Origin of the sequence: Nocardia exalbida NBRC 100660 (assembly GCF_000308575.1) — a bacterium.
Classification (GTDB): Bacteria; Actinomycetota; Actinomycetes; order Mycobacteriales; family Mycobacteriaceae; genus Nocardia; species Nocardia exalbida.
The window spans coordinates 1-230686 of the sequence record NZ_BAFZ01000119.1; the positions used below are offsets into that span (position 1 = coordinate 1).

Here is a 230686-nt window from a genome sequence, read left to right on the forward strand (position 1 = left end):
GTTCGGCGAGTTCGTCGGTCAGCGGCAGGTGTCCGAACAACGCGCGATAGTAGATCGGCGCGGCGACCGAGTCCAGCACGAAATCCACGTCGATGCCCGGGTCCACTTCGCCGCGCGCGATGGCCGTCGCCGTGGCTTGTCACTGCGCCACGTCGTGCATTGCCTCGGCGCGCGGTGCCGGCTCAGTCGGTGGACTCCACCCGCCTGCGTATGCGGCGCGCCGCGGCGACCAGATTGCGCAGCGACGGTTCGAGCTGCCAGTAGTGCCGGGTCTTCAGACCGCCGTCCGGATTGGCCCACAGCCGCTGCGGCGTCACCGCTTCGGCTGCCGCGGTGAGCAGTTCGTCCAGCTCATCGATGTCCGGGATGCGCGCGGACCGGCTCTCGTACACGCCGGGGCCGACGCCGTGACTGAGCCCGTGCCCGGTGGCACAGTCCTCCTTCAGCGCCCGCAGCACCCACTCGATCGAGCGGGTCGCCACGATGGCGGTGACGTCGGCGTCGAGTTCCTCGATCGCCTCCACCACCTCGGCGCGGCCGGAATATCCGATGTGCGTGTGGATCTGCGTCTCGGCCCGCACCCCGGAGGTGGCCAACCGGAACGCGCCGATCGCCCAGCGCAGGTATTCGGCGCGGCCTTCCGGGCGCAGCGGCAGCATCTCCCGGATCGCCGGTTCGTCGACCTGGATGATCGCGATGCCCGCCTTCTCCAGGTCCACCACCTCGTCGCGAATGGCCAGCGCCACCTGGTCGGCGGTCTCGTGCAGCGGCTGGTCCTGCCGGACGAAGGATCGGGCGATCATGGTGACCGGCCCGGTGACCATGCCCTTGACCGGCTTGTCGGTCAGCGACTGCGCGTAGCTGATCCACTCCACCGACATCGGCGCCGGGCGCGACACATCGCCGTAGATGATCGGCGGCCGCACACAACGGGATCCGTACACCTGCACCCAGCCGAAGCGGGTGGTCGCGAAGCCGTCGAGCAGCTCGGCGAAGTACTGGATCATGTCGTTGCGCTCGTGCTCGCCGTGCACCAGCACATCGAGGCCGATGTCCTCCTGCAACCGGATCGTCGCCTCGATCTCGGCCTCGATCCGCTTGCGGTACTCCCCGTAGGACAACCGGCCCTCACCGAGTTCGTAGCGCGCCTGGCGGATGCGGGCGGTCTGCGGGAAGGAACCGAGCGTGGTCGCGGGCACCGGCGGCAGCTTCAGCTTGCGCTGCTGGGCTTCGCGGCGCACCTCGTAGGGCTCCCGCGAGCGCATGTCCGGGGTGACCGCGTAGACCCGCTGCCGCACCGCGTGCTTCTGCTTGAAGTGCACCTCGGTGGGACGCTTGCGCCACTTGTCCGACGGGCCTTCGGTGAGCGCCTTCGCGAGCGAGACCACCTCGCCCACCTTCTGTTTCGCGAACGCGAGCCGGTCGGCGACGTGCCCCTCGATGTCGTATTCGATCAGCAGGTCGTAGGGCACGTGCAGCAGCGTGGTCCCGGTCGAGACGACCAGGTCCGGGCACACCTTGGCCAGTTCGTTGAGGTATTCCAGCGTGACGTAGCGGTCCGCGCGCCACACGTTGCGGCCGCTGATCACACCCGCGTACAGGCGCTTGCGGCGGATGCCGGGCACCTCGGCGAGATCCTCCGGGCGCATCCGGTGGCTGGCCAGGTCGAGACCGATCGCCTCGATATTGGTGCCCGCCAGGATGGTCAGCGCCTCGCCGAAATCGCCGTACTGTCCGGTGACCAGGATGCGCGGGCGCAGCGGGGCCCTGCCCAAGCGGTGATAGGCGGCCTCGAACGCGGCCAGCTCGGCGGGCGTGCGCTCGCTGGTGAACGCGGGCTCGTCCAGCTGCACGCAGGTGGCGCCGCGCTTGGCGAGGATCTCGAACAGTTCCTCGTAGACCGGTAGCAGCTTGTCCAGCAGGCCGAGGGTGTCGAATCCGCCGGACTCGCCGGGGATGTGCCCGGCCTTGGACAGCAGCAGCAGCGACACCGGGCCGATGACCACCGGCCGCAGTTCGATGCCGACCGCCTTCGCGCGGTCGAATTCGTCGAGCAACGCCTCGGGGTGCAGCGAGAACTCGGTGCCCGCGTCCACCTCCGGCTGGCGGTAGTGGTAGTTCGTGCCGAAGAACCGGACCAGCTCGAGCGGCGGCAGATCCGGGCGGCCGCGCGCCATCAGGAAGTAGAAGTCCAGCGGGTGCAGTCCGTCGCGGTAGGGCTCGAACCGCCGGGGCACCGCACCGAACAGCAGCGCGTTGTCCAGCACGTGGTCGTAGAAGGAGAAGGTGTTGCCCGGCACCTGGGTCAGTCCGGTGGCGGCCAGTTCGTTGAACTGGGTCTCCTGGATCTCGCGACCCACCGCCAGCAGCTCTTCGCGGTCGAGCGAACCGTGCCAGTAGGCCTCCAGCGCCCGCTTGAGCTCGCGGTGCGGCCCGATCCTGGGATAGCCGAGAATGCTCGACCCGTAGCCGTCGGTCACGTTCACCATGAGCGGGACAACCCCTTTCGATCACCTGCGCGGCCCGCCGAGATCGACGGGACGATCCAGCGCTGCGCTCTGGATACCCAGCCGAGCCGTCGACATGGCCCGGCTGTTGTGCAGCTTATGCCGATTGCCGTCACCGGCACGGCTTCACCAACTTCTGATCGACTCCGCATCGAGGCCGGAGGTGCTGTTTCCTACCGCCCTCTAGCCGGTGCGTCGGCGAATCGTTCGATGCTCGCCGACCTGCCCCCGCCGAGTGCGAGTCTTACGAGCACCGTTCGCGGCCCGTCTCGTGTCCGAGTGTCCGATGCGCATGCGCCGCAGGCGCGAGCAGCGGACGCTCGGACGCGAGACTTCCAGGGGCCGCGAACACGCAGCGCCGCAGGCGCTGCAAAATCAACACAGCAAATCAAGCACGGTACTGGTAGAAGCCCGCGCCGGTCTTCTTGCCGAGCAGTCCCGCCTCGACCATGCGCATGAGCAGCGGCGGGGCCGAGTACAGCGGCTCCTTGAACTCGCCGTACATGGAGTCGGCGATGGACTTGACCGTGTCCAGGCCGACCAGGTCGGTCAGCGCCAGCGGGCCCATCGGGTGGGCGCAGCCGAGCACCATCGCCTTGTCGACGTCCTCCTTGGTGGCGAAGCCGGACTCGACCATGCGGATCGCCGACAGCAGGTACGGCACCAGCAGCGCGTTCACCACGAAGCCGGAGCGGTCGGCCGAGCGCACGACCTGCTTGCCGAGCACCTCGCCCGCGAAGGCCTCGGCCCGTACGGAGACCGACTCGCTGGTCTTCAGCGTGGTGACCAGCTCGACGAGCGGCAGCACCGGCACCGGGTTGAAGAAGTGCATGCCGACCACGCGCTCGGGGTTCGCCGTGGCGACCGCGATCTTCATGATCGGGATGGACGAGGTGTTGGAGGCCAGTACGGCGGAGGGGTCGGTGACGACCTTGTCGAGTTCGGCGAAGATGCTGGTCTTGACCTTCTCGTCCTCCAGCACCGCCTCGACCACCAGCTGGCGATCGGCGAAGTCGCCGAGGTCGGAGGTGAACCGCAGACGCCAGGCGGCCTGTTCGCGCTCGCGCTCGGTGATCTTGCCGCTGCTCACGCCGCGATCGAGGGACCGGAGGATGCGCGCGCGACCGGCCGCGGCCAGTTCCCGGGTCTGCTCGAACACCAGCACGTCGACGTGCGCCCTGGCACACACCTCCGCGATTCCTGCGCCCATCTGGCCGGCGCCGATAATGCCGACGCGTTGGATCTTTTCGCTGCTCACGTCCCGCTCCTGCTGGGTTGTCTGGCTCTGGGGTGGCTGGTCTGCGAAGGTGCCGCTCCGGTGTGAGCGCGTCCTTCGATGGTCCAAGGTATAGGGATGCCCTCCCCGCCGGGGCTGTTCAGCGGGGAGGGCAGTACACCCCTACCGGAGTAGAGGATCGGCGGTTTTCACGTCGGGAACCTCACTTCCCTCGGTTTCACCTACTTGGCTTCAAGTCGTGAGTTCGCCGCTTTCGCAACCACCCACGCGCGAGGCCATCGAGCGCCGTTCGCGGCCCGGCTTGCGTCCGAGTGGCCGAAGCGCATGCGCCGCAGGCGCTGCAATTCAACACGGCCTAGTGAAACTGCCCCTCTTCGGTGGAGCCCTTGAGCGCCGCGGTGGAGGTGTTCGGGTCCACGGTGGTGGCGATGGTGTCGAAGTAGCCCGCGCCGACCTCACGCTGGTGCTTGATCGCGGTGAAGCCACGCTCGGCGGCGGCCTTGAACTCGCGCTCCTGCAGGTCGACGAAGGCGGTCATGCCCTCGCGGGCGTAGCCGTAGGCCAGGTCGAACATGCCGTAGTTGAGCGAGTGGAAGCCGGCCAGGGTGATGAACTGGAACTTGAAGCCCATCGCGCCGAGCTCACGCTGGAACTTCGCGATGGTCGCGTCGTCCAGGTGGGCCTTCCAGTTGAAGGACGGCGAGCAGTTGTAGGCCAGCAGCTGGTCCGGGAACTCGCCACGGACGGCCTCGGCGAACTTGCGCGCGACCTCGAGGTCCGGCACGCCGGTCTCCATCCAGATGAGGTCGGCGTAGGGCGCGTAGGCCTTGGCACGCGCGATGCAGGGCTCGATGCCGTTCTTCACACCGAAGAAGCCCTCGGCGGTGCGGGTGCCGTCCAGGAACTCACGGTCGCGCTCGTCCACGTCCGAGGTGATCAGGGTGGCGGCCTCGGCGTCGGTGCGGGCGATGATCACCGACGGCACGTCGGCGACGTCGGCGGCCAGACGCGCGGAGGTCAGGGTGCGGATGTGCTGCTGGGTCGGGATCAGCACCTTGCCGCCCAGGTGGCCGCACTTCTTCTCGGAGGCCAGCTGGTCTTCCCAGTGCACACCGGCGGCGCCGGCGGCGATCATGGCCTTCTGCAGCTCGTAGGCGTTCAGCGCGCCACCGAAGCCGGCCTCGGCGTCGGCGACGATCGGCGCCAGCCAGTTGGAGACGGAGGTGTCGCCCTCGACCTTGGCGATCTCGTCGGCGCGCAGCAGCGCGTTGTTGATGCGGCGGACCACGGACGGAACCGAGTTGGCCGGGTACAGCGACTGGTCGGGGTAGGTGTGGCCGGACAGGTTCGCGTCACCGGCGACCTGCCAACCCGACAGGTAGATGGCCTTCAGACCGGCGCGGACCTGCTGGACCGCCTGGTTGCCGGTGAGAGCGCCGAGGGAGTTGATGTAGTCCTCGTTGTTGACGAGATCCCAGAGGATCTCCGAACCGCGGCGGGCGAGGGTGGCCTCCTCGACGACGGTGCCCTGGAGCTTCGACACCTGCTCCGCGGTGTAGTTACGGGTGACGCCCTTCCAGCGGGGGTTGGTGTCCCAATCCTGCTGGATTTCCGCGGCGGTCCTCGGGGTGCCGGTGGTCGACATCTGTGACTCCACTTCTTCGTTCGGTCCATGCCGCCCGGTCCCGAGCTACGAGGCAGCTCGTACTGCTGAAGCGGCAATTTGCAGGCTTGCTAGGCCCTTGAGGTGTACTTCCACACGATGGCACACGAAGAAATGGGCGTCTACCTGTTGTTAGTGTGAATCTCAGCTAGGTTTTCCGACACCTTTGCTAACTCTGCAAAATTTGCCACCAAATTGCAAGAGTGCAATCTACTGACCGGTAGCGCTGACGTGGGGTTTTAGCGTAACGCTTGTACTGTTAGTGATCGGCGGGCGGCCCTCCCTCCCCAGGGGTCGGCATTCCACACTGTGAGCACCTTCACAAGTCCTGGCGGGTGCCATTCGTGTGGGCCAGGCCACCCCGTGGCGAGCGGGCCGAATGTGTGGGGGACGCCCGCAAGGCGCTACTCCGGCGCTCCGAGGACCTCACACACCTTGGCGGCGTACGCGGCCGGGTGGGTCAGGTTCCCGTTGTGCCCGCCGGGGAATTCCACCACCGGCTCGCCGCACAGGGCCGCGAGTTCCAGTGCGGCCTTGTAGTCGAAGACCTGCCGGGGCGTGATGCGCCCGCAGGCCGGAACGATGCGCACCGGCGACTGCCGCAGCGGCGCGACGTCGAGATGGTCGGCACGGATCGCGGTGAAGTCGTGCCCGAGGAAGTACTCGAAGTTCGCGGCGCGCTCCGGCCCGAGCGGAGGCGGGGTGACGCCGGGTTCCCGATCCTGGTTCCGCGGATCTATCCCCAGGGTCCGCACCATCGGTGCGAGCGCCGCTTGCCAGCCTTGCTCGGCGAAGACTCGCTGGCAGTCTTCGAGTTCGGCGAGCTGATCGGCGCGGTCGGCGGCGGCGAGCAGCCACGGCGTGACGGGCTCGTGCGCGATGAGGGTATGCAGCCGATCCGGATGCCGAACCGCGAGGTGCAGGCCGATGGCAGCTCCCATGCTGCAACCGAGCATGCGTACCGGCTCGTCGGTCAATGCCGAGAGCAGGCGGAACACGTCGTCGGCGTGCGTCGCCACCGAGGCGGGCAAGTGGGGATCGCGCAGAACGCTGCGCGACAGTCCGCGCCGGTCGTAGGTGACGACGGTGAAGCGCCGCTCGAGGTGCGCGACCAGATCCTCGCTGCGCCGCGCGTCCCCCTCCCCACTCTGCGCGATCAGCAGCATCGGACCGCTGCCGCGAACTTCGTAGTACAGGTCGGCTCCGGAGACCTCGAGGGTGCCGGTGGAAATCGTGCTCATGCCACCTACGCTAATTCATCAAATCTGATACATCAATAGTGATACATCTTTGTTGATGTATTGTTCCCTTGTGGACGGAGTCGAACTGTTCCTCTTGGGCCGGACGCTGATGAAGATCGGCGAGGACGCCTTGCCGACAGCGGGACTCGGCGGTGGCCACCGACCCGTGCTCGTCGTGTCGAGCGACATCCTCGAACACCCCGACAGCACCGTCGGCGAGATCGCCAACCGCACCGGTCTCCCCCAGAGCGCGGTGTCCACCGCGGTGGCCCGCCTCAAAGAGGCCGGCTCGATCACCTCCACCGTCGACCCACGCGACCGCCGGCGCACCCTGGTCCGCGCGGCCCCGGAGGCTTCACCACGAGTCGCCGAAGTGCGAGCGACACCCGTGGACGACGCGGTGGCAGCAGCGCTGGCCGGCGACGACCCGGCCGCCGTGCGCGAGGTGCTCGACGCGCTCGCGACACTCACCCGCCACCTACGCCCCCGCGAACCCCGCCCCCTCGCCTGACGAGTGGCACATCGGCGAGAGCCACTCGTCGCGGTGGAAGATCGGGTCAGGGCGAGGCGGGTGGGGGGTGGATCGCGTGCCAGTGGTCGGCGATGTCGATGCGGCGGGTGATCCAGACCTGGTCGTTGGACTGGATGTGGTCGAGTAGGCGTTCCAGGGCGGCGGTGCGGGCGGGGCGGCCGATGAGTCGGCAGTGCAGGCCGATGGAGAGCATTTTCGGGCTGCCCTCGGCGCCTTCGCGGTAGAGGACGTCGAAGGCGTCGCGTACGTGGGCGAAGAATTGCTCGCCGGTGGGGAAGCCCGCGGGTGAGGCGAAGCGCATGTCGTTGGTGTCCAGCGTGTAGGGCACCACCAAGTGGTCGCGGCCGTGTACGCGCACCCAATAGGGCAGGTCGTCGGCGTAGGAGTCCGCGTCGTAGCGGAAGCCGCCGTGCTCGACGACCAATTCCCTGGTGTGCGGCGAATCGCGGCCGGTGTACCAGCCCAGCGGCGCCGCGCCGGTCAGGTCGGTCAGGACGCGCACCGCCTCGGCCATCTGCGCCCGTTCGGTGTCGCGATCGGTGAGCTGGTAGGACTTCCAGCGCAGACCATGGCAGGCGATCTCGTGGCCCAGTTCCCGGAAGGCCGCCACCGCTTCCGGATTGCGTTGTGCGGCGCGGGCGACCGCGAAGATCGTCAGCGGCAGCCCGCGCCGTTCGAAGACGCGCAGCACCCGCCACAGCCCGGCGCGGGAGCCGTATTCGTAGAGCGACTCCATGCTCATATGGCGGTTCGGGAACGCTTCGGCGGGCGTCATCTCCGATAGGAACGTCTCGGAGTGTTCGTCACCGTCGAGGACGTTGTTCTCCCCGCCCTCTTCGTAGTTGAGCACGAATTGGACCGCGATCCGCGCCGCGCCCGGCCATCGCGGGTCCGGCGGATTCGGGCCGTAACCGACGAAATCCCTCGCGCCCGCGCCTGTCACGCTCCGCCGCCGCCCTCGGTCCTGCTTGCTCACGACTGTGCCTCGTCGGCGCTCGGCTCGCGCCTTCGCGACGGGCCGCGCACCACCGCGCCCTTGCTACGCTCCGCCGCCGAACCTCGGCCCTGCCTCACGCCCGCGCCTGGACGACGCTCGGTTCCGGCCTGCGTGACGCGCGGTATCGACTTCCGCACGCTCATGCGCCGAGCTCGCCGTACAGGCGCAGCCGGGCCAGCCCGCCGTCCGGGTAGATGTCCAGGCGCACCTCTTCCACGGACGCGGCCATCGGCGCGATCGGGAACCGGTGCCTGGTGTCGGGTTGCAATGCGGTGCGTGGCAACAACTCCAGCTCGGTGCCGTCGTTGGTGCGGCCGGTGAGCCGGGCAGCGCCCGGGCTGTTGCCGAGGAAGTAGGAGGTGTCGAGTTCGGCGAGCCGGATCAGTCCCGGTCCGGCCAGGCGGATGCGCACCCAGTCGTTGCCGTCGTCCCGGCGGCGGGCGGTCTCCCAGCCCTCGCCCATGGACCGGGCCCGGCCGGGGTACAGCAACTGGTTGGGCGAGCTGTAGAAGCGGTTGGAGCAGTCCAGCACCAGCGCGCCGTTCTCCAGCGCGGCCAGATCAAGCGGGCCGAGTCCGAGCAGGCGCGGATCGGGCCGCCCCTGGCCGTGCACCCGCAGCCTGGCCACGCCGCCGTCGGGATGCGTGGTGAGTCTCACGTGCGTCCAGCGCTTCTCGTTATCGACCGCGAACAGGTTGCGGCTGTCGCCCGCCACCGGAGAGCGATCGACCAGTAGCACCCAATCATCCCGCGCGGCAATGGTCTCCGCGGGCGGGTAGTCCTCGATCTCCAGCGCCGACACCGAGACGGCGGGTGGGTAGTTGCCCTTGAACCACGCGGTGTCCACGACGATCCCGCGGATCACGCCCGGCACGCCGAGCCGCACGATCGCGGAGTCGTCGCCGGGCCGACCGCGGTGCCTGCGGGTCTCCCAGCCGTCGTAGATCTGGCCTTTGTGGCCGAAGCTGGACGGCCGGTACTGCGCGGGACCGGGGCTGATCAGATTCTCCTTCTCGGCGAAGAACTCGTCGTTCGCCCAGATCACCGAGCCGCCGAGCGGCCGGACCGCCAGATCCGGCAACAGCGTGAATTCTTCGTCGTCGCCCCGCATCGCGTCTCCTGTGTCTTTCGGGACCGCACCGTTCGGATCGCCGATCACGTCGCCTCCGCCGGGATCGGCTCGCGGGCCGCCAACGCGCGCAGGACCGTCTCGGTGAGCTCCGCGGCCCCCGCGTCCGGGCGAGCACCGCACTCGATGCCACGCAACACGGTGGCGGCCAGCGCTTCCGCGGTGGCGGGCTCGTCGACGATGTCGCCGCCGCGCCGGGCCAGATAGTCGCGCAGGCGCGGCACCGCGACATCGATCGCCTGGCGGAAGAAGTCGTAGGTGGCCAGCCAGCGTGTGACCAGGTGGCCCGGATGCATGTCCCAGCCTTGGTAGTACCCCCTCCGCAACGACCGGGCGACCAGGCGGTGATGGTTGCGCAGCGCGGCCTCGGGATCGGCGTCGGGCACGACCTGGGTGGAACCGTCACACACCCACGCCCCGGTCTGCGCGGCCGCGACCTGCATGACCGCCTTGGCGTAATCGGCGGCCGGGTGGTCGAGCGCTTGGTCCGGCGCGGCGACGCCGAGTGCCGCGGTGTAGTCGTAGGTACCGAAGTGCAATGCGCTGCAACGCCCTTCGGAGAGGGTGAGCATGGCGGCCACGGGGGCGGTGCCATCTGCCGCCAGGATCGCCTGCGGGCTCTCGATCTGGAGTTCGAAACGCAGGCTGCCCTCGGCGATGCCGTACGCGCGCTCCAGCCCGACACACAGCTGCACCAACGCCGAAACCTGCTGCACCGCACGAATTTTCGGCACCGTAAAGACGAAACCCGCGGGCACACCCCCCACGCCCTCCAGCACGAGATCCAGCGTGCGCAGCGCTCGGCGACGCTCGCCGCCGCCCAAGCCCTTCATCCGGATGCCGCTGTTCGCCGGACCCGCGGAGCGCCGCGCCCAGGCCGCGAGCACCGCACCCGCCGCCGTGGCGGCGCGGTCCTCCTCGGCGTCGGCGCGCAGGCCGTAGCCGTCCTCGAAGTCGATGCGCAGATCCTGGACCGGGTCCGCTTCCAGTCGTTTGCGCACGTCGGGCAGCGAGCCGGTGGCGTCGAGCGTGGCCAGCAGATCATGGTGCCGGTCGAGCAGTCCGACCGCGGCCGCGCCCCACTCCCCGGGCGTCTCCTCGGTGACCCGGTCGGCCGGGACGTACACGGTGTGGATCGGTTGCGAGCGGCCGTTCGATCCGGGATACCTGCGGCGCAGCTCGGTATCGACCGCGTCGAGCATCGACTCGATCCGCCCGCGTACGTTCTCCGGCACCTTCGTCATCGTGATCCCTTCTCCCGCAGCGCGGCCCATACCCGGTCCGCGGTCATCGGCAGCCGGTACAGCCGCACGCCGACCGCATCGCGGATCGCGTTGGCCAGCGCGGGGGCGACCGGGTTGTACGGCGACTCACTCATCGACTTGGCGCCCAGCGGGCCCAGCGCGTCGGAAGTCCGGGCGAAGTAGACCTCCGTGCGCGGCACGTCGGCGAATTGCGGCACGTGGTAGTGCCGCAGGGTCTGGGCGCCCACCACTCCGTCCGCACTGCGCATGTCCTCGTACAGCGCCGTGCCGACGGCCTGCGCCGCACCGCCCTCGACCTGCCCACGGCACTGCACCGGATTGAGCACGGTGCCCGCGTCGGCGGTCTGGATCGACTGGAGGATGCGCACCGCTCCGGTGCCGGGGTGCACGGCGACGCGGAAGGCGTGCACGTTGAAGCTCACCGACCGTGGGCTGCCCCCGTGCTCGGCGTGCGCGGTGAGATCGCCGCCGGTCAGCAGTTCGGCCGCGGTGAGCAACCGGTCCGCGCAGCGCACGCCGCCGGTGTCGAGCACGCAGTCCCGCTCCGGAACTCCCGTCAGTTCGGCCGCCCTGGCCAGCATGAGCCCGCGCAGCGCGCACGCCGCCTCGTACACCGCCTTGCCCGCGACCACGATGCCGGTGGAGCCGAACGCGCCGGTGTCGTACTCCACCAGATCGGTGTCGGCCTGCCGGATCACGATGCGGGCGACCTCGGTGTCCAGCGCGGTGGCCGCGAGCTGCGCGTGCACCGTCGTGGTGCCGTTGCCGAATTCCGCCGTGCCGACCTTGATCTCGTAGCGGCCGTCGGGCAGCAGCGAGGCCGTCGCCGTCGACCGGTGGCCCCGGGGCGGGACGGTCGCGATCATCGCGGCGGCCATGCCGGTGCCCACCCGCCACTGCGGGCCGGGCGCGTGCACGTCGTTGCCGCGCAGCAGCGCCCGTTCGGCGAGGTCCAGGCACTGGTCCAGACCGTAGCTGCCGAACATGAGGTCGCTTTCGTTCACCGCGGCGCCGACGAACGGGTCGCCGGGCACCACCACGTTGCGGCGGCGCAGTTCGAACGGGTCCATGCCGAGGGCGTGCGCGAGCTCGTCCAACGCCGACTCCACCGCGAAGATCACTTGGCCGAGACCGTAACCGCGGAACGCGCCGGAAGGGACATTGTTGGTGTACACCGCTCGCGCGTCGACCCGTTTGTTGGCGCAGCGGTACAGCTCCACCGACTCGCCGACGCCGTGATACATCACCCCGCCGCTGTGATTGCCGTAGGCGCCGGTGTCGGCGAGTACGTCGACGGCCAAGGCGGTGAGCACGCCGCCGGCGTCGGCTCCGGCCGTCACCTCGACTCGCATCGGGTGGCGGCAGGTCGCCGAGGTGAACTCGTCGGCGCGGGTGAACTCGTACTGCACCGGCCTGCCGGTCCGCAGCACGGCCAGCGCGATCAGGTCCTCGGCCAGCATTTCCTGTTTCGCGCCGAATCCGCCGCCGACCCTCGCCGCGAACACCCGCACCCGCGCGGGCGACAGGCCGAACAAGCGGCACAGTTCATCCCGGACCAGGAACGGGACCTGAGTACTGCACCGGATGACGAGTCGCCCGGCGTCGTCCAGCCAGCCGACCCCACCGTGCGTCTCCAGGTGCACGTGCTGCCCACGCGGCGAATGCCAGACGCCGCGCACGACGTGGGCCGCGGCGGCCAGTCCCGCCGCGATGTCGCCCACCTCGCCGTGCAGTTCGGCGACGAGGTTGCGGCCGGGATCGGTGATCCGGGCCGAAGCCGGTTTGTCCCCGTGTAGTTTCGGCGCCTCGGCGCGCAGCGCGTCGCGGGGATCGAACACCGCGGGCAGGACCTCGTAGTCGACCTCCAGCAGACGGCAGGCCTCCCGGGCGATCGCGACGCTGTCGGCCACCACCGCGGCCACCCGCTGCCCCACGAACCGGACGGTCCGGTCGAGCACGTAGGTGTCGTCGGGATCGTCGGTGCGCAGTTCGTGCCGCGCGGTGGAGAACGGCACGTCCGGTGCGTCGGCATACGTCAAGACGGCGTGCACACCCGGCAGTGCCTCGGCGGCGGCGATTTCGATCGAGCGGATGCGCGCGTGGGGATACGGGCTGGTCGAAACGGCGAGGTGCAGCGGGGCGGTCGGCGGCGCGGTGGCGGCATCGCTGGTTCGCGGCCGGTCCTCCGAGGAGGGGCCGAACTGCGGCAGATCCAGCGTGAACGGCTCACTCCCGGAGACGATGCGCGGCCCGGCCAACGCGCCGACTCCGGCTCCAGCGCCTCCGGTGGTCGTGGTTCGATCCGAGGCGAAGGAAGTAGGGTCGCCGGGATCGAGCGGCTCGCCCAGCGCGGCGCGGATGGCGCGGTAGCCCGTGCAGCGGCAGAGATTTCCCTTCATCAATTCGGCGAGTTCGTCGCCCGGCACGGCGACCCGCTCGTCGTCCCCGCACCCCAGCCCCGCGGCCGTGACCACCATGCCGGCGGTGCAGAAACCACATTGGAACGCGGCGTTGTCGACGAACCGGCGCTGCACGGGGTGCGGGTGCTCCGGCGTTCCGAGCCCGGCGGCGGTGGTGACGGACCGTCCGGCGGCGCGATAGGCGGGAAAGACGCAGGAGTGCACCGTCATTCCGTCGACGAGCACCGAGCAGGCCCCGCAATCGCCGGTGTCACACCCCTTCTTCACCGCGCGGGTGCCGCTCTCGCGCAGCACCGTCCGCAGGCACTGCCCCGGCCGCGCCGTGATGTCGACGGTCCTGCCGTCCACCTCGAACCGCATCAGTTTTCCCGCAATTCCGCGGCGACCTCGCGGGCGAGCACCCCCGCGACGTGCCCGCGCCACTCCGGCGAACCGTGCGGATCGTCGAACCACAGCGCGGGATCGATCGTGCCCAGCGCGTCGCGTATCGCACCGTCGGTGGGCGGTGCGGCGAAATCCAGGACGACGGGCCTGGTGGTGGCGGCGGTGATGGTGACCGCGCTGCGCCCGTCCCGCTCCCGCCGCCCCATCACCACGGCGCCGGACCGGCCGAGCGGAGCGAGCGCGATCTTCCGGAAGCTGGTGCGGGCCAGCAGACTCGACCGCGGCAGGCGGATCGAGCGCAACACCTCACCGGATCGCAGCACCGTGCGTCCCGGACCGAGGACGAACTCGCGCAACGGGATACACCGATCGGCGCCGTCCGTCGTCCACACCACCGCCGTCCCGTCCAGCGCGACCAGCGCGCCGAGCACCGCGCCCGCGGGCAGCGCGAGGCAGACGTTGCCCCCGACGGTGGCGGTGCGCCAGATCTTGTGCGAGGCCAGCAGGGCCCGGCAGGACAAGGCGAACAGCGCGGTTCCCGGCCACGGGTCGTGCAACACCGGCATCCCCAGCTCACGTCCCGGCGCGGCCCCGGCGAACTCGGCCAGGGTGCAGGTCGCTGCGATCTCCAGTCCGTCGTCCCCGATCTCGAACGCCGGCCAGCCCAGGCCGGTGATATCGACCAGGCGCACCAGCTGATCCTGCGGCTCGGAGAACAGGAACGTCCCTCCGGCGAGCACCGCGGTCGAAGCGCCGAGCACGGCCAGGTCTCCCCGCTCGCGGGCGATCACCACCTCGCGGATCGTGTCCAGGTCCACGTCTCACCTCGTTCCTGCCTCTCCGTCACCGTAGAGCCAGTCGGTTGCCGCCATATTGCCTGCGACGCCCGCCAGATTGCGCGGCCGTTACCTCGCCGCCGTCCACGACACCACAGCTCCACCCGCCTCGACGGCCGTCGGAGCCGACCCTGGTTCAGTATTGCTCGTCCCGCCTGACCAGGCACGACACCTCGCCCACATCCGCGCAGCGATCACCCCGCTTTCGCGACCAACGCCGCCTGCGCCCGCGCCACCTCGCCCGCGACCACCTCCGTGTCCACCGTGCGCACCTCGCCGTCGCGCACCACATCGCGTCCGTTCACCAGCAGCGCGACCAGCGGCGGGGCCGAGCCGAGCACCAGCGCGGTCACCGGATCCTCGATTCCGGCGTGCGCGGCCGTGTCCAGGCGCCACAGCGCCAGGTCCGCCAGCTTGCCCACCTCGATCGAGCCGATCTCGGCGGCCCGGCCCAGCACTCGCGCGCCGCCCATGGTGGCCAGTTCCAGTGCGGTGCGCACGGTCATCGCACGCGGGCCGCCCCGGTTGCGCGCCCACAGCAACGCGTGGCGCGGCTCCTCGATCATCGAACCGGCCTCGTTGCTCGCCGCCCCGTCGACGCCGAGGCCCACCAGGACGCCCGCGCGCACCAGGTCGGCGGTGCGGGCGACGCCGGCGCCGAGCCGCGCGTTCGACGTGGGGCAATGCGCCACGCCGGTGCCGGTTGCCGCCATGGCGCCGATCGCGTCGTCGTCGAGGTGGACGCCGTGCGCGTACCAGACATCCGAACCGAACCAGCCGAGCCGCTCCATGTACTGCGCGGGCGTGCAGCCGAAAGTCTCGGCGCAGTAGTCCTGTTCGTCGAGGGTCTCGGCGAGGTGGGTGTGCAACCGGACGCCGGTGGCGCGGGCCAGCGCCGCCGATTCGCGCAGCAGGTCCGCCGTCACCGAGAACGGCGAGCACGGCGCCAGCGCGATCCGCAGCATGGCATCGAATGACGGGTCGTGCCAGCGCGCGATGGCCGCCGCGCTCGCGGTGAGGATGTCGTCCAGGCTCTCCACCAAGTGGTCGGGCGGCAACCCGCCCGCGCTCACCCCCAGATCCATCGAGCCGCGACAGGGGTGGAACCGCAGGCCCACCTGCGCCGCCGCGGTGATCTCGGCCGCGAGCGGGTCACCGCCGTCGCGCGGAAACACGTAGTGGTGATCGGTGGTGGTGGTGCACCCGGTGCGCGCGAGGGCCGCGAGCGCACCCGTGGCCGCCACACGCACCGCGTCCTCGTCGATACCCGCCCAGACGGGGTAGAGCGTGGTCAGCCATTCGAACAGCGTGTGGTCGGTGGCCAGGCCGCGGGTGATCCATTGATAGAGGTGGTGGTGGGTGTTCACCAGCCCGGGGGTCAGCAGGCAGCCGCGCCCGTCGATGCGCCGAGCGTCCGGGATTTCCGGCGGGTCCCCTGCGCCGACCGCGTCGATCCGGTTGCCGCGTACGACGACGTGGCCGCGGGCGTGCTCGGTGCCGTGCGCGTCGACCGTCGCGACGGCGCAGTCCGCGATGACGGTCACCTGGTCCACGCGGGCCCCGCTTCCGGCGCGTCGGCGCGCGCCACGGTGGCGTGGATCAACCCGTAGGGCCGGTCGTCGGCGTGGTACACCTCGCCGCGGTTCTCGATGCCGAAGCGGCCCAGGTCGTAGTCGAAGTGATGCTTGTTCGGCGCCGCGAGCCGGATCTCGGCCAGCACCGGGTACGCGGTCAGCGCGGCCTTGCCCATCTCGAACAGCGTCTGTTGCATGGCCTTCGAGTGCAGCGTCGCGAAGGTCTCCACCAACCGCGCCCGCACGCCGGTGTAGACCTCGTCCCAGTCGACGCCCGCGCTGTCGGCGAACCGCCACTCGGCGATCAGCGCGGTGGCCAGCATCCGATCGTGGGTCGGCGCGAGCACGGTGAAGTCGTCGGTCAGGAAGTCCGCGAACTCCGACCCGGTCGACTTCAGGATGGTCAGGTCCTTCACCCCGCCCACCACCCAGGCCCGCCGCTCGGAGCCGCTTCCGGCCACGGTGACCGCCGCGGTGCGCACTTCGGGGCCTTGCCGCACCCAGGTGTGGTCGTGCTCCACGCCGCCGACCGAGACGCGCTGCCAGGCGTATTCGTCGACCTCGACGCGCGCGCTGCGCACCGGTTCGATCTCGGCGACGAAATGATCGGCCAGCGCGAGCGCGTAGTCCTCGATGGTTCGCAGTCCCGGCTGCTTCGCGAAGGCGTAGGCGGTCTGCTTCTGTGAGTCGGTGGGCAGCACCTCGGCCTGGTCGCCCGTGACGTACGCGTCGGCGAAGTCGCCGCGCAGCACCGTGGACACGTTCACGTCGCGGATCTCATGACGTGCGGTCTGCCGGTGGATCCGGACGATCCGGTTCTCCGCCTTGCCGTATCGGTGGTCGGTCAGCACGATCGGCCCGGTCAGTTCCATGCTCGGCTCAGCTCCCTCGATAGGTGGAATACGCGAAGGGCGACAACAACAATGGGACGTGATAGTGCCGCTCCCCGGTCACGGCGAACGCGATGCTCACCTCGGGATAGAAGGCTTCGACCTCCCGCCGCGCGAAGTAGGCGCCGGTATCGAACACCAGCCGATAGGTTCCGGGTTCGAGCGCTTCGCCCAGTGCCCCGATCCGTCCATCGACATCCGTTTCGCCCGAATCGAGCTGCCGGTCCCCCTGATGCAACGTCACGGTGACGCCCGCGGCGGGTGCGCCGCGCACCGCGTCCAGCACGTGCGTGCTCAGCGTGCTCATGACCGCGTCTCGCAGGCCCACGGCTGCGCCATGACCACGAACGTGGCTGTGCCGACCGTTCGCTCGCTACGCCCACTCACGACCGCTCCGCCAGCAGCGCGCGCAGCCGGATGCGGTTGATCTTGCCCAATTCTGTTCGCACGACTCGCCTTTCGGTCTCGGGATTATTGCGCAGCCGGGCGGCGAGCAGTGCGAGCAGCTCCTCGCCCGACTTTCCGCTCGCGCACACCAGATAGATGTGCCCGAATCGTTCCTCGTAAGCGCGGTTGCCCTCCGCGAGCGCCGCGCGCACCGCGTCGGCGGCTCCCGCCACCCCGGCCTGCTCCCGCGCCGAAGCCGCGGAATGCGGCCGCTCCCCGATCCTCGGATGCCCCGCCAAGGCCAGGTCGAGTTCGGACTCCGGCAGCCCGGCCAGCACCTCGTCCGCCGCGTCGAGCAGCGCCTCGACACTGCGGTACGGACGGCCCGCGACCAGCGACCGCGCGAAGCCCGGCGACGAGCAGCAGCCGAGCACCGCCCGGTAGGCCGCGTCGCCGGACAGCGCGTCGAACGCCGCGATCCCGGGTCGCCGATCCGTCATCGGACCAGCATCGGATAAGACCCCGTGAGCCGCCACCGGAAAGGGATGGATCACCTTCGGCGTGTCGCTCGCGGAAGCAGGTCCCGGCACCGGTTTCACCTCATGCGGCGCAGACCGCGCGGTATTACCGTTTAGCCATGGCCGATCCTGATCGTCCCGCCGTCGCGCCCTGCGCCGGCGTCGTGCTCGCCGCGGGCGCGGGCACCCGCTACGGAAAACCCAAGGTGCTCGCCGAGGGCGGCGCCTGGCTGCGGGCGACCGTCACCGCGCTGCGCGACGGTGGCTGCGACCCGGTCATCGTGGTGCTCGGCGCGACCGGCCCGACGCCGCGAATCGTCGATCTGCCGCCGGGCGCGCGGCACGTGTGGGCCGCGGACTGGGCCACCGGTATGAGCGCATCGCTGCGGGCGGGCCTGATCGCCGCGGCGGGCACCCCCGCGCGTTACGCCGCGATCATGCCGGTGGACACCCCCGATGTCGGCGCCGACGTGGTCGCCCGGGTGCTCGCCGCCGCGCTGGCGTCCCCCAGCGGTCTGGCTCGCGCTGTGTTCCACAACACACCGGGGCACCCCGTTGTTATAGCCCACAAGCACTGGAATGCGGTTTGTGGGTCGGCAGCAGGAGATTCCGGCGCCCGCACCTATTTGACCGGCAGAAAAGATATGGTGTGCGTCACGTGCGACGATTTGGCGACGGGCGTCGATCGTGACTTCCCGGCCACGACCGCACGGTGATCGGAGCTAGCTGATGCGGGACATCGTCGACGACCTGTTGCGGGTGTGGCACTCGGGCCGGACCGGCGGACTCGGCACCATCGTGCGCACCGTGGGCGCCGCCCCGCTACCGGTGGGCTCGGCGATGCTGGTCGGTCCCGACGGGGGCGTCTACGGGTCGGTGGCCGCGGGCGGGCTGGAGGAGATCGCGTACGAGGCGGTACTCCAGGCGGCGCGCACCGGCCGTCGCGCGATGCACCGCTTCGGCGTGGCCGGCGGCCTGGAGGCGGGCGGGAACGGCGAGGCGATGATGGACGTCTTCACCGAGCCGTTCTCGCGAAGACACTTCCCGGAGTTCCCGGATGTCGCCGCCGAGATCGCGGCGCACCGCAGGGTCACCGTCTTCACGGTGGTCTGGAACTCCGATGCCGACCTGATCGGCCAGCACCTGATCACCGACAAGAAACACGCCACCGAATTGGTCGCGCTACCGGATTCGGACGTCTTCGTCGCCTCGTTCGCCCCGCCACCGCGACTGCTCATCTTCGGCGCCAATTCCTTCGCCGCCGCACTCACCGTGCAGGCCGGGTTGCTCGGTTACCGGGTGACGATCTGCGACTCGCGCCCCAATTTCGCTACGCCGGAATCGTTTCCCGGCGCCGAAGTAGTGGTCGACTGGCCGCACCGCTACCTCAACACGTTGTCCGCGGCCGGCGAGATCGACAGCAGCACAGCCATAGTCGTGCTATCGCACGATCCCACGTTCGACATCCCGCTGCTCACCGTAGCGCTACGACTACCCGAGCTCGGGTATCTCGGCGCGATGGGCTCCCGCCAGGTGCACATCCGGCGGATCGAGGATCTACAGGCGGGCGGTTTCGGTGCGGAGACGCTCGCACGGCTGCACTCGCCCGCCGGATTGGACATCGGCGCGCGCACCGCCCCCGAGATGGCCGTGGCGATCGCCGCAGAACTGCTGGCCGCCCGCGCCGCCCAACCGGTGCGAGCGGCCGATCCGTACAGCGGCGAGTTCCCGATCCCGTCGAGGACCGCTGTGGGAATCTGATCATTTCAAGCCGGGGTTCTCGGCATACACCTCGCGCAGTACGGACAGGTCGAACAGCTGGGCGGCCTTGATATCTATCTTCGCGGCGCGCAGCGCGGCGATATTCTGCTCGATCAGCGCGTCGGTCATGGAGAGCAGACCATTGGCGGCCGTGTCGGCCGAGACCACCAGCTCGTTCTGAGCGCTCGCCTCCTTCGTCTGCTCGGCGAGATCGAGCTTCTGATCCTTGCCGTACACCTCGACCGCGAGCCGGGCCGATTCGGCCGGGTCGGCCACCGCGTCCTTCCAGCCCTTGATCTCGGCGGCCAGGAACGCCTTCAGTTTGTCGCGCTCCTTGTCGATGGTGGACTGAGCGACCGTGAGCGTCTCCGCGACCAGCGGTAGATCGAAGTCCGCGAACAAGAAGTGCGTGTTCTGGAAGCCCTTCGCCGCCAGCGTGATCGGCTCATTGGTCACGTAGCTGACCCATCCGTCGACCTCACCGTTGGCCAGCGGGGTCGGATCGTATTGCGCGGGTACGACGGTGACATCGCCGGGCTTCAGCCCGTTGGCGGTGAGCAGCGCGTTGAAGATCAGCTGGTTGGTGTCCTGCACACCGATCTTGCGGCCCTTCATGTCCTGGGGCGACCTGATCGGTTTCGCGGCGGCGGACACGATCGCGAACGGATTCTTCTGATAGGTGGTGGCGACGATCTTGGCGGGCAGCCCCTCCAGGATCGCCGGTGCGGTGGTCTGCGGCGCGGACAGTCCCAGCCACACCTTCCCGGTGTCCAATCCGGCCTCCACCGACGTGCTTGCCGCGCCGCCCGCGACGAGGTCGACCGAGCCGAAACCGGCTTCCTTGAAATAGCCTTTCGAGTCGGCGAAGTATTCGCCCGCGAATTCGATGTTCTTCAGCCAGGACAGCTGCACCGCGACGCTGCCGTATTTCGACCCGTCCTCGGTGGTGCCGCCCGACGAGCCGCCGGAATTCCCGCCGCAGGCGGCCAGCGCCCCCGCACCGCCGAGCGCGGCGCCGGCGAACGCGGAGTATCGGAGAAACGAGCGTCGGTTCAGGTGCCCGGACGTGGAGCGTTGCGCGGGTGTCATGGGCCGAATCTAGGTGCAGCGCGTTTCATTTTCTTTACTTTGGCGTTCCGAGCGAGAATTCGCCTGTACTTCGCCGGGGCGGGGTCGTTCGGTCAGAGTCGTCCCGCTTCCGGTCCGAACCGCGCGAGCACGAGGTTCTCGACGACGCCGACGATCGCGTAGAGCACCACCGAGACCAGCGTGACGATGACGATCGAGGCCCACAACTTGCTGTACTGGAACGTCGGGATCGCCCGGATCAGGCTGGCGCCAAGACCGGTGCCGCTGCCGAGCCACTCCCCCAGCAACGCGCCGATCAGCGCGCCCGGCACCGAGATCCGCGCCGCGGCGAACACCGAAGGCAGCGCCGCGGGCACGGCCACCATGCGCAACCCGGTCCAGCGGGAACCGCCGTACGCGGCCACCAGCTCCAGCGCCTGCCGCGGCGCGGCGCGCAACCCCGCCGTGATCATGACCAAGGCGGGGAAGAACACCACGATCGCGGCGAGCACCGCGACCCCGGCCAGGCCACGGCCGAACACCAGCACGATGATCGGCGTGAGCGCCACCAGCGGCACGGAGCGCAGCAGCATCGCCACCGGGAGGAAGGTCTGCTCCACCGCGGCGAACGACACGAACAGCGCCGCGACCACCAGCGCGGCGAGCATCCCCGCACCGAACCCGATGGCCGCGTCGCGCAACGTGATCTGCAAGTCGTCCAGGATCGCCTGCCGCGCGGTGGTGGCGTTGGGCGCCGTCACCAAGTAGGTCCAGATATCGCCGGGTGTCTTGCCGACCCGCGGACCGACCTGCGGGAACGCCCTGAGGAAGACGTACCAGATCGCCAGCATCAGCAACAGCGAGGTGCCCAGCGGGAACAGGAAGATCCCGATCCGTCGCAGGAGGTTCATCGCGCCTCCCGCCCGGTCCAGGGCGCGGCCAGCCGGGCGGCCAGCGCCACCAGCGCGTAGCCGAGTCCGGCCAGCGCCGCGGCGGCCAGCGCCATGCCCCAGGTGCGTGGCACGTTGTAGGAGGTCTGCGCCGCGGTCAGCGCCACCCCGATTCCGCTGTCCACGCCGCCGAGGTACTCGCCGATGATCGCGCCGAGCACGGCCGACGGCGCGGCGATCTTCAACGCCGCGAACGTGCTCGGCAGCGCCGAGATCGCCTGCACCCGGTACAGCTGCTGCCAGCGCCCGCCACCGTAGGCGCGCACCAGGTCCAGGCTGGTCCGGTCGGCCGAGCGCAACCCGGCGACGGTGCCGACCATCGTGGTGAAGAAGCAGTACATCGCGGCGAGGAACACCGTCGGGGTGCGTCCGCCGAAGACCACCAGGATGATCGGGCCCAGCGCGAGCAGCGGCGTGCAGTAGCTCAGGATCGCCAGCTGGGTGGCCAGCGACTCGATCGGCGGGACCAGCACGATCAGGACGGCCAGCGCGATGGCCAGGCCGTTGCCCCAGACGAATCCCTGCAGCGCGCCGAGCGCGGTGATCCGGAAATTGGGGCCGTACAGGTCCCACCCGTCGGTGTACATGGTGTGCAGCACCTGCCAGGGGCTGGGTATGGTGCCGCCCGCGACCTCGAACGCCGCGAGAGCCCACCACACCGCGACCAGCCCGAGTACGCCGAGCACGCCTGCGAAGCGCTTCATGCCGCACCACCCGTTCGACGGATGCGGCGCGCGAGCGGTTGCGGTGCGTTCACGCGACTCCTCCCTTTCCCGACTTCCCGAACAGCAGCTCCGACAGATAGTCGTGCAGCTTGTGGAACTCCGGTGTTCGCATCATCTCCGGCAGCCGGGGGCGCGGCAGATCGATCTCGACCAGCTCCAGCACCCGCCCCGGCCGCGGGCTCAGCACGGCCACCACATCGGACAGGAACACCGCCTCCGCGATGCCGTGGGTGACCATCAGCGTCGTCGCGGGTTTCTCGGTCCAGATCCGCAGCAACTCCAGATTGAGCCGCTGCCTGGTCATGTCGTCGAGCGCCCCGAACGGTTCGTCCAGCAGCAGCACGGTCGGCTTCACCACCAGCGCCCGCGCGATCGAGACGCGCTGGCGCATACCGCCCGACAGCTGCGCGGGCTTGGCCTTCTCGAAGCCGTCCAGTCCGACCAGGCGGATCAGGTCATCGATCTGCCCCTGCTCCGGCTTGATCCCCGCGACCTGCAACGGCAGCGCGATATTCGAGGCCACCGACCGCCACGGCAGCAGCGCCGAATCCTGGAACGCGATGCCGAGCCCGTGCCTGCCGCGCAGTTGCGCGGGCGTCATGCCATCGATCAGCGCCGTGCCCGCGGTCGGCGCCTCCAGGCCCGCGAGAATCCGCAGCACAGTCGACTTGCCGCAGCCGGACGGGCCGAGCAGCGACAGGAACGTGCCCTGCTCGGTGTGCAGATCGACGCTCGCCAACGCCTGCACGGTTTTCCGCCCGACCCGGAAGGTCTTGGTCAATCCGCTGAGATGAATTCCGGTCCCCCCGGCGGTGCCGCTCTCCGTGCTCATGACGGCCACGATAAGAGCACCTCATTGCACGGACATTGCGAATCGCGTCGCCGGATTGCGCAATCGTTACGGTCCGCACCGAGCGCGGCGGGGGGATTTCGAATCGGGGCGAGCCGATCGGATGAGATACGCTCCGCCGCGGGTTACACGACAGGTGAACCCGATCCCCACGCTGCTCGACGCCAAGCTGCACATCGCGGGCTCGGAGATCCTCTGGCGCGAAGTGATCGGCAACGGCTTCGGCTTGGCCTCCGCGATCGGTGGCATGCGGCGGCGCGTGTGGGCCTGGCCGGTCGGCATCGCCGGGAACGCGCTGCTGTTCACCGTGTTCGTGGGCGGGGTTTTCCACACCCCGCAGCAATTGAATATGGCCGGGCAGGCCGGACGTCAGCTGATGTTCGTCGCGGTCAGCGTCTACGGCTGGTGGAGCTGGCACCGGCACGCGGCGCGCGAGACCGGGCTGGAGCACCGCGGCGTCGACCCGCGCTGGGCGGGCGGGCGCGAGCGGGTCGCTCTTGTAGCGGCGATGCTCGCGGGCACGGTGGTGTTCGCGCAGCTCTTCGCGTGGCTGGATTCGTACGGCCCGTGGGCCGAGGCGTGGATCTTCACCGGCTCGGTGCTTGCCACCTACGGCATGGCCCGGGGGCTGGCCGAATTCTGGTTGATCTGGATCGCGGTGGACCTGGTCGGCATTCCGCTGCTGGTGCGGGCGGGCTACTACCCGTCGGCCGCCCTGTATCTGGTCTACGCGGGCTTCGTGGCCTGGGGGTTCCTGGTCTGGCGGCGCGGCATCCGCCCCGCCGCCGCGGTTCCGCGGCCGCAGGCGCCGGCCACCGCGAACTAGATCCGCCTACACCACGTCGACCCGCACGCCCGCCGCGCGGATCGTCTCCACCGCCGCCGGATTCGCGTCGGTGTCGGTGACCAGCACCTGCACCTGCTCGATGCCGCAGATGCGGGCCAGCGCGGTGCGCTCGAGCTTTTCGCCGGTGGCCACCACCATCACCCGGCCGGAACGCCGCACCATCTCGGTGGTCACCCCGGCCTCGTCGATATGCCTGCACTGGGCGCCACCCGCGACGGAGATCGCGTTCACGCCGAGCACGAGTTCGTCGAGCCGCAATTCGGCCAGCGCCCGTTCGGCCAGCGGCCCGTGCAATTCGTAGGACTCCCGCCGGGCCACCCCGCCGAGGACGATCGTGCGCATGTGCGGCCGCAGCACCATCTCCCCCGCGATGTTCAGCGCGTTGGTCACGAGGGTCAGCCGCTCGTCCCCGGCCGACCCGAGATCCGTGCGCCCGGCCAGCGCCCTGGCCACCGCCGTGGTGGTGGTGCCGCCGTTCATCCCCACCACCGCGTGCGGATCGACCAGGGACGCCGCGTGTTCGGCGATGCGCTGCTTGGCCTCGCCCGCACTCTGCCGGTACCGCGCGGGCAGGTCGTAGGCCACCGTGGTCGCCACCACGCCGCCGTGCGTCCTGGTGGCCAGCTGTTGTTCGGCGAGCGCGGTGAAGTCCCGGCGCACCGTCGCGGCGGATACGCCGAGCCGATCGGCGGCCTCCTCCACCGAGAGCCGCCCGGATTCGGCGAGCAGCTCCAGCAACCGATTCCACCGTTGCGGACGATCCGTCGGTCCGGTCATCTCACACCGCCCCCGTCGCGCGGGAAACCTGCTGTTTCGGCGAGCACGCGAACAATATGACCACACGCGCGTGCCGCTCGGAGCGATCCCCCACGACCGAGGCGGACAGGCTCAGGACACATCGGCCTCGACTGTGGACCGCTCCTGCCGCGCGAGGGGAATCCGTCCGGCCCCGTCTTCCGTCGGCGGATCGACCCGCGTGCCGGAGAGACCGGAATTCACGAAGTAGGCGATCTCCGCGCAGATCTCGTCCAGGCTCACCGTCGCCCCCGGCTCCGTACCCTGCACCAACTCCTGGGCGAGCGAGGTGACCGCGCCGATCACGGCCAGCGCGAAGAGATCGAAACGCCGCGGGCCGGTCTCGCCCCGGCCGACGGCGCGCTCGGCCTCGCTGATCAGCAACGCCGACAGCAAGTGACGCTGCTGCCTGCGCCACTCCTCCACCGCGGCGCTCACGCCGACCACCTCGACATAACACACTCGCGCGCACCGGGCATCGGCACACGTGACGCCCAGGTACGCCCGGAAACTCGCCACCACGCGTACGGGCAAGGGCTCGTTCTCGGTCGCCGCAAGGGCGGCGAGCGCGTATTCCAGCGCGCGGGAGGTGATGCGATTCGCCAAGGCGATGAGCAGAGCCTCCCTGCTGCCCATGTCCTCGTAGAAACTGCGCGTGGAGACGTTCGCCAGGGCGCAGAGCCGTTCGATCGAGGTGGCCGCGTAACCCTGGGTGCCGAATAGTTCGAGGGCGGCGTCGATCAGGCGGGTCTGCCGTTGGGCAACCCGCTGTTCCTTGGACAGCCCGCCGTAGCTGCGACCGTCCTTGGGTCCGTGATCCCGCCGTGTCACCGTTAGATGCTACCGCGCGGTTACCTTCCCCCAGCGCGTCGAGCGCTGGTGCCGTGGCGATTCCGTCGTCCGGGCGGTCCTGCGCTCGCATGCTATTTCACGCCGCCCGCGGTCAGTCCCGCAACCAGACGCTTCTCGATGAGCGCGAACAGCAGCACCACCGGAATGATGCCGACGGTGGAGATCGCGAACACGTACTGCCAGGCGGTGTCGTACTGGCCGACGAACTTGGTCAGCGCCACCGACAGCGGCTGGTTCTCCGGCGTGGTCAGCACGACCAGGCTGGCGGCGAATTCGTTCCAGCACGCCACCACCACGAAGATCGTCGCCGTGACGACGCCGGGCCAGACCAGCGGCAGGCTCACCCGCAGCAGCGTCTGCGCGCGGCCGAGTCCGTCGAGCATCGCGGCCTCCTCGATCTCCACCGGGATCGCGGCGAAGAAACTGTGCAGGATCCACACCGCGAACGACAGGTTGAACGCCGCGTTCACCAGGATCATCGCCAGCCAGGTGTCGTTGATGCCGAGCGCGAAGAACTCCCGGATCAACCCGGTGACCAGCACCGTCGGCTGCAACATCTGGGTCACCAGCACCACGCCGAGAAACACCGCGCGCCCCGGAAAACGGTGCCGCGCCGTGTAGTACCCCGCCGGTATCGCCACGGCCAGCACCAGCGCGGTGGCGCAGACCGCGATGATGATCGTGCTGACCAGGTTGAACGGCAACGGCGTCTCGGGGGTGTCCCACATCGTCGCGTAGTTGTCCGGATGCCAGGACTGCGGCAGATACGTCGGCGGGATGCGCAGGATCTCGGCTCTGCTCTTCAGTGAACCGAGCACCATCACGACGAATGGCAGCAGGAACACCACGGCGAGTATCGCCCCGACCGCGGTGAGCTCCCAGCGGCGTCGTCCGGCGCGGGTGTCCGCCGGGCCTGCCTGCTCGATGGCCTCGGCCCGCGCGGTCATCGGTCGATCTCCCGGGTCGGGCGGACCAGCCGGACGTAGATCGCGATGACGGCGATGATCAGCGCGAAGTTCAGCACGCTCATCGCCGCGGCGGTGTCGATCTGCTGGTTCTGCCGGATCAGCTTGAAGGTGAGCGTCGTGGTGGTGTCCGCCGAGAACCCGGCGATGCTGCCGGTGATCACTTGCAGGATCGGCAGCGAGTTGAACACGTTGATGATGTTGATGATGGTCGCCACCGCGATCGCCGGACGCAGCTGCGGCAGGGTGAGGTAGCGGTAGCGCTGCCACGCGCCCGCGCCGTCGACCCGCCCCGCCTCGTCGATCTCCGCCGGGATCGACTGGAGTCCGGCCAGAATCGTGTAGGTCGTGAACGGCACGGAGACGAACACCGCCACGCCCATCGCCACCATGAACGCCTGCGTCGGCTGCTTGGTGAAACCGTAACCGCGGTCGAGCAGCCCGATGTCGACCAGGAACCGGTTCGCGATGCCGACGTCCGGGTCGAGCATGTAGTAGAAGATCGTCGTCGTCATCACCACCGACGCCGCCCACGGCACCAGGATCGCCATCCGCACCGCGGTGCGTCCGGGGAAATCCTTGTTCAGGAACTGGGCCAGCGCCGCGGACAGCACCAGGGTGATCAGCACGACGCCGACCACCCAGACCACCGTGTGAGCCAGCACCGAGCCGAGTTCGGAGATCCCGAACAGGGTCCGGTAGTTGGCCAGTCCGGCGTTGCCGCGGTCCTGGCCGTAGGCGTTGAGGTCCCTGGTGCTGGTCCACACCATGTAGCAGGCGGGGAAGGCGACGACGGCCGCGATCAGGACCAGCGAAGGCCCGATCCACGGCAACGCCGCCGCTATTCCTCTGCGCCGCACGTCAGTTCGCGGCTTCCTGGATCCGGCGCAGGACCTGAGCCGGGTCCGCGCCCTGCCCGATGGTGCCCATCTGCTGACGGATGGCGCCTTGCGCCGCGGCCCATTTCGGGTTGTTGCTCGGATAGAACCGCGCCACCGGGAGCGTGGCGGCGAACGCCTTGGTCACCGGGTCTTCGGCGAGCGCGGTCGCGGCGCTGTGGGTGATCGGGATGAAACCCTCGTGCTTGACGAAGTCCGCGTACACCGCGGCCGAGTAGAAGAAGTCGAGAAACTTCTTGATCGACTCGGCCTTGGCGCCGTCCTTCTTGAACGCCATCAGGTGATCGGCCACCCCCAGCGTCACCGGCGTGCCGGTCTTGGTCGGCGAGGGCGCGGTCGCGTAGCGCAGGCCGGGGTTCTTCGCGAGGATCTGGCCGATCGTGGGCGGCAGCGCCTCGATCATGCCGATCTTGCCCTGGATGAAGGCGTTGATCACGTCCTTGCGGTCGGTCGCGCCCGGATTCGGCTGGGTCGCACCGGCATCGATGAGGTCACGCATGGCCCGCACGCCCTCCAGGTTCACGGGGGTGTCCACGGTGATCCGGTCGCCGTCGGCCCAGGAGCCACCCGCGCCGAAGGTCCAGATGGACGTCTCGCCCTGCGCCTCCTCGCTGCCCAGCGGAAGCCCGTACCCGGAGACGCCGCCGCCGAGCGCCTGGATCTTCTTCGCCGCGTCGGTCAGCTCGGCCCAGGTTTTCGGCGGCCGGGCGATGCCCGCCTTTTCGAACAATTCGGCGTTGTAGAACAGGGTGCGGGTGGAGGCGAACAGCGGCAGCGCGTACTGCGTGCCGTTGAGTGCCGCGTTCTGGGCGAAAGCCGGTTGGATGTCGGCCAGCACCGGCGCGGAGACGATGTCGGCGGCCGGGTAGAGCAGGCCGTCGCCGGCGAAGCTGGCGTAGGCGTCGATGTTGAGCAGGTCCGGAGTGGTCGACGGCGACTGGAGCTTGGTGCGCACCACGTCGTTGATCGAGTTCCACGACTCCATCTGCAAGTTGACGGTGACGCCAGGGTTCTGCTTCTGGAATTCGGCGATGATGCCGTCCCACAGCGCCTTGGTGCCGGTGGCGCCGTCGCTGTAGGAGGGGGCGAGGAAATTGATCGTGGTGGCGGAGTCCGCGGCATCTTTGGCACCGAACCCGCAGGACGAGAGGGTCAGCGCGACGCCGGTGACCATCGCGACTCCGGCAAGCACGCGACGAAATGGTCTTTTCACGAGCAGAACCTTTCAGATTTACCCACCCGGCGCCAGCCCAGGCGCCGATGATGGGAGGACGCACGGTCCGTGCACGTCAATCTAACCCGGATCGTGATCATATGTGACCGATTTGATCGTAAATTTGACATAAACGATCACAAGGATGAGGCTGTTCTGGTGCCTACGCCTGCCCGCACGCCGCAGCCGCATCTGGCCACCGAGGTGGCCACCCAGCCGGACGACTGGACGCACGCCGCGACCATCGCCGCCGATCATCACGCCGCGCTGCCGAGGCCGGGCGAGCGCGTCGCGGTGATCGGTTGCGGCACTTCATATTTCATGTCACGTGCGATCGCGGAATTACGGGAGGGGTCGGGCGCCGGCGTCACCGACGCCTGGCCCGCCAGCGCGGTCCGCGCTCGCGACTACGACCGCTACCTGGTGATCTGCCGTTCCGGCACGACCACCGAGGTGGTGCGCGCCATGCGGGAGATCCCGGCGCACATCCCCCGCGCGGTGATCTGCTCCAGTCCCGGCACACCCGTCCTCGAACTGGGCGACCCGATCCTGATCGACCAGGTCGATGAGCGGTCGGTGGTGCAGACGCGTTTCGCGACGACCGCCCTCGCCATCCTGCGCAGCCACCTGGGCGAGGATCTGGCTCCGGTGATCGCCCGAGCTCGGGCGGTGCTCGCCGAGGATCCCGCCGAATCGCTGGCCGGGGTGCGCGGCGCCGAGCAGATCAGCTTCGTCGGCATGGGATTCGCGGCGGCCATCGCCGACGAGGCGGCGCTCAAGCTGCGCGAATCCTGCCAGTCCTGGACGGAGGCGTATCCGGCGACCGAGTACCGCCACGGCCCGATCGCCATCTCCGCGCCCGGCCGCGCGGTCTGGGCCTTCGGAGCGCTGGAGCCCGGCTTCGCCGCCGACGTCACCGCCACCGGCGCCCATCTGGAACACCGCGACATCGACCCGATGGCGGACCTGGTCCGAGTACACCGGCTCTGTCTCCTGCGCTCCGCCGACCTCGGACTCGACCCCGACCACCCACGCGGCCTGAATCGCTCGGTGGTCCTGAAGTCATGATCGAGGGCGAGCGGTGAACGTCGGCCGGGTCCCATTCGTCGCGCGGGTGTCGGACACATCCTTGCGAAACCGGGCCCGCCGATCCTCGCCGCGGACCGTGGGGGCCGTCGTCGCCATGCTCCAGCCGCTCGCGCCCGTGCGCACCGCCGCGCACCTCGTCGTCGGCGTGCCACCCCACGCCGCGCCCGCATCCGCACAGAAATCGCTTCGAAGCACCGACCCGGGAACGGGAACCGCGTCCCAGCACCATGGCACGACGTCGTTGCAGGCCGCGTGTGCACCGGCGCGGGAGGCGGCACGAACTACTGTGCCGAGAATGGGTACCGATCAGCCGCGGACGTCGGCGGGCGAGTCCATCTCCGGACCGCGCGGCGCGGGGACGGACCGCGCGTGCACCGACGACCGGTGCGGGCGCGCCGAGCTGGAGGACACGGTCGAGGGCGCCCGTGCGATGCGGTTCGACCAGGCCGCTGGGCCACAGCCGGCCCCATGTCAGGGCGCGGCCGCGCAGGCCACCGCTGTGCTGGGCACTGCGGCTGTCCTGCCCGACGACGCGCTCGTCCTCGGATTGGACGTCGGCGGCACAACCATCAAGGGCGAGGTCACCGATGCCGGGGGCACGGCACTGGCGGTGGGCACGGTCGCCACGCCGCACGGTCCGGCTGCCTTCGACGCGATGGGCGAGTTGGGCGAGCGGTTGCTGTCCGAACTGCCGGAAGCCGACCGCCGCCGGGTGCGCCGGGCGGCTGTCGTGCTGCCCGGCATCGTGGACACGGCCCGATCGGTGGCGGTGTTCAGCAGCAATGTCGGCTGGCGGGACGTGCACGTGGGCGACCGCTTCGCCGAGCGCTGGGGCGTGCCGACACTCATCGAACACGATGTGGCCGTGGCCGGTTGGGCGGAATGGCGCTACGGCGCCGGGCGGGGTTACGAGAACGTGTGCGTCGTCGTTCTCGGCACCGGCATCTCCGGGACGCTGTCGGTCGGCGGACGGCTGGTGCGCAGCGCTTACGGGCAGGTCGGCGAGTACGGGCACGTGCCGGTGCGGCGCGTGGGCGGATTGCCCTGCCCGTGCGGCAACACCGGCTGCGTCGAGACCGTCGCCTCGGGCGCGGCCATCGCGCGGGCCTACACCCGGCGCACCGGGCGCGAGATCGGTGGCGCGGCGCAGGTCTTCGCGCTGATGTCCACCGATCCCGACGCGGCCGCCGTGGTCGAGGACGCGGTCGACGCGCTCGCCGACGGGCTGGTCGGCATCGTGCACGCGGCTTGCCCCGAACTGATCGTTCTCGGCGGCGGGGTCGCCGGAGCCGGCGCGGCGCTCACCGAACCCCTGCACCGGGCGCTGTCCGACCGGCTCCGCTTGGTCCCCGCCCCACGCGTGGTACTCGGCGAGTTCGGCGCTCGCGCGGGCCTCGCGGGCGCCGCCCTCTTCGCGCGACGCGGAGCATTGACATGACGCCACACCGAAAGCCCGCCACCGGCGAATCCCACAACCCCATTCCTGGTCGATCGCGTCGCCGAGGCGGCCGGGCCGATGCCGGACGTGATCTCCGTCCACGTCCGGTCCGTGCTTACGACGGTCGACGAGATGGCGAAAACTCCTCACATCCGAATCCGGGCGGCGCAATCGTTCATCCGGCGACCCGCCGCCGCGAGACGGCTGCATCCGCGGCGCGACTCGCCGACCGTCACGTACGGCGGAAACCGCCACCACGCGCGAACTCCGCCGACTGCTCCCTCCCGGCGGACGCCATCCGAATCGCGGGCCGAGGAGGACCGACATGACAGAGCTGATGATCCGGGGCCGCATCGTCTCGGCGAGCGTCGCGCTGGACGACGGCGTGGTGATGATCTCCGGGGACCGGATCGAGGCGGTGCGGTCGTTCGCGCAGTGGCGCGCGGCGCATCGCGATTTACCTGAGCCGCCATTTTCCGGCACCGTCCTGCCGGGGCTTGTGGATATTCACAACCACGGTGGATTCGGGTATCGGTTCGACACCGTGGACGGCGCGCAGGCACGGACGGCGGCGCAATCGCACCATGCGCGCGGCTCGACCACGGTGGTGGCGAGCGTGGTCACCGGTCCTGCCGAGGAGATGGTGGCGCAGACCGCCGCCCTGCGCGAACTCGCCGAGGAAGGCGTGCTCGGCGGTGTCCACGTCGAGGGGCCGTTCCTGTCCGAGGCGCGCTGCGGAGCCCAGGACCCGCGATTCCTGTGCGACCCCGATCCGGGACTGACCGACCGGCTGCTGACGGCGGGCGGCGGGCACCTGCGCGCGATGACCCTCGCGCCGGAGCGCCCCGGTTACGCGGCCGTCGCACGGCGCCTGGCCGACAGCGGCGTGGTGATCGCACTCGGCCACAGCGACACCGACTACGCGTCCTTCCGGAATGCTCTGCGGCCGAATGGATCGGCGAGCGTGGTGACCCATCTGGCGAACGGCATGCCGCCGCTGCACCACCGTCACCCCGGCCCGGTCGCCGCGGCACTGGTGGCCGCGGCGGCCGGGGACGCCATCGTGGAATTGATCGGCGACGGCGTGCACGTGGACCCGGGTTTCGCCGCGCTGGTGTTCGCGACCGCGCCGGGACGCGTCGCGCTGGTCACCGATGCCATGCAGGCCGCGGGCCTCGGTGACGGCGAATACCAGCTCGGCCCGCAGCCGGTGACGGTGCGAGACGGGGTGGCGCGCGTCGCGGGCGGATCCATCGCGGGCGGCGTGAGCACCCTGCTGGAATGCCTCGCGCGCGCCGTGCGCGAATCGGGTGTCCCGCTGCGGGACGCGGTACTCGCGGCCACCTCGGTTCCGGCCGCCGCGCTCGGGCTCGCCGACGTCGGTGACCTGCGGCCCGGCCAATTCGCCGACATATTGACAGTCAGTGACAATCTCCACTTGCGCAGGGTGCTCAGACGTGGACAGTGGTTGAGGTGATCCTCACCGTGACAATGAATCCCGCGTACGACATGACCTATCGCGTCGAACGTTTCGAACGCGGGCAGGCCCACCGGGTCCGGTCGGTGGAACAACGCATCGGCGGCAAGGGCATCAACGTGACCCGCGTGCTGAATCAGCTCGGCAAATACGCCAGGGCCACCGGGTTCTCCGATCACGCCTTCGCGGCGGCCGCCGAACTGGAGTTGCCGGTCGACTTCGTGCACGCGCTGCCCTGGGTGCGCCGCACGGTGGTGATCAGCGAGTCCGAGGACGGTACCGCCACCGCGCTGTGGGAGCCGGGCGCCCGGGTCTCCAATCCGCACGCCGCGGAGCAGTTGGCGGTCCGGGTGGCGGGCCTGCTACCCGATATCGCCGGGTTGGTCATCTCCGGGTCGCTGCCGGGCGGCATCGACCCCTCGCTGCCCGCCGAGATCGCCCGCACCGCCATCGCGGCCGACGTGCCCACCATCTGCGACGTCGACGGCGAGGCGCTGCGCTTGGCCGCGCAGGTGCCCGGCATCGTGCTCACCCCGAACGAGAGCGAACTCCAACGTCTCACCGGTACGGAGCCGACGACCGCCGACGACATCGTCAGCGCTGTGCAGCCGCTGATCGCGCACGGCGTGCGCGCCGTGATCGCGACCTGCGGCCCCGAGGGGATCACCGCCGTGACCGCCGACGGCGCGTGGTCGGCGGCGCTCGCCGAACCGCTCGCCGGAAATCCCACCGGCGCGGGCGATGCCGCGGTGGCGGCCGTGATCGCCGCCCTCTCGTCCGCATCGCGCACCGACTGGCCCGCCCTGCTCTCCGACGCGGTCGCGACCTCGGCGGCCGCCGTGGTCGTCCCGGTGGCCGGCGAGATCGACCGCGGTCTGCGCACCCGTCTCACCCCGACCGTCCGGATTCGAGAACTGGATCTACCAGCACCGCAGGAGGCTGCCTCGTGACCGCCCAGCCCACCGATCCGGCCGGCCACCGGCCCTGCGAGCCGCCACGGCATACCACAGCCTGCGGCAAGCCGATTACGAGCGGTCCGACCGCGCAGGTACCGCCGCGGTCAGTGGTCTCGCGAAAGCCCGCTATATGCCGCTGACCTCGATACCCGAGCTGATCGCCGCGGCCCGTCCCGGCGGACTCGGCGCGTTCAACGTGATCACCCTCGAGCACGCCGAGGCGATCGCGGCCGCCGCGGAATCGGCGAAACGGCCGGTGGTTATGCAACTGTCGGAGAACACCGCGCTCTATCACCGTGGCATCGCCCCGCTCGCCCTCGCCTGCCTGCGCATCGCCGCCGACAGCGACGCCGCGATCGCGGTCCATCTCGACCATGCCACCACCGCCGAACTGATCCATACCGCGGTCGGTCTCGGCATCCGCTCGGTCATGTACGACGGCTCGGCCCTCGACTACGCCGACAACGTCGCCGCCACCACCGCGATCACCGCGTGGTGCCACGAGCGCGGCGTGCACATCGAAGCCGAACTCGGTGCGATCGGCGGCAAGGACGGCGCCCACGCGCCCGGCGCGCGCACCGATCCCGACGAGGCGGTGGAGTTCGTGCGCGCCACCGGCGTCGACGCACTCGCGGTCGCCGTCGGCTCCGCACATGCCATGCACACGCGCACCGCCGAACTCGACAACGACCTGATCGCCCACCTGGCCGCGAAGGTCCCCGTCCCCTTGGTGCTGCACGGCTCCTCCGGCGTCCCCGATCACGGCCTGCGCGCCGCCGTAGAAAACGGCATGACGAAGATCAACATCGCCACCCGCCTCAACATCCGGATGACATCCGCCATCCGCGATCACCTCACGAACGCCCCCGACCTCTCCGACCCACGCAAGTACCTCACCCCCGCCCGCGCAGCCGTCCAATCGGAAGTCGAACACTTCCTCCACCTCCTCGCCGGCTCCAGCACCCCCGGAGACTGACTTCTGTTTTGCCGCGCGGCAAGGAAACGGCCGGCGGCGCGTGCGAGGGTTTGCGCGCCGTCGGCCGGTCCGGTTGGCGGGCAGGGCAGTTGCCCACCGGTGGAGCTGTCGATGGAGCGCTTCGCATCGACGGGGACACTCTTGCCGGTGGAGCTGAGTGCTCGGTGTCGTGAAGCTGAGAGTCGGCTGGGAGATGTGTCAGGCGAGTTCGGCGCGGAGCGCCGTGGTGAACGCCGCCCACTGGGTCGAGGTGAACGCCAAGGTGGGCGATGCATCCGATGGTCCCCGGAACTTGCTGTCTCTGACCAGGACTCGGCTGCCGTCGAAGCACACCTCTACGCAAGCCTGACTATCGCTGGAGTAGGACGACTTGAACCAGCCCGGCACAGCGAAATTCGACCTATCCACAATCACGAGCTTACAAGCCACCCGCTTTGGCCTCGATCAAGGCGAGCGAATCAGTCCTGGACATGGCGTGCTCGGCTAGCGCGCTGTCGAACATGGTGTTGAGATGCCGCACGGGCTCGGCATCCTCGATCAACCCGACCTGGACGAGAGTCTCGCTCCACGCGATATCCGGCAGCAGTGCGCTCTCGAAGCCGAGCACATGAAATGTCGCACCGCCGAGCAGCACTCCACCCGGCGCATCGAACGGGATTATCCTTATGTCCACAGTTTCCGGGTAACGCTCGATGAGCGACGCCAGATGGCAAAGTTGCCCTCGGAGCACGTCGACGCCACCCGTGCGCTGAGCGACCGCGGCTTCGCCGATCACGGCTACGAGGCTCAGCGGATCGGGACCGGTCAACCTTTCCTGTCGGCGCATGCGGACTTCGACCCACCGATCGATCTCAACCCGTCGGACGCGGGCGAGGTCGTTGGTGAAGAGTGCATGGGCGTACTCGCGCGTTTGCAACAAGCCAGGAATCAGCACACTTTCATAGGTGCGGACGCTCTCTGCCCCGTGCTCCAATCCATAGAGGCGTATCACCTCGTCCGACAGCAACCCCGCGTACTCCGACCACCACCCGCGCTGCTTCGCGATGTCGCGCAGCCGCAACATCTCCTCGCGTTCCGCCGGGTCGAATTCGAGCAGGCTCATCAGATTCCGCAGTTTGTCCTCGGCCAGGACGCGTTCTTTCTCCACCTTCGACCAGTACGACAGCGTGAAGCCCAGTTCCTTGGCGATGACGGAGGCGGACACGTCGAACTCGGTGCGGCGGCGTTTGATTCGGAGCATGAGCTCCCAGCGCGCGACCGTGGGCGAAAGTGGTGCCATCGTCCGAGGAGTCCTTCCGGCTGTTCGTGCAGATGACCGTACCCGCATCCACAGCGGGGCAAGTTTGTCAAATTGACTGGTCAAGTTGACTTGTCAGCCCTCCCGCACCTACCCTGCTTGTGTTGCGCATCACAGCGGGGCTGGTGGAACAGCCCGCTCGGCGGGGATGAAGGGGGTTCTGATGTCGGTGCATGTCGTCGACCGGATGTGGATCGTGAGTGATCAGACGCCGCATCAGGCGCGGCGGGTCAGTGACGACGCGTGGGTGGTGTCTTATCTGCGTGGCCGGATGGTGTCCACCGAGCAGGCGACTGCGGCTATCCAAGCGGCGGAGATGGTGGCGCTGACGGAGGAGCTGGTGCGCCGCATCGGGCTCACGCCGCTCGAGGCCGTCGGTCTCGTGGTCCTCGAATCGCCGTGGGACACCGGGCCGTTGCGCAAGCGGTACCGATTGCCGCGTCCGGGCGGGCGGCATCGTCGATGATCCTTCGCGTCTCGCGTGACGCCCGCCGCGACCATTCGATCCAGGGGGTTACCGCAGTGGAACCACTGCCGACCAAAGAGCTCATCCTGCAGGCCTGCCGCACCGCGCCCCGCCGCGCACATCCGATCCTGGAATCGGCCCACTTACTCGCGGGATTACATCAACGCCGCCTGCGCCGTGGCGTGGGCGGGACGAACGACATCGACGGGCACCGCGCCCGCCTCGTCCTCGCGATCGACCGCTGGGTCGCCACCGAGGCGCCGCTGCCACACGGCGGCGCGCACATGCACACCGAAACCGTGGGCATGGTGGTCGACCGGCTCGCCCAGTTCTCCGCCTGCGCCTACGAGATCCTCTCCGGCGCCCCGGAATGGGCCGTGCACGATGCCTGGGAGCGCCTCGCCGAACTCGCGCTCGGCTACGAGGATCTCGCCTACGAGGTCGCGGCGGGCGTACGCCGACTGCCCTATCTCAGCGGCCCGCGCGATCAGCCGTGACTCAGTCGACGTCCGGATCCGGCCAGGCATTGGCCTCGACCCGGGCGCGCACCCGGGCCACGTCGGCTTCGGACGGCATGTCGTTGGTGATCTTGGTGATCATCACCTGGATGTCGGCCTGGTCGATGTCCGCCCCGCCGAAGCCGGTCAGCTCGGCGGCGATCCGGGCCACCTCTTCGTCGGACAGGCGACGGCGCAGCAGCGCGAGCAGCGGGATGTAGTCGGACTCCGGCACGCCGTCCGGGTATCCGACCCGCAGCCAGCCGATGATCGCGTGCAGGAAGGGGGGCATCGGCGGCGGCTCGGTCAGTCGGAATCGGCGGGCGGATCGGCCAGCGGCCAGCCGCCCGCGGCCAGATGGGAGGCGACGCGAGCTACGTCGCCTTCGGCCGGTTGCTCCATGGCGAACCGGGCGATGGCCTGCTCGATCTCGGCGTGGGTGATCGTGCTGTCCGGATTCGAAGAGACCAGCTCCTCGGCGATCGCGACCACCTCGTAGTCGGTGAGGTGCCGGTGCAGCACGGCGAACAGGGCCACATAATCCGCCTGCGGGACGCCCTGCGGATACCCCGCGCGCAGCCAGCCCACGACTTTGCCGAGCAGCTTCGGCCGGAGCGGAGCTGGTTTCACTGGATCGGTCACGCTGGCACTCCTCACGCCTGCCCGAACAAATGGATGCCGAATCTGGCGGCGATGAACGCTTTCGCCGTGTACAGGATGCCGCTGACGATCGCCACGACAACCAGTACGAAGCACGCCACCGCGACCGCGAGGGCGGGGTAATTGCGCCGCACCGCACCCGTTCCGGCGTCGGTCGTCACGGTCGTCGACCAGAACCGCACGCCGATCGCGAAGATCATCGGCAGGCCCGCGCCGAGCACCAGGCCGGCCGCGACGACTTTCCACAGCGAGTTCAGATTCGTGACGAGAGTGTGCACGCCTGGTCCTCCTACACCTGGGCCGAACGGTTCTTGTCCGCCGGCGCGGCGGTCGGCGCGGCGGTGGGCGGCGCGGCGGTGGGCGGATCGTTCCCGTCGCCCGGCCACTCGTTGACGTTGCCGGTGTGCACCGGATCACGCCGCGACCGCAGGTACATCAGCGTCGACAGGCCGATCAGGATGCCGAAGACCACGAGCACGCCGGCCAGCCCGCCGATGACGTGGGCGATGGCCCAGCAGATCGCTCCCGCGACCGCGGCCAGCGGCAGCGTGAGCAACCATGCGACCACCATCCGCCCCATCACGGCCCAGCGCACCTCGGCGCCCTTACCCAGACCGGTGCCGAGGATCGCGCCGGTGGCCGTCTGCGTGGTGGACAGCGGCAACCCGAAATGGGCCGAGGTCAAGATGATCGCGGCCGAGGCGGATTCCGCCGCGAGGCCCTGCGGCGAGTCGATCTCGACCAGGCCCTTGCCCAGCGTCCGGATGATCCGCCAGCCGCCGAGGTAAGTGCCCGCCGCGATGGCCACGGCGCACGCGGCCATCACCCAGAGCGGCAGGTCGTCATCCTTGGTGAGCGTCCCGTGCGCGACGAGCGCCAGGAAGATCACGCCCATCGTCTTCTGCGCGTCGTTCGTGCCGTGCGCCAGCGAGACCAGCGAGGCGGAGCCGATCTGCCCCCACCGGAAGCCCTCGGTGACCTTCCCTTCGTCGGCGCTGCGGGTGATCCGGTACACCAGCCAGGTGCCGATCGCCGAGACCAGCGCGGCGACGATGGGCGCGAGCACGGCGGGAAGAATGATCTTGGTGATCACGCCGTCCGATCCGGACGCCCAGATCACCCCGCTCCAGCCCAGCGCGGCCAGCGTCGCCCCGATCAGACCGCCGAACAGCGCGTGCGACGAACTCGACGGCAGGCCGAAAAGCCAGGTGAGCAGGTTCCACAGGATCCCGCCGACCAAACCGGCGAACACGATGACGATCAGGTCCTGGCCGCCGACGGCATCGAGGCGCACGATGCCCTTCGCCACGGTGGCGGCGACGGCCACCGACAGGAACGCGCCGACCAGGTTCAGCACCGCCGAGAGCGCGACCGCCACCCGCGGCCGCAGCGCACCGGTGGCGATCGAGGTCGCCATCGCGTTGGCGGTGTCGTGGAAGCCGTTCGTGAAATCGAATGCGAGCGCCGTGACGATGACGATCAGGAGAACCAGTAATTCGACGGTCACGCCTCCAGTGTGCTGCACCCCCGGATGGCGGAGCCAGGTCGGTCACCGAAAGTTCCGCCGACCGGCATGGACTAGTCTGCTTCGCCCTGCTCAGCCGGATCGAGTGCACCGCGCGGCGACGGGACGGCCTGCGAACCGATCATCGATCCACGAGTTCGCGCCGGGGATGCCGCTGAGGCCGACCAGGAAGTGTTCGCCGAGATAGACCTGGAAGTCCACCGGTGTCCCGGCTCCGCACCAGTCCGAGTACAACTTCTCCGCCCCGGCCAGCGGCACCCACGGGTCGTGCGTCGCGTGATAGAGGAACACCGGCACCGTCGGCGCGCTCGCGCCCAGCCGATTTGCGGCCAGGATCTCCCTGACCATCGGCAGCTCGGTGGGCGCGGCGGCATGGGTGAGCGCCTGCACCGGAATCGGCGCCACGGCACCGCCGAACTCCTCCCCGGTCATGCACATGTCCTTGCCGATCTGGGCCAGTCGCCAGCCGTCGTCGTTCATCAGGCCCAGCAGCTCGGGATACTCCCGCGCCAATCCGAGCGTCGCGGCCAAGAAGACTCCGGACGCGGCGTTGCGGCCGTTCATGGTGGACAGCAGCATGCCGAAGTCGGCGGGAACACCGCCGAACGCCGCACCGACCAGATTGAGCTCGGGCGCGTACGCCGGGGCCAGCTGGGCGGCCCATCCGCTGGCGATGGCGCCGCCGGAGTATCCGGTGACCAGCGTCGGAGCGTCCGGTCGCAATCCGAGCTCCGGCGTCCGCACCGCGGCCCGGATCGAGTCGAGCACCGCGTGCCCGGCCATCAGTCCCGCCCCGTACGCCTGCCGCGGGCCCTGATGGTCGGGCACGAGCACGGCGTATCCCTTGGACAATGGAATCTGGGCGGCCCACATCTCCGCCCACAACGGGTTCTTGAGCTCGTAGGACGGTGCGCACCGATGCCCGAGCGAGTCGATCGCGTGATTGAGCGACAGCACCGGTCGCGGCCCCGTCCCGGTCCACGGTGTCCGCGGCACGAGCAACGTCGCGACCACGGGGACCGGGCGATCCTTGGAATCGGTGGACCGGATCAGCAGTTCGGTCGAGTGCAACGGGAACGCGGTCAGGCCGGTGCCGCCCGGACGGGACGCGAGAACCGTTCCCGGCGGTGTGTTCTCGAATTCCGGCGGCGGGGTGTAGAACGGGTCGCCCAGCGGCGTGGGCAGGATCCCGGAGTATTCACGTGAAGGCGTGAGGAACTGCTCGATCGGATTCGCCTGCGCGGGCGTGCCGACCGTACTCACCGCCAAGGCGCCCAGCAACGCCGCTACCAGCCGGACATAACGTCCGCACCGCACAATTCGCATCGTCCCACCCGCCCGCCGATTCCTTGTCCGGAGGTACGAACCGGCCGGACCATTGCAGTGTGGCGGCCATCCGGAACCTTGCGCTGCCCCTACTTACAGTGGCTGGATTCGCCGCGCACGCCCGACACGCACCCGGCGCGGGAGCAAGCGCGCTTCACATCGCGGTGGCGGTCACGGCAGTAGCGCGCGGACGGTGTCGATGGTGTCCGCGTCGGCGGGTTCTTTGTCGGGGCGATAGCGCACCACCCGAGCGAAACGCAACGCCACCCCGCCGGGATAGCGCGGACTGACCTGCACGCCGTCCAAAGCGATCTCCACAACCAGTCGCGGCCACAGATACACGGTGTGCTGATCGCGCGAGCGCTCGTGGCGGGGGAATTCGGTGGTCTGCCATTGCAACAGCGCGTCGGTGAGCCCCTTGAAGGTCTTGCCCACCATGACCGGCTCGCCGCTGTCCGGGTCGCGCGCGCCGAGATGCAGGTTCGACAGGTAGCCCGTGCGACGGCCGTAGCCCCATTCCGCGCCGAGCACGACCAAGTCGAGGGTGTGCGTCGGCTTGATCTTCTGCCAGGCCCTGCCCCGCCTGCCCGCCGCGTACGGCGCGGTCAGCGACTTGATCATGACGCCCTCGTGGCCCGCCGCCAGCGCGCCGTCGAAATATTCGGCCGCCGCTTCGGCATCCGGCCGCAGCAACGCGGGAATGGTGTGCGCGGCCGCCACCTTCGTCAGCGCGGCGCGCCGCTCCGACAGCGGAGCGTCGAGCAGATCCCGGCCGTCCAGGTGCAGGCAGTCGAAGAAGTATGGATGCAGCAGCAACTCCCGCGTGGAGCTCACCTCGGCGAAGCGGCTCATGGTCTCCTGGAACGGGCGTGGCCGGCCCGCGTCGGTGAGCGCCAGCGTCTCCCCGTCCAGGACGACGCTCGTGCAGTCCAGCCCGGCGACCAGCTCGACCAGTTCGGGCACGCCCGCGGTGATATCGCGCAGCGTCCTGGTGAAGATGCGGACCCGGTCGCCGTCCCGGTGCACCTGGATGCGGGCGCCGTCCAGCTTGTGCTCGACGCTCACCTCGCCCTCGAACTCGATCAGCGCCTCGTCCAGCGTCGCACCGGGCGAGGCGAGCATGGGCTGGATCGGGCGGCCGACTTCGAGCCGGAACTCCGCGAGCGCGGCAACGCCGCCGGTCAGCGCCGCGACGGCGGTGACCGGCAATCGGCCCGACAGCATGTACGCCCGGCGCACCAGATCGGGCGGCACGCCCGCGGCGACGGCCACCGCTTCGGCGACCACGGCGGTGAGCGCTCCTTGGCGCAGTTCCCCGGTGAGCAGGCGCACCAGGAAACTCTGCTCATCCGCCGTAGCCGCGGACCACAGCGCCCCGAGCAGCTCCTTGCGCCGGGCGGCGGACCCGGCGCCGGAGGTACCGGCCAGCTCGCTCAGCGCGGCGTGCACCGCCGCGACGGTCAGCGTCGCGACCGGCGCCGGAGGGCTGTCGAGCGTGGTGAGCGTGCGCCACCCCGTGCCGATCCGTCCCTGCGGTAGCTCGCCGGACGCCCAGGCGACGACGGGCGCCAGCTCGTCGGCGGCGGCCGAGGTCAGCAGCCCGGCCAGCGTGGCGATCTTCGTCTTGCGTGACCTGGTCGCGCGCACGGTCTCCGAGGCCAGGACGACATCCGAGAACAACACCCTGCCGACGGTAGCCGCCGGGTACGACACCTGTCTGCGAGGAGTGTTAATCCGTAATTGGCACGGATGCGAACCGGCCCATAAGCTGGACGCATGGCCAAGACTTACGTCGGCGCTCGGCTGCGTCAGCTGCGGACCGAACGCGGGCTGAGCCAGATCGCGCTGGCTCAGCAGCTGGAGATCTCGGCGAGTTACCTCAATCAGATCGAGCACGACGTGCGCCCGCTCACCGTCCCGGTGCTGCTGAAGATCAGCGACGTGTTCGGCGTCGACGCCACCTTCTTCTCCGCGCAGGACGACACCCGGCTCATCGCGGAACTCCAAGAGGTCGTGATGGACCAGGAGCTGGGCATCGAGGCCGACGCCCAGGAGATCGCGGACATGGTCTCGGCGCATCCGAGCATGGCCCGCGCGCTGGTCAACATGCACAACCGCTACCGCAACACCTCCGCCCAGCTGGCGGCGGCCACCGAGGACCGGTTCGCCGACAGCGCGGGCAGCGGCGCGATCAGCAAGCCGCACGAGGAAGTGCGCGACTACTTCTACCAGCGCCAGAACTACATCCACGAGCTGGACACCGCCGCCGAGGAGCTCACCGCGCGCATCCGTTTCCACGGCGGCGACGTGAACAGCGAGATCGCCAGGATCCTGCGCGCGCACGACGTGCGGATCACCGAGCGCATCGATCTCGGCGAGGGCGTGCTGCACCGCTACGACCCGCAGACCGGCAACCTGGAGATCGCGCCGCATCTCTCCGGCGGTCAGCGCACCTTCAAACTGGCCGCCGAGCTGGCCTACTTCGAATGCGGAGAGTTGCTGGAGAAACTCGTCGAGGAGGGCAATTTCGCGTCCGAGGACGCCCGCAAGCTGGCCATGCTCGGGCTGGCCAATTACTTCGCCGCGGCGACGGTGCTGCCGTATACGCATTTCCACGAGGTGGCCGAGGACTTCCGCTACGACATCGAGCGGCTGTCGGCGTTCTTCACGCAGAGCTACGAGACCATCTGTCACCGGCTGTCCACGCTGCAACGACCATCGCTGCGCGGCGTGCCGTTCTCGTTCGTGCGGGTCGACCGCGCGGGCAACATGTCCAAGCGCCAGTCGGCCACCGGTTTCCACTTCTCCGCCAGCGGCGGGACCTGCCCGCTGTGGAACGTCTACGAGACCTTCGCCTATCCCGGCAAGATCATGACGCAGATCGCCCAGATGCCCGACGGCCGCAAATATCTCTGGGTGGCCCGCACGGTCGAACGCCGCGCCACCCGTTTCGGCCAGCCGAGCAAGACCTTCGCCATCGGCCTCGGCTGCGAACTGCGGCACGCGGCCCGGGTGATCTACGCCGACGGCATCGACCTCGACGAGGTGCAGCCGACGCCGATCGGTGCGGGCTGCCGAGTATGCGAACGGGCCAACTGCCCGCAGCGCGCGTTCCCGCCGTTGGGCAAGGTGCTCGACATCAGTGAGCACCGCAGCTCGGTTTCGCCGTATGTGCTGAAGTAGTCGGCGGGGTGATACCGGCGGGGCGGGATGAACACACGTCCGGCCGGGATCGGAGTACCGATACCGGCCGGACGTGGTGTTCGGTCAGGCGGCCTGCGCCTTTCGCTGCATCCGCAGACCGGCCACCGTCATACCCAGTGCGGCGACGAGCAACAGCGCCAGCGTCCAGGCGAGGGTGGCGAAGCCGTGCGGCGCCGCCGCGGCGGCGACCAGCGGGCCGATGGTCGCGCCCACGTAGAAGCTGAACATCGCGACCGACATGGCGGCGGCGCGGGATTCGCCGCCCAGTTCGCCCGCGCTCTGCAGCACGGCCGGGGCGATGATGCCGAGTCCGCCGACCAGCACGGCCAGCAGGACGGCCAGCACGAGCGGATGGGTTCCCTCGAAGGTCGCGACCACCATCGCCGTCGCGGCGATGAGCACACCGAGCACGATTTGGCCGTGCTTGGACAGCCGGGCCAGCGGCACCGCGAGCACGGGCAGCGCGATCATCACCGGCAGCGCGCCCGCCCGCAGCGCCAGCAGTTCGCCCGAGCCGCGGACCACCCCGGTCAGTTCCAGGCCGGTGTACACCCCGACCATCACCGCCATGCTCATCGCGCCCGCGATCAGCATCGGCACCAGCGCCCGGATGCGCAGCACCGCGGGAATCGCGGCGTAGCTGTGCCGCAGCGGCTTGTCCCGCCCGGTGGGCGCGTCGGCCAGCAACGCCGACCGCAACGCCAGCGCGAGGACGGCGAACCCGATCGCGGAGGCGACGAACACCGTGCGCCACGGGAACGCGCCGACCATCCACTGCGACACGATCTGCGCGACCACCGTCGCCGCGAGAAACGAGGTTGCCACGGACATGGTGGCCACGGCACGGTGCGCTGGGGTGATGCGGGTCGCCACATAAGCCATGATCGCGGGCGGAATCGAGCCGACCACCAAGCCCTGCGCCACCCGCAGGGCGACGGCCAAGGGGGCGCTGAACGCCAAGCCGGTCAACAGGGTGACCACCGCGGCCGCCAGCATGCCGGTGACCAGCACCCGGCGGTGACCGTAGCGATCCGACAGCGGCCCGAACAGGACGAAACCGCCCGCGTAGCCGAAGGCGAACGCGCTGATGATCCAGGTCATCGCCGCCGAGCCGACACCCCAGTCGGCCCGCATGGCGGTGAAAAGCGGGATGGGAACGTACATCTGACCGGTGGCCAGCAGTGCGGCGAGGACGAAGAAAGGCAGGGTGCGCCCGGTGTGGGCTCGCGCCGAGGTGTCTCGGCCGCGCGTCCGGGCCGGAGCCGCGGACTGGAAGGTGGACATTGCCATGGCACGAAGGTAGGCCTGCGCCAGGCCATCTGTCAACCAAATAGTTGGTTTAATGGGATGGTAAAGTGTCGGTCATGACGGCCACGATCAAACGCAGTGACGCGACCAGGCAGGCCCTGTTGCGCGCCGCCCGCGAAGAATTCGCGCAGTACGGGCTGGCCGGCGCGCGGGTCGACCGGATCGCCGAGGCGGCGGGCGTCAACAAGGAACGCATCTACGGACTGTTCGGCAGCAAGGACAAGCTGTTCGACGTCATCCTGATCGACACGCTGCGCGAGTTCATCGACGTGGTCAAGCCGTTGGCCGACACCGAACCCGGGGCCTACGTCGGCAAGCTGTTCGACTATCACCGGGACAATCCCCAGCTGTTGCGATTGCTGCTGTGGGAGGCGTTGCACCGCGGCGCCGACGCGCACGACATCGACGGCTGGCGCGCCGCGCACTACGTGCAGAAATTCGATCGCGCCCAGGAACAGTTCGACGTCGACTCCGCGAACGCGGGCCGCCTGCTGCTGGCCCTGTGCGGCCTGGCCAACTGGTCGCACGCCGTCCCGCAGACCACCAGACTGCTGCTCGGCGAGGCCGCCGCGGAGGACAAGGACGCCACCCGCGCGTTCCTGATGGAGTTCGCCAGGGCGGCGATGCGCCGGGACGCGGCCCCTGGTGAGCGGGAAGCCCGCCTCCCGGAGGTCGAACTGGTCAATGAATTGACCACCAGCGACGAGCAGCCCGGCGTGGACCGCGCCGCCCAGCGACTCCGCGACGCCCAAGCCGCCGCCGAAGCCGCCCGCACCGAACTCGCCACCGCCCTGAAGGCCGCCCACGCCGCAGGCACGAGCGCCAACCAGCTCGCCAGACAGGTATCGGGCACCCTGTCCCGCCCCGTCGTGCTCAAACTGCTCTCCCAACCCGAGAGCTGACCCCACACCCACCGGCACGCGGCGCGGCAACGTCACTCGAATCGGCCGCCAACCACCCTGTCACCGCAACATCAACCCGAATAGTCAGCGTTGCACGCGGTCGAGAGCCGACGACACACGCAGCACGCAACCACCCGGCCCCGCGCTCGCCACCAGTCGAATCGACCTTCATCCGCCAGGGCGCGCACTTCATCCGGACCTCGAATGCCGACGCGCCCGGCGCACCGCCACCACGTCTTTCGAGCGAAGCGAGACCGAGCATGCGCCGTTCGCGGCCCGGCTCGTGTCCGAGTGGCCGCCGCGTCCGCGACGAAGTCGCCAGCGGTGGTCGCTCGGACGCGAGCCACAAAGGGGCCGCGAACACGCCGCGACGAAGTCGCGGCAATTGGACTCAGAACGCGGCTTCGTCCAGGTTCATGATGTCGTCGTCGAGTGCGGCGATTATCCCGCGCACCGCGGCCAGGTTCGGCAGCACGTTCTTCGCGAAGAAGCTCGCGACGGCGACCTTTCCGGCGTAGAAAGCACGGTCCTTCTCCGGCGCGTCGGTGGCCAGTGCGGTGGCCGCGATCTCCGCCTGCACCAGCAGGCGCCAGCCGATGAGCAGGTCGCCGACGGCGAGCAGGAAGCGCACCGAACCGAGGCCGACCTTGTACAGCTCGGTGGGCTTCTGCTGGGCGGCCATCAGGAAGCCGGTGAGCGAGGCGGCCATCGCCTGCACGTCCTCCGCGGCCGTGCGCAGCAGGTCGCGCTCGGTGTCGAACCGTCCGGTCTTGGCGTCGAGGAACGCCGCGATCCGCGCGCTGACGTGCCCGAGCGCCGCACCTTTGTCGCGAATGATCTTGCGGAAGAAGAAGTCCTGCGCCTGGATGGCGGTGGTGCCTTCGTAGAGCGAGTCGATCTTCGCGTCGCGGATGTATTGCTCGATCGGGTAGTCCTGGAGATAACCGGAGCCGCCCAAGGTCTGCAACGACTCGGTGAGGTACTGGTAGGCGCGCTCGGAACCGACGCCCTTGACGATCGGCAGCAGCAGATCGTTCACCCGGTGCGCCAGATCGGGGTCGGCGCCCGAAACGAGCTGGGCCACATCGGCGTTCTGGTGCGCGGCGGTGTACAGGTACACCGCGCGCAGGCCCTCGGCGTACGCCTTCTGCATCGCCAGTGAACGACGCACGTCCGGATGCCGGGTGATGGACACGCGGGGCGCGGCCTTGTCGGTCATCTGGGTCAGATCAGCGCCCTGGACACGTTCTCTGGCGTAGTCGAGCGCGTTGAGATAACCCGTCGACAAGGTGCCGGAGGATTTGACGCCGACCATCATGCGCGCGTTCTCGATCACCTGGAACATCTGCGCGATGCCGTTGTGCACCTCGCCGACCAGCCAGCCCTTGGCCGGTACGCCGTGGCCGCCGAAGGTCAGCTCGCAGGTGGGCGAGGATTTCAGGCCCATCTTGTGCTCGACCCCGGTGACGTACACGCCGTTGCGCTCGCCGAGTGCCAAGGTCTCGGGGTCGAAGAGGAACTTCGGCACGTAGAACAGCGACAGGCCCTTGGTGCCCGGTCCGGCGCCCTCCGGCCGGGCCAGCACCAGGTGGAAGACGTTATCGGCGGTGTCGCCGACCTCCGCGCCGGAGATGAACCGCTTGACGCCCTCGATGTGCCAGGTGCCGTCTTCTTGCGGGATCGCCTTGGTGCGTCCCGCGCCGACGTCGGATCCGGCGTCGGGCTCGGTCAGCACCATGGTGCCCTGCCAGCCCTTCTCGAGGCCGAGCGTGGCCCAGTGCCGCTGCTGCTCGGTGCCGACGTTGTACAGCACGGACGCCATGACCGGCCCCATGTTGAAGAACGACGCCGAGGGATTGGCGCAGGTGATCATCTCGGCGACGGCCCAGACCAGCGCCGCGGGCGCCGGGGTGCCGCCCATGCCCTCCGGCATGCCCAGCCTGCTCCAGCCCGCGTCGCGCACGGCGGCGACGGTCCTACGGAGCGGCTCCGGAACAGAGACCGAGAAGGTGGGCGCGTCATAGGCCACCGGATCGCGATCGGCCGCCGCGAAGGAGTCCGCCACCGGCCCCTCGGCCAGTCGCCGAACCTCCGCGAGGATCTCCCGGGCGGTGTCGGAATCGAGGTCGCCGTAGGCGCCGGTATCGAGGAGTTTGTCCAGCTCGAGCACTTCGAACAGGTTGAACTCGATATCCCGCACGTTCGCCTTGTAGTGGCCCATCTGGTCCTCCTCGACTCGAGTCCGCGGCCCGCCGCCGCGGCTTGGGACGGTTCAGATGTCGTACGAATCGAAGCGTGCCGCATCGCGGCGACGCTACGCAACCGTAGCCACATCCGCCCCGGCCAGCGGGTTTGCCCGGATCTCACAACCGTTCACCGTCCGTTTACGGGAAAGGTTCACACGAGCGAAACAGACGAAACGGACTTGTCATCGAGAGATATTCCGGCGCAACAAGTTCTGTCTACCGTTCGCATCACGAATACAGCCGTTGTATACAGCCCCGTCTACAGCCGTGAGCGGGGCGAAGACGGCGGTATTCGCTGCGGCGCCCTGCCGACGCCGCCGCAATACCTGATGAGGAGAGGGTTCGCCCCATGCCAGATTCCCGTGCCACCCATCGCTCCAGGCGTTTGGTCCGAGCGGTGGCGGTGCCCACCGCGGTCGCGCTCGCCGGCCTGTTGCTGACCGCCTGCGGCGCCAAGGACGACGCCTCGACCACCGGCTCCGGCGCCGCCTCCTGCGTCGACACCTCGAAGGACACGATCAAGGTCGGTTCGCTGCACTCGCTGTCCGGCACGATGGCCATCTCCGAGGTCACCGTCGCCAACTCGACCAAACTGGCCGTCGACCAGATCAACGCCGCGGGCGGCGTGCTCGGCAAGAAGATCGATCTGGTGCTCGAGGACGGCGCCTCGGACCCGAAGACCTTCGCGGAGAAGGCGGAGAAGCTGATCAGCTCCGACTGCGTCGCCGCGGTGTTCGGCGGCTGGACCTCGTCGAGCCGCAAGGCCATGAAGCCGAAATTCGAGAGCCTGAACTCGCTGCTCTACTACCCGGTCCAGTACGAGGGCCTGGAGGACAGCAAGAACATCTTCTACACCGGCGCGACCACCAACCAGCAGATCATTCCGGCGCTGGACTATCTCAAGCAGAAGGGCATCACGTCCCTGTACCTGGTCGGCAGCGACTACGTCTTCCCGCAGACCGCCAATCGTGAGATCAAGGCGTACGCCGCCGCCAACGGCATCGAGATCAAGGGCGAGGACTACACCCCGCTCGGCTCCACCGACTTCTCCACCATCGTGAACAAGGTCCGCTCCGCCAAGGCGGGCGCGGTGTTCAACACCCTCAACGGCGACTCCAACGTCGCGTTCTTCCGCGAGTACAGCAACGCGGGCCTCAAAGCCGCGGAGATGCCGGTGATCTCGGTGTCCATCGCCGAGGAAGAGGTGGCGGGCATCGGCGCGCAGCACATCGCGGGCCAGCTCACCGCGTGGAACTACTACCAGACCGTGGACACCCCGGTGAACAAGAAGTTCGTCGCCGACTACAAGGCCGCCTTCGGCGCCGACAAGCCGACCTCGGACCCGATGGAAGCCGCCTACGCGTCGGTCTACCTCTGGAAGAACACCGTCGAGAAGGCGCGGTCGTTCAAGGTGGAGGACGTCCAGGCCGCCGCAGGCGGCGTCACCTTCGAGGCGCCCGAGGGCCTGGTCACCATCGACGGCTCCAACCACCACATCACCAAGACCGCCCGCATCGGCGAGATCCGTCCCGACGGACTCATCTACACCGTGTGGGACTCCGGCAAGGCCGTGACGCCGGATCCCTACCTGAAGTCCTACGACTGGGCCAAGGGCCTGAAGTAGTCCGCGGCTGTCCGCGGCCCGGCTACCGGTGCCCGCCCGGCGACCCAGTCGCCGCGGCGAGCACGCGGAGCGCGTAATGAGGGGGGCCGCGGACAGCATCGGACACCAGGGCACTCAACGCGCCCCGAGCGCCTCAACTCCCGGTTTCGAGCCACAAAGGGGCCGCGAACACGCCGCGACGAAGTCGCGGCAGATCAAACACAGGAGCTCGCATGGACGTTGTGATCGGACAGCTCTTCACCGGGTTGAGTCTGGGATCGATTCTCTTGCTCGCCGCGCTCGGCCTCTCGCTGACCTTCGGGCAGATGGGCGTGATCAACATGGCGCACGGCGAGTTCATCATGGCCGGTTGCTACACGACATACGTCGTGCAGAAGGTCATCTCGTCGGCGGGTGTCTCGCTCGTCGTCTCGCTGCTGATCGGCTTCCTGGTCGGCGGCCTGCTCGGCGCCGCGCTGGAGATGGGCCTGATCCGCTGGATGTACGACCGGCCGCTGGACACGTTGCTGGTCACCTTCGGCGTCGGGCTGGTGCTGCAACAGCTGGCCCGCGACATCTTCGGCGCGCCCGCCAAGAACGTGATCGCGCCGGAGTGGCTCAGCGGCGGCGTCACGATCCTGGGCGCGGTGGTACCGAAGACGCGCATCTTCATCCTCGTCCTGGCGGTGGTCGCGGTGACCGCGCTGGCCGCGGTGCTCAAGGCGACTCCGCTCGGCCGCCGGATCCGCGCGGTGGTGCAGAACCGCGGCTTGGCCGAAACTTCCGGCGTATCCAGCCGTTTCACCGATATCAGCACGTTCTTCATCGGCTCCGGCCTGGCGGGCGTGGCCGGTGTCGCGCTCACCCTGATCGGCTCGACCAGCCCGACCATCGGCCAGAGCTACTTGATCGATGCGTTCCTCGTGGTGGTCATCGGCGGGCTGGGCCAGATCAAGGGCACCGTGATCGCGGCGTTCGCGCTCGGCCTGCTCAATTCCTACATCGAATACTCGACCACCGCGTCCATCGCGAAAGTCGTCGTCTTCGTCGTCATCGTGATCTTCCTGCAGGTCCGTCCGCAGGGCCTGTTCACCGTCCGGACAAGGAGTTTGGCATGACCACACTCGTACAACGGTGGCGCGCGCATTCCTCGCTCACCGCGTTGGCCGGGTTCGCCGTCGCCGCCGTCCTGTTGTTCGCGGTCGCGCCCGCGGTGCTCAGCGATTTCCGGCTCAACCTGCTGGCGAAGTTCTTGTGCTTCGCGATCGTCGCGGTTGGCATCGGGCTGGCCTGGGGACGCGGCGGAATGCTCACCCTCGGGCAGGGCGTGTTCTTCGGCATCGGCGCCTACATCATGGCCATGCATCTGCAGATGGCCGACGCCGCCCGGCTCGGCAACGACGTGCCGGAGTTCATGGAGATCGCGGGCATTCGCGAATTGCCGTCGTTCTGGACGCCGTTCGCGTCGGGCCCGGTGGCGCTGCTCGGCATCCTCGTGCTGCCCGCGCTGATCGCGGCGGCGCTCGGTTACGGCGTGTTCAAGCGCCGCGTGAAGGGCGCGTACTTCGCCATCCTCAGTCAGGCGCTCGCCGCCGCGCTGGCCATCCTGCTGACCGGCCAGCAGGCCATCGGCGGATTCACCGGTCTGTCGGATTTCCGCGCGTTCTTCGGGTTCAAGCTGTCCGACCCGGTCAACCGGCAGATGCTGTTCTTCATCGCGGCGGGCACGTTGCTGGTGGTGGTCGCGCTGGTGCGGCAGCTGATGCACAGCAGGTACGGCGAGTTGCTCGTCGCGGTGCGCGACCAGGAGGAGCGGGTGCGCTTCCTCGGATACGACCCGGCGAACGTGAAGATCGTCGCCTACGTGGTCGCGGCGTTCTTCGCCGGCATCGCCGGTGCGCTGTTCACTCCGATCGTCGGCATCATCTCCCCCGCCGATATCGGCGTCGTTCCGTCCATCGCGTTTCTCATCGGCGTCGCGATCGGCGGCCGGACCACCCTGCTCGGGCCGGTACTCGGCGCGATCGGCGTGGCATGGGCGCAGACGGCGCTGTCCGAGGAGTTCCCCTCGGGGTGGACGTATCTGCAAGGCGTGCTGTTCATCGTGGTGGTCGGTTTCGTGCCCGCGGGCCTCGCCGGATTGTGGCCCTTGCTGAAAGGTGTGCTGGGCAATCGGTTGCGGCGGCCCGCGGACCCGTCTGCCGCCGTGGTGGTCGAGGCGCTGCCGGAACCCGCGACGGAGAAGGTGGAATCGCGATGACCGAGACGACGCACGAACCGAAGCTCGGCGGCAACGCGGGAATGTCCAGCGAGTACCTGGAAATCCGTGGCCTGTCGGTGAGTTTCGACGGATTCAAGGCCGTCACCGATGTCGATCTGACGGTGTTGCAGGGCGATCTGCGCTTCCTCATCGGTCCCAACGGCGCGGGCAAGACGACCCTCATCGACGCGATCACCGGTCTGGTCCCGGCGACCGGGTCGGCGCAGAAGACCGGCGTGGAATTGCTCGGCAAGAAGGTGCACCGGATCGCCCGGCTCGGCGTCGGAAGGACGTTCCAGACCGCGAGCGTGTTCGAGCAGCTCAGCGTGCTGCAAAATCTCGACATCGCCGCGGGTGCGGGCCGTTCGGCGCTCACCATGCTGCGCCGCCGCAAATCGGTGCTCCCCGTAATCGAGGAGGCGCTGGAGACCACCGGTCTCACCGGCCTGCGCGACAAGCCCGCCGGGGTACTCGCGCACGGGCAGAAGCAATGGCTCGAGATCGGCATGCTCCTGGTGCAGAACGCGTCGGTGCTGCTGCTGGACGAGCCGGTGGCCGGCATGAGCGCCGAGGAACGCGAGGAGACCGGAAACCTGTTGCGCCGCATCGGCGGCGACCGGGTGGTCGTGGTGGTCGAGCACGACATGGATTTCATGCGCGCCTTCGCCACCTCGGTCACCGTTCTCGCGGGCGGCAAGGTGCTCAGCGAGGGGACCGTCGAACAGGTGCAGGCGGACCCGAAGGTCCAGGAGGTCTACCTCGGCACCGCCGCGGCCGTCGGCACCGAACTGGAGGACGCCTCGACCGCGCCGAGCCCGGAGTCACCCCGGAAAGGGGACAGCGATGCTTGAACTCACCGATATCCACTCCGGCTACGGCCGCACCGAAGTCATCCACGGCGTCTCGGTGACCGTCCCGGACGACAGCGTGGTCGCCGTCATGGGGCACAACGGCGCGGGGAAGACCACGCTGCTGCGTACGGCCGTCGGCCTGATCGGCACGAAGTCGGGCCGGATCGAATTCGACGGGGAGGCCATCACCAAACTGTCGCCCTCGCGGCGGGTGCGTCGCGGGATAGCGTACGTGCCGCAGGGACAGCAGAGTTTCCCGCAACTGACCACCGCGGAGAATCTGCAGGTGGTCGCGGACGGCCGTAAACGCGGCAAGGCGCTGATCGACGAATCGCTCGATCTGTTCCCCGCGCTGCGCGAACTGCTCGCACGGAAGGCGGGCCTGCTGTCCGGCGGCCAGCGCCAGCAACTGGCCATCGCGCGGGCGCTGATCACCGAACCGAAGCTGCTCATCCTGGACGAGCCGACCGAGGGTATCCAGCCGTCGGTGGTCGCCGAGATCGAGCGCACCATCATCGATCTCACCCGCCGGGGCGGACTGAGCGTGCTGCTGGTCGAACAGCACATCGGCTTCGCGTTGCAGGCGGCGCAGCGCTACTACGTGCTGCGGTCCGGCCGGGTGACCTCCACGGGCGCGGGTGGCGCCGGCGCCGAGAGCGAAGTCCGCTCGGCGATGGCGATCTGAGCGCCGCCATGACCCGCGGCAGGGGTCGGATTCCGTTGCGCGAGCAGGTGTACGACTCGTTACGGCGGGATCTGGCCACCGGAGCGATCGTGCCGACCGAACGGCTCGGCGAGGAACGCCTCGCCGAGGCCTACGGGGTGTCCCGCACCCCGGTGCGCGAGGCGCTGGCCCGGTTGCAGGCCGACGGCCTGGTCGAGCGGCTCGCCGACGGCCTCTACCCGTACCGGCCCCGGCTCGACGAACTCGATCACCTCTACGAGTTGCGGCTGGTGCTGGAAGCCAGGGGGATGCAACGCGTGCGGGCGCCCGGTGAGGCGCCCGCGCACGATCTGGATCTCGTGCGCGCGGAACTCGACGCCTGGCGCGCGCTGCGCGACGACCCACCCGAACCGGGACCGGCGCTGGTGGCCGCCGACGAACGCTTCCACACCACCTTGCTCGCCGCCGCGGGCAACGCCGCACTCGCCGAGGCGCTCACCGCCGTGCACATCCGGGTGCGTCCGGTGCGCACGCTGGACATGCCGACTCCGGAGCGGATCGCCACCATGACCGCCGAGCACATCGCGGTCGCCGAACTCCTGGTGTCGGGCGCGGTGGACGCGGCGGCGCAGACCCTCACCGCCCATATCGACACCTCCCGGACGCATGTACTGGCCCGCGCGCAACACGCGCTGCGCCTGACCAAACTGGGCCGCGCCGTGCGGGATTGAGCGATCAGCAGTTCTGCTGGAAGGGGAAACATTCGGTGGGCCGGTGCGGCGGCGGTGACGGGGTGGTAGTCGTCGTACCGGTCGCCGGAATCGGTTGCGCCGAGTCGTGCGCCAGCGCGGTGGCGATCACGCCGAGCACGAACAGGACCCCGACCACGGCGATCACGACGACCGACCAGCCCGCGTAGGCCTGGCTCTTCGTCGCGGCGCCGGGCTTCGGCTCGACTCGCGGCTTCGGTGTGCGCGGAATGGTCGTGACCGGCTCCGGCGCGTTCTCCTCGAAGCCCGCCTCGAGCAGTTCCGCGCGGGTCGGGGCGATCTCCGCCAGTCCGAGCGCGCCGCACGCGCCGATCACCCGGTCCGCGGTCCAGTCGCGCGGTCCCGCGGAGAATCCCTCCAGGTAGATGCGCAACTCGGTCGCGTCGGTGACATTGCCGACCACCACGTCCAACCCCGGGCGCAGGTTCGTGCGCGCCGGACGCACCACGGCACCGCGGAACGGGACGAGCACCACGGCGCCGCTGATGTGCCCCGGATCCTGCAACGCCCGCTGGAGCATGTGCTTGACCGCGTAGATGCCGTGTTCCACGCGCTCGGCGGGGCTCCCGGATTCCGGGTCGTCCAATTCCACCGGCGCGTCGCTGATCTTCCACGGCCCTTCGGCCGGTGTGCTCAGAATGCCGCTCTGCCTGCGCTGGAATCCGTGCACCTCCAGCACGGTCAGGCCCCGCGGGGTGCACACCACCGCGTCGACGCGCCGGTTGTCCGCCTCGAGATCGATCACGGCGAAACCGGTGGTCGGATACGACCGCAGGCACGCGACGAATTCCCGCTCGGCGCCGGAAAGCTCCGCTCCGGGCCTGATCCTCACCAGCATCTGTTCCCCTGCCGACCTGTTGTCCACACCTGACGCCGCGCCAACTCACTGCGACCGCGGTGACCCGCACCGGTACTGATGATGACGGGGTACCCGGCCGAAAACCACTCCGAAAGCAAAAGAATGGCGGGCGCCGCGCGGGATACTGCCGAGTAGGCTCTTTCTCGGCCGGCACCGACGCCGGCCGCACAGACCACGCGGAGGTGGCAACCACGATGGTTTCAGCGCTGCAACCACGCATCTCGCCCGGACGGCTGCGGGAACTCGGGCCGCTCAACTGGGTTGTCTGGCAGGTGCTTTCCCGCGCCGCGGGCACCGGGGACGCCCACTTGTTCAGCACCCTCGGCCGCACCCGCGGACTGTTCCGCGGCTGGCTGCACTACTCGGGCAAACTCATGCCGGGCGGGCGGCTACCGCGCCACGAGTCGGAACTGGTGATCATCCGGGTCGCGCATCTGCGCGGCTGCGACTACGAAATGGACCATCACATCCGGCTCGGTCGCCGCGCGGGGGTTACCACCGAAATCCTCGAGCGGCTGCGCAAGGGTCCCGAAGCGGCAGGGTGGTCGGACAAGCACCGCGCGCTGCTGGCCGCGGTGGACCAGCTGGTCGAGACGCGCGACCTCGACGACGACACCTGGGCCGAGCTGGCGAAGCACTACGACGAGCGCAGCCTCATCGAAATCGTGCTGCTGATCAACCAATACGACGGATTGGCCGCGACGATCACCGCCCTGCGCATCCAGCGCGACGGCGTCTAGACCTCCGCGGACGGCCCCTCGATGCGGCGTGCCAAGCCGTCGAGCACCAGCGTCAGCCCGAACTCGTAGGCGTGGTCGGCGCTGTAGGCGGCGTCGTGTGCCTGGCCCGCGGCCGTGCCGACACGGGCGGCGAGCGGGTAACGCTCCGCGTCGAACACCTGCGCCAGCACGGGCGCGGCCCGTTCCCACCACTGCCCGTCCGACAGCGCGCTGTCCGCCGCCGCCCGCGCGCTGTCGATGGCGATACGGGCGACGGAGGTGACGAACCCGAGCACGAACGTGAGCGCGGCGTCCATCGCGACGTCGTCGAGTCCGAGATCCGCGAAGGCCTCCAGCTCGTGGTCGTACTTGGCGGCGAGGCCGGGCCCGAGTGGCGGCCGGGTGGTCGGCAGGTACGCCACCCAGGGATGGCGGGCCAGCATGGCGCGGTTCTCGGCCGCGATCCTGACGACCCGCTCGCGCCAGGGCAGACCGGTGAGATCCGCGCGATCCATCCGCGCGTACACCGTGTCCAGCATCAAGTCGATCAGCTCGGCTTTGCCCGGCACATACGTGTAGGTGGCCATGGGGGTCAGGCCGAGCCGGTTGGCGACCGCGCGCATCGTGAGCGCTCCGATCCCCTCCGCATCGGCGATCTCGATCGCGGCGGCGATCACCGCCTCGACGCTGCTGCGCTGCTTCGGGCCCCGGCCCGCGCCCGGCTCCGGCGGAATCCGCCACAGCAGCTCCAGCGTGCGAACCGGGTCGCCCGCGCCGCTGCGTTCCTTCGGCTGTCCCACCGCTGCCTCCTCGACCGCCTCGAACCACCGATGGTATCGGTGTGACTCAGGTCATAGTGTGCGCCGCCCCAAAATGCTCTACAAAGTACAGTGTACTTAGTACAGATTTCCGACGCCGAGGAGAGTTCATGAACATCACCGCTTCCGCCGTCTCACTCAACGTCCCCGACCCGGCCGCCTCGGCGAAATTCCTCATCGACCACCTCGGCTTCGAGGAGAAGATGGCGGCCGACGGGTTCGTCTCCCTCGCCCGCGACGACGCCGGCCTGAACGTCATCTACTTGCGCACCGGGCTGGCGAGTTTCAAACCGAAGAGCAAGGCCGGCAGTGCGGGCGACGGGCTGCTCGTCGCCTTCGTGGTCGACGACATCGACGCCGAATACGCCCGGTTGCAGGACGAGGGGGTGCCGATCGTGACGCCCATCGAAACCGAGGAGTGGGGCGAGCGGTACTTCCAGATGAGCGATCCGAACGGGATCATCATCCAGCTGGTGCAGTGGGTGTAGCAGTCGAGCTTCGCTGGAACCGGCCGCCGGGCCGGACGTTGCGGCATGGAAACAGGCCGCCGCATCCGGCCCTTCGACGGGCGATATCACCCGGGACGGCCAATTCCGATCCCGATTACCGCTACGGGGCAACTGCACCGGCTGCCCGGCCGGGTCGATTCGCCCGGAAGCGGAGTGGCGGCTCCTACGCGCAGCGATCAGTGTCAGCCCAGCGCCGCACGGAAGACTTCGACAGCCCGGGTAGCCGGGCGGCCGAGCAATTTCTCCAGGTCCCCCGAGCGCACGTCGAGGATGCCGCGGGCGATGCCCGCGTCGGCGTCGGCGAGCGCCTGGGCGTAGGCCTCCGGCAACCCGGCCTGGATCAGCGCGGCGACGTAGTCCGCCTCCGGCAAGTTCTCGTAGCGCACCGGCTTACCAGCGGCTTCCGAAATCGCCTGCGCCAGTTCGGCATAGGTGAGGCTTTCGCCACCGCCGAGTTCGTATACCCGGCCCGCGTGGCCATCGGTGGTGAGCACCCGGGCGGCCGCTTCGGCGTAGTCGGCACGCGCCGCGCCCGCCACGCGCCCCTCGCCCGCGGCGCCGTGCAGCACGCCCGACTCCACCGCGTGCGCGAGACCGCCCACGTAGTTCTCCCAATACCAGCCGTTGCGCAGCAAGACGTGCGGCACGGCCGATTCGGCGAGCACCGCCTCGGTGCCCTTGTGTTCTTGCGCGAGGATCAGCGGGTTGTCGGTGGCGCCCGGAATGCTCGTGTAGGCGAGCAGTTCCACGCCTGCACGTTCGGCCGCGCGAATGACATTGGTGTGCTGCGCCACTCGCGCGCCGAACTCGTTGCCCGAGATGAGCAGCACCCGGTCGACGCCGTCGAGGGCGCGCTCCAGCGCGGCCGGGTCCTCGTAGGCGGCCTCGCGGACGTCCACGCCGCGTTCGGCCAGATCGGCGACCTTCCCCGGATCACGCACGATCGCGACGGGAGTCGATCCCGCGCGCGACAACTCCTCCACCACGAGTCGGCCCAGCTGCCCGCTCGCTCCGGTTACGGCGATGGTCATGACTACCTCCAGAATGTGTACTGATCTACATGCACTAACTATTCGTAAGTACTATGCATTCCACACCCACTGTGGTCAAGTTGGGTACGATGACGGTCATGACGACCCAGCACACCGGCTCGGCCGAGGCCGACGACCCGACGCTGGAAGCCGACGTCTTCGCGCGCAACTGCACCTCACGTCCGGTCCTGCAAACCGTGGCCAGTCGCTGGGGCACCCTGGCGCTGGTCGCGCTGCGTGAAGGCCCGTACCGGTTCAGCGCACTGCGGCGACGGGTCGACGGCGTAAGCGAACGCATGTTGTCGCAGACTCTGCAAGCGCTGGAGCGCGACGGCATGGTGCACCGCGAGGTGCAGGAGACGATTCCCCCGCGCGTCGAATACACCCTCACCGAATTGGGCGCGGAGGTGGCCGCGCACCTGGAATCGCTGATCCAGGTGCTGGAGACCAACATGCCCCGCGTACGCGAGGCGCAGGCGGCCTACCACCGCGACTGACCGGGGAAGAGACTCCCCGCGCGGCGGGTTACATGGACATGGAACTCGCTGCCGCCGTCGATTTCGCACGCGAACATCGCAGGTCCGTGCTCACCACGATCCGCCGCAACGGCCGCCCGCAACTGTCCAACGTGCTGCACGTCATCGGCGCCGACGGCCGCATCCGCATCTCCATCACCGCCGACCGCGCGAAGTATCACAATCTCGTGCGCGATCCATGGGCGGCACTGCACGTGACCCGCGAGGATTTCTTCGCCTACGCCGTGCTCGAAGGCACGGTGGAACTCACTCCGGTCGCCGCCGCGCCCGGCGACCCGACCGTCGACGCGCTCGTCGACTACTACCGCACCGCCAACGGCGAGCACCCCGACTGGGACGAGTACCGCGCCGCGATGGTCACCGACCGCCGCGCCTTGGTCCTGTTCACCCCCACCAACGCCTACGGCATGCTCCCGGCCGCCGGCTAGCGGACCGGCCGAGGTCCGCGGCGGCTACGACCGAGTGGCGGGCGCTGCGACTCCGATCCACCGCTGGACCGGCGCGGAGCACGGCCGAATCAGCGGGACATCAGGTCCGACACGGTGACGAATTGATAGCCCGCGGCGCGCAATTCGGTGACGATGCGAGGGATGGCGGCGAGCGACGCCTCGGCGTTCCCGTACATGACGTGCAAGAGGATGATCGAGCCGGGACGAACCTTGCCGAGCGTCTCGGCGACGATGTCGTCGGCGGTGACGCCCGCCCGGCCCGAATCGGGCTCGACGTCCCACGTCACGGTGACCCGGTCGTGCTCGGCGAGATAGTGCGGCAGCGTCCACAATTTCTTGCCGTAGGGTGGCCGGAAGGTGATCGGGCCCGTGTAACCGGTCTTCGTGATCTCGGCGTCCGTGCCCTCCACCTCGTCCCGGACCGTGCCGGGTGTGACGAACACCATCCGCCGGTGCGAATAGGTGTGGTTGCCGATCTCGTGGCCCGCGGCTGCGATCGCCCTGCCGTGCTCCGGATGCGCGGCGAGATCACGCCCGTTCAAGTAGAACGTGGCGGGAACTCGCGCTTCAGCAAGGACTTTCAGCACTTCGGGAGCGCGATCGGACGGCCCGTCGTCCAACGTCAGCGCGACGACCCTCGCGTCGGTGTCCACCCTGCTGACCACGTGACCGGCCAACTGGAAGGTGCGCGCTTTCATCAGGTAGAAGGTGCCCGTCCCCAGCAGCACCACCACGACGAGCACCGGCACACTTCCGATCAACCACCTGCGAAGCATGCACGCTGTATAGCAGACCGCCCGAGCCCGCGCCGACCTCCAACGGCCCTATCGAGGCGGAAACCATTGGCCGACAAATGAAAAGGGCGTGCGATCTACGACCGCACGCCCTCTCTCCGCGACCGGATCAGAAGTTGATCATGTGGCCGGCCAGGCCGTGGAAGGCTTCCTGGAGGGCCTCGCTGAGCGTCGGGTGGGTGTGCACGTTCCGGGTCAGCTCGTTGACCGTCAGGTCCCACTTCTGCGCGAGGGTGAGCTCGGGCAGCAGCTCGGAGACGTCCGGGCCGATGAGGTGCCCGCCGATCAGCTCGCCGTACTTGGCGTCGGCGATGAGCTTGACGAAACCGGTCGGGTCGCCGAGGCCGTGCGCCTTGCCGTTGGCGGTGAAGGGGAAGGTCGCGACCTTCACGTCGTAGCCCTCGTCCCGGGCCTGCTCCTCGGTCAGACCGAAGCTGGCGACCTGCGGCTGGCAGAAGGTGGCGCGCGGCATCATCCGGTAGTCGCCGAGGGTGACGGTCTCCGCACCCGCGATGGTCTCGGCCGCGACCACGCCTTGGGCCTCCGCGACGTGCGCGAGTTGCAGCTTGCCGGTGACGTCGCCGATCGCGTAGATGTGCGGCACGTTGGTGCGCATGTAGTCGTCGATCCCGATCGCGCCGCGGTCGGTGACCACCACGCCGGTGGTCTCCAAGCCGTAGCCGTCGACGCGCGGTGCGAAGCCGACGGCCTGCAGCACCTTGTCGACGGTGACGGTCTCGACCGAGCCGGACTTGTTGTCCTTGATCGCGACGGTGACCTTGGCGCCGTCGTCCTCGATGGACTGCACGGCCGCACCGGTGGTGATGGTGATGCCGAGCTTCTTGTACTGCTTGGTGATCTCCTTGGAGACGTCCGCGTCCTCGTTCGGCAGCGCGCGGTCGAGGAACTCGACGATGCGCACGTCGACGCCGTAGTTCTTCAGGACGTAGCCGAACTCCATGCCGATCGCGCCCGCACCGACGATGAGGATCGAGCCGGGCAGGTCACGGGTGAGGATCTGCTCCTCGTAGGTGACCACGTTCGCGCTGAGCTGGGTGCCGGGCAGCAGCTTGGTGACGGTGCCCGCCGCGATGATCGCGTTGTCGAACGTGATCGCCTCGGTGCCGCCCTTGGAGAGCTCGACCGAGAGCGAGTTCGGGCCGGTGAAGGTGCCCTTGCCGTCGAACTCGTCGATCTTGTTCTTCTTCATCAGGAAGTGGACGCCCTTGACCCGGCCGTCGGCGACCTTGCGGCTGCGGTCGAAGGCGACCCCGAAGTCGAAGTTCACCTCGCCGGAGATGCCGAAGGTCTTCGCCTCCTTGGTGAAGATGTGGGCGAGTTCGGCGTTTCGCAGGAGCGCCTTGGACGGGATGCAGCCGACGTTCAGGCACACACCGCCCCAGTATTTCTGCTCGACGATCGCTGTTCGCAGGCCGAGTTGAGCGGCGCGGATCGCGGCGACGTATCCGCCGGGACCAGCACCGAGAACGACGACATCGTAGTGGGAAGTCACGAACCGAGCCTAACTCCGCAGCGGTATGTTCACCCACCCATCCCCCACCCTGGTGAGGTGTGGGCCACACCCATCCGCAAACTTTCCGTGATCGGGAAGAACGCGGTGGTGGCGCCGGGTTAGCATGCCGCCCGAGCGGCCGGGTCGAGCCGGTCCCGGTACCCGTTTCCGACGGCCCCGACTCCACCGTCGACCGGGTGGGTCCGAGTGGCACCCGGCTGCGGCAAAACGCGAGTCGACCTCTTCGTGGTGCTACCCCGCGGGGGGGCGAGCCGCAGGGTCAGGTTCGCCAGACCTGGCGGGCGACGCGGCGGAAGTTCTCGCCGAAGACCGCTGCCCGGTCCGCTGCGGTGAAACCACGACCGGCCAGCACCTCGTCGAGGCCGGGTACGTCGGCGGCCCCGGTCAGATCCTCGGGCGGCACCCATTGCAGCGCGCCCCATGCGGTGTATGCCTCGGAGAAAGCGTCCGGATTGTTCGCCAGTTCGGCGTTGAAGTCCTCGGCGTCGAAGGAGTAGTCCGAGCCGATTCCGATGTGCTCGATGCCGACCAGCTCGGCGCCGTATTCGATGTGCCGCGCCATCGCCGCGATCCGCTCGGCGCGCTCGTCGGCGGCGTTGCGGCCCAGGAAGATTCCGACACCATTGATTCCGATCACGCCACCGGTCGCGGCGCAGGCGCGCGCCTGCTCGTCGGTGATGTTGCGCGGATGGTCCCACAGAGCGGCGAAGTTCGAGTGGCTGTAGATCATCGGGACGACGCTCAACTCGGCCAGTTCCAGCCCGGTGCGCCGGGAACAATGCGAGCCGTCGGCGAACATGCCGACTTCGTTGAGCGCATGGACGAGATCGCGGCCGTACCCGGTGAGTCCGGTGTCCTCGGTGTCCAGGCATCCGCAGCCCGCGGCGTTGGCGTGGTTGTAGGTGGGCAGCAACGACCGCACGCCGAGGTCGTAGAACCGCGCGACGTTGTCCAGGTCCCCGCCCAGCGGGCCGGAGTCCTCCAGATCGAACGCGAGCGCGACGGCGCCGGGCGCCCCGATGTCATCGACCCCGCGCACCAGGCGAAACCGGCCGTCCGCCGACGCCTCGCGGCGGAATCGGTCCAGCAACGCAAGAGAGTCCGCGGTCGACTGCCGGGAGTAGCCCACGTTCACCGACAAGTAGGACCCGGCCGGGTAGCGCGCGAGGTCGCCGATGCGCGCGGCGGGCGAGAGCGGCAGGCAGCAGTGCTGCTCCCAGAGAAACGGTGGCAACCTCGAACCTCCTGTTCGGATCGGCCTCGCCGGCAGCGATCCTACTTGTCCGCGCCGAGTGGGCGTCGGCCCCAGCGAACGGCAAGCCGCCGCTACTCGGCCGCGGTGGACGAGTTGTCCCGTTCGCCAACACTTTTCGCCGCAATCCTCGGTAACAGCGCGCTCACCTCGACCGATGCACGTAGTACATCAATCCCCCGTGCCACGAAGGCGGTGCGACCATGCGTCGCTTGCTTCCCCTTTTCTTCTCCTTCCTGACAGTCGCCGGTCTCTGGATCGCGCCCGCCCCGGCCTCCGCCGCCCCGGCGTGTGCCTCCGGTTGGGGTTCGATGCCCAAGACCAGCCAGGCCCGCACGCTCACGCCGCTGACCGGGGTCCGCGCCGGGCGGCACGACTGCTTCGACCGCTTGGTGTTCGACGTCGCCGGGCCAGTGACCGGGTACCACGTCGGCTACGTCGAGCGGGTGACCATGGACGGTTCCGGCGCACCCGTCCCGCTGCGCGGCGAGGCGTACCTGAGCATCACCGTGAACGCCCCCGCCTACGACGACTCGTTCACCCCCACCTACAACCCCGCGAACCGGGCCGAGCTCACCGAGGTGCGGGACTACCGGACTTTCCGTCAGGTGGCCTGGGCCGGCTCTTTCGAAGGCCAGACCACGGTCGGTCTCGGCACCCGCGCCCGGCTGCCGTTCCAGACCTACACCCTCGACGGACCGGGCAGCGGATCGCGCATCGTGGTCGACGTAGCGCACTCCTGGTAACCCCGCGCCCGGGCGGCTCGTCCACAATGTGGGGATGAGCGGTGTGGAGAATGTGACCGACCCCTACCTCTGGCTGGAAGAAGTGACCGGCGAGCGGCCCCTGGACTGGGCCCGCGCGCACAACGCCGTCGTGCACTCCCGGTTCGCCGACTCCGATCGCTTCCGGGAGCTGGAGCGGCGCATCCTCGACATGCTCGACACCGATACGAAGATCGCCTACCCGTCTCGCCGCGGCCCCTGGCTCTACAACTTCTGGCGAGACGCCGAGCACCCGCGCGGCCTCTGGCGGCGCACCACGTTCGCCGAATACGCCGAGGACTCGCCGGACTGGGACGTGCTGATCGATCTCGACGCACTGGCCGCCGCCGAGGACGAGAACTGGGTGTGGGGCGGAGCCGCGGTACTGCGCCCGGAACAGTCCCGCGCGCTGATCAGCCTGTCGCGCGGCGGCGCGGACGCGAAGGTGGTCCGCGAATTCGATCTCGCGCGGCGGGTGTTCCTCGACCCGGTCGACGGCGGCTTCTTCCTGCCCGAGGCGAAGTCGGAGATCCGCTGGATCGATATCGACTCGGTGTACGTGGGCACCGACTTCGGCCCCGGCTCGCTGACCGATTCGGGGTATCCGCGGATCGCGAAACGCTGGCGGCGCGGCACCGCTCTGGACGAGGCCACCACCGTTTTCGAGGGCGAGACCGGGGATGTCGCGGTCTCGGCGGGCTACGACCGCACACCGGGTTACGAGCGGCACTACGTCGGCCGCGCGACCGACTTCTTCAACGAAGAGGTGTACCTGCTGGCCGACGACGGCACGCTGCGGCATCTCGACATCCCCAGCGACGCCAGCGAATCCTGGTACAAGGACTGGCTGCTGGTGCTGTTGAAGTCGCCGTGGGAGGTGGGCGGCGCGAGCTATCCCGCGGGTGCGCTGCTGGCCGCCGACTTCGAGAAGTTCCTGGCCGGCGCACGGGATTTCGAGGTCCTCTTCACCCCGGACGCGCACACCGCGCTGCACGGCTACGGCTGGACCGAGAATCACCTGCTGCTGGTCACGCTCGAGGATGTGCAGACCAAGCTGCACGTGCTCACCCCGGCCACAGACGGCTGGCGTCGCAAACCGCTGACCGACACTCCGCCGATGGCCACCACCAGCGTGCTGAATCTCGACCCGCTGGAGGGCGGCGACGAGTTCATGCTCAGCACCAGCGGGTTCACCACTCCGGCCACGCTGCTGGCCAGTGCGGTCGGCGGACGCACCGAGCGGCTCAAGCAGGAGCCCGGGTTCTTCGACGCCGACGGCGTGGAGACCGAGCAGTTCTTCGCCACGTCCGATGACGGCACGCCGGTGCCGTACTTCGTGATCCGCCATCGCGACCGCAAGGACCAGCCCGGGCCGACGGTGATGTCCGGCTACGGCGGTTTCGAAGTGTCGCGCACTCCGGGTTACAGCGGCGCCTCGGGGATGGGCTGGCTGGAGCGCGGCGGCACCTGGGTGATGACGAACATCCGCGGCGGCGGCGAGTACGGGCCGCAATGGCACACCGCGGTGCAGAAAGCCAACCGGCACAAGGTGTACGAGGACTTCTCCTCGATCGCGAAAGACCTCGTCGGGCGCGGTATCACCACCGCCGATCAGCTCGGCGCGGTCGGCGGCAGCAACGGCGGACTGCTCATGGGCGTGATGCTGACCCGCTACCCCGAATTGTTCGGCGCGATCGTCTGCCAGGTGCCACTGCTGGACATGAAGCGCTACCACCTGCTGCTGGCGGGCGCCTCATGGATGGCCGAGTACGGCGACCCCGACAAGCCGGAGGAATGGGAGTACATCGGCAAGTACTCGCCTTACCAGAACGTGCGCGCCGACCGTGCCTACCCGCCGATCCTGCTCACCACCTCGACCAGGGACGACCGGGTGCATCCCGGCCACGCCCGCAAGATGGCCGCGCTGCTGGAGGAGCAGGGCCACGAGTTCTGGTACCACGAGAACATCGAGGGTGGCCACGGCGGCGCCGCCGACAACAAGCAGTCGGCTTTCCAGGCGGCGCTGATCTACGAGTTCTTCACCCAGATGCTCTCATAGGGCGTCGACAGGCAAATCCGGATGCTGCGCGGATTCGCCCGTACCGGGCTCGCGTGGCTTCTCCTGCGCCGGCGCCGCATCTGTCGCGCTGGTGGTCTCGGCGACCACTTCCACTCGCCGCAAAGGAGACAGCAGCAATATCAGCCCTGGTGCCACCAGCCCGGCAACCCCGGCCACCAGACCACCCTGCACACCGAGCGCGGCGGCTGCGATTCCGCCGAGGAGCGCTCCCAGTGGCGCGGCCAGCGCCGAAAACCATCGCATCGACGCGTTGACTCGGGCCAGCGTCTCCGGTGCCGACATCGTCTGCCTGAGGGTCCGCTGAACAACGTTGTAGCCGATCAGCGCCGTCATCACGACAAGCAAGCCGCTGGTCACGAGGACAGTCCGCCAAGCCTCCGGCGCAGGTAGGACTGCCAAGGCGTAACCCGGCGCATACGCAATGGCGAAACAGAGCAGAGTCCGTCCATCGCCGAGCCGCCGCGTCAACCACAGCGCCACCGGTCCGCCCATCAACCCTCCCAGCGACCCCACCGCGCCGACCAGCCCGATCACTTGGGGTTGCCAGCCGATATCCCTCGCGAGGAATACCAGCCACAGCGCCCCGATCCACGCCAGAAAGCAGTTGGTAGAAAGGTTCGCGAAAGCGATCCAGCGCAGATAGCGGTCTGTTACGACGTAGCGTAAGCCTTCCAGGACAAGTTTTGTCACGCTAGTGCGGCGAACCGAAGGTGACGGCGCTTCCGGCAACCGCAGAATCGTCAGCGCGACAGCGAGAACAGCCACCATGCCCACGGCAGCAGCAAGGGAAATGCTTGCACCGACGACCGCGAAAAACCAGCTTCCAGCCAGCGGACCGGCGAATTGCGCGAGAGATTCCGACACACCGAACTTCGCATTGGCCGACCTGAGTTCAGAATCGGGCACGATCATCGGCGTCACGCTCTGAAAGGCGACGACATTCACCATCCGCGCCGACTCCGTACAGAAGGCCACAACGAGCAGCAGAGGAATCGTCGCTCCGTGGCTCACGCAGATGATCAGCGCTCCGGACCAGACCGCCAGCTCTGCAACGTTGGCAAGAATCATCGAGCGCCAGCGCCCCAGCTTTTCGACGTAGGCCCCCGCGTGCAGGGTGATGAACACCTTCGGAAGGAGGCTCGCGGCGGCCAGAGCCGACATATCGGATGCGTCTGCGTGTAGTTCAGCCACCGCGAACAAACCGAGGCCGAACGGTAGATATGCGCTGCCGATTCCACCTAACGTCTGCGCCAGCCAGAAAGCATTGAACCGATTCTTCCATTCAGCTCGCAACGCGACCGTCAAGATAGACCAACCGATCCAGCGATATTAATTATCGCACAGTAGGAAGCAACCGTGATCAGCGAGAAGGATACCAGAGTTCCTGGAAACAGAACGAAGAATACGACATGCAAGAAAATCCCGAGCACAATCGCGATCACCTGCGTTCCAGGAAAGAGGAGCATAGCGGGAATCAACATCTCGACGGCCAGCACGGAGCCGGTCAGCAGAAGCAGACGCGGTGAGCCGACCGGCTCTCGGAGAATGAGACTCCGCAACCGCCTCGGCATCGCCGAGTCGTGGAACATTCGATAATACTTCTCACCTTCGATGAACTCTATCGTCGACCGCACGACGTTACCGGACAAGAAGCTCGGATTCCATTTTCGATGCACGCCTCCCCAGTGCAACCCGAAAACCAGCACAGCTATCATTCCGAGGCCCAAGTCGATACGTACCGGATTATGCTCGGTGGATCCGTGGTAAGTGAACAGGTATGCCATTCCTGCATGCACGGGAGCGAAGAACAATCCGATGGACAGCAGGACGAAGAATGCGCTGTGAAAATTGAAGTATACTCGCGTTTCCAAGAAGGTGACCAGCCCGATGACGACTAATGCCGGGCGCATCTGCCAGCCTACGACGAGCAATACGGCAGCGACAGCACGGGCTGAGAACAACGTCACATATAATCGTGCCCCTGGCAGTAGTGGCCGCCACCTTACGGGACATCTTACCCGCACCAAGAAGTAGCGATACGTTATGGGGCGATACGCAGTCAGATATCCGCGGCGTATATGCACACCCGCTTCAGCTAGCAGCCCGATACCAAATACTACCGCGATGAAGGTGGCGGCATAACCCGGATCCGCACTCAGATGATCTAGCATACGCGCGCGACGACCTTTGACTGCTCGATGCGATAAACTTGGGTTTCGAATTCCACACGGCAGGTTACTTTGCCGCCCAGGCTTCGAATTCCATGAACCCGATTTACGCTAGCAAGAGGTCGACTTCCGCACGGGAGATGGCCAACTTGGTGTGCGGCAGATACTCCCAGCAATTGAATCGAGCGCCGGACGCGTCAGCTAGATCAAATCGAGCATTTGTCACACCGGCGAACATGTGCCACGAGGCGAAGTTGGGCGATGGACGCACGGCAGACCAAATAAGCCACGCGCACCATGATGTGAATATCATGAATCCCGGGGGTGACAGAAGATCCAGCATCTTACACCCTGGTCGCCAACTGATATTCCGCTGCATGCCGCGCCCACTCATAGAGATACGTGTCCGAGCGACGCTGCGCCAGTACCATTAGATTCCGATGATTTGACACTCCGGTCGGCAACAATGTCAACGACTTCGCGTAGCATTCAATGGCGCAGTCGAAAGCGCCCAGCAGTTCGTACATGCGCCCGGCGCGGAACCAAGCGACGCGACCCAATGGCACCGCTACGTGGCCCGCTGCCACATATGCTTCCACGGCGCCGTCGAGATCTCCGGCATTCCGGCGTAGGTCACCGACCTGAATCAGTAGCTTCGAGTCCAGCGGATCGACCCGTGCCGCCGCCTCCATGTACTGCTGCGCCTCGGCCTGCGAGCCCGCGGCAGCGTACGAGCGACTGGCGGACTCCAAGGCTGGGATCATGTTCTCGACTTTCAGCACACGCTCATGGTCCGATGTCGGTGCCGCCAGTTCCGCATGGTCCAATACCTTTTGATACTCATTCAACAGCGTTTTGTGGTCGCCTCGCAAGAACGGCAGAAAGGTCGCAGCGCGGTGGTAGCGGCTCGTCATCAGATGCGCCTCGAAGTCCGAGACCTCGGACAACTCAATATATTCTTCGAGATAACCGAAGCCGAGATTCCGCCAGTGTTCGACTCCATTGATCTCCCGACGATGCGCCCCCTGCACCATGCCGTAGATCGAGAGGTTTATGAGCATCCTCAGATAGCGGGAGTCCGCGGGCGCCGCGGCCACAGTACGCACCAGTTCGGGCATGATCTGCGTCCAGTCCCGCCGTGGCTCGGTCAAATTCGTCAGATAGTGGCGGAGCACCCGCAAATAGAATTGCTCAGGTGATTGCGGTCTCCCACCTCGATCCACTTTGTCGAGAGATACCATCGCCGCATCGAAAAATCCGAGGGCGGTCAGCAACTCGGGCGAAGTCGCCGGCTTGTGCGGTGTACCGCAGCCGAAGCATGCCCGCGAGAAACCGCAGGGAGGGATCCGGCGTATCGACCAGCTCCGGCATTCTGCGGTAGGGCCCGTCGAAGCGCGAAACATGCGACAGGGCCTGGAGAAAGACCAGACGAGGAGAATCGTTCTCAAGAGCTTCGAGTTCCATCAGCGAATTTTCGGCGAGTCGGCTCAGGCCCGCCTGAAGCGCTACTCGGGTCAACCACGCCTTGGCATCGGGTTCCGTGCCTGTCCGCGCTACCTCGATGCGCTGTCCTTCCGCAGAACCGGCATTCAGGGTGAAATAATCTGCTCGGGCAATACCTTCCACAGTAAGTAGCGAACGCAGCTGCGGCGGCGGCAGCATGGAGGGGCCCCAGAGTTCATGGTCATCGACGCAGAACCAGTAATCGATCGCGGCAGTCTGAACTGCCCGGTGATCGGCGGTGCTGATCTTCGACCGCGGCTCAGCAAAGGACTTGAAAGCTGCCGTGGCCGAGTCGATATGCCGAATATCCATTCCTCCCCCTTCGAACCGAAATGTTGAACTCGTCGATGTGCACAGAGTCGAGCCGCGTGCACGATGCGCCGGAGGCACTTTTTGCCTCCGGCGCATCTGTGTGCTTCTAGTCCGTGAAGACAGTCGGCTGCGTCGATCCGACACCGAGATCATCGTAGATATCGGTCGCGCTTTCAAGAATTTCAGCCACAATAAATCACCCCCCATCCCCGTTTATTTGTATACCGCTGCTGAATTCCACCCCCAGCAGCACCATGAACAATAGCGGCCAACCGCGAGGGACGCAACACTCGGTGGCTTCGAATGTGGCCGCCGCTGTGCCTACATTTCCGATCTCGCCGTTTGTGCTCGCTAATCGCCGGACGCACCAGCGTGACGGGACGCGGCTAGTTCTTTCGGCCCTGACCTGCTGGTTGCCACAGGTTGCTGGCTGCGGGTCAGCTCCGTGGCCCGGCGCTTCTCGTCATCGCCTTCCAGGCGGCGCTGATCTACGAGTTCTTCACCCAGATGCTGATCGAACGACGGGCCTGACGAATGGACGGGCCGGACGCAGTCCGTCCTCAGCCCGCGCATGGCCGCAGCGAAGGCGGAGGTACGCCTCAGCGGTCGCGCAGCCACTTCTCGATCTGGTCGACGGTGCTCGCGCACTGCCGGATCCAGCCGTTGTGGCCCAGCGGTTCCGGCTGTCGCCAGCGCGTCACCTCGGCGTTGGGCAGCTTCTCCAGCAGGTGCTCGGCGGAGCTGGGCGGGGTGAGGTCGTCGCCGGTCATCGTGATGGACAGCACCGGAAGCCGTAGCCGCGCGATGCGCTCCTCGTAGTCGATGTCCGCGCCGACCGGGACGAACCGGCCGGTGCGCGCGAGCCGGGCCCAGTCGGAGATCAGCACTTTGGACTGGCGGCCGAAGCCCATCGACACCCGGTCGCCGGGCCAGAAGCCCGCCAAGTTGGCCGTCAGCGAGATCGCCGCGGTGCCGACCAGCATGCCCGGGCCCGAAAGTCCGCGATAGCCGCGGTAATACGGCGTGCCGGACGCGACCAGGACGAGTCCGCCGAGCCTGCCGCGGATGCGCGCGGCGTACATGACGCCGAGCTGGCCGCCCATGCTGTGGCCGAGCAGGTACGGCGTGCTGTCCGGGAATTGTTCGCGGACCACCTCGAAGATCGCGGGAAAGTCCACAGAGACCAGCTCGTGGTAGCCGAAGGTGCTGGCAGAACTCGGCTTCGGCCTGCTGTCGCCGTTGCCGCGCAGCTCACCGATGGCCACATCGAACCCGCGCGCCGCCAGACTCGAGGCGAACAGTTCGTAGTAACCCCCCGGAACACCGAGCCCGGGCACGATCACCAGCACCGGACGCGGCGCGTCCGGTGTGACCGGGTGCCGGTGCACGCCCCCGGCGGGGATCAACCGCACCGGAACCGTGGTGCCGTCCGGCATCTGGATCGGAACTGTCTGCATCCCCGCACGCTACCGCGCTCGTCGCCGCCGGTCCCGCAGGCCGGGACGCTATGCGCGGACCGCGCCGATGATCACTCTGCTCAGCACCCGGATCACGTCGTCGAGCGGTGGCCGCGGCTCCGCACCGCTCCACGAGTCCACCACGTAGTTGACGGCGCCGATGATGGCGAGCATCCGCATCTCGTAGTCCCCCGCGGGTATTTCCCCGTGCAGCGCGGCGTCTTCGGCGGCGCCTGCCAGCAGCGAACCCCACTCCCGGCGCACCGCGAGACGGAACTTCTCCACCTTGGGGCCCGCGCCGACCACTTCGACCAAGGCGACGCGCGCCTTGCGCGGATCGGATCCGATGGATTCGACGTACGCGCGAACCGCGGCATCGATGATGTCCAGCGACTTGGCGCCGGACTTCGCGTCCAACGCCTTCTTCACGGCATCGCGCGACTCCCGGTCGATCTGCTCGTACAGCTCTAGGAGCAGGGACTCGCGACCGGTGAACTCCTCGTAGAACTGTCGCGAGGAGAGTCCGGCGTCCTTACAGATGGCGCCGACCGAACTGTTGGCGTAGCCGTCCCGCGCGAAGACCGTCAGGCCTGACTCCAGAAAACGCGCACGCCGCTGACGCTGCCGGTCCTCCACGGGTTGCCCGGCATACATTCGACCCGTATTCGCATCCTGTGACATTGGGGCAGACAATACAGAAGGGCCCGAACTCATCGTCATCGATCGGGCCCTTCGTTACAACCCGCGGCCTACATCGCGTTAGCCGAAAGTTGGCTGAACAGTTGCTACCTCATTGATCGGTCGCCGAGCCGAAGCCCGGCGACCATAGTAGTTTGCGCACAAGCACGCTCATCAGCGAATCGAGCATCCGGCAACTCCGATCTGTCCGTGAGACATTCCTTGTCACTGGCCATTTGCCGGAACAGACGATACCTAGCGGCGTCGCGTTTGCGGGCAATTTTAGAGGGAAACTGTAGAATTTTTTGTTTCATTCCGATTCGTCGGTTACGGCAAGTTCGCCCGACTCCGCCGACCCGGTCAGCAATTCCGGCAGCGCGGCCACGGAATCGATGACGTGATCGGGCGCGCGGTCGGCCGACGCCAGTACGCCGGGACGGAATTTACCGGTGCGTACCAGAACCCCGGTCAACCCGGCGTCCTGCGCCGCGAGCACATCCGAATTCAGATCGTCACCGATCATCAGGACTTCCGAAGGGTCCAGCCGCATCAGCGCGGCGGCGGTCCGGAAGCCCGCCGCGGCGGGCTTGCCGACCACCTCGATGCGCGCATTGCCCGCCGCCTCCAGGCCGGGCAGGTAGGCGCCCGCGTCGACGCGGAGCCCTTCCGCTGTCGCCCAGGTCAATCCGCTGTGCATGGCGACGACGGGCACACCGTCCAGCATCAGTTCCACCACCCGGCTCAGCGCGGCGTGATCGAATTCCGGTCCCGCTCCGCCGATCACGACCACGTCCGGATGATCGTCATCGAGCGTCAGACCGGTGAGATCCGCCGTGATATCGCCGTGGTTGAGCACCCAGACGGCGGCATCGGGATAGCGTCCGCGCACGAACTCGGCGGTGAGCCTTGCGGCGGTGACGATCTCGGCCTGCTCCACCTCGATACCGGTGCCGCACAGGCGCTGCGCGATCTCGGCGCAGGTGCGCGAAGTGGTGTTGGTCAGGAAAGCGCGGCGCAGCCCGCTCTCGCCGATCCGGCGCACCGCGGCGGCGGCGCCCTCGATCTCCCGCCAGGAGGTCACCAGGACGCCGTCGATGTCGTAGAGCACGCCTCGGATCCGATCGCGGTCAGGCATGGGTTCAGCGTACGACCGGCCCGCCCGCAATGCCCATGGCGGCACGGTTTCTCGCGGCGTTCGCGCTGGGTGGAGCACGCGCCCGGCGGCCGGTTCAGCGCTGGGCGCCGGTGATGACCGCGTCCAGCAGGCCGGGGAATCGCTGCTCCAGATCGTCGCGCCGCAATTCGACCAGCCGGTTGCGGCCGGAGACGAAGGTCGTCGTGATGCCCGCGTCCCGCAGCACCTTCCAGTGGTGCGAGGCGGTCGCCGCCGTGATCTCCACGTCGAACTCCCGGACATTGCAGCTCAGCGGTTCGCGCTCGCCGGCGAGCGCGCGCACCAGTTCGAGCCGGACCGGGTCGGCGAGGGCGCTGAGCACCCGGACCAGGTCGATGTCGGCGGTACTCGGCTGCGGCAGCGGGCGCATCTCCATTCTCCGATCATTTGACAACAATCGAATCATATCCCACTCTCATCCTATGATGCTTCGACAATCATCTAACAATCTGTATCGATCGCTCCTACCGCTCGCCGTGGGCACTTTCGTGCTCGGCACCGACGGCTTCGTGCTCAGCGGCCTGCTCCCGCTGATCGCCGCCGACCTGCACGTCTCCGTGTCCACCGCGGGCCAGCTGACCACGATGTTCGCCTGGACCTACGCCATCGCCTCGCCCCTGATCGCCGCCGCGACCGGCTCCTGGGATCGCCGACGGCTACTCGGCGGCGGCGCCGCGCTTTTCGTGCTCGGCATGATCGGGCAGGCCGCCGCGGAGAGCTTCGGTGTCATGGCGGCGGCGCGTGTGGTGGCGGCCATCGGAGCGGCGGCCTTCCAGGCCAACGCGTTCGCCGTCGCGGGCGTCGTCGCCGATGACGCGCACCGGGGACGGGCGCTGTCGATCGTCACCGCGGGCATCACGCTGTCCAGCGTCGCGGGCGTGCCGATCGGCATCTTCGCCGAGCGCTGGATCGGCTGGCGGGGTGTGCTGTGGGGAATCGCGGTCGGCGGAGCCGTCGCGGCGACGCTGGTCCTCCTGCTGCCCCGGGTGACGCTGCCGAGCACCGGCCTGCGCGACCGGATCGGCGTGCTGACCCGTCCGGCGGTGCTGCGCGTGCTGATCGTGACGACCACGCAGATCACCGCCGTCTACACCACCATCGTCTACCTGCCGGTGGTGGTCGCGACCTCGGTGCCGCAGAGCATGCTCGCCTGGTTGCTGCTGGCCATGGGCATCGGCCAGGTGATCGGCAACGCGCAGGCCGGGCGCGCGGTCGACCGGTACGGCCCGCAGCGCACGCTGACGGTGGGGCTGCTCGGCGCACTGGCGGGCCTGGCCCTGCTCGGCGTGGCCGTCCATGCCGCGTGGGCGGTGTTCGTCGTGCTCGCCGTCACCGGGTTGTTCGGTGCGGCGATCCTGGTACCGCAGCAGCATCGCCTGTTCGGCATCGCCCACGACGCGCCCACCGTCGCCCTCGGCCTGAACGGATCGGCCATCTACCTCGGCGCGGGCATCGGGTCCATCGTCGGTGCGACCGTGCTGGATTCCTCCGGTAGCCAGTGGCTGCCGTGGACATCCGCGCTCATCGCGTGCCTGGCGCTCGCACTCGCGCTCCGGAAGGCTCGGCCCGCCGTCCGAACTCCGGTTCCCGCATAGCCCTGTCCAGCAGCGATGCGACCACGACTCGCGCCGCCGGTGAGTCGATCCGCTTCGGTCCACGGTTCCACCACGGCGGCCGGTCGCCCTATCGCACCACCGAACGGGAGGGCGCCGAACATCGTCGTTCGGTGTCTTCGTGGCCGTGAGTGGCCGATCCGGTCGCGGGTGCGTCCGATTTCTGCCCGCGGATGGCTAAGCGGCCGGATCGGGCCGGATCGAGTCGAGCCGATCGGCGCATCGAATCAGCAAGTCCTGCAAAGTATCTCGTTCGGCGTCGGTGAATTCCTCGGCCAGGGCTCGTTCGACGCGGACCGCGCGGGCGTCCGCGTCGCGCATCACCGCCGCGCCCATCTCGGTCAGCGTGGTCTCCAGGACGTTCTTGTGCCACGGGTGCTGCGTGCGCTCGATCAGCCCGCGGTCCTGGAGGTTGCTCAGCACGGTGTTCATCGAGGGCGGGGTGACGCCGCAGAGCCGGGCCAGGGCGGCGGCCGAGATGCCGGGATTCTCGGCGAGGAACAGCAGTGCGGCGTACTGCGGCACGGTGACGCCCGCCGGTTTCAACGCGGCGTTCTTCGCCGTGTTGAGGGACTGCTCGGCACGTTTGAGATACGAACCGATCCGTTCGGCGGCGGGCAAGGACGTCATAAACGCATGGTATCCGCACAACTTATCGTTCTAGCCTTGACGATCATTAGAGTTCTAACCTAGATTTGTGCTCATTCTTAAGTGTGAACAAATTCGTTAGAGCGAACCCTAAGAGGTAGACCGATGTCCCATGCCCTGGCCCGCCTGCTGTCGAGCCTGGCCGCAGGAAGCGCCTGCATCACGCTCATGGCCTGCGGCACCGGCGATACGCCGAGCAGCCCCGTCCACACCGCCTACGAACTGCCGGGCGACCACGTCTACCCGGAGGGGATCGCGGTCGACGCACGCACCGGTGACAGTTACGTCGGGTCCTACACCACCGGCGCCGTCTACCGCGCGACACCGGATGCCCATCGCGCCGAGGTTTTCCTGCCCGAAGGCGCCAACAACCACAAGACCGCCAACGGCTTGAAAGTCGACGCGGCGGGGCGGCTGTGGGTGACCGACTCGACCATGGGCGTCGCGGTGTACGACGTCGCGACCCGCGCCCTGCTCGCCGACTTCACCGTGCCCGGAAGCGATCCCCGCTTCGTGAACGATCTCGCCATCACCCCGGACGGCACGGCGTATCTGACCGACAGCACGCGGGCGGTGGTCTATCGCGTCACTCCCGATCAACTGGCCGCCGCCAGAGCACAGGGCGGGCGCGGGGAACTGACTCCGCAGTTCGACCTGCGCCCCGTACTGCCGCCGATCGAGCCGGGCGGCTTCAGCCTCAACGGCATCGTCGCCGATCCGGCGGGCAGTTACCTGCTCACGGTCGACATGCCACGCGGCGACCTGTACCGCATCGCGTTGACGCCGGAAGCGAATCCGATCAGCAAGGTCGCCCTGCGCGGCGGCGATCTCCGGCAAGGCGACGGACTGGAACTACACGAGGGCACCCTGTGGGCCGTCCACAACACGACCAACACGATCAGCCGCTGGACCGTCTCCGACGACGGCGCCACCGTGACGCTGGCACAGCAGCGCACCGACGAGGCGCTGGCCATCCCGACGACCCTGGCCCGCGCCGGTGACCGAACCCTGATCGTCTCCTCCCAATTCGACAAGGGCGGCCCGATGGGGCCCGGCAGCCCGAGGACGCCGTTCGCCGTCGTCACCCTCGACGGAATCTGACGCGCGAAAACGCCGGAAGCCGGCCCACCTCTCGGTGGACCGGCTTCCGGTTCGAACTGTGTTGCCGGGTGGCCGGACTCAGAAGTCCATGCCGCCCATGCCACCGGTCGGGTCGCCGGCGGGAGCGGCGGACTTCTCCGGCTTGTCGGCGACAACGGCCTCCGTGGTCAGGAACAGGGCCGCGATCGAAGCCGCGTTCTGCAGCGCCGAACGGGTGACCTTGACCGGGTCGGCAACGCCGGCGGCCAGCAGGTCCTCGTACTCGCCCGAGTCGGCGTTCAGGCCGTGACCCGCGGGCAGGTTCGACACCTTCTCGGCGACCACACCGGGCTCGAGGCCCGCGTTGAACGCGATCTGCTTCAGCGGAGCCGACAGCGCGACCCGCACGATGTTCGCGCCGGTCGCCTCGTCACCGGTGAGCTTCAGCTCGTCCAGCGCCGGAGCCGACTGCAGCAGGGCCACGCCACCACCGGCGACGATGCCCTCCTCGACGGCCGCCTTCGCGTTGCGAACGGCGTCCTCGATACGGTGCTTGCGCTCCTTGAGCTCCACCTCGGTGGCCGCGCCCGCCTTGATCACCGCGACACCGCCGGCCAGCTTGGCCAGGCGCTCCTGCAGCTTCTCGCGGTCGTAGTCCGAGTCGGAGTTCTCGATCTCGGTGCGGATCTGCTGAACCCGGCCCTTGATGGCCTCCGGGTCGCCCGCGCCCTCGACGATGGTGGTCTCGTCCTTGGTGACGACGACCTTGCGCGCCTGGCCGAGCAGCTCCAAGCCCGCGTTCTCCAGCGAGAGGCCGACCTCTTCGCTGATGACCTCGCCACCGGTCAGGATGGCGATGTCGGCCAGCTGCGCCTTGCGGCGGTCACCGAAGCCGGGCGCCTTGACGGCGACGGACTTGAAGGTGCCGCGGATCTTGTTCACGACCAGGGTCGACAGGGCCTCGCCCTCGACGTCCTCGGCGATGATCAGCAGCGGCTTGCCCGCCTGGATGACCTTCTCCAGCAGCGGCAGCAGGTCCTTGACGGTCGAGATCTTCGAGCCGACCAGCAGGATGTACGGGTCCTCGAGGACCGCTTCCTGACGCTCCGGGTCGGTGACGAAGTAGCCGGAGATGTAGCCCTTGTCGAAGCGCATACCCTCGGTGAGCTCCAGCTGGAGGCCGAAGGTGTTGCTCTCCTCGACGGTGATGACACCTTCCTTGCCGACCTTGTCCATGGCCTCGGCGATCAGCTCACCGATGGACGAGTCGCCCGCCGAGATGCCCGCGGTAGCAGCGATCTGCTCCTTGGTGTCGATCTCCTTGGCGGTGTCGAGCAGCTTGGCGGTGACGGCCTCGACGGCCTTCTCGATGCCGCGCTTCAGGCCCAGCGGGTTCGCGCCGGCCGCGACGTTACGCAGACCCTCGCGCACCAGTGCCTGGGCGAGCACGGTCGCGGTGGTGGTGCCGTCGCCGGCGACGTCGTCGGTCTTCTTGGCGACTTCCTTGACCAGCTCGGCGCCGATCTTCTCGTACGGGTCCTCCAGCTCGATCTCCTTGGCGATGGACACACCATCGTTGGTGATCGTGGGAGCGCCCCACTTCTTCTCCAGGACAACGTTGCGACCCTTGGGGCCCAGCGTCACCTTGACCGCGTCGGCGAGGCTGTTGAGGCCCCGCTCGAGGCCGCGGCGGGCCTCTTCGTCATACGCAATTGTCTTGGCCATGGCGTTGTTGAGATCCTCCATGTGGATGGCTGACACACAGGACGACCGCTGGTCGGGTCGCCCCAGTTACGCTGGCCAGGTTCGGTGCCCGCGACGGACGACCGAGGGTGTCTACGGAACCCGGTCTCACCGTCCCGACCTGGCACTCACCGATAGGGAGTGCCAAAAGCATTTTTAGCACTCTAGGGTGGCGAGTGCAAGGTCCGCGCCGGGCTAGCGCCGGTCGTCCACGCGAAAGACCAGCGCGACGAACGCGTCGGTGCGCCGTTCCTCCGGCGTGCGGGGCTCTCCGCCCTCGACGGTGACGAGCTCGGCATCGTGCAGCAGCAACTCCGCCTCCACCCGCATGATGGCGCGAATGAACGGCGGGGCGACGTCCGGCGGAAGGTCGCCGTTCAGCACATAGCTGCCGTCCGGTTGAGACTCGGTGGACACATACGAAAGCGCGCGCAGCAGATCTGCGCGCCGTTCCCCCGCTATTAGGTCGGAATCCGTTTCATCCGCCATTGCTATAGCTTAGCCGCCGACGGTTCACATCTCCGGCCGGACGATTCGCGCCTCCCGCCCCTGTCGGCAGAAGCGCAGGTCACGAGGCCGCTGCCGGGTCATCCGCAGACTCGCCGCCGCGCCCGCTCGCCCGCGGCGGCGTAGATTCCGAGGGGATCATGATCGACCTCATCCCGGAAGGGGACGCGGGTGACCGACCTGCCGTTCGATTCGCTGTACCGGCACGGCTTCGCGCGGGTGGCGGTCGCGGTCCCACGGGTACGGGTGGCCGACCCGGCCTACAACGTCGAGCAGACCGTGGAGCTGGCCGCACGGGCCGCGGCGGCCGGTGCCGTGCTGACGGTGTTCCCCGAGCTGGGACTCTCCTCGTACACCGCCGACGACCTGTTCCACCAGGACGCGCTGGACGGCGCGGTCGAGGCGGCGCTGGCCCGGCTCGTCGCGGCGAGCACGGATATCGACACGGTGCTCGTGGTGGGCGCCCCGGTGCGCGCGCACCACCGGTTGTTCAACTGCGCGATCGCGATCTGCCGTGGCATCGTGCTCGGCGTCGCACCGAAGAGCTACCTGCCGAACTATCGGGAGTTCTACGAGAAACGCCAGTTCGCGGCGGCGCGGGAGGTGCTGGAGGATCACGTCACCGTCGCCGGGCACCGGGCGCCGTTCGGCTCCGATCTGCTGTTCCGGGCGAGCAATCTGGACGACTTCGTCTTCCACCTGGAGATCTGCGAGGACGGGTGGGTTCCGTTGCCGCCCAGCGGCTTCGCCGCGCTGGCCGGGGCGACCGTGCTGATCAACCTGTCCGCGAGCAATATCGTGATCGGCAAGGCGGACTACCGGCGATCGCTGTGCACCTCGCATTCGGCGCGCTATCTCGCGGCGTATCTGTACTCCGCCGCAGGGACCGGGGAGTCGACGACCGATCTCGCCTGGGACGGGCAGGCGCTGATCTGCGAGAACGGCGATCTGCTCGCGGAGGGCGAGCGGTTCTGCGATCATCCCCAGCTGGTCACCGCCGACCTGGACCTGCGCCGCCTCGCCGCGGATCGTCTGCGCACCACCAGCTTCGCCGACAACGTGCACGACCACCGCGACCGGCTGGCCGCGCTGCGACGCATCGACGTGCGGCTGCCGATCCCCGAGGACCCGGTCGCGCTGGAGCGTGAGATCGAGCGCTTCCCCTACGTTCCCGCCGACCCGGCACTGCGCAACGAGCGCTGCGCCGAGGTGCACCACATCCAGGTCGAGGGCCTGAGCACGCGGTTGCGCGCGACCGGCACGCAACGCGTGGTGATCGGGGTGTCCGGCGGCTTGGACTCCACCCAGGCGCTGATCGTCGCGGCCAAGACGATGGACCGGCTCGGCCTGCCGCGGGCGAATGTGCTGGCCTACACCATGCCCGGCTTCGCGACCAGTACCAGGACCAAGACCGACGCGCACCGGCTGATGGCCGCCCTCGGCGTCACGGCGCGCGAGATCGACATCCGCCCCTCGGCCACGCAGATGCTGCGCGACCTCGGCCACCCGGCCGCCGACGGCGCGCCGCAGTACGACATCACCTACGAGAACGTGCAGGCCGGTGAGCGGACCTCGCACCTGTTCCGGCTGGCCAATATGCACGGCGCGCTGGTGGTGGGCACCGGCGACCTCAGCGAACTGGCGCTGGGCTGGTGCACATTCGGCGTCGGGGACCATATGGCGCACTACAGCGTCAACGCGTCGGTGCCCAAGACGCTGATCAAATACCTGATCGCCTGGGCGGTGGACACCGAGCAGCTCGGCGGGGAAGCGGGCGAGGTGCTTTCGTCGATCCTGCGCACCGAGATCTCCCCCGAGCTGATCCCGAACGCCGATTCCTCCGCGCCGGGCCAGAGCTCGGAGGCCACCGTCGGCCCGTACGAATTGCAGGACTTCCACCTCTATTACCTGTTGCGATTCGGCTATCGCCCCAGCCGCGTGGCCTATCTGGCCAGGCACGCCTGGTCCGATGCCGCCACCGGCCGCTGGCCCGACCTCGTCCCCGCCGATCAGCGCAACGCCTACGACCTCGCCACGATCAAGCACTGGCTGGGTGAGTTCCTGCTGCGCTTCGTGCAGACCAGCCAGTTCAAGCGCTCGACGCTGCCGAACGCGCCGAAGGTCGGCTCGGGCGGTTCGCTCTCGCCGCGCGGCGACTGGCGCGCGCCCAGCGACGCGTCCGCGACGGCCTGGCTCGAGGAGCTCGCCCGCAACGTGCCGGATGCCTGAGGCGTCGCAGCGCTCGACACCCCGACTACCGCCGGATGCGCCCTGCCTATGGTGGCTGCGTGAGTGAACGACCCGGCTGGGATGCGATCGATGATGCGTTGCGGCCGCTGTATGGCGATATCGAGCCCTTCCACTGGGCATCCGACCACCCGTGGTCTCGCGGCGGGTCCGACCCGCTCGACGGGATCAGCGCGTACTCCCGCGCCGACCCCGTGCCGCACTGGCATTACATCAGCTACGGGATGACCGAGCTGCACGAGAAGGAGTGGGACGACCCGGCGGAGTCCGGCTGGGGCTTCGAATTCACCTTCCGGCTGGCGCGCGGGCCCGAGGACACCGAACCGCCCGCGTGGCCTGCGAATTTCATGCAGAACCTGGCCCATTACGTCTTCCAGTCCGGCAAGTGGTTCGAACCGGGACACACCATCAAAACGAACGGGCCGATCGCGGCCGACCACCCCGACTGCACCTGTCACGCCGTCTGTTTCACGACCGATCCCGAACTGGGCGCCGTCGAAAGCCCGGACGGCCGCGTGCGATTCCTGCAGATCGTCGGGCTGACCATGCCGGAATACCGTGCGGCACAAGGGGGACGCGCACTGCCCCTGCTCGCCGAGCTGGCACCGCGACTACCCCTCTACGTCACCGACATCTACCGTGCGCCGCTGGTCGCCGAGCCGAAACCGCAGGCCCGCTGGCCACGGTGGGGTGGCGGCCTGGCCGGGCGCGGGTGATCAGGCCGCTCGGGTCGTGTGGTGTTCGACCGGAGCGGCCCGGCGTGGCCCCCGGATACCGGCTCTCCGGGTGCGCAGCGCCCGACGATGACGCGCCCGCGCGGCACGCGCGCCACGCACCCCGTTGACGACGTTGCGGATGCCGTGCCGGGCCGATCGCCAGGCCACCCCGATCACCAGCGAGGACACCGCGAGGGCGAGTGCGATCCGCGCACGGAACTTCCCACCGCCCACGCGGATCAGGATTTCTCGGAGCTGATGGACGCGAGCAGTTCGCCCAGATGCGTTTCGGCCTTCGCCTTGTCGACGCCGAGATCGCTGAGCAGACCGGCGCCGTTCTCCTGCTCGAGCAGGGCGAGCAGGATGTGCTCGGTGCCGACGTAGTTGTGCCCCAGCCGGAGTGCCTCCCGGAAGGTGAGTTCGAGGACCTTCTTGGCCTCCGCGCCGAACGGCACGAGCGCCGGGACCTCCCCCTCACCCGGCGGCAGGGACGCGGAGGCGGCGGCGGAGATCACGTCGACGGCGACGCCTTGGTGGACGAGTTCGTGCACCGCGAGGCCCTGTGGTTCGGTGAGCAGCCCCAGCACCACGTGCCCGACCGAGATCTCGCTGTTGCCCGCCGCGCGCGCCGCCTCCTGCGCTGCCATGACGACCGCCCGTGCTCGCTGGGTGAAGCGCGCGAAGCCCGTGTTCGGGTCCATGGCCGCCGCGGCGGCCGGCTCGGGCACCTTGGGCACGAACCGCTTCTGGGCGGCCTGCTTGGTGACGCCCATGCTGGCGCCGATGTCGGTCCACGAGGCGCCGGAGCGCCGGGCCTGGTCCACGAAGTGGCCGATCAGGTGGTCGGCCACTTCGTCGAGGTGATTCGCCACGACGACGGCATCGGACAATTGCTCGAGCACGTTGTCGGGACGGGCTTTCTTGATGCCGTCGATCAGGTCGTCGAGGCGGAATTGTGAGGTCATACGTCAACCATAAGTTGACGATGCCCTATCGTCAACCGTTAGTTGACGATTGGATTCAGGGTCGCGCCGCGTCGGCCGCGAAGCGCACGATGCGCTCCTTGACCCACGCCGCCGTCCGCCCGGTCAGCACCGTCCGAGCCGGTGCGTCGTCGGCGTGCACGGCCTGCACGACTCCGTCGCCGCGGCCCAGGCTGAGGCAATGGAGCACATAGCGGAACCGGAACTCCTTCGGCTCGCGACCACGCAACCTCGCGACGACGGCATCGGCCGCGTGTTTGCCGGTGGGCAGCGCCGTGGCGCATGCCATGCGCAGATCTCGCCCGCCGGGCCCCGCGATGACGGCGGCGTCACCCGCGGCGAAGATGTCCGGGTGCGACACCGAACGCAGGGTGGCGTCGGTGCGCACCCGGCCGTCGGAATCGACCGCCAGACCGGAGCGAGCGGCCAGGTCGGGCACCCGGAAACCCGTGGTCCACACCGTCGCCGCGGCCTCGACCAGCGAACCGTCGGCCAAGCGTGGCCCCTCGGACGTCACTTCGATCGCCTTGGCGCCGGACACGATCTCGACGCCGAGCCGCTCGAGCGTCCGCCTGATGTGCGCCTGCGCCCGCGCCGAAAGCCAAGCGCCGGGCTCCTCCGACCCGAGCAGCAGCACCCGGGTTCCGGGCCGGGATTCGGCGAGTTCCGCCGCCAGTTCGATGCCGGTCGCTCCGGCCCCGACGATCGCCACCGGCCCGCCGAGGGTGGACAGGTCACGCACATCTTCCTGCGTCGCAATGGAATACGCGTGTTCGGCGACGCCGGGGACGCTCTGGACATCGGCGATGCTGCCGAGGGCGTAGACCAAGGCGTCGTACTCGACCGAGGGCCCCGCGTCGAGCACCACGCGCTTCGCGACCGTGTCGATCTCCGTCGCCAGGGCGCGAACGAAGCGAATATCCTTGCGTTCCAGCGATTCCCGCAGGTCCAACGTGGCGATCCGCTGTCCGGCCGCCCGCTGGTGCAGTCGCACTCGCTCAACGAACGACGCGTGGGCGTCCACCACGGTGATCCGGGCGTCCCCCGCCGTGCGAGCGAGCCTGCGTGCCGCCGCCAGCCCCGCGTACCCGGCGCCGAGGACGACGATCCGATGCTGTCCGGTCATGATGTGGCTCCTTCCGATCGGCCATCACCCTTCAGACCGGACAGCCCCCCGATTGCTGACAGTCCCGCGCCGTGAAGCGCGTCACAGCGTGCCCACCGAGCCACCCGACCCGGCGAAATAAGCCAGCTTGTCCGGGTTGACGATCAACCGCAGGGCCGTGACCAAGCCGTCGGCCGCATCGATCCCCAGCACGACCAGCGGCGCACCATTTACCCGCGCGACGACGGCAGGCGCGCCGTTGACCTCTTCCACGAGCAGCCGCGTCCCCGGCACCTCCCAGCGCAACAAACCCGCCAGGTACCGCGCCACCTGATTCGCGCCGTGTATCGGCCGCCGCGCCGCGGTGATCTTGCCGCCGCCGTCGGCCGTCGCGATCACGTCGGCGGCGAGCATCCGCTCCAGCGAGGCGATGTCACCTTCGCGCGCCGCCTTCAGGAATCGCTCGATCAACTCGCGGGCATGCTCCGGCGGAATGCCGAAGCGGGCCCGGCCTTCTCGCACGCGCTGGACCGCCCGGCGGAAGATCTGTTGCGAGTTCGACTCGGTGACGTCGAGCATGTCGGCGATCTCGCGATGCGCGTACCCGAATGCCTCGCGCAGCACGAAGACGGCGCGCTCGACCGGGGTCAGCCGCTCCAGCGCCGTCAGCAGCGCGAGCGAGACCTGTTCGCGCTCCTCGACGGTCTCCAGCGGGCCGAGTTCGCCGCGCGCGGTCGGCACCGGCTCGGGCAGCCACGGCCCGACGTAGCTCTCCCGCCGCGCCCGCGCCGAAACGAGCCAGGTGCGGCAGAGATTCACCAGCGCGGTGGTCAACCACGCCTCGGGGGAGCGGATACCGGCTCGGTCGACGCCGTCCCAGCGCAGGTAGGTCTCCTGCACCGCGTCCTCGGCCTCACTCGCCGAGCCGAGCATCCGGTAGGCGAGCGCGAACAGGCGCGGCCGATGCAGTTCGAATTCCCGCAATCCGTCGGACTCCATCGCTGTCCCGCCTCTCCGAGTATTCAGGCCGTACCAGTCGGTGCCGCGAGATCCGCGTGCAGGTCCTGCGTTCGGCGCCGCTCGGTCTTCGGGCGTACCCGGCGAGTCACCCATGTGCTCACGAGATCGATTGTCCGTCCGGCTAATCGGCGTCCCGGTGCGGATGACCGTTCTCACGTTGCTTCGCCCCGGGCCGGCGCAGGCGCAGACGCGCCGAGCCGCGGATCGCCGGACGCGGGATGGCCGGACGCCGGATCGCGGGCAGCCTCCGGCTCGCCCGTCGTTGCGCGCGCCGCTCGGCGGGTTTGTGCGTCCACGTCTCAGGACGCGCGGCCACCCAGCGCTGGGAATGCCAGGCGAACGGGATATGTCCCAGGTACAGCACGACCAGCACCAGCAACAGCACGATCGGATAGGTGACCAGCGCCGCCGCGGCGAGCGCGACCAGCACCAGCAGTCCGGCCGCGGCCTGCGGCGCCACCGACACCGATTTCATGGCCAGCGTCGGGATGGTGCTGACCGCCAGTGCGGCGGCGAACACCGTCCACGCGGCGACCTCGTAGAAGCCGACCCACCAACCGTCGCCGAACTGCACGAACAGCGCCACCGGGACCATCGCGATGAGCGCGCCCGCCGGGGCGGGCACACCGACGAAGTACTCCCGCGCCCAGTCCGGCCGGTTGTCCTCGTCCATCAGGGTGTTGAACCGCGCCAGGCGCAGCACGATGCTGACCGCGAACAGCAGTGCGACGATCCATCCCACGCTGTTGCTGCTGAGCAGCGTCACATACAGGACGAGCGCGGGAGCGACGCCGAAGGAGATGGCGTCCGACAGCGAGTCCAGCTCGGCGCCCATCTTCGTGGTGGCGTCGAGCATCCTGGCCAGCCTGCCGTCGAGGGTGTCCAGTACGGCCGCCGCGCCGATCATGGCCAGCGCGATACCGAGTTTGCCGTCCAGGCCGAACTTCACCGCGGACAGCCCGGAGCACAGCGCCAGGATGGTGACGATGCTGGGCAGCAGCCGGATGCTCCGCCGCCTGCGCCGCTGGGTTACCGCCGCTTCCATCACGCGCCGGCGGGTGAGCCGAGCACGGCGAGCACGGTCTCGCCGCCGATAGTGCGCTGGCCGGGCTGCACGAGTAGTTCGGTGCCGGCCGGGAAGTAGGTGTCGACCCGCGAGCCGAAGCGGATCAGGCCGTAGGTGTCCGCGATGGTCAGCACGTCGCCGACCTGAGCGTCGCAGACGATCCGGCGCGCGAGCAGTCCGGCGATCTGCACCACCACGACCTGACTGCCCTCCGGCGTCTCCAGCACCATGCTGTTGCGCTCGTTGACCGAACTCGCCTCGGGCAGGTCCGCGGAACGGAACTGGCCGGGCTGGTGCAGCACCGTGCGCACCACGCCGGAGACCGGCGTGCGCTGCACGTGGACGTCCAGCACGGACAAGAAGATGCTCACCCGCGGCAGCGGCGCGTCACCGAGACCCAGCTCGGCGGGGGGAGCGGCGACGTCGACCAGCGCGATCTCGCCGTCGGCGGGGGCGACCACGACGCCCGGCCGGTTCGGCGGCACGCGATGCGGGTGACGGAAGAAAGTCGCGCAGGCCGCCGCGGCGAACAGACCCGTGCGCCGCACCCATTTGCGTTTGCCGCCGACGACGGCGACCGCGAGGGGTGCGGCGACGAACGGGAGCCCGGCGGGATGCAACGGAGGGATCGCGTTGCGGACCAGGTCGACGACATGGCCGACTCCGGTCGTTTCAGGCGTGCCGGGCGGGGTGGGACGGCGGGCCACAGGCTCCTCTTTCGTGCTCGATGCAAACGGGTCGCGCCCCCTCGACGATAGGACGGCGCAAGCGTTCACACCTTACGGGAAGGAGCCCGCGGCACGCTCGGTCACGACCTGACGCGGGATCCCGTGACCAGTCGCACCAGGAACAGCAGGATGACCGCCCCAGCCAGGCAGGTGAAGAAGCTGAACCAGAGCCCGCCGCCCTCGACGTCGACTCCGAGCAACTTCAGAAGGAACCCACCGAGCAGGCCGCCGACCACGCCGACGACGATATTGAGCAGAATGCCCTGTTGGGCGTCCGTCTTCATGATCTTGCTGGCGATCCATCCGGCAAGACCGCCGATGATGATCCATCCGATAATCCCGAGACCGAGCATGGTGTCCTCGCATCCTAGTTGGGCCACGCCTCGTACAGCGGTGGCGTGCGAGGACGAGATACCCACCGATTGTCGGAATACGCGCGGCAGATGAGCGACTTTCAAGCTAATATGAGGAAGCCTCATGTCTATCCCGCTGATGGGCAGTGGCTGATGAGGGACCGATTTCGATGCTTCGGGGAATCCCCGGCGGCGCCGCCGCAGGTACATAGGAGACGCAGATGGCTGCTCGAATCGCCCAGACCACCGGGGCAGAGCACACGGCGATCCTCGGGCTCGGCGTTTACCGCCCTGCTCGAGTGGTCACCAACGACGAGGTGGCGGGTCCGATCAACTCGAGTGACGAGTGGATCCGGACCAGGTCGGGCATCAAGACCCGGCGGTTCGCCGACGAATCGGAGACCATTCAGAGCATGAGCGTCGCGGCCGCACGCGGCGCGCTGGAATCGTCGGGCATCGCGGTGGACCAAGTCGATTGCGTGATCGTTGCTACGTCGACCCACCTGCTGCTGACGCCGGCCGCCGCCCCGCGCATCGCCACCGAACTCGGCATGAACGGCGCCGCCGCCTTCGACGTCTCGGCAGGCTGCGCCGGCTTCTGCCACTCGATCGCGCTGGCGTCGGACCTGGTGCGCGCAGGCACCGCCGCCCATGTACTGGTGATCGGCGTGGAGAAACTGACGAACACGGTCAATCCGACCGATCGCTCCACCGCCTTCCTCTTCGCCGACGGCGCGGGCGCGGTGATCGTCGGTCCCTCCGACGAGCCGGGCATCGGCCCCACCGTCTGGGGCTCGGACGGCACCCAGCACCACGCCATCCGGCAGGACAAGGACTGGATGGAGTACTTCCACGAGATCGACGAGAAGGGCCTGGACGCGGTGCGGCCCTATCTGGCCATGGAGGGCACCGCGGTGTTCCGGTGGGCCGCCCACTCGCTGGAGAAGGTCTGCCGTGACGCCATCGACCGCGCGGGCCTGTCCCCCGAGGACCTGGACGCGATGATCCCGCACCAGGCCAACGGCCGGATCATCGAGATCATGGCCCGGGTGCTGAAGTTGCCGGAGCACTGCGCGCTGGCCAACGACATCGAGGAGGCGGGCAACACCTCGGCCGCCTCGATTCCGCTGGCCATGGAGGCGCTGCTGCGCAAGGGCGAGTCCAAGCCGGGTGACACCGCGCTGCTCATCGCGTTCGGCGCCGGCCTGTCCTACGCGGCTCAGGTCGTGAACCTGCCCAATTGGAAGTAAGCCGCTCGGGGCGCTCGCCGCGGTTGATACCACGGCGGCGAGCGCCGCGTGACGCGCATTCGGGTGGCCGGGCCGACCCGTGCTCAGGCGCCGGCTTCGACCGCCGTCTTGATCTTGCCCAGCGTCTCGTTCATGCCGCGCACCAGCACTTCCTCGAACGGGGCCTCGCCACCGAGCGCGGCCTCGATCGCCTTGCGGGAGAACCAGGTGGTGCCGTTGGGCACGTCCCGCCGCTCGATCAGCCGCGTGCCGGACTCGGTCGGTTCCAGGGTGTAGCTCCACACCGTCCGGTTCTCGTTGACCCGGAAGGCGAACGCCCGGTTCGGCTCGAACCGCACGATCCGCGAGGTGGTCGGCCAGTACTTCTTGCCGTCACGATTGAAGTTGAGCGTCCAGGCGCCCGCCTTGGGCGAGCCGAGCGTCATCATGCGCACGCACTGCGGGCTGAACTCCGGCATCCGCTTCAGATCGGAGACCACCGCCCATACCCGCTCCGGGGGCGCGGAGATGTCGATGCTGGCTTCGAGGTTTTTCGGCAACGCTGCCTCCGGGGATACGAGCGACGGACCGACGGCCATCCGTCCGACCGCGGCGGGACTGGTCGCGCACATTTTAAACGGATGGGCGGTTGCGTCACATTTCCGCTACTCGCGCCCCCGCCGCTGTAATGAACGGCGCACCATGACAGATACACGAAGCACAGACACTGCCTCCAACATTTCGGCGTACCAACGTGAGGTGATCGGCCGTGAAACTGCGCTCCCTGCTGCATCGGCAACCGGCGGACCGGGTTCCGCTGCTTCCCGCTGTCGAGCCCGAGGACGGGCGGACAGCGCGCGCCGCCTCGGCATTCCCCCGCGGTGTTCGCGCGGCCGCAGGGGAAGAACGCCTGGAGCGTCTGCTCACGCCGAGTGAGCTCGATCTCGTCTTGCGTCATCGGCTCTGAGCCCTGCGCGAACGCCCACGACAGACCGGGCCGAGAGGCTCCATACTCGTCAGGTGACTTCACCCGCTGCTACGAAACCGGCCATCCTGAGCGTCGATGACGACCCGGGGGTTTCCCGGGCGGTCGTCCGCGACCTGCGCCGCCGTTACGGCGCCGATTACCGGATTCTGCGCGCGGAATCGGGGGCCCAGGCGCTCGACGCGCTGCGCGAGATGAAGCTGCGCGGCCAGCCCGTCGCGGTGCTGATCGCCGACTACCGGATGCCCGGCATGGACGGCATCGAATTCTTGGAGCAGGCGATGGACCTGCACCCGTACGCGCGCCGCGTGCTGCTGACCGCCTATGCCGACACCAACGCCGCGATCAACGCGATCAACGTCGTCGACCTGGACCATTACCTGCTCAAGCCGTGGGACCCGCCGGAGGAGAAGCTCTACCCGGTGCTGGACGGCCTGCTGGACGCCTGGCGCAGCAGCGAGCACCGGCCGGTCACCGAGACCAAGGTGATCGGCAATCGCTGGTCGCCGCGATCCTCGCAGGTGCGTGAGTTCCTCGCCCGCAACCAGCTGCCCTACCGGTGGTACCTGGCCGACGAGCCCGAGGGTGCGCGACTGCTGGAAGCGGCGGGGGCCGACCCCGAACGATGTCCGGTGGTGATCACTTCGGCGGGCGAGGCGCTCGTGCAGCCCTCCGACAGCGAACTGGCCCAGAACGTGGGCCTGACCGTCGATCCGGCCGGCGAGTTCTACGACCTGATCGTGGTCGGCGGCGGCCCCGCCGGTCTCGGCGCGGCGGTCTACGGCGCGTCCGAGGGTCTGCGCACCGTGCTCGTCGAGCGGACCGCCACCGGCGGGCAGGCGGGGCAGAGTTCGCGCATCGAGAACTACCTCGGTTTCCCCGACGGCCTGTCCGGCGCGCAGCTGGCCGATCGGGCCCGGCGGCAGGCGGCGAAGTTCGGCGCCGAGGTGATCACGACGCGCGAGGTGGTCGGGCTGGAGGTCAACGGGTCCGCGCGCACCGTGCGGTTCGCCGACGGCGGCAGCCTGTGCGCGCACACCGTGATCATCGCGACCGGTGTCGACTACCGCCGCCACCCCGCCCCGGGCGTCGACGACTTCACCGGGCGCGGCGTCTACTACGGTTCGGCGATGACCGAGGCGTCCGAGTGCGCCGATCACGAGGTCTACATCGTGGGCGGCGCGAACTCCGCGGGCCAGGCGGCGGTGTTCCTGTCCCGCAACGCGCGCACCGTGCACCTGGTGGTCCGGGCGGATTCGCTGGAACAGTCCATGTCGCACTACCTCATCCAGCAGATCGCGCAGATCGCGAACATCGAGGTGCACACCAACACCGAGGTGATCGCCGCCGACGGGGGCGATCACCTGCAACAGATCGTGCTGCGCGACAACAGGACCGGCGCGGAGGAGAAGGCCGACGCGGAGCGGCTGTTCCTGTTCATCGGTGCCGCGCCGCAGACCGATTGGCTCGACGGAGTGATCATCCGCGACAGCGCCGGGTACGTGCTCGCCGGGCCGGACCTGATGGTGGACGGCGCGCGCCCCGCGGGCTGGGAGCTGTCCCGGTCCCCGCATCATCTCGAGACGAGCGTGCCCGGCGTGTTCGTGGCGGGCGACGTGCACGCCGAATCGGCCAAGCGCGTCGCCTCCGCCGTCGGCGAGGGCGCCATGGCCGTCATGCTCGTGCACCGCTATCTCGCGTAACCAGGAGGCCGCAGATGACTTCGAACCCGAGCGCGGACCGCAGCAGCCGGTCGGTGTGCGACCCCGCCGAGCTGCGCGGTTTGTTCCTGTTCGAGAAGCTCACCGACGAACAGCTGGAATGGCTGTGCGCCGACGGGCGGATCGAGACCATCGAGCCGGGCGTCGTCTTCCGCGAGGGCGATCCGGCGACCTGCTTCTACGTACTGATGGACGGCGAGGTGGTGCTCACCAAGCAGTCCGGCGGCGCGGAGATCGAACTGGTCCGCACCGAGCACCGCGGCTCCTACGCGGGCGCCTGGATGTCCTACATCGGCGACAAGGTCGAGCAGACCTACACCGGGACGATGCAGGTGACGCGGCCCTCGCGGTTCTACGTGCTGGACGCCGAGGTCTTCGCCCGGATGATGCGCGAGTGGTTCCCGATGGCCGTGCACCTGCTGGAGGGCGTGTTCTTCGGCAATCGCAACACCAACGCCCGCATCGGTGAGCGGGAACGGCTACTGGCGCTCGGTTCGCTGTCGGCGGGCCTCACCCACGAGCTGAACAACCCGGCCGCCGCCGCGGTGCGCGCCACCTCGGGCCTGCGTGAGCGGGTCGCGGGCATGCGGCACAAGCTGGCGATGATGGCGGACGGCAAGTTCGACCCGGCGTCGCTGGGGGCCTTGGTGCGCCTGCAGGAGGAGGCGGCGGCCCAGGTCGCGAAGGCGCCGGAGCTGACGCCGATGGAGGCCGCCGACCGCGAGGACATGCTCGGCGAATGGCTCGAGGAGCACGGGATCATCGACGGCTGGAACCTCGCGCCGAACTTCGTGCAGGCCGGATTCGACACCGACTGGCTCGAGCGGGTGGCCGCCACCCTGGATGGCGCTCCGGAGCAGGTGTTCCAAGGCGCGATCCGCTGGCTGAACTACACCATCGAGACCGAGCTGCTGATGAACGAGATCGCCGACTCGACGACGCGGATCTCCTCGCTGGTCGGCGCCGCGAAGCAGTACTCGCAGATGGACCGTGCGCCGTTCCAGGTGGTCGACATCCACGACCTGCTGGACAGCACGCTGGTGATGCTCAGCCGCAAGATCGGCGACGGCGTGCGCGTGGTCAAGGAATACGACCGCACCCTGCCGCAGGTGCCGTGCTACGCGGCCGAGCTCAACCAGGTGTGGACCAACCTGATCGACAACGCGGTGTACGCCATGAACGGCGCCGGTACGCTGACCATCCGCACCAGGCACGAGAACGACTGCGCGGTCGTGGAGATCGGCGACACCGGGCCCGGCATCGCGCCGGAGGCCCGCAACCGGATCTTCGAACCGTTCTTCACCACCAAGCCGATGGGTGAGGGCACCGGCCTCGGGCTGGACATCTCGTTCCGCATCGTGGTCAACAAGCACAACGGCGACATCCGGGTGGACTCCGAGCCGGGCGACACCAGGTTCACCGTCTGGCTGCCGCTGCACCGCCCCGAACAAGAGCCTGTCACCGCAACCGATACGGAAGGGCAGTCATGACCGAGCAATTCGCAGGCATCGACCCCGCGGTACCACCCAGCGGCCCTGGTTGCCTGGAGTGCGAGCAGACCTCCGGCTGGTGGGTGCATCTGCGCCGCTGCGCGCAGTGCGGGCACGTCGGGTGCTGCGATACCTCTCCCGCGCAGCACGCCTCAGCGCACGCCGAGAGCACCGGCCATCCGTTCATCCAGAGTTTCGAACCGGGCGAGGAGTGGTTCTACAACTTCGAGACCGAAGAGATGTACAGCGGCGGACCGGAATTGGCGCCACCGCGTAGTCATCCCGCGGATCAGGGCGTGCCTGGCCCGCGCGAACGGGTTCCCGCGGATTGGCAGGCACACATCCACTGACCCGGCCGCAACCGGTACGCTGCTGCGAACGCCGGGGCCTCCGGCACCACGATCCACCCGGGAAAGCACGGTATGAAACGAACTTCCGCCATCGTCCTGATCGCCGGGACGGTGGGTTTCCTGCTGGCAGGCTGCGGCGGAGGGGACGAGTCCGCCGACGCGAACGGATTGCGCAAGGGCGCCGCGAGCACGAGCACGTCCACCTCGGTCGCGCACACCACGACCGCTCCCGGCACCGCGACGCCGAGTTCCCCGTCGGACACCGACGCCCCGGTCACGACCAAGCAGCGCGACTCCTCCCTCGGTCCCGCGTCGAGCACGACTTGCGGCGAGTTCCGCAAGCTCGACACCGACCAGGAGAAAGCGCTGATCGAGCAGATCCTCGCGGAGAACCCCGGCGGCCCGTTCGACGGCAGCCCGAACGTCGCGCTGGGCACCGCCAAGCTGGTCTGCCTGGCGCCGAGCGTTGCCGACACCTCGGTCGCGGTCGCGGCCGGAATCGTGAAGAAGTAGCCGTCCGCGTATTCCGGGACGACGAACCGTGACCGATCGCGGGCCGCGCGGCAGAATGGCACAGTGGCAGAACTGGCACTCACCGCCCGCCTGAATCCCTCAGCCGCCGATGCCCGCCGCGGGGTGGTCCGGCTGCATCCGGAGGCGCTGACCGCGCTCGGGTTGCGCGAGTGGGACGGAATCATGCTGGTCGGCTCCCGCCGCACGGCCGCGGTGGTCGGCGTCGCCCGGCAGGGAACGCCCGCCGGGGTCGCGCTGCTCGACGACGTGACGCTGTCCAACGCCGGGTTGCGCGAGGACGCGACCGTGGTGGTCTCCCCCGCGACCGTCTACGGCGCGAAACAGATCACGGTGAGCGGCTCGTTGCACGCCACCCGCACGATTCCGGCCGCCACGCTGCGGCAGGCGCTGCTCGGGAAGGTCGTCACGGTCGGCGACGCGGTCTCCCTGCTGCCGCGCGACCTCGGCCCCGACATCAGCTCCGCGGCGGCCACCCAGGCGCTGTCGCGCACCTTCGGCATCGCCTGGACCACGGAGCTGCTCACCGTCACCGCCACCGATCCGCGCGGCCCCGTGAGCGTGCAGCCGAATACCGCGGTGACCTGGGGTGCGGGCGCGGTCGCCGCGTGGGACATCCCGGCGTCGGCCGGAGCACCGCTCACGGTGGACGAGGGATCCCGCGGCGTCGGCGGTGCCGCCCACGGTGCGGTCACGGGCCCCGACGGCGTCGCGGTGGCAGGCGAAGTCACACCGAGCATCTCGGTCGAAGACCTGGCGGGCGCGCGCACTCAGGCCGCGAAGCTCCAGGAGTGGCTCAGCCTCGCCCTGGACGAGCCCGAACTGTTGCGCACCCTCGGCGCACGTCCGCATCTCGGCGTGCTGATCACCGGCCCGGCAGGCGTCGGCAAGGCCACGCTGGCCCGCGCGATCGCGGCGCCGCGGCGCATAGTGGAGCTGGACGGCCCCACCATCGGCGCGGCCGAGAGCGGTGCGCGGCTGCGCGAGGTCGCCGAGGCGGTGGCCGACATCGGCTGCGGCAAGGGCGGCGTCCTGCTGATCACCGACATCGACGCGCTGCTGCCCGCCGACGCCGAGCCGGTCGCCACGCTCATCCTGGACCAGTTGCGCGCCGCGATCGCCGAACCCTGCGTCGCGTTCATCGCCACCACCGCGCATCCCGCCGGCGTCGACCCGCGGTTGCGGGCGCCGGACCTGTGCGACCGCGAACTCGCGCTGCCGCTGCCCACCGCCGCGGTGCGCAAGGCGCTGCTGGAGCAACTGCTGCGCCGGGTACCGACCGCGGACCTGAAACTCGAGGAGATCGCGGCGCGTACACCCGGATTCGTGGTGTCCGATCTGGCGGCGCTGTGCCGGGAGGCGGCGCTGCGCGCGGCGTCGCGGGCCAGGGAGCACGGCAATCCACAGCTCACCCAGCCCGACCTGGTCGGCGCGCTGGAGGTCATCCGGCCGCTGTCGCGCTCGGGCATGGAGGAACTCGCCATCGGCAGCCTGCACCTCGACGACGTCGGCGACATGGCGGAAACCAAGCAGGCGCTCACCGAGGCGGTGCTGTGGCCGCTGCGGCACCCCGACTCCTTCGCCCGCCTCGGCATCGAGCCACCGCGCGGGGTGCTGCTCTACGGCCCGCCCGGCTGCGGCAAGACCTTCCTGGTGCGCGCGCTGGCCGGTACCGGTCAGCTCAGCGTGCACGCGGTCAAGGGCGCCGAACTGCTGGACCGGTGGGTCGGCTCGTCGGAGCGCGCGGTGCGGGAACTGTTCCAGCGCGCACGCGATTCCGCGCCGTCGCTGATCTTCCTGGACGAGGTGGACGCGCTGGCCCCACGCCGGGGGCAAAGTGCCGACGCGGGTGTGGGCGACCGGGTGGTCGCGGCGCTGCTCACCGAACTCGACGGTGTGGAGCCGCTGCGCGACGTGGTGGTGCTGGGCGCGACCAACCGGCCGGAGCTGATCGATCCGGCGCTGCTTCGTCCCGGCAGGCTCGAACGGCTGGTCTTCGTACCGCCGCCGGACGCCGCCGCCCGGCGGGAGATCCTGCGCACCGCGGGTCGTGCGGTGCCGCTGGCCGCCGACGTCGATCTCGACGCCCTCGCGGAGGAACTGGAGGGTTACTCCGCCGCCGACTGCGCCGCGCTGCTGCGCGAATCCGCGCTCACGGCGATGCGCCGGGACGTGCACGCCGCCGATGTCACCGCCGCCGACGTGCTGGCCGCCCAGACGGTGGTGCGGCCCTCGCTGGACCCGTCGCAGATCGATACGTTGCGCCGCTATGCCGACAGCCGCGGGTAGGCGACGAGCAGTCATCGCCCCTCAGCCACTCTCTGGTAAATCGGCGTGAGCCGCGTTTTTCCCGTTGGAGACATTTACGAGCGAATATTCGGCAATCCCTAGATCGCGCGCGCACCACGGGTAAGTTCGACAACCGTGCGCAGGGTCGGCGACATTGTCGACGCGACCACGGCCTTCACGGGAGCCGCGGTCGCGGGTGTCACGCTGTTCCTACCGGTCACCGTCAGCACCCGCGGCCAGTCCACGTCGTATCGGATCGCCGGTCTGCTCAACAGCGTGCCGCGTAGCGCGGCGCTGGGAGTGATCGTCGCCGTGACGGTCGCCGTGCTGGTCACCACGACCAAGCGGCCGTTGACCGGGTGGGCCACGGCGACCGCCGCCGCGCTGGCCCAGCTGATCAATCACCTCGCCGGACGCCACGTGGCGACGGCCGAGATACTGACCACGCAGAACTACATCGACTCGATCTGCGCCGCCGTGCTGCTCGGCGGGCTGGGCGCCGTGGTGCTGCGCAGACCGTTGCCGGGCGCCGCGTTCGCGGTGGGCGGCGTCGGATTCTTCGGCTTCGGCGATCTGACGAACCTGCTCGACATCAACGCGGATCCGTACGCGGTGCTGGAGACCCCGACGCGCTGGATGATCGGCGTCGCCCTGGCCCTGCTGGTGATCAGCACATTGCACAACTGGAAGCGCACCGAGGAGCCCGAGACACCGCGGATGGCGATCGCCCTGCCGGTGACGCCGATCCTCGCCGCCATGGTGCTCGCGCTGGTGGTACTGGCCGGCACGGAATGGCTGGGCCGCCAGTACAGCAAACTGCCCGCCGAGAGTCACGCGATCGAGATCGGGATCGTCGTCGCCGCGACCATCGTGAGCGCCACAGCGGCGGCCATGCTGCTGCCCGGCCGCGACGGCACCGGGGTGTACCTGGCCGTGAGCCTCACCGCGGCGGTCGACGCCGTCGGCTACGCCGTCCGGCCCGGCTGGACCTCGACGGTGCTCATCGCGTTGACCGCCGCCGGACTGTTCATCGGCTCCCGCATCCCCTCGACCGCTCTCGCCATCCTGTTCCTCATCGGCATCACGGTCTTCGCCCAGGTCACCTCGACGTCGTCGGGTACCGTCGCCTTCGCCGTGATCAGCGGGATCATCGCGTTGACCGCGGGTTACTGCTGCGGGACGGTGCGGCCGCATTACCCGCCCGGCGGTGTGCTCGCGCTCACCGCGCTCTACCTTCCGTCGGCCGTGTCGGTGATGCCGGACCGGCTCAAGGACTGGCGCGAGGACGTGGCGGTACACGACGCGACGCCGGGGCGCACCGCGCTGGCCATCGTCATCGGCAGCGCGATCGGGCTGATCATGCTGCGGAAATTGCGGCCGCGCTGTAAGCCGCAACCGAAAGGGCAGCCGGAAAACGAATCGTTAGCGGATATATAGCCCCGATTCGCGGGGATGGCGGACGCCATACTCACCCCTGCCGCCGAAGACGCAGGCTTTCCGTAGGCTTGTGCCGAACACCCCGCCGCCCCGACTCGACGGAGTGAAGTTTGCTCGCAATCCTGCTCGTGCACGCCGCAGCCGCCCTGGTGGCTCCGCTGGGGGTGCGGGCACTGGGGCGCAATGCTTTCTACCTGCTGGCCGCGGTCCCGCTCGGCAGTTCGGCCTGGGTGATCGCGAATTGGTCCGAGCCGCAGCGCGTCCGGCTGACCTGGGCACCGAGCATCGGCCTGAACATCGATCTGCGTTTCGACACGCTCGCGGCCGTCCTGTGCGCGCTCGTGCTGGGCATCGGAGCGCTGGTGCTGGTGTACTGCGCCAGGTACTTCGAGAACGACGAGCCGCGGCTGGGGGTGTTCGCCGCCGAGCTCGTCGCGTTCGCCGGGGCCATGTTCGGGCTGGTCACCAGCGACAACATGGTGCTGCTCTACGTGTTCTGGGAAGCGACCACGGTACTGTCGTTCCTGCTGATCGGCCACAACGCCGAGCAGGCGGCCAGCAGACGGGCCGCGATCCAGGCGCTGCTGGTGACCGGGGCGGGCGGTTTGGCGATGCTGGCCGGCATCGTCGTGCTCGGCACCGCGAACGGCAGCTATCTACTGTCGGATCTGCTGTCCGGCACCCCGAGCGGGACGGCCGTCGACGTGGCGGTGGCGCTGCTGCTGGTGGGCGCGCTCACCAAATCCGCCGCGGTGCCCTTGCATTTCTGGCTGCCCGGCGCGATGGCCGCGCCGACGCCGGTGAGCGCGTACCTGCACGCCGCGGCCATGGTGAAGGCCGGTGTGTACTTGATCGCCCGGCTCGCACCGGCGTTCGCACAGAACCCGGTGTGGCACCCGCTCGTGCTCACCCTCGGCCTGGCGTCGATGCTGTTGGCCGGGCTGCGCGCACTACAGGTCGTGGATCTGAAATTGGTGCTGGCCTTCGGCACGGTGAGCCAGTTGGGCTTCCTGATCGTGCTGGTCGGCCTCGGCACGCCCGCCGCGGCGCTGGCCGGAGTGACGATGATCGTCGCGCACGCCCTGTTCAAGGCGAGCCTGTTCCTGGTGGTGGGGATCATCGATCACGGCGCGGGAACGCGCGACCTACGCCGGTTGTCCGGTCTCGGCCGCCGGGCGCCGGTGCTGTGCGCCACCGCGATCCTCGCCGCGCTCAGCATGGCGGGCATTCCGCCGCTGCTCGGCTTCGTCGGTAAGGAGAGCGCACTGAGCGCCGTGCTGGACGCCGACATACTCGCCGCGCCCGCCCGCGGCGCGGTGTTCGCCGGGGTGGTGCTCGGCTCGATGCTGACCGTCGGCTACAGCATCAGGTTCGTCTGGGGCGCGTTCGCGGACAAGGGTGTCGACGCCTACCCCGCTCCCCTGGCCCAACATCCGAGCGAAGTGCCCGTCGCCGGACAGGAATCCGAGGATCGCCTCCGCTGGCACCCGCCGGGCGCGCTTTTCCTGGCCGCACCGGTGATCCTCGCCGCCGCGAGCCTCGCGGCCGGTCTCGCGCCGTCCTGGCTGGACGCACGGTTGCGCCCCTATGCCGAAACACTTGCCGGACCCCCGCTTTCCCATCTGGCGCTGTGGCACGGCTTCACCCCCGCGCTGGCGTGGACGCTGCTGATCGTCGCGGTCGGTGTCGGGCTGTACCGGCTGCGCGCCCGCTTCACCGAATCGGCGCACCCGCGCCTCGGCAACGCCGACCGCGCCTACGACGCCACGCTGCGCGCGATGGACATCCTCTCGCTGCGAATGACCGGCACCGTGCAACGCGGGTCGCTGCCGCTGAGCCAGGCGGCGATCCTGGTCACCCTGATCATCCTGCCGACCGTCCTGCTCGCCCTCGGCACCCGCACCGGCGTCACGCTGCGCCTGTGGGATTCGCCGCTGCAAGCGGCCGTCGGCGTGATCATGGCGGTGACCGCGATCGCCGCGACGGTGCTGCGCAACCGCTTGGCGAGCGTGCTGGTGGTGGGCGTGACCGGATACGGCAGCGGCGTGATCTTCGCGCTGCACGGCGCGCCCGACCTCGCGCTGACCCAATTCCTGGTGGAAACGCTGACACTGGTGATCTTCGTCCTCGTCCTGCGCGCCTTCCCCGCGCGGATCGAGGCCCGCCGCAGGACCGCGTTCAAGATCCGCAGGGCGATTCTGGCCGCGGGGACCGGAACGGTGGTCGCTGTCCTGGCCGGCTTCGCCGTCGCGGCGCGCACCGCCGAACCCGTCTGGCCCCGGATCCCCGAAGCCGCCTACACATTCGGTGGTGGAAAGAACGCCCTGAACGTCCTGCTCGTCGACCTGCGGGCGTGGGACACCCTCGGCGAGATCTCGGTACTCGTCGTCGCCGCCACGGGCGTCGCCTCCCTGGTGTTCCGCAGCAGGCGTTTCGGCAGCGCCCCGCGCGCGGCGGACTCCCCCGATTACGACCCGGAACTGGTGAGCTGGCTTCCCGCGGGCCGGTTGGTCGACCGGGCCGATCGGTCGATGGTCCTGCAAATCACCACGCGGCTGGTATTCCCGACCATCATGGTGCTGTCGGTCTACTTCTTCTTCTCCGGCCACAACGCGCCAGGTGGCGGGTTCGCGGGCGGACTCACCGCGGGGCTCGCGCTGACCCTGCGGTATCTCGCGGGCGGCCGCTACGAACTGGGCGAGGCGCTCCCCGTCGACGCGGGCCATGTGCTCGGCGCGGGCCTCACCTTGGCCGCGGGCACCGCGGTCTCCTCGCTGCTGCTCGGCGCGCCGCCGCTGTCCTCGGCGATCATCGAGGTCTCGCTGCCGGTGGTCGGCCACGTCAAGGTGGTCACCGCGCTGCTGTTCGATCTCGGCGTCTACCTCATCGTGGTCGGCCTGGTGCTGGACGTGCTGCGCAGCCTCGGCGCGCGGCTGGACAGCGAGCTGGCCGACGCCGATACCCCGGCCACGAAGGGAGGTTCCGGCGCATGACGGCGAATCTGACCCTGCTGATCGTGATCGGCATCCTGGTCGCGTGCGGGGTGTATCTGCTCCTGGAACGCGCGGTGTCGAAGATGCTGCTCGGGCTGATCCTGTTCGGCAACGCGGTGAACCTGCTGATCCTCACCGCGGGCGGCGCCAACGGCAAGCCGCCCATCCGCGGCGCGGCCGAGACCGAGGAGATGGCCGACCCGCTCGCCCAGGCGATGGTGCTCACCGCCATCGTGATCACCATGGGCATCGCGGCATTCGTGCTCGCCCTCGCCTACCGCGCCTACATGCTCACCACCAGCGACGACGTCGCCAACGACCAGGAAGACGAGGATGTCGCCCGGCGGCGTGCCGGAGAGGATCCGGAGACGTGAACCTCTCGCCCGGCCTGCTGCCGATCCTCGCTCCGCTACCGGTACTGGTTCCGCTGCTCGGCGCCGCCGCCACCCTCGTGTTCGGCCGCAGGCCCCGCATCCAGAGCGTGGTCATCATCGGCGCGCTCACCGCCGTCGTGGTGATCTGCGGGTTGCTGCTGTATCTGGCCGACCGGGACGGCACCACCGCGTTGCAGGTCGGCAACTGGGCGGCCCCGATCGGCATCACGCTGGTGGTGGACCGGCTCTCCGCGGCGATGCTGCTCGTCTCGTCCATCGTGCTGCTCTCGGTCGCCCTCTACGGTGCGGGCCAGAACATCCGCGACGGCGACGAACGGCAGCCCACCTCCATCTACCGCCCCACGTATCTGGTGCTGACCGCCGGTGTCTCGGCCGCCTTCCTGGCCGGTGACCTGTTCAACCTCTTCGTGGGCTTCGAGATCCTGCTCGCGGCCTCGTTCGTGCTGCTGACGGTGGGCGCGACCACCGAGCGGATCCGGGCGGGCGTGGCCTACGTGATGGTGTCGATGGTCTCGTCGCTGATCTTCCTCACCGGCATCGGGCTGACCTACGCGGCCACCGGAACGCTGAATCTCGCCCAGCTCGCCGTCCGGTTCGGAGCCGTGCCGGACGGCACCCGCACGGCGATCTTCGCGGTGCTGCTGGTGGCGTTCGGCATCAAGGCGGCCGTCTTCCCGCTGTCGAACTGGCTGCCCGACTCCTACCCGACCGCCCCGGCTCCGGTCACCGCCGTATTCGCCGGCCTGCTCACCAAAGTGGGTGTGTACGCGATCATCCGGACCCACTCGCTGCTGTTCCCCGACGGCGGCTTCGACTCGGTGCTGCTGGTGTGCGGCCTGCTCACCATGCTCGTCGGCATCCTCGGCGCCATCGCGCAGAGCGACATCCGCCGTCTGCTGTCGTTCACACTGGTCAGCCACATCGGATACATGGTGTTCGGGGTCGGTCTGGCCACCGCGTCCGGGCTGGCGGGCGCGGTGTTCTATGTAGCGCACCACATCCTGGTGCAGACGGCGTTGTTCCTGGTGGCCGGCCTGATCGAGCGGCAAGCCGGATCGACCTCGCTGCGCAGACTGGGCGGGCTCGCCGCGGCCAGTCCGCTGCTCGCGGTGCTGTTCCTGATCCCCGCGCTGAATCTCGGCGGAATACCGCCGTTCTCCGGGTTCATCGGCAAGGTGGCGCTCTTGCAGGCGGGCGCCGAGCGCGGCAGCGCGCTGGCCTGGGTGCTGGTCGGCGGCGCCGTGCTCACCAGCCTGCTCACGCTCTACACCGTGGCAAGGGTGTGGAGCAAAGCGTTCTGGCGCCCCCGCGCGGACGCGCCGGAGGGCCATCTCACCGCGGCGAAGCCCCCGACGCTCATCGAGGACGCGACCGACGTGCACTACGACGAGCGCACCGACCCCGGCCGGATGCCGCCGCTGATGGTGTTGTCCACCGCGGCGCTCGTGACGGTCGGGTTGTGCCTGACCGTGCTGGCCGGCCCGATTCTCACGATCGCCGACCGGGCCGCGGCCGACCTGCGCGACCCCGGCGTGTACATCGGTGCGGTACTGGGTGATTCGCGCGGCGATGCGGGAGGCCCGCGATGAGCGTCGAGCAGAGCGGACGCGGCCGGCGGCGCGAGACGGTCGTCCGAATCGGCGTACTCGCGTGGCTCACCATGGTCTGGCTCGCCCTGTGGGGCGATCTCAGCGTCGCGAATCTGCTGGGCGGGCTGGTGGTCGCCGCGCTGATCATGCTGGCGCTGCCGCTGCCGCGCGTGCCGGTGTCCGGTCGGCTGAACCCGCTTCCGCTGGTCGCGTTGATCGTCGCGAGCGCGTACTACGCGCTGGAGTCGAGCCTCCAGGTCGCCTGGTTCGCGATCCGACCTGCTCCGATGCCGGTGTCCGGGGTGCTGCGGGTATACGCCCGCACGAGATCGGATCTGGTGCTGGTGCTGTGGACCGATGTGCTCAACCTGATCCCCGGCACGATGGTGCTGGAGATCGATCGCAGGCGCTGGGTCGTCTACGTGCACGTGCTCGACGTCGGCAGCGACGCCGCCGTGGACAAGTTCTACCGGATCACCCGGCGGCTGGAACGCCTGCTGATCGATGCGTTCGAACGTCCGACCGGCTGGCCGCGCTCCCGGGCCGCCGCGCTCCCGGAGGTGCCATCGTGACCGTCGTCGCCGTGATCGCCGCCGTCATCCTGACCGCGGCCGGGCTGCTCACCACCTACCGTGTCGTCATGGGGCCGAGCACGCTGGACCGGGTCGTCGGCGTCGACTCGCTGATGGCCATCGCCGCCTCCGGCCTGGCCGTGTGGGCGGCCTACAGCGCCGACACCACCGTGGTGCCCGCGATCGTCGCGCTGGCGCTGGTCGGATTCCTCGGCTCGGCCGCGGTGTCCCGATTCCGGGTGCGGGACGACAAATGAACCTCTGGCACGCGCTCGCGGGCGCCCTGATCCTGTTCGGCTCGACGCTGGCGCTGACCGCGGCGATCGGGATCGTGCGCTTCCCCGATACGCTCACCCGGATGCACGCCGCCACCAAACCGCAGGTCATCGGGCTGATCCTGGTGCTGGCGGGCGCCGCGATCCAGCTGCGCGGGCACGACAACGTCTGGACGCTGGTGCTGGTCGGGCTGTTCACCCTGCTCACGGCCCCGGTGATCGCCCACCTCATCGGCCGCACCGCCTACCGCGAGCAGCGCTACCGCGACGGTCTGTTGCGCATCAACGCTTTGCGCGACGACGACGTGGAATAGCCCGGCTCAGCGCGTGGCGGGCTCGACCACGCGCCGGGCGGCTCGGCCGGACCCCGCTCAGGGCGTGGCGGGTTCGACCTCTCGTTCGGCCCGCAGCGGTTGCCGCACGGTCACGAACCACGTCGCGTGGAACGCCGCCGCCAGTCCGGCCAGCAGTCCGAGCACCACCGTGCCCGCGAGCACCGGGTACTCGGCCATCGGCACCGCGAGGTAGCGGTAGGCCAGCAGTAGCGCGGCCAGCACGACCACACCGGAGCCGACCAGCCGGACCCGGAACCATCCCCAGCCGCGCTCCGGCTCGCGCAGCGCCGATTCGACGGTGAGGCACAGCACCGCGCCCGCGACCAGGTCGACGCCGTAGTGGTAGCCGAAACCGAGGGTGGCGGTGAGGGTGGCCAGCAGCCAGAACGCGCCGCCCCAGCGCAGCCAGGCCGGAGCCGGCTCGCCGTCGCTGGCGCGGCGGGTGTGCAGGAACACCGACAGCGCCCAAGCCGTGTGCATGGAGGGCATGCAGTTGCGCGGAACCGCCGCGTCGAACGGCAGCGGCAGCGGATTCCGGTCGATCGGCGGCACCACACCCGGCCAGTAGTTGCCCAATTGCAGTCCGTTTCCGTCCGGTCCGAACGCGAACATCGGCCCGACCACCGGGAACAGCACGTACACCAGGGGACCGATCAATCCGAGCACCAGGAAGGTCCGCACCAGATAGTGCGACGGCCACCGGCCCGACGACACCACCCCGCGCAGCTGCCATACCGCCACGACGATGGCCGCCACGGGCAGCTCGATGTAGACCCAGTGCAGCACCGCGTAGACCACCGGCCCGAGCGCGTCGACCGCCCGGCCGAGCACCCACGACGGATCACCCAGCGCGTGGTCGGCCAGGATCACGTATTCGTCGAGTACCGTCGGCCTGCCGATCACGGTGACGTGCAGCCAGACGTCGCCGACCTTGGTGGCCAGGATGAGCAGTGCGCCGAGCGCGGCCGCGTGCAGCGCGTTCCGCCGTTCGGCGCCCGACCAGCGCAGCCAGGCCACCAGCGCCAGGCCGGTCAGCACGATCACCGGTCCGTTCCCGATCACGAACGGCTCTCCGGCCAGCAAGCGGGCGCCCGCCCACACCACGTCGACGGCGACCGCGGCGCCCACCGCGACCAGCCTGCGGCGGGCCGAGATGCCTACCAGCGCAAGGACCAGCCCCGCCCAGGGCACCGACATGGACTTGGGAGTGCCGATGTAGTCCCGCGCCACGCTCTCCAGCGGGCCGTCGAACCCCTGCCGGACAGCGACGACCTGCAACACGATCAGCAGGACAGGCACCGCGGCCACCGCCGCGGTGACCCGGACCCGGGTCCGCGGTACGGGACGGCGCGATACCGCGCTTCCTGCTTTGGCACCCGGGTCTTCGACTAGCATCCGACCATAGTAAACGGGGGATGAACGCCATCCCCCTGGCCAGCTGAACGACAGCCGACCTATCCGCGCCGGGACGTTACTGTTTCAGCTCCTCGACCAGCGCGTCCACCACCGCGATCAGGTCGCCCTGCGAGGCCGCGGCGACGCGGCGCTGCCGTTGATAGGACGCGCCCCGCTTGGGGATCTCGGCGACCATCGCGAGTTCGTCCGCGCAGCCCAGACGCGCCGCCGTCGGCTCCAGCCGGTTCAGCAGATCGTCCAGGTCGTCGGTGACCAAGCGCTCGTTGCTGTCGGCATCGGTGATGATGATCGCGTCCAGTCCGTACCGGGCGGCCCGCCACTTGTTCTCCTGCACATGCCACGGCGGCAGGGTGGGCAGGGTTTCGCCGTTCTCGACCCGCTGGTCCAGGTCGACGATCAGGCAATGGATGAGCGCGGCCAGCGCGGCGAGTTCGGCGCGCGTGGAGATGCCGTCGCAGACCCGCACCTCGATGGTGCCCCACTTGGGCGCCGGGCGGATGTCCCAGTGCATGCCGCCCAGCTGGGTGAACACACCGGTCTTGACCTCGTCGTGCACGAAATGCTCGAACTGGGTCCAGTTCTCGAACTGGAACGGCAGGCCCGCGGTCGGCAACTGCTGGAACATCAGCGTCCGGTTGCTGGCGTAGCCGGTGTCCGATCCGGACCACATCGGCGAGCCCGCCGACAGCGCGAGCAGATGCGGATACGACAGCAGCAACGAGTTGAGGATCGGAAACACCTTGTCGCGGTGAGATACTCCGACGTGCACGTGCACGCCCCAGATCATCATCTGGCGACCCCACCACTGCGTGCGCTCGATCAGCTCGTCATAGTGCTCTGATCGGGTGAGCTGCTGGGCCGACCACTGTGCGAACGGATGGGTGCCCGCGCAGAACAGGTCGACGCCGAGCGGGTCGGCCGCGCGCCGCACCGTGTTCATGGTGCCGGTCAGGTCCTCCACCGCCGCCCCCACGGTGTCGTGCACGCCGGTGACGAGCTCGACGGTGTTGCGCAGCAACTCCTTGGTCACCTGCGGTGTGCCGTCGTGGGAGCGCAGCTCACCGAGTGAATCGAACACCGCGGCGGCGGTATTCGACAGGTCGCGGGTCACCTTGTCCACCAAGGCGATCTCCCATTCGACCCCGATCGTGGGCCGGGGCGAACCTTCGAAGGGAACGTGCTCGATTCCTGCCCCGGCCATATACCACCGCGCTACTGGATCACGCCACAGGCGACACGGCCGCCCGCGTCACCTGTCGCTAGGGTCGTCTCGTCGGGGCCTGCGACGCCATCGGCGCGGCTGTAACGATTCGGGATGTTGCCGAAGTTGTCGGCGTCGGCGTGGATGATCAGGGCCTTGCCCTTCACGTCGTCCAGCGTCACCGCGTCGGTGGTGGTGACCAGCTTGGCGACGCCGTCGCCACGCACCTCCAGCGAGGTCAGATCACCGCTGGCCGGATGCGCGTTGGCGCTGCCGACCTGCAGATGACCACCGGCGGACAGGAAGTCGCCCGCCGGGCCGCCGGTCGGCGCGACGGAGTTCGGCTCGCACTTGCCCGCCTGGTGCACATGCAGGCCGTGGAAGCCGGGGCGCAGCCCGTGGGCCTCGACGGTGACCTGCAGGTGGTTGCCGTCCTTGGCGAAGTTCGCGGTGCCGACCGAGGCGCCGGAGGGGTCTTTCAACTGCACGTTCACCCCCTGCTCCGTGCTCGGCGAGCCGTGCTCGGTGCTCGACTGCCCGGCCGGGGCGGCGGACCCGGTCCACACCGGCGGGGTGGTTCCCTGGACGTCACTCGACTCCTGGCTGTTCGAGCAGGCGACGAGGCCGAACACCGCGACCGCGAGCACCGGGGTCACAGTCCGCCAGGACGGGCGGCGAGTTGTGGACGGGGCCATCGGGGAACTCCTTTACGAGTACCGAGTTTACGAGTAAAGCTGGGTGGACACGTTCGTTACCGGACAAGATGATGCCACGCCGCCATGCCGTGTCCCCGACAGGGCGGCGCGCCCTCACCTGAGTTCGCCGGTCCGAGCGTGCGAACAGCGGCCACACGGGTCAGTTACCCGTGACGATCACCGTTACACCCGGTCCGGTGTCCCCGATTCCGTCCGACTTCGGCGCGACCGACGCGCCGAGTTCGTCCGCGACGGCCTGCGCCGCCTCCTTGTCGCCGGGCGAAGTGCCGTAGTACACAGTGGTTTTCGAGATACTCGCGCCGGGGTAGTTGCCCGTTTCCGCGATCGTCCACCCGCTCGCCGAGAGCTGGCCCGCCGTCTTGGCGGCGAGTCCGGGCACCATGCTGTTGTTCAGCACGCGCACCGGGACCGAACGGGCCGCCGTGGAGGTGGTCGGCGCGGCGGTGGTGGTCGGCGTGACCGTCGCCACCGCGGTGGACGAGGACGCGACCGAGGTCGCCGCCTTGGGCGTGGTCGTGCTCGCCGGGATCTGCGGCGCGGCCGTCGCGCTCGAGGTGGGCGATTCGCTGGTCCCCGAGGCGTCGCTGTCGGCGTCGGAACTCGACAACGACATCGCGCCCAGACCGGCGAAGACGATGGCCAACGCGATCAGCACCATCGCAAGGGCGCGCAACGGTGGCCCACCGGAGGTGGGATTCGGGTAGCTCACCCTCGCGAGCCTAGTCGCACGGGGCGGGTCCGGGTCCGCATCGCCGGGTCAGACCTGGAATCCCAGCCGCCGCGCCGCGCGCGCCTTCTGCCTGCTCGCGCGCAGCCTGCGCAGCCGCTTCACCAGCATCGGGTCGGCGGCCAGCGACTCGGGCCGGTCCACCACCGCGTTGAGCACTTGGTAGTAGCGGGTCGGCGACATGGCGAACAGTTCGCGGATCGCCTCCTCCTTGGCCCCCGCGTACTTCCACCACTGCCGCTCGAAAGCCAGGATGTCGAGTTCGCGACGGCTCAACCCGGAGCCGTCCGCCTGGTCGGCCGGAGCCTGCCCTGTCGTGACATCTTCGCTCGCGGAAGGGCCGTCCTGGCTCTCGGAAAGATTCCGTGCCGCTGCGCCGTCCATCTCGCTCCCTCGCCGAGTGACCACCAGACGAAAATGGTGCTTGTACGTCGCGGAACATTCAACCACGCAGCCCGGGAATCGCCCGGGCCACGACGCGGCGTGTTCCCTACCTGCCGGTAGCCGCGGTACCCGGAGCGCTGTGACGTGGCACCCACGGCAATAATTGGCCCATGGCAATCCTCCCGATCGTGATCGTCGGCGACCCGGTTCTGCACAATCCGACCGAACGGGTCACCCGATCGCCGGAGGAATTGGCTCCGCTCATCGCGGACATGTACGAGACGCTCGACGCTGCGCACGGCGTCGGTCTCGCGGCCAACCAGGTCGGCGTTCCGCTGCGCCTGTTCGTGTACGACTGCCCCGACCTGGGCGCGGACGGCGCCGCGACCCGGCGCCGCGGCGTGGTGGTCAACCCGGTGCTGGAGACCTCGCAGATCCCGGAGTCCATGCCCGACCCGGACGACGACGAGGAGGGCTGTCTGTCGGTACCCGGCGAGCAGTTCCCCACCGGCCGCGCCGACTGGGCGAAGGTGACCGGCACCGACGAGCACGGCGAGCCGGTCGAGGTGGAGGGCAAGGGTTTCTTCGCCCGCATGCTCCAGCACGAGGTCGGGCACCTGGACGGGTTCCTCTACGTGGACGTGCTGATCGGCCGCAACGCACGGGCCGCCAAGAAGGCGATCAAACGCAACGGCTGGGGCACACCGGGTTTGAGCTGGCTGCCCGGCACCGATCCGGACCCGTTCGGGCATGACGACTGACCCCGCCGCCGGCCTGCCCGATATTCCGCTCGGCCGCCGCGTAGTGCTGCGCTACCGGTTGCCCGCGGGTTATCCCCAACCGTTGACCGACGTGATCGGCGAACTCGTCGCGCTGGATCCGCCGACCGTGCGCGGCGCCGACGGCACGGTCGTCTCGGTGGCGCCGGAGCGCGTGGTGGCGCTGAAAGCGCTCGGCCCCAGGCCGATTCGCACCAAGGAGATCCGCGCGCTGGAGGCCGCGGCCGCCTACGCTTGGCCGGGCGTCGAACACGCGTGGATCGACGGCTGGCTGGCACGTGCGGGCCACGGGTACACCGGGCGCGCGAACTCCGCTGTGCCACTGGGCAGTTCCGAGGCGCCCGCCACCGTGTCCGCGGAGACGCTGCACCGGATCGGCGAGTGGTACACCGCGCACGGCCTGCCCTTGCAACTCGCGCTGCCCGATCGGCTGGCCCCCGTGCCGCCCGGCTGGCACAGCTGGCGGGAAACGCTCATGCTCGCCATCGACATCGACAATTTCGTACTGCCCCAGGGTCCTTCGATGGTGCGGATCGCCGCCGCCCCCGACGCCGACTGGCTGGAGATGCACCGCTACGGCGGCGAAGTTCACACCGGGCAGGCGATGCCCGCACCGGATCCCGAGGTGCTGACCGCGGTCCTCGACGGCGAACTCGGCTTCGCCTCGCTCGGCCTGCCGCGACCCATCGCGATCGGCCGCGGCGCGCTCACCACCGCCCCCGACGGACGCCGCTGGGTCGGCCTGACCTGCGTGGCCGTCGCCGCCGCGCACCGCAGGCACGGGCTCGGCTCGCTGGTCTGCGCCGAGCTGGTGCGCTGGGGCCACGACCGCGGCGCGACCCACGCCTACCTCCAGGTGGAGGCCGGCAACGAGGCGGCCCGAGCGATGTACCGCGAACTGGGCTTCGTCGAACACCACGCCTACCGCTACGCCGCGCCGGAACCCCTCGCCGGGCCCGGCGGCCTGCGGTAGAACAGACCTGTCACCCGCGCGAAGGAAGGCCGCCGTGCGTCTCGCCACCTGGAATGTCAACTCGATCCGCTCCCGGCTCGACCGTGTCGCGGACTGGCTCGACCGCCAGGACATCGACGTGCTTGCCCTTCAGGAGACCAAGTGCCGGGACGACCAGTTCCCGTTCGAGCGCTTCGACGAACTGGGCTACGAAGTGGCCCACCTGGGCATCAACCAGTGGAACGGCGTGGCGATCGCCTCCCGGGTCGGCCTCGCCGACGTCGAATTCGCCTTCCCCGAGCAACCCGGTTTCGACAAGGACGCGGGCGAGTCGCTGATCAGCACGCCGGTCGTCGAGTCCCGCGCGATCGGGGCCACCTGCGGTGGCGTGCGGGTGTGGAGCCTGTACGTGCCCAACGGCCGCACCTTGGCCGACCCGCATTACGCCTACAAGCTGGAATGGCTTGCCGCGCTGCGGGACAACGGCGCACGCTGGCTGGCCGAGGACCCGCAGGCCAAGATCGCGCTGGTGGGCGACTGGAACATCGCGCCGACCGACGACGATGTCTGGTCCGTGGAGTACTTCACCGACAAGACGCACACGTCGAAACCGGAACGCGATGCCTTCCAGGCCGTCGTGGACGCCGGGTACGCCGACGTCATGCGTCCGTTCGCGCCCGGGCCGGGCGTCTACACCTACTGGGACTACACCCAGCTGCGCTTCCCGCGCAAAGAGGGGATGCGCATCGATTTCATCCTCGCCTCTCCCGCGCTCGCCGCCACCGTGACGGACGCGATGGTCGACCGCGAGGCACGAAAGGGCAAGGGCGCCAGCGACCACGCACCGGTGATCGCCGATTTCGCCGACGGACCCGGGCCCTCGTGACCCGCCCGGCGCAGCCGCCCTTCCCCCGCCGCAGCAGCGGGAACCGGGCAACCGGCGCCCGGCTGGGCGGGGTGAACAGCGACTCGGCCATGGGGCAACGGCAGCGGGCGCAGCACCTCGGCCCGGAGCGCCGCCGCCCGCAGGTGCTCGACACCGCGCTCTCCATCGCCGTGGACAACGGCATCGCCGCGGTCACCATGGCCGCGATCGCGGAGCGGATGAACGTCACCCGGCCGGTGGTCTACGCCTGCTTCGCCGATCGGGTCGAGCTGATCGAGGCGCTGATCCAACGCGAGGAGGGCTACCTGGTCAGCGGCGTGCTGGAGGTGGTGACGCCGCGCGACGTGGACGCGGACGAGACCGTGTTCGTCGAGGGGTTCCGCGCGCTGCTGACGAAGGCCGCGAGCCGCCCCGACGCCTGGCGGCTGGTCTACGGCAACCCCGACCCGGCCGTGGCGAACTCGTTCGGTCGCGGCCGCAAGCTGGTCATCGAGCGCTGCGCCAAGCTGCTGCGACCGACGCTGCGCGCCTGGGGCACCGCCGACGCCGAGCGCAAGCTGCCCGTGCTGGTGGAGCAGTGGGTCTCCGCGGGCGAGGGCGCGGTGCGCGCGCTGCTGGCGGACCAGGAGGGCTGGACACCCGCGGATCTCGGCGCGTTCGTCGGGGCCGCGGTCTACCGCGCCCTGCGAAACGCCTGATAGACGACGCGGCCGCACTACGATGGTGATCAACTATCCGACCACCGGCTGGCGGAGGAACGGGCATGGCGTTCTATCGGCAAGTGGGTGCGGTACCGCCGAAGCGGCACACCCAGCATCGGGATGAGCAGGGCCGGCTCTACTACGAGGAGCTGATGGGCGAGGAGGGCTTCTCCGGCGACTCCTCGCTGCTCTATCACCGCGGCCTGCCGCCCGCGCTGGTCGATTCGACGGTCTGGGAGTTGCCCGATCAGCGGACCACGCCGAATCATCCACTGCGCCATCGTCATCTGCGGCTGCACAACCTGTTCCCCGGCGACACGCCGTCGGAGACGGATCCGGTCACCGGGCGCCGGTTGCTGCTCGGCAACGCCGACGTGCGCATCTCCTATGTCGTCGCCATGGGTGGATCGCCGTTGTACCGCAACGCGATCGGCGACGAACTGGTGTACGTGGAGTCCGGCGCGGCGGTGGTCGAGACCGTGTTCGGCGCGCTGCCCGCGCGGCAGGGCGATCAAGTGCTCATTCCGCGAGCCACCACGCATCGCTGGCGGCCCACCGGCCCGGAACCGCTGCGAGCGTATGTGATCGAGGCTGCCGGCCACATCACTCCGCCGAAGCGCTATCTGTCGAAGTTCGGTCAGCTGCTCGAGCACGCCCCGTACTGCGAGCGCGACCTGCACGGACCGGCCGAGACGATCACCGCGACCGGCACCGAGGTGGAAGTGCTGGTCAAGCACCGGGCCGGCGGGCAGGTCGCCGGCACCCGGATGGTCTACGCCACCCACCCGTTCGACGTGGTCGGCTGGGACGGCTGCCTGTATCCGTTCACGTTCGATATCGCCGACTTCGAGCCGATCACCGGGCGCATCCATCAGCCGCCGCCCGTCCACCAGGCATTCGAGGGCGGCAACTTCGTCATCTGCAATTTCGTGCCGCGCAAGGTGGACTACCACCCGCTGTCGATCCCCGTGCCGTACTACCACTCCAACGTCGATTCCGACGAGGTCATGTTCTATTGCGGCGGCAACTACGAGGCGCGCAAGGGCTCCGGGATAACCCAGGGCTCGGTGTCGGTGCACCCCGGCGGTTACGCCCACGGTCCGCAACCCGGCGCCTACGAGAACAGCATCGGCATCGAGTACTTCGACGAGCTGGCCGTCATGGTGGACACCTTCCGCCCGCTCGAACTCGGTGAAGGCGCCCTGGCCTGCGAGGACCCGACCTACGCGTGGACCTGGTCCGGGCGGGGCCCCGCGTGAGGACCAGGGTCGAGGTATCCCCGGAGTCTTTGTTCGGTCCGGACAATCTGCCGTACGGGGTGTTCGCGCCGCGCGGAAGAAGCCTCCGGGTGGGTGTGCGGCTCGGCGAACACGTCATCGATGTGCTCGCGCTCCTGGATGATCCGGTGTTCGCCGAACCGAGCCTGAACGCCTTCCTGGCGCAGGGCCCCGTACGCTGGCGCGCGGTCCGCGACCGGATTCGCGAGGCGGTCGAAGGCGAGCTGGACAGCGCCGCCGTCCATCCCCTGTCCGATGTGGAGCTGCGGCTGCCCGTACGGATCGGCGACTACGTGGACTTCTACGCGAGCATCGATCACGCGACGAATCTCGGCCGCCTGTTCCGGCCGGACGGTGACCCGCTGCTGCCGAACTGGCGCCACCTGCCGGTGGGCTATCACGGGCGGGCGGGGACCGTGGTGGTGTCCGGCACCGAGGTGGCGCGGCCGTGCGGGCAGCGCCGATCCGAATCCGGTGCGCCGGAGTTCGGCCCCTCGCGGCGGCTGGACATCGAGGCCGAACTCGGCTTCGTGATCGGTGTCGGCTCGCGGCTCGGCGTGCCGGTCGGCATCGACGAGTTCGCCGACCGGGTCTTCGGCGTCGCACTGGTCAACGATTGGTCCGCACGCGATATCCAGGCCTGGGAGTATCAACCGCTCGGACCTTTCCTCGGTAAGTCGTTCGCGACCTCGCTCTCACCGTGGATCACCCCGCTGGCCGCCCTGGAGTCCGCGCGCATACCGCTGCCAGAGCAGTCGCCCGCGCCACTGCCCTACCTGCGGGGTAACGAGGAGTGGGGCCTGGACATCGATCTCACCGTGGCGTGGAACGGGCAACCGGTCGCGCACCCGCCCTATGCCCGGATGTACTGGTCACCGGCGCAGATGCTCGCTCATCTGACCGCGAACGGAGCTTCGACTCGTCCCGGTGATCTGTACGCGTCGGGCACCATCTCCGGCCCCGAACCGGACCAGCGCGGGTCGTTCATCGAGTTGTCCTGGGGTGGGAGTCAACCGATTCCGGTGAACGACGGGCAACGCACCTTTCTCGAAGACGGCGACGAAGTGACGATCACGGCATCGGCTCCCGGTCCCCGCACGTCCCGCATCGGATTGGGCGAGGTCACCGGCCGAATCCGTCCCGCGCATCCGCGCTGAGCTCCGCTACCGAGCGGTAGTGCCGCGGTCTGTCGTCGGCCGTTCGGCATCGGTCCGGCCGTCGCCGAAGGCTCGCCACCGATCCGGGTGGAGCGCGCCGGCGGCGGAGGCCCCCGCTCCGCCGGAGCACCGCAGCGATCTTCCAGCGCTTGAGCTCGCCCCCATCCGGGTACGCCGCGGCTACGGTTGCATCCGCCATACGAGGAGCGAGGTCATGACCGATCGCCCGGACGAAGCGCACCGCAGGCCCGACGGCGTCGACGACACCACCGTCGCCGCCACCGGCAAACTCTCGGAGGCCCTGGAGGTCGTCGAACGCGCCCGCGGTCACCTGTACGCCTTCCACCAGCTGACCGGCGGCGCCGACCTGGCGCTCGACGAGGCCGTGGAGCTGTTCCGCGAGGCGGGCCATGCCCGCATCGCCGACCGGATATCCACCGAGTTGATCGGTCGCAACGTGCTGCCCGGACGCTGGACGTTCCAGGTCATCGAGGAATACGACGACGGCTACTACACCCTGTTCCGCGACATCGAACGCGCCGCCCGAGACGAATTGCTCGACGGTCGCCGCCACCTCTACGAAGCCGAGATGAAAGAAGCCCGCCGCACCCGCGGCGCCCCCGGCCATTCGGCCAAGCCGGAAGGCTCGTGATCTCGATCGCGGCGAATCGCCGGGCACGCGGCCGGGCGGGCCGGGTATGGTCGGGCGGGAAAATTTCACAACCAACGGGGGCTCGCACCAGCGGGCTGAGAGGACGGCTAGCCGAGAGGCGTCAGGGCCGTCGACCGTATGAACCTGACCGGGTAATGCCGGCGTAGGGAGGAAAAATGGCACCCGCCGCTGCGTCCGACGGCGCAACCGCACCAGTCGACAGCGTCACCACCGGCCCCATCGAGGGCAGCGTCAAGCACTATCTCGAAGTCGAAGACCTGCGCATACCGGTGCGCCGGATCAATCTGACCAATGGCGAACACTTCGACGTCTACGACACGTCGGGGCCGTACACCGACGAGACGGCGACGATCGATCTCGAAGGCGGTCTACCGAAGCTGCGTGACACCTGGACCAGATCCGAGGGGGCCGGACCGCGCACCCAGCTCGCCTGGGCCCGCGAGGGCATCGTCACGCCCGAGATGCGCTTCATCGCCGCGCGCGAAGGCGTCGCGGCGGAGCTGGTGCGCGAAGAGGTCGCGGCGGGCCGCGCGGTGATCCCGGCCAACCATAAGCATCCGGAACTCGAGCCGACCATCATCGGCAAGAAATTCCTGGTCAAGATCAACGCGAACATCGGGAACTCGGCCGTCTCCTCCTCGATCGCCGAGGAGGTGGAGAAGATGGTGTGGGCGACCCGCTGGGGCGCGGACACCATCATGGACCTGTCCACCGGCAAGAACATCCACGAGACGCGCGAGTGGATTCTGCGCAACTCCCCCGTCCCGGTCGGCACCGTGCCGATCTACCAGGCGCTGGAGAAGGTGAACGGCGACCCGACCGCGCTGACCTGGGAGATCTACCGCGACACCGTGATCGAGCAGTGCGAGCAGGGCGTGGACTACATGACCGTGCACGCGGGCGTGCTGCTGCGCTACATCCCGCTGACCGCCAAGCGGGTGACCGGCATCGTCTCGCGCGGCGGGTCGATCATGGCGGCCTGGTGCCTGGCGCATCACCAGGAATCGTTTTTGTACACGCACTTCGAGGAACTCTGCGAGATCTTGGCGCGCTACGACGTCACCTTCTCCCTCGGCGACGGCCTGCGGCCCGGCTCCATCGCCGACGCCAACGACGAGGCGCAATTCGCCGAACTGCGCACCCTGGGCGAACTGACCAAGATCGCGAAATCCCATGGCGTACAGGTGATGATCGAGGGTCCCGGTCACGTGCCGATGCACAAGATCGTGGAGAACGTCCGGCTCGAGGAGGAGTGGTGCGAAGAGGCGCCGTTCTACACGCTCGGCCCGCTCGCCACCGACATCGCACCGGCTTACGACCACATCACCTCGGCCATCGGCGCGGCCATCATCGCGCAGGCGGGCACCGCCATGCTCTGCTACGTCACCCCGAAGGAACACCTGGGCCTGCCCAACCGCGACGACGTGAAAGTCGGCGTGATCACCTACAAGATCGCCGCGCACGCCGCCGACCTGGCCAAGGGGCACCCGCACGCCCAGCAGCGGGACGACGAACTGTCCAAGGCCCGTTTCGAATTCCGCTGGCGTGACCAGTTCGCGCTGTCCCTCGACCCGGACACCGCGCGCGAGTATCACGACGAAACGCTGCCCGCCGAACCCGCCAAGACCGCGCACTTCTGCTCGATGTGCGGCCCGAAGTTCTGCTCGATGCGGATCTCGGCGGACGTGCGCGAATACGCCGAACGCCACGGCCTGAACGAGGTCGAGGCGCTGGAAGCGGGCATGGCGGAGAAGTCCGCCGAGTTCGCGGGCAAAGGCAACGCCGTCTACCTGCCCGTCGTCTCGTAACGACCCCCCGCCGCCCGCCGCGATCCGGCGGGCGGCGGGATTCCATTTCCTGCGTCCCGCAGCAGCGCCGTCACCCGCAGCAACACCTCGAGCACGAGTCCCATCCGCATGCTCGGCATCGGGAGGGACGCGCCCGGCGCGGTGATAGTTGTTTCCAGACAGAGGGGCAACAAAACCACGGTTTACGCGCGAATTGCCGGGGTAACAGTGACGGTGAGCGAGTACCACCTGATCGTTAGAAGCAGCGGCGACACCCGACGACGAGGATGAACCGAAGCGAGGCGGGAGAGGGAAAGCTTCGCCGAAGATGTCCGGCACAGCAACCAGTGGTCTCCACCGAAGGAGGCGGCATGGGAAACGTGACTCCGGCGCCAAGGGAACCGAAACACAGTTTTTGGACGTCAGTCCCCGGTATCCTCACCGGGATCGCGGCGGTCATTACGGCCGTCGGGGCGATTATCGGCATCTATGTCGGCACGAAGTCCACGCCGCCGGCTCAGCCGCCCGCCACGGCCGCACCGACGTCCGGCTCGTACGGAGGCGCGTACGCCGATCAGGCGGCGACGATCTATTTGCAGTACCGGGGTGACTCGAACCAGTGCGCCTTGCAGTTGACGACGAAGATCGCAGGAAAAACCGTCTCGATACCGAATTCCGCATCCCCCATAACCGTGAGCGGGGTGCCTCAAGGCTCCCAGAAGTACGAGGTCTCGGGCCAGATAACCTGCCCGACCCTTGGAACGTTAGATGCTTACGGCTCCGGGACGATCAATATCATCAGCGGTAATACGTACAACTACTGGTGGTCGCAATCCCCAGGCACCAAGAGTGCCACCGTCACAATCGGAGCTCAGTAAAACCCTCCATACCGCTGTCGATTCGCGACGCCTGCTCGGGAATGCAGGAAACCATACGGCCGATCGAACATATTCTCGATAGCCCTGGCGGTTGCCTGGGCTACACCGGCCACGATGTCTACTTCCTCGTCGTGCCCTGGCGAGACGCCGGATTCGTCGCCTGGTCAGGGTTCGAGGTAAAGCCGTTCGCAGGGTAAGCGTGGGAGCCCGGTCGGGTCGCCGGGCAGCACAGTTACCGCGTCTGGGCGATGATGGGCGTTCCATTCCTGCACGAACACCAGGGCGGCGGTCAGGCAGGCGGCGAAGTCCATGCGCTGGTCGTGCAGGTACACCGACAGGTGAACGTCGCGCTCCTCCGGGTGCGGAGACGCAGCCGGGCCGGTCACCGTACCGCCCGCAACACACCCGCCGCCACAATGGCACCGAGGACCGGGCGGCGGCAGAGAACTCGTGGGCGAGCGCGGCGGGCGACCGCGCGGCGGCTCACCGGCTCGTCCTGACCGCTCGCGCGAGCAGGCACGCGCGCACCGCGTCGACCACCACCCGGCCCGAGGGCCGATAGGTGTCCTGCGGCGCCTCCAACCACGCCCGGTATCCGTTGGTGCTGTCGGCCGGGGACGGAAGCGCGATCGACGCCCCGTCGCGGATCACCTTCACCCGATCGCGGAACAACCCCGCGAACGTGTGCGGGTAGTCGGGCAGATCAGGACGGACAAGGAACGTCCAGGTTCGCGAATGCGGGTGCGCGATGGTCGGACCGAGACTGTGCCCGCCGCTGCGCAACCGATCCACCACCGCATGGCCCAACGGTTCGGGTACCGACACACCCCACACGGTCGAACCCGCCCGCACGACGATGCGGCCGAGGGCTTCCGGATTGACCTCCGCCGGGAGTTCGCACACCAGTTTGTAGAACGCGCACCGTCCGTGCGGGGTCGCAAGATCGAAACCCCCAGCACTTGCCACGCTCACCCTCGCATTCCCGCACCGGTGTGGTTACCGGGCGGTGGGGGCGCGGACGTGGGATACACCGCGCGGCCCAGCATCACATGCCCCGGCATGACCACGCTGCACACCCGCGCGAACTCGGCCGGGACCGAACCGCCCAGATGCGCCATCCCCGGAACAATCACCGCACCCGCGCGCGCTACGTGCACCATTTCCAGCACAGCGGTCACAATGACCAACGAGACGGTCTGCGGGGCAACCACATACGTGTGCAGCAACGTATATTCGCGCCGACGCGCCAGCGCCTCAATGGTGGCCTGATCGCTAGCCGCCTCCGCATCCGCGACCGATAGGCACCGCAACCCGATCGCCGACAAACCAGGCGCAACCGTCGGCAGTCCCCCCAGCGGCGTGGACTTGTCTCTCAGATACGCCGCCATCCGTTCCAACTCGGCCACACCCGCCGAATACAACCCCTGCTCGCTGCTCGCATCCATACCCCTGCGCCTCCCTGCGATCCGATGGGAAAGCACCCGACGCCGAGGGCATCAACACCAGCCAGCGGCCATAGCTGCGCTGGCGCGGCCGAGATGAGGAATCGGCCCGCTCACCCCGGCGTCGGGGCCGGAGCTGACGTTATGAGCAGGGGCACAACGGATTTGTCCTGAAAGGACAGGCCGTGGTCGAGGTCAGTTTCTGGGTGCAAGGTCAGGTGCGATTCCCAGACGCCAGGCCAGGCCGCGCAGATTCCGGCCGCCTGCATCCCGTCGAGCAGTACGTAGCTGATCCGCGATGGCTTCGCGAACGAAGAAGTCAGTGCGAACTTGTTGCGGTGCGATGTCTTCCGCTTTCATGAGCAGGGCAATGCCCATGTCTCGGTACTTCGGCTCGGTAAGGAGCGTCCGCCCGGCTTCGGCGTAGTAGTTGGCCCGACGGGACGGCGACGGAATGGATTCGACCGGCAGATCACGCGCCACCTCCACAGCACTGGGCCCGTCGCCGAGTTCCATTCCGATAGACGACCGCCACATCCCAACGTTGGTACGGCCGAACCACAGTCGTGCGAAGCTACCGACCTCCTCATTCATCCGTGCCGCGACAGCTGCGGCCTCTGCGAGGTGTGTGTTGGCGGTGTCCCTGTCGGATTGCACCGCTCCCGCCAGCGCTGCGGACAAGTGGAGCATGCCGTACGCCTGCAATACAGAGCAGTCATCGAGATGCGGCCTGAGCCTGTCGGCTGTGCGCACAGCGCGGTCGTACTGCTTCGAACGCGATAGCGAGCCCGCGATGCTGCCGCGCAGCCACACCGCGAACCCGATCCACGCGGGCGACTCGAGTTCTTCCGCACATGCATGCGCGGCCTTGACGATCATGATCGGCAAGCCCCGAACTCCGAGCCGCTTGGTCGTCTGCGCCAATGCGTAGTAGCAACGGATGATGCCTACCAAGACTTCACGTCTCAACTCGGGGCGTCGGACATACGCCGAATGCAACTCGGTCAGCAATCCAGGAGCTAGCAGGCAGGCAGCCGCGTAGTCGGTGGACTCCCGAACAACCTCCAGCGCAGCCAGATCCGCCGCGATTTCCGCCCATTCGCGTATATCTGTCCCGGGATCCGTGCCGAGTTCACAGATCTCCAGCGCATTCTCGACGGCAATCAGACCGGCATACGCCTCAGCCGCTGGTCCATCGGTGGTCTCCCACGGCTGGCCATTGAATTCCGAGGGGGACACCTTCAGCGCACGTGCGATCGCCTCGAGGGTGGCGCGATTGGACAGCGGTTGTTCCCCGCGCTCGAGCCGACCCAGGTATCCATAGCTGATACCGGCCAGGCCCGCGACCACCTCGAGGCTCTGCCCGCGCCACGCGCGGATCTCGCGCAGCCTGCGCCCGACTTCGTTCGGTGGAATGTCGTTCATGGCGTACTCCTCCGCCGATGGCTACAACTTGCGACGGTACCTGTTGCTCCCAGCGTGCGCGTGGCAGGCGGGTTAGAGGATTTCGAGGTGCCTGGCATGGCTCCCGAGATAGTCGGGGATTGTTAACGCACGGCCGCAAACTGCGGGATCGGGGGCGCATCAGGTCGGCGACACCGGGACGAGGAAGGCGAAGGATGCGGCCGTGGAGACGCCTAAGAAAGGCACAAGCGGCTCCACCAGGGGCGGAAGGTCAAGCATCGCCGCGTCGCGAGTTCATCGAAGAAGTAACAGGAAGGTTGTAGGTGAACGACGACGAACACCAAGTCTGGGAGTTCGCGGTAGGACTCGGGCTGCCCGACGCGACCGGGCCCGGCGCCCTCGATGGCGAGGGCATCCACCCGATCGCGCTGGCGCTCGAAGAGAGCGCCCATCGAATCCGCGGGGTGAACCATATCCGTGCTACACCAGCTTCGGACCGGTCACGGCTGTCGATGAGTTCGCTCAGCGCGCATGGGGGATGCCTACGACCCGGCGCGCATCCCAGTCGAATGCCGTCTCGCCGTGTACGCGACCGATGACGAGCTGGATGAACTGGTACTGGCGGTTGCGGAGGATCTCGGCCTGGACCAGGACGGATACTCGACAGTAGTCGGCCGGAAGGTCACCCTCGGCCTGCGGGCCATCTCCTTGGAATCGCCCGAGAACCGCTTCTACCAGCACCTCGTCGACCAGCATCAGGATCAACCCACCACGGATTGACTCCGTCGCACTGAAGGCAGCATGCCGCCCTAACTTCTGGCCCGGAGGCGCTTCGAACTCGGCCTATTCCTGGCCGATCAGCTGGGCAGGAACACCTGCCCGCCACCCAGCCTGCGGCAGCATGGAACGACTTCGCGGGCTTCTGTGTCCCCCCATCCAGGTGGTCGGTCGAGCTGGTAGCCGGTCAGCCCCAGTACTCGCCGCGCTTCTTGCGTTCCTCCACGTCGGCCAGGTATTCGGCTTCTTGGTCGGTGCCGAGCTTGTCTTCGTCGCCAAACCGGTCACGCAAGTGGATTCGCTCGTTTTCCGGTACGGCGTCGCGGCGCGCGTTGAATGCCGCGAATCCTGCTTTGATCTTCTCCAGCTCCTCAGCGGAAATATCGTCGTCGTACGGATATTCACCGGGTGCGTAGAACGTTTTCCCGTTGATTTCTTCCGGCATCGTTCTCTGTCCTTTCTACGGCCGCGGCAGTTCGCGCATCTGGATTATGATGCGCCCTGTCTCGGAGCCGGGTTGTTTTCGATCCAGGCATATGAGGATCTCTTCCCGATGCCGATAAGCGAGGTCAGAGCACTGTCTGCTCGATCAGTCGGCGGGCCGCGCGATCGGTGCGCTCGACCTCGCCGGTGATCATCCGGTCCTGCAAGATCCCGCGCAATCCCGACACGAGCAGGGTCGCAACGACTTCGGGGTCGTCAATGGACGGGAGGTCGCGCAGCCCGTCGGCCAGGGCCGACACGAACGCGGAGATCGCCGAGGTTGCGTAGTCGGCGTACGGACTTCGTGGCGCACAGGCGGCACCGACGACTTGCAGCATTACCCGGACGCTCGTGCGACCCTCACCCGAGGTGTTGGCGGTCCAGAAGTCCCACAGCCGGTCGCGCAGTTGGGACGCGTCGGCGATGTCGGCGAAAAAGGCCGCAATGTCGGGGCGCTGCGTCGCCAGCGCTTGGACCAGCAGCTCTTCCTTGGTCGTGAAGTAGTAGATCAGCATGCGCGAGCTGGTGCCGAGTTCGGCGGCCAGTGGGCGCAGCGACAGGTCCGCGAGGCCGTGGTCGGCGATGTAGCGCACCACGGCGGCGAGCAGTTCGGCGCGTTTGGCGTGGTCTAGGGGGCGGGCCATGGGTTGACTGTAGCGATTGGTACAGGTATTCATGACATCGTGACTGTAACAATCGCTTCAGAAACTCGGGATTCGGTGGTGGTCACCGGGTACGCGGCGACCACGTCGCTGGCCGACGACATGGACACGACCTGGTCCGGATTGCTGGCGGGGCACAGCGGAATCGGCGCGCTCGCGGACGATTTCGTGGCCGAGTACGACCTGCCGGTCCGCATCGGCGGCAAGCTGAAGTCACAGCCCGGCGCCGAGCTCACCCGGGTCGAACAGCGCAGGCATTCCTACGTCGAGCGGATGGCGCTGGTGCTCGGCCGCCGGGTCTGGCGTTCCGCCGGCGCGCCCGAGGTGGACGGTGACCGATTGGCGGTGGCCATCGGCACCGGGCTCGGCGGCGGCGACGCGCTGATCTCGGCGGTCGACGCGATGCGCGCGGGCGGTTATCGGAAGGTGTCGCCGATGTCGGTGCCGATGGTGATGCCGAACGGTCCCGCCGCCACCGTCGGGCTCGAGATCGGAGCGCGGGCAGGTGTTTTCGCTCCGGTGTCGGCCTGCTCCTCGGGTTCGGAGGCGATCGCGCACGCGTGGCGGCTGATCACCACCGGCGAGGCGGACGTGGTGGTGGCGGGCGGCGTCGAAGGGCATATCGACGCCGTGCCCATCGCGAGTTTCGCCATGATGCGCGCCATGAGCACTCGCAACGACGACCCGGAACGCGCGTCACGCCCGTTCGACCGGGACCGCGACGGATTCGTCTTCGGCGAGGCGGGCGCGCTGCTGGTGCTCGAGTCCGAGCGGCACGCTCGCGCGCGCGGGGCCGCCGTGCACGGGCGGGTACTCGGCGCGGGAATCACCTCCGACGCCTATCACATCGTCGCGTCCGAGCCGGAGGGCATCGGCGCGGCTCGAGCGATGCGCAAGGCGATCGAGACCGCAGGACTGCGGGCTTCGGATATCCAGCATGTGAACGCGCACGCCACGTCGACCTCCATCGGCGACGCGTCGGAGGCCAACGCGATCGCGTCCGTCGTGCCCGATGCCTCGATCTACGCGCCGAAGTCCGCGCTCGGACATTCGATCGGGGCGGTCGGGGCGCTGGAGTCGCTAATCACGCTGCTCACGCTGCGTGACCAGGTCGTTCCACCCACTCTGAACCTCGACAACCTCGACCCGGCGATCGATCTGGACATCGTCGCGGGCGCGCCGCGCACCCAGCGCATCGATTTCGCGCTGAACAATTCGTTCGGCTTCGGCGGTCACAACGTCGCGCTGGCGTTCGGCCGGGTCTGATTCCGCGGTCACCCGCTCGCACCGGCATTCGGCGGGGTCTGACGACGGAGGGCATCACCTCGCGGGCTAACGTCGTGGGACAACCGACCACTTGGCCCGAGGGACGGACATCGACGTGAGCGAGAGAATCGAGAACACAGCTTGCGGCCGCGCGCGACGTAATCGAGGCGGGACACGGTCATGAGTGACGCGTTCTACCTGCCCGACCCTGCTCAACCAGGTCGTTTCCTCTCGACCGAGCTGACCCGCGGCCCTTGGTCGCCGGACGCCCAGCACGCCGGTCCGCCCTCGGCGCTGCTCGGTCACGTGATCGAGCGGTGCGAGCCGCGCCCGGGGTTCCAGGTCGGCCGGGTCGCGGTCGAGATTCTCGGCCCGGTCCCGCTGGCACCGCTGACGGCGGAAGCGCGGGTCGTCCGTCCCGGCCGCAGCGTCGAGCTCATCGAGGCGACGCTGTCGACCGAGCGGGGGCCGGTGATGCGCGCGAATGCCTGGCGGTTCAAGCTGTCCGAACCGGAATTGCCGCTGCCGGAACGTTTCCTGCCCACCGGCACACGTCCCGGTCCCGAACACGCCGACGTGCCCGCGCCGTTTCCGTCCACGCAGCCGGTGGGCTTCCACACCGCCATCGAATACCGCTTCGTCAGCGGCTCCTTCACCGAGCCCGGCCCTGCGGTCTGCTGGATCAGGATCAAATATCCGATCGTCGCGGGCACCGAGCCGAGCCCGCTGGAACGCACCCTCGCGGCGGCGGATTCCGGCAACGGCGTCAGCGCGGTCATGGACTGGTCGAAGTACCTGTTCATCAACACCGACCTGACGGTCACCCTGCACCGCCAACCCGCAGGTGAATGGGTCTGCCTCGACGCCGTCACCTACCCCAACCCCATGGCATAGGTATGGCCGAATCGGCGCTCTACGACGAAAAGGGCCCCTTGGGCCGCAGCACGCAAACCCTCTTCCTCGGCAACCGATAGCCGAGGCAGACCCACTCGGCGTTCGTCGCGACAACGCTCACGGACGGGTCGAGATCTGTTGGACGCCCCAGCCGTTCCCGTCCGGATCGGTGAAGAAGAAGAATCCGACGTTGTCGAGTGGGTCGGGCATGGGGGTGGGGTTCTCGCCGAGGACTTGGATTTCGGTGACCTCGACGCCTCGGGCGGTGAGCTCCTCGTGGGCCTTGCGCAGGTCGTTGACCACGAGTTGCAGGCCCTGCTGGGAGCCGGGTGTCATGTCGGGCACCGCGCCCTTGCCGATCACGATCGAACAACCCGAGCCGGGTGGGGTCAGTTGCACGATGCGGACGTTGTCGTCGATCCTGGTGTCGTGGTCGACGGCGAAGCCGAGTCGCTCCGCGTAGAAGTTCTTGGCTCGGTCGATATCCGACACGGGCACGATGACGACCTCGAGTGTCCAGTTCACGGCGCATCCTTTCGGGGCGGACAGCGGTATTCCTACCAGTGCGGACCGGTTGGCGCGGGAGAAATCATCGCCGAGCCCAGCGCCAGTTGAACTCGTCCGGCGCGGGCGGGGGGCCGGGAAGTTCGCCGTCCGCGCTCAGCCCGGCCAGGAGCATCGCTAGCACGCGGCGGCGCAGTTGGACCGTGCGCTGCGGATCGGGCACCGCGACGGCCGCGCAAGACTCCAGGATCAGGCCGAGATCCTGCGGCGTGAGGTCCGAACGCAGTTCGCCGGTGGCGTGGGCACGGCGCACGAGTTCCTCCGTGACCTTCGCGGAGTGCTGCACATCGGGCAGCATCGATTCGTCGGGGTCGAAAGTGCCCGCGAGATGCACGGCCAGCGAGTGTACGTCGGCGTCCACCACTCGCTCGAGAAAGCCGACCAGGCCGTGCCAGCCGTCCGGATCTTCCAGCGCCGCATCTGCTTCCGCGTTGTACCGGCGCAGACCCTCGTGGCAGAGCGTGCGCAGCAGCACCTCCTTGCTCGGATAGCGGCGATACAGCGCACTGATCCCGACGCCCGCGCGTTCCGCGACGGCGGAGATCGGGGCCGTGGCGTCGGCGAGGAACACGGCGCGGGCGGCCTCCAGGATCAAGCCGTCGTTGCGGGCGGCCTGCGCCTTGCGACCGGGTAACCCCTTCTGAGGCGGGGCGTCGGATGTTTTCGGCATGACATCAGGATAGCACTTGAACGGAATGATCCGTTCTGTTACGGTTCAATCAGAACAGAGCATTCCGTTTCAAAAGGAGCAGAACATGACCGCGATCACCCCCTTCCGCATCGACGTCGACCAGGCCGACCTGGACGACCTGCGCGATCGCCTCGCGCGCACCCGCTGGGCCGAGCAGATCCCCGGCTCGGGCGATACCTACGGGGTGAGCGTCGAGCGAGTGCGCCACCTGGTCGGCTACTGGCGCGACGGGTTCGACTGGCGCGGGGTGGAGAACTCGTTGAACGCCTACCCGCAGTTCACCACCGAGATCGACGGCCAGAACATCCATTTCCTGCACGTGCAGTCCACCCGGGAGGACGCGTTTCCGCTGATCCTCACGCACGGCTGGCCCGGTACCTTCGTCGAGTTCGTCGGCGTCATCGAGCCGCTCACCGCCGCCGGGTTCGACCTGGTGATCCCCTCCGTGCCCGGGTACGGCTTCTCCGGACCCACCACCGAGGCGGGCTGGAACGACAGCCGGATCGCACGCGCCTGGGCGGAGCTGATGCGGCGGCTCGGTTACACCCGCTACGGCGCGGTGGGCAACGACGGCGGTTCGCAGATCTCGCCGGAACTCGGGCGGGTGGCGCCGGACCAGGTGGTCGGCGTGCACGTGACGCAGGTGTACTCGTTCCCGTCCGGCGATCCGGCGGAGCTGGCCGATCTCGATGAGGGCGAGCAGCGGTCGCTGGCCACCCTGGACTGGTTCGTGAAGAACAAGATGGGCTTCAACGTGTTGCAATCGCAGCAACCGCAGACGCTGGCGCACGCGATCACGGACTCGCCCGCCGGGCTGGTCGGCTGGAACGGCCAGTTGCTCGGTCCGGACCTCGACGACGACTTCGTGCTCACCAACATCGCGATCCACTGGCTCACCGGCACCGCGGGTTCGGCGATCCGGCACTACTTCGAGAAGGACAAGGCCGAGCACCCGACGGCACCGACCACGGTTCCGCTCGCGCTGTGCGGCTCCACCGGGGACTTCCACGGCATCCGCCGCTTCGCCGAGCACGACCACAACATCGTGTCTTGGCGCACGCACGACGTGTTCACCCACTACCTGCACCACGTGGCGCCCACGTTGATGGCGGAGGAGATCACGGAGTTCTTCGCCGAGCTGCGCTGAGACTTTCTCTTATGGCATCGAGACTTGTGGCCATGGTTCGTCTCGTTTCCCGCTGATGTACTGGATTCATCAACGGCACAGCAGCTTTCGAAACAGGAGAGAAAACCATGAAAATCGCAGTCTTCGGAGCCACCGGGACCGTCGGCCGTCACGTCGTCGAGCAGGCGCTGCGGGAGGGCCACGAGGTGACGGCCTTCACCCGCAGCGCCGCGAGCGTCACGCAGCGGCACGACCGGCTGCGCGTGGTGGAAGGTGATGTGCTGGACACGAATTCGGTGCGGCGAGCGGTGCAGGGGCAGGACGCGGTGCTGATCTCGCTGGGCAACGGGCGCAAGGGCGTGGTCCGGGCGGGCGGCACCGCCGCGATCATCGACGCGATGAATCGCACGGGCGTCAAGCGGCTGATCTGCCAGACGACGCTCGGCGTCGGCGACAGCCGGGGCAACCTGAACTTCCTGTGGAAGTACGTGATGTTCGGGTTGCTGCTGCGCCCGGCCTATGCCGATCACGTCCAGCAAGAGGAATACGTCCTGGCCAGCGACCTGGACTGGACGATAGTGCGGCCGAGCGCGTTCGCCGACGGACCGGCCACCGGCAGCTACCGGCGCGGATTCCCGGCGGGCGAGCGCGGCCTGAGCCTGAAGATCGCCCGTGCCGACATCGCCGACTTCATGATCGAGCAACTAACCGACACGACTTATCTCCGCCAGGCGCCCGGCATCTCGAACTGAGCGCGCCATGCGGTGGCACGGCAGCGGCCCATGCCCCGGAGCCGGGAGCATGGGCCGCGATCTTCAGGCGTGCTCGTGCAGTTCCCCCCACGCCGGGAAGGGATCGGGATACTCGGCCCACGCGCCCGGCCCCTCGGCGAACTCCGCGTCGGCGAGCAGGGCGCCATCCAGTAGCGAGCGCACCTTGTCGCAATCCAGCTTGATCCCGATGAAGACGATCTCCTGCCCCGGCGGCACTTCCAGCGACGACCACCAGGCGGCGGGTTCGAAAACCAGGTTCGGCCCCGCTTGCGACCACACCGCGGCCAGCGTCGACCGGCTCGCGATCCAGCAGAATCCTTTGCTGCGCAGCAGACCTCGCAACTGCTCCAGCGCGGCCGAGAGGCGCAGCGGATGGAACGGCCGATCGGCGGTGTAGGTGAGACTGCGAATGCCGTACTCCTCGGTTTCCGGCGTGTGCCCGCCGACGAGTTCCTCCGCCCAGCCCTCGGCCTCCGCGGCGACCACCGGGTCGTAGCGGCCGGTGTCCAGGACCTCGGCCAGATCGACCACACCGTTGCTGGTGCGCAAGACGTGGGCACGCGGGTTCATGCGGCGCACCGTCGCCTCCACCGCCCCCGCCGCGGCCGCGCCGACCAGGTCGGTCTTGTTGACCAGCAGGACGTCGGCGAACTCGACCTGATCCACCAGCAGGTCGGCGATGGTGCGCGCGTCGCCGTCGCCCGCTTGCAAGTTCCGCTCGGCCAGCGCCTGCCCGCGCGCAACCTCCGCGAGGAAGGTCGAAGCGTCGACCACGGTCACCATGGTGTCCAGCCGGGCGACGTCACCGAGCCGGAAGCCGTCCTCGAATTCCCAGTCGAACGTCGCGGCCACCGGCATCGGCTCGGAGATGCCGGTCGATTCGATCACCAATTGATCGAAGCGGCCTTCGCGAGCGAGCCGGGCAACCGCTTCGATCAGGTCCTCGCGCAGGGTGCAGCAGATGCAGCCGTTGGTCAGCTCGACCAGCTTCTCCTCGGTGCGGTCCAGGTGGCCCTGGCCGGCGACCAGCGCGGCGTCGATGTTGACCTCGCTCATGTCGTTGACGATGACCGCCACCCGGCGGCCCTCCCGGTTGGCCAGGATGTGGTTGAGCAGCGTCGTCTTGCCCGCACCGAGGAAGCCGGACAGCACGGTGACGGGAAGCAGGTCGGAGTCCATGACATTAATGATAACGATTTTCATTTGCTATCTGCGCGCGGGTTCCGGTTGCCGGTGGCCGCCGGACCCGGTCGCCGTAGGGTTTGTGTCGTGAAACTGCTGCCATTGCCCGCCGAGGGGCAGACCCCCGTCCGGGCGCTCACCATCGCCGGTACCGATTCCGGCGGAGGCGCCGGAATCCAAGCCGATACCCGCACCATGGCGCTGTGCGGTGTGCACGCACTGGTGGCCGTCGCGGCGGTGACCGTGCAGAACACGGTGGGCGTCAGCGGCTTTCACGAGATCCCGCCGCAGGTCGTGGCCGATCAGGTGCGCTCGGTGACCACGGACATCGGCGTCGGCGCCGCGAAGACCGGCATGCTCGCCTCCACCGCGATCATCGAGGCGGTCGCTGCGGTGTGCCAGGAGGTCGGCATCGGTCGCGACGGCGAGATTCCGCTGGTCGTCGACCCGGTCGCGGCCTCGATGCACGGCGATCCGCTGCTGCACGCCGAGGCGCTCGACGCGCTGCGCAGCACCCTGATCCCGCTCGCCACCGTGGTGACACCGAACCTGGACGAGGTCCGCCTGCTCACGGGTATCGACGTCGACGACGAGGATTCGGCGCGGCGCGCGGCCGAGGCGCTGCACAAGCTGGGGCCGCGGTGGGCGGTCGTGAAGGGCGGGCACCTGCGTTCCTCCGAGTACAGCACCGACCTGCTGTTCGACGGCGAGCGGTTCCTCGAGTTCACCGCCCCGCGCATCGCGACCGGCAACGACCACGGCGGCGGCGACACGCTGGCCGCCGCGACCGCCTGCGCGCTGGCCCACGGCTATTCGGTGCCCGAAGCGATCGAGTTCGCCAAGGAGTGGACCTACCGCTGCCTGGCCGCGTCCTACGATCTGGGCGCGGGCCACGGGCCGGTGTCCCCGCTGTGGCGATTGCATGGAAACTGAGCCGGGCAACCGCGCGGCGCACGCCATTTCTTGTCGGTGGGCGCTGCGATACTGAGGACGTCGCCGACACGGATGGCTTCAACGGCGAGGCGATCGGAACAACGACGTTCGGCGTGGATGCGGCGAAGACCTCGGCGCCCGGCCCGGGGGGCGCTGGCGGTCACAGAGCGGAAAAGGCACGGTGCAGCGGAAGATCGGCTGCGATCGCGATGCCGTGCAGCCGAGCGCTGGCCGCCACGAGCGCGAAGATGATCTCGCTCAGATAGGCGGCGAACTGCTCGACCGGCATGGCGGGCGGCTCCACCCGGTTCACCCCCAGCCACCAATCGGTGGCCGAGGCCACCGCGCCGAAGATCGAATAGATCACCAGTTCCGCGCTCGCGACCTGCACCGACTCCTCGTCCACGGCACCGGCGAACAGTTCGGCGGCGCGGTGGGCGGACTGCCGGGCCGATTGCAGGGCGCGGTCGGCGTCGTCGGAGCGTTGCGTGAAATGGCTGTGCAGCATGAACCGGAAGACGTTCGGCTGCCGCGACACCACCTGCGCGTATTCGGACGCGGCGCGGCGCACCAAGTCAGCCGCCGAGTCGCCGGTCAGGTCGAAACTGGTCATGATCTGTTCCCAGAGCATGTCGCGCACCCGGTCGACGATCGCGTTGTAGAGGTCGGTCTTGTCTTCGAAATGGCGATACAGCTTCGGTTTGGCCGCGCCCGCCTCCTTGGCGATATCGCCCATGCTGACCGCGGGGCCGAATTTGTCGAGCGCGCGGAAAGCCGCGTCGACGAATTCTTCGCGCACCTTCCTGCGATGCTCGCGCCAACGCTCGGTGCGCGCGTCTACACGTTTGCGCGGCGGGTCGTCTTCCGTCCGGCCGCTGAGCATCACGAATCGGGATGCTACCTGTCGACCGGGGACGGGATCCGGCCGTCGGCCGGGTCCCGTCCCACCGGTCAGTGTTTGCTGGAACCAGCGCCGCTGTCACCCGCGGTCTTGGCCTTCTTCTCCGCTCGCTTTTCCTTCAGGGACTTCCCGGATTTCTTGGACATCGAACTGCGCGGAGATTTGTCGGACAAACGTGGTCCTTTGCTCGGAGAACCTGAATGGTCCCGCTGTCATCGACCGTACGCTACGGGGCCTGCCCGCGGCGTGATCCGGCTCGGGCGCCACCCCCAGGAACCTCACAGCTGAGGCCCAGCAGCGTGGCAGCGTAGCCGTCGAATGTTGTTCGCATGACCGAGACCTTGACCGTCGCGGCGGCGGAACGGACCGAGACCACGGGTGCGCCCGTGCTGGACGTGGTGATACCCGTCTACAACGAAGAGGCCGACCTCGGCGTGTGCGTCCGCAGACTGCACGCCTACCTGCGCGACGGGTTCCCCTTCCCGGCGCGCATCACGGTCGCCGACAACGCGAGCACCGACGACACGCTCCAGGTCGCCCAGCTGCTCGCCGAAGAACTGGACGACGTACGGGTGGTGCACCTGTCCGCCAAGGGACGCGGGCGTGCGCTGCGAGCGGTGTGGGAACGCTCCGACGCGCAGGTGGTCGCCTATATGGACGTCGACCTGTCCACCGACTTGAACGCGCTGCTGCCCCTGGTCGCACCGCTGATCACCGGGCATTCCGACCTGGCCATCGGCACCCGGCTCGACGCCGCGTCCAGGGTGGTGCGCGGACCCAAGCGCGAGATCATCTCGCGCTGCTACAACCTGCTGCTGAAAGCCTCACTGCGCGCGCACTTCTCCGACGCCCAGTGCGGCTTCAAGGCCATGCGCACCGACGTGGCGCGCCGCCTGCTGCCGCTGGTGCACGACGGCGAATGGTTCTTCGACACCGAATTGCTGGTGCTCGCCGAGCGGGCGGGGCTGCGCATCCACGAGGTTCCGGTGGACTGGATCGATGATCCGGACAGCCGCGTCGACATCATCGACACCGCGCGCAAGGACCTGCTCGGCATCTGGCGGCTCGGGCGGGCGCTGGCCACCGGCACGCTGCCGCTCGAGGAACTGCGCCGGTCGGTGGGCCGGGAACCGCTGGTGCCCGGGGTGCCGCTGGGCATGGTCGGGCAACTCGTGCGGTTCGCGATCGTCGGCGTGCTGAGCACGCTGGCCTATCTGCTGCTCTACGCGCTGTTGCAGCCGCTCGCCGGCGCGCAGGTGGCGAACTTCGCCGCGCTGCTGATCACGGCGGTGGGCAATACCACCGCCAACCGGGCCTTCACCTTCGGCGTGCGCGGCTCGAACGGAGCCGTGTCGCATCAGTTCCAAGGGCTGGTGATCTTCGGGATCGGCTTGGCGCTCACCAGCGGATCGTTGTTCGCGCTGCATCGGTGGGCGCCGGACGCCTCGGTGCACCTGGAGCTGTTCGTCCTGGTGGTGGCCAATCTGGTGGCGACGCTGTTGCGGTTCGTCGGGCTGCGCTGGGTGTTTCGCGACAGCGGAGGCGACGGCGCGCCGAGCGCACCGGCTCTCGCCGCCGCCGGAAGCGCCGCCGAGGGAGACCGTTGATGACGGCGACGCTCACCGCGCAACCCGCCGCGACCGACCCGCGGCCGAGGCCGCGCCGGAACTGGGAGTATCCGGCGCTGGCGGCGCTACTGATCGGCACGGCGGTGGCGTATCTGTGCAACCTGAGCGCCAACGGTTGGGCGAATTCGTTCTACTCGGCTGCGGTGCAGGCGGGTTCGGTCTCGTGGAAGGCGTTCTTCTTCGGGTCCTCCGACGCGGCGAACTCGATCACCGTGGACAAACCGCCCGCCTCACTGTGGCTGATGGAGTTGTCGGTGCGGGCCTTCGGGCTGGGCAGCTGGAGCATCCTGGTGCCGGAGGTGTTACTCGGGGTGGCCAGTGTGGCACTGCTGTGGGCGACGGTGCGCAGGCCGTTCGGGCCCGCGGCCGGATTGCTCGCCGGGTTGGCGCTGGCGGTGACGCCCGTGGCGGCGCTGATGTTCCGGTTCAACAATCCCGAGGCGCTGCTGGTGTTCCTGATGGTCGCGGCCGCCTGGGCGATGACGCGGGCGGTGGAGGACGGCCGCTGGCGCTGGCTGATCCTGACCGGCGCGCTGATCGGCTTCGGTTTCCTCACCAAGCAATTGCAGGTGCTGCTGGTGGTTCCGGCGCTCGCGCTGACCTACTCGATCGCGGGCCCGCCGAAACTCGGTAAGCGCATCCTGCAACTCTTCGCCGCCGCAGCCGCGATGGTGGTGGCCGCGGGCTGGTGGTTGCTGGCGGTCGAACTGTGGCCCGCCTCGTCACGTCCGTGGATCGGCGGCTCGCACGACAACTCGATCCTGGAACTCACCCTCGGCTACAACGGGCTCGGCAGGCTCAACGGCAACGAGCGCGGCAGCGTCGGACCGGGCGGCGACCTTCCTCCGGGCGGCAACGGGATGTGGGGAAGCACCGGCATCACGCGGATGTCCGAACCGGCGCAAGGCGGTCAGATCGCGTGGCTGATCCCCGCCGCGCTGGTCGCGCTCGTCGTGGGAATCCTGCTGCGCGGCAGAGCCGCTCGCACCGATCCGCAGCGCGCCTCGCTCGTCCTCTGGGGTGGATGGCTGCTGGGGACCGGGCTGGTCTTCAGCTTCATGGCCGGCATCTTCCACCAGTACTACACCGTCGCCCTGGCTCCGGCCATCGCCGCGCTCGTCGGCGCGGGTGCGGTGTTGTCGTGGCGGGGACGGCACCGGCTGTGGGTGCGGCTTGCGTCGGCGCTAGCGGTGGGCCTCACCACGGCGACCGCCTGGATGCTGTTGTCCCGCAGTCCGGAATGGCAGTCGTGGCTGCGCTGGACGGTGCTGGTCGTCGGCGTGATCGCGACGCTCGCCGTGCTCTTGCCCGCGCCGCGCAAGCTCGCCGTGGCGTCGGCGCTGGCCGTGGCGTTCACCTTCCTCGCCGGACCGGTCGCCTACGCCGTCGACACGATCGCGACGCCGCACGCGGGTTCGATTCCTTCGGCCGGGCCGAACGTCGCGATGCGTGGTCGGCCACCGTGGGGCGAGGGAATGCCGGGGATGAATCGCCGCATGCCGGACGGAACCGGGACCAGCGGCCGCGACGGAGCCGGACAGGTTCCGGGCGGTACGCCGCCGGATGGGCGTTCGCCGGGAACGAGCCCGCAGGGCACGACGCAGGGCGCGCCCGGTGACGGCGGTCCCGGCCCCGGCGGCGGAATCGGCGGTCTGCTCGGGGCGAGCGAACCCAGCGCCCAGGTCGTGTCCCTGCTCGAGCAGAACGGCGGCGACTACACCTGGGTGGCCGCGGCCATCGGCTCGAACAGCGCCGCGGGCTTGCAGCTGGCCACCGAACTGCCCGTGATGCCCATCGGCGGCTTCAACGGCAGCGACCCCTCGCCGACGCTGGAGCAGTTCAAGCGATATGTCGCCGAAGGGAAGATCCATTACTTCGTCGGCGGCGGACGGGGCGGGCCGGGTTCGTCCGACTCCTCCCCCAGCGCCCAGATCACGCAGTGGGTCCAGGAGAACTTCACCGCCACCCAGGTGGACGGGGTCACTTTGTACGACCTGACCGCCGCTCACTGAAACCCGCGATGCGGTCCTGTCGCCCTGCATTCCCCGGGGCCGCATCGCCTCCCGGTGTTCAGCGCGACCCCTGCACCCGCTGAACACCGCATCCGCACCGGTGCCATACCTCGGCGCCGGTGCGGATCGCGTTGTGCGGCAGTGACCTTCCCCGGTCACAATCCCGCGAAGGCACAGCGGTGGAACGTCGAACATGCGACCGGCGACGATGATTCGAGCGCCCGCTCTTGGCATCCCGCAAAACTCCAGCGATGATGATCGGACGCGTGACGGCTCCGGGCCGGTAGCCGGACCATCAGCTGACGTGTCCACCGCGAACTTTCAGGGAAACAGTTGAACGCTTTCATGAAGCTGGCCGTGACGGTGGTCAGCGCACTGGTCGCAACCGCGCTCACCGTCGGATTCGCCGCCACCGCGTCGGCGGCCCCCGCCGATCGAGCCGAATCGATCGCCGCGGCGACCGGCGAACCCCCGCAAGTGACCTACATCAAGGCATGCCTGCCGCCGGGCGACACCATCGAACTGCGCACGGGAATCGGCGCGGCGATCGGCGCCGCGATCGGCGCGCTCGTCGGCCTGCCCGTCTTCTTCGTCGGCGCGATTCCCGGCGCGATCATCGTCGGCTTGATCGGCGCCGCCATCGGAGCTTCCTCCTACGCCATCGATTCGGGAAGGCTCGAGCAGCAAGGTCTGTGCTGAGCAGCGCGGCGTTCGCCGCAGGTCAATCGCTCCCCGCGGCCAGCGCGCGCACCAGCCGGTCCAGCGCGGGGCGTGGATCGAAGTCCGCTGCCGGGTTCACCAGCTGATGCAGGATGATCCCGTCGAGTTGGTCGACCAGGATCCGCGCCGCCGCCCGATCCACGCCGATACCCGCCAGCAGCGAGGCGGTCCATTCGGTCAGCCGCAGATGTCCTCGGCGGATGGTCTCGCGTAGCGCGGGAATGCACTGCGCCTCCAGGAACAGGGCATAGCGGGCCAGGGTGCGCACCCGGTCGTCGCGCACCGCGTGCACGACGAAAGCGGCCATGCCCTCGACGAGTTCGTCGATCGCGCCGGGCGCGGGTTGCCGGGTGAGCACCTCCCAATCCGCGTAGTCGCGCGCCTCGAGGCGCTCGGTGATGCCGATCAGCAGCGCTTCCCGGGTGCGGAAGTAATTGGACGCCGATCCGGCGGGCATGCCCGCGGCCTCGTCGACCGCGCGGTGGGTGAGCGCGCGGGTGCCGCGGGATCCCAGCAGGTCGATCGCCGCGTCCAAGACGAGGTCGCGTTTGGTGGACACCCTTCGAATACTACGTAGGTAGTGATACAGGTTACAGTTGCCCTCCTGGCCACCGCCCTCGTCCTGCTCTCGCGCACACCGAGACCGGTACTCGAGCCACCGCGTCCGGCCCGGTCGCGGGCTCCGGTTCAGCGGGAGGCGTGCAAGGCGGCGTGAAGCGTGGCCGCCCACTGTTCGACTATCCGCTTACGGCGGGCCGAATCGTCGGTGAGAACGTCGGCGAGGCCGAGACCGCGCGCCATGTCCAGGGTCGCCTGCACCAAATGGTGGGTGACCGGGTCCGAGTCGTCCACACCCAGGGCTTCGACCGCGCGGCGGTGCGAGGCGCGCCCGAAGCGGGCCTCCAGCGGGACGATCCGCTCCCGCAACACCGGGTCGGCGGCGGCGTGCGTCCAGACTTGCAGGGCCGCCTTGAACAACGGGCTGGTATAGGACTCGACCAGCCCCGCCACCACCGCCTCGGTGCGGGCCAGCCCGTCACCCAGCTCCGTCAGCGTCGCGGCATCCTGCACCGCCTGCCCGCTGCGGGTGTCGAACATGTACTCCAGCGCGGCGGTGATCAGATCCTCCCTGGTGGGAAAGTGATGCTGCGCCGCGCCACGCGACACCCCGGCCCGTTCGGCGACCACGGCGACCGTCGCGGCCGCCCAGCCCATCTCGGCCAGGCAGTCGATGGTCGCCTCGAGCAGGCGCTGCCGGGTGGCGCGGCTGCGGTCCTGCTTGGGTTCGTGGGGTGTCGCCATGGTCGTCATTCTGCCCAGCTCGGCGGGCGGCGCTGCAAAAAGGCCAGCATGCCTTCGTGCACCTCGGGGGTGCCGAAGAAGCTCGCCGAACGCCGCGCGAGTTCTTCGGCGGAGGCGTCGAACTCGGCGAGGATGCCCGCGTTGACCAGTCGCTTGGCCTCCGCCAGCCCCTGCGGAGAGCCCTTGCGCACCTCCGCGCACAGCCGCGCCACCTCGGCCGCCGGGTCGTCGGCGGTGACGGTGACCAGGCCGATCTCCTCGGCCACGGCGGCGTCGAACTTCTCGCCGGTCAGGTAGTACCGGCCGGCCGCACGCGGGCTGAGCCTGGGCAGCAGGGTCAGCGAGATCATGAACGGCGCCAGCCCGATGCGCACCTCGGTGAGCGCGAAACTGCTGGCCGGTCCGGCCACGACGAGGTCACAGCCCGCCACGATGCCCATGCCGCCTGCCCGTACGTTGCCGTCGATCCGCGCGATCACCGGCTTCGGAATCTCCACCAGCCTGCGCAGCACGCCGATCATGACCCGGGTGCGCTCGTCGGCGGCCACGGCCGGATCGGCGTCACTGGCCTCGCTCAGATCCGCGCCCGCGCAGAAGGTGTTGCCGGTGTGCGCGAGCACGACGACGCGCACCGCGTCGTCGGCGGCCGCGTCGTCGAGCCCGCGCAGCAGCTCGGCGACCAGCTTGGACGACAGCGCGTTGCGGTTGTGCGGCGAATCGAAGGTGAGCGTCGCGACGCCGTCGCTCACCTCGTAACGGACGAACGGAGCCGTCTCGGTCATGCGGCGTCCTCTCAGTACGACTTCGGCAGACCCAGCGAGTACTGGGCGACGAAGTTGAGGACCATTTCCCGGCTGACCGGCGCGATGCGGCCGATGCGCGCGGCGGCGAGCATCGCGGCCAGCCCGACGTCCCTGGTCAGGCCGGAGCCGCCGTGGGTCTGGATGGCCTGGTCGAGCGCCTTGATGCTGGCCTCCGCCGCCGCGTATTTCGCCATGTTGGCGGCCTCGGCGGCGCCCATCTCATCGCCCGTGTCGTACAGGGTCGCGGCCTTCTGCATCATCAGCTTCGCCAGCTCCAGTTCGACCTTCACCTGGGCGAGCGGATGCGAGATGCCCTGATGCGCACCGATCGGCGTCTTCCACACCGTGCGCTCCTTGGCGTACTCCACGGCGCGATCGATGGCGTAGCGGGCCAGGCCGATCGCCATGGCCGCGCCCATGATGCGCTCCGGGTTGAGGCCAGCGAACAGCTGCATCAACGCCGCGTCCTCCTTGCCGACCAGCGCGGTGGAGGGCAGCCGGACGTCGTCGAGGAACAGGCTGTACTGGTGGTCGGGCTCGATGATGTCCATCTCCTGCGCCGTCTTGGTGAAGCCTTCGGCGTCGGTCGGCACGATGAACAGGGCGGGCTTGAGCTTGCCGGTCTTGTGGTCTTCGGTGCGGGACACGATCAGCACGGCCTCGGCCTGGTCGACCCCGGAGATGAAGATCTTGCGGCCGTTGAGGATCCAGTCGTCGCCGTCGCGGCGCGCGGTTGTGGTGATCTGGTGGGAGTTGGAGCCGGCGTCCGGCTCGGTGATGCCGAAGACCATCTTGCCGGAGCCGTCGGCGAGCTTGGGCAGCCACTCCTGCTTCTGCTCGTCAGTGCCGTACTTGGTGATGATGGTGCCGCAGATGGCCGGGGAGACCACCATGAGCAGCAGGCCCGCGCCCTGTGCGGACAGCTCCTCCATCACCAGCGACAGCTCGTACATGCCCGCGCCGCCGCCACCGTACTCCTCGGGCAGGTTCACCCCGAGGAAGCCGAGTTTGCCCGCCTCCTGCCACAATTCGTCCAGCGGCTCGTTCTTGCGCGCTTTCGGCAGCACGTAGTCGCGGTAGTTGTATTTCGCGGCCAGCGCGGCGACGGCGGCCCGCAGCGCCTTCTGCTCGTCGGTTTCGATGAACGACATCAGTTCTCCTGGGTTTCGGTGTTGTCGGCGGCGGGGTCGACGACCGCGAGCACGGCGCCGACGTCGACCTGCTGGCCGACGGTGACGTTCACGGCGCTGAGCACGCCCGCGGCGGGCGCGGCGATGGTGTGCTCCATCTTCATCGCCTCCAGCCACAGAATCGGCTGACCTTGTTCGACCCGGCTGCCGACCTCGGCGCCGAGCCGGATAACGCTGCCCGGCATGGGCGCCAGCAGCGAGCCGGTGGCCACCTGGTCGGCGGGGTCGCTGAAGCGCGGCACCCGGCGCAGCGCCACCGGGCCGAGCGGCGAGTCGACGTAGACCTGGTCGCCGTAGCGGGCGACCTCGAATTGCCTGCGCACCGGTCCGCGTTCGCCCGGAACCGACAGCACGACACGATCGGGAGCCGACTCGACGAGTTCCAGGCCGTCGTGACCGTCCACGGTGACGCCGGTCCGGCCGAAGCGGTATCCCACCTCGTGCGTCCCGGTCGCGCGGCTCTCGTACGACTTGCGCTGCGATTGCGACGGCAGGTTGCGCCACCCGCTGGGCAGTCCGCCGCCTACCCTCGCGCGGCCACGGTTGGCGGCGGCCTCGGCGAGTGCCGCCGCCACGACGGACAGCGCCTCGTCGGACGCCGACACCAGCGGCGCGGCGAGGACGTCGAGCCCGTGCGTGGCGAAGAACGCGGTGTCGGTGTCACCGGCCAGGAACGCCGGATGACGCAGCACGCGCACCAGCAGGTCGCGGTTGGTGACCAGGCCGTGGATCTTGGCGCGGTGCAGGGCCGCGGCCAGCAAGCGGGCCGCCTCGCCGCGCGTCTCGGCGTAGGAGATGACCTTGGCCAGCATCGGGTCGTAGTGCACGCCGACCACCGAGCCGTCTACGACGCCCGTGTCCAGGCGCACGCCCGGCCGGTCCAGCAGGTCGAATTCGGTGCGCACCGAGGGTATGTCGATCCGGTGCACGGTTCCGCTCTGCGGCTGCCAGTCCTGCGCCGGGTCCTCGGCGTAGAGCCGCACCTCGATGGAGTGTCCGCGCATCGCGGGCGGTTCGGCGGGCAGCGCGCCGCCCACGGCGACGTCCAGTTGCAGCCGGACCAGGTCCAGGCCGGTGGTGCACTCGGTGACCGGATGCTCCACTTGCAGGCGGGTGTTCATCTCGAGGAAGAAGAACTCGCCCTGCTCGTCGGCGAGGAACTCCACGGTGCCCGCGCCGGTGTAGCCGATCGCGCCCGCCGCGAGGCGCGCCGCCTCGAACAGCCGCTCCCGCATGCCTTCGGTGCGTTCCACCAGCGGCGACGGCGCCTCCTCGATCACCTTCTGGTGGCGGCGCTGGATGGAGCACTCGCGCTCGCCCACCGCCCAGATGGCGCCGTGCGTGTCGGCCATCACCTGGACCTCGATGTGCCTGCCGGTCTCCAGGTAGCGCTCGCAGAAAACCGTCGGATCGCCGAAGGCGGATTCCGCCTCGCGACGTGCGGCCTCGATCTGCGAGGTCAGATCGGCCAGCTCGCGCACCACCCGCATACCGCGCCCGCCGCCGCCCGCGGATGCCTTGATAAGTACCGGGAGGTGGGACTCGGTGACCTCGGCCGGGTCCAGTTCGGCCAGCACCGGCACTCCGGCGGCGTCCATCATCTTCTTCGAGGCGACCTTCGAGCCCATCTGCTCGATCGCCTCGACCGGCGGGCCGATCCAGACCAGCCCTGCGTCGAGCACCGCCTTCGCGAAATCGGCGTTCTCGGAAAGGAACCCGTACCCGGGGTGGATGGCGTCGGCGCCCGCGGCCAGTGCGGCCTCGATGATCAGTTCACCGCGCAGATAGGTTTCGGCGGGCGTGTTGCCGGGCAGCCGCACCGCGGCGTCCGCCTCGGTGACGTGCGGCGCGGCGGCATCCGCGTCGGAGTACACCGCGACGCTGCCCAGACCCATCCGGCGGCAGGTGGCGAAGATCCGGCGGGCGATCTCGCCACGGTTGGCGACGAGAACGTTCGTGATCTGCCCACCCGTATTCGAATCGCCGTGCGATGCGGTCATATCCGGCCTCACATTCGGAAGACGCCGAAGCCGTCGGCGCCTTTGATCGGGGCATTGTGAATGGCCGACAGGGACATTCCCAACACGGTGCGGGTGTCGCGCGGGTCGATGACGCCGTCGTCGTAGAGCCGCCCGGACATGAACATCGCCAGCGATTCGGCCTCGATCTGCGCCTCCACCATGGCGCGCATCCCGGCGTCGGCCTCCTCGTCGAACGGCAGGCCCTTGGCCTCGGCGGCGGCCCGGCCGACGATCGAGATGACGCCCGCCAGCTGCGCGCCACCCATCACGGCGGATTTCGCGCTGGGCCAGGCGAAGACGAAACGCGGGTCGTAGGCACGGCCGCACATGCCGTAGTGGCCCGCGCCGTAGGACGAACCCATCAGCACCGAGATGTGCGGCACCTTCGAATTGGAGACCGCGTTGATCATCATCGCGCCGTGCTTGATGATGCCCTTCTGCTCGTACTCCTTGCCCACCATGTAACCGGTGGTGTTGTGCAGGAACAGCAGTGGCGTGTTCGTCTTGTTGGCGAGCTGGATGAACTGGGTGGCCTTCTGCGATTCCTCGGAGAACAGCACGCCGCGCGCGTTGGCCAGGATGCCCACCGGATAGCCGTGCAGTTCGGCCCATCCGGTGACCAGGCTGCTGCCGTAGAGCGGCTTGAACTCGTCGAAGTCCGAACCGTCCACGATGCGGGCGATCACCTCGCGCGGGTCGAACGGGATCTTCAGGTCCGACGGCACGATGCCGAGCAGATCCTCCGGGTCGTGCAGCGGCTCGATCACCTCGGCGCGCGGAGCCGGGCCCTGCTTGCGCCAGTTCAGCCGCTTGACGATGGAGCGGCCGATGCGGATCGCGTCCTGCTCGTCCAGCGCGTAGTAATCCGCGAGGCCGGAGACCCGCGCGTGCATGTCGGCGCCGCCGAGGGATTCGTCGTCGGACTCCTCACCGGTGGCCATCTTGACCAGCGGCGGACCGCCGAGGAACACCTTGGAGCGCTCCTTGATCATCACCACGTGGTCGGACATGCCGGGAATGTAGGCGCCGCCCGCGGTGGAGTTGCCGAACACCAGCGCGATGGTCGGGATGCCCGCCGCCGACGCCTGGGTGAGGTCGCGGAACATCCGGCCGCCGGGGACGAACACCTCCTTCTGCGTGGGCAGGTCGGCGCCGCCGGATTCCACCAGCGAGATCACCGGCAGCCGGTTCTCCCGCACGATGTCGTTGATGCGCAGCGTCTTGCGCAATGTCCACGGGTTGGAGGTGCCGCCGCGCACGGTCGGGTCGGGCGCGACGATCATGCACTCGACGCCCTCCACGATGCCGATCCCGGCGATGGTGCTGGCGCCGACGTGGAATTCACTGCCCCAGCCCGCCAGCGGGCACAGCTCCAGGAACGGCGAGTCCTCGTCGACGAGCAGTTCGATGCGCTCACGCGCGGTGAGCTTGCCGCGCTTGCGGTGCCGGGCCAGCTTGTCCGGTCCGCCGCCCGCGATGGCCTTGGCGAACTCGGCCTCCACCTCCGCGAGCTTGGCCGTCATCGCGTCGGCGGCGGCTTCGTACTCGGGCGCCGCGGTGTCCAGGGCGCTGCGCAGGATGGTCATTTCTGGTACCCCAATCGCTTCGCCGCCAGTCCGGTGAGGATTTCGGTCGTGCCACCGCCGATGCCGAGGATGCGCATATCCCGGTACTGGCGTTCGATCTCCGATTCGCGCATGTAGCCGAGACCGCCGAACAGCTGGACGGCCTGGTTGGCCACCCACTCGCCCGCCTCGACGGCGGTGTTCTTCGCGAAGCACACCTCGGCGATCAGGTCGGTCTCGCCTTCGGCGCTGCGCTGCACCACATCACGGGTGTAGACGCGGGCGACATCGATGCGCCGCGCCATCTCGGTGACCGTGTTCTGCACCGCCTGCCTGCTGATCAGCGGACGCCCGAAGGTCTCCCGGTTGCGCACCCACTCCAGGGTCAGGTCCAGGCACCGCTGCGCGCTGGAGTACGCCTGCACCGCGAGGCCGACGCGCTCGCTGACGAACGCGCCGGCGATCTGGAAGAAGCCGGAGTTCTCCGGGCCGACCAGGTTCTCCACCGGCACCCGGACGTCGACGTAGGACAACTCGGCGGTGTCGGAGGCCAGCCAGCCCATCTTGTCCAGCTTGCGGCTGACCGTGAAGCCCGGCGTGTTCTTGTCGACGATGAGCAACGAGATGCCGCCCGAGCCCGGCCCGCCGGTGCGCACCGCGGTGACCACGAAGTCGGCGCGGACGCCGGAGGTGATGTAGGTCTTGGCCCCGTTGACGATGTAGTGATCGCCGTCGCGGCGCGCGGTGGTGGTGAGGTGCCCGACATCCGATCCGCCGCCGGGTTCGGTGATCGCGAGCGAACCGATCTTCTCGCCCGCCAGCGTCGGCCGCACCCAGCGCTCGATCTGTTCGACGTTGCCCGAGGCGATGATGTGCGGAACGGAGATGCCGCAGGTGAACAGCGAGGCGAACAGTCCGCCGGACGCACCGGCCTGATGCATCTCCTCGCAGACGATCATCGCGTCCACGCCGTCGCCGCCGGAACCGCCCGCGGATTCCGGGAACTGCACACCGAGCAGGCCGAGCGCGCCCGCCTTCTTGTGCAGCTCGCGCGGGATCTCCCCGGCGCGCTCCCAGCCGTCCAGGTAGGGCAGGATCTCGCGTTCCACGAAGCCACGGACCGTGGCGCGCAATTCGCGCCGTTCCGGCGTTTCCCAGAGTTTCGTCATGACAGCAGCTCCACTGGAATGTCGAGGTGACGAGACCGCAGCCATTCGCCGAGTCCCTTGGCCTGCGGGTCGAAGCGGGCCTGATAGGCCACGCCCTGACCGAGCAGGCCTTCGATGATGAAGTTCAGCGCCCGCAGATTGGGCAGCACATGCCGGGTGACCGTCAGCGAAGCCGTCTCCGGCAGAAGTTCTTTGACGCGCGCCACGGTGAGGGTGTGCACCAGCCAGCGCCATTGTTCGTCGGTGCGGACCCACACGCCGATATTCGCGTCACCGCCTTTGTCGCCGCTGCGGGCCAGCGCGATCGTCCCCAGCGGCGCGCGGCGGGTCTCCCCGGCGGGCAGCGCTTCCGGGGCGGGCGGCTCGGCGACCGCGGCGAGTTCGGCCGTTTCGGCGGACGGCGGCACGCCGACGCGGGTGCCGTCGGGCAGCACCGCCGTGTGCGGGACCTCCGCGGCGTTGACGAACCCGGGCGTGAACACGCCGTAGGGCGATCCGTTGCCGGGCAGGGTCGTGAAGCTGCATCCGGGATAGCTGGCCAGCGCCAGTTCCACCGCGACGTTGGAGAAGGCGCGCCCGACCTTGTTCGGGTCCGGGTCGCGGACCACGCAGCGCAGCAGCGCGCTGGCCTGCTCCTCGGTCTGCGCGTCCGGCCGGTCCAGGCGGGCCAGCGTCCAGGTCAGCTCGGCGGGCCGGGTCGGCAGCCAGGATTCCAGCTGTCGTTGCGCCAGTTCGGCTTTCGCCTCGATGTCCAGCCCGGTGAGCACGAACTCCATCTCGTTGCGGAAGCCGCCGAGCGTGTTGAGCGAGACCTTGAGCCGGGGCGGCGGGGCCTCGCCGGTGACGCCGCTGATCCGCACCCGGTCCGGGCCGTCCTGGTCGAGCCGGATGGTGTCCAGGCGGGAGGTCACGTCGGGTCCGGCGTAGCGGGGCCCCTGGATCTCGTACATCAGCTGGGCCTCGACGGTGTCGACCGTGACCGCCCCGCCGGTGCCCGCGTGCTTGGTGATGACGCTGCTGCCGTCGGCGCGGATCTCGGCGATCGGGAAGCCCGGCCTGCCCAGATCGGCGAGTTCGGTGAAGAAGGCGTAGTTGCCGCCGGTGGCCTGGGTGCCGCACTCGATCACGTGCCCGGCCACCACCGCGCCGGCCAGCCGGTCGTAATCCGTTCGGCCCCAGCCGAAGTGCGCGGCGGCCGGGCCGACGATCACCGACGCGTCGGTGACCCGGCCGGTGACCACGATGTCCGCGCCCGCGTTCAGGCATTCGACGATGCCCCAGGCGCCGAGGTAGGCGTTGGCGGTCAGCGGCGCGCCGAAACCGAGGTCACCGGCGCGGGCGAGGAGGTCGTCGCCCTCCACGTGTGCGATCTTCGCGTCCAGTCCGAGGTCGGCGGCCACCTTGCGCAGTTTCGCCGCCAGCCCGGCCGGGTTCAGGCCGCCCGCGTTGGTCACGATGCGCACGTTGCGTTCCAGTGCGAGCCCGAGGCAGTCCTCGATCTGCTTGACGAAGGTCTTGGCGTAGCCGAGGTCCGGGTCCTTCATGCGGTCCCGGCCGAGGATCAGCATGGTCAGCTCGGCGAGATAGTCGCCGGTGAGCACGTCGAGCGGGCCACCGTCCAGCATCTCGCGCATGGCGCCGAGCCGATCACCGTAGAAGCCGGAACAGTTGCCGATCCGGAGCACGTCCGGGTCGGCGGCCAGCATACTCATCAGCGGGAATGCCTCCTGTACGGCGGACCGTCAGGATGGGCCGCATGCCGCACCCGTGAAGTCCGCGTTCCGCGACCAGCATCACACCCGGGCCAGAAAAAAGCAAGCATGCGTGCTTGTTAATTGCACCCTGCGCGATCCCACCCGCGCGGCGGTGGTCGAGCGGGCCGGAGCAAGATGGGCACGGTGTCCAGCGACGTCACCGTGATCGTTCTGTTCGCCTTGGCCGGGTTCCTGCTCGGCGGCGCCTACACCACCTGGAAGACGGCCCGGCCGCTGGCGATCGCGCTGGCCGTCTGCGCCGTTCTCGCGGCGGGCGGCGCGCTGGCCTGGTGGCTCGGTTAGCCCTTCGACAGCCGGAAGATCCGCAGGTCATCGGGGACGCCGCTGAGCGGAGCCGCAAACAGGCCGCGGCGATACTGCTTGACCGTCAAACCCAGCTCCGCCAGCGTCTCCGGCCGCAACCCCAGCAGCGTGGCCTCCGACAGCATGGTGTTGCCGTTACCACCGGCCTCCATTACCCGGGCCGCGATCGTGACGTCCACCCCGAGCCAGTCACCCCCGATCTCGCGCGGGGAACCGGTGTGCAAACCGATCCGCATGTTCGGGGTGTAGCCGCGCACCTGCACGTCGGCCAGGTTGCGCTTGGCGGTCACCGCGGCGCGTATCGCCCGGTCCGCCGAGGGGAACACCGCCATCACGCCGTCGCCCATGCGCTTGACCACCTGACCGCCGCGTTCGGCGATCGGCGGCTCGATGGCCTTGGCCACCTTGCGCAGCAGTTCGAGGGTGGCTTCGTCACCGGCCGACAGCGACCAGCGGGAGAAGGCCACCAGGTCGGTGAACATGACAGTTATTTCCTGGCTACCTCTGCCGCGTCCCATTCGCTCCAGCGCGGCCTGCCAGACCTGCAAGGCCCCGAAACCGATTTCGCGCGCCGCGCTCGGGGCGTCGCCGACCAGCTTGTCCGCCGCGCGCGCGACCGCCCGCGCGCCACCGGGCCCGGAAACCGACAGCGGATCACCGAAAGCAGGGTCCCCCGGCAGCTGCTGGCGCGCCTTGCGCAGCGCGCCGATCAGATCAGCCCGCTGATTCGCGGCGTTCACCAGGGCGGATAGCTGCCCGCGACGGAATTTACCGGAACGGCGGGAAGGATCGATCCCATCGGACGGCTCCAACGGAATGACCACCTCGGGCGGCACGCCTCCATCGGCCTCCGGCCCTGGCCCCGACTCGGGGCCGCCGGAAGGTGTTTCATTCACGCCCCGAGAGTATCTCAGCCGATCTGACGTCGGCAGATTACCGATCATCGCCATCTCTCACCTCCGCGACGAACACAGCGAGCACGTCGGCGGGCTCCGCGTTGGATAACGAGCTGGTTGCTGAACCGAGGCTACTCGGCCGAGAAGGGGTCTCGGAAGCGGCATACGGCATAGTTTCCGCGATGTTCACACGCACGATCGGCCCGGCGCGAGCATTCGCGCCGGGCCGATCGACGCACCGTCCGCCGGGCAGTGGCGGGCGGTGACGGAGCGCCGGACCTCCCGACAAGGTCGGCGCCCCGCCGACCCGAGTGGCGAGGGATGGCGACTCGGGTGGTCGAGCGGCCTCGCCCGCGTGCGTCAGGCGTCGCGCTGGTTCACCACGACCAAGGCCGCGCCGAAGACGATCGCGACGAAGACGGTGAAGTACAGCAGGCTGCCCCACGGCCCCCAGTGCCAGTTCGCCGTGGACGCGGAGGCGCTGAAGAATCGGTTCGCGTTCGCGAACGGCAGGAACGGGGTCACGTTGCGGCCGAAGCTGCCGAACGCTCCGAGCAGCCCCTCGATGAGCAGCGGCCACAGCACGATCAGCGAGATCGCGGCGGCGGATTGCCGCACCAGCACGCCGATGCCGATCGCGAGCAGGACGCACAGGAACGCGTAGATCGGGATGCCGTAGACCTGGCGCCAGTCCTCCGGGCTGGACAGCGTGAGGGCCGCGCCCGCGTCCGGTCCGCTCAGCGCCTTGGCCACCAGGTAGGCGAGGAACACCAGGACGAGGGTCAGCACCGCGCCGTACCCGCCGACCAACCCGGCTTTGGTCGCGACGACCTTGGCCCGATGCGGTGTCGCCTGGAACGTCGTCCGGATGAGGCCGAAGCGATATTCGCTGGTCACGGTCAAGGTCGCCATGATCATCAGGACCATCACGCCGAAGCCGCTGATCCCGGCCACCGCGGTGGAGACGGTCAGGTCGATCGCGCCCTCCTTGCCGTAGGACGCGCGCGCCACCGAGGCGAGCAGCGCGGCCATCCCGAGCGCGAGGGCGACGACGATCGCCGAACACCACCAGGGCGACCTGGTGGAGGTGAGCTTGATTCGTTCCGCTGCCAGCACGCCCATCAGAGCGCACCTCCCATCGCTGTGTAGGAGCCGCCGTCCGCGGTTACGCGAGCCGCCGCCTCCGGGCCCGTCGGGTCGAAGCCTTCGCCGTGGTACTGCACGGCGCCACCGGTCATCCGCATGAACGCCTCCTCCAGCGACGCGCGCTGCGGGGCCAGTTCGAACAGCGTGATGTGGTGTTCGCCGGCCAGCTTGCCGACCGCGTCACTGGCCACGCCCGCCACCATGAGCGCGGGGCCGTCGGCTCCCGCGCCGTCCTCGCGGACGGTCATCCCGTTCGAGGTGAGCACGCTGCGCAGCTGGTCGAGCTGCGGGCTGCGCACCCGCACCGATTGCTCGGAGGCGCGTTCGATGAACTCCTGGGTGGTCGAGTCCGAGATGAGCTTGCCGCGCCCGATGACCACCAGGTGCTCGGCGGTCTGCGCCATCTCCGACAGCAGGTGGCTGGAGACCAGTACCGTGCGGCCCTCGGTTGCCAGCCGCTGCATGAACCGGCGGATCCACAGGATGCCCTCCGGGTCCAGGCCGTTCACCGGCTCATCGAACAGCAGCACCTCCGGGTCGCCCAGCAGCGCGCCGGCCAGGCCGAGGCGCTGCGACATGCCCAGCGAGAAACCGCCCGCCGTCTTGCCCGCCACCTCCGAGAGGCCGACCAGCCGCAGCACCTCCTCCACCCGGGACTTGGCGATGTCGTTGGACGCGGCCATCCACTCCAGGTGAGCGCGCGCCGACCGGTTCGGGTGCACCCACTTGGCATCCAGCAGCGCGCCGACGGTGCGCAGCGGATGGTCCAGTTCGTGGTACGGCTTGCCCTTGATCAGCGCGGTGCCCGCGGTGGGCTTGTCCAACCCGAGGATCATCCGCATGGTGGTCGACTTGCCCGCACCGTTGGGCCCCAGGAATCCCGTCACTTGGCCGGGTCGAACGGTGAAGGACAGATCCTGCACCGCTACGGTCTGCCCGTAGTGCTTGGTCAGGCCTCTCAGTTCGATCATGCGCCCAGCATTCCGCAAATCGCGGCCGCGCGCGTCGGTAAATAGTGCCGAGTTGGATCATCCTCGAGGATGAGGAAGAGGTGGGCGGGTGGGTGCAAGCCCGTACGTGGTGTTGATCGGTCCACGTCCGGTGGTCGGTCGTAGTCGATCAAGTCAGATCTTGATGTCGGCCCACTTGGCGAACCGGGCGAGTTGGTCGGTGCCGCGCCGTGCGTTGGCGAGCACCCGCACTGTCTCGTGCACCTGGGGGTGGTTGCGCGTCAGCTCCGGCGCGATCCGTCGCGCCTGGTCCAGACCGGCGAGCGCGCGGTCCTTGTCCCCATGTAGCAGCCAGGCGCGGGACACGTCGATCCAGTGATGCCCGGCGCGCGACGGCGCCACCGACGCGGGCAGGCGGATCTGCTCGGCGCGAGCCACGGCCGTGGTTCCATCGGATAGTTCCACGGGTACGGCAACGGAGTGGATGTCGACGTTCGACGGTCGGAACCCGGTTCCATAGTTGCGGTACTTCTCCGCACCGATCGCCGCGGCGATACCGCGAGCCTCCTGTATGTGCGAGTCCGCGGCGTCGCTGTCGAGTGCTCGAGCCGAGAGGATGGCCCCGCGCAGGTGCAGTGCGCCGCGCACCGCGAGCAGATCAGGCGTCGTAGCCAGTTGCTCGCTGGCGGTGTGGGCGCGTTCGATCGTCCGCAATCCTCCGACATAGGCACCGGAGGACAGCAAGACCAGGGCCCGGTTGTACTCGGCAGCGATCGGCCAAATCGGGTCGCCGCTGCGTTCGGCCGCCCACCCGCAGCGTTCCGCGGCCAGCCCTGCCAGGTCGAGGTAGCCGTATTGATAGGCGAACAGCATGGCCTTGCTGTAGGCATAGGCGAGGGTGGAGTGGATTGCTTCCCGATGGCGGCTGGAATGCTCGTCGTCGGCGAGCATGTGCAGGCCCCGGATGGCGTGGGGAAGGTCGGCGGTCAGCTCCGAGTAGTGAGCCCGGCGCATCCCCTCCCGTACGCGGTCGACAGCGTCGGTCAGTTCCTCGAATGTGGTTGGCCCGGCGAGGGGTTCGTCGTTGAACGCGACGATGGCGCGCCGAAGTTCGGGAATCGCGGCGTGCGCCGTGGTGTCGGTGCGGTCCTGGATGTAGGGCTGTCCGGTCAGATCGGCGACATTCAGCCCCAGTACGCGAGCGACGGCAGCAATGAACGCGGGCGAGGCCGGGCGATCACCCTGTTCGACCTTGCGTAGCAGGGACAGCGACACGTTTGCCTTGTCCGCAAGCTGAGTTTGTGTGAGCCGCGCCAGCTTGCGCGCCCTGGCGGTCCGTCCTCCGACCCCCATCTCATCCATGCTTCAACGCTGCCACACGTTGTGGCGATTCGCAGCGGTCCCCGCAGAACACACTTTCTGTAGCACCCAGCCCCGGGTCGAGCCCCGAACTCCTCGGCGCCGGGTGCCCACCAACCACACCACAATGCAAGGGGGTTCCGGAGTGACCGAACTCGCTGTCACCTTGATCGTCATGGCCGCTGTAGGCGGCTTGCTGATCCTGCTGTTCTGGGTGCTGCCGTGGCTACTCGAGTTTGGTGACGATCTGGACGAGCGCGTGCCGTTCCGTGAGGTCATGGACCGAATCGACCGCGAGGAGCAGCGATGACGCCGCGGCGCAGCTGGATCCAGGACTATTGCGAGGACAGCAACTGGCCCGTCGATGAGAAGCACGCGCAAGGCTTGCTGAAGCTCCATTCCACATGTACCCCACCGTGCCCGCGCAAGTTGTCCGCTGAGCGATGGCTCCGCGACTGCGGCACGGGCAGTAAACCGGACAACACAGCCGGCGACGGGTAACCCAACCCGTCCGGTTACGTCGTGACCACCGGCGCGCCGAAGCCTCAGCGGCCCATCGGTTCGGCGACGTGCAGGACGGCCGCGATCAGGAGGTCGTGAGCGCGATGACGCGGGTGAGCGCGGCCGCCGCGTCGAGAAGGGCGTGGGAGCGAGCGGTGATGCTCGCGTCCCTGGCCGCGAGGGCGGCATCGACATCCTCGGATCGGTGTCCGCGCGGCAGGTCGGGCATCAAGGCCCGAAGGGCGTCGACGCGGTGTCCGGCGCTGCGGAGCTGGTGGACGATCCGGGCATCGCGTACCTGAGCAGGCGAGTACCGCCGCGTCCCCTGTGTGGTGGCGCGGTCGGGAACCACGAGTCCCTCGGCGTCCCAATGCCGCAGTGTCGAGGGGCGCACGCCCAGCGCGGCGGCGAGTTCGGAGACGCTCATCGAATCCGATGCGCGAACGTCATCGATCGGCTCGGCCGAGATCGCCGCGGCCGCCCGCTTCGCCAGCGCGAGGTCCGTCCGCTCCCGGTGGAGCCGCGCGTGCGCCGCGTCGAGAAGCGCGAGCGCTTCGTGGATACGGCGCTCGTGCACGGTGCGGATGATCCGCTTGGCTTCCAAGGGACCGACACCCGCCGCCAGCGCCCGGTATGCCAGCGCGGAGCGCACGTGCGCCTCCCCATACCGGCGATAGCCCGTTGCCGTGCGCAGCGCCGGTGGCAGCACCCCGTCCCGCTCTAGATTGCGAATCTGCTGCACCGAGTAACCGGCACGCCGCGCCACATCGACCGTGCGTATCCGCGAGTTGAGAGTTTCCACGCTATCGATCCTCGATATCCCGGCCGAAGTCTCCACAGGCACCTTAATGAAACGCTGGAGCACATGACCATCGACGAGATCATCGACTTCGTCTCCGCTCTCGACGGAGTCCACACCCTGCGCCCCGGCCCCGGCGACGGCTCACCGGAGATCAGCTGGGGCGACACGTTCTTCTACTACTCGCCCGACGGCGTCGTCCCGAAGGCGACCCAACCCTTCGCGACGATCGTCACGAAGAACTACCCCGGCGACGAGGAATCCCGCTTGAACCGCCCGGACGCCTTCCGAGTCAATATCGCAGCCGGAAAAGAAGCCTTCATCCGGTGGACCGGCCACTCCCCCCGCGAACCATCTCCCGATCACGATCCGAGCGTGACGGACACGGTCATCGCACACCCCGTCTACGGCTCCGCCGGTTGGCTCGCGGTGGTGAACCCCGCCCAGCGAACCGACGAACCAACCCGCGAACTCCTCCGAACGGCCTACGACCTGGCCCGCTCACGCTATGAACGACGTGCGGCCTCGACCCGCGATTGACACCGCGCGAGTGGCACACACCGCTGTTGACATGGAGCGCGCTCCAGCACCTAGCGTCGAGACGACGGATTCGAACGCAGGAGGTTGCAGCATGATCGACGTTTCCACTCGGCAGCTCGGCGAACTCACGGTCTCCGCGCAGGGTTTGGGGTGCATGGGCATGAGTCATGCTTACGGCGCCGCGGACGACGCGGAGTCGATCGCGACGTTGCACCACGCCCTCGACCTCGGTGTGACCCTGTTGGACACCGCCGATTTCTACGGCGCGGGGCACAACGAGGAATTGATCGGGCGGGCCATCGCGGAGCGCCGCGACGAGGTGGTGCTGGCCACGAAGTTCGGCTTCGCCAACCGCTTGGGCGAGCCCACCCACATCCGCGGCGACGCCGCCTACGTGCGCCAGGCGTGCGAGGCGTCGCTGCGCAGGCTCGGGGTCGACCACATCGACCTCTACTACCTGCACCGGGTGGACCCGAAGGTGCCGATCGAGGAGACGGTGGGAGCGATGGCCGAACTGGTACAGGCGGGGAAGGTGCGCCACCTGGGGCTGTCGGAGGCGGGCGCGCAGACCATCCGGCGCGCGCACGCCGTGCACCCGATCGCCGCGTTGCAGAGCGAGTGGTCGCTGTGGACCCGCGATCCGGAAGCCGAGGTCGCGCCGGTCTGCCGGGAACTCGGCATCGGCCTCGTCCCGTTCTCCCCGCTCGGGCGCGGTTTCCTGACTGGTCGCTACAACTCGGTCGAGGGGTTGGCGGAGACCGATGTGCGGCGCAGCCAGCCGCGTTTCGCCGAGGGCAACCTCGAACGGAATCTCGCGATCGTCGCGAAGCTGACCGAGCTGGCCGCGGCGAAGGGGGTCACGGCGGGCCAGCTCGCGCTGGCCTGGGTGCAGCACCGCGGCGAGGACGTCGTGCCGATCCCCGGCACCCGGCGGCAGCGCTATCTCGAGGAGAACCTCGCGGCCCTGGCCATCGAGCTGTCCCCCGAGGATGTCGCCGCTATCGAGGCCGCCGCCCCGCCCGAGCAGGTCGCGGGCACCCGCTACGACTCGACGAATCTCACCTTCGTCAACCGCTGAGGCCCGCGACACGGCGCGTCCCGGACCGGCGTCACCCGCCGCCGCGGACCGGCCGGGCCTACCGAGTGATGCCCCGGACCCGGCCTCGCCACCCAGTAGTGGCCCGCCGGGGTCGGGAGCCCGTTCACGGCCTCCGGGAACTGGCCGGGAGGGTCAGGGACGCGAGTAAGCCGCTCACGGCGCCGGGGACGACGCCTGTGCCCAGAACCGCTTCGGGATGCGCCCGGCCAGCCGGGCCGCATACCCGGCGCGGACGGCGTCCGCCATCGCCGCGGCCATCAGTTCGGGGCGCTTCGCCCTGGTCACGGCCGTGGCGAGCAGTACCGCCGAGCACCCGAGTTCCATGGCGAGGGCGGCGTCGCTCGCGGTGCCGATGCCCGCGTCCAGGATGACCGGGACCTCGGCGTCGGCGACGATCATCTCGATGTTGTGCGGGTTGCCGATGCCGAGGCCGGTGCCGATGGGCGCGCCGAGCGGCATCACGGCCGCGCAGCCTGCGTCCTGCAAGCGGCGGGCCAGCACCGGGTCGTCGTTGGTGTAGGGCAGCACGACGAACCCGTCGTCGACGAGTTGTTCGGCGGCGGTGAGCAGTTCGATCGGGTCGGGCAGCAGGGTGCGCTCGTCGGCGACCACCTCGAGCTTCACCCAGTCGGTGTCCAGCGCCTCGCGCGCCAGCTGCGCGGTGAGCACCGCTTCGGCCGCGGTGCGGCAGCCCGCCGTGTTCGGCAGCGGCGCGATGTCCAGTCGTTTCAGCAGGTCGAGCACGCCGGTGCCGCCCGCGGCGTCGATGCGCCGCATGGCCACGGTGGTCAACTCGGTGCCGGAGGCGATCAGCGCCTCCTCGAGGACGGCGAGGTTCTCCGCGCCGCCGGTGCCCATGATCAGGCGGGAACCGAACTCGCGGCCCGCGATCCGCAGCGGGGCGTCGGCCCTCCCGGATTCCGCCGCAGCCTCAGCCACCTTGGACCGCCGTCAGCACCTCGATCTGCCAGCCGCGCCCGACCGGTTCGTCCCAGCGCGACTTGGGGAACACCGCGCCGTCCACCGCCAGCGCGACGCCACGGCACGGCAGGTCGAGGCGCTCCAGCAGCTCGCGTACGGTCAGCGGCTCGGCGAACTCGTGCTCGTCGCCGTTCACCGTGACACCGATGGGGACGGATGACAGCGTCATCTGCTTCCTCCTACAGTCGTCGAAAAGCGTTGCGGATCGGCAACTTCCGCTTCGGGCGGCATCGCCCCGCCGAGCAGGCCGGTCACCGCGTCCACGGTGAGCGGCACGGTCAGCATGCCGTTGCGGCCGTGCCCGGTGGCCACCACGATCCGGTCGGTGAGCCGGCCGATCAGCGGCAGGTTGTCCGGGCTGCCCGGCCGGGAACCGGCGCCGGCCTCGGCGAGTTCGTATTCACCGATGCCGGGAAACACCGCCTCCGCGTCGGCGATCAGATCGCGAACGCCCGCCACGGTGACGGCGGTGTCGAAACCCGCTTCGTACTGCGTGGCGCCGACGACGATGCCCTCGGCGCGCGGCACCAGGTATACCGCCCGCCCGTGCACCCGGGCCCGGATCACCCGGCGCGGCGCGGGCGCGACGCCCGGCCGGTGCCGCAGGCGCAGGATCTCGCCCTTGACCGGGCGGACCGGCAATTCCGGCCACAACGCCGCCGACGCGGCTCCCGCGGCGAGCACGACTTGGTCGTGGGGAAGGTCCGTCAGCGAGTCTACGGACTCGGCGCGCACCACGACGCCCGCCGCCTCGGCCGCCTGCCGCAGTGCGGCGAGCAGCTTGCGGTTGTCGATCGCGGGTTCGGTGGGCGCGAGCAGCGCGGCGCGCACCGTTCTGGCCAGGCCGGGTTCCCGCTCGCGAACTCCGGCGCGGTCCAGCATCCGCAGCTCGTGCCCGCGGCTGCCGACCCAGTCGGCCACGGTGCGCAGGTCGGCCGCGTCGGCCGCGTCCAGCGCGACGGTCATGGTCTCGTCCGCCACGAAGACCGACACGCCGGTCGCGGCTTCGAGCCGGGCGGCGAAGCCGGGCCAGCGGGCCAGCGACGCCGCGCCGAATTCGAGCACCCGGTCCTCGCCGGGCCAGCCTTCCGACAGCGGTGCGAGCATTCCTCCGGCCACCCAGGAGGCCCCGGTCGCGACCGCCGGATCGAGCAGCGTGACCGACCAACCGGCCTCGGCGGCCCGCCAGGCCACGGCGAGCCCGATGGCGCCGCCACCGACGACGGCCAGAGTCCGCATCCCGATCCACCTGCCTCCTGTTTCGCATCCCCACGGTAGCGCGGCTACGGTCGAAGGCGTGCAACCCTCCCACCCGAATCGACCCGCCTCGCCGCGGGAGCGTCTGGCGAACGCGCGGCTGTATCTCTGCACCGACGCACGCCGGGAGAAGGGCGATCTGGCGAAGTTCGCCGAGGCCGCTTTCGCAGGCGGAGTCGACATCATCCAGCTCAGAGACAAGGGATCACCGGGCGAAGCGAAGTTCGGTCCGCTCGAGGCCAGGGCCGAACTCGGCGCGCTGGCCGAACTGAAATCCGCCGCGCGCAGGCACGGCGGGCTGGTCGCGGTGAACGATCGCGCCGACATCGCCCTCGCCTCCAGCGCCGACGTGCTGCACCTCGGGCAGGGCGACCTCCCGCCCTGGTACGCGCGCCGGATTCTCGGGCCCGAGGTGGTGATCGGACGATCCACGCACAATCGGGCGCAGGCCGGGCTCGCCGCGATCGACGAGCACATCGATTACTTCTGCACCGGACCGATCTGGGCGACCCCGACCAAACCGGGCAGGCAGGCGGCGGGCCCGGAACTGATCCGCTCCACCGCGGAAGCCCATCCCACCCGGCCCTGGTTCGCGATCGGCGGGATCGACGCCGAGAACCTCGCGCAAGTGCTGGAAGCGGGGGCGACGCGGGTCGTGGTGGTGCGCGCGATCACCGAAGCGCGCGACCCGGAAACCGCCGCGCGCGAGCTGAAAACGGCGCTGCTGGCGAACGCGTGAGCGGCGCGGTCAGGAAAGCACCTGTCCGCGGGTGAACGAAAGCGCGGTCTCCACCGCCGTGCTTCCGGCCGAGGCCGGCTCCGTGACCTGCGCGCCCGGCTCGTCGACGATCCTGGCGTAATCGCCAGGCCCGGCCGGATCCGAGTGCAGCCAGACGAAACCGAGGTCGGCGAGGTCGAGCGTGCGCGGCAGCGCGGCGGCGACGGCTCGGTCGCCCGCGATCTCGGCGAGCAGCACCCGCGCGGGCGCGGCGCGCAGGGTGGGCCAGGACGCCGCGAAGCCCGGATGCAGCGGGCGGGCGTCGACCTCGTCCTCGGGGACCCAGGCCAGCTCGGTGCTTTCGCGATTACCGGTGGTCGGGAGCGTCATCACCGCGTCGGCGACGACCGTCGTGTAGGTCCAGCCGCTCAGGGCCGACGCCGTCACCCGCTCGCCGCGCACCCGGACGTCGGCGGGATCGATGCCCGTCTCCTCCCAAGCCTCGCGGACCGCCGCGTGCACGGACGTCTCGTGGCTGTCGCGCGCCCCGCCGGGCAATGCCCAAGTGCCGCCTTGATGGCTCCACGGAGCGCGGTGTTGCAGCAGCACCGCCGAACCGCCCTCGGCCAGCGGAGCGCGCAGGAGGAGTCCGGCGGCGCCGAAGCGACCCCAGTGCCGCAGCCCGTCCGGGCCCAGCGACCAACCGTCACCGTCACCACGCATCTCGTACCCATCCTCGTCCAGCTGCGGCAGCGCCCACCATCGTTTCCTCCCAACCGAGGGTGTTTCACACGCAACGGCTCCCGTACGACCACAATAAACTCCGCACCAACACGCACGGGTCGATCGGATATTCGGTCCAACCGTCGAGAAATCCGCGTACGCGGCCCAAACTGGGGAGGTGGACATGGCTAGCTCCGAGCCGACGACGGCCGAACTCCGGCCATCGTCCGTGCCCGAGCCCGCCGGTCGGGACGATCCGGGCGGGCTGAGCGTCGCGGTGGTGCGCGAGCGTCTCGACCTGGCCAACCTGCGCTCGTTCGCCAATTCCTCACCCGGACGGCTGATCGCGCTCGGGCTGCTGTTGATCGGATTGTGCCTGGCCGCGGGTTCGATGACCGCCGCGACGGTCGGTGACCGGCAGCAGAGCCTGGACGTGCTGCTCTACGACACCGAACCGGACGCCGATTCCGCGCATCGGCTATACACCTCGCTGTCGATCGCCGACGCCGCGGCGAGCACCGCCTTCATCGCGGGCGGGCTGGAGCCGCAGGCGGTGCGGGATCGCTACACGCAGGCACTGGGCGAAGCGGCCGCGGAGTTGGTGACCCAATCCGACCGGGCCGGGCCGGGCGCGGCGATCGATCCGGATGCGCGGCTGCGCACCGGCATAGTCACCGGCCTGCCGGTGTACTCAGGTCTGGTGGAAACCGCACGGACGAACAATCGCAGCGGATATCCGGTCGGCGCCGCGTATTTGAGCGAGGCGTCCAACCAGATGCAGACGACGCTGCTGCCGATGGCCGAGGAACTGCACAACCATCGCTCGGCGGCGGTGACCGACGCGCAGCGCAACCACGTGCGTCCGCCGTGGACCGCCATCGGCCTGCTGATCCTCACCCTCGGCGTGCTGGTCTGGGTGCAGCGGGATCTGGCGCGACGCTGGCGTCGGGTGCTCAATCCCGGCCTGTTGCTCGCGTCGGTGGCCATGCTGATCCTGCTGGCATGGACGGTGATCGCGGGTTCGGTGTCGGCGGCGTCGATGATCAGCGCCCGCGACGACGGCGCGGTACCTTCCTCGCGTCTGACCGAGAGCCGGATCCTGGCGCAGCAGGCGCGCGCCGCGGAGACGTTGAAGCTGGTGCGCCGGGACGCGAGCGGCGACTACGACCGCACCTACGACGCGGACATCGAACGGCTCGCCGACCTGATCGGCAACTATCCCGGCTCCGCGCCCGCGGCGGGCGAGGTGCGCAACGCCGTTCCGGCGCTGGCGCGCTGGCGGGTGGCGCATCAGCGGATGAACGACGCGCTGGCCAAGGGTGATTTCAACAGCGCGGCCGTGGTGGCGACCGGTCCCGGCTCCGCCGACGCCACCGTGCAGGTGGAGGCGCTGGACCGTTCGCTCGAGCAAGGTATCGCCGCGACCAGGAACACGCTGCGCGACGAGATCTCCCAGGCCGCACGCGTCCTGGACTTCCTGGGCGCGGGAGCGATGGTGCTCGGCGTCCTGGCGGCAGGCTATGTCGGACTGGGCATATGGCCCCGGCTTCGGGAGTACCGATGAGATCCGCCCGCGGCATTCTGGTGGCCGCCGTCCTCGTGGTCGCGCTGACGGGCGGCTGTGCGAGCGATTCCAGCGCGCCGGTGTCGAACAAGACGCCCAAGTACACCGATTCCCCGTTTCCCGCCAGAGCCGTTCCGGTGCTGACCGATTCGCCGGTCCCGCCGCCGCCGGGCACACCGCGCTGCGGAGACCCGACCGCCAGTCTGCGCCCGAGCGGCGCGGGGGCGGGCGCGCGCGGACCGACGATCGATGCGATCCGGGCGCGCGGCAGGCTGCTCGTCGGCCTGGACACCGGCAGCAATCTGTTCAGCTACCGTGACCCGATCTCCGGCGCCATCGTCGGTTTCGACGCCGACATCGCCAGGGAGGTGGCCCGCGACCTGCTCGGCAGCCCGGATCTGATCGAATTCCGCAGTCTCGGCTCCGCCGAGCGCGAGACCGCGTTGCAGAACCGCACCGTCGACCTGGTCGCCAAAACCATGACGATCACCTGTGAGCGGCGCGAGAAGGTCGCGTTCTCCACCGTCTACTTACACGCCAACCAACGGGTGCTAGCGGTGAAGAACTCCGGGATCCGGAGTCTGGCCGATCTGGCGGGCCGACGGGTGTGCATCGTCTCCGGCACCACGTCGCTGGAGCACATGCGCCGCGACCAACCCGCCGCGACCATCCTCACCGTACCGAGCTGGGCCGATTGCCTGGTCGTCCTGCAACAGCGCCAGGTGGACGCGGTGAGCACCGACGACGCCGTCCTCGCGGGCCTTGCCGCGCAGGACCCGTACACCGAGCTGGTCGGCGGCAGCATCAGCGAAGAGCCGTACGGCATCGGCATCACCAAAGGCAACGATGATCTCGTGCGATTCGTCAACGGCACGCTGGAACGCGTCCGTAACGACGGCACGTGGGTCGGGCTGTACCAGAAATATCTCACCGTCCTCGGTCCCGTTCCCGCCCCGCCCGCACCTACCTATCAGGACTGACCGGCCGATGAGCACACGGCCCGCCCCCGAGCCCGACCCGGACGAAACCGCCCCGGGGCGGCCCGGCCCGGCCGAGGTGTTCGAGGACGGGTGCACCGGAGCGGCCGGGCGTCATCCGGGCGCGGCGGCGAAACCGCCGCGCGGAGACCACCCGGGCACCCGGCACCTGGATGCTCACTCACCGGCAACCGGCAGGCGGGTGGGCTCGATCGATCCGGAATCGCCTGTGGCCGAGGAGCTTCAGCACACGGTCCACACGCCGGTCGACCGTATGGCTGCCTCGCCGGGCACGGTCGCCTGGCACCGTGCCGAGGACGCGGACCCGCCAGGTGCGGCGCGGGACCCGTCGGTCGCTCGAGACACCGCACGAGCCGCCTCCGGCGAGGTCCCGGGCAGCACCGGTGAAGACCAGCCCGCCGCACCGACACGGAGCGCGGGCACGGAGCAAGAAGCATCGTCCGCGAAATCGGCGCAGCCAGCCGCCGAGCAAGACTCGGACGCAACCCGCATGCAGGTCAACCGTCCGCACACATCGGCACAGGCAGCCGCCGAGCAAGACTCGGACGCGACCCGCATGCGGGTCAACCGTCCGGACACGCCATCGGTCACGACGGAACAAACAGCGGCCGACCAAGACTCTGACCCGACCCGGGCACAGGTCGACCATCCGGACACGCCGTCGGGCACTGTCGCGTGGGTGCGCGACTCCGGACCGGAGAAGCCCCCGGCGTTCGCGCCGGACGAAATCCCCGGCACGGAAAAGGCGGGCGATCAGCCGATGACCGCGGCGGCGGAACCCGATGAAACGCGCCGCACCGCATCCGAACCCACGTCGTCGCCGCTGCGCACCTCCGGACGCAGCGTGCGCAGCGCGCGCACCCGTCCGGCGGTGCGGCGGCTCGGCGCGGGACTGGTGCCGATCCCGACGGTGACGCCCGCCGATCCCCGCGACGCCGTCCTCACCGACGCGGTGGTCTCCGAGGGCAGGCGATTCTGCTGGCGCTGCGGCAAACCGGTCGGCCGGGCGACGGCGACCCGGCCCGCGACCACGGCGGGCACGTGCGCGACCTGCGAGGCGCCCTTCGACTTCCGCCCCACGCTGCACGCGGGCGACATGGTGGCGGGGCAGTACGAGGTGCAGGGCTGCATCGCCCACGGCGGACTCGGCTGGATCTACCTGGCGATCGACCGCAATGTCAGCGATCGCTGGGTCGTGCTGAAGGGCCTGCTGCACAGCGGTGACGGCGAAGCGCAGGCGGTGGCCATGGCCGAACGCCAGTTCCTGGCCGAGGTGGCGCACCCGAGCATCGTCAAGATCTACAACTTCGTCGAGCACACCGGCGCCGGCGGCACACCGGTCGGCTACATCGTCATGGAGTACGTGGGCGGCCGGTCGCTGCGCGACATCCTCGACTCCTACGAACGCCCGAAGCGCATGCCGGTCGCCGAGGCGATCGCCTATCTGCTGGAGATCCTGCCCGCGCTGGAGTACCTGCACTCGACCGGCCTGACCTACAACGATCTCAAGCCCGACAACGTCATGGTCACCGAAGACCAGGTCAAGCTGATCGACCTCGGCGCCGTCGCCACCGTCGAGGCATACGGAAACCTCTACGGCACCAGGGGTTTCCAGGCGCCGGAGGTCGCGCGAACCGGCCCGACCGTCGCCTCCGACATCTACACCGTGGGGCGCACGCTGGCCGTGCTGACCCTGCGCATGCCTTCGGAGCACGGACGCTACCTCGACGGGCTCCCCGATCCCGTCGACGAGCCGGTGCTGGCGCGCTACGAGTTCTTCCATCGACTGCTGCTGTGTGCCACCGACCCGGACCCGCGGCGGCGCTTCCCCTCCGCCCGTGCGATGTCCGCGCAGCTGTCCGGCGTGCTGCGGGAGATCCTCGCGTTGGAGACCGACACCGAGCACCCGCAGTTGTCCACCGTCTTCGCGCCGCCGCGGACCAGTTTCGGCACCGAGGAGCTGATCAGCCAGACCGACGCCTACACCGACGGCCGTCCGCGCAGCAGCATGCTCGACGCCCGCGACGTGGTGGCCGGGTTGCCGATCCCGCTGCTCGATCCGGCCGATCCGTCCGCATCCCTGCTCTCGGCGGCGGTGCATCCCGAGCCGGACCACGCGCTGGAGGCGCTGCGCACCGTCCGCGAACGAGCCGAGGCCGATCCCGGCAACGCCCCGGAGACACTCGATCTGGAACTTTCCCTCGCCGAGGCGCGCGTGCGGCTCGATCTACGGGAGTCGGCCACCGTCCTGGACCTGCTCGCGCGGTTGCCCGAGCGAGAGTGGCGGGTGAGCTGGTATCGCGGTATGGCCGAGTTGCTCGATCGGGAGTACGAGCGCGCCTTCTCGAATTTCGACGAGGTCCTCCGTGTGCTCCCCGGCGAGCTGGCTCCTCAGCTCGCCCTCGCCGCCACGGCCGAACTCATTCTCCAGCATTGGGATTCGCCGGATCCCGAGCAATGGCGCGCGTACGCCGAGAAGGCGTACGAGACCGTGTGGCGCACCGACCGCACCGTGGTGAGCGCTGCCTTCGGGCTGGCCAGGCAGCTGGCCGCGGACGGCAGGGTGGACGAGGCCGTGCGGGCGCTGGACGCCGTGCCCGCCGCGTCGCGGCATTTCACCACCGCGCGGATGACCGCCGTGCTGTTCCTGCTCACGGCCGCACCGGTGGCCGATCTCGACGAGGCAACCCTGCACATCTCGGCGTCCCGGGTGCTGGGCCTGCCCACGGGCGAGAGTCGGGCGGTGCAGATGCGGGTGCTGGTGCTCGGTGCGGCCTTGGCCTGGCTGCAAGCGGGCAACACGCCGAAACGTCCCGATGCCACCCTGTTCGGCGCGCCGTTCACCGAACGCGAACTGCGGACCGGCACCGAGGCGGGGCTGCGCTCGCTGGCCCGCGGAGCGCCCGATCGCCAGCATCGCTACGCGCTCGTCGACCTGGCGAATGCTATTCGCGCGAAGACCTGGATCTAGCCGCGCCGCTCGACCAGTTGCCGTGCGGCACGGGCGATGGCCAGCTCCTCGTTGGTCGGCACCACGAGCACCGCGACCGGCGCCCCGGACGGTGAGATGAGTCGCGCGGCACGGCTTTCCGCGGTGTTGGCCACCGGATCGACTTCGATGCCGAACCGGCTGAGCCCGGCCAGGGCGTCGGCGCGCACCTGCGGACTGTTCTCCCCGACCCCGGCGGTGAAGGTGATCGCGTCGACCCCGCCGAGTTCGATCAGATACGCCCCGAGGTAACGCCGCAGCCGATGGATGTACACGTCGTAGGCCAGCCGCGCGGCCTCGTCCCCGCTCGCGATGAGGCGCCGCAGTTCGCGGAAATCGTTCACGCCGGACAGGCCCTTGATGCCGGAATCCCGATTGAGCAGGGCATCGATCTGGTCGATGTCCAGGTGTGCCGACCGCGCCAGATGCGCGACGATGCCGGGATCGAGATCGCCGGACCTGGTGCCCATCACCAGCCCTTCCAGCGGGGTGAGGCCCATGCTGGTGTCGACCGGCCGACCGCCTCGGATGGCCGACGCCGACGCGCCGTTGCCGAGATGGAAGACGATCTGGTTCAGCTCGGCGGGGTCGCGGCCGAGCAGCTCGGCCGCGCGGCCGGACACGTACTCGTGCGAGGTGCCGTGGAAGCCGTACTTCCGGATGCCGTGCGCGGCGGCCACTTTGGCGTCGATGGCGTAGGTCTTGGCGGCGGCGGGCAAGTGGTGGAAGAACGCCGTGTCGAACACGGCGACCTGCGGCACTCCCGGCAACAGCGCCCGCGCGCTCTCGATCCCGGCGACGTTGGCCGGATTGTGCAGCGGCGCCAGCGCGGCGAGTTCGGAGATCGAGGCCACCACGTCGTCGTCGATCAGGGTGGGCCGGTAGAACACCTCGCCGCCGTGCACCACCCGGTGCCCGACCGCCCGCACGCCCTCGCGTACCAGATCATGGCCCGTCGCGGCGAAGGTGTCGAAGACCAGCCGCAACCCGGCGGCGTGGTCGGCGATCGGCTCGCGGCGCTCGGTGGTCTCGCCGTCGACGCGATGCTCGAGCCCGCCCTCGTCCTCACCGATCCGCTCGACCATGCCGGAAGCCGCGACCAAGCCCGAATCGGGATCCAGCAGTTGATATTTGATGGACGAGGAGCCGGAGTTGATCACCAGCACCATGTTCTCGGCCGTCTCGCTCATCGAACCTCCCGCATCCCGCCCGCCCGCATCAACTCTCCTGCGCCTGAATGGCGGTGATCGCCACGGTGTTGACGATGTCGGCCACCAGTGCGCCGCGCGACAGGTCGTTGACCGGCTTGCGCAGACCTTGCAGCACCGGTCCGATCGCGATCGCGCCCGCGCTGCGCTGCACCGCCTTGTAGGTGTTGTTGCCGGTATTGAGGTCGGGAAACACGAACACCGTCGCGCGGCCGGCCACTTCGGAATCGGGCAGCTTGGCGTCGGCGACGGTCGGTTCGATCGCCGCGTCGTATTGGATCGGGCCCTCCACCGGCAGCTCCGGCGCGCGTTCGCGCGCCAGCTTGGTCGCCACGCGCACCTTGTCCACGTCGGCCCCGCTGCCCGATTCGCCCGTCGAATACGACAGCATCGCGACCCGGGGTTCGATGCCGAAGCGTTCGGCGGTCGCCGCTGAGGAGATCGCGATATCGGCCAGCTGTTGTGCCGTCGGGTCCGGCACGACCGCGCAGTCACCGTAGGCGAGCACCCGGTCGGCCAGGCACATGAGGAACACGCTGGAGACGGTGGAGACCCCTTCCACCGTCTTGATGATCTCCAGCGAGGGCCGGATGGTGTGCGCCGTGGTGTGCGCCGCGCCGGAGACCATGCCGTCGGCGATCCCCTTGTGCACCATCATGGTGCCGAAATACGAGATGTCGGCGACGGTTTCGCGGGCCCGCTCCACCGTCATGCCCTTGTGTCTGCGCAGTTCGGCGTACTCGGCGGCGAACTCGTCCAGGTAACCGGAGGTGCGCGGGTCGAGCACCTGCGCGGCGGAGATGTCCACCCCGAGTTCGGCGGCACGCGCGCGCACCGTCGTCTCGTCGCCCAGGATGACCAGGTCGGCGATTTTGCGCTGCAACACCCGGCCCGCGGCGCGCAGGATACGGTCGTCGTCGCCCTCGGGCAGCACGATGCGCTTGCGATCGGCTCGTGCGCGCTCGATGAGCTGGTATTCGAACATCTGCGGCGTGACCACCGGACTGGGCGGAACATCGATGCGCCGCAACAGTTCCACGGCGTCCACGCGTTCTTCCATCAGCGCCAGGGCGGTGTCCACCTTGCGCGGGTTGCCCGCGGACATCCGGCCGCGGGTGCGGTAGGCGGCCCCTGCCGTGTCGTAGGTGCCGAGTTCGGTGGTGAGGATCGGCAGTTTGGGCTTGAGCCCGGTCATCAGCCGCGCCACCGCGGGATGCGGCAGCAGGCCACCGTTCATGATGATGCCCGACAGCGACGGAAAGCCCTCCGCCTCGTGCGCGTTCACGACGCTGAGCAGCACGTCCGACCGATCGCCCGGCGCGATCACCACCACGCCCTCGACCAGCCGTTCCAGGATGTGTTCCGCCGTCATGCCGCCGACCATGATCTTCAGCGCCTCACGGTGCAGCAATTCCGGATCGCCGCTGTACATCTCGCCGCCGATGGCGGTGCACAGCTCGGCCATGGTCGGCGCGATCAACAGCGGCACCTCGGGCAGCGTCCAGGAGGGGACGTCGAAGCCGCGCAGCGCCGCGGCCACCTCGTCGAGCCGCTGCGGGTCGCAGCGATTGGCGATGACGGCGACCAGCTGCGCGTGCTCGTGGGCCAGCTCGGCCGCGCACAGGTCGGCCAGTTGCTTCACCTCGTCCGGGGTGCGTCCGGCGCCGCGCACCACCAGCAGCACCGGTGCGCCCAGATTGACCGCGATCCTGGCGTTGAAGCGCAACTCGCTCGGGCTCGCCACGTCGGTGTAGTCGCTGCCGACCACGACCACCGCGTCGCACATCTTGGCGACCTCGTGGAAGCGCAGCACGATCTCGCTGATCGCCGCGTCCGGGTCGGCGTGCACCTGCTCGTAGGTGGTGCCGATCGCCTGCGCGTAGTCGATGTCCGCCGTGCTGTGCTCGAGCAGCAGTTCGAGGATGTAGTCGGGCTCGGTGGTCGAGCGCGTGATCGGCCGGAACACGCCGACCCGCGCGGTCGTCGCACACAGCATCTGCAGCACCCCGAGGGCCACCGTCGACTTGCCGGTGTCGCCCTCGGGAGAGGCGATGTACACGGCGGATAGAGCGTTGTCGGCCATGCCGCAGAGCTTAGTGAACCGAGGGCAACCGGGCCGCGCCGCGCGACGGCGATCACTCGCCGGGCAAGCGAGCGCGGCCGCCGCAGGGCCGCCCCGGAACACTCCAGGCCGTGAGGCCGAGCGGTAGCGAAGGGTTCAGCGGTATCGGTGACGCCCTCACCGGCCGCTTTCCGCCCCGCTATAGTCCGGGCATGGCTGAGCAATTTCCGGATCGGCAGTGGGGTTCGCGCACCAACCTGTTCGCCCGCGCGGCAAGCAGATTCGCGGCCACCAAGCCGGGCTCCCGGCTGGTCCGCGCCCTCACCCCGCTGGACCGGGCGGTCCTGGAGCGCACCGGCGCCAAGTACACCGTGCTCGGCCCGATCGGCGCGCCGGTCATCCTGCTCACCACCATCGGACGCAAATCGGGGCAGCCGCGCACCCAGCCGTTGCTCTACGTGCACGACGGCGACACGCTCTATGTGATCGGCAGCAACTTCGGCCAGGCACACCACCCCGCCTGGACCGCCAACCTCCTGGCGAACCCCACCGCCACGGTAGCGATAGCAGGCGAACGCATCCCCGTAACCGCCACCCCCGTGGAAGACCCGGACAAAACCCCCATTTTCCAACGCTTCGTCGACATCACCGGCGCCTACTCCGCCTACCGCTCCCGCACCACCCGCGACCTCCGCATCTTCGCCCTCCGCCGGGCATGACGCCGCGAGTGGCACACCACCGCGGCATCGGCCGAAAGGGCCTCGCCGTGGTGCGCCACTCGTGAACGTCAGGCCAGGGCGCGCAGGCGGGGGGCGAGGTCGCGCTGGAAGAGGTCGAGGAAGCGGCGCTGGTCGTGGCCGGGAGCGTGGAAGACCAGGTGGTTGAGGCCGGCGTCGAGGTAGGGCTTGATCTGGGCGACCGCCTCGTCGGGGTCGCTCGCGACGATCCAGCGCTTGGCGATCTGTTCGATGGGCAGCGCGTCGGCGGCGGCCTCCATCTCGATCGGGTCGGTGATGCTGTGCTTCTGCTCCGCGGTGAGCGAGAGCGGGGCCCAGAACCGGGTGTTCTCCCTGGCCAGTTCGGGATCGGTGTCGTAGGACAGCTTGATCTCGATCATCCGGTCGATGACCTCCACGCTGCGCCCGGCCTTCGCGGCGCCCTCGGCGACGGCGGGCATCAACTTCTCGGTGTAGAGGTCCATGCCCTTGCCCGACGTGCAGATGAAGCCGTCGCCCGCGCGTCCGGCGTACCGCGCGACCAACGGGCCGCCCGCGGCGATGTAGATCGGGATGCCGCCCTTGGGCACGTCGTAGATGGAGGCGCCGACGGTCTTGTAGTACTCGCCGTCGTAATCGACGCGGTCGCCGGTCCACAGTGCGCGCATCAGGTCGACCGCCTCGCGCAGCCGCGCGAAACGCTCCTTGAACTCGGGCCATTCGCCGGTGTATCCGGTGGCGATCTCGTTGAGCGCCTCACCGGTGCCGACCCCCAGCATGACGCGATCCGGGTACAGGCAGCCCAAGGTGGCGAAGGACTGCGCGATCACCGCGGGGTTGTAGCGGAAGGTAGGGGTGAGCACCGAGGTGCCGAGCTGGATGCGCTGGGTGCGCTCGCCGACCGCGGCCAACCAGGCCAGCGAGAAGGGCGCGTGCCCGCCTTTGTGCCGCCAGGGCTGGAAATGGTCGCTCACGGTGGCGCTGTCCAAGCCGTGTTGCTCGGCCAGCACCGCGATCTCGACGAGCTCACGGGGGCCGAACTGCTCCGCCGATGCCTTGTATCCGAGCTTGAGTCCGCTCATCTGCCACGCTCCTCGCGTTTCGTTTCGCTGCCATCGCGATCCGTTCTCGACAGTAGTCAACGCTGCCGCCTCCGCGCCGACGGCCTGGCGCGGATGATCTTCACAGCCTCCCGGTCGTGGCCGTTCCGGTCGCGGGGCGATAGCGGATAATGGCCCGCGTGACCGCAGACGAGCCGATCCTGTCCTACTTGACCGATATGGACGGCGTGCTGGTGCACGAGGACCATCTCATCCCGGGCGCCGACAAGTTCCTCGCCGAACTGCGCGCCAACGACACACCGTTCCTGGTGCTGACCAACAACTCGATCCGCACCCCGCGCGATCTACAGGCGCGGCTGCGCCACACCGGGCTCGACATCCCGGAAGAAGCGATCTGGACCTCCGCGCTGGCCACCGCCACCTTCCTGAACGAACAGCGGCCCAACGGCACCGCGTACGTGGTGGGCGAATCCGGGCTCACCACCGCCTTGCACGAGATCGGCTACGTGCTGACCGACAGCGATCCCGATTACGTCGTGCTCGGCGAGACCCGCACGTACTCCTTCGAGGCGATCACCACCGCGATCCGGCTGGTCGAGCGAGGCGCCCGCTTCATCGCGACCAATCCGGACCCGACCGGTCCGTCCCGGGACGGCTCGCTGCCCGCGACCGGCTCGGTGGCCGCGCTGATCACCCGCGCCACCGGCCGCGACCCGTACTACGTCGGCAAGCCGAACCCGCTGATGATGCGCTCCGCGCTGCGTCGCATCGGCGCCCATTCCCAGTCGACGGTGATGATCGGCGACCGGATGGACACCGACGTCATCTCCGGCCTCGAGGCGGGCATGCGCACCATCCTGGTCACTTCCGGCATCTCCACCCGCGCGTCCTTCGAGGCCTTCCCCTACCGCCCCACGATGGTGGTGGACTCCGTCGCCGACCTGATCGGGAAGACCGGGTCCCCGTTCACGGATTGAGCGGTGCGTCCCGGTCGCCGTCCGTGGTGATCGCGTCCACGGCGGCGGACAACGCGGTGAGCGCCTCGACCGTGCGCGCGAGCTGTTCGTATCCGAGCTCGTCCACGAGCCGTTCGGCCATCACCTTGTGCCGCGGGTTGATGCGGCGTACCGCGGCCAGCCCCGCCTCGGTGATGGCGACGAGTTTCGCGCGGCGGTGCGCGGGATTGGGCCGGTATTCGGCGAGCCCCTTGTCCACCAGCAGATCCGCGATGCGTTGGACGCTCTGCCGGGTGATGCCCATTTCGCGGGCGATGCCAGCGACGGGCAGCGGCGCGCGCGTCACCGCACCGAGCACCTGCCACCAAGCGGCGGTCAGACCCGCCGGTCGGGCCAATTCCTCGGCCACCGCGAGGAACTGACCGTTCAGGCGGAACGACGTGATCGCCGCCGTGGCGAACAACTCCTGTTCAGGGGTCATGCGGCACCTCCCGATGTCGGCGATCCGGGCGGATCACCGGCAATTCTCGCTTACGCGTGCTGCGCGTCGTACTCCGCGAGCACCGCCCAGCCGCCGGGGTCGGCGTGTGCGAACAGCCGGTACCAGCCGTCCAGCACGTGCGGCTCGTACACGCCGAGCCTGCCGAGCACCTCGCGCGCGAACTCGAACGGCGCGCTCGCGCTGGCGGTGATCACGTCACCGTCGGTGACGGCCGGGGCGTCGACATAGTGGTCCGCGCCCGAATAGCCGCTGTAGCGCAGGAATTCCGCGACATTGCTGGTGTGCTCGCGGTTGTCGAGCAGGCCGGCCTTGGCCAGGCCGAACGTCGCGCCGCAGATCGCGGCGACCGGCACGCCCGCGTCGACGAACTCGCGCGCCTTGTGCGCGAACGGGTCCAGCTCCGGCCCCTCCCAGGTCTCCGCCCCCGGCAGGATCAGCATCGCGCTGTCGGCGGGCGTGAGATCGGCGAGCACGACGTCCGGCACGATGCGCATGCCGCCCACGGTGGTGATCGGCTCCGCGCTCGGGCCGACCGTCTTCACCTGCCAGGTTCCCGGCTCCCGGTGCCAGCTCGGCTTGTTGATGTGCGCGGTGGCCGCGCCCACCTCCCAGTCGGCGAGCGTGTCGTAAACGGCCATGTGCACTGTCTTCGTAGGCATGACAGTATGCTGTCATATTTGACAGTATACTGTCAATACCGAAGCGCGACTCTCTCGATGAACCGGCAACTACGCTGGGAGCATGCGAATCTCGGTGGCGGCGGACGAGCGGGTCGGCGTGGCCCGGGAACTGATCGACGAGCTGGGCAAGCGCGGCCACGAGATCCTGCCGCACGGCGCGCTGTGCGACACCGAACGCGACGACTGGGCATGGGCCAGCGAGGCGGCGGCCCGTGACGTCGCTTCCGGTGAGGCAGACCAGGCGATCGTCTGCTGCTGGACCGGCACCGGCGCCTCGATCGCGGCCAACAAGGTCCCCGGCGTGCGCGCCGCGCTCTGCGCCGACGCTTCGACCGCGGCGGGCGCCCGCACCTGGAACGACGCCAACGTCCTCGCCCTGAGCCTGCGTTCGACCTCCAGCGCCGAACTCCGGGAAATCCTCGACGCCTGGTTCACCACCGAACCGAGCACAGGCCCCGACGATCAGGCCAACATCGCCCATCTCTCCGAGATCGAACAGCGAGCCTGACGCAGGCGCCCTACCCGATCCGCATGCGACCGCCGAGACGGATCAGGACAGGGCGCGGTCGAGGTCGTCGAGGAGGTCTTCGACGTCTTCCAGGCCCACCGAGATACGCACGACGCCGTCGGTCAGGCCGATGGTGGCCCGGCCTTCGGGCCCCATGGCGCGGTGGGTCGTGGTAGCCGGGTGCGTGATCAGGGTCTTCGCGTCACCGAGGTTGTTGGAGATGTCGACGATGCGCAACCGGTTGAGGACTTCGAAAGCGCGCTTCTTCGCCTCGTTCTCGGGTGCGCTCAGCTCGAAGGTGATCACGGTGCCGCCCGCGCTCATCTGACCGGTGGCCAGCGCGTACTGCGGATGAGATTCCAGGAACGGGTAACGCACCCAGCTGACGGCCGGGTTGCCCTCCAGGAAACGGGCGATGCGCAGCGCGGATTCCGCCGAGTGGCGCACCCGCAGCGGCATCGTCTCCAGGCCCTTGAGCAGGGTCCACGCGTTGAACGGGCTCAGCGCCGGGCCGGTATGGCGCATCAGCGTTTTCACCGGGCCGTCGATGTAGTCCCGGGCGCCGAGGATCGCGCCGCCGAGCACGCGGCCCTGCCCATCGATGTGCTTGGTGCCGGAATAGACCACCACGTCGGCGCCGAGTTCGAAGCCACGTTGCAGCAGCGGAGTGGCGAACACGTTGTCCAGCACCACTTTCGCGCCCGCGGCGTGTGCCAACTCGGTCACCCGGCGCACGTCGACCAGGGTCTGCATCGGATTGGCGGGCGTCTCGAAGAACACCGCCTGGGTGGGCACCGACAGCGCCTGCTCCCACTGGTCGAGATCCTCGCCGTCGACGAAGACGGTCTCCACGCCCCAGCGCGGCAGGATCTCGTTGCACACCACGAAGCACGAGCCGAACAGGCTGCGCGCGGCGACGAGCCGGTCACCGGCCTTCAGCAGCGCGCCCAGCGCGGTGAACACCGCGGACATGCCGCTCGCGGTGGCGAAGCACGCCTCGGCGCCGTCGATCAGGCGCATCCGCTCCTCGAACATGGCCACCGTGGGGTTGCCGTAGCGGGAGTACACGAAGTGCTCGGCCTCGCCGGTGAAGGCGGCCTCGGCGGCCTCGGCGCTCTCGTAGACGAAGCCGGAGGTCAGATAGAGCGCCTCGGCGGTTTCCTCGAAACCGGAGCGCCGCAGCCCGCCGCGCACGCCCAGCGTCGCGGGACCGACGCCGTCGGGCAGCGGCTTGTCGAACGCGCCGCCGGTGATCACGACTGCCGCCAGGGCAATCCGAGGGCACGCCAGCCCGCGCCGCCGCGATGCCCGAATTCGTCGAGCGGGCCCTCGAATCCCTCGAGCACGTTGTAGGAGGTGCGGTAACCCGCCGACGTGGCGGCTATCGCCGCACCGATCGAACGCTGACCGGAGCGACAGAGGAAGACGACGGGAGCCTCGGGATCGTGGCCGTCGAGCGCCTGCTTCAACTGCTCGACGAACGTCTCGTTGCGCGCGCCCGTGGAATCGACCCACTCGATCAGCACGGTCGGCCGTTCGATCGAACTGGTGTCGGGGACGCCGACGAACTTCCATTCCGCTTCCGTCCGCACGTCCACGAGGACGGCGTCGGGATCGTCCCGCAGCAGCTCCCAAGCCTGCTGTGGAGTGATGTCACCGGCATAACTCATGTGCACCTCCTGCGAATCCGCACTTGCCGCGCCCGGGACCGGGGCGCCGCCAGGTCGTCACCCGGAGCACCCCACCGCGGAGGAGGGTTGCCGACCAGTAATGCCGGGGCTTGACACTGGTTCTCATGACCTTCGACTGAGATTGCACCGACCCGGGTCACCCTGTCAAACGGTGGCGCACACTGCGCGAACGCTCAGGTGCAGACCAGCCACTTACCGCCGGATCGGGTGAGATTCCAGGTCGAGGTCCGCTCCTGCCCGTCCACCTTCGTGGTCACGGTCGCCTTCCCCCGGTCGCCGTCCATGATCGGACTGTCGATTTTCGTGATCTCGACCGGCTTTCCGGTGCCGTCCTGCCCCGCCAGCGGCGAGCGGGTCGCGTCGAAACCCTCGCACGCGGTGCCGGGCGGCGGCACGGCGTCGCTGCGGTTGGAGCCGTCGACGAAGTTGCGGACGGCCGCCGCGATGCGGTCGGCTTCTGTGACATTTTTCTCAGCGGGCGACAGCACGCCGCCGAGCACGATCGCGATCAGCACGATCGCCGCGACCACCGCGGCCGCGATGAACGGTGCCGCCGAGCGCTTGTCGGTCTGATCGACGCGGATGATCTCGTCCTCGCCCGGGGTCGGCTGCTGTTCGGTCATGGCTCGATGATCCCTGGTCGGCGCGGGTATCGAGCGCTCGGCCCCCGGTTGCGGACCGGGGCGGCGCCGGCCGGGTTCTGGCGTCCGCGATAGGCCGCGCGCGAGCGGGTAAGCGACGATTGTGGCTTTCGACGGCATCCGCCGAGTTCACGCACCGACGCGGGGCGGCATCGGCCATCCCGATAGAATCGCGGGACGGCGGCCTGCTGTCATAGCGAATCGGCAGCTCCACGCCGCGGCGAACGGAGCACCGTGCAGCCACTAGCCGGCAACGCAGGCGTGCGCCCCGAGGGCGCGACCGAGCCGGTGCGTCAACTTAGCCTAAGCTAAGCCAGACGTCATTAATTGTTTCGACCGTAAGGTGCGCGTAAAGAGATGACCGAACAGAGTGCAGTAGAGGATGGCGGTGTTCGCGAGCCCTCCGTGGTGACGCAGGCTTCCTCCGCCGGGCCTGACGCGCACACCGCGAGGACCCGCCCGCTCCGCATCGCGATCGTGGGCGCCGGACCGGCCGGGATCTACGCCGCCGACGCATTGATGAAGTCCGATGCCGATGTGAGCATCGACCTGTTCGAGCGCATGCCCGCGCCGTTCGGGTTGATCCGCTACGGCGTCGCGCCGGACCACCCGCGGATCAAGGGCATCATCACCGCCCTGCACAAGGTGCTGGACAAGCCGCAGGTGCGCCTGCTGGGCAATATCGACTACGGCACCGACATCACGCTGGACGACCTGCGGGCCTTCTACGACGCGGTGATCTTCTCCACCGGCGCCAACGCCGACCGCGCCCTGCCCATCCAGGGCATCGATCTCGACGGATCCTTCGGCGCGGCCGACTTCGTCTCCTGGTACGACGGCCACCCCGACGTCCCCCGCACCTGGCCGCTGGACGCGGAGAAGGTCGCCGTCCTCGGCGTCGGCAACGTCGCTCTCGACGTGGCCCGCGTGCTGGCCAAGACCGGCGACGAGCTGCTGCCCACCGAAATCCCGCCGAACGTCTACAAGGGCCTCAAGGCCAACAAGGCCGTCGAGGTGCACGTCTTCGGCCGCCGCGGGCCCGCCCAGGCCAAGTTCACCCCGCTGGAACTGCGCGAACTCGACCACTCCCCCACCATCGAGGTGATCGTCGACCCCGAGGACATCGACTACGACGAAGGCTCCGAAGCCGCGCGCAGGCATTCCAAGCAGGTCGACATGGTCGCCAACACGCTCGAGCAGTGGGCCATCCGCGACGCCGGTGACCGGCCGCACAAGCTGTTCCTGCACTTCTTCGAATCCCCCGCCGAGGTGCTCGGCGAGAACGGCAAGGTCGTCGGCCTGCGCACCGAGCGCACCCAGCTCGACGGCACCGGCAACGTCAAGGGCACCGGCGTGTTCAAGGACTGGGACGTGCAGGCGGTCTATCGCGCCGTCGGCTACCTGTCGCAGAACCTGACCCAGCTGCCGTTCGACGACCAGGCGGGCACCGTGCCGAACGAAGCGGGTCGCGTGATCGCCGACGAGAACGCCGACGGCGCCGCACGCTACATGCCCGCGACCTACGTCACCGGCTGGATCAAGCGCGGCCCGGTCGGCCTGATCGGCCACACCAAGGGCGACGCCAACGAGACCATCGCCTGCCTGCTGGACGATGCTCCCGGCTTCACCCCGGCGCAGCGCCCCGAGCCCGAGGCCGTCACCGAGTTCTTGGAGAGCAAGGGCATCCCCTTCACCACCTGGGCCGGCTGGTACCGCCTCGACGCGCACGAACGCTCCCTCGGCGAGCCGGAGGGCCGCGAGCGCGTCAAGGTCGTCGAGCGCGAGGACATGCTGCGCGCCAGCGAACCGCACAAGGTCTGATCACCCCGGCTGCGACCGATTCCGCTGCCACAGCGACACCCCGGCTGTGGCAGCGGAAAATTCGACCCTGAGGCATTCTGTACAAGTGTTCGATGCCCACCTGCACATCTTCGACCCGCGATTTCCGCTGGCCGAGAACGAGGGCTATCTGCCCGACCCGTTCACCATCGCCGATTACCGCAAGCGCATGTCGCGCTTCGACGTCGCGGGCGGCGCGGTGGTCAGCGGGTCGTTCCAGGGCACGGACCAGACCTATCTGAAGGCCGCCCTCGCCGAACTCGGCGAGGGCTGGGTCGGCGTCACCCGGCTCGACTTGGACGCCACCGACGAGGAAATCCTCGAACTGGACCGCATCGGCGTGCGCGCGCTGCGGTTCAACCTCAAGCGGGCGGCGGCCGACATCACCGGAATGACGTTGCAGGCGTTGCGCGCGCACGAACTGGCCGGCTGGCACGTCGAGGTCTACATCGACGGCACGATGCTGGCGTCGCTGCAACCGGTCATCTCCAAGCTGCCCGCGCTGTCGGTCGACCATCTGGGCATGTCCGCGGAGGGGCTGCCCTTCCTGCTGGATCTCGTCGACCGCGGAGCCAAGGTCAAGGCGACCGGTTTCGGCCGGGTCGCGATGAACGTGGCCGACACGCTGCGCCGCGTCCACGCGGTGAATCCCGAAGCCCTCATGTTCGGCACCGACCTGCCCGGCACCAGGGCCGGACGCCCGTTCCGTGACTCGGACGTGGATCTGCTCTGCGACGTGGTGGGCACCGACATGTACGCGGTGCTGGAGGACAACGCGCGCGCGTTCTACCGGCTCCCGGCCCGTGAGCGTGTGGTCAGCGACGATCCGGCCCCCACGCTGCCGCTGTACCGCCCGGAACCGCCGACCCTGCGGCTGCGCCGCGACGGACTCCCGGAAAACCGGGCGGGCGACACGATTCCGTTTCCCGCCATCGATCGGTAGCGCTCAGACGGCGAAGACGCCGACGAGCCAGACCCCGGTGGCCAGCAACGCGCCGAACAGTTCGATCAGGATGGACAGGCCGACGCCCTTCAACGCGTGCACCGTCGCCTGCCACGCCTCCCGGTTGACCCGCAGCCGCTGGAGTTCCGAAAGATACACACCGAGAACGAAACCCACGAACAGGCCGATCACCGGGATCACGAAGAAACCGACGATGCCGAGGACCGCGCCGAGGAAGACCGCCCGGCCCGCCACGCCCGCGTCCTTCATCTTGCGTCCGGGCCAGGTGTATTTGACGACGCCGGAAAGCGCCAGCAACAACGCGCTGATCGCGAAAACCGTCCACGCCGTCGCGCCACCGGTGAGGAAGGCCCAGACGCCGATGGCCGCGAAGATCAGGATGACGCCCGGCAGGATCGGCACGACGACCCCGACGAGGCCGACCAGAATCGCGAGGCCGGCGAGAAGGTTGTACCACCCCTGATCAGACAGCGCTTCCACACGTGCAGCCTAGGGCGGCGCACAGCCGCGGGCGAGCCGTAGCGGCGCGGCGTTATTGTCATACTGTCAATACATCCCTTCCGGTCGCGTCCGGGAGGACGCACCGGTCACCGGTGTGCTGGATCAACGACGAACCGAGGTAGGGCGTGAGCACTCCATCCACCGCCAAGCAGGGCCCGCTCGCGGGCATCAAGGTCATCGAGCTGGCCGGCATCGGCCCCGGTCCGCACGCCGCGCTGCTGCTCGCCGATCTGGGCGCCGACGTGGTGCGGGTGCAGCGCGCGGGTCAGCTGCCGGGCGGATTCGACCGCCCGCAGCTGCGCGGCCGGACCATCGTCGAGGCCAACCTCAAGGATCCCGCCGACATCGAGAAGGTGCTCGGCCTCGTCGAGAAGGCGGATGTGCTGATCGAGGGCTTCCGCCCCGGCGTCACCGAGCGGATGGGCCTGGGTCCGGACGACGCGCTGGCCCGCAACCCGCGCCTGGTCTACGGACGGATGACCGGCTGGGGCCAGGAGGGCCCGCTGGCCGACCGCGCGGGACACGACATCAACTACATCTCCATCACCGGCGTGCTGCACGCCATCGGCCGCAAGGGCGAACGCCCGGTCCCGCCGCTGAACATGGTGGGCGATTTCGGCGGCGGCTCGATGTTCCTGGTGTTCGGCATCCTCGCCGCGCTGGTCGAGCGGCAGCAGTCCGGTAAGGGCCAGGTGATCGACGCGGCCATGGTCGATGGCGCCCTTGCCCTTTCGCACATGATCTGGGGCATGCGCGGTTCGGGCGCCTGGTCCGACGAGCGCGGCGTCAACCTGCTCGACACCGGAATGTCGTTCTACGACACCTACGAGACCTCCGACGGCAAGTACATGGCGGTCGGCGCGATCGAACCGCAGTTCTACGCCCAGTTGCTCGCCGGCCTGGAGATCGACGCGGACGGCCTGCCCTTCCAGCTCGACCCCGCCGGGCAGGACACGCTGAAAAAGCTGTTCACCGAGCGTTTCCGGACCAAGACCCGGGACGAGTGGTCCGAGATCTTCACCGGCACCGACGCGTGCGTCTCGCCCGTGCTCACCTTCGAGGAGGCAACGCGCAACGAGCACATCGCGGCCCGCGGCTCTTTGCTGGAGCTGGACGCCATCACCCAGCACGCCCCCGCGCCGCGATTCTCCCGCACTCCCAACGGGATTCCGACCCCGCCGCCCACCACCGCGACGCCGATCGAGTCGGTCTGGGCGGACTGAGCATCCGACGGGGTGCCATGGCGCGTCGCCCGGCACTCCGTCTCGCTGCGGGTAATTGAAAATTTCAACATACCAACCGGTTCGACAGTTCGGCACCGGGCCTGCCATACTGTCCGCGAGCAGGTGGCTTTCGAGGTCAGCGAACTTCCCCGGGCATCGTCCGGTCCGCTCCTTGACCACCGCTCGAGTTGGAGGCCGAGGCACCGTGCGAGCTTCCGCACGCCGCCCGAGCACGACGGGGGCCAGTCCCGAGGGGTGACCGGCCACTCGTGCCCGGCGGCGCTCGGAGGGGAGTGCAGCCGGCGGAGGCTCCCTCCCCCGATCTGAACAGTGAAATCTCCTCAGTAGCAGGTCAACGGCGTCAGTGGGTCCGCGGCGCGGGGCGTCAGCGCGGCGTAGGCGGACGCGATGGCCTTGACCGCCAAGCGCAATTCGGGCTCCCGGTGGGTGAACGGCAGCCGCAGGAACCGTTCGAACGCCCCCTGTACGCCGAATCGAGGCCCGGCCGCGAGCAATACGCCATGGTTGGGCGCCGTGGCGGCGAGCGCGGTGGAGACCGAGGTCGGCAGCTGCGCCCACACCGACATGCCGCCCGCGCCGACGGTGACGCGCCAGTCCGGTAGTTCCTCGGCGAGCGTGTCGAGCAGAGCGGCACGCTGCGAACGCAACTGGTCGCGGCGGCGGTCGAGAATCACGTCCGCGTGCGCGAGCAGGTGCACGGTGGCCAGCTGGTCCATGACGGGGGTACCCAGGTCGACGGTGGAGCGGATGCCGAGAAGCTTGGTGATCAGCGTCTGATTGGTCCGTATCCAGCCGACCCGCAGACCGCCCCAGAACGATTTCGAGGCCGAGCCGATGGTGATGATCTCGGAGCCTTTGGCGAAGGCGGCGACCGGCGGCGGTGCGATGTCCGCGCCGAGGCCGAGATCGGCCATGGATTCGTCGATCACGACGGTCATCCTGGTATCCCTGGCGATGGCGGCCAGTTCGGCGCGGCCGTCGGTGTCCAGCAGCAAGCCGGTCGGGTTGTTGTAGTCCGGCACCAAGTAGGCCAGGCTCGCCGCGGTCTGCCGGGCGGCACTGCGAATTCCGTCGAGATCCCAGCCGCCCGCCGGATCCTCCGGCCGCAGCGGCACCGGCACCGGCCGGGCGCCGACGTCGCGGATCGCCTCGATGGCGTTCGGATAGGTCGGGTGATCGATGAGCACACGGGCGGCGGGGGCGGTCAGCACGTTCAGCAGCAGGCGCAGGCCGTGCTGGGCGCCGAGGGTGACCAGGATCTGGTCGGGTTCGGTGGGCAGCCCGCGCGCGGTGTAGCGGCGGGCGATCGCCTCCCGCAGCGCCAGCACGCCGACCGGGTCCATGCCGTGCGTGCCGAGGTAGGCCGGAATTCCTTCCAGGGCCACGGAATACGCGTCCTGCATTTCCAGCGGAGCGGCCATCGCGGCATAGGTCATGTCGATGGTCGGTAGTTCGGGCGAGGCCATCATCGCCAGGATGCTCCTGGCCGGTTTGACGCCGTCGTGCTGCACGTCCCGGGGCAGGGCCACCGTGCTGCGCGAGCCCTGGCGGCTGATCAGGTAGCCGTGCTCGCGCAGCAGCGCGTAGGTGGAGGTGATGGTGGTGCGGCTGACCCCGAGAGTGGCGGCGAGATCGCGTTCGCTGGGCAAGGCGACACCCAGCGGTGCGCGACCGTCGTGGATCAGCAGCCGGATGCCCTCGGCGAGGGCCAGGTAGGCCGGACGGGTGGAGCGCCGCCCGGCCGGATCCGGATCACCGTCGTGCACGTGCCGCCAACGGCCCAGATCGCGGGCCAGGCTGCCCGCGCCGATCACTCTCGTAGCCATGCGGTCCAGTATCGGCCGATTGGATATTCCTTGGCAAGGCCAGTAGCGCGCACGCTGGCGGACATGACCGCCCTCGCCACCCTGTTCCTGGTCGCCCTGTCCGGCTACCTGATCCACCGCTTCGCGCCGAAACGCGACGAGCGCGCCTTCCGTCTCGAGCGCTTCCACCCGGGCACGCCGATGTCCGACCACACCCCTTCACACTACGATTACCAGCGTCGATACTCCGATCTCGCCGCGATACACGGCCGACTGGATGTGCCGGATCCGGGCTTGTCCGGCGGCGCGTAATGCGCGCGAACAGCGCTGCGAGAAGCCACGACGCCCGCACCAGGCCAGTGCGGCGGCCGCCCGCGGTCGCGCCGTGGCGTTTTCGCCGCCCGCACCCGGCTCGAATGGGGCACTTAAAAGGCCAGTTCTGAATAACTGGACTGTTAGTTGCGTATTTGTCGGTCCCACGGTGCAAACTTGGCTCATGAGTGACGCCACGAGCCTCGCCGCCGATCGTCCGGCGACCGAGGCCACCGGTTCGGCAACGGAGCCCCTGATCCCGGGCCGTCCCGCGCCGACCGGCCGGGCCGCGGCGACGCTGTTCGACACCGCGATCGGCTGCTGCGCGATCGCGTGGAGCGATGCGGGTGTGATCCGATTCCAGCTCCCGGAGGCGAGCGCGGCAGCCACCCGGGCGCGCATCACCCGAGCTCGCGCCGGCGAGAAGCTCCACGAGGAGCCACCCACCGGCGCGATCGCCGAGGCCATCGCGGGTATCCGCGCCCACCTCGCGGGTGAACTCGACGACCTGCGTTGGATCGCCGTGGACATCAGTGGGATTCCGCGGTTCCACCGCGCCGTCTACGCCGTCACGCGCGCCATCGACCCCGGCCGCACCCTCAGCTACGGCCAGGTCGCCGACCGCGTCGGCGCGCCCGGCGGCGCCCAGGCGGTCGGACAGGCATTGGGCCGCAACCCGATCCCGCTGATCATCCCGTGCCACCGCGTGCTCGCCGCCGACCATGCCCTGCACGGCTTCTCCGCCCCCGGCGGCATCGATACCAAGCAGCGCCTGCTGAGCATCGAGCGCACACCGGGATTCGGCGAACCCACACTGTTTTGAGCCGATCTCGCCCGTCGCCTTCCTCCACGGCCCGTTCGGCCGACATGCCGCTGTGTCCGCGCTGAAATCCGCGTCGGCATGCCTGATTCGGCTACGGCCGAGGCCGAGGCTCGATGGAATCGGGCGTCACCAACCGGCGCACCCGACCACACAGGCTCGATATTCGAGCGGAGGTACCGAGCATCCGACGTTCGCGCCGCGGAACTACAGCACCGGGTGCGCGCGAAAGAATTCGCAGGCGTCGCCGGTGATGTAGCCGTCCTCGCAGCCGAAATAGGTCTGAATACAGGCGTTCGTCGAGCAACCGAGTTCGATCAGCTTCTGCCGGATCCGGGCGTTGCGCTCCTGCGGCGTGTCGGTCTTCGGCGCCACCGTCGCCGAGGAGCGCACCGAGCTGGTGACCGGTTGCGGTTGCCCGTGCGAGCACCCGGCGGCCAGGACGATTCCGGCTGCCAGCGCGCAGATCACCGCGGCCGGTCGCCAGGTCATCCTCCGCTCCCTGACTCCCCGCGCATCAGCGCCCCGAGGGACTCGCGATCGGTGACGTCCATTTTGATGCAGGCCCGGTAGAGGTGGCCCTCCACGGTGCGCACCGACACCGTGAGCCGGTCGGCGATCTGCCGGTTGGACAGACCCGCGGCGACGAGGTTCGCGATCTCGCGTTCCCGCGCGGTCAAGGGCAATGGCTGCGCCGCCTGCCGCAGCGCCGGGGTGCTCGCTCCGCCGCAGGCGGCGGCCAGGCGGTTGGCCATGGCGGCGGACTCGAGCAACCTGCGCCGATCCCCGGAACGCTCATGGGCCGACGCGGCCTGCGCCGCGGCGTCGGCGGCCGACAGCAGCACGCCGAGACGCTCGAATTCGGCTGCCGCCGCGTCCAGCCCGGGTCCGTCGTGGGCGGCGAGCGCCACCGCGTGCCGCGCCTGCGCCTGCACCAGCCGCCCTTCCACCCGGACGGCCAGCTCCGCCAGTCGTCCGGACACCGAATGGTCGCCGAAGCGGGCCGCGGCGTGCAGTGCCATGGCCTCGATCGCGTGCTGATGCGAGTGTGCGGCCGCGTCGGCGGCGCCCACCGCGATCCGGATGGCCGGGGTCACGGTTCCTTCGGCGGCGGCCAGCCAAGCGCGGGCCACTTCCAGCTGCGGTTCGTACACCGCGCTGTGCCTTCCGCCCCGGGCGGTGGCGTGCGCGATCGACTCGGCGGCCTCGGCGGCGCGCCCGAGCGCCGAATACGCCTCCGCCAGACGGATTCGCGCGGGGAACATCCACGCGGCGGCGCCCTCCGCGGCCAGTGCGGCCAGCGCCTGTTCCAGATTGTCGATGCCGTCCAGGAACCGCCCCTGCGCCACATCGACGGTGCCCTGCAGGATCTTCGACATGCCCCAGGCCAGGTACTGGCCCGGCGAGGAGTAGCCGACGAACGACCCGGCGCGGCGTCGCGCGGCGTCCAGATCGCCGGTGAAGGTCAGGGCGAGCACCTCGGCGTGGGTGGACATGAAGCGGTTGAGCCCGTCGATGTGCTCTTCCACCTCGTGCCCGCGGGCCGCGTACTGCCTGGCCTCTTCCCCCCTGCCCATCAACGCCAGCGCCAGGCCGCCGCCGAACGCCGCCCACCACACCGCCCACGGCGGCGCGCCGTCGGCGGAAATCACCGTTTCCGCCTCGGCGATCGCGTCGTCGACCCGGTTCTCGTTGACCAGGCTCGCGGAGGCCAGCCCGGTGAAGATGGCCGCGATCTTCGGATGCCGCACCTTCCCGCGCACCAGCTTCAGCACCTCGTCGGCGCGATCGGCATCGCCCATGGCCCACAACAGGTTCGCCACCCGGGTGCTGCCCCAGCGTGCCAGCTGCACCTCGTCGAGCTGGTCGGGGTCGAAGCTGGCCAGGGTGCGCTCGGCCTCGATCCGATGTCCCTGCCAGAGCAGGGCGCGCGCCAGCAGGTCGGCGGCCTCCACGCCGCCGCGCCGCTCCACCGCGGCGCGGGCGAAGCGCTCGCCCAGCGGCAGATTCGCCAATCCGATCGCGTCGGCCGCGGCCGCCTCGAACAATTCCAGATCCGCGGATTTGTCACTGTCCAGCGCCAATTCGGCCAGCCGGATACGGTCGGCGGCGGAATTGATCCGGCGCTCCTTCAGCGACGAATACAACCTGCCGCGCAGCCGCCGCGCCGAGGCGATGCCCAGCCTGCGCCGGATCACCTCGCCGAACAGCGGATGGTTGTAGCGGACGATCAGATCCCGGGAATTCTCCACAACCCGGATCACCCCGCGCGTTTCGGCGGCTTCCACCGCGTCCTCGCCCGCCAATCCGGCGAGGACGTCGAGATCGATCGGCTCACAGAAGGTCAGCAGCTCCAGCACCCGCAGCACCGGCTCGGGCAGTTGCTCGACCCGATCCTCCAGCAGCGCGGCCAGCTCCGAGGTCACCGCGGCTCGCCCGCGTAACTGCCACACCCCGTTGACCTGGCGCAGCGTGCCCGCCTCCAGCGCGCCCTCGACCAGATGCCGCAGGAACAACGCGTTTCCGGCGGAGGACTCCCACATCAGGTTGGCGGTGAACCCCTCGAGCTGCCCGCCGAGCATCGACTCCACCAGCTCGACGCTCTGGCGCTGGGTGAACGGACGCAGGTCGATGCGCGTCAGGTGACCGTCTTTCCACAGCGAGGTGACCGCGTCCGGCACCGGAACGCCGCTGCGCACGGTCACCACGATGTGCGCGGCTTTGTCGATGGCCAGCTGGAGCAGCAGGGTGGCGGAGAGTTGATCGAGCAGATGCGCGTCGTCCACGCCGATCACGGTGTCCCCGTCGGCGAGCAACGCCTCGCGCGCCGCCGACATGAAGGTGACCGGATCGTGCGCCGTATAGACGCCGACCATGTGCGCGAAGACCCCCAGGGGAATGCTGCGCGCCGATTCGGTGCCCGCCACCCAGCGAACATTGCCGCCGATCGCGGACGTGGCATGCCTGGCCAGGGTGGTCTTGCCCACCCCGGCGTCGCCGGTCAGCACCACACCGACGTGCTCCGAACCGGTCAGCGCCGCGCGGATCGCCTCGAATTCGCTTTCGCGCTCGATCATCGGCCAGTTCCGAGCCATGCTCTAACTGTAGTTCTTCACCGATCATGATCGAAGCCGAGCGACCACGATAGATGGGGTGAATTTCTGGTGACTTCGCCGAATTTCCGCTGGACCACGCGGAATTCGAACAGGTTCTAGCCGAGCACGTCGTGCCGGACGATGGTTTGATCACGCCCGGGACCCACGCCGATGCAGGAAATCCTCGCGCCGGACAGCTCCTCCAAACGCAACACGTACGCCTGGGCGTTGGCGGGCAACTCCTCGAAGGTGCGCGCGTCGGAGATATCCTCCCACCAACCGGGCATTTGCTCGAAAATGGGCTTCGCGTGATGGAATTCGGTCTGCGTGGTCGGCATCTGCTCGACCCGCTCGCCGTCGACCTCGTAGGCGACGCAGATCGGCACCGTCTCCAGACTGGATAGAACGTCCAGTTTGGTGAGGAAGTAGTCGGTGATCCCGTTGACCCGGGTGGCGTAGCGCGCGATCACGGCGTCGAACCAACCGCAGCGGCGGGCGCGTCCGGTGGTGACACCGACCTCGCCGCCGGTCTTGGCCAGGTAGGCGCCGAACTCGTCGAACAGCTCGGTCGGGAACGGGCCGGAACCGACCCGGGTGGTGTAGCACTTCAGGATGCCGAGCACCGTGTTGATCTTGTTGGGGCCGATGCCCGCACCGACCGCCGCGCCGCCCGAGGTCGGGTTCGACGACGTGACGTACGGGTAGGTGCCGTGGTCGACGTCCAGCAGGGTGCCCTGCGAGCCCTCCAGCAGCACCGTCTCACCGCGCTCGAGCGCCAGGTTCAGCTTCAGGCGCGTGTCGGCGATCCGGTGGGAGAAGCTTTCGGCCTGCGTGAGCACCTCGTCGACCACCTGCTGCGGGTCCAGCGCGCGGCGGTTGTAGATCTTGACCAGCACCTGGTTCTTGAACTCCAGCGCCGCCTCGACCTTCTGGGTGAGGATCTTCTCGTCCAGCACGTCGGCGACGCGCACGCCGACACGGGCCACCTTGTCCTGGTAGCACGGGCCGATACCGCGGCCGGTGGTGCCGATCTTCTTGTTGCCGAGGAAACGCTCGGTGACCTTATCGATGGCCACGTGATACGGCATGATCAGGTGCGCGTCGGCGGAGAGCAGCAGGCCGGAGGTGTCCACGCCGCGCTCTTCCAGCCCGGCCAGCTCGTCCAGCAGCACGCCCGGGTCCACGACGACGCCGTTGCCGATGACATTTGTCACGCCGGGGGTAAGGATGCCGGAGGGGATGAGGTGCAGCGCGAAGTTGTCACCGTTGGGCAACACCACGGTGTGACCGGCGTTGTTGCCACCTTGGTACCGGACCACCCAGTCCACCCGACCACCGAGCAGATCGGTTGCTTTGCCCTTCCCCTCGTCGCCCCACTGGGCGCCGATCAGGACGATTGCCGGCATTGTCGTGTCTCCTACGGTTCGACAGGCAACACTGCTGTGTTGCAGCTACCTGCCGTACTGAGGCGGTGGCCGGAAGGACAGTCTAGCCGACCCGTCCGCGGCGGCATCGAAGCGGATCTCGTCGTAGGCTCGACACCCGTGTGGTCACGGCCGGGCAGGGCTATGGTTGCACGGCACGCGGAGCGGAAGCGCGGCGTGCACGGGCGAGCCGCAGCTTGGTTCGGCCGCAATGCGAGGGGCCCGACGGTGTCGGCTCGAACCGAGGAGGGTGTACGGCAGCTTGAGTACCCATGTTCTCCGCTGCGACGGCGCCCCCGTACCCATCGCCCTCGCGGCGCTGCCGACCACCCAGACGGCCGCCGTCCCCGATCCCACGGTGATCGATGAGCTGCTTCCCGTGCTGGCCGCCGACAGCCTCCCGCGCCTGATCGTGCTCGGTGAGGACCCCGCGCTGGCCGCGGTGCTCACCCATCTGATGCGCACCGAGCGCTTGCACGTGGAGATCGGATACGTGCCGGTCGAGAAGACCTACGGTTCCCGTGCCTACCAGACCGGCACCGGCAACGCCGCCGCCAAACGCGCCATCGACGGCCGCGCGGTCGAGACGCCGCTGGTTCGCGACGACACCGGCAAGGTGCTCGTGGGCCGAGCGGTGATCGCGGGCATCGGCGGCGAGAAACTGGAGGGCGAAGCCTATGTCGACGACACGTTGCTGTTCTCCGGACAGGTGACCGCCATGCTCGTCTCGCCGTGCCTCGAACCACCCGGTGTGCGGGCCACCGTGCGCAAACGCTTCCGCAAGCGGCGCTGGTTGGAGGGGCGAGCCGCACAGCTCGGCACGCCCGGCGCGATCGTGACCAGGGACGGCGTCCGCGCCGATCGCCCGGTGCCGCGCTCGACTTTCTACCGCCACCACGAATCCTGGCTGCTGGTGCGATGAACGCCCCGTTCCCCATCGGCCGCAGGTCGCGCGCGGTCCGGCCGAGCCCGGTGTTCCTGCTCGTGATCGCCCTGACCGCGGTGGGCGGGGCGCTGGCCTGGGACGCCGCACTCGACTCGACCCGAGCCAAGGCCGGTGTCTTCGTCTTCGTGGTGTCCGGCTGGGTGGTATCGCTGTGCCTGCACGAGTTCGCGCACGCCTACACCGCTTGGCGCGCGGGCGACCGCGAGGTCGAGTTGCGCGGCTATCTGACGCTCAATCCGCTGAAGTACAGCCATCCCCTGCTGTCGATCGTGCTGCCGATCGTGTTCATCGCGCTCGGCGGGATCGGCTTGCCGGGCGGCGCGGTCTACGTGCACACGCACAATGTCGCGCCGCGCACGCAGCGGATCATCAGCGGCGCCGGGCCCGCCGTGAACGCGCTGTGCGCGGTGCTGCTCCTGGTGACCGTGCGGATCTGGGGTAGCTCCAGCAGTCATCCCGCGTTCTGGTTCGGCGTGAGTTTCCTTGCGTTCCTCCAGATCACCGCGGCGCTGCTGAACCTGATCCCGCTGCCCGGGCTGGACGGCTACGGCCTCGTCGAGCCGTCGCTGAGCTACCAGACCAGACGCTCGCTCGATCAGTTCAAGCCGTTCGGCATGCTGATCCTGTTCGCGCTGCTGTTCACCCCCGCCATCAACCAGGTGTTCTTCGACGCGGTGTACGCGCTGTTCGAACTGTCCGGCGTCCCGTCGAATTGGTCGCGCTACGGCGGCTACCTGACGCGATTCTGGACCTGATCGCCGGCGCGCCCGCTCGGCGACTCCGGTGCGGCGCAGGGCCGCCCGGTCAGGTCGGCCGGACGGCCCCGCTTCTTCGCCCGCTTCCGATCCGCCCCGCCTCTCGGCCGCCACACCCCTTGGCCGAGAGGTCCTTTCGTCCACGTGCGAAGCGTTCGACCGCGATACCCCTCGAGTCGCGGTCACATCGCAAAGCTACGGCGGGACAACGCACGGAGCGCGAGTAGCGGACTACTCGAAGATCAAACTTTCGCCTCGCCGCGCCGGGCGCGGACCACGGTGCCCGGCACGAATGTCCGAATACCGCTGAGTAGTACGGGTTCAGACCTCGGGCCGCACGTAGGGATTCTTGACCGTCGGCGGCAGCAGGGCAATCGCCGAGATACGTTGCACGCCGCACACCTGCATCAGGTCTACCAGCGTGGAACGCACCTGCGCGAAGACGACGTGCGCCGAAAGCCCCGCACCCGCTACCAGTTCCGGGCGCGCGCCCTTCGCGACCGAGCGTAGTACCCGGGTCGCCTCGGCGCGGTCGGGCTGCTCACCGGGGTCGGCCAGCATCATCCGGCGCACCACATCGACGGCTTGGCCGAGGCGCTCCACCTCGTCGATCAAGCCGGGATCGAGGATTTCGTCGTCGCGCACCAGGGTCAACGAGCGCCGCAACAGGACTCGGGTGTTGCGGATGGCGTTGTCCAGTGGGTCCGCGGTGGCCCTGATGCGTTCGAGACGGTCACGAGAGTTCCAGTACAGCGGCGAGATCCGGCTGATCTCCCTGCCGCCTTCCAAGGTGGCGCGCAGGGAGTCGATCTGCGGCTGCGTGGCGCGCATCGCCGACAGCGCGTGGTGCAGCTTCTCCGGATCCTGTTCGAGCAGTCCGTCGGCGCAGCTGCTGATCGATCTGCCCATCACGGCGAGGATGTCCGCGGCGAGCGTGCGCGCTCTGCGCACCGGGTGCAGCGGGATCGCGGCGACCACCACCACGCCGACCAGGCCACCCACCAAGGCGTCGATCATGCGGGAGAGGCCGCCGCCCGCCGAGGGCGGGAGCAACGTCGCGACGAGCACGGCGGAACCGGCCGCCTGCACGGTGATGACCGAGCCGCCGTCCAGGAACACCGCCGCGGCCATGGCGACCGCGACCACCAGCGCGATCTGCCACACGCCGGTGCCGACGCGGGAGATGAACAGATCGCCGATGCCGATGCCGACCGCGACGCCGACCACCAGTTCCACCGAGCGACGCAGCCGCGCGCCGAAGGAGATGCCCATCGACACCACGGCGGCGGTCGGCGCGAAGAACGGCAGCGCGTGACCGATCACGTGATGGGCGAGGAACCAGGCCAGCGCGGCGCCGACCGAACACTGGATGATCGGCAGCACCGACCGGCGCAACCGCGACCAGGAGGTGCGCAGCCTCACCATGCCGTTCGCGCGGGCCACACCGACCCGGGACGTCGGGTCGAACGCACCCCTCGCCCGGCCGCCCCCCTGCTCGAATCGCTACGCGGTACTCCGATCACTACGACTCAGTCGAGGCCGAGCTCCGCGGCCGCCCGGGGGTCGCAGTCTTCCAGCAGATCGAGGCAGCGGGCGTACTCGTCGGTCTCGCCGATCAGCTTGGCGGCCCGGGCCAGCGCGCCGACGCTGCGCAGGAAGCCCCGATTGGGCTCGTGGCTCCACGGCACGGGACCGAAGCCCTTCCAGCCGTTGCGGCGCAGCAGGTCCAAGCCGCGGTGGTAGCCGGTGCGGGCGAACGCGTACGCGGCGACGATGTCGTGATTGATCGCCTCGTCCTGGGCTTCGCCACGGGTCAGCGCCGCCTCGGCGAGGTACGCCCAGGCGATCGAGGCGGCCGGATGCTCGGCCGCGACCCGCACCGGATCGGCGTTGTCGAGCAGCGCGTCCTCGGCGTCGGGGATTTCGGGTAGCAGTACCGGTTGCGGTCCGAGCAGGTCACCGAACGAGGTCATGCGGTTCATTGTGCACGCCACGACGGTTTGCTCGACAGGCGGCTTCGTGCGCGGGGCGCAGGTCCGAGGACGGACCTCGGGCGGCTCGGCGTTCGTTCGGCTGGACGTGGGCTGATGCCGGACCTCGTCGGGCCGCGACCATTAGGCTGGCCGTCGAGTTCAAACAGTTCCGCTTTGACGAGGGGTGTGCGTGTCCGACCCGAACGACGAGAAGAATCCGGCGCGGGACAGCGCCGAACCGGCCGACGCCGCCGGAGCCGACGCACGCCCCGGTGCCGCCGCTGAACGTAACCCGGACGCATCGGCTGCGCCCACCGAGCGCATCGCCAAGGGGCAGCGGCCGAATGCCTCGCCGTCGGGTACGGACCGATCCGCGTCCGGCGCGGACGCGGGCAACCGCGGTCCAGCCCCCAGCGCGCCGCGAGCAGGAGACCCCGGACAAGCACCTGCCAACCCGGGCAGCGGTCCGGCCTCGTCGAGGAACACGGACGCGACGTCGAACACGGCGGGCGCGAAACCGGCGAACGGCCCCGCGGGCAGTCCGAACTCACCGGCCCCCGCGCCGAACACGCCAGGTGGGAAACCGGCGAATGGTCCTGCGGCTGGTGCTGACGCAACGTCCTCCGCCACGACTTCGAGCACCTCCGCGGCGGCGGGCGGCCCGGTGCGGAGCGCGGGCTCCACGCAGCAGCCCGGTCCGTCCAGCGGTGCGAAGCCCCCGACCCCGGACAACCGAACAAGTTCTGCCTCCCGACCTGCTCCCTCGAACTCCCCGGCAGCCGGATCGAACGCACCCGCGCCCGGTGGCACGAGCGCCGAGGGCGGCCCTGCCTCCAGCCCCGCCGCCGAGACGAACGCTCCGTCCCCGAGTTCAGCGCCGAGGCCAGCGGGCAGCACACCCGGCGCGGCACCGAACGCATCTACTTCCGCGACATCCCCGGCGGGCCAACGATCAGCGCAACCACCTGTCGCACAGCCCAGCGGCCAGAACACGCCGTCTGCCGCCGGGTCGGCGGCTTCGAGCGCGCCCGGCACCACGGGCACAGCACCTTCCGGACCGGCAGGCCCCGGCCGGGCGAACACTCCGGCAGCTCAACGACCTTCGCAACCGCCCGTCCAGGGCAACCGAAACACACCGTCCGCATTCGGCACACCCGGCACGGCACCCTCCGGACCAGCAGGTCCCGGGCGAGCGAACACCCCAGCGGGCCAACGCCCCGCGCAACCGCCTGCCGCCCAGTCCAGCGGACAGAACGGGCCGTCCGCCGCCGGGTCGGCCACTTCGAGCGCACCCGGCACCAAGGGCGCAGCACCTTCCGACCCAGCAGGTCCCGGCCGGGCGAACACCCCAGCGGCGCAACGACCTCCGCAACCGCCCATCCAGGGCAACCAGAACACACCGCCCACTTCCAACACCTCCGGCACAGCACCATCCGGCCCGTCGGGACCTGGCCGGGCGAACGCCCCAGCGGGCCAACGCCCCGCGCAACCGCCTACCGCCCAGTCCAGCGGACAGAACGCTCCGTCCGCCGCCGAGTCGGCCACTTCCAGCCCGCCCGGCGCCAAGGGCACGGCATCTTCCGGCCCAGCAGGTCCCAGCCGGGCGAACACGCCTGCGGGCCAGCGCCCTACCGCCCAGTCCGGCGGCCACAACGCCCCTTCCGCCGCCGGGTCGGCCACTTCGAGCGTGTCCGGCACCACGGGCACAGCACCTTCCGGACCGGCGGGTCCCGGCCGGGCGAAGGACGGGGGCGAACCAGCGCGCTCCGGTACCGGCGCGTCTGCCTCGGCCCCGGCGCAAGGCGCCGACGCCGAGACGGCCGCGATCGATCGGACGGCCGCACCGAGGCAACCGGAGGCCGGTGGCGCGTCGAAGTCCGGTTCCGCACCGAATCAGTCGGCCGAAGCGCGCACCGTGGTGATCAAACGGGACCAGACGCCGTCCGGCCCGACGCGCGGTTCCGCACCGGGCACGGCCCCCGCCGGGGAGTCGGCTTCCAAAGACGCTGCGGCGCAATCGAAACAGGGCACAGCGGCGGCCGAATCCGGACAGGCCGCGGAGAAATCCACGCGAGGGGCGTTGCCCGAGACCGCGGCGAGTGATTCCACCGGCCCCGAGGCGAAGACCGCCTCGGTCCCGCAGGGCGCCGAAGGCGCGACCGTTGTGATGCGCAGGCCGCAGCCTCCGGCCGGCCCGGCGACTCCCGCCGCGCAGACGGCCGACGAGTCCACGTCGGGTGATCAGAAGAACCCGCCCGGTTCGGATGACGTCACGATGGCGATGCCGGTGATCGGCGTAGACGACGCGAAAACCATCGCGCTCCCCATCCAGCGCCCCGCCGACGGCGGCAGGCCGGGGACCGATCGTGTGGTCGCGTCACCGGCGGGGCCGGTCCCGATCACGAAGCCCCCGAGCACGCCGCGCCCGGCTTCCGGTCCGAAGCAGCCCGGCCCGCACGGCCCGTCCGCGCCGCCGCAGCACGGCCCGGGAGTGGAGGAGACGCGCCCGTCGCCGCAGCGCCCACAGGGCAGGCCGCGACAGGTGGCGACCGCCCCGTCACCGGCGGACGTCCAGCAGACCGTGCCCGCGCAGTCGATGACGGGCCCGCGCGCGCCGCACACCCGGCCCGTCGCGCCGCCGCAGCGGATCCCCCCGGCCGCGCAAGGCGCCGGGGCGTCCGCGACCGAGCCCGCCCGGAACAACCGCTTGCTGCTCATCGCGGGCGGGGCGGTCGTGCTCGTGGTCGCGCTCTTGGCGGTGATCGTGTCGCTGGTCACGATGTCCGGCGACGACTCCCCCGAGGCCCAGGTGCGCAGCGCGATCACCAGCTACACCGAGGCGCTGAAGACCGGCGACCTGGAGGCGCTTCGCTCCACGACGTGCGGTCCACTGCACGACTTCTATCAGAGCATCCCGAGCGACCAGTTCGCCGGTGTGCACAAGCTATCGATGGAGCGGAAGAACATTCCGGTGGTGGACAGCATCGACGCCATCCGCATCACCGACGCCACCGCCATCGCGCAGGCGACGGTGTACACCGAAGCCGACCCGGCGAAGCGGTCCGCGCGCACCTTCGACCTGCAGCGCACCGACGACGGATGGAAGGTCTGCGACCCGCCCGGAAGCACTCAGTAACCGCCCGGCGGCGTGATAGCCGACACGCATCGATGCCGGTCGCGCACGTCACACTCACCTGGTCAATGGTCCGGTTCAGCAGTAGCATGGCCCGGATCATGAGCAGGGAACAGACGATGGCGCGGCCGGATGTCGATGTCGTTCCGGTGACGCCGACCGGACAGCGATTCCGGGTGCGGGACCATTACGAGGTCGGCCGCGAGAAGGTCCGGGAGTTCGCCCGCGGGGTCCAGAACCACCACGCGGCACATCAGCGCGAAGCCGACGCACGCGCGCTCGGGTATCCCGGGATCATCGCGCCGCCGACCTTCGCGTCGGTGATCGGGATGTCCGCGACCAGGGCGCTGCTCGACTCCGTGCTCACCCAGTACGACCTCTCCCAGTTCCTGCAGACCGACCAGGTCTTCGAGATCTACCGGCCGATCCTGGCCGGTGACCGGGTACGCAGCGAGATCGTCATCGAGTCGATCCGCCGGTTCGGGGACAACGACTTCATCGTGGTGCGCTTCTCGCTGAGCAATCAGCACGGTGAGGTCGCCATCGTCGGCTCGACCACGATCGTCGCCCGCCGCGGCGCCGAGGTCGACGCCGCCCTGGACGACGTGGTCGAGAACATCATGATGCACGGGCGCCCGGTCGACTCCGGAGCCGATCTCGCCTACGACGACGCGCTGGTGCCGCTGGGCGTCGGCCCGCTGGTCGAGCCGGCCGAGCACGAGCGCGCGACCGTGCACACGCTGCCCTCGTTCGACGAACTCGCCCCGGGTGATCAGCTTCCCGAAGGCGCCTTCCGGCTCACCCGCGGTGACCTGGCGAACTACGCGGGCGTGTCCGGCGACGCCAACCCGATCCACTTCAGCGACCACGCCGCGCAGCTTGCCGGGCTTCCGACCGTGGTCGCGCACGGCATGCTGACCATGGGCTTGGCCGGTGGCTATCTCACAGGGTGGCTGGGCGATCCGACCGCCATCCAGAAGTTCAGCGTGCGGTTCTCCGGCTTCGTTCCGGTCGCCGCCGACGCGGCGAGCACGGTCGCTTTCACCGGCCGGATCAAGTCGCTCGACCCGGCCGCGCGCACCGCGACCATCCTGCTCGGCGGCTCCTCCGAAGGGCGCAAGCTGTTCGGTCGCGCGGTGGCCGAGGTGCGGCTGCGCTAGCCCGGATCACTCGTTCACGACCGAGTGCATCAGGTAGACGTTGTAGTCACTCCAGGTCGAGATGGTGAAGTAGAGGTCCGATCCCGAGGACCACGGGTGGATGAACCCGCCGTACAGCTCCGGATAGGTCAGCGCCGACACCGTCGGCGTGCTCTCCGACCACACGCCCTGCGGCGTGTCCGCCTCCCGGACGACGATGGCGGCCTTGGTCGTATCCAGATAGCTCATCTGCCAGACGTCGCGGGCGGCGTCGTAGCGGACGGACAGCTCACCGACGGTGCCGTCCACGATCGGCGTGGCCGAGGCGAAGCCGCCGACGGGGGTCCAGACGCCGTCCTGCCAATACTGGTAGGCGGTGGTGTTGAGCAGTTGGTCTTCCGGCACCCGGGCCAGGCCGACCGCGCCGAGGCGGGTGTTGGGCGTACCGAACATGTAGACGTAACCGCCGTGCGGAACCATCGCGCTGACTTGGAAATTCGCCAGGCCGAAGATGTTGTCCCAGCGGGCGTGCGGATCCTTCGTCCAGGTCTCACCGTGGTCGTCGGAGTAGGCGATGCCGCCGTAGTTGGTGAAGAACGTGCCGGGCAGGCTGTTCCAGGTCCGAATCGACATGTAGCTCAGGTACTGTCGCCCGCCGAGCGCGAAACCCGAGGTGGGAATGGTGGTGACCTCGACGTTGTCGAGTTTGCGGCTGGAGAGCACCTCGGCCGCGTGGCAGCGGTCGTCGGTGACCATCCGGTCGAAGGTCACCCCGTCGGCGAGATCGCGGTCGGTGCTGAAGGCGAGCACGTTGCTGCGCCAATCCAGCCCCATGCCACCCGGCGGATGGAAGCCGCGTCCGACGGTGTCGCCGAACGCGGTCGCGATCTCGCCCGGTGCGCTCTCCCACATGATGCCGAGGTCGGTACCGTCCACCTGCCACCGTTTGTCGGTGCGGTTCACCGAATTCGCGCCGGTCAGCTTCGCCACCTCGCGAGCGGGGCCGAGGCGAGGGGCGGCCCGGGCGGGTGACTGCGCCGCGGGTTCGACCGGCGGCCGCACCGGCGCGGGCCGCGGCGGCACCTGACCGGGGTCGGGACCGGGCCCGGGAATCGCGAAGTGGAACGGCTTGGGATTCAGCAGGATCTCCGGAATTCCCAGCTGTCCTGCGAGACTCGGCGGCGCGCCGGGCAGATCGGTGAGATCGGGGCACGGGTTGGCGCACGGATCGGCTGGAAGCTCCATCCGCGTGCGTTGCGGCGCGGGGTCCGGCGCCTGCGGCGGGAGCACGGTGACCACCGGATAGGGAATCGGCACCTCCACCGTTTTCGGCACCAGCGGCTCGTGGGTCGCCACCGGATCGGTCGCGCACGGCCCCACCCCCGCCGGGCCTTCGGCCGCTTCCGGCACCGCGGCGGCGGACCCATCGGCGTAGACGAGCAACCCCGCACCGACCACGATTGCACCGACGGCGGCCAGCATTCGCATCGCCATAGCAAACCCCTCGAAATCCATTGCGGACACGAACCTTGCGGAGACGAACCAGCGGAACGACCCTACCGCGTTCGAGTTTCGAAAACCGGCCGACCGACACGCCCATTCAAAAGGATCCGCCTGTCTGCTCGCCACCGCCGCGCTGGCCATCGGCTCGCCCGTCGCGGCGGCCGACCCACTCACCGACCTGCTGTGCAGCTCAGGATCCGCACAGTTCTGCGCACCGCCCGCGGCGCCGCCGCAAGCTACCCCGCCACCACCGAACAACCCGCCTCACTCGAACCCGCCCCCGCAAGCGCCCCCGGGTGGCCCGTCCTACAAGAACTGCACCGAGGTTCGCAACGCGGGTAAGGCTCCGCTGTTGCGCGGACAGCCGGGATACGCCCCGCACCTGGACCGGGACAACGACGGAATCGCCTGCGAGTGAATCGCACCGGCGCACCGGCCGCCGGGGGAGCAGGATGGAAGGCGTGACCGAGTCAGTTCTCCGCATCGCGCCCGCGATCGGGGCGGCGCTGCTGGCGGCCGGAGCGAGTGTGCTCGTGCCGTCGGCGGCGTCCGCCGTCCCGCCGCCGGCCGTCGCGATCGCCGGACCGCACGATGACCATCCGATACCGCACAACCGATCCGGGCCGAAGGGCGACAGCGAGCGCCCCGAGGAATCCGATGGGCGGTCGCCGAAGATCTACACCGATTGCGACCAGGTGCGCGCGGAGGGCGCCGGACCGCTCTTGCGCGGGCAGCCCGGTTTCAACGCGTATCTGGACCGGGACGGCAACGGAATCGCCTGCGACTAGCCCAGTGCCTGGAAGGTGATGATCGTCCCGCCGATTCGGATCTGGTCGCCGTCGGCGAGTAGTACTCCGCTGTCGATCGGATCCTCGTTGACGAAGACGCCGTTGGCCGAATGCAGGTCCTTGATGAGCAGACCGGAGCGGCTCGGCATGATGTGCGCGTGGTAGCGGCTGGCCCGCGGGTCCTCCAGCACCAAGTCGTTGTCGGTCATCCGGCCGATGCGCAGACCGCCCTGGGCGATCGCCACCATCCGGCCGTCCGGCATCCGCAGCCGGCCGCTGCGCACCGCGCCCGGCATCTCGGTGACCGTCTCGGTCATGGCCGCGGCAAGGCGCTCGACCTGCCGGAGTTCGACCGTGCTGAGCGGCTCCTGCCGCAGGACGCGCTGCTCCAGATCGACCAGCGCCGGTCCCGGGTCGATGCCGAGCTCGTCGGCGAGCACGCCGCGCACCTTCCGGCACGCCTCCAGCGCGTCCGCCTGACGTCCGGACAGATACAGCGCGGTGATCAGCTGACCCCACAGCGGTTCGCGCAGCGGGTGCTCGTTGGTCATCGCGACCAGCTCGCCGATCACCGAGGACGCGCGCCCGCAGGCGATCTCGGCGTCGATCCGGGCCGAGGCGGCCAGCAGCCGCTCCTCGTCCATGGCGGTGGCGAAGCCGTCGGCGAACTGCAAACCGGCCAGATCGGCCAGCGCCCGGCCGCTCCACTCGCGCAGGGCGGAGCCGAACAACTGCGCCGCCCCGGCATGATCACCGAGTTCCGCGGCGCGCGAGCCTGCCTCCCGCGCCGCCTCGAAACGCCCGAGATCGCAGGCGGTCTCGTCGATCTCCAGCCGATAGCCCGACGACTCGGTGCGCAGCACCGTCGCCGGGTCCACCCCGGAGTTCCGCAGCGCCTTGCGGATGTTCGAGACGAAGACCTGCAGGCTCGCGGCATAGGAGTCGGGTGGTTCCTCGTTCCACACCAGATCGGCGAGCGCGGCCGAGGACACCGCGCGCCGCCGATTCACCGTGAGCGCGGCGAGCAGAGCTCGCGGTTTGGGCCCGCCGACGGCCACCGGTTCACCACCGACGAGCAGTCGCACGGGCCCGAGCACGCGCACATCCAGACTCATGTGCACCAAGCCCCTGACGGGTGAATCAGGGTCAGGCGCTGATCGAGCGTCCGGCGGAGTGCAGGTCGTTGCACGCCTCGACGACGCGGGCCGCCATCGACGCCTCGCCCTTCTTCAGGTAGCTGCGCGGGTCGTAGACCTTCTTGTTGCCCACTTCGCCGTCGATCTTCAGCACGCCGTCGTAGTTGACGAACATGTGCCCGGCCACCGGCCGCGTGAACGCGTACTGGGTGTCGGTGTCGACGTTCATCTTCACCACGCCGAAGCGCAGCGCGTCCTCGATCTCGGATTTCAGCGAGCCGGAACCACCGTGGAAGACGAAGTCGAACGGCTTCGCGTCGGCGTCGAGGCCGAGCTTGGCCGCCGCGACGCGCTGGCCCTCGGCGAGCACCTCGGGCTTGAGCACGACGTTGCCCGGCTTGTACACGCCGTGCACGTTGCCGAAGGTGGCCGCGAGCAGGTATCTGCCGTTCTCGCCCGCGCCGAGGGCGTCGATGGTCTTCTCGAAGTCCTCCGGCGAGGTGTAGAGCTTCTCGTTGATCTCCGCCTCGACGCCGTCCTCTTCACCGCCGACGACACCGATCTCGACCTCGAGAATGATGTTCGCGGCGTGCGTGGCCTTTAGCAGTTCCTTGGCGATCTCGAGGTTCTCGTCGATCGGAATCGCGGAGCCGTCCCACATGTGCGACTGGAACAGCGGGTTCTTACCCGCGTTGACCCGCTCCTGGGAGATCGCCAGCAGCGGCCGGACGAAGGTGTCCAGCTTGTCCTTGGGGCAGTGGTCGGTGTGCAGCGCGATGGTCACGTCGTACTTGGCCGCGACCACGTGCGCGAACTCGGCCAGCGCCACCGCGCCGGTGACCATGTCCTTCACACCCTGGCCGGAGGCGAATTCCGCGCCGCCGGTGGAGAACTGGATGATGCCGTCGCTGCCCGCGTCCGCGAAACCCTTGATGGCCGCGTTGATCGTCTCCGACGACGTGCAGTTGATGGCCGGGAAGGCGAAGGTATTGGCTTTGGCCCGACCGAGCATCTCGGCGTAGACCTCCGGAGTCGCGATGGGCACAGTAAGACCTCCGTGTTGTGCGGCAAAGACCTATTTTGTCAGTCCTTACCCTAAGGCAGCTGTGTTTCGCCTGGTATGCAGGGAGGCAGTGGGCAGGTGACCCACCGGTAATTTCGCGCACTGCGCGAGCATTCTCAGGCGGAGCCGGTACTGTGGGGCCGGTAATTTGCGCTGGCAGCTTCCGACGCGGTGGCAAGCGATGCACGCCAGCCGTATCGGGACAGGAGGCCACGTGATTCTGCAGGCAGCGACAGAATCGGTGACGAGCAACCTCGCGCTTACCGAGTTGCTCGACCCGATGCACCTGCTCACGGAGACGTGGCTGAAGAACGCGGTGCTGCCGGCCATCCTGGTCATCGTCTTCATCGAGACCGGCTTGCTGTTCCCGATCCTGCCCGGCGATTCGCTGCTGTTCACCGGCGGCCTGCTGTCCGCGCAGCCGAATCCGCCGGTGTCGATCTGGGTTCTGGTGCCCGCCGTCGTCCTGGTCGCCTTCGCGGGCGACCAGTGTGCCTACTGGATCGGGCGGGCGATCGGACCGGCGCTGTTCCAGAAAGAGGACACCCGGTTCTTCAAGAAGCATTACGTCACGGAGACCCACGAATTTTTCGAGAAGCACGGCCCGAAGACGATCGTCCTGGCCCGGTTCGTGCCGATCGTGCGCACCTTCATGCCGGTCCTGGCCGGAGTCTCCAAAATGGACTATCGCAAGTACGTCGCGTTCGACATCGTCGGCGCGGTGCTGTGGGGCGGCGGCGTCACGGTGCTCGGCTACTTCCTGGGCAACGTCGCGTTCATCCGTGACCACGTCGAGGCGATCTTCCTGCTCATCGTCTTCGTGTCGATCCTGCCCGGCATCACCGCCGTGGTGAAGAAGATTCGCCGCGGTACACCCGTGTCCGAGGCGGTCGAGAGCGAGCTGACCGCTTCGACCAGCGAGCGCACCCGCTGAAGACGGTGACGACGGACTCGTCGCCCCTAGCCGTGGGCAGTTTCGATCCGCTACTCTCCGCGGGCCCCGCGCTCGTCTGGGCAGTGGTGTTGACCTTCGTCTTCCTCGAGTGCGCGGTGATCCTCGGGCTGTTCCTGCCCGGAGACTCGATGCTCATCACCGCGGGCATCGTGATGGCATCGCACGCTTCGGGCGAGGCGCACGTATGGGCGCTGTCGCTGGGCGCGATGGTGGCGGCCATCGCGGGCAACCAGGTCGGTTACGTCATCGGGCATCGGACCGGACGGCATTTGGTCGCCCGCAAGAACGGCAGATACATCAACGTCCGCAATCTGCAGCGCGTCGCCGAACTGCTGCACCGGCACGGATTCGTCGCGGTGCTGATCGCCCGGTGGATTCCCTGGGTGCGCACCCTGTGCCCCTCGGTCGCGGGCGCGGCGCGAATGGACCACCGCAAATTCACCGTGGCCAGCACCGTCGGGGCGATCGTCTGGGCGCCGGTGCTGTTGCTCATCGGCTACTACGCGGGCAACTTCCTGGGGCGGGTGCCGTGGCTGATGCCGATCGTGATCGGCACGCTGGTGGTGGGCTTGATCATCGGGACGGCGCTCGGCGTGCGGCACTACCGGCAGGAGATGTCCCAGCCCGCAGAGGACTTCGCGCTGGAGACGGCCCCGAGCGCGGTGCTGGAGTCCGAGAGCTGATCCGCGCTCACAGCCCCGCGGCGCTGACCTGGTAGGCCGCCTCCATCAGCAGCCAGCCGGACAACTGCACCGACATGTCGCGTCCCGGCACCTTCGACGAGGTCACCGAGCCGCCCGCGGTGAAGTAACCGGCTCCCGCGCTGCCGCCGGGCAGTTGCGCGGGCTTGCTCCAGTCGTGCCCGAACAGTGGCTCGCCCTCCACTTGCAGCCGGTTCGCCCACGCCGCCTCCGCGGACGCGGTGACGATCGCGGCGGCCGCACGGCGGTCGGCGACCTGTTCGGAGTCCTCGCCGGGCAACATCACCGCGACCAGCGCCAGGTATCGGGCCAGGATGCCGTTGAACAGTCCGCCGTCGCCCCCGCCGCCGCCGTTGACGACACCGTCGGTGGTCATATGTTCCTCGACGGCCGCGAGCAGCCGGTGCACGCGGTCGATGTGTTTCGGATCGCCCGTCTGCACGGCCAGTTCGGTCTCCAAGCCGAGCGCCACGCCCTGGCAGTAGGTGAACACGGGGCGCTCGATCTCGCCGGAGGGCAGATGGATTCCGTCCAGAATCAAGCCGGTCTCCGGATCGCGCAGCGTCGCGTCCAGCCAGTCGGCCATCTCCTGAGCGCGCTGGATGCGCCCGAGCCGTAACAGCGCGATCGCGGCGGGACCGTTCGCGGGCGCGTTGAAATAATCCGAACCGGTGCGCCAGGGCAGGCCGCCGCCGATCTGCGGCTGCCAGCCGTCGTGCAGTTGCTTCTCCAGCGCGGCCAGCGCGCTGCGCACGTCGGTGCCCTGGGTGCGCTCGGCGCGTTCCAGTGCGATGGCCAGCCACGCCATGTCGTCGTAGTACCGGTTGGTCCAGCCGGTGAGGTTGCGGATGCGATGCGAGCGCGCCAGCGCCGCGATCCGCCTGCGGCGCAGCGGAGTCGGCGCCCGGTTCGCGGCGTCGATCGCGCATTCGATCAGATGCGCCTGCCACCAGTAGTGCCACCCGCCGAAGACCCGCTCGCGCTTGGTGGCGGGCCAGCCGACCACGCCGAGTTCGGTGCCCGGCAGCGCCCACAGCGCGCGCAGGTGCCGCGAGATGATCGCCGATTCGGCCATGTCGGCCCGTTCGGACCACAGCGTCGCGGGCGCGACGGCCTCCCGGCCCGTCCGTGCCCGGACAGCCGGCGGACGCGGTACCGCGGAGCCCTTTTCGGCGTGCTCCACGCGCGGCACCTCGATGTCGTCGCTCCGCGAGGTCATGGATCAATGGTGCCAGGCCCGAACGGATTTATGCGCCCGATTTGTTACGAAAGCGATGTGCAATCGTGCCGATGCGCTCCGGGACCGGAAGATCTCCTGCTCACACGGTCGAACACGCGGAAGGCCCTCACCAGGCGGTCGTCAGATCGGCGTGTTGCCGCACCCACGCGTGCATGGCGATCCCCGCGGCCACGCCGGCGTTGATGCTGCGGGTGGAACCGAACTGCGCGATCGACACCGTCATCACGGCGGCCTGCTTGGCGTGGTCGGTGACACCGGGCCCCTCTTGGCCGAACAGCAGCAGGCACGCGCGCGGCAGTGTGACCGTCTCCAGCGGGACCGAGCCCGGCACGTTGTCGACGGCGACCACCGTCAGCCCGGCGTGCTCGCTGAACGCAAGCAGCTCGCCGATGTCGGTGTGGTGCCGGATGTGCTGGTAGCGGTCGGTCACCATGGCGCCGCGCCGATTCCAGCGCCGCCTGCCGACAATGTGCACGGCCGAGGCGGCGAAGGCGTTGGCCGTGCGGACCACCGTGCCGATGTTCGCGTCGTGCCCGAAGTTCTCGATCGCGACGTGGAACGGGTGCCTGCGCCGGTCGATGTCGGCGACGATGGCCTCCCGGCTCCAGTACCGGTAGGCGTCGACCACGTTGCGGCGGTCGCCCGCGGCCAGCAGTTCAGGGTCCAGGCGCGGATCGTCCGGCGGCGGCTCGGCGTGCTCGCTCGCCCACGGGCCGACGCCGTTGGGGTGCTCGCCCCACTCCGTCGGCCCTGGTAGGTCCTGCTCCGCCGCATCCGGCACCGGGTGACTCACCCCGACGATGCTAATTCCGGTCACCGCGCCCGCGACGGGTGGCCGGGTACCGGCTCAGTAACCGGACGAGCTGCCCGCGAACGCGCCGACCAGCCCGAGCACCAACAGCAACAGCAGGAACAGCAGGGTCAGGCACATCAGTGCGGTGGCGATGATGCCGCAGATGTATCCCGCGTTGACGTTCCCCCGTCCACCGATGGTGCCGCCGGAGGCGTCGATCTCGTTGAGCGCCCGCTTGCCCATCACCCAGGCGACGGGTCCGATGAACTGGCACAGCACGAGGCTCAGAATGCCCAGGATCAGGATCGTGGTGGCTCTCGGATGGTCCGGGGGTCCGTAGGCCCCATAGGCTGGGTAGCCGTACGGCTGCTGCGGCGGATAGCTCATCAGCAGGATCGTAGTAGGTGTGGCGGGCTACACCACATCTTCGGCGGGCAGTTCCATCGAACCCCGAAAGCACCGCGACGACCATGGATTCCATGACCGAGACACACGCCGGACCGACCCTTTTCGAGCTCGACCTACCGCCCTGCAGACCCACCACCGCCGCGTGCCGGCGGTAATGCGACTCGAGGGCTGATGACGCTGCCGTTTGTCGGGCTGCTGTGCCAGACTGGCCCCAACGCGGTATCCGTGCGGGGAGGGGAGGAAGCGATGACCGTCGACGTGAACTGGCCTGATCATCTGCTGACCCTGGAGGACTGGATCGCGCTGCCGGAGGACAGCAGCCGGAATTACGAACTCGTCGAGGGGGTTCTGGTCGTGTCACCGAGGCCGGTCTTGCGTCATCAATTCGCGGTCTGGCAACTGGCGGCTCAAATTCACCCTCAATTACCGAAAGAGCTTGCCGCGGTGGCGGAGGCCGAGTTGGTGGTCGATTCGGCACAACCTCCCACAGTGCGCGTACCGGACACCTTGGTCATCCGACGCAAAGCGCTCACGGACGATCTCGCACGTGTGCATCCCGAGGACGTGAAGCTCGCCGTCGAGATTCTGTCGGCCGGTTCCCGGCGGACCGATCGTGTCACCAAGTTCTTCGAGTACGCCGAAGTCGGCATCGAACACTACTGGCTCGTCGATCTCGATGAACCGATCAGCCTCAGCGCCTACCGACTGATCGACAGTGACTACGAGCTCGTCACCGAGCGGTCGGGCTCGGTGACAGTCGACCTGGCCGGAACTCCGGTCACGATCGACCTTGCCGCCCTGTCCAGCGATTACTCGGGCGGATAGCGCCGCACCCCGGCATGCGCCCGGCCTATCCTGGAGGTCTGGCACTCGGGGTGGAGGCTGGTATGGATCACGAGCGGATATTGCGCACGGTGCTCGGGGTGACCGCCGGGTATCTGATCCTGCTGGCGCTGTGGCTGGGATGGGTGGTGCATCGGACGCCGCCGGGGACCGTGCCCTATCAGATCGTGGCGCTGGTCGGGCTGTTCGGCTCGTGTGTCGGGATCGGGATGATGCTGGCCGCGCGGCCGTCCAAGGCGGATCGCCAGTTGTGGCGGCACGGTTTGGAGGGCTGGGCGACCGTGGAGGGCGTGCATCCCTTGGAACGCACCGATCATCACACCGAACTCACCGAGCTGGATCTCGAACTGACCGTGCCGGGCTCGGAAAGTTACCGGGGCACTGTCGTTTTCGACGCCACCCCGGCGGACAAACCGCGGCTCGCGGTCGGCGAGATCCTGTCTATCCGCGTCGACCCGGCGAACCGTGATCGCATCATTCTGCTGCTGTGATCACCGGTTCGACGTGTGCCTTCGGATCGGCGAGCAGATACTGCGCGGCCGTGTAGGTCGCCAGAATCACGCCTTCGGTCACTCGGCGGGCTCGCCGACCGCGTGCGAACAATCGCCGCAGCACGATGAGCCCGTCGGAGACGGTGAACAGCAGTGCCCCGAGGCCGAGGCGACTGCGCGGGTCGGCGCCGGGAACATTCACGCCCACAACGTTTTTCGCGGCGGGCGCGAGCGCCGGGTCGGATGCCAGCACGGCCGCGGCGCCCAGGGTGACGCCGTAGGCCGTCAGTGGTGTGGCCACCGAGGGCGCCTTCGTCCGCAGCAATCCGGCGGCGCCCAGCCACGCGGCCACCCGCGGCACGACCACCCCGGCGGCGGGCCTGCCGCCCATCCGCCACCACAGGGTGGCGTATCCGGCCTGCATGACCGCGAACGACGACGCGCCCGCGATCAGCTTGCGGTCGTCATCCGGATCGATGAGCAGGATGTCGCCGATGGTCGCCGCCCCCAGCGACCCGATCAGCACGGTGCGCTCGGTGGACGGCAGCTCTCTGCCCTCGGTCACCACATCGGCCATGAGCAGCGGCATCAACAGCGGCTTCGCGATCCACTGCGCCTTCTCGCGCCCGGTGACGGCGCCGTAGACGGTGACCGCCGCCGCGACGAGATATCCGGCTCGGAACGGGCGCACGACTAGAAGCTCGGTTCGGCCGGGGCGGGCGGCAACGTGACGACCTGGCCCGCGTAGCTCAGACCGGCGCCGAAACCGAGCAGCAGCGCCGTCTGCCCGCCCTTCGCCTTGCCGGTGACCAGCATCTCCTCGATCGCGAGCGGAATGGACGCGGCCGAGGTATTGCCGGTGTTCTCGATGTCGTTGGCCATCGGGATCTCGTCGGCCAGCCCGAGGTTCTTCTTCATCAGCTCGTTGATCCGGGCGTTGGCCTGATGCGGGACGAAGACCTCGATGTCCTCCTTGGCCACGCCGGAGATCTCGAGCGCGGTGGACAGCGCACGCGGCAGGGTGACCGCCGCCCAGCGGAAGACCCTCGGTCCCTCCATCCGCAGCGACATCCGGCCGACCGGATCGACGGCCGGGTCCATACCCTGCATGGCCTGGGCGCGGTGCATGTACTCCAGGAAGTCGATGTCCTGCATGATCGCGGCCGCGTTCTCGCCGTCGCTGCCCCAGACCGTGGGCGAGATGCCGTTCTCGTCGCTCGGGCCGACCACCACCGCGCCCGCGCCGTCCCCGAAGATCATCGCGGTACCGCGGTCGGTGGGATCGAGCCCGACGGTCATCGTCTCGGCGCCGATGAGCAGCACGTACTCGGCGGAGCCGGACCGGATCATGTCGGCGGCCACACCGATGCCGTAGCCGAAGCCGCCGCAGCCGGAGGTCAGGTCGAAGGCGGCGACACCGTTCATCCCGATGTCGTAGGCCACCTGGGGCGCGCCGTGCGGAGTCAGGGTCAGCCAGCTGGAGGTGGCCAGGATCACGGCGCCGATCTTCGACCGATCGACGCCGCTGTTGACGATCGCGCGCTCGCCCGCCGCCGCGGCGATCGACCGGAGCGTCTCCTCGCCGCTGATCCAGCGCCGATTGCGGACACCGGTGCGCTCGTAGATCCACTCGTCGGTGGAGTCCAGAACCTCGCAGACCTCGGCGTTGCTGACCAGGCGCTTGGGCCGGTAAGCGCCGATTCCGAGCATCGCAACGTTTTCGCGACTCTTGTTGACTGCAATGCTCACCACTGGGGACTCACACGACCCTTCACCTTCGAAGACTTAGACCATCGTCCAGGCTATCCCAGGGCGAGATCCTTGAGGCCGAGGATCGACCGGTACTCCAGTCCTTCCGCGGCGATCACCTGGTCAGCGCCGGTTTCCCGGTCGACGACGGTGGCGACGCCGACCACGGTAGCGCCCGCCGCGCGCAGCGCCCGCACCGCGGTCAGCGGCGAATTGCCGGTCGTGGTGGTGTCCTCGACGACCAGCACCCGCTTGCCCACGATGTCCGGGCCTTCGATCTGCCGCTGCATGCCGTGCGACTTCGCCGCCTTGCGCACCACGAACGCATCGATCGGGCGACCGGGCGCGTGCATCACGGCCAGCGCCACCGGGTCCGCGCCCATGGTGAGGCCGCCGACGGCGTCGAAATCCCAGTCCGCGACGAGCTCGCGTAGCAGCTTGCCGATCAGCGGGCCCGCGCCGTGGTGCAGGGTCGCGCGGCGCAGGTCGACGTAGTAGTCGGCCTCCTTGCCGGAGGACAGGGTCACCCGGCCGTGCACCACGGCGAGTTCGCGTACCAGCGCGGCCAGCCTGTCCCTGTCGTTGGTAATCACGTCGATCATCTCAAGTCCTTCCGCGTGCGTTGAACAGCCCGCGATTGAGCCGGGCCCCCAGGGTTCGCGGGATCGCTCCGGCGAGGGTGGTGAGCGCTTTGTACTGCATTCCGGGCACGCTGAGCACCCGGCCCTTCTCCAGATCACGCAGTGAGCCGGCGACTACCTGCTCGACGCTCAGCCACAACGCTTCGGGCAGCGAGGACATCTGAATGCCTGCTCGCTGATGGAATTCCGTGCGGACGAATCCCGGGCACAGGGCTTGGACCCGGACTCCGGTCCCGGCCAATCCCCCTGCCAACCCTTCCGTGAAGGATACGACGTAGGCCTTGGACGCCGAATAGGTCGACCCTCGTCCGGGGATCAGGCCCGCCACGCTGGCCACGTTGACGACGCAACCGTTCGCCGCCGCGATCATCGACGGCAGCGCGGCCCTGGTCAGCAGCACCACGGCGGTGACGTTGACGTCCAGCTGCGCCTGCAACTGCTCGGGCGGCAGCGTCCAGAACTCGCCGGAGTGCGCGAAACCGGCGTTGTTGACCAGGAATTCGACGCCCTCGGTCAGCCGCGCCGCGACCTGTTCGCGGTCCTCGGCCCTGGCCAGATCGGCGACGAGGATCTGCGAGCGGGTGCCGAAGCGGTGCTCCACCTCGGTCGCGAGTGCCGTGAGACGCCGCTCGTCCCGGGCGGCCAGCACCAGGTCGTAACCGAGCGAAGCCAGGCGGGTCGCGTAACCGCGGCCGATGCCCGAGGTCGGTCCGGTGATCAAGGCCACCGGGCGGGTGGCGCCGGGCAGCCTGGGGTGTGGATGCTCGGTCATGTGGGCGCGTGGCCGGTCACTTCGGCACAGGTCCCTGGTAGGGCCGGAATCCGGGATGGAACGGTCCGCCGGGCGGGTCGGCGGGCCGCTGCCGCGACTCGGGATCGGCCCGGCCCTCGGCGTCGCGCTCCTCGCGCGGCCGCGCCTTCTCGTCCTCGCGCCCGCGGGCGCGGGTATTCGGCACGACGGCGAGCGAGGGGCGGCGCGCCGGTTCCTGCCCCGGCTCGTCCGCGGGCTCGTCGGCGTAGGAGTCGTCGTCGGACAGCTCGTCGTCATCGGCCTCGGCGCGCGGCCGGTCGTCGGCGTCGTCCTCGCGCCGGCGTTCGCGGGGGCGCGGACGGCCAGGATCGTGTCCGCCGCCGTCGAAGCGCGGCTCGCTGACCGGCGGCAGTACGTGCAGCAGGCCGGAAAGGCGCAGCACCGCGTCGATCGCGCTTTCCCAATCCTTCGGAGTGGTGCCCACCAGCAGCATGCCCAGGGTCCAGTTGCCCTCGCTCCAGAGCATCTGCACGGTGTCCGGCAGATTCTCGATGAAGGCGACCATGCGCTGATCCACAGCGTGCCTGGCGATTTCGGGGTTGGTGGCGAAGACCACGCGGTCGCCGATCGCGCCGAGCAGCTCCAGATCGTGGTCCTTGGGCGGTGCGGCCGTCTTCAACCGCATGTCCACGTCGATGTCCGAGCCGATCTGGCGGCGCACCGCGACCAGCGTCGCGGAATCCTCCAGATCGAACAGCACGAACTTCTCGCCCTTGCGGATGCCGGAGACCACGTCGACCGCGGAGAGATAGCCCAATTTGGCCAGCGCGCCGCGGCGCCACGTGGATGGCAGCGCGGGTTCCACGGACACGTAGGTATAGCCCTGCGACTTCGCCCAGACCTGTCGCGCGTGACCGGTCCGCTGCCGCTGGAGCCGATCGAAATACAGCAGCACGATCGCGCCCACGAGCGCGATCGCCGCCAACCCGAACCACATTGCCGTCATCGACGCCTAGCCTAATAGTCCCGGCCGGACATGGTCCGTCATTACCCCCGCGCCGGGCCGAGCGAAACGGGAGCGGGCGCCGATCCGCGGGTGAACGCGCGGCCCCGCGCACCGGAGGCGGCCGGGGCGGTTCATCGTCCGCCTCCGGGCAGCGAGGTACCGATGATGATCTTGGCCTGGATCGATCCGTCCTGGCCCTTGTCGCCCTGGATCATGACGAGTTCACCGGGGGCCAGATCGGATACCGCGGTGCCCGACAACGCGATCACCTGGGTGCTCGCGTCCGTGCGCACCGTGATGGTGTTGCCCATCACCGAACTGACCGTCAGGGTGCCCCCGTCGTTGGCGGTGATGGTGCCCACCGTCGCGCCGAGGCCGTCGACGTCGCCGAGGCCGGGCACGCTGGGCAGCCCGCTCGGCGGGGTCGGCTGGGCGTTCCTGGTTCCCGGCGCCGGCTTCGTCGTGACGCGCGCCGTCGTGGCCGCCGCCGTGTCGGCCGAACCGGAATCGCTGCTGCCCAGCAGCACGCCCGCGACCACCCCGATGGCTCCGATCAGCAACACCACGCCGAGGCCGAGGGCGATCCACAGGCCGGTGTTGCGCCGAGGCGGCTGCGGCGGCCCCGGCGGCGGTCCGCCGCCGGGCGGCATCGCGCCACCGGGCGGCCCCGCCGTGCCCGGCCACCGATCGCCGCCGCTGTCCGGATAGGCGGCCCACTGGGCGTCGTAGGCGGGGAACTCGCGCGTCGCGTTGGTGCCCGGCGGCCCCCACGCTCCGTAATGCTCCGTCGGGGGATAATCCGACGGCGCGGCGGTGCCGTACGCCTCGGGGTACTCCGTGGTGTGCGCGGGGTCCCCGTATCCGGACTTGCCCGGCGCACCCAGGTGTTCGGTCGGCGCATCCTCCGGCCGCTGTCCCCAGGGATCGTTCGGGTTGGTCATGCGTTCCAGCGTAGGCTTCGTTCGCGCACTCGCGCCCGCACCCGCGGAACCGGTGTGCCCTCCGGAAGACCCACGCCGGAGCCCGATCCCTCGCACGCGAAGCGGTCATCGATCCACTCCGGCCGGTGTCGCCACCCTGCCGAGTCGATGAAACAAGCTGTGCGCGAATCGAGTTGCGCGGTGGTCGTCGAACGGGCCTCGCCCCGAGCGCTGCCCGGAGCGAGGCCGCTCGCTCACCGTCCGACGATCAGGCCGTCCCCGTCGGGGCTGACGCTCACCTTGACGCTGTCGCCGTCGGTGACCTCGCCCGCGAGCAGTTCCTTGGCCAGGGAGTCGCCGATGGCCTGCTGGATCAGCCTGCGCAGCGGGCGCGCGCCGTAGGCTGGGTCGTAGCCGCGCACGGCGAGCCAGAACCGGGCCGAATCGCTGACGTCCAGCTTCAGCCTGCGCTGCGCCAGCCGTTTCTGCAGTTGGTCGAGCTGGATGTCGACGATGTGCTCGAGCTGCTCCTCGTCGAGGGCGTGGAACATCACCACGTCGTCGAGGCGGTTGAGGAACTCCGGCTTGAAGGCCGAACGCACCGCGTTCATGACGAACTCGCGATCACCGCCCGAACCCAGGTTCGAGGTCAGGATGAGGATGGTGTTGCGGAAGTCCACCGTGCGGCCCTGGCCGTCGGTGAGCCTGCCCTCGTCGAGCACCTGGAGCAGGATGTCGAACACGTCCGGGTGCGCCTTCTCGATCTCGTCGAACAGCACCACCGTGTAGGGCCTGCGCCGCACCGCCTCGGTGAGCTGACCGCCCTGGTCGTAACCGACGTAGCCGGGCGGGGCGCCGACCAGCCGGGCCACCGAGTGCTTCTCGCTGTATTCGCTCATGTCGATGCGGACCATGGCGCGCTCGTCGTCGAACAGGAAGTCCGCCAACGACTTCGCCAGCTCGGTCTTACCGACGCCGGTCGGGCCGATGAACATGAACGAGCCGGTCGGGCGGTTCGGATCGGCGACTCCCGCGCGGGCCCTGCGCACCGCGTCGGACACCGCCTGCACCGCCTCGGTCTGACCGACCACGCGGCGGCCCAGCTCCTCCTCCATGCGCAGCAGCTTCTGCGTCTCCCCTTCCAGCATCCGGCCCACCGGGATGCCGGTCCACGACGACACCACCTCGGCGATGTCGTCCGGGCCGACCTCCTCCTTGAGCATGACCTCGCCGTCTCCGGCTGTGGCGGAGGTCTTCTCGGCTTCGGCGAGCTGCTTCTCCAGCGCCGGGATCCGGCCGTAGCGCAGTTCGGCCGCCTTGCCCAGGTCGCCGTCGCGCTCGGCGCGCTCGGATTCGCCGCGCAGCGCTTCGAGTTCCTCCTTGAGCGTGCGCACCTGGTCGATCGCGTTCTTCTCGTTCTGCCAGCGGGTGGTCAGCTGGTTGAGCTTCTCCCGATCGTCGGCGAGTTCGGCGCGCAGTTTCTCCAGCCGCTGCTTGGATGCCTCGTCGGTCTCCTTGGCGAGGGCGACCTCTTCGATCTCCAGCCTGCGCACCGCGCGCTCCACCTCATCGATCTCCACCGGGCGGGAGTCGATCTCCATGCGCAACCGCGAGGCCGACTCGTCCACCAGGTCGATCGCCTTGTCCGGCAGGAACCGGGAGGTGATGTAGCGGTCCGACAGCGTGGCGGCGGCGACCAGCGCGGAGTCGGTGATGCGCACACCATGGTGCACTTCGTAGCGGTCCTTGATGCCGCGCAGGATGCCGATGGTGTCCTCCACCGACGGCTCCCCGACCAGCACCTGCTGGAAGCGCCGCTCCAGGGCCGCGTCCTTCTCGATGTGCTTGCGGTACTCGTCCAGCGTTGTCGCGCCGACCAGGCGCAACTCGCCGCGAGCCAGCATCGGCTTGATCATGTTGCCCGCGTCCATCGCCGATTCGCCGGTCGCGCCCGCGCCGACGATGGTGTGCAGCTCATCGATGAACGTGATGATCTGGCCCGCGCTGTTCTTGATGTCCTCCAGGACGGCCTTGAGCCGCTCCTCGAATTCGCCGCGATACTTCGCGCCCGCGACCATCGCGCCGAGGTCGAGCGCCACCACGGACTTGCCGCGCAGCGACTCCGGGACATCGCCCGCCACGATGCGCTGGGCCAGGCCCTCGACGATCGCCGTCTTGCCGACGCCCGGCTCGCCGATCAGCACCGGGTTGTTCTTGGTGCGCCTGCTCAAGACCTGCACCACCCGGCGGATCTCGGTGTCCCGGCCGATCACCGGGTCGAGTTTGCCGGAGCGGGCGGCTTCGGTGAGATCGGTGGAGTACTTCTCCAGCGCTTGGTAGCTGCCTTCCGGATCAGGGCTGGTCACCCGGGCGCTGCCGCGGACCGCGGTGAACGCCGAGCGCAACGCGTCGGCGGTGGCGCCGTACTTGGTGAGCAGCATGGTCACGTCGGAGTCGCCCGCGGCGAGACCGACCATCACGTGCTCGGTGGAGACGTACTCGTCACCGAGTTCGGTGGCCAGGCGCTGCGCCGCGGTGATCGCGGCGAGTGCCTCGCGGCCGAGCGGCGGTGTGGTGGTGGCGCCGGTCGCCCGCGGCAGCCGGTCCACCAGGTCCTGTGCCTCGCGTCGCACGGTCGCCGGATCCGTTCCGACGGCCTTCAGCAAGGGCGCGGCGATGCCGTCGGTCTGGTCCAGCAACGCCACCAGCAAGTGCGCCGGACGGATCTCCGGGTTGCCCGCGGCGGAGGCCGCCTGCAGGGCGGCGGTGAGCGCCGCCTGAGTCTTGGTGGTGGGATTGAACGAGTCCACGAGTCACCTTCCTACTAGTCGATTCGCACGACGCCGAGCACGATTCCGGTGGACGGAAGCCCTCGCTTCGTCTCGCCCGCTCGTCTACCGGCTCGCCGCCGTTCCTTACCGTCCAACGTCGGAAAGGTTGAGCCTGTTCCGCTCAAGTTCGTATTTTTTCGGCGCGCCCGCCCGTAACCGGGGATCGGATCGAACGCTACGCCCCGACACCGGCGAAAGCGACGCCTCGCCGACACCGCCGATGCGGTGATTCCGCACGTCGGCGGGGTTCGGATGCCTACGATGACCTCGGCCGTCACTTGTTGCATCACTCTTCACCCCGAATCAAGGAGCGAATGGATGCGCGCGATCGTGGTACGGAAGTTCGGAGCGACGCCGGAACTGGCCGAGATGCCGATGCCCGAACCCGGACCCGGAGCCGTGCGGGTCCAACTCCAGGCGGCCGGGGTGAACCCCTTCGACCGGAAAGTGGCCTCCGGGATCCTGGACGGCAGACTGCCCCACGACTTCCCGATGATCCTCGGGGTGGACGGGGCGGGCACCGTCGCCACGATCGGCGCGGGCGTCAGCCGCTTCGCCGTCGGGGACCGGGTGGTCGGCAAGTTCCTCACGCCGCCGGTGGGCCACGGCAGCTTCGCCGAGTACGCGGTGCTCCCGGAGGGCGGCACGCTGGTGCCGATCCCGCCCGGCGTTCCGACCGTCGCGGCCGCCGCGCTGCCGACCGCCGGGGTCACCGCGCAGGATCTCGTGGACGCCACGCACATCAAGCCCGGCCAGACCGTGCTGATCGTGGGCGCGACCGGCGGCGTCGGCTCCTTCCTGGTGCAACTGGCCAATATCGCGGGCGCGCACGTCATCGCGACGGCGCGCGGCGATTCCGCCGATCAGATGACCCGGCTGGGCGCGGCCGAGACGGTGGACTACTCCGCGGCCCCGGTGCGCGAGCAGGTCGCCGCCGCGCATCCGGACGGCATCGACGTGCTGTTCGACCTGGTGAGCCCGCCCGAGGCGCTCGCAGAACTGACCACGCTGGTCCGCGACGGCGGCACGGTCTACTCCACCACCTTCGCCGCCGACGAGGACGCGTTGCGCGCGCGGTCGATCAAGGGCGGCAACATCGAATCCCAAGGCAAAGCGCCGGAGTTGGCCAGGCTGATCCAACGCGTCGCCGCGGGTGACGTGGTCGTGCCGATCGACGCCACCGTCCCGCTCGCGGAGGGACCCGCGGTCATCGGAGCGCCCGGCGCACGCGGCAAGACCGTGCTGGCCATCTGAGCCGTACCGGCCCGCCGGGCCGGCCTCCCGCCAGACCCCGGAGGTGTGCGCTGAACACCCGAGTGCCCCAATTCGGCCTGTTCCTGATCCCGGAGGCCGAGGATTTCCGCAGGCTCGCCGAGCTGAGTGTGTACGCCGACGTATCCGGGCTCGACCTGATCGGCATCCAGGACCACCCATACCAGCGCCGTTTCCTGGACACCTGGACCCTGATCACCGCTCTGGTCACGCGGACCGAGCGGATCACCTTCTTCCCGGACGTGGCGAACCTGCCGCTGCGCCACCCCGCGCTGCTCGCGAAATCGGTGGCTTCGCTCGACATCATCAGCGACGGCCGGATCCAGCTCGGCCTCGGCGCGGGCGCGTTCTGGGACGCTGTGGCCGGGATGGGCGGACCGCGCAGAACCGGTGGCGAAGCGGTGCGCGCGCTCGGCGAGGCGATCACGGTCATCCGCGCCCTGTGGAGCGACGCGCGATCGGTCCGGGTGCCCGGATCCTTCTACTCCCTCGCGGGCGCGCATCCCGGTCCCCGCCCGAGGCACGATCCCGGCATCTGGCTCGGCGCGCGGGGCCCGCGCATGCTCGAGCTCACCGGACGCGCCGCCGACGGCTGGGTGCCGTCGGCCGCGTGGGCGCCGCCGGAGTTCCTCGCCGACGCGGGCAGGCGGATCGATGACGCCGCCGCCGCGGCGGACCGGGACCCGCTGGCGGTGCGACGGGTGTTGAACGTGTCCGGGACCATCACCGCGGACGGAACCGACCGCGGCTTCCTGGAGGGTCCGGTCGCGCGATGGGTCGACGATCTTCTGGTTCTGCACCATGACCAGCGGATCGACGGATTCGTCTTCTGGCCCACCGAGGGGGAACCGGTCGAGCAGATCCGGCGTTATACCGAGCAGGTCGTGCCCGCGGTTCGGGCCGGCGCCGGGTCGTGACCGGCGTCTGCTCGGCGGCGACGGGCCGCGAAGCCGCGGCGCCGTCCGTCCGTGGCTCCGGTTACCGAAGGGTCAGCCACATCCGCCGTTTGCCCACCGATTACCGTTTGGCCGGGTCTCCCGGCACCGACGGTCGCGGCCGGAGGTAGTTCGTCTCCAGCCCGTACCCGGCCGGAGCGAAGGCGAAGGTATGCCTATACCCACACGACCACGGCATTTTCGGGGATACTTGTCGGCGGGAGACCGCCGGTAACGGGTATGTCCCCGGGCAGAACTGAGGGAAAGGAAGCTCCACGTCGTGGATGCGCGTTCGGCTGCGCTGGTCCGCGCCAATTTTCGTTCGGTGATCGAGTCACCGAATGGACCCGAGCGGTTGGTCAGTGCGTTCTACGGACATTTGTTCGCCGAGAATCCCCGGCTGCGCGAATTGTTCCCGCCCGCCATGGAGATGCAGGCCAAGCGCATCGCCACGGCCATCCAGTACGTGCTCGATCACCTGGAGGACTGGGACCGGGCGCAGAAATTCCTGGAGCAACTCGCCCGCGACCATCGCAAGTACGGCGTCGAGGCGGCGCACTACGACGTGGCGGGCCGCGCGCTGCTCGCGGCGTTCCGTGCCTACAACGGCGCGGCCTGGAACCGGAGCCTGGAGGAGGGCTGGCGCGACATCACCATCCTGATCTCCGCGTCCATGGCCATCGGCGCCAACTCCGACAAGTCGCAGCCGGTGTGGGAGGCGACCGTGGTCGGCCATCGCCGTGTGCTGGAGGACCTGGCCATCGTGCGGCTGCAATCCGACGGGCCGGTGCCCTACCAGGCCGGACAGTACGTGCCGGTCACGATCCCGCAGCGGCCGAAGATGTGGCGCTATTTCTCCCCGGCCATCCCGTCCAACCCGTACGGCGAGATCGAGTTCCACGTGCGCAAGATCCGCGGGGGCTGGGTGAGCCCCGCGATCGTCAACGAGACCAGGGTCGGCGACCGCTGGCGGATCGCGGGCCCGCTCGGCGGACTGCACGTCGACCGGGACAGCGGCCGCGACGTGCTCATGATCGGCGCGGGCACCGGCATCGCGCCGCTGCGCGCCCAGCTGATCGAGATGGGCCAGCGCGGCATCAATCCGCGCGTGCACTTCTTCATCGGGGGCCGCTATCCCTGCGATCTGTACGACGTGGAGAACATGTGGCAGCTCTCGCAGAGCAACCCGTGGCTGACCATCGTGCCGGTGTGCGAGCAGAAGACCAATCCGTGGTGGTACCCGCATCCGCCGCAGGACGCACCGTACGGCATGCACCGGCGCCTGATCGGTAATCTAGGCGCCGTCGTCGCGAGCTTCGGCGCGTGGGCGGACCGCCAGATCCAGATCGCCGGATCGGCCCGGATGATCGCGGATACCCAGCGCGCGCTCATCGCGGTCGGCACGCCGGAGCAGAACATCAGCTGCGACCCTGTGTAACGAAGGAGGCCCCGTTGGGGGATCCGAGCATGCTCGGTAACGGTCATGAAGCGCCGGAGTGGACCTCGACCGTGGTCGGCCATCATCGGCTCCGGCACGATCTCGCGGTGATCCGCCTGATCGGCGAGTTCGTTCCGTTCGCCGCCGGGCAATCGGTCGAGGTGCGAGTTCCGCAGCACCCCGGCGTGCGCCGCAGGTTCTCCCCCGCGCTGCCGCCCTCCCTGGACGGCAAGCTGGAGTTCCACGTGCGCACGGTGCCGGGCGGCTGGTGCAGCGCCGCCATCGTCGCCGACACGCAGCCGGGCGACGAGTGGCGAATCGGCGCTCCGGCAGGCGGGTTCTGGGTCGACCCGGACGGCGACGAGGTGGTCATGATCGCCGGCGGCACGGGATTGGCGCCGATGCGCGCGCAGATCCTGGAACTGGCGCGCAAGCCTTCCCCGCCGCCGACCTACCTCTTCGTCGGCGGGCGCTCCCCCCGCGACCTGTACGCCTCGGACATGCTCTTCCTGCTCGCCGCCGAATTGCCCTGGCTCACTGTCATTCCCGTGGTGGAAAGCCTGGAGGACCCGCACTGGGTCGACGAGTGGTACGAGCAGTCCCGTGTCGACATCGGCTTCTCACCCGACGACCTGCTCTACGGCACACTCGCCGAAGTCCTCGGCTCCCACGGCGCCTTCCGCGAGCACCAAGTGCTGGTCTGCGGCTCCCCCGCCATGGTCCAGACCACGGTCGACCGCCTCCTGGAAACCGGAACACCCCCGGAGCGCATCCAATTCGAGGGGCTCTGACCTCTACCGCCGACCGTCCGAACCAGCACACCGCGCGCGGCGGAAGAAGGCCCATTGCAACGACATCGGGCCAACCATGTCTTTCTCGAGCGGCACAAGGGTCGAGCCTCCAGCGCCGCAGAGGTAGAACCCGACACAGCATTCGCACCGAGAGCCACCAGCACCACCCCACGCGACCACATCAGCTCAACTCCCGGTTTCGAGCGAAGCGAGACCGAGCATGCGCCGTTCGCGAGCCATGAAGGGGCCGCGAACACCCAGCGCCGCAGGCGCTGGAAAAACAATTCAGTACAGCGGGTCGTGGCGGATGTTTTTCGCCAGGGTTCCCGCTGCCATGAGGCGGAACTTGGTGGTCTGCACCATCGACGGTGAACCGACGATCTGAACATCGCGGTCGGACCAGGCGCCGAAGCTCGCGACGACCTTGCCGATCTGGCCGGTCACGCGGGGTTCCAGGCCGGGCCAGGTGGTGCGCGGCTCGTCGGGTTCCGCGTACCACCAGGGGTTTTCGTCGTGTTCGCTCACCGGCGTGACGGTGAGCCAGCGGTTGGCCATCGCCAGCTTGCTCAACGTCTCCAGGTCGTAGAGGTCGCACGGGTGGTGCCCGCCGACGAACAGATGCACCTTCGGATTGGTCCGCCGCATCGCCATCGACATCAGCTGGGCGCGCAGCGGCGCGATTCCGGTGCCGCAGCCGATCATCAGCATCTTGCGTTTGGTGTTGCGCGGAACGCCGAGGCCGCCGAGCGGTGAGCCGAGCAGCCACTGGTCGCCGACGACGGTCTGGCCGACGATGGCCGAGCTGACCCAGCCGCCCAGCACACTGCGGACGTGGAACTCGATCTCACCATTGGTGTTCGCGGGCACGGCGGGCGAGAGATAGCGCCACATGCGCGGCCGCGAGGGGATCTGCACGCTCAGGTACTGACCCGCGGCGTAGCGCATCGGCTGGTCCAGTTGCAGCCGGACGACGACGAGGTTGCGTAGCACCTCGCGGCGCTCGATCACCGTGCCGGTCCACGCCGACGGCGTGGTCTCCTTCTCCGCCGCGCCGATCATGGTGTCGGCGATGATCTTCAGGCCCTCGTCCCAGGCCCGGTCGACCTCGTCGGTCCACATCTCGGTCCCTGCGAACACCTTGACGGCGGTCTTCAGGGCGGTGGATACGGCGGCGTAGTGCGCGGGCTGCACGCCGTATTTGCGGTGATCCCTGCCGAGTTGGGCGAGGAAGGGCAGTAGCTTGTCGGGCTCTTCCAACCGGTCCAGCGCGTAGGAGATCGCCTTGACCAGGCGATCGCGCTGGGAGTCCATCGCGGCGGGAAAGAAATCGCGGACGTGCGGGTAATCGGTGAACAAGATCGCGTAGAACGATCTCGCCAGTTTCTCCGGCCCCCCATCCTCCGCAGCAACCGCCTTGAAAGTTGTTCTGATCAAAGCGACAGCGCGTGAATCCATTGATGTCACAACCCCATTTCGCACTCGTTCACGAACCTTGCCGGCGAGTGAGGTGCTGCGGGGCCACTCGACAGCAGCCGACGGAAAGGAGTGTAGGCGAGGTTTGCCAGCAACGGAATCTTTCGAAGGAACATCACGCGTGTAATTTCGTCGAAACCAGGATATTCAGCGAGACACGCCAGAGAAACCGACTGCAAGACCGTAGATCTGACGCGAAATCGGTCATACGCACACCGAAAAGTTAAGTGACACTTGGTCGATTTCGTCCCGATTGGTCTGTTCTAGCGACATCGGGGCAACATGGAGACCCTCGGGACAGGACCGAATCGGGCAAACGGCACCGGTTCCGTAAACATATCTATGGTGGAAATGCCCAGTTGATTCGACAACGAAAGGAACTCCGCCGCACGACTTCCGTCGAACATGTTCTGGTTTATTCTCAGCAAATTATCGGTGGTAGCAGCGGTGAAACGACGAAGGCCCCGGCGTCGGATCGCGATGTGCGATCGAGGCCGGGGCCGTGGTCGTGCCGGTTATCGTCTGCGCTGACCGTCCTCGCGACGGTGCCGTGGCTGCCAGACCACCAGCGCGGTACTGCGTTGCGGGGCGAGGTCGGGACGGTATCCGGCCCGCGTTCGCTCCAGCTCGGCCGACAGTTCCGCGACCTGCTGCCGCAGCTCCTCCACCTGATTGGTCAGCTCGATGATGCGCTTGATGCCCGCGAGGTTGACGCCCTCGTCCTGGGACAACCGCTGCACCTCGCGCAGCAGCTCCACGTCCCGGGCCGAGTAGCGCCGACCGCCGCCCGAAGTACGTTGCGGCGTGACCAGTCCCAGACGGTCATACGTGCGCAGTGTCTGCGCGTGCATGCCGGCCAGCTGGGCCGCCACCGAGATCATGAAGAACTCGGCCCGCGACCCGCCGGACGCGTTCTTCGGTTCCGAGGACATCACGCACCTGCCCATCCCGCACGTGGATCGAAGCCACCGGCCCGCTCCGCCTCCTGGTAGCGCTCGAGCGCCTCGACGGCCTCGCGGTCCAGCTTCTGCGGGACCGCGACCTTCACCGTCACCAGCAGGTCACCCGCGCCGCCGCCGCGCTTGGGCACACCACGACCGCGTACCCGCAGGGTGCGGCCGTCGGCGGTACCCGGAGGCACCTTGACGCCGACCCGGCCTTCCAGGGTGGGCACCGAAACCGTGGTGCCGAGCACCAATTCACTGTAACTGACCGGCAGCACCAGGGTCAGGTCGTCGCCGTTGCGGCCGAAGACCTTGTCCTGGCTGACGTGGACGGTGACATAGAGGTCGCCCGAGGGCGCCCCGCGCAGTCCCGCCTCGCCTTGACCGGCCAGCCGGATCCGTTGCCCGTCACCGACTCCAGGAGGAATCCGCACCGTGATCGTGCGCGTGCGGTTCTGGATGCCGCTGCCGTGGCAGTCGACGCACGGATCGTCGATGATCGATCCGCTGCCCCGGCACTCGTCGCAGGGCTCGCTGAAGCCGAACGCGCCCTGGTTGCGGCTGACGATGCCGGTTCCGTTGCAGATCGGGCAGACCCGCGGGCTCGTGCCCGGTTTCGCGCCGCTGCCGTGACACGTGGTGCACGGCGACGGGCTGGTCATCCGCAGTGGAACCGTGACACCCTGGGCCGCCTCCCGGAAACCGAGCGTCGTCTCGGTCTCCACGTCGGAGCCGCGGCGGGGACGGCTCGATGACGTCCGCGTGCCGCCGCCCCGGTTGAACAGACCGCCGAGCAGGTCACCGAGGCCACCGTCGCCGGCGCCGCCGCCGCCGAAGATGTCCCCGATGTTGAACTCCTGCGAGAAGCCGCCCCCCGCAGCGGATCCGAACCCACCGCGACCGTAGCCGCCACCCGCGAAGAGCTTGCGAGTGTCGTCGTACTCCTTGCGCTTGGCCGGATCCGACAGCACCGCGTGCGCCTCGCTGACGGTCTTGAACCGCTCCTCGGCTTTGTTGTCACCGGGGTTGGCGTCCGGATGCAAGTCACGCGCGAGCTTGCGATAGGCCTTCTTGATCTCGTCCTGCGAGGCGCTGGAGGAAACACCCAGCTCCTTGTAGAAGTCCTTTTCGATCCACTCCCGTTGGCTCACCGAGCATCTCCTCCTCTCGCATCATTGATCGTTCGCGCCGGCATCATCATCCGATGCCTCTTCGGTCGGCTGTTCGGCGTTTTCCGTCAGATCGGCCACGCCGTCGGTTACCCCGACGAGCGCGTGCCGAAGCACCCTATCGCCGAAGCGATAGCCTTTGCGCATCACAATGCCGATCACCGGATCGTGGCCGGAGCCCTCGTGCTGCACGGCCTCGTGCAGGGTCGGATCGAAGGGCTCACCCTCCGAACCGAACTCCTCGAGGCCCTGCTTGTGCAGCGCGGTCGACAGCTTGTCGGCCACCGACTTCAGCGGACCGGAGTCGAGGTCGCCGTGCGCCCGCGCGCGATCGAGATCGTCGAGCACGCCGAGCAGTTCGGTCACCACCGACGCCTTGGCGGAATCGATCGTGGCCTTGCGGTCGCGCTCGACCCGGCGCCGGTAGTTGGCGTACTCCGCGGTCAGCCGCTGCAGGTCGGCGGTGCGCTCGGCGAGCTCACCGCTGATGGCGTCGGCCAGCGCGTCGCTGCCGTTGCCGTTCTCCGCACCGTTGCCCGGCTCCGGGGCCTGCGCGGCCGCGGCGCCGTTGTCCGCGGCCGGCTGCCTGATCTCACCGGTCTCCGGATCGATCTTCCGGTTGTCGACGAAGGTGATCGGCTCCTTCTCAGAGTTGCCCTCGGTCACTTCTTCTCCGTGTCGACCGGCTCGTCCACGACCTCGGCATCCACGACCTGGTCATCGTCCTGCGCGCTGCTCGACGCGCCGTTGCCCTGCGCCGCGGCGTCCGCGGCGGAGGCCTCGTAGATGGCCTGGCCGAGGGCCTGCGACTCGGTCGCCAGCTTCTCGACGGCCGCCTTGACCGCCGCGATGTCGGTGCCCTTGAGGGCCTCGTTCGCCTCGGCGATGGCCGCCTCGACCTTGGACTTGACGTCCGCGGGGACCTTGTCCTCGTTCTCCTTGATGAACTTCTCGGTCTGGTGCACCAGCGACTCGGCCTGGTTGCGGGTCTCGGCCTCCTCGCGGCGGGCCTTGTCCTCGGCGGCGTGCGCCTCGGCGTCCTTGACCATCCGGTCGATCTCCTCCTTGGACAAGCCGGAGCCGTCCTGGATCTTGATCGTGTTCTCCTTGCCGGTGCCCTTGTCCTTCGCGGTGACGTGCACGATGCCGTTGGCGTCGATGTCGAAGGTGACCTCGATCTGCGGCACACCGCGCGGGGCGGGCGGGATGCCGGTCAGCTCGAAGGAGCCGAGCAGCTTGTTGTGCGAGGCGATCTCGCGCTCACCCTGGAACACCTGGATCTGCACCGACGGCTGGTTGTCGTCGGCGGTGGTGAAGGTCTCCGAGCGCTTGGTGGGGATGGTGGTGTTGCGCTCGATGAGCTTCGTCATCACGCCGCCCTTGGTCTCGATGCCCAGCGACAGCGGGGTCACATCGAGCAGCAGGACGTCCTTGACCTCACCCTTGAGCACACCGGCCTGCAGGGCGGCGCCGACGGCGACGACCTCGTCCGGGTTCACGCCCTTGTTGGGCTCCTTGCCGCCGGTCAGTTCCTTGACCAGATCGGAGACGGCGGGCATACGGGTGGAGCCGCCGACGAGCACCACGTGGTCGATGTCGGACACCTTGATGCCCGCGTCCTTGATCACGGACTGGAACGGCGCGCGGGTGCGGTCGAGCAGGTCCGAGGTGATCTTCTGGAACTCGGCGCGGGTCAGCTGCTCGTCGAGGAACAGCGGGTTCTTGTCCGCGTCGACGGTGATGTAGGGCAGGTTGATCGAGGTGCTCTGCGAGGAGCTCAGCTCGATCTTGGCCTTCTCCGCGGCCTCACGCAGCCGCTGCATGGCCATCTTGTCCTTGGTCAGGTCGATGCCCGAGCTGGCCTTGAACTTGTCGACCAGCCACTGCACGACCCGCTCGTCCCAGTCGTCACCACCGAGGTGGTTGTCGCCGGAGGTGGCGCGGACCTCGACGACGCCCTCGCCGATTTCCAGCAGCGAGACGTCGAAGGTGCCGCCACCGAGGTCGAAGACCAGGATGGTCTGCTCCTTGTCGCCCTTGTCCAGGCCGTAGGCCAACGCCGCCGCGGTGGGCTCGTTGACGATGCGCAGGACGTTCAGGCCCGCGATCTGGCCTGCTTCCTTCGTGGCCTGCCGCTGGGCGTCCTCGAAGTAGGCGGGCACGGTGATGACCGCGTCGGTGATCTCCTCACCGAGGTAGGACTCCGCGTCGCGCTTCAGCTTCATCAGCGTGCGCGCGCTGATCTCCTGCGGCGTGTACTTCTTGCCATCGATCTCGACGGTCCAGTCGGTGCCGATGTGCCGCTTGACGGAGCGAATGGTGCGGTCGACGTTGGTGACGGCCTGGTTCTTGGCCGGCTGGCCGACCAGCACCTCGCCGTTCTTCGCGAACGCGACGATCGACGGGGTAGTGCGCGATCCTTCCGAGTTGGCGACGACGACCGGTTCTCCGCCTTCGAGAACGGCGACGACCGAGTTCGTGGTCCCGAGGTCGATTCCGACCGCACGAGCCATTGTGGTTCCTCCTAGTTGACGTACCAATGTGTGTCGGTGCCGGGCGAAAACCGCCCTGCGACGTCCGATGAAGGACGCCGCGAGACCTCGCCCCTAGCACCTCACGGAGCACGGCCCCAGCAACACTGAGCGTGGTCGGCTCAATCCTGCCTCGCCGGAGTTCCGGAGTCAACCGAAACTTGAGCCATACACACTCAATCTTGTCGAAAAGCTCAACGGGTGGCTCGCGCGATTAATTCCCGGACGACCACCGGCCCGCGAGTCCCCACCACCGCCGTGCACCGAGCACAGTCACGGCGGGCGCCTCGCGCAGTAGGGTGACGGCGGGTGGCCGGGTCGGCCCCCGTGCGCCGTCGATCCGAGGAGCCGCCATGAGGGCCGCCGTCGTCACCGCCGCCGAGTTCGAGGTCGCGGAGCTGCCCACGCCACGGCCGGGCGCCGGTCAACTGCTGATCGACGTGTCGCGCTGCGGCATCTGCGGCTCGGACCTGCATGCCCGCACCCACGCCGACGAACTGTCCGACTTGGCCGTGGCCACGGGTTACGAGCACTTCATGCGTTCGGATCAGAGCGTGGTGCTCGGGCACGAATTCAGCGGGACGGTCGTCGATTACGGCCCGGACTGCCGCAGGAGATGGCGGGCGGGGACACCGGTGGTGGCGCTTCCGATCGTCCGGCACGGCGAGCAGCCCCACCTGGTAGGGCTGTCGACCGCGGCGCCGGGCGGCTATGCCGAGCAGGTGGTGGTGCAGGAATCGATGACCATGCCCGTGCCCAACGGATTGTCCGCGGAACACGCCGCGCTGACCGAACCCATGGCGGTGGCCTGGCACGCGGTACGCAGAGGCCGCGTCGGGAAGGGGCAGACGGCCTTCGTCATCGGCTGCGGACCGATCGGCCTCGCGGTGATCAGCATGCTGAAGGCCGCGGGGGTGCGCACCGTGGTCGCGAGCGACTTCTCGCCACGCAGGCGCGAACTCGCCACCGCCTGCGGCGCCGATGTGGTGGTGGACCCGGCGACGGAATCGCCCTGGACGGCCGCTCCGAAGAAGGGCCGGATCAACGGCGTCACCGACATACTGGCTCTCGGCTTCGACGCCATGGACCGCTTGCGGCGGGTCCCCAACCTGCCGTGGTGGTACGTCTTCCGGCTGGCCCACACGTTGAACAAGGGGCCGACCGGACCGGTGATCTTCGAGTGCGTCGGCGTGCCCGGCATCATCGACCAGATCCTGGCGGCCGCACCGCCGCTGTCACGCGTGGTGGTGGTCGGGGTGTGCATGGAAACCGACCGCTTCCATCCCGCGATGGCCATCAACAAGGAGATCGAGCTGCGCTTCGTGCTCGGCTACGACCCCGGCGAGTTCCGCGACACCCTGCACATGCTCGCCGATGGCAAGGTCGACCCCAGCCCGCTGATCACCGGGACCGTCGGGCTGGACGGCGTGGCCGACGCCTTCACCGCCCTCGGCAACCCGGAGCGGCACGCGAAGATCCTGATCGATCCGCGCGCTTCCGGTGCCGCCCTGATCTGAGGACCCGCGCTCAGGGCGCGGCGGCGAGAACTTCGTCGGCGATCTTCTCGTCCAGCGTCACCCGCACCAAGGCGGCGGCGAGCTCCGCGGTGTGGTGATCCGGCGCCAGCCGCGCCAGCCGGTCGGGATCCTCCGGCAACTGCACGCGCTTGGCGCCGCGCAAGGCCCGTTCGTCGAAATGCGGCCGCACCCAGGTCCAGATGTCCTGGATCTCGCGCAGGAAGATATGTGCCCCGGTCGGACCGATGCCATCGAACTCTTGGAGCAGATCCGCGGCTCGCTCGGGGTCGTCGCCCGCTTTCTTCGCCAGTTCCCGCAGGTCACCTTGGTAGCGGTCGAGCAAGCGCGTGGCGTTGTGGTGCAGCCTGGTGGCGGTGCTCTCGTCGTAGCGGCGATAGTTCGCCCGCCCCAGCGCGTCGACCAGTTCCTGCCACTCCGCGTCGGCCACCCGGTGCGGCGTCCGGTAGCCGCTGCTGATCAGCTCTCGCGTGGCCCCGATGGCGATATCGGCGGAAATGCGGGTGCTGAGCAGTTGGGAAAGCATGAGCAACTGGAAGAGCGCGGCCGGTTTGTCATCGAGCGTGATACCAGCTTCCTCGGCATATCCCGTGCCCGCACGGACGAGCAATTCGTGTACGACGTCCTCTTGGCTCATCGTTACCTCCTCTCGCTACCAAGGCGCATACCCGGACCCACGGCGACTACACCGCCCACGGGCGGCGGAATGCGCCCGTCCCCGCAGGTCACGGCGCTTCGGAGGCGGCGGTCAGCGGCTCATTCCGGCAGCACGCTCAAGGTGCCCTCCGCACTGCGGGCGGCGGTCAGGCAGGCCGTGGCGGTGAACTGGTCGGCCAGGGGGTGGCGCGCCCGGGCGCGCCATTTCCGGACCGCGGCCACCGCTTGAGCGCGCTGGGCGGGGAACGGCGCGTCGGACGGGAGGCCCAGACGCAGGTGGGGTGCGATTCCCGAGCCGCCGATGAGGCGATGCAGCTCGGCGAGATCGTCGGCGGGCAGCGCCAATTCGTCGGTGCGCAGGCGGCCGAGCAGACGCAGCTCGGCGAAACCGTGCACGTCCGCGAGCAAGGTGCGCACCCTGGGCAGCAGGCGATCGGCCGGGGTGCCACGGTAGGCGGTCAGCACCCGGGCCAGCGCGGTGAGCGCGGAATGCGCTTTGAGCTGGTCGGCGCGCTGACCGAACTGCACGTCGAGCACCGAGCGCAGTTCGTTCACTCCGCTGCGGCTGGTCAATTCCTCGGCCAGCGTGGCCGAATCGCGCACGCCGAGCCGGATCAGCGTGACCGCCATGCGAATGCCGAACAAACCGAACCGCTCGGCGAGCTGCGCACGCAGCTCCGGCGGCACCGGGAGCGGCATGTCGGCGCGCGCGAAACGATCGGCGGAGAGCAACGCGGCGCTCAGTTCGTCGACCGGCACCCGCGCCAGCGTCTCGAACGCCGCGAACTCCTGCTGACGCAGCGTCGCCGCGGCGAACGCGAGCAGCCCGGCGACCGGGATCACGGCCTGGCACAGCCCCGTCCGTTCCAGCTCCCCGGCGAAACGCGTGGCCACATCCCGTGCCGAGTGCAGCGCGTCGATCCGGCCCGCCCCGATCTCGTCGGCCCGCGACACCACGCCGACGATGCCGAGCGGACCGGGCGCCCCCGGCCCGCCGTTGGCCGCGGCGGTTCCCGCGCCCACGCGCTCGAGGAACTGCACGTCCGTCGCGTCCAGCCTGCGCAGCAGGTACACGACGGCGTCGGCGCCCGGGATGGCGATGCCCTGCTCGGTCCGCTCGTCGTCCGCGCCCGGCGTCAGCAGACGCGCGGTGCGCCGCGACACCTCGCGCGACAGCGAGGACGTGCCGGGGGTGTCGATGATCGTGGTTTGCGTGAGCGCCGCGGCGGGCCACTCGACCTCGAGATGGTCGACCTCGCGCGCGGCCGGTGCGTTCCAGTTGAGCCGGTCCAGATCGAAGGTCAGCCCGTGCGTTCCGCTGCCGCGCCGGACCACGACGTGCGCGCGGGCGCCATCGGGGGCGTAGGCCGTCACGCTGGGCGTGGATCCGTACCGATACCAGGTGACCACCCTGGTGCACTCGGTCGCGTCGGTGGGCGCGATGTCTTGTCCGACAAGGGAATTCAGCAATGTGGATTTGCCCGCCTTGATCGAACCGGCCAGCGCGACGCGCAACGGCTGGTCCAATCGGCGGGCACAATCGGCCAGCAGGGCACGCGGGCGCGGCTCGCCCGCCAGCGCCGCCTGCGCCGCGCCGACCAGCCGATGGGCCTCGGCGACGATTCCCGGCACCGGGCCACCATCACGTCTCACGGGGCTACCGTACCGGCGGGTCCCATCGGTAGTGCGGTCTGCATGGCATCGGCGTATCGGCGCAGTTCCGCGACCACGCGCAGCTGCTGTTCCAGTTGCACACCGCGTTCGGCGCGGCTGGTGGCGACCATGGACGCCGCCTCCTGCGCGGCCCGCAGCGACTCGTCGATCGAGCGCAGACTGCGTTCGGCGACGCCCGCGTAGTGGTCGCGCAACGCGCGATGGATGCGGTGCAGCCGGTCCTTCGACTCCTTGCCCGCCTGGAACGCCACGTCGTCCACGAAGCGGCGCACCGCCGCCTTCGCCTCGTTGCGCCGCTTGGCCAGCCTGGCCTGCTTGTCGTCCCGGAAAGCCTTGCCGCCCACGATCAATCCCGCGCCGATGGAGATCGGGTTGAGCATGGCCAGCCCGGCGAAGGTGCTGGCCAGCCCGACCATGAGCACACCGCCGTAGGAGCCGCGCATGCCGACGAGCAGCTTGCTGCCGAAACCGATGTCGGGTTCCAGATCGGCGAGCGTGCCGGAGAGGGCGCGGCCGGAGTCGGTTCCGGCGCCGGGGCGCACGTCCGGCAGGTCGACGGCGCCGAGTTCGGAGAAATGTTCGGCGACGCGCTCGGCGAGTTGCACAGCCCGGGAATGGGTCCACAGCAAGTTGTCGCCGAGGGCCGTGTCGACCGTGCCGGTGAGGTGTTCGGCGATGCGGTCCCAGTGCCTGCCCGGGTCGTGCTCGTCGATCCATTCCTCGGTGGTGCGGGCGAGGTTGCGCAGACGGTCGCGCAGATCGTGGTCGACGTCCCCGGCCAGGTCGGTGATGCCATCCGCGAGCGTCTGCTGCCATGCGGCGGTCCTGCGGTGCAGTTCCTCGGCCGAGGCGCGGGCGGATTGCAGCTCGCGCACCGCCGCCGCGCCCTGCGCCGGATCGCGGATCGCGACCAGCTCGCTGCCCAGCGCCAGCGCGAGATGCTCCGCCGCGGAGCGGATATCGCGGGCCACGGCGGCCCGGGTGGCCAGCTGGTCGCGCGCCACGACCTGGTCGCGCAGAAATGTGTAGAGCACGCCGAAGCCGGATTCGACGCCGAGCTGCTGGTCCTGCAATCGCATCGCGTGGCTGCGCAGCAGCGACGACACCGGGATCATCGGCACGTCGAGGCGGGCCCGCGCGAGATGGTGCAGGTCGGCGTCGTGCACCTGCCGCCAATGCGGGTACAGGTCGGTCTTGGTGAGCAACAGCGCGACCGTCGGGCACAGCTCCCGCACCTGCCGCAGGAATGCGAGTTCGGGCTCGGTGAGTTCGGTCGACGCGTCCGACAGCACCAGCACCGCGTCCGCGGCGGGCACCATTCCGAGCACGCCCGCCGCGTGGGCGTTGCCGTGTCCGCCGACGCCCGGGGTGTCGATCAGCACGATCCCGTCGGCCAGCAGCGCGTTGGGAATCTGGACCTCGAGGCGCACGATCCGCCGCCCCTGCGCTTGTGGTGAACGCTGATCGATCGCGCCGATCTCCGCGATCGGCACCGCCACCCTGGTCTCCGCGCCGCTGGAATCACCGTGCGCCGCGAGCACCAGTTCCGCGCGCGGCTCGGCGCCGTGCGCGAGCAGCATCGGCACCGTGGTGGTGGCGTCGTCGCCCACCGGGCAGATGTCCAGGTTCAGCAGCGCGTTGACGAAACGGCTCTTGCCCTGGTCCAGCTGTCCGGCGACGACGATGCGCCTGCGCGGGTCACGAACCCGGTCGGCCGCCACTTCCAGGCGGCCGACCAGATCGTTGCGGCCCGCGGCACGGGCCGCCGCGATGGTTTCACCGAGTACCGAGAGCAGCGGCACCGCCGGTGGATTGGCGTTCGGCGCGGGCGTCCCCATCGCGGTATGGACCTCTTTCCGTATTACCGGGCAACTGTCAGTGCAGGAATGTATCGCCACCCAGGTCGCCGCCCGCTGAACCACTGAAATCCGTGCTCGCGTGGCTCTCTCCGAACAGGCCCGCGTCGGTGTCGCCGCTGCTGTCCAGGCCCGACCCGAAGGCGCTCGACACATCCAGTGAGGACCAGGTGTGCGCGGTCGAGCCGACACTGCCGCCGAGACCCGCGCCGGTGTCCACCGCGCCGTGCGCCGCCCCGCTCGCCGAACCCGCCATTCCGGCGCCCGCGTCTGCCGCACCGCCGACGGCCGACTGCGCGGTACCGCCGAGACCGGCCGAGGCGTCGAGGCCCGAGGACGCGTGCGAACCGATACCGCTGTCCAGGCTCGAACCGACGTGCGCACCCGCACTCGACGCGCCTTCCAGACCGCTCGACAGGCCCCCGCCCGCGTGGCCCGCAGCGCCGAGACCGGTCGACAGACCGCTCTCCAAGCCCGCGCCCGCGTGACCTGCCGCGCCGAGACCCGTCGACAGACCGCTCTCCAAGCCCGCACCCGCGCCGACCGCGCTGTCGATTCCGGTCGAGAGGCCGGCCGTCAGGCCCGAACCCAGTCCGGCACCCGCCTGCGCTCCGGCGTCGAGGGCGCCGGTGAGTCCGGTTCCCAGGCCGGTACCAGCGTGCACCGCACCGTCCACGCCGGTGGACAGCCCTCCGCCGAGGCCGGTGGACAAGCCCGTCTCCAGTCCGGTCGCACCCTGGACTCCGGCATCGAGCGCTCCGCCGAGCCCGCTTTCCAGGCCCGCGCCGACCTGCCCGCCGGTGTTCAGCGAGCTCTCCAGTCCGCCACCGAGTTCCGCTCCGGTGCTCACGGCCGCGCCCAGCCCCGTCGCGAGGCCGGTCTCGAGACCCGCCGTCGCTTGCGTTCCCAGGTTTCCGGCTCCGCCGACGGCAGAGGAGAAATTGCTTCCGAGTCCGGCGGCCGCATTACCGGAGCCTTGTGCCGCGGTGTCGATTCCGCCGGTGAGCCCGGCCGTCGCCTGGCCCGCGGCGCCGAGCGCGCCGCCCAGACCGGTCTCCAGACCGGAACCGATCTGCGCACCCGCGTCTGCCGCACCGTGCAATCCGGTGGAAATCCCGACCCCGGCCTGCCCAGCGGCGCCGAGGCCTGCGGTCACACCACTCGCGGCGTCCACAGCGCCCTCGAGACCGGCACCAGCCGAGCCGCCCGCATTCAGCGCCGCATCGGCAGCGCCTTGCAGGCCACCACCCACACCGGCACCGAGACCGGCCGTCAGATCAGTCGCCGCACCGGCAGCGCCACCCACCGCGCCGTCGAGGCTCGCACCCGAGCCGGTCGCCGCGTCGACAGCGCCCCCGAGACCCGCACTCAGACCGGAGGAGAGGTCCGCGGCGCCACCCACGGTGCTCTCGAAGCCAGCGGTCAAGTCGGTCGACGCACCCGCGGCGCCGCCCAGACCCGTGGCGACATCCGCCGCACCACCGATTGCGCCACCGAGACCAGCGCCGAGTCCGGTCGTCGCATCGACGGCACCGCCGAGACCCGCGCCGAGCCCGGCACCAGCCTGACCACCGGCGCCCAGGGCCGCATCCACACCCGTCGTCAAACCACCAGCCGCGTCGACAGCGCCCTCGAGACCCGCACCCACACCGGTCGCCAGATCCGCTGCGCCTCCGACGGCACCGCCCAAATCCGCGCCGAGTCCGGTTGTCGCATCCACCGCGCCGCCGAGACCAGCGCCCGCCTGTCCACCGGCGCCGAGCGCCGCGTCCAGACCGGTCGTCGAACCACCGACGGCGCCTTCGAGACCCGCGCCGACACCGGTTGCCAGATCCGCCGCACCACCGACCGCACTTTCGAAACCGGCGGTCAGGTCAGTCGCCGCACTCGCGGCACCTCCCAGGCCCGTGGTGACATCCGCCGCACCGCCGACCGCGCCCGCCAAACCTGCGCCGAGTCCGGTCGTCGCATCGATGGCACCGTTGAGACCAGCGCCGAGGCCCGTGGTCGCATCGACAGCGCCCTCCAGACCCGCGCCGAGCCCCGCACTCACGTCGGTCACCGCGCCCAGACCGCCCTCCAGACCCGCGCTTACATCGGTCGCCGCGCCCAGACCGCCCTCCAGACCCGCGCTTACATCGGTCGCCGCGCCGAGACCGCCCTCGAGGCCCGCGTTCAAGCCGGTGCTGATGTCCGCCGCGCCTCCTACCGCGCCTTCCAGGCCGGCGCCGAGACCCGTGGTGATGTCCGCCGCGCCACCGATGGCGGTTTCCAGACCGGCACCGAGTCCGGTCGTCGCGCTGACAGCGCCTTCGAGGCCCGCGCCCACACCGGCGCCGAGGTCGGCGCCCGTCTGCACGCCGCCGCCGAGGCCCGCGGTCAGGTCGGTTGCCGCGCCCACCGCACCTTCGAGACCCGCGCCGAGCCCGGTCGTCAAACCGGTCGTCGCGTCCACGATGCCGCCCAGGCCCGCGCCGAGACCAGCGCCCGCCTGCGCACCGGCGCCGAGCACGGCATCCACACCCGTGGTCAAGCCGGTCGCCGCGTCCACCGCACCCTGGAGTCCAGCGCCGAGGCCGGCACCGAGGTCCGCTGCCCCGTTCACCGCGCCCTCCAGCCCGCCGCCCAGGCCCGCCGCCGCGTCCACCGCGCCTTCCAAGCCCGCGCCGAGTCCGGCGCCCGCGCCGACTGCCGCGTCGATGCCCGTGGAGAGGCCGCTGCCGAGTCCTGCGCCGATGTTTCCCGCGGCTTCGGCGTCGGTGTCCAGGTCGATACCCCCGCCGATGCCACTGATCACCTGCGCGCCCGCACCGAGCAGGCCGCCCACGGCGGCGGACAAGTCGGCGCCCGCGTTCACCACGGTGTCGAGCCCCGCTGCCAGTCCCGCGCCCAGACCCGCGCCGAGTTCCAGCCCGGTCTCGATAGCGGTGTTCAGGCCAGCACCGACGTCGACGCCCGTACCGATACCCAGGTCGACGCCGCCGCCCGCGCCCAGATCCACTCCGAGATCAGCACCCAGATCGACTCCGGCATCCGCCACTGCGGCCACACCCACGGTGCTCGCCGCGCCGACCGCGGCGGCGGCACCGGTCTGCGCGCCTACCGCCACGATGGACTGCAACTGGGAACCGCCGGTCACCAGCGCCGACTCCGCGACCATCGGAGCGCAGAGGGCGATGTCCTCCGGCGTCACCGCGCTCAGGCCCGCGGCGGCCAGCGCCTGGGTCGGGTTGGCGCAGTAGGCGACCGCGGCCTCGTGGTTCCGCAGCAGATCGAGGATGAACTCCAGAATCGCATTGGGTGTCATGAGAATCTTCTCCTGAGTCCCGGCGGACCTCGCTGATCCGCAGTCGTTGGAATGCAAATCACGCTAGGAGCGCATCCCGTTACGCCGAAACGGGGCGAACCCCTATGACCGGCCGGGGGCACCCGATAGGGGCCGGAGCGGAATTAGGGGAATTTCCCTAAACGATCCCCTAACGAGGTAACGGCTGATGGCCAGCAACCGACAGAACGGTTGCGTCGGCAACTACAACCCCAGCGCACCAGCTCGGACACACAAACACACAGCAGCGACACCGGACCAGACAGTTTTTCGAACGGGGTTCTCGAATGACACAGCGCCTGGCGCTCGGCATCACTGTCGGGGCGTCGAATTCGGTCGCCGTGGCGGCAACGGAAGAGGGCGACGACGGCCTCGGCCCGTCCGGCGGCGGTTATCTACGCTCGCATCCGAGCGTGTTGCGGCTGTCGGAGGACATGGCGCCCACGCTGGGCGCGGGCACGCGCTCCACCGGCCGCCATTCCAGCGACGTCCTGCTGGAAGGCTTTCTCGCCAGGGTCGGCGACCCGGTCGGCATTCTCGCCGAGGACGGCTCCTCTTATTCCGCGCCCGACCTGGTGGCCACCGCGATCGGATGCCTGGTCGACGAGATCGCCGCGGAGACGGGACGAAGCGGCGCTCAGGCGACGGTCGCCTGCCACCCGGCGTGGTGGTCGCGGCACACCGTCGACATCCAGCGCGACGCTTTGGAGCGAGCCGGGCTCGGCGAGGTGACCCTGGTGCCGGAGCCGACCGCCGCGATCCGCTGGCTCGACGCCGCGCACGGCTGGGCCGACGACGGCGCGGTGATCGTCCTCGATCTCGGCGCGACCGGCTCGACCGTCTCGGTGGTACGCACCGGCGAGCACGCCAGCCTGCTGGGCACGCCGCTGCGCACCACCGACGTCGCCGGCGCCGAATTCGATCTGCTGACCATGCGCTACGTCCTGGCAAATGCGGTGCTCGCCGCGGATTTCGATCCGTTCGATCCGGTCGTGGAACGCGAATTGTCGGCATTGCGTGAGCGCTGCAGAAAAGCGAAAGAAGAGCTTTCCATAAACACCGCGACGGTTGTTCCGGTTCGGCTGGACCCCGCGGATCCGCACGGCACCGTGCGGCTGGTGCGCGGTGAACTGGAAGACCTGCTGCGTGGACCGCTGTCGAGTGCGATGGACCTGATCCGCGACGCGGTGCACCGGGCCGGGCTCGACATCGGCGATGTCGGCCGCGTCCTGCTCACCGGTGGGGGCGGCGCGATCCCCTTGGTCGCCGAACTCGTCTCCACCGAATTCGGATTGCCCGTCGTGGCGGCTCCCGATCCGGAGCACACCACTGCCCGCGGCGCCGCGCTGCTCGCCGCCGATCTGCTCGCCGCCGAGACCGACCAGCTCCCGTTGGTCGATCCGGTGGTCGAGGACGAGACCGTGCCGCAGCCCAGAGCGCTCCCCTCGGCGGGACTCGCGGCGTTGCCCGAGGAACGTCCCGCCCGCCGCCGCGCGCTGACCAGCAGGCAGCGCCTCGCGGTCGTGGCGGGCACCGCGGCCGCCATCGGCCTGCTGGCCACCGGCACCCTGGCCATCGGCACGGGCATCCAATCCGGCCCGAGCACTCCCGCCTCGACCGAGCAGTCCTCCACCGGCGCCGCACAGGTCGCCGCGACGACGGGAGCGCGGACCAGCGACCCGTCCGCACCGTCCGGCGTCGCCGCCACGGACTCCGCGAGTTCGCCCGGGCGGCCTGGCACCGGGACGTCGCAGGCCGGTTCGCCCACGTCCCCGGCCCAGGGCACCACCGTGGCGGTGGTGAACAGCGAGCAGAGTCCCGATCAACCCGCCCCTGCCCCCGCCGCGGACTCCCCGGCGCCGCAACCCGCGCCGCAGCCGCAGCCCCAGCAGCCTTCTCCCGCGCCCGCACCGGCGCCCACCAACCCGTCGCCGCCCACCCAACAGCAGCCGCGGCCCACCCCGCCCACCGCGCCGAGCCTGCCGACCGGCGCGCTGGGCGACACCCTCGGCACGGTGCTTCGCGCCCCCGGCGAGATCCTGGGAGGCTCCGGTGGCTGATACCGCCTTCGACACCCTCCCGTGTGCCCGCGACATCTTCCGTGATCTGGATTCCGCCGACGACCAGCCGGTGGTCTACCTGATCCGCGGCCGGTCCCAGACCGGCAAGTCGACACTGCTCACGGAGATCCGGGCTCGCCTGCGCGCCCGCGGCGTCCCGCTACAGGACGACATCGCGGCTCTCCAGCAGGCGCACGCGGGCAACGGCGCGCATTCGCTGACCCGCACGCCGGCCACGGTCGCGGGCGGCGCGGCGGGCGTGACGACCGATACCGCCCGCCCGGCCCTGATCATCGACAACGCCCACACGCTCGGCCGGCTCGATCTCGAATATCTCTGCGCCGCGGTGGAATCCGGGCAGCGCACGATGGTGATCGCCGCCCAGCCCCGCCCGCACGATCCGCGTCTGCGGATGCTCGCCGACGCGGTCGCCCGGCGCGGTCGCGTCGTGGACCTCCGCCCGCTCGGCGTCGCGGACATGGCGCCGTTCGCCAGGGAACTGGGCATGATGGTGCCGCGCCAGGTCGCTCAGCACATCCACCTGCAGACCGCCGGTATCCGCGGCGGTGTGGTGGCCGCGCTCACCGCCGCCTGCTCGGCGCGCCTGGACGCGGGCATCTCCGCCGTCGATACGGCCGTCGCCGCGTGGGCGCGCGGGTTGCTGGACAACCTCGAGCCCGACCTGCTGGAGACCCTGGTGGTGGCCACCACGGGCACGGGGCTGGATTCCAGCGAGCTCACCGAGGTGCTCGGCGTGGAACAGTCCGTCGCGCAGGATCTCATCGACCGAGCCAGGGCCAGCGCCCTGGTGACCGATGCCGACCTGCTACTGGAACCCGCCGTCGCGCCCCTGCGCACGCTGCTCGGCGACCGCAGGTTCGTCGCGGTCGAGCGCCGGTTGCTCGGCGCCCGGCTGGAGGCGGGCCTGCTGCGCG

At 69.2% G+C, this 230686-nt stretch carries 223 protein-coding genes and 1 riboswitch (1 of these 224 cut by a window edge); of the genes, 94 read left to right on the plus strand and 129 right to left on the minus strand.

From position 1 onward, the window contains the following. The 5 genes from ON29_RS35060 to ON29_RS26610 all read right to left on the minus strand — a co-directional run. A partial coding sequence (locus tag ON29_RS35060) for a TetR-like C-terminal domain-containing protein (protein WP_169332609.1) occupies positions 1-121 on the minus strand: 121 nt, incomplete at its 3' end. 61 nt (positions 122-182) lie between these two features. Next, on the minus strand, positions 183-2489 hold the full coding sequence (metE, locus tag ON29_RS26595; RefSeq protein WP_040870524.1) for a 5-methyltetrahydropteroyltriglutamate--homocysteine S-methyltransferase: 2307 nt from the start codon (positions 2487-2489) through the stop codon (positions 183-185). Positions 2490-2895: 406 nt separating this feature from the next. Then, complete coding sequence (locus tag ON29_RS26600) at positions 2896-3765, minus strand: 3-hydroxybutyryl-CoA dehydrogenase (protein ID WP_040870526.1); 870 nt, start codon at positions 3763-3765, stop codon at positions 2896-2898. Positions 3766-4099: 334 nt separating this feature from the next. After that, positions 4100-5389 carry an isocitrate lyase gene (aceA, locus tag ON29_RS26605; RefSeq protein WP_040870528.1) on the minus strand — a complete coding sequence of 430 codons (1290 nt, stop codon included), beginning with the start codon at positions 5387-5389 and terminating at the stop codon, positions 4100-4102. 422 nt (positions 5390-5811) lie between these two features. After that, entirely contained in the window at positions 5812-6648 is an 837-nt protein-coding gene (locus ON29_RS26610) for an alpha/beta fold hydrolase (RefSeq protein ID WP_040870529.1), read from the minus strand. Between the two features lie 70 nt (positions 6649-6718). On the opposite strand from ON29_RS26610, the gene ON29_RS26615 reads away from it, so the two are divergent. After that, entirely contained in the window at positions 6719-7159 is a 441-nt protein-coding gene (locus ON29_RS26615) for a MarR family winged helix-turn-helix transcriptional regulator (RefSeq protein ID WP_085994949.1), read from the plus strand. 46 nt (positions 7160-7205) lie between these two features. Here the strand turns inward: ON29_RS26615 and puuE are convergent, their stop codons facing one another. From puuE to uraD, 9 genes are all read right to left on the minus strand, one after another. Then, positions 7206-8156, minus strand: coding sequence for an allantoinase PuuE (puuE, locus tag ON29_RS26620; RefSeq protein WP_373283926.1), 951 nt, complete (start codon positions 8154-8156; stop codon positions 7206-7208). Between the two features lie 160 nt (positions 8157-8316). Further along, the gene (alc, locus tag ON29_RS26625) at positions 8317-9288 is read right to left on the minus strand and encodes an allantoicase (protein WP_040870846.1); all 972 of its coding nucleotides are present in this window, start codon (positions 9286-9288) and stop codon (positions 8317-8319) included. A 44-nt stretch (positions 9289-9332) separates the two neighbouring features. After that, entirely contained in the window at positions 9333-10550 is a 1218-nt protein-coding gene (locus ON29_RS26630) for a DUF6986 family protein (protein ID WP_373283927.1), read from the minus strand. Beyond that, positions 10547-13351, minus strand: a complete 2805-nt coding sequence (locus tag ON29_RS26635) for a molybdopterin-dependent oxidoreductase (RefSeq protein ID WP_040870535.1) — start codon at positions 13349-13351, stop codon at positions 10547-10549. The genes ON29_RS26630 and ON29_RS26635 overlap by 4 nt, the downstream gene beginning before the upstream one ends. Then, positions 13351-14193, minus strand: a complete 843-nt coding sequence (locus tag ON29_RS26640) for an FAD binding domain-containing protein (RefSeq protein ID WP_040870536.1) — start codon at positions 14191-14193, stop codon at positions 13351-13353. The genes ON29_RS26635 and ON29_RS26640 overlap by 1 nt, the downstream gene beginning before the upstream one ends. A gap of 212 nt (positions 14194-14405) precedes the next feature. Next, positions 14406-15764 carry an 8-oxoguanine deaminase gene (locus ON29_RS26645; protein WP_040870537.1) on the minus strand — a complete coding sequence of 453 codons (1359 nt, stop codon included), beginning with the start codon at positions 15762-15764 and terminating at the stop codon, positions 14406-14408. Then, entirely contained in the window at positions 15752-16657 is a 906-nt protein-coding gene (pucL, locus tag ON29_RS26650; RefSeq protein ID WP_040870539.1) for a factor-independent urate hydroxylase, read from the minus strand. The genes ON29_RS26645 and pucL overlap by 13 nt, the downstream gene beginning before the upstream one ends. 7 nt (positions 16658-16664) lie before the next feature. Next, positions 16665-16982 (minus strand): hydroxyisourate hydrolase, encoded by a 318-nt coding sequence (gene uraH, locus ON29_RS26655; protein ID WP_040870847.1) that lies wholly within the window; start codon positions 16980-16982, stop codon positions 16665-16667. Between the two features lie 76 nt (positions 16983-17058). Then, positions 17059-17562, minus strand: a complete 504-nt coding sequence (gene uraD, locus ON29_RS26660; protein ID WP_040870541.1) for a 2-oxo-4-hydroxy-4-carboxy-5-ureidoimidazoline decarboxylase — start codon at positions 17560-17562, stop codon at positions 17059-17061. 137 nt (positions 17563-17699) lie between these two features. Here uraD and ON29_RS26665 point away from each other — a divergent pair, with 137 nt between their 5' ends. Both ON29_RS26665 and ON29_RS26670 read left to right on the plus strand, forming a co-directional pair. Next, positions 17700-18296, plus strand: a complete 597-nt coding sequence (locus tag ON29_RS26665) for a nucleotidyltransferase family protein (protein ID WP_051175619.1) — start codon at positions 17700-17702, stop codon at positions 18294-18296. A 13-nt stretch (positions 18297-18309) separates the two neighbouring features. After that, a complete protein-coding gene (locus ON29_RS26670; RefSeq protein ID WP_040870542.1) occupies positions 18310-19341 on the plus strand; it encodes an XdhC family protein in 1032 nt (343 codons plus the stop codon). Here ON29_RS26670 and ON29_RS26675 read toward each other — a convergent pair whose 3' ends face one another. The 4 genes from ON29_RS26675 to ON29_RS26690 form a co-directional block, all read right to left on the minus strand. Further along, positions 19342-20430: an ABC transporter substrate-binding protein gene (locus ON29_RS26675; RefSeq protein ID WP_040870544.1), complete on the minus strand. Its 1089-nt coding sequence runs from the start codon at positions 20428-20430 to the stop codon at positions 19342-19344. A 92-nt stretch (positions 20431-20522) separates the two neighbouring features. Beyond that, on the minus strand, positions 20523-21320 hold the full coding sequence (locus ON29_RS26680) for an ABC transporter permease (RefSeq protein WP_040870546.1): 798 nt from the start codon (positions 21318-21320) through the stop codon (positions 20523-20525). After that, complete coding sequence (locus ON29_RS26685; protein ID WP_040870547.1) at positions 21317-22063, minus strand: ABC transporter permease; 747 nt, start codon at positions 22061-22063, stop codon at positions 21317-21319. Before ON29_RS26685 ends, ON29_RS26680 begins: the two co-directional genes overlap by 4 nt. A gap of 49 nt (positions 22064-22112) precedes the next feature. Then, the gene (locus ON29_RS26690; RefSeq protein ID WP_040870849.1) at positions 22113-22916 is read right to left on the minus strand and encodes an ABC transporter ATP-binding protein; all 804 of its coding nucleotides are present in this window, start codon (positions 22914-22916) and stop codon (positions 22113-22115) included. Between the two features lie 121 nt (positions 22917-23037). On the opposite strand from ON29_RS26690, the gene pnuC reads away from it, so the two are divergent. Further along, the gene (gene pnuC / locus ON29_RS26695; protein WP_051175620.1) at positions 23038-23760 is read left to right on the plus strand and encodes a nicotinamide riboside transporter PnuC; all 723 of its coding nucleotides are present in this window, start codon (positions 23038-23040) and stop codon (positions 23758-23760) included. Positions 23761-23766: 6 nt separating this feature from the next. Here the strand turns inward: pnuC and ON29_RS26700 are convergent, their stop codons facing one another. From ON29_RS26700 to ON29_RS26720, 5 genes are all read right to left on the minus strand, one after another. Then, on the minus strand, positions 23767-24558 hold the full coding sequence (locus ON29_RS26700; RefSeq protein WP_040870550.1) for a DeoR/GlpR family DNA-binding transcription regulator: 792 nt from the start codon (positions 24556-24558) through the stop codon (positions 23767-23769). A gap of 111 nt (positions 24559-24669) precedes the next feature. Continuing rightward, positions 24670-25407, minus strand: coding sequence for a TetR/AcrR family transcriptional regulator (locus ON29_RS26705; protein WP_083864085.1), 738 nt, complete (start codon positions 25405-25407; stop codon positions 24670-24672). 92 nt (positions 25408-25499) lie between these two features. Next, the gene (locus ON29_RS26710; RefSeq protein WP_083864086.1) at positions 25500-26375 is read right to left on the minus strand and encodes a carbohydrate ABC transporter permease; all 876 of its coding nucleotides are present in this window, start codon (positions 26373-26375) and stop codon (positions 25500-25502) included. Further along, entirely contained in the window at positions 26372-27253 is an 882-nt protein-coding gene (locus tag ON29_RS26715; RefSeq protein ID WP_040870553.1) for a carbohydrate ABC transporter permease, read from the minus strand. Before ON29_RS26715 ends, ON29_RS26710 begins: the two co-directional genes overlap by 4 nt. 1 nt (position 27254) lies before the next feature. Then, positions 27255-28505 carry an extracellular solute-binding protein gene (locus ON29_RS26720; protein ID WP_040870554.1) on the minus strand — a complete coding sequence of 417 codons (1251 nt, stop codon included), beginning with the start codon at positions 28503-28505 and terminating at the stop codon, positions 27255-27257. Positions 28506-28664: 159 nt separating this feature from the next. Between ON29_RS26720 and ON29_RS26725 the strand changes: the two genes are divergently transcribed. The 5 genes from ON29_RS26725 (at position 28665) to ON29_RS26745 (ending at position 34441) form a co-directional block, all read left to right on the plus strand. Continuing rightward, on the plus strand, positions 28665-29573 hold the full coding sequence (locus tag ON29_RS26725) for an SIS domain-containing protein (RefSeq protein ID WP_245549119.1): 909 nt from the start codon (positions 28665-28667) through the stop codon (positions 29571-29573). A gap of 316 nt (positions 29574-29889) precedes the next feature. Then, on the plus strand, positions 29890-31032 hold the full coding sequence (locus tag ON29_RS26730; RefSeq protein ID WP_245549120.1) for an ROK family protein: 1143 nt from the start codon (positions 29890-29892) through the stop codon (positions 31030-31032). A gap of 325 nt (positions 31033-31357) precedes the next feature. Then, positions 31358-32509 carry an N-acetylglucosamine-6-phosphate deacetylase gene (locus tag ON29_RS26735; RefSeq protein ID WP_040870557.1) on the plus strand — a complete coding sequence of 384 codons (1152 nt, stop codon included), beginning with the start codon at positions 31358-31360 and terminating at the stop codon, positions 32507-32509. An 8-nt stretch (positions 32510-32517) separates the two neighbouring features. Further along, entirely contained in the window at positions 32518-33459 is a 942-nt protein-coding gene (locus ON29_RS26740) for a hexose kinase (protein ID WP_281032570.1), read from the plus strand. A 136-nt stretch (positions 33460-33595) separates the two neighbouring features. Continuing rightward, entirely contained in the window at positions 33596-34441 is an 846-nt protein-coding gene (locus ON29_RS26745; protein ID WP_040870559.1) for a class II fructose-bisphosphate aldolase, read from the plus strand. 198 nt (positions 34442-34639) lie between these two features. Here the strand turns inward: ON29_RS26745 and ON29_RS26750 are convergent, their stop codons facing one another. Together ON29_RS26750 and ON29_RS26755 are read right to left on the minus strand one after the other, a co-directional pair. Next, on the minus strand, positions 34640-34849 hold the full coding sequence (locus ON29_RS26750) for a DUF397 domain-containing protein (RefSeq protein ID WP_245549121.1): 210 nt from the start codon (positions 34847-34849) through the stop codon (positions 34640-34642). Positions 34850-34859: 10 nt separating this feature from the next. Further along, positions 34860-35720: a helix-turn-helix domain-containing protein gene (locus tag ON29_RS26755; protein ID WP_040870561.1), complete on the minus strand. Its 861-nt coding sequence runs from the start codon at positions 35718-35720 to the stop codon at positions 34860-34862. Positions 35721-35901: 181 nt separating this feature from the next. Here ON29_RS26755 and ON29_RS26760 point away from each other — a divergent pair, with 181 nt between their 5' ends. Beyond that, positions 35902-36204 carry a hypothetical protein gene (locus ON29_RS26760; protein ID WP_040870859.1) on the plus strand — a complete coding sequence of 101 codons (303 nt, stop codon included), beginning with the start codon at positions 35902-35904 and terminating at the stop codon, positions 36202-36204. Positions 36205-36260: 56 nt separating this feature from the next. Next, positions 36261-36701 (plus strand): DUF4254 domain-containing protein, encoded by a 441-nt coding sequence (locus tag ON29_RS26765; RefSeq protein ID WP_040870562.1) that lies wholly within the window; start codon positions 36261-36263, stop codon positions 36699-36701. 1 nt (position 36702) lies between these two features. Here the strand turns inward: ON29_RS26765 and ON29_RS26770 are convergent, their stop codons facing one another. From ON29_RS26770 to ON29_RS26795, 6 genes are all read right to left on the minus strand, one after another. Continuing rightward, positions 36703-36993 (minus strand): DUF3349 domain-containing protein, encoded by a 291-nt coding sequence (locus tag ON29_RS26770; RefSeq protein ID WP_040870563.1) that lies wholly within the window; start codon positions 36991-36993, stop codon positions 36703-36705. A 14-nt stretch (positions 36994-37007) separates the two neighbouring features. Further along, positions 37008-37343, minus strand: coding sequence for a DUF3349 domain-containing protein (locus ON29_RS26775; protein WP_040870565.1), 336 nt, complete (start codon positions 37341-37343; stop codon positions 37008-37010). 11 nt (positions 37344-37354) lie between these two features. After that, complete coding sequence (locus ON29_RS26780) at positions 37355-37639, minus strand: hypothetical protein (RefSeq protein WP_040870567.1); 285 nt, start codon at positions 37637-37639, stop codon at positions 37355-37357. A gap of 11 nt (positions 37640-37650) precedes the next feature. Further along, the gene (locus ON29_RS26785; RefSeq protein ID WP_040870860.1) at positions 37651-38868 is read right to left on the minus strand and encodes an inorganic phosphate transporter; all 1218 of its coding nucleotides are present in this window, start codon (positions 38866-38868) and stop codon (positions 37651-37653) included. A 90-nt stretch (positions 38869-38958) separates the two neighbouring features. Beyond that, positions 38959-40212, minus strand: coding sequence for a lipase family protein (locus ON29_RS26790; RefSeq protein WP_040870568.1), 1254 nt, complete (start codon positions 40210-40212; stop codon positions 38959-38961). A gap of 171 nt (positions 40213-40383) precedes the next feature. Continuing rightward, on the minus strand, positions 40384-41895 hold the full coding sequence (locus ON29_RS26795) for an ATP-dependent DNA ligase (RefSeq protein ID WP_040870569.1): 1512 nt from the start codon (positions 41893-41895) through the stop codon (positions 40384-40386). Between the two features lie 93 nt (positions 41896-41988). Here ON29_RS26795 and ramB point away from each other — a divergent pair, with 93 nt between their 5' ends. Further along, complete coding sequence (gene ramB / locus ON29_RS26800) at positions 41989-43395, plus strand: acetate metabolism transcriptional regulator RamB (protein ID WP_040870572.1); 1407 nt, start codon at positions 41989-41991, stop codon at positions 43393-43395. Positions 43396-43479: 84 nt separating this feature from the next. On the opposite strand, the gene ON29_RS26805 is transcribed toward ramB, so the two are convergent. Beyond that, positions 43480-44706 carry an MFS transporter gene (locus tag ON29_RS26805; RefSeq protein ID WP_040870574.1) on the minus strand — a complete coding sequence of 409 codons (1227 nt, stop codon included), beginning with the start codon at positions 44704-44706 and terminating at the stop codon, positions 43480-43482. Positions 44707-44780: 74 nt separating this feature from the next. Here ON29_RS26805 and ON29_RS26810 point away from each other — a divergent pair, with 74 nt between their 5' ends. Continuing rightward, positions 44781-45626, plus strand: a complete 846-nt coding sequence (locus ON29_RS26810; protein ID WP_040870575.1) for a TetR/AcrR family transcriptional regulator — start codon at positions 44781-44783, stop codon at positions 45624-45626. 391 nt (positions 45627-46017) lie between these two features. Here the strand turns inward: ON29_RS26810 and ON29_RS26815 are convergent, their stop codons facing one another. Continuing rightward, positions 46018-47847 carry an acyl-CoA dehydrogenase gene (locus tag ON29_RS26815; protein WP_040870577.1) on the minus strand — a complete coding sequence of 610 codons (1830 nt, stop codon included), beginning with the start codon at positions 47845-47847 and terminating at the stop codon, positions 46018-46020. A 374-nt stretch (positions 47848-48221) separates the two neighbouring features. On the opposite strand from ON29_RS26815, the gene urtA reads away from it, so the two are divergent. The 6 genes from urtA (at position 48222) to ON29_RS26845 (ending at position 53981) form a co-directional block, all read left to right on the plus strand. Next, complete coding sequence (urtA, locus tag ON29_RS26820) at positions 48222-49496, plus strand: urea ABC transporter substrate-binding protein (RefSeq protein ID WP_040870579.1); 1275 nt, start codon at positions 48222-48224, stop codon at positions 49494-49496. Between the two features lie 212 nt (positions 49497-49708). Beyond that, positions 49709-50593: an urea ABC transporter permease subunit UrtB gene (urtB, locus tag ON29_RS26825; protein WP_040870580.1), complete on the plus strand. Its 885-nt coding sequence runs from the start codon at positions 49709-49711 to the stop codon at positions 50591-50593. After that, entirely contained in the window at positions 50590-51735 is a 1146-nt protein-coding gene (gene urtC / locus ON29_RS26830; RefSeq protein ID WP_051175623.1) for an urea ABC transporter permease subunit UrtC, read from the plus strand. Before urtB ends, urtC begins: the two co-directional genes overlap by 4 nt. After that, complete coding sequence (gene urtD, locus ON29_RS26835; protein WP_040870582.1) at positions 51732-52586, plus strand: urea ABC transporter ATP-binding protein UrtD; 855 nt, start codon at positions 51732-51734, stop codon at positions 52584-52586. Before urtC ends, urtD begins: the two co-directional genes overlap by 4 nt. Further along, positions 52579-53271 (plus strand): urea ABC transporter ATP-binding subunit UrtE, encoded by a 693-nt coding sequence (gene urtE / locus ON29_RS26840; protein ID WP_040870583.1) that lies wholly within the window; start codon positions 52579-52581, stop codon positions 53269-53271. Before urtD ends, urtE begins: the two co-directional genes overlap by 8 nt. An 8-nt stretch (positions 53272-53279) precedes the next feature. Beyond that, positions 53280-53981 carry a GntR family transcriptional regulator gene (locus ON29_RS26845; RefSeq protein WP_040870584.1) on the plus strand — a complete coding sequence of 234 codons (702 nt, stop codon included), beginning with the start codon at positions 53280-53282 and terminating at the stop codon, positions 53979-53981. 4 nt (positions 53982-53985) lie between these two features. On the opposite strand, the gene ON29_RS26850 is transcribed toward ON29_RS26845, so the two are convergent. Then, the gene (locus ON29_RS26850) at positions 53986-54858 is read right to left on the minus strand and encodes a hypothetical protein (RefSeq protein ID WP_040870585.1); all 873 of its coding nucleotides are present in this window, start codon (positions 54856-54858) and stop codon (positions 53986-53988) included. Between the two features lie 227 nt (positions 54859-55085). Between ON29_RS26850 and ON29_RS26855 the strand changes: the two genes are divergently transcribed. Then, positions 55086-55619 (plus strand): carboxymuconolactone decarboxylase family protein, encoded by a 534-nt coding sequence (locus ON29_RS26855; protein WP_083864105.1) that lies wholly within the window; start codon positions 55086-55088, stop codon positions 55617-55619. Here the strand turns inward: ON29_RS26855 and ON29_RS26860 are convergent. Further along, positions 55616-56398, minus strand: a complete 783-nt coding sequence (locus ON29_RS26860) for a TetR/AcrR family transcriptional regulator C-terminal domain-containing protein (protein WP_040870587.1) — start codon at positions 56396-56398, stop codon at positions 55616-55618. The genes ON29_RS26855 and ON29_RS26860 overlap by 4 nt on opposite strands. A gap of 128 nt (positions 56399-56526) precedes the next feature. Between ON29_RS26860 and ON29_RS26865 the strand changes: the two genes are divergently transcribed. Then, a complete protein-coding gene (locus ON29_RS26865) occupies positions 56527-56904 on the plus strand; it encodes a VOC family protein (protein ID WP_040870588.1) in 378 nt (125 codons plus the stop codon). 203 nt (positions 56905-57107) lie between these two features. Here the strand turns inward: ON29_RS26865 and ON29_RS26870 are convergent, their stop codons facing one another. After that, a complete protein-coding gene (locus ON29_RS26870) occupies positions 57108-57956 on the minus strand; it encodes an SDR family oxidoreductase (RefSeq protein ID WP_040870589.1) in 849 nt (282 codons plus the stop codon). A gap of 98 nt (positions 57957-58054) precedes the next feature. On the opposite strand from ON29_RS26870, the gene ON29_RS26875 reads away from it, so the two are divergent. Together ON29_RS26875 and ON29_RS26880 are read left to right on the plus strand one after the other, a co-directional pair. Further along, positions 58055-58453 carry a winged helix-turn-helix transcriptional regulator gene (locus ON29_RS26875; RefSeq protein WP_040870863.1) on the plus strand — a complete coding sequence of 133 codons (399 nt, stop codon included), beginning with the start codon at positions 58055-58057 and terminating at the stop codon, positions 58451-58453. A 38-nt stretch (positions 58454-58491) separates the two neighbouring features. After that, complete coding sequence (locus ON29_RS26880) at positions 58492-58920, plus strand: PPOX class F420-dependent oxidoreductase (protein WP_040870865.1); 429 nt, start codon at positions 58492-58494, stop codon at positions 58918-58920. An 89-nt stretch (positions 58921-59009) separates the two neighbouring features. Here ON29_RS26880 and ON29_RS26885 read toward each other — a convergent pair whose 3' ends face one another. From ON29_RS26885 to ON29_RS26895, 3 genes are all read right to left on the minus strand, one after another. Next, positions 59010-59717, minus strand: a complete 708-nt coding sequence (locus ON29_RS26885) for a polysaccharide deacetylase family protein (RefSeq protein WP_040870591.1) — start codon at positions 59715-59717, stop codon at positions 59010-59012. Between the two features lie 127 nt (positions 59718-59844). Continuing rightward, entirely contained in the window at positions 59845-61248 is a 1404-nt protein-coding gene (gene lpdA / locus ON29_RS26890) for a dihydrolipoyl dehydrogenase (RefSeq protein WP_040870593.1), read from the minus strand. Between the two features lie 280 nt (positions 61249-61528). Further along, positions 61529-62503 carry a dipeptidase gene (locus ON29_RS26895; protein ID WP_040870594.1) on the minus strand — a complete coding sequence of 325 codons (975 nt, stop codon included), beginning with the start codon at positions 62501-62503 and terminating at the stop codon, positions 61529-61531. Positions 62504-62724: 221 nt separating this feature from the next. Between ON29_RS26895 and ON29_RS26900 the strand changes: the two genes are divergently transcribed. Together ON29_RS26900 and ON29_RS26905 are read left to right on the plus strand one after the other, a co-directional pair. Beyond that, positions 62725-63267, plus strand: coding sequence for an AMIN-like domain-containing (lipo)protein (locus tag ON29_RS26900; protein WP_040870595.1), 543 nt, complete (start codon positions 62725-62727; stop codon positions 63265-63267). Between the two features lie 34 nt (positions 63268-63301). Next, on the plus strand, positions 63302-65344 hold the full coding sequence (locus tag ON29_RS26905) for a prolyl oligopeptidase family serine peptidase (RefSeq protein WP_083864088.1): 2043 nt from the start codon (positions 63302-63304) through the stop codon (positions 65342-65344). Here the strand turns inward: ON29_RS26905 and ON29_RS26910 are convergent. The 8 genes from ON29_RS26910 to ON29_RS26945 form a co-directional block, all read right to left on the minus strand. After that, positions 65339-66670 carry an MFS transporter gene (locus tag ON29_RS26910; RefSeq protein WP_157172909.1) on the minus strand — a complete coding sequence of 444 codons (1332 nt, stop codon included), beginning with the start codon at positions 66668-66670 and terminating at the stop codon, positions 65339-65341. The genes ON29_RS26905 and ON29_RS26910 overlap by 6 nt on opposite strands. Next, entirely contained in the window at positions 66667-67332 is a 666-nt protein-coding gene (locus tag ON29_RS26915; RefSeq protein WP_157172910.1) for a hypothetical protein, read from the minus strand. Before ON29_RS26915 ends, ON29_RS26910 begins: the two co-directional genes overlap by 4 nt. Before the next feature lie 545 nt (positions 67333-67877). Next, the gene (locus tag ON29_RS26920) at positions 67878-68651 is read right to left on the minus strand and encodes a tetratricopeptide repeat protein (RefSeq protein ID WP_157172911.1); all 774 of its coding nucleotides are present in this window, start codon (positions 68649-68651) and stop codon (positions 67878-67880) included. Positions 68652-68724: 73 nt separating this feature from the next. After that, a complete protein-coding gene (locus ON29_RS36115; protein ID WP_157172912.1) occupies positions 68725-69348 on the minus strand; it encodes a hypothetical protein in 624 nt (207 codons plus the stop codon). A 599-nt stretch (positions 69349-69947) separates the two neighbouring features. Next, the gene (locus ON29_RS26930) at positions 69948-70805 is read right to left on the minus strand and encodes an alpha/beta hydrolase family protein (RefSeq protein WP_040870605.1); all 858 of its coding nucleotides are present in this window, start codon (positions 70803-70805) and stop codon (positions 69948-69950) included. A 48-nt stretch (positions 70806-70853) separates the two neighbouring features. Then, a complete protein-coding gene (locus ON29_RS26935; RefSeq protein ID WP_245549122.1) occupies positions 70854-71486 on the minus strand; it encodes a TetR/AcrR family transcriptional regulator in 633 nt (210 codons plus the stop codon). A 307-nt stretch (positions 71487-71793) separates the two neighbouring features. Then, on the minus strand, positions 71794-72618 hold the full coding sequence (locus ON29_RS26940; RefSeq protein WP_040870607.1) for an HAD-IIA family hydrolase: 825 nt from the start codon (positions 72616-72618) through the stop codon (positions 71794-71796). Positions 72619-72712: 94 nt separating this feature from the next. Then, positions 72713-73033 (minus strand): ArsR/SmtB family transcription factor, encoded by a 321-nt coding sequence (locus tag ON29_RS26945; RefSeq protein WP_201298008.1) that lies wholly within the window; start codon positions 73031-73033, stop codon positions 72713-72715. A gap of 100 nt (positions 73034-73133) precedes the next feature. Between ON29_RS26945 and ON29_RS26950 the strand changes: the two genes are divergently transcribed. Beyond that, positions 73134-74252 (plus strand): MFS transporter, encoded by a 1119-nt coding sequence (locus ON29_RS26950; protein WP_217999304.1) that lies wholly within the window; start codon positions 73134-73136, stop codon positions 74250-74252. Between the two features lie 195 nt (positions 74253-74447). Here ON29_RS26950 and ON29_RS26955 read toward each other — a convergent pair whose 3' ends face one another. Beyond that, on the minus strand, positions 74448-74900 hold the full coding sequence (locus tag ON29_RS26955; RefSeq protein ID WP_174371864.1) for a MarR family winged helix-turn-helix transcriptional regulator: 453 nt from the start codon (positions 74898-74900) through the stop codon (positions 74448-74450). A 123-nt stretch (positions 74901-75023) separates the two neighbouring features. Between ON29_RS26955 and ON29_RS26960 the strand changes: the two genes are divergently transcribed. Further along, a complete protein-coding gene (locus ON29_RS26960) occupies positions 75024-76019 on the plus strand; it encodes an SMP-30/gluconolactonase/LRE family protein (RefSeq protein ID WP_040870610.1) in 996 nt (331 codons plus the stop codon). Positions 76020-76097: 78 nt separating this feature from the next. Here ON29_RS26960 and groL read toward each other — a convergent pair whose 3' ends face one another. Together groL and ON29_RS26970 are read right to left on the minus strand one after the other, a co-directional pair. Continuing rightward, positions 76098-77723: a chaperonin GroEL gene (gene groL / locus ON29_RS26965; RefSeq protein ID WP_040870869.1), complete on the minus strand. Its 1626-nt coding sequence runs from the start codon at positions 77721-77723 to the stop codon at positions 76098-76100. Positions 77724-77936: 213 nt separating this feature from the next. Next, complete coding sequence (locus ON29_RS26970; RefSeq protein WP_040870612.1) at positions 77937-78230, minus strand: hypothetical protein; 294 nt, start codon at positions 78228-78230, stop codon at positions 77937-77939. A gap of 189 nt (positions 78231-78419) precedes the next feature. On the opposite strand from ON29_RS26970, the gene ON29_RS26975 reads away from it, so the two are divergent. Beyond that, entirely contained in the window at positions 78420-80477 is a 2058-nt protein-coding gene (locus ON29_RS26975) for an NAD(+) synthase (protein ID WP_083864090.1), read from the plus strand. A 59-nt stretch (positions 80478-80536) separates the two neighbouring features. Beyond that, on the plus strand, positions 80537-81211 hold the full coding sequence (locus ON29_RS26980) for a suppressor of fused domain protein (RefSeq protein WP_040870613.1): 675 nt from the start codon (positions 80537-80539) through the stop codon (positions 81209-81211). On the opposite strand, the gene ON29_RS26985 is transcribed toward ON29_RS26980, so the two are convergent. The 7 genes from ON29_RS26985 to ON29_RS27015 form a co-directional block, all read right to left on the minus strand. Next, a complete protein-coding gene (locus ON29_RS26985; RefSeq protein WP_040870614.1) occupies positions 81212-81445 on the minus strand; it encodes a hypothetical protein in 234 nt (77 codons plus the stop codon). Positions 81446-81450: 5 nt separating this feature from the next. Then, positions 81451-82176: a Clp protease N-terminal domain-containing protein gene (locus ON29_RS26990; RefSeq protein ID WP_040870616.1), complete on the minus strand. Its 726-nt coding sequence runs from the start codon at positions 82174-82176 to the stop codon at positions 81451-81453. 55 nt (positions 82177-82231) lie between these two features. Beyond that, a complete protein-coding gene (locus tag ON29_RS26995; RefSeq protein WP_040870618.1) occupies positions 82232-83320 on the minus strand; it encodes an NAD(P)/FAD-dependent oxidoreductase in 1089 nt (362 codons plus the stop codon). An 81-nt stretch (positions 83321-83401) separates the two neighbouring features. Beyond that, positions 83402-84298: an RNA polymerase sigma-70 factor gene (locus ON29_RS27000; protein ID WP_040870619.1), complete on the minus strand. Its 897-nt coding sequence runs from the start codon at positions 84296-84298 to the stop codon at positions 83402-83404. A 142-nt stretch (positions 84299-84440) separates the two neighbouring features. Next, complete coding sequence (locus tag ON29_RS27005; protein ID WP_040870620.1) at positions 84441-85364, minus strand: CDP-alcohol phosphatidyltransferase family protein; 924 nt, start codon at positions 85362-85364, stop codon at positions 84441-84443. After that, positions 85364-86092: a phosphatidylserine decarboxylase gene (locus ON29_RS27010; protein WP_040870621.1), complete on the minus strand. Its 729-nt coding sequence runs from the start codon at positions 86090-86092 to the stop codon at positions 85364-85366. Before ON29_RS27010 ends, ON29_RS27005 begins: the two co-directional genes overlap by 1 nt. 101 nt (positions 86093-86193) lie before the next feature. Then, a complete protein-coding gene (locus tag ON29_RS27015) occupies positions 86194-86466 on the minus strand; it encodes a GlsB/YeaQ/YmgE family stress response membrane protein (protein WP_040870622.1) in 273 nt (90 codons plus the stop codon). Between the two features lie 221 nt (positions 86467-86687). Between ON29_RS27015 and ON29_RS27020 the strand changes: the two genes are divergently transcribed. After that, positions 86688-87716: a beta-ketoacyl-ACP synthase III gene (locus ON29_RS27020; RefSeq protein ID WP_040870624.1), complete on the plus strand. Its 1029-nt coding sequence runs from the start codon at positions 86688-86690 to the stop codon at positions 87714-87716. An 83-nt stretch (positions 87717-87799) separates the two neighbouring features. On the opposite strand, the gene ON29_RS27025 is transcribed toward ON29_RS27020, so the two are convergent. Next, positions 87800-88255 (minus strand): SRPBCC family protein, encoded by a 456-nt coding sequence (locus ON29_RS27025; RefSeq protein WP_040870871.1) that lies wholly within the window; start codon positions 88253-88255, stop codon positions 87800-87802. 209 nt (positions 88256-88464) lie between these two features. Here ON29_RS27025 and ON29_RS27030 point away from each other — a divergent pair, with 209 nt between their 5' ends. The 13 genes from ON29_RS27030 to mnhG all read left to right on the plus strand — a co-directional run bounded on the left by ON29_RS27030 (position 88465) and on the right by mnhG (position 102636). Further along, positions 88465-88662 carry a hypothetical protein gene (locus tag ON29_RS27030; protein WP_040870625.1) on the plus strand — a complete coding sequence of 66 codons (198 nt, stop codon included), beginning with the start codon at positions 88465-88467 and terminating at the stop codon, positions 88660-88662. A 53-nt stretch (positions 88663-88715) separates the two neighbouring features. Next, the gene (locus tag ON29_RS27035) at positions 88716-90383 is read left to right on the plus strand and encodes an NAD(P)/FAD-dependent oxidoreductase (protein ID WP_040870626.1); all 1668 of its coding nucleotides are present in this window, start codon (positions 88716-88718) and stop codon (positions 90381-90383) included. A 14-nt stretch (positions 90384-90397) separates the two neighbouring features. Beyond that, positions 90398-91891, plus strand: coding sequence for an ATP-binding protein (locus tag ON29_RS27040; protein ID WP_040870627.1), 1494 nt, complete (start codon positions 90398-90400; stop codon positions 91889-91891). After that, the gene (locus ON29_RS27045; protein ID WP_040870628.1) at positions 91888-92241 is read left to right on the plus strand and encodes a UBP-type zinc finger domain-containing protein; all 354 of its coding nucleotides are present in this window, start codon (positions 91888-91890) and stop codon (positions 92239-92241) included. Before ON29_RS27040 ends, ON29_RS27045 begins: the two co-directional genes overlap by 4 nt. Before the next feature lie 72 nt (positions 92242-92313). After that, positions 92314-92754 (plus strand): hypothetical protein, encoded by a 441-nt coding sequence (locus tag ON29_RS27050; RefSeq protein ID WP_040870630.1) that lies wholly within the window; start codon positions 92314-92316, stop codon positions 92752-92754. 63 nt (positions 92755-92817) lie between these two features. Beyond that, positions 92818-95061, plus strand: a complete 2244-nt coding sequence (locus ON29_RS27055) for an AAA family ATPase (RefSeq protein ID WP_040870632.1) — start codon at positions 92818-92820, stop codon at positions 95059-95061. A gap of 135 nt (positions 95062-95196) precedes the next feature. Continuing rightward, a complete protein-coding gene (locus tag ON29_RS34040; protein WP_051175625.1) occupies positions 95197-96498 on the plus strand; it encodes a hypothetical protein in 1302 nt (433 codons plus the stop codon). A gap of 110 nt (positions 96499-96608) precedes the next feature. Then, a complete protein-coding gene (locus tag ON29_RS27070; protein ID WP_040870635.1) occupies positions 96609-99491 on the plus strand; it encodes a Na+/H+ antiporter subunit A in 2883 nt (960 codons plus the stop codon). Then, complete coding sequence (locus ON29_RS27075; RefSeq protein WP_040870636.1) at positions 99488-99865, plus strand: Na(+)/H(+) antiporter subunit C; 378 nt, start codon at positions 99488-99490, stop codon at positions 99863-99865. The genes ON29_RS27070 and ON29_RS27075 overlap by 4 nt, the downstream gene beginning before the upstream one ends. Further along, positions 99862-101475: a Na+/H+ antiporter subunit D gene (locus tag ON29_RS27080; protein WP_040870637.1), complete on the plus strand. Its 1614-nt coding sequence runs from the start codon at positions 99862-99864 to the stop codon at positions 101473-101475. Before ON29_RS27075 ends, ON29_RS27080 begins: the two co-directional genes overlap by 4 nt. Continuing rightward, a complete protein-coding gene (locus ON29_RS27085) occupies positions 101472-102047 on the plus strand; it encodes a Na+/H+ antiporter subunit E (RefSeq protein ID WP_051175626.1) in 576 nt (191 codons plus the stop codon). Before ON29_RS27080 ends, ON29_RS27085 begins: the two co-directional genes overlap by 4 nt. Next, on the plus strand, positions 102044-102304 hold the full coding sequence (locus ON29_RS27090; RefSeq protein ID WP_040870872.1) for a monovalent cation/H+ antiporter complex subunit F: 261 nt from the start codon (positions 102044-102046) through the stop codon (positions 102302-102304). The genes ON29_RS27085 and ON29_RS27090 overlap by 4 nt, the downstream gene beginning before the upstream one ends. Then, positions 102301-102636: a monovalent cation/H(+) antiporter subunit G gene (mnhG, locus tag ON29_RS27095; RefSeq protein WP_040870873.1), complete on the plus strand. Its 336-nt coding sequence runs from the start codon at positions 102301-102303 to the stop codon at positions 102634-102636. Before ON29_RS27090 ends, mnhG begins: the two co-directional genes overlap by 4 nt. A gap of 57 nt (positions 102637-102693) precedes the next feature. On the opposite strand, the gene ON29_RS27100 is transcribed toward mnhG, so the two are convergent. The 5 genes from ON29_RS27100 to napA form a co-directional block, all read right to left on the minus strand. Beyond that, positions 102694-104052: a phosphatase PAP2 family protein gene (locus ON29_RS27100; protein WP_051175627.1), complete on the minus strand. Its 1359-nt coding sequence runs from the start codon at positions 104050-104052 to the stop codon at positions 102694-102696. 76 nt (positions 104053-104128) lie between these two features. Then, complete coding sequence (locus ON29_RS27105; RefSeq protein ID WP_040870638.1) at positions 104129-105274, minus strand: glutamate--cysteine ligase; 1146 nt, start codon at positions 105272-105274, stop codon at positions 104129-104131. An 11-nt stretch (positions 105275-105285) separates the two neighbouring features. After that, entirely contained in the window at positions 105286-105969 is a 684-nt protein-coding gene (gene sodC, locus ON29_RS27110) for a superoxide dismutase[Cu-Zn] (RefSeq protein ID WP_040870640.1), read from the minus strand. Positions 105970-106129: 160 nt separating this feature from the next. Next, positions 106130-106699 carry a LytR C-terminal domain-containing protein gene (locus ON29_RS27115; RefSeq protein ID WP_040870641.1) on the minus strand — a complete coding sequence of 190 codons (570 nt, stop codon included), beginning with the start codon at positions 106697-106699 and terminating at the stop codon, positions 106130-106132. A 48-nt stretch (positions 106700-106747) separates the two neighbouring features. After that, positions 106748-107101 carry a nucleoid-associated protein NapA gene (gene napA / locus ON29_RS27120; protein WP_040870643.1) on the minus strand — a complete coding sequence of 118 codons (354 nt, stop codon included), beginning with the start codon at positions 107099-107101 and terminating at the stop codon, positions 106748-106750. A gap of 170 nt (positions 107102-107271) precedes the next feature. On the opposite strand from napA, the gene ON29_RS27125 reads away from it, so the two are divergent. The 9 genes from ON29_RS27125 to ON29_RS27165 all read left to right on the plus strand — a co-directional run bounded on the left by ON29_RS27125 (position 107272) and on the right by ON29_RS27165 (position 116191). Next, complete coding sequence (locus tag ON29_RS27125; RefSeq protein WP_040870645.1) at positions 107272-107862, plus strand: peptide deformylase; 591 nt, start codon at positions 107272-107274, stop codon at positions 107860-107862. Next, positions 107852-108853: an N-acetylglutamate synthase, CG3035 family gene (locus ON29_RS27130; RefSeq protein ID WP_040870646.1), complete on the plus strand. Its 1002-nt coding sequence runs from the start codon at positions 107852-107854 to the stop codon at positions 108851-108853. Before ON29_RS27125 ends, ON29_RS27130 begins: the two co-directional genes overlap by 11 nt. 34 nt (positions 108854-108887) lie before the next feature. Next, complete coding sequence (locus ON29_RS27135) at positions 108888-109718, plus strand: exodeoxyribonuclease III (protein WP_040870647.1); 831 nt, start codon at positions 108888-108890, stop codon at positions 109716-109718. Between the two features lie 89 nt (positions 109719-109807). After that, on the plus strand, positions 109808-110416 hold the full coding sequence (locus ON29_RS27140; RefSeq protein ID WP_174371867.1) for a TetR/AcrR family transcriptional regulator: 609 nt from the start codon (positions 109808-109810) through the stop codon (positions 110414-110416). 65 nt (positions 110417-110481) lie between these two features. Next, positions 110482-111678 (plus strand): homogentisate 1,2-dioxygenase, encoded by a 1197-nt coding sequence (locus ON29_RS27145; protein ID WP_040870648.1) that lies wholly within the window; start codon positions 110482-110484, stop codon positions 111676-111678. After that, on the plus strand, positions 111675-112853 hold the full coding sequence (gene fahA / locus ON29_RS27150) for a fumarylacetoacetase (RefSeq protein WP_040870877.1): 1179 nt from the start codon (positions 111675-111677) through the stop codon (positions 112851-112853). Before ON29_RS27145 ends, fahA begins: the two co-directional genes overlap by 4 nt. Positions 112854-113067: 214 nt before the next feature. Beyond that, positions 113068-113505 carry a hypothetical protein gene (locus ON29_RS27155; RefSeq protein ID WP_040870649.1) on the plus strand — a complete coding sequence of 146 codons (438 nt, stop codon included), beginning with the start codon at positions 113068-113070 and terminating at the stop codon, positions 113503-113505. A 176-nt stretch (positions 113506-113681) separates the two neighbouring features. Beyond that, entirely contained in the window at positions 113682-115334 is a 1653-nt protein-coding gene (thiC, locus tag ON29_RS27160; protein ID WP_040870651.1) for a phosphomethylpyrimidine synthase ThiC, read from the plus strand. A 350-nt stretch (positions 115335-115684) separates the two neighbouring features. Further along, positions 115685-116191, plus strand: a complete 507-nt coding sequence (locus tag ON29_RS27165; RefSeq protein WP_040870653.1) for a hypothetical protein — start codon at positions 115685-115687, stop codon at positions 116189-116191. Between the two features lie 164 nt (positions 116192-116355). Here the strand turns inward: ON29_RS27165 and ON29_RS36120 are convergent, their stop codons facing one another. The 4 genes from ON29_RS36120 to ON29_RS27180 all read right to left on the minus strand — a co-directional run bounded on the left by ON29_RS36120 (position 116356) and on the right by ON29_RS27180 (position 119058). Then, positions 116356-116577: a hypothetical protein gene (locus ON29_RS36120; RefSeq protein ID WP_157172913.1), complete on the minus strand. Its 222-nt coding sequence runs from the start codon at positions 116575-116577 to the stop codon at positions 116356-116358. A gap of 97 nt (positions 116578-116674) precedes the next feature. Beyond that, positions 116675-117157 carry a hypothetical protein gene (locus ON29_RS27170; RefSeq protein WP_040870655.1) on the minus strand — a complete coding sequence of 161 codons (483 nt, stop codon included), beginning with the start codon at positions 117155-117157 and terminating at the stop codon, positions 116675-116677. 2 nt (positions 117158-117159) lie between these two features. Continuing rightward, on the minus strand, positions 117160-117636 hold the full coding sequence (locus tag ON29_RS27175) for a hypothetical protein (protein ID WP_040870656.1): 477 nt from the start codon (positions 117634-117636) through the stop codon (positions 117160-117162). A 192-nt stretch (positions 117637-117828) separates the two neighbouring features. Next, positions 117829-119058 carry a helix-turn-helix domain-containing protein gene (locus tag ON29_RS27180; protein WP_040870657.1) on the minus strand — a complete coding sequence of 410 codons (1230 nt, stop codon included), beginning with the start codon at positions 119056-119058 and terminating at the stop codon, positions 117829-117831. A gap of 510 nt (positions 119059-119568) precedes the next feature. On the opposite strand from ON29_RS27180, the gene ON29_RS27190 reads away from it, so the two are divergent. Then, a complete protein-coding gene (locus ON29_RS27190) occupies positions 119569-119817 on the plus strand; it encodes a hypothetical protein (RefSeq protein WP_040870660.1) in 249 nt (82 codons plus the stop codon). Positions 119818-120001: 184 nt separating this feature from the next. Here ON29_RS27190 and ON29_RS27195 read toward each other — a convergent pair whose 3' ends face one another. Together ON29_RS27195 and ON29_RS27200 are read right to left on the minus strand one after the other, a co-directional pair. Continuing rightward, positions 120002-120259 carry a hypothetical protein gene (locus ON29_RS27195; protein WP_040870662.1) on the minus strand — a complete coding sequence of 86 codons (258 nt, stop codon included), beginning with the start codon at positions 120257-120259 and terminating at the stop codon, positions 120002-120004. Positions 120260-120383: 124 nt separating this feature from the next. After that, positions 120384-120941 (minus strand): TetR family transcriptional regulator, encoded by a 558-nt coding sequence (locus ON29_RS27200; RefSeq protein ID WP_040870664.1) that lies wholly within the window; start codon positions 120939-120941, stop codon positions 120384-120386. Positions 120942-120980: 39 nt separating this feature from the next. Here ON29_RS27200 and ON29_RS27205 point away from each other — a divergent pair, with 39 nt between their 5' ends. Further along, positions 120981-122225 carry a KasA/KasB family beta-ketoacyl-ACP synthase gene (locus ON29_RS27205; RefSeq protein ID WP_051175628.1) on the plus strand — a complete coding sequence of 415 codons (1245 nt, stop codon included), beginning with the start codon at positions 120981-120983 and terminating at the stop codon, positions 122223-122225. Between the two features lie 180 nt (positions 122226-122405). After that, positions 122406-123119, plus strand: coding sequence for a thioesterase family protein (locus ON29_RS27210; RefSeq protein WP_245549123.1), 714 nt, complete (start codon positions 122406-122408; stop codon positions 123117-123119). 117 nt (positions 123120-123236) lie between these two features. Here ON29_RS27210 and ON29_RS27215 read toward each other — a convergent pair whose 3' ends face one another. After that, positions 123237-123644: a glyoxalase superfamily protein gene (locus tag ON29_RS27215; RefSeq protein ID WP_040870665.1), complete on the minus strand. Its 408-nt coding sequence runs from the start codon at positions 123642-123644 to the stop codon at positions 123237-123239. Between the two features lie 64 nt (positions 123645-123708). Further along, positions 123709-124353: a TetR/AcrR family transcriptional regulator gene (locus ON29_RS27220; RefSeq protein WP_040870667.1), complete on the minus strand. Its 645-nt coding sequence runs from the start codon at positions 124351-124353 to the stop codon at positions 123709-123711. Between the two features lie 85 nt (positions 124354-124438). Here ON29_RS27220 and ON29_RS27225 point away from each other — a divergent pair, with 85 nt between their 5' ends. Together ON29_RS27225 and ON29_RS27230 are read left to right on the plus strand one after the other, a co-directional pair. Then, positions 124439-125521 (plus strand): epoxide hydrolase family protein, encoded by a 1083-nt coding sequence (locus ON29_RS27225; RefSeq protein WP_040870669.1) that lies wholly within the window; start codon positions 124439-124441, stop codon positions 125519-125521. A 107-nt stretch (positions 125522-125628) separates the two neighbouring features. Next, entirely contained in the window at positions 125629-126252 is a 624-nt protein-coding gene (locus ON29_RS27230) for an NAD(P)-dependent oxidoreductase (RefSeq protein WP_040870670.1), read from the plus strand. Between the two features lie 63 nt (positions 126253-126315). Here the strand turns inward: ON29_RS27230 and ON29_RS27235 are convergent, their stop codons facing one another. Beyond that, positions 126316-127452, minus strand: coding sequence for a GTP-binding protein (locus ON29_RS27235; protein WP_040870671.1), 1137 nt, complete (start codon positions 127450-127452; stop codon positions 126316-126318). A gap of 90 nt (positions 127453-127542) precedes the next feature. Here ON29_RS27235 and thiD point away from each other — a divergent pair, with 90 nt between their 5' ends. After that, complete coding sequence (gene thiD / locus ON29_RS27240; RefSeq protein WP_040870673.1) at positions 127543-128388, plus strand: bifunctional hydroxymethylpyrimidine kinase/phosphomethylpyrimidine kinase; 846 nt, start codon at positions 127543-127545, stop codon at positions 128386-128388. Between the two features lie 160 nt (positions 128389-128548). Here the strand turns inward: thiD and ON29_RS27245 are convergent, their stop codons facing one another. Both ON29_RS27245 and ON29_RS37535 read right to left on the minus strand, forming a co-directional pair. Then, positions 128549-129271, minus strand: coding sequence for a TetR/AcrR family transcriptional regulator (locus ON29_RS27245; RefSeq protein ID WP_040870676.1), 723 nt, complete (start codon positions 129269-129271; stop codon positions 128549-128551). 68 nt (positions 129272-129339) lie between these two features. Next, positions 129340-129462: a hypothetical protein gene (locus ON29_RS37535; protein WP_281032571.1), complete on the minus strand. Its 123-nt coding sequence runs from the start codon at positions 129460-129462 to the stop codon at positions 129340-129342. 156 nt (positions 129463-129618) lie between these two features. Here ON29_RS37535 and ON29_RS27250 point away from each other — a divergent pair, with 156 nt between their 5' ends. From ON29_RS27250 to ON29_RS27260, 3 genes are all read left to right on the plus strand, one after another. Then, positions 129619-130896: a bifunctional glycosyltransferase family 2/GtrA family protein gene (locus ON29_RS27250; protein ID WP_051175629.1), complete on the plus strand. Its 1278-nt coding sequence runs from the start codon at positions 129619-129621 to the stop codon at positions 130894-130896. Then, entirely contained in the window at positions 130896-132929 is a 2034-nt protein-coding gene (locus tag ON29_RS27255; protein WP_040870677.1) for a glycosyltransferase family 39 protein, read from the plus strand. Before ON29_RS27250 ends, ON29_RS27255 begins: the two co-directional genes overlap by 1 nt. A 333-nt stretch (positions 132930-133262) precedes the next feature. Further along, a complete protein-coding gene (locus ON29_RS27260) occupies positions 133263-133628 on the plus strand; it encodes a hypothetical protein (protein ID WP_040870678.1) in 366 nt (121 codons plus the stop codon). A gap of 22 nt (positions 133629-133650) precedes the next feature. Here the strand turns inward: ON29_RS27260 and ON29_RS27265 are convergent, their stop codons facing one another. From ON29_RS27265 to ON29_RS27300, 8 genes are all read right to left on the minus strand, one after another. Continuing rightward, positions 133651-134208 (minus strand): TetR/AcrR family transcriptional regulator, encoded by a 558-nt coding sequence (locus ON29_RS27265; RefSeq protein ID WP_040870680.1) that lies wholly within the window; start codon positions 134206-134208, stop codon positions 133651-133653. 128 nt (positions 134209-134336) lie between these two features. Next, entirely contained in the window at positions 134337-134951 is a 615-nt protein-coding gene (locus tag ON29_RS27270; RefSeq protein WP_040870881.1) for a TetR/AcrR family transcriptional regulator, read from the minus strand. A 5-nt stretch (positions 134952-134956) separates the two neighbouring features. Then, positions 134957-135733 (minus strand): enoyl-CoA hydratase family protein, encoded by a 777-nt coding sequence (locus ON29_RS27275; RefSeq protein WP_040870682.1) that lies wholly within the window; start codon positions 135731-135733, stop codon positions 134957-134959. 11 nt (positions 135734-135744) lie between these two features. Then, a complete protein-coding gene (locus tag ON29_RS27280) occupies positions 135745-136905 on the minus strand; it encodes an acyl-CoA dehydrogenase family protein (protein ID WP_040870683.1) in 1161 nt (386 codons plus the stop codon). Beyond that, complete coding sequence (locus ON29_RS27285; RefSeq protein ID WP_051175630.1) at positions 136905-138944, minus strand: acetyl/propionyl/methylcrotonyl-CoA carboxylase subunit alpha; 2040 nt, start codon at positions 138942-138944, stop codon at positions 136905-136907. Before ON29_RS27285 ends, ON29_RS27280 begins: the two co-directional genes overlap by 1 nt. Before the next feature lie 8 nt (positions 138945-138952). After that, positions 138953-140551: an acyl-CoA carboxylase subunit beta gene (locus ON29_RS27290; protein WP_040870684.1), complete on the minus strand. Its 1599-nt coding sequence runs from the start codon at positions 140549-140551 to the stop codon at positions 138953-138955. Continuing rightward, positions 140548-141699 (minus strand): acyl-CoA dehydrogenase family protein, encoded by a 1152-nt coding sequence (locus tag ON29_RS27295; RefSeq protein WP_040870686.1) that lies wholly within the window; start codon positions 141697-141699, stop codon positions 140548-140550. Before ON29_RS27295 ends, ON29_RS27290 begins: the two co-directional genes overlap by 4 nt. Continuing rightward, a complete protein-coding gene (locus ON29_RS27300) occupies positions 141696-143411 on the minus strand; it encodes an acyclic terpene utilization AtuA family protein (protein WP_040870687.1) in 1716 nt (571 codons plus the stop codon). Before ON29_RS27300 ends, ON29_RS27295 begins: the two co-directional genes overlap by 4 nt. 177 nt (positions 143412-143588) lie before the next feature. Between ON29_RS27300 and ON29_RS36125 the strand changes: the two genes are divergently transcribed. Next, positions 143589-143756, plus strand: coding sequence for a CG2302 family histidine operon protein (locus tag ON29_RS36125; RefSeq protein WP_157172914.1), 168 nt, complete (start codon positions 143589-143591; stop codon positions 143754-143756). On the opposite strand, the gene ON29_RS27305 is transcribed toward ON29_RS36125, so the two are convergent. The 4 genes from ON29_RS27305 to ON29_RS27320 form a co-directional block, all read right to left on the minus strand. Continuing rightward, the gene (locus ON29_RS27305; protein WP_373283929.1) at positions 143753-144673 is read right to left on the minus strand and encodes an adenylate/guanylate cyclase domain-containing protein; all 921 of its coding nucleotides are present in this window, start codon (positions 144671-144673) and stop codon (positions 143753-143755) included. The genes ON29_RS36125 and ON29_RS27305 overlap by 4 nt on opposite strands. A gap of 360 nt (positions 144674-145033) precedes the next feature. Then, a complete protein-coding gene (locus tag ON29_RS27310) occupies positions 145034-145795 on the minus strand; it encodes an ABC transporter permease (RefSeq protein WP_040870688.1) in 762 nt (253 codons plus the stop codon). Next, positions 145795-146790, minus strand: coding sequence for an ABC transporter ATP-binding protein (locus tag ON29_RS27315; protein WP_040870689.1), 996 nt, complete (start codon positions 146788-146790; stop codon positions 145795-145797). The genes ON29_RS27310 and ON29_RS27315 overlap by 1 nt, the downstream gene beginning before the upstream one ends. 153 nt (positions 146791-146943) lie before the next feature. Beyond that, a complete protein-coding gene (locus ON29_RS27320) occupies positions 146944-148131 on the minus strand; it encodes a helix-turn-helix domain-containing protein (protein WP_040870690.1) in 1188 nt (395 codons plus the stop codon). Between the two features lie 142 nt (positions 148132-148273). On the opposite strand from ON29_RS27320, the gene ON29_RS36130 reads away from it, so the two are divergent. After that, positions 148274-148438, plus strand: coding sequence for a hypothetical protein (locus ON29_RS36130; RefSeq protein ID WP_157172915.1), 165 nt, complete (start codon positions 148274-148276; stop codon positions 148436-148438). A 276-nt stretch (positions 148439-148714) separates the two neighbouring features. Here ON29_RS36130 and ON29_RS27325 read toward each other — a convergent pair whose 3' ends face one another. After that, positions 148715-149431: a MerR family transcriptional regulator gene (locus ON29_RS27325; protein ID WP_040870691.1), complete on the minus strand. Its 717-nt coding sequence runs from the start codon at positions 149429-149431 to the stop codon at positions 148715-148717. 63 nt (positions 149432-149494) lie between these two features. On the opposite strand from ON29_RS27325, the gene ON29_RS27330 reads away from it, so the two are divergent. Continuing rightward, positions 149495-149968, plus strand: a complete 474-nt coding sequence (locus tag ON29_RS27330) for a DUF6194 family protein (protein WP_040870693.1) — start codon at positions 149495-149497, stop codon at positions 149966-149968. A 91-nt stretch (positions 149969-150059) separates the two neighbouring features. Continuing rightward, positions 150060-151046: an aldo/keto reductase gene (locus ON29_RS27335; RefSeq protein ID WP_040870694.1), complete on the plus strand. Its 987-nt coding sequence runs from the start codon at positions 150060-150062 to the stop codon at positions 151044-151046. A gap of 174 nt (positions 151047-151220) precedes the next feature. Here the strand turns inward: ON29_RS27335 and ON29_RS27340 are convergent, their stop codons facing one another. Genes ON29_RS27340 through thiO form a run of 3 tightly spaced genes read right to left on the minus strand, consistent with a single transcriptional unit; the run spans position 151221 to position 153287 of the window. Further along, positions 151221-152006: a thiazole synthase gene (locus ON29_RS27340; protein ID WP_040870695.1), complete on the minus strand. Its 786-nt coding sequence runs from the start codon at positions 152004-152006 to the stop codon at positions 151221-151223. After that, positions 151999-152217, minus strand: a complete 219-nt coding sequence (thiS, locus tag ON29_RS27345; RefSeq protein WP_040870696.1) for a sulfur carrier protein ThiS — start codon at positions 152215-152217, stop codon at positions 151999-152001. Before thiS ends, ON29_RS27340 begins: the two co-directional genes overlap by 8 nt. Next, a complete protein-coding gene (thiO, locus tag ON29_RS27350) occupies positions 152214-153287 on the minus strand; it encodes a glycine oxidase ThiO (RefSeq protein ID WP_040870699.1) in 1074 nt (357 codons plus the stop codon). Before thiO ends, thiS begins: the two co-directional genes overlap by 4 nt. Positions 153288-153345: 58 nt before the next feature. Here thiO and thiE point away from each other — a divergent pair, with 58 nt between their 5' ends. After that, positions 153346-154044: a thiamine phosphate synthase gene (gene thiE / locus ON29_RS27355; RefSeq protein WP_040870701.1), complete on the plus strand. Its 699-nt coding sequence runs from the start codon at positions 153346-153348 to the stop codon at positions 154042-154044. Between the two features lie 9 nt (positions 154045-154053). Here the strand turns inward: thiE and ON29_RS27360 are convergent, their stop codons facing one another. Further along, positions 154054-154746, minus strand: coding sequence for an NUDIX hydrolase (locus ON29_RS27360; RefSeq protein WP_040870702.1), 693 nt, complete (start codon positions 154744-154746; stop codon positions 154054-154056). Between the two features lie 184 nt (positions 154747-154930). Between ON29_RS27360 and ON29_RS27365 the strand changes: the two genes are divergently transcribed. The 3 genes from ON29_RS27365 to ON29_RS27375 all read left to right on the plus strand — a co-directional run bounded on the left by ON29_RS27365 (position 154931) and on the right by ON29_RS27375 (position 160279). Then, positions 154931-156310 (plus strand): GlnX family signal transduction membrane protein, encoded by a 1380-nt coding sequence (locus tag ON29_RS27365; protein ID WP_040870886.1) that lies wholly within the window; start codon positions 154931-154933, stop codon positions 156308-156310. Further along, positions 156307-157290: a glutamate ABC transporter substrate-binding protein gene (locus ON29_RS27370; protein WP_040870703.1), complete on the plus strand. Its 984-nt coding sequence runs from the start codon at positions 156307-156309 to the stop codon at positions 157288-157290. Before ON29_RS27365 ends, ON29_RS27370 begins: the two co-directional genes overlap by 4 nt. 574 nt (positions 157291-157864) lie before the next feature. After that, positions 157865-160279 (plus strand): serine/threonine-protein kinase, encoded by a 2415-nt coding sequence (locus ON29_RS27375; RefSeq protein ID WP_083864109.1) that lies wholly within the window; start codon positions 157865-157867, stop codon positions 160277-160279. Here ON29_RS27375 and ON29_RS27380 read toward each other — a convergent pair. Both ON29_RS27380 and pta read right to left on the minus strand, forming a co-directional pair. Next, positions 160276-161487, minus strand: a complete 1212-nt coding sequence (locus ON29_RS27380; protein ID WP_040870704.1) for an acetate kinase — start codon at positions 161485-161487, stop codon at positions 160276-160278. The two genes, ON29_RS27375 and ON29_RS27380, sit on opposite strands and share 4 nt — an antisense overlap. Positions 161488-161515: 28 nt before the next feature. Further along, a complete protein-coding gene (gene pta, locus ON29_RS27385; protein ID WP_040870706.1) occupies positions 161516-163588 on the minus strand; it encodes a phosphate acetyltransferase in 2073 nt (690 codons plus the stop codon). 191 nt (positions 163589-163779) lie between these two features. On the opposite strand from pta, the gene ON29_RS27390 reads away from it, so the two are divergent. Then, a complete protein-coding gene (locus tag ON29_RS27390) occupies positions 163780-164286 on the plus strand; it encodes a nitroreductase/quinone reductase family protein (RefSeq protein ID WP_040870707.1) in 507 nt (168 codons plus the stop codon). 68 nt (positions 164287-164354) lie between these two features. On the opposite strand, the gene fgd is transcribed toward ON29_RS27390, so the two are convergent. Then, on the minus strand, positions 164355-165365 hold the full coding sequence (gene fgd / locus ON29_RS27395) for a glucose-6-phosphate dehydrogenase (coenzyme-F420) (protein WP_040870708.1): 1011 nt from the start codon (positions 165363-165365) through the stop codon (positions 164355-164357). Between the two features lie 149 nt (positions 165366-165514). On the opposite strand from fgd, the gene ON29_RS27400 reads away from it, so the two are divergent. Then, complete coding sequence (locus ON29_RS27400; RefSeq protein ID WP_040870710.1) at positions 165515-166321, plus strand: HAD-IIA family hydrolase; 807 nt, start codon at positions 165515-165517, stop codon at positions 166319-166321. On the opposite strand, the gene ON29_RS27405 is transcribed toward ON29_RS27400, so the two are convergent. Together ON29_RS27405 and ON29_RS27410 are read right to left on the minus strand one after the other, a co-directional pair. Further along, positions 166311-166781: a MarR family winged helix-turn-helix transcriptional regulator gene (locus tag ON29_RS27405; protein WP_040870712.1), complete on the minus strand. Its 471-nt coding sequence runs from the start codon at positions 166779-166781 to the stop codon at positions 166311-166313. The two genes, ON29_RS27400 and ON29_RS27405, sit on opposite strands and share 11 nt — an antisense overlap. Before the next feature lie 50 nt (positions 166782-166831). After that, positions 166832-167461 carry a type 1 glutamine amidotransferase family protein gene (locus tag ON29_RS27410; RefSeq protein WP_040870713.1) on the minus strand — a complete coding sequence of 210 codons (630 nt, stop codon included), beginning with the start codon at positions 167459-167461 and terminating at the stop codon, positions 166832-166834. A gap of 82 nt (positions 167462-167543) precedes the next feature. Here ON29_RS27410 and ON29_RS27415 point away from each other — a divergent pair, with 82 nt between their 5' ends. Continuing rightward, positions 167544-167990 (plus strand): RpiB/LacA/LacB family sugar-phosphate isomerase, encoded by a 447-nt coding sequence (locus ON29_RS27415; protein WP_040870714.1) that lies wholly within the window; start codon positions 167544-167546, stop codon positions 167988-167990. A 42-nt stretch (positions 167991-168032) separates the two neighbouring features. Here the strand turns inward: ON29_RS27415 and ON29_RS27420 are convergent, their stop codons facing one another. From ON29_RS27420 to ON29_RS27430, 3 genes are all read right to left on the minus strand, one after another. Then, on the minus strand, positions 168033-169247 hold the full coding sequence (locus ON29_RS27420; protein WP_040870715.1) for an O-succinylhomoserine sulfhydrylase: 1215 nt from the start codon (positions 169245-169247) through the stop codon (positions 168033-168035). Continuing rightward, complete coding sequence (locus ON29_RS27425; protein ID WP_040870716.1) at positions 169244-169660, minus strand: rhodanese-like domain-containing protein; 417 nt, start codon at positions 169658-169660, stop codon at positions 169244-169246. Before ON29_RS27425 ends, ON29_RS27420 begins: the two co-directional genes overlap by 4 nt. A gap of 14 nt (positions 169661-169674) precedes the next feature. Further along, a riboswitch (SAM riboswitch) is annotated at positions 169675-169791 on the minus strand. A gap of 63 nt (positions 169792-169854) precedes the next feature. Next, positions 169855-170304, minus strand: coding sequence for an Rv0361 family membrane protein (locus ON29_RS27430; protein WP_040870717.1), 450 nt, complete (start codon positions 170302-170304; stop codon positions 169855-169857). A 375-nt stretch (positions 170305-170679) separates the two neighbouring features. Between ON29_RS27430 and ON29_RS27435 the strand changes: the two genes are divergently transcribed. Together ON29_RS27435 and ON29_RS27440 are read left to right on the plus strand one after the other, a co-directional pair. After that, positions 170680-172143: an FAD-dependent oxidoreductase gene (locus tag ON29_RS27435; protein ID WP_245549124.1), complete on the plus strand. Its 1464-nt coding sequence runs from the start codon at positions 170680-170682 to the stop codon at positions 172141-172143. An 85-nt stretch (positions 172144-172228) separates the two neighbouring features. Further along, complete coding sequence (locus tag ON29_RS27440) at positions 172229-173104, plus strand: amidohydrolase family protein (protein ID WP_040870718.1); 876 nt, start codon at positions 172229-172231, stop codon at positions 173102-173104. A 3-nt stretch (positions 173105-173107) separates the two neighbouring features. On the opposite strand, the gene ON29_RS27445 is transcribed toward ON29_RS27440, so the two are convergent. Next, the gene (locus ON29_RS27445) at positions 173108-173605 is read right to left on the minus strand and encodes a DUF456 domain-containing protein (protein WP_245549125.1); all 498 of its coding nucleotides are present in this window, start codon (positions 173603-173605) and stop codon (positions 173108-173110) included. 146 nt (positions 173606-173751) lie between these two features. Between ON29_RS27445 and ON29_RS27450 the strand changes: the two genes are divergently transcribed. Further along, positions 173752-174849, plus strand: a complete 1098-nt coding sequence (locus ON29_RS27450) for a CaiB/BaiF CoA transferase family protein (protein WP_040870720.1) — start codon at positions 173752-173754, stop codon at positions 174847-174849. Positions 174850-175190: 341 nt separating this feature from the next. Here ON29_RS27450 and yczR read toward each other — a convergent pair whose 3' ends face one another. Continuing rightward, complete coding sequence (gene yczR, locus ON29_RS27455) at positions 175191-176696, minus strand: MocR-like transcription factor YczR (RefSeq protein WP_040870721.1); 1506 nt, start codon at positions 176694-176696, stop codon at positions 175191-175193. A 30-nt stretch (positions 176697-176726) separates the two neighbouring features. Between yczR and ON29_RS27460 the strand changes: the two genes are divergently transcribed. Beyond that, positions 176727-176987: a hypothetical protein gene (locus tag ON29_RS27460; protein ID WP_157172916.1), complete on the plus strand. Its 261-nt coding sequence runs from the start codon at positions 176727-176729 to the stop codon at positions 176985-176987. Between the two features lie 184 nt (positions 176988-177171). Beyond that, on the plus strand, positions 177172-177810 hold the full coding sequence (locus tag ON29_RS27465; protein WP_083864093.1) for a methylated-DNA--[protein]-cysteine S-methyltransferase: 639 nt from the start codon (positions 177172-177174) through the stop codon (positions 177808-177810). Positions 177811-178014: 204 nt separating this feature from the next. On the opposite strand, the gene ON29_RS27470 is transcribed toward ON29_RS27465, so the two are convergent. From ON29_RS27470 to ON29_RS27480, 3 genes are all read right to left on the minus strand, one after another. Further along, entirely contained in the window at positions 178015-178299 is a 285-nt protein-coding gene (locus ON29_RS27470; RefSeq protein WP_040870725.1) for a hypothetical protein, read from the minus strand. Further along, a complete protein-coding gene (locus ON29_RS27475) occupies positions 178296-180902 on the minus strand; it encodes a helix-turn-helix transcriptional regulator (RefSeq protein WP_040870726.1) in 2607 nt (868 codons plus the stop codon). The genes ON29_RS27470 and ON29_RS27475 overlap by 4 nt, the downstream gene beginning before the upstream one ends. Before the next feature lie 116 nt (positions 180903-181018). After that, positions 181019-182308 carry an adenylosuccinate synthase gene (locus tag ON29_RS27480; RefSeq protein ID WP_040870727.1) on the minus strand — a complete coding sequence of 430 codons (1290 nt, stop codon included), beginning with the start codon at positions 182306-182308 and terminating at the stop codon, positions 181019-181021. 280 nt (positions 182309-182588) lie between these two features. Here ON29_RS27480 and ON29_RS27485 point away from each other — a divergent pair, with 280 nt between their 5' ends. Further along, positions 182589-183248 carry a hypothetical protein gene (locus ON29_RS27485; protein ID WP_245549126.1) on the plus strand — a complete coding sequence of 220 codons (660 nt, stop codon included), beginning with the start codon at positions 182589-182591 and terminating at the stop codon, positions 183246-183248. Then, positions 183245-184027, plus strand: a complete 783-nt coding sequence (locus tag ON29_RS27490) for a site-2 protease family protein (RefSeq protein WP_040870731.1) — start codon at positions 183245-183247, stop codon at positions 184025-184027. Before ON29_RS27485 ends, ON29_RS27490 begins: the two co-directional genes overlap by 4 nt. A 321-nt stretch (positions 184028-184348) precedes the next feature. On the opposite strand, the gene ON29_RS27495 is transcribed toward ON29_RS27490, so the two are convergent. From ON29_RS27495 to ON29_RS36135, 3 genes are all read right to left on the minus strand, one after another. Beyond that, entirely contained in the window at positions 184349-185452 is a 1104-nt protein-coding gene (locus ON29_RS27495; protein WP_174371868.1) for an FUSC family protein, read from the minus strand. A 104-nt stretch (positions 185453-185556) separates the two neighbouring features. Beyond that, a complete protein-coding gene (locus ON29_RS27500) occupies positions 185557-186000 on the minus strand; it encodes a DUF3151 domain-containing protein (RefSeq protein ID WP_040870895.1) in 444 nt (147 codons plus the stop codon). Positions 186001-186159: 159 nt separating this feature from the next. Further along, positions 186160-187044 carry a hypothetical protein gene (locus ON29_RS36135; protein WP_157172917.1) on the minus strand — a complete coding sequence of 295 codons (885 nt, stop codon included), beginning with the start codon at positions 187042-187044 and terminating at the stop codon, positions 186160-186162. Between the two features lie 643 nt (positions 187045-187687). On the opposite strand from ON29_RS36135, the gene ON29_RS37300 reads away from it, so the two are divergent. Beyond that, the gene (locus ON29_RS37300; RefSeq protein ID WP_245549127.1) at positions 187688-189136 is read left to right on the plus strand and encodes an Rv0361 family membrane protein; all 1449 of its coding nucleotides are present in this window, start codon (positions 187688-187690) and stop codon (positions 189134-189136) included. A 98-nt stretch (positions 189137-189234) separates the two neighbouring features. After that, a complete protein-coding gene (locus tag ON29_RS27510; protein WP_040870898.1) occupies positions 189235-190293 on the plus strand; it encodes a fused (3R)-hydroxyacyl-ACP dehydratase subunits HadA/HadB in 1059 nt (352 codons plus the stop codon). A gap of 6 nt (positions 190294-190299) precedes the next feature. Here ON29_RS27510 and ON29_RS27515 read toward each other — a convergent pair whose 3' ends face one another. After that, positions 190300-191766 carry a glycoside hydrolase family 183 protein gene (locus ON29_RS27515; RefSeq protein WP_040870732.1) on the minus strand — a complete coding sequence of 489 codons (1467 nt, stop codon included), beginning with the start codon at positions 191764-191766 and terminating at the stop codon, positions 190300-190302. Positions 191767-191956: 190 nt separating this feature from the next. On the opposite strand from ON29_RS27515, the gene ON29_RS35070 reads away from it, so the two are divergent. Together ON29_RS35070 and ON29_RS27525 are read left to right on the plus strand one after the other, a co-directional pair. Further along, positions 191957-192193 carry an excalibur calcium-binding domain-containing protein gene (locus ON29_RS35070; RefSeq protein WP_373283931.1) on the plus strand — a complete coding sequence of 79 codons (237 nt, stop codon included), beginning with the start codon at positions 191957-191959 and terminating at the stop codon, positions 192191-192193. 43 nt (positions 192194-192236) lie between these two features. After that, on the plus strand, positions 192237-192563 hold the full coding sequence (locus ON29_RS27525) for an excalibur calcium-binding domain-containing protein (protein ID WP_245549128.1): 327 nt from the start codon (positions 192237-192239) through the stop codon (positions 192561-192563). Here ON29_RS27525 and ON29_RS27530 read toward each other — a convergent pair. Together ON29_RS27530 and fbaA are read right to left on the minus strand one after the other, a co-directional pair. Continuing rightward, the gene (locus ON29_RS27530) at positions 192560-193678 is read right to left on the minus strand and encodes a BTAD domain-containing putative transcriptional regulator (RefSeq protein WP_040870900.1); all 1119 of its coding nucleotides are present in this window, start codon (positions 193676-193678) and stop codon (positions 192560-192562) included. The two genes, ON29_RS27525 and ON29_RS27530, sit on opposite strands and share 4 nt — an antisense overlap. A 31-nt stretch (positions 193679-193709) precedes the next feature. Beyond that, a complete protein-coding gene (gene fbaA, locus ON29_RS27535; RefSeq protein WP_040870735.1) occupies positions 193710-194744 on the minus strand; it encodes a class II fructose-bisphosphate aldolase in 1035 nt (344 codons plus the stop codon). Between the two features lie 199 nt (positions 194745-194943). Between fbaA and ON29_RS27540 the strand changes: the two genes are divergently transcribed. Beyond that, positions 194944-195696, plus strand: a complete 753-nt coding sequence (locus ON29_RS27540; protein WP_083864094.1) for a DedA family protein — start codon at positions 194944-194946, stop codon at positions 195694-195696. A 5-nt stretch (positions 195697-195701) separates the two neighbouring features. Next, a complete protein-coding gene (locus ON29_RS27545) occupies positions 195702-196400 on the plus strand; it encodes a DedA family protein (protein WP_040870737.1) in 699 nt (232 codons plus the stop codon). Positions 196401-196407: 7 nt separating this feature from the next. Here ON29_RS27545 and ON29_RS27550 read toward each other — a convergent pair whose 3' ends face one another. The 3 genes from ON29_RS27550 to ON29_RS27560 all read right to left on the minus strand — a co-directional run bounded on the left by ON29_RS27550 (position 196408) and on the right by ON29_RS27560 (position 198838). Then, on the minus strand, positions 196408-197493 hold the full coding sequence (locus tag ON29_RS27550; RefSeq protein ID WP_040870903.1) for a glycoside hydrolase family 76 protein: 1086 nt from the start codon (positions 197491-197493) through the stop codon (positions 196408-196410). A gap of 271 nt (positions 197494-197764) precedes the next feature. Then, positions 197765-198451: a TrmH family RNA methyltransferase gene (locus ON29_RS27555; protein ID WP_051175632.1), complete on the minus strand. Its 687-nt coding sequence runs from the start codon at positions 198449-198451 to the stop codon at positions 197765-197767. A gap of 54 nt (positions 198452-198505) precedes the next feature. Continuing rightward, a complete protein-coding gene (locus tag ON29_RS27560; protein WP_040870739.1) occupies positions 198506-198838 on the minus strand; it encodes a DUF4190 domain-containing protein in 333 nt (110 codons plus the stop codon). A gap of 267 nt (positions 198839-199105) precedes the next feature. Between ON29_RS27560 and ON29_RS27565 the strand changes: the two genes are divergently transcribed. Both ON29_RS27565 and ON29_RS27570 read left to right on the plus strand, forming a co-directional pair. Continuing rightward, the gene (locus tag ON29_RS27565; protein ID WP_040870741.1) at positions 199106-199684 is read left to right on the plus strand and encodes a Uma2 family endonuclease; all 579 of its coding nucleotides are present in this window, start codon (positions 199106-199108) and stop codon (positions 199682-199684) included. 62 nt (positions 199685-199746) lie between these two features. Beyond that, positions 199747-200193: a DUF3592 domain-containing protein gene (locus tag ON29_RS27570; protein ID WP_040870742.1), complete on the plus strand. Its 447-nt coding sequence runs from the start codon at positions 199747-199749 to the stop codon at positions 200191-200193. On the opposite strand, the gene ON29_RS27575 is transcribed toward ON29_RS27570, so the two are convergent. From ON29_RS27575 to clpB, 7 genes are all read right to left on the minus strand, one after another. Then, a complete protein-coding gene (locus ON29_RS27575; RefSeq protein ID WP_040870744.1) occupies positions 200177-200884 on the minus strand; it encodes a lysoplasmalogenase family protein in 708 nt (235 codons plus the stop codon). The genes ON29_RS27570 and ON29_RS27575 overlap by 17 nt on opposite strands. A gap of 2 nt (positions 200885-200886) precedes the next feature. Further along, positions 200887-201945, minus strand: a complete 1059-nt coding sequence (locus tag ON29_RS27580) for a beta-ketoacyl-ACP synthase 3 (protein ID WP_040870746.1) — start codon at positions 201943-201945, stop codon at positions 200887-200889. 50 nt (positions 201946-201995) lie between these two features. After that, positions 201996-202544 carry an orotate phosphoribosyltransferase gene (gene pyrE / locus ON29_RS27585; RefSeq protein WP_040870748.1) on the minus strand — a complete coding sequence of 183 codons (549 nt, stop codon included), beginning with the start codon at positions 202542-202544 and terminating at the stop codon, positions 201996-201998. A 1-nt stretch (position 202545) separates the two neighbouring features. Then, on the minus strand, positions 202546-203355 hold the full coding sequence (locus ON29_RS27590; RefSeq protein ID WP_040870749.1) for an SDR family NAD(P)-dependent oxidoreductase: 810 nt from the start codon (positions 203353-203355) through the stop codon (positions 202546-202548). A gap of 16 nt (positions 203356-203371) precedes the next feature. Next, complete coding sequence (locus ON29_RS27595) at positions 203372-204340, minus strand: TtfA family protein (RefSeq protein ID WP_373283930.1); 969 nt, start codon at positions 204338-204340, stop codon at positions 203372-203374. A 131-nt stretch (positions 204341-204471) separates the two neighbouring features. Next, on the minus strand, positions 204472-205281 hold the full coding sequence (locus ON29_RS27600) for a DUF5666 domain-containing protein (RefSeq protein ID WP_040870752.1): 810 nt from the start codon (positions 205279-205281) through the stop codon (positions 204472-204474). Positions 205282-205514: 233 nt separating this feature from the next. Further along, complete coding sequence (gene clpB / locus ON29_RS27605; RefSeq protein WP_040870753.1) at positions 205515-208070, minus strand: ATP-dependent chaperone ClpB; 2556 nt, start codon at positions 208068-208070, stop codon at positions 205515-205517. 339 nt (positions 208071-208409) lie between these two features. Here clpB and ON29_RS27610 point away from each other — a divergent pair, with 339 nt between their 5' ends. From ON29_RS27610 to ON29_RS27625, 4 genes are all read left to right on the plus strand, one after another. Continuing rightward, positions 208410-209345: an NADP-dependent oxidoreductase gene (locus ON29_RS27610; RefSeq protein ID WP_040870754.1), complete on the plus strand. Its 936-nt coding sequence runs from the start codon at positions 208410-208412 to the stop codon at positions 209343-209345. A gap of 62 nt (positions 209346-209407) precedes the next feature. After that, positions 209408-210280, plus strand: a complete 873-nt coding sequence (locus ON29_RS27615) for an LLM class flavin-dependent oxidoreductase (protein ID WP_217999306.1) — start codon at positions 209408-209410, stop codon at positions 210278-210280. 298 nt (positions 210281-210578) lie between these two features. Next, on the plus strand, positions 210579-211736 hold the full coding sequence (locus ON29_RS27620) for a globin domain-containing protein (protein WP_040870757.1): 1158 nt from the start codon (positions 210579-210581) through the stop codon (positions 211734-211736). Between the two features lie 29 nt (positions 211737-211765). Then, the gene (locus ON29_RS27625) at positions 211766-212527 is read left to right on the plus strand and encodes an FAD-binding oxidoreductase (protein WP_040870758.1); all 762 of its coding nucleotides are present in this window, start codon (positions 211766-211768) and stop codon (positions 212525-212527) included. Between the two features lie 285 nt (positions 212528-212812). On the opposite strand, the gene ON29_RS27630 is transcribed toward ON29_RS27625, so the two are convergent. The 5 genes from ON29_RS27630 to dnaK all read right to left on the minus strand — a co-directional run bounded on the left by ON29_RS27630 (position 212813) and on the right by dnaK (position 218626). After that, a complete protein-coding gene (locus ON29_RS27630; RefSeq protein ID WP_040870760.1) occupies positions 212813-213982 on the minus strand; it encodes a globin domain-containing protein in 1170 nt (389 codons plus the stop codon). A gap of 533 nt (positions 213983-214515) precedes the next feature. After that, complete coding sequence (locus tag ON29_RS27635; protein WP_040870761.1) at positions 214516-214932, minus strand: heat shock protein transcriptional repressor HspR; 417 nt, start codon at positions 214930-214932, stop codon at positions 214516-214518. After that, entirely contained in the window at positions 214932-216095 is a 1164-nt protein-coding gene (gene dnaJ, locus ON29_RS27640; protein ID WP_040870762.1) for a molecular chaperone DnaJ, read from the minus strand. Before dnaJ ends, ON29_RS27635 begins: the two co-directional genes overlap by 1 nt. A gap of 21 nt (positions 216096-216116) precedes the next feature. After that, positions 216117-216779, minus strand: a complete 663-nt coding sequence (grpE, locus tag ON29_RS27645; RefSeq protein ID WP_040870764.1) for a nucleotide exchange factor GrpE — start codon at positions 216777-216779, stop codon at positions 216117-216119. Then, on the minus strand, positions 216776-218626 hold the full coding sequence (gene dnaK / locus ON29_RS27650; RefSeq protein ID WP_040870766.1) for a molecular chaperone DnaK: 1851 nt from the start codon (positions 218624-218626) through the stop codon (positions 216776-216778). The genes grpE and dnaK overlap by 4 nt, the downstream gene beginning before the upstream one ends. A 371-nt stretch (positions 218627-218997) precedes the next feature. On the opposite strand from dnaK, the gene ON29_RS27655 reads away from it, so the two are divergent. Next, the gene (locus tag ON29_RS27655; protein ID WP_040870767.1) at positions 218998-220161 is read left to right on the plus strand and encodes a zinc-binding dehydrogenase; all 1164 of its coding nucleotides are present in this window, start codon (positions 218998-219000) and stop codon (positions 220159-220161) included. Positions 220162-220171: 10 nt separating this feature from the next. Here the strand turns inward: ON29_RS27655 and ON29_RS27660 are convergent, their stop codons facing one another. The 4 genes from ON29_RS27660 to ON29_RS34045 all read right to left on the minus strand — a co-directional run bounded on the left by ON29_RS27660 (position 220172) and on the right by ON29_RS34045 (position 227673). Further along, positions 220172-220816: an HhH-GDP family DNA glycosylase gene (locus ON29_RS27660; RefSeq protein WP_040870768.1), complete on the minus strand. Its 645-nt coding sequence runs from the start codon at positions 220814-220816 to the stop codon at positions 220172-220174. Positions 220817-220935: 119 nt separating this feature from the next. After that, positions 220936-222489 (minus strand): dynamin family protein, encoded by a 1554-nt coding sequence (locus tag ON29_RS27665; RefSeq protein ID WP_245549129.1) that lies wholly within the window; start codon positions 222487-222489, stop codon positions 220936-220938. Continuing rightward, positions 222486-224348 (minus strand): dynamin family protein, encoded by a 1863-nt coding sequence (locus ON29_RS27670; protein WP_040870771.1) that lies wholly within the window; start codon positions 224346-224348, stop codon positions 222486-222488. The genes ON29_RS27665 and ON29_RS27670 overlap by 4 nt, the downstream gene beginning before the upstream one ends. A 37-nt stretch (positions 224349-224385) precedes the next feature. After that, entirely contained in the window at positions 224386-227673 is a 3288-nt protein-coding gene (locus ON29_RS34045; RefSeq protein ID WP_051175633.1) for an IniB N-terminal domain-containing protein, read from the minus strand. Positions 227674-227978: 305 nt separating this feature from the next. Here ON29_RS34045 and ON29_RS27690 point away from each other — a divergent pair, with 305 nt between their 5' ends. Further along, positions 227979-229751: an Hsp70 family protein gene (locus tag ON29_RS27690; RefSeq protein ID WP_051175634.1), complete on the plus strand. Its 1773-nt coding sequence runs from the start codon at positions 227979-227981 to the stop codon at positions 229749-229751. Then, positions 229744-230686, plus strand: partial view of a LuxR C-terminal-related transcriptional regulator gene (locus ON29_RS27695; RefSeq protein WP_040870773.1) — the start only. It continues 1649 nt past the right edge of the window; the window shows 943 of its 2592 coding nt (coding positions 1-943); its start codon is at positions 229744-229746; its stop codon lies off the right edge, out of view. Before ON29_RS27690 ends, ON29_RS27695 begins: the two co-directional genes overlap by 8 nt.

Bases quoted from the DNA above. Each gene is read 5' to 3' on its own strand.
- ON29_RS26955 (WP_174371864.1), bottom strand. From the start codon at position 74,900: ATGACGTCCTTGCCCGCCGCCGAACGGATCGGTTCGTATCTCAAACGT.
- ON29_RS26710 (WP_083864086.1), bottom strand. From the start codon at position 26,375: ATGACCGCGCGGGCCGAGGCCATCGAGCAGGCAGGCCCGGCGGACACC.
- ON29_RS27660 (WP_040870768.1), bottom strand. From the start codon at position 220,816: ATGAGCCAAGAGGACGTCGTACACGAATTGCTCGTCCGTGCGGGCACG.
- ON29_RS27290 (WP_040870684.1), bottom strand. From the start codon at position 140,551: ATGACCATCCTGCGCAGCGCCCTGGACACCGCGGCGCCCGAGTACGAA.
- ON29_RS27590 (WP_040870749.1), bottom strand. From the start codon at position 203,355: ATGACCGAGCATCCACACCCCAGGCTGCCCGGCGCCACCCGCCCGGTG.
- ON29_RS27180 (WP_040870657.1), bottom strand. From the start codon at position 119,058: ATGAACGACATTCCACCGAACGAAGTCGGGCGCAGGCTGCGCGAGATC.
- pnuC (WP_051175620.1), top strand. From the start codon at position 23,038: ATGAGATACGCTCCGCCGCGGGTTACACGACAGGTGAACCCGATCCCC.
- ON29_RS27360 (WP_040870702.1), bottom strand. From the start codon at position 154,746: ATGCGTGGTGACGGTGACGGTTGGTCGCTGGGCCCGGACGGGCTGCGG.
- ON29_RS27570 (WP_040870742.1), top strand. From the start codon at position 199,747: ATGGATCACGAGCGGATATTGCGCACGGTGCTCGGGGTGACCGCCGGG.
- ON29_RS36125 (WP_157172914.1), top strand. From the start codon at position 143,589: ATGGGCACGGTGTCCAGCGACGTCACCGTGATCGTTCTGTTCGCCTTG.
- ON29_RS27230 (WP_040870670.1), top strand. From the start codon at position 125,629: ATGAAAATCGCAGTCTTCGGAGCCACCGGGACCGTCGGCCGTCACGTC.
- ON29_RS27430 (WP_040870717.1), bottom strand. From the start codon at position 170,304: ATGACCGAACAGCAGCCGACCCCGGGCGAGGACGAGATCATCCGCGTC.
- ON29_RS27105 (WP_040870638.1), bottom strand. From the start codon at position 105,274: ATGGCCGGGGCAGGAATCGAGCACGTTCCCTTCGAAGGTTCGCCCCGG.
- ON29_RS27390 (WP_040870707.1), top strand. From the start codon at position 163,780: ATGGCTGAGCAATTTCCGGATCGGCAGTGGGGTTCGCGCACCAACCTG.
- ON29_RS27320 (WP_040870690.1), bottom strand. From the start codon at position 148,131: ATGGATGAGATGGGGGTCGGAGGACGGACCGCCAGGGCGCGCAAGCTG.
- ON29_RS26805 (WP_040870574.1), bottom strand. From the start codon at position 44,706: ATGGCAATGTCCACCTTCCAGTCCGCGGCTCCGGCCCGGACGCGCGGC.
- ON29_RS27275 (WP_040870682.1), bottom strand. From the start codon at position 135,733: ATGACCGAGACGGCTCCGTTCGTCCGTTACGAGGTGAGCGACGGCGTC.
- ON29_RS27085 (WP_051175626.1), top strand. From the start codon at position 101,472: ATGAGCGTCGAGCAGAGCGGACGCGGCCGGCGGCGCGAGACGGTCGTC.
- ON29_RS26745 (WP_040870559.1), top strand. From the start codon at position 33,596: ATGCCGCTGACCTCGATACCCGAGCTGATCGCCGCGGCCCGTCCCGGC.
- ON29_RS27155 (WP_040870649.1), top strand. From the start codon at position 113,068: ATGACCGATCGCCCGGACGAAGCGCACCGCAGGCCCGACGGCGTCGAC.
- ON29_RS27020 (WP_040870624.1), top strand. From the start codon at position 86,688: ATGGCTGCTCGAATCGCCCAGACCACCGGGGCAGAGCACACGGCGATC.
- mnhG (WP_040870873.1), top strand. From the start codon at position 102,301: ATGAACCTCTGGCACGCGCTCGCGGGCGCCCTGATCCTGTTCGGCTCG.
- ON29_RS27425 (WP_040870716.1), bottom strand. From the start codon at position 169,660: ATGAGTTATGCCGGTGACATCACTCCACAGCAGGCTTGGGAGCTGCTG.
- ON29_RS27310 (WP_040870688.1), bottom strand. From the start codon at position 145,795: ATGGGCGTGCTGGCAGCGGAACGAATCAAGCTCACCTCCACCAGGTCG.
- ON29_RS27495 (WP_174371868.1), bottom strand. From the start codon at position 185,452: ATGGTGAGGCTGCGCACCTCCTGGTCGCGGTTGCGCCGGTCGGTGCTG.
- urtA (WP_040870579.1), top strand. From the start codon at position 48,222: ATGCCAGATTCCCGTGCCACCCATCGCTCCAGGCGTTTGGTCCGAGCG.
- ON29_RS27335 (WP_040870694.1), top strand. From the start codon at position 150,060: ATGATCGACGTTTCCACTCGGCAGCTCGGCGAACTCACGGTCTCCGCG.
- ON29_RS27145 (WP_040870648.1), top strand. From the start codon at position 110,482: ATGGCGTTCTATCGGCAAGTGGGTGCGGTACCGCCGAAGCGGCACACC.
- ON29_RS27370 (WP_040870703.1), top strand. From the start codon at position 156,307: ATGAGATCCGCCCGCGGCATTCTGGTGGCCGCCGTCCTCGTGGTCGCG.
- sodC (WP_040870640.1), bottom strand. From the start codon at position 105,969: ATGGCCCCGTCCACAACTCGCCGCCCGTCCTGGCGGACTGTGACCCCG.
- ON29_RS26940 (WP_040870607.1), bottom strand. From the start codon at position 72,618: ATGCCTGACCGCGATCGGATCCGAGGCGTGCTCTACGACATCGACGGC.
- ON29_RS26670 (WP_040870542.1), top strand. From the start codon at position 18,310: ATGCGGGACATCGTCGACGACCTGTTGCGGGTGTGGCACTCGGGCCGG.
- uraH (WP_040870847.1), bottom strand. From the start codon at position 16,982: ATGAGCACGCTGAGCACGCACGTGCTGGACGCGGTGCGCGGCGCACCC.
- ON29_RS27255 (WP_040870677.1), top strand. From the start codon at position 130,896: ATGACGGCGACGCTCACCGCGCAACCCGCCGCGACCGACCCGCGGCCG.
- uraD (WP_040870541.1), bottom strand. From the start codon at position 17,562: ATGACGGATCGGCGACCCGGGATCGCGGCGTTCGACGCGCTGTCCGGC.
- pta (WP_040870706.1), bottom strand. From the start codon at position 163,588: ATGGCCGACAACGCTCTATCCGCCGTGTACATCGCCTCTCCCGAGGGC.
- ON29_RS27610 (WP_040870754.1), top strand. From the start codon at position 208,410: ATGCGCGCGATCGTGGTACGGAAGTTCGGAGCGACGCCGGAACTGGCC.
- ON29_RS27075 (WP_040870636.1), top strand. From the start codon at position 99,488: ATGACGGCGAATCTGACCCTGCTGATCGTGATCGGCATCCTGGTCGCG.
- ON29_RS27410 (WP_040870713.1), bottom strand. From the start codon at position 167,461: ATGCCTACGAAGACAGTGCACATGGCCGTTTACGACACGCTCGCCGAC.
- ON29_RS27595 (WP_373283930.1), bottom strand. From the start codon at position 204,340: ATGACGGCAATGTGGTTCGGGTTGGCGGCGATCGCGCTCGTGGGCGCG.
- ON29_RS27465 (WP_083864093.1), top strand. From the start codon at position 177,172: ATGAGTGACGCCACGAGCCTCGCCGCCGATCGTCCGGCGACCGAGGCC.
- ON29_RS26945 (WP_201298008.1), bottom strand. From the start codon at position 73,033: ATGGAGATGCGCCCGCTGCCGCAGCCGAGTACCGCCGACATCGACCTG.
- ON29_RS27050 (WP_040870630.1), top strand. From the start codon at position 92,314: ATGAAACGAACTTCCGCCATCGTCCTGATCGCCGGGACGGTGGGTTTC.
- ON29_RS26930 (WP_040870605.1), bottom strand. From the start codon at position 70,805: ATGCAGACAGTTCCGATCCAGATGCCGGACGGCACCACGGTTCCGGTG.
- ON29_RS26850 (WP_040870585.1), bottom strand. From the start codon at position 54,858: ATGCTGGTGAGGATCAGGCCCGGAGCGGAGCTTTCCGGCGCCGAGCGG.
- ON29_RS27600 (WP_040870752.1), bottom strand. From the start codon at position 205,281: ATGACCAACCCGAACGATCCCTGGGGACAGCGGCCGGAGGATGCGCCG.
- ON29_RS27225 (WP_040870669.1), top strand. From the start codon at position 124,439: ATGACCGCGATCACCCCCTTCCGCATCGACGTCGACCAGGCCGACCTG.
- ON29_RS27515 (WP_040870732.1), bottom strand. From the start codon at position 191,766: ATGGCGATGCGAATGCTGGCCGCCGTCGGTGCAATCGTGGTCGGTGCG.
- groL (WP_040870869.1), bottom strand. From the start codon at position 77,723: ATGGCCAAGACAATTGCGTATGACGAAGAGGCCCGCCGCGGCCTCGAG.
- ON29_RS27140 (WP_174371867.1), top strand. From the start codon at position 109,808: ATGGGGCAACGGCAGCGGGCGCAGCACCTCGGCCCGGAGCGCCGCCGC.
- fgd (WP_040870708.1), bottom strand. From the start codon at position 165,365: ATGAGCGGACTCAAGCTCGGATACAAGGCATCGGCGGAGCAGTTCGGC.
- ON29_RS26845 (WP_040870584.1), top strand. From the start codon at position 53,280: ATGACCCGCGGCAGGGGTCGGATTCCGTTGCGCGAGCAGGTGTACGAC.
- ON29_RS26790 (WP_040870568.1), bottom strand. From the start codon at position 40,212: ATGCGAATTGTGCGGTGCGGACGTTATGTCCGGCTGGTAGCGGCGTTG.
- ON29_RS27285 (WP_051175630.1), bottom strand. From the start codon at position 138,944: ATGACCGCATCGCACGGCGATTCGAATACGGGTGGGCAGATCACGAAC.
- ON29_RS27175 (WP_040870656.1), bottom strand. From the start codon at position 117,636: ATGGATGCGAGCAGCGAGCAGGGGTTGTATTCGGCGGGTGTGGCCGAG.
- ON29_RS27200 (WP_040870664.1), bottom strand. From the start codon at position 120,941: ATGGCCCGCCCCCTAGACCACGCCAAACGCGCCGAACTGCTCGCCGCC.
- ON29_RS27130 (WP_040870646.1), top strand. From the start codon at position 107,852: ATGACGACTGACCCCGCCGCCGGCCTGCCCGATATTCCGCTCGGCCGC.
- ON29_RS27040 (WP_040870627.1), top strand. From the start codon at position 90,398: ATGACTTCGAACCCGAGCGCGGACCGCAGCAGCCGGTCGGTGTGCGAC.
- ON29_RS27270 (WP_040870881.1), bottom strand. From the start codon at position 134,951: ATGGCGACACCCCACGAACCCAAGCAGGACCGCAGCCGCGCCACCCGG.
- ON29_RS26870 (WP_040870589.1), bottom strand. From the start codon at position 57,956: ATGACCATCGCCGTAACCGGAGCGAGCGGGCAGCTGGGCCGACTCGTG.
- ON29_RS27625 (WP_040870758.1), top strand. From the start codon at position 211,766: ATGCTCGGTAACGGTCATGAAGCGCCGGAGTGGACCTCGACCGTGGTC.
- ON29_RS26995 (WP_040870618.1), bottom strand. From the start codon at position 83,320: ATGACCGGACAGCATCGGATCGTCGTCCTCGGCGCCGGGTACGCGGGG.
- ON29_RS26815 (WP_040870577.1), bottom strand. From the start codon at position 47,847: ATGGGCCACTACAAGGCGAACGTGCGGGATATCGAGTTCAACCTGTTC.
- pyrE (WP_040870748.1), bottom strand. From the start codon at position 202,544: ATGATCGACGTGATTACCAACGACAGGGACAGGCTGGCCGCGCTGGTA.
- yczR (WP_040870721.1), bottom strand. From the start codon at position 176,696: ATGGCTACGAGAGTGATCGGCGCGGGCAGCCTGGCCCGCGATCTGGGC.
- ON29_RS27295 (WP_040870686.1), bottom strand. From the start codon at position 141,699: ATGACGAAACTCTGGGAAACGCCGGAACGGCGCGAATTGCGCGCCACG.
- ON29_RS26865 (WP_040870588.1), top strand. From the start codon at position 56,527: ATGAACATCACCGCTTCCGCCGTCTCACTCAACGTCCCCGACCCGGCC.
- aceA (WP_040870528.1), bottom strand. From the start codon at position 5,389: ATGTCGACCACCGGCACCCCGAGGACCGCCGCGGAAATCCAGCAGGAT.
- ON29_RS26905 (WP_083864088.1), top strand. From the start codon at position 63,302: ATGAGCGGTGTGGAGAATGTGACCGACCCCTACCTCTGGCTGGAAGAA.
- napA (WP_040870643.1), bottom strand. From the start codon at position 107,101: ATGGACGGCGCAGCGGCACGGAATCTTTCCGAGAGCCAGGACGGCCCT.
- ON29_RS27400 (WP_040870710.1), top strand. From the start codon at position 165,515: ATGGCCCGCGTGACCGCAGACGAGCCGATCCTGTCCTACTTGACCGAT.
- ON29_RS27300 (WP_040870687.1), bottom strand. From the start codon at position 143,411: ATGAGTATGCTGGCCGCCGACCCGGACGTGCTCCGGATCGGCAACTGT.
- ON29_RS27405 (WP_040870712.1), bottom strand. From the start codon at position 166,781: ATGACCCCTGAACAGGAGTTGTTCGCCACGGCGGCGATCACGTCGTTC.
- ON29_RS27165 (WP_040870653.1), top strand. From the start codon at position 115,685: ATGGGAAACGTGACTCCGGCGCCAAGGGAACCGAAACACAGTTTTTGG.
- ON29_RS27470 (WP_040870725.1), bottom strand. From the start codon at position 178,299: ATGACCTGGCGACCGGCCGCGGTGATCTGCGCGCTGGCAGCCGGAATC.
- thiS (WP_040870696.1), bottom strand. From the start codon at position 152,217: ATGACGCTGTCATCCGTCCCCATCGGTGTCACGGTGAACGGCGACGAG.
- ON29_RS27690 (WP_051175634.1), top strand. From the start codon at position 227,979: ATGACACAGCGCCTGGCGCTCGGCATCACTGTCGGGGCGTCGAATTCG.
- ON29_RS27550 (WP_040870903.1), bottom strand. From the start codon at position 197,493: ATGGCCGAATCGGCGATCATCTCGCGGCACCTGCGCGCGCTGTGGGCG.
- ON29_RS26685 (WP_040870547.1), bottom strand. From the start codon at position 22,063: ATGAAGCGCTTCGCAGGCGTGCTCGGCGTACTCGGGCTGGTCGCGGTG.
- ON29_RS26610 (WP_040870529.1), bottom strand. From the start codon at position 6,648: ATGAGCACGATTTCCACCGGCACCCTCGAGGTCTCCGGAGCCGACCTG.
- ramB (WP_040870572.1), top strand. From the start codon at position 41,989: ATGGCCAAGACTTACGTCGGCGCTCGGCTGCGTCAGCTGCGGACCGAA.
- ON29_RS26885 (WP_040870591.1), bottom strand. From the start codon at position 59,717: ATGCTTCGCAGGTGGTTGATCGGAAGTGTGCCGGTGCTCGTCGTGGTG.
- ON29_RS27125 (WP_040870645.1), top strand. From the start codon at position 107,272: ATGGCAATCCTCCCGATCGTGATCGTCGGCGACCCGGTTCTGCACAAT.
- thiO (WP_040870699.1), bottom strand. From the start codon at position 153,287: ATGCGGACTCTGGCCGTCGTCGGTGGCGGCGCCATCGGGCTCGCCGTG.
- ON29_RS27540 (WP_083864094.1), top strand. From the start codon at position 194,944: ATGCACGCCAGCCGTATCGGGACAGGAGGCCACGTGATTCTGCAGGCA.
- pucL (WP_040870539.1), bottom strand. From the start codon at position 16,657: ATGGAACTGACCGGGCCGATCGTGCTGACCGACCACCGATACGGCAAG.
- ON29_RS26935 (WP_245549122.1), bottom strand. From the start codon at position 71,486: ATGTCACAGGATGCGAATACGGGTCGAATGTATGCCGGGCAACCCGTG.
- ON29_RS27560 (WP_040870739.1), bottom strand. From the start codon at position 198,838: ATGAGCTATCCGCCGCAGCAGCCGTACGGCTACCCAGCCTATGGGGCC.
- ON29_RS27480 (WP_040870727.1), bottom strand. From the start codon at position 182,308: ATGCCGGCAATCGTCCTGATCGGCGCCCAGTGGGGCGACGAGGGGAAG.
- ON29_RS27220 (WP_040870667.1), bottom strand. From the start codon at position 124,353: ATGCCGAAAACATCCGACGCCCCGCCTCAGAAGGGGTTACCCGGTCGC.
- urtD (WP_040870582.1), top strand. From the start codon at position 51,732: ATGACCGAGACGACGCACGAACCGAAGCTCGGCGGCAACGCGGGAATG.
- ON29_RS27630 (WP_040870760.1), bottom strand. From the start codon at position 213,982: ATGGATTCACGCGCTGTCGCTTTGATCAGAACAACTTTCAAGGCGGTT.
- ON29_RS26900 (WP_040870595.1), top strand. From the start codon at position 62,725: ATGCGTCGCTTGCTTCCCCTTTTCTTCTCCTTCCTGACAGTCGCCGGT.
- ON29_RS27250 (WP_051175629.1), top strand. From the start codon at position 129,619: ATGACCGAGACCTTGACCGTCGCGGCGGCGGAACGGACCGAGACCACG.
- dnaK (WP_040870766.1), bottom strand. From the start codon at position 218,626: ATGGCTCGTGCGGTCGGAATCGACCTCGGGACCACGAACTCGGTCGTC.
- ON29_RS27100 (WP_051175627.1), bottom strand. From the start codon at position 104,052: ATGCTAGTCGAAGACCCGGGTGCCAAAGCAGGAAGCGCGGTATCGCGC.
- ON29_RS26810 (WP_040870575.1), top strand. From the start codon at position 44,781: ATGACGGCCACGATCAAACGCAGTGACGCGACCAGGCAGGCCCTGTTG.
- ON29_RS27475 (WP_040870726.1), bottom strand. From the start codon at position 180,902: ATGGCTCGGAACTGGCCGATGATCGAGCGCGAAAGCGAATTCGAGGCG.
- ON29_RS27210 (WP_245549123.1), top strand. From the start codon at position 122,406: ATGAGTGACGCGTTCTACCTGCCCGACCCTGCTCAACCAGGTCGTTTC.
- ON29_RS26730 (WP_245549120.1), top strand. From the start codon at position 29,890: ATGGGTACCGATCAGCCGCGGACGTCGGCGGGCGAGTCCATCTCCGGA.
- ON29_RS36115 (WP_157172912.1), bottom strand. From the start codon at position 69,348: ATGGATATTCGGCATATCGACTCGGCCACGGCAGCTTTCAAGTCCTTT.
- ON29_RS27380 (WP_040870704.1), bottom strand. From the start codon at position 161,487: ATGAGCGAGACGGCCGAGAACATGGTGCTGGTGATCAACTCCGGCTCC.
- ON29_RS27655 (WP_040870767.1), top strand. From the start codon at position 218,998: ATGAGGGCCGCCGTCGTCACCGCCGCCGAGTTCGAGGTCGCGGAGCTG.
- ON29_RS26990 (WP_040870616.1), bottom strand. From the start codon at position 82,176: ATGACCTCACAATTCCGCCTCGACGACCTGATCGACGGCATCAAGAAA.
- ON29_RS27315 (WP_040870689.1), bottom strand. From the start codon at position 146,790: ATGATCGAACTGAGAGGCCTGACCAAGCACTACGGGCAGACCGTAGCG.
- ON29_RS26675 (WP_040870544.1), bottom strand. From the start codon at position 20,430: ATGACACCCGCGCAACGCTCCACGTCCGGGCACCTGAACCGACGCTCG.
- ON29_RS27245 (WP_040870676.1), bottom strand. From the start codon at position 129,271: ATGCTCAGCGGCCGGACGGAAGACGACCCGCCGCGCAAACGTGTAGAC.
- urtB (WP_040870580.1), top strand. From the start codon at position 49,709: ATGGACGTTGTGATCGGACAGCTCTTCACCGGGTTGAGTCTGGGATCG.
- ON29_RS27195 (WP_040870662.1), bottom strand. From the start codon at position 120,259: ATGCCGGAAGAAATCAACGGGAAAACGTTCTACGCACCCGGTGAATAT.
- ON29_RS27280 (WP_040870683.1), bottom strand. From the start codon at position 136,905: ATGTCGTTCATCGAAACCGACGAGCAGAAGGCGCTGCGGGCCGCCGTC.
- ON29_RS34045 (WP_051175633.1), bottom strand. From the start codon at position 227,673: ATGACACCCAATGCGATTCTGGAGTTCATCCTCGATCTGCTGCGGAAC.
- ON29_RS27510 (WP_040870898.1), top strand. From the start codon at position 189,235: ATGAGCAGGGAACAGACGATGGCGCGGCCGGATGTCGATGTCGTTCCG.
- ON29_RS26735 (WP_040870557.1), top strand. From the start codon at position 31,358: ATGACAGAGCTGATGATCCGGGGCCGCATCGTCTCGGCGAGCGTCGCG.
- ON29_RS26875 (WP_040870863.1), top strand. From the start codon at position 58,055: ATGACGACCCAGCACACCGGCTCGGCCGAGGCCGACGACCCGACGCTG.
- alc (WP_040870846.1), bottom strand. From the start codon at position 9,288: ATGCGGGGCGACGACGAAGAATTCACGCTGTTGCCGGATCTGGCGGTC.
- ON29_RS26635 (WP_040870535.1), bottom strand. From the start codon at position 13,351: ATGCGGTTCGAGGTGGACGGCAGGACCGTCGACATCACGGCGCGGCCG.
- metE (WP_040870524.1), bottom strand. From the start codon at position 2,489: ATGGTGAACGTGACCGACGGCTACGGGTCGAGCATTCTCGGCTATCCC.
- ON29_RS27565 (WP_040870741.1), top strand. From the start codon at position 199,106: ATGACCGTCGACGTGAACTGGCCTGATCATCTGCTGACCCTGGAGGAC.
- ON29_RS26665 (WP_051175619.1), top strand. From the start codon at position 17,700: ATGGCCGATCCTGATCGTCCCGCCGTCGCGCCCTGCGCCGGCGTCGTG.
- ON29_RS26970 (WP_040870612.1), bottom strand. From the start codon at position 78,230: ATGGCGGATGAAACGGATTCCGACCTAATAGCGGGGGAACGGCGCGCA.
- ON29_RS27000 (WP_040870619.1), bottom strand. From the start codon at position 84,298: ATGGAGTCCGACGGATTGCGGGAATTCGAACTGCATCGGCCGCGCCTG.
- ON29_RS27365 (WP_040870886.1), top strand. From the start codon at position 154,931: ATGGCTAGCTCCGAGCCGACGACGGCCGAACTCCGGCCATCGTCCGTG.
- ON29_RS27015 (WP_040870622.1), bottom strand. From the start codon at position 86,466: ATGCTCGGTCTCGGGATTATCGGATGGATCATCATCGGCGGTCTTGCC.
- ON29_RS26880 (WP_040870865.1), top strand. From the start codon at position 58,492: ATGGAACTCGCTGCCGCCGTCGATTTCGCACGCGAACATCGCAGGTCC.
- ON29_RS26690 (WP_040870849.1), bottom strand. From the start codon at position 22,916: ATGAGCACGGAGAGCGGCACCGCCGGGGGGACCGGAATTCATCTCAGC.
- ON29_RS27375 (WP_083864109.1), top strand. From the start codon at position 157,865: ATGCGGGTCAACCGTCCGGACACGCCATCGGTCACGACGGAACAAACA.
- urtE (WP_040870583.1), top strand. From the start codon at position 52,579: ATGCTTGAACTCACCGATATCCACTCCGGCTACGGCCGCACCGAAGTC.
- ON29_RS27500 (WP_040870895.1), bottom strand. From the start codon at position 186,000: ATGACCTCGTTCGGTGACCTGCTCGGACCGCAACCGGTACTGCTACCC.
- ON29_RS27330 (WP_040870693.1), top strand. From the start codon at position 149,495: ATGACCATCGACGAGATCATCGACTTCGTCTCCGCTCTCGACGGAGTC.
- ON29_RS26755 (WP_040870561.1), bottom strand. From the start codon at position 35,720: ATGGCACCACTTTCGCCCACGGTCGCGCGCTGGGAGCTCATGCTCCGA.
- ON29_RS27045 (WP_040870628.1), top strand. From the start codon at position 91,888: ATGACCGAGCAATTCGCAGGCATCGACCCCGCGGTACCACCCAGCGGC.
- ON29_RS27635 (WP_040870761.1), bottom strand. From the start codon at position 214,932: ATGTCCTCGGAACCGAAGAACGCGTCCGGCGGGTCGCGGGCCGAGTTC.
- urtC (WP_051175623.1), top strand. From the start codon at position 50,590: ATGACCACACTCGTACAACGGTGGCGCGCGCATTCCTCGCTCACCGCG.
- ON29_RS27235 (WP_040870671.1), bottom strand. From the start codon at position 127,452: ATGGACTCCGACCTGCTTCCCGTCACCGTGCTGTCCGGCTTCCTCGGT.
- ON29_RS27005 (WP_040870620.1), bottom strand. From the start codon at position 85,364: ATGGAAGCGGCGGTAACCCAGCGGCGCAGGCGGCGGAGCATCCGGCTG.
- ON29_RS27435 (WP_245549124.1), top strand. From the start codon at position 170,680: ATGACCGAACAGAGTGCAGTAGAGGATGGCGGTGTTCGCGAGCCCTCC.
- ON29_RS26680 (WP_040870546.1), bottom strand. From the start codon at position 21,320: ATGAACCTCCTGCGACGGATCGGGATCTTCCTGTTCCCGCTGGGCACC.
- thiC (WP_040870651.1), top strand. From the start codon at position 113,682: ATGGCACCCGCCGCTGCGTCCGACGGCGCAACCGCACCAGTCGACAGC.
- ON29_RS27415 (WP_040870714.1), top strand. From the start codon at position 167,544: ATGCGAATCTCGGTGGCGGCGGACGAGCGGGTCGGCGTGGCCCGGGAA.
- ON29_RS26700 (WP_040870550.1), bottom strand. From the start codon at position 24,558: ATGACCGGACCGACGGATCGTCCGCAACGGTGGAATCGGTTGCTGGAG.
- ON29_RS26770 (WP_040870563.1), bottom strand. From the start codon at position 36,993: ATGCCCCCCTTCCTGCACGCGATCATCGGCTGGCTGCGGGTCGGATAC.
- ON29_RS27190 (WP_040870660.1), top strand. From the start codon at position 119,569: ATGGGGGATGCCTACGACCCGGCGCGCATCCCAGTCGAATGCCGTCTC.
- ON29_RS26760 (WP_040870859.1), top strand. From the start codon at position 35,902: ATGTCGGTGCATGTCGTCGACCGGATGTGGATCGTGAGTGATCAGACG.
- ON29_RS26920 (WP_157172911.1), bottom strand. From the start codon at position 68,651: ATGCCCGAACTGGTGCGTACTGTGGCCGCGGCGCCCGCGGACTCCCGC.
- ON29_RS26630 (WP_373283927.1), bottom strand. From the start codon at position 10,550: ATGACGAAGGTGCCGGAGAACGTACGCGGGCGGATCGAGTCGATGCTC.
- ON29_RS27530 (WP_040870900.1), bottom strand. From the start codon at position 193,678: ATGAGTCTGGATGTGCGCGTGCTCGGGCCCGTGCGACTGCTCGTCGGT.
- ON29_RS27490 (WP_040870731.1), top strand. From the start codon at position 183,245: ATGAACGCCCCGTTCCCCATCGGCCGCAGGTCGCGCGCGGTCCGGCCG.
- ON29_RS27670 (WP_040870771.1), bottom strand. From the start codon at position 224,348: ATGGGGACGCCCGCGCCGAACGCCAATCCACCGGCGGTGCCGCTGCTC.
- ON29_RS26960 (WP_040870610.1), top strand. From the start codon at position 75,024: ATGTCCCATGCCCTGGCCCGCCTGCTGTCGAGCCTGGCCGCAGGAAGC.